We start from the raw sequence: 229,443 nt of genomic DNA on the forward strand, positions 1-229,443 counted from the left end.
CTTCGTTTCGAGCTGCGAAGATGAGAAGCGGGCCAAGCAGGGCGATGACGAGAGCTATCCAGTCAATGCTCGAAAACAAGCCGCCCAAAAACGATAGTTTTGAGAAGGGGCTATCCAGCAGCCCAGTCCAAGACGTGGCATCCATAGCAATCCCCCCAATCAATCCGAATGCTATTATCGGTTGATTGGGTAAGATTTGCGCAACTTATACGCAATGTCAATATGACTCGACGAACCGTCCAGTTTAAGGTCTCAGCCCTTCAACTTCGCAATCACAAGGTGTCCCGGGCTAGGGTTGCCGTCCTGCATCCGCACATTGATTTCGGTCATTTCCACGACCGTAAAGCCGGTCTCTTCAAGCCGCGAGCGGATGTAGGATTCCGAGTGGACGAAGCGCTGGTGGGGACCGACCCGGTAGAGGGTGGTGTCGGATGCGGGGAGCGTTTCGGACGAGAAGGCGAACAGGCCGCCTGGCACCATGTTTTCGGCAGCGCCGAAGAACAGGGGCTCAAGCGCGCCGAGATAGGGCAGGACATCGGTTGCGGTGACGAGGTCGAAAGGCTCGTCGTCGTTGTCGTCAAGGAAGTCCTCGACTTCCGCAACGTAGAGCGTTTCGTAGAGATCCTTCTCATGGGCGATCTCGACCATGTTTTCGGAAAGATCGATGCCGGTGATGTCGTCCACCATGTCGCGCAGGGTCCCGCCTGTGAGACCGGTGCCGCAGCCGAGATCGAGCATGCGCTTGAACGGGCCAAGGTTCAGTTCCTGCAGACGCTGGCGCAGGATGACGGGCACGGCGTAGCCGAGCTGTTCGACAAGGATGTCCTCGAAGCTTTCGGCATGCTGGTCGAACAGGGTTTCGACATAGGCGTCCGGCGCTCTCGGCGGCGTTTCGCCGCGTCCCATCGAGGCGATGCGGACTGCTGCGCCGCCGTGATCCTCGGGGTCGATTGCCAGCACGTCTTCGTAGGCTTTTACCGCCGCGTCGATGTCGCCGGCCTTTTCCAGCGCCAATGCGCGGTTGTAGGCCTCGGCCAGAGCTTCCTCGTCGATCTTCGTCATCGCCATCATCCTTTTCGTTGCGAAGCGCTTTAATCGTCGAAGCGCCGTTTGGCAATCTGGACTAGCGTTTCAGATGACGGGTCAGGCGGGCTTCCATGAATGCCCAGAGGTGCCTCAGCGCTTCCACCATCGTCAGGTAGAAGATCGCCGCCCAGAGATAGGTCTGGTAGTCGAAGGTGCGCGAAAAGGCGTAGCGCGTCTCGCCCATCAGATCGAAAACGGTAACGATGGCGACCACGGCGGAGCCCTTGATCATCAGGATCACTTCGTTGCCGTAAGGGCGAAGTGCGACGATCAGTGCCTGCGGCAGGATGACCTTGCGCAGCGTGATGCGCTTGGAAATGCCGAGAGCTGCGGCACCCTCGTGCTGGCCGCGCGGCACGCTTTCGATGGCACCGCGCAGGATTTCCGCCTGGTAGGCGGCCGTGTTGATCGTCAGCGAAAACAGCCCGCAATACCAGGCTTCGCGGAAGAACCACCATAGACCGACGGATTCCAGTTCAGCCCGGAAGCTGCCGAGACCGTAATAGATGAGGAAGAGCTGTGCGAGCAGCGGCGTCGAGCGGAACAGATAGACGTAGGCGTAGGCGATCGTGTTGAGCACGCGGTTCTTCGACATGCGGGCGAACGCGATCGGCAGCGAAAGCAGCGCGCCGAGAACGATGGAGATGCCGACAATCGAGATGGTCGTCCACAGGCCGTTGAGGTAGCGCGGCCCATAGCGCTCAAACTTCGCCGTATCCCAGCCGTTAATGACCATCATCACCAACGCTGCTGCGAGCAGGCCCCAGAGTACCAGAACGACGATGCCCGCAACCTTGGCAGCGGTCAGCGGCCTCGCGACGACGGCGGGCGCAGGGCGTGGCGCTATCAGCTCTTTCACAAAGCTCATCGCGATACTCCCGAGCGTTTGGCCCAGCGTTCGATGAAGCCCAGTCCGAACGAGGAGATCATCGCAAGCACGAGATAGAGAAGGCAGGCGATGGTATAGAAGAAGAACGCCTCACGGCTGACGCGCGCGGCAATGCCTGTCTGGCGGATGATATCGGCAAGGCCGATGACCGAGACGTAGGACGTATCCTTCAGCAGGATCAGCCAGAGATTGGTGAGGCCCGGCAGCGCGATGCGGATGAGCTGCGGCAGGACGATCAGGAACATCGTGCGCCAGCGCCGAAGGCCAAGCGCATCGCCGGCCTCATACTGGCCGCGCGGGATGGCGCGAAAGGCAGAGAGAAGCACTTCCGACGAGTAGGAGGAGAAGACGACAGCGAGAGCTACCATCCCAGCCACGAAGGCGTTGATCTCGACGCGGCCGTCATAGCCGAAGGTCGACAGCACCGTCTGGAGAAGGATCTGGGCACCGTAATAGACGATGAACAGCGTCAGCAGCTCGGGAAGGCCGCGAAAGATCGTGGTGTAGATGCCGGCAGCCAGCCGCAGCAGCCGTTCTTCCGACTGCGCCGCGAGCGCGATCAGGAAGCCGATGATGAGGCCGACCGGCAGGGTCGCTAAGGCCAGCGTGATCGTGACCTTGACGCCAAAGGCGATCTCGTCGCCCCATCCGGCGTCGCCGCAGGCGATCAGGGAACCTTGGCCGAGCCAGGTAAAGATGCCGGCCGGGCCGCAAAACGGGTCGAGCGTATCGAAGAGGGCGGAGAGCCATCCGCTCATAGGGTCATTCCGGTTCGTTCCCCATGCGGCTTTTAAGATGCCGCTTCAGTCATAGGTGTCATTAAAAAGGAAAACGGCGGAAGGGCAAGCCTTCCGCCGTTCATATTCCGGCGTATAGACGATTACTTGTCGCCGTACACGTCGAAGTCGAAATACTTCTTGTTGATTTCGGCGTATTTGCCGTTGGCGCGGATCGCGGCGATCGCGGCGGTGAACTTGTCGGCCAGTGCCGTTTCGTCCTTGCGCACGGCGATGCCGGCGCCTTCGCCGTTGATCTCAGCATCGACCGGGAGCGGTGCAAGGATCTTGCAGCAGTTGCCGGCTTCGGACTTCACCCATTCCGACAGGACAACGATGTCGTCCACAACGCCGTCGATGCGGCCGTTGGTGAGGTCGAGCTTGTACTCGTCAGACGTCGGGTAGAGCTTCAGTTCGGAATCAGGAAAATGCTTTTCGGTGTAGTTCGAGTGGGTGGTCGAACCCTGGGCGCCGAGCGTCTTGCCCTTGAGCGAGGCCGCGGTCGCATCCTTCAGCGGCGAATCCTTCGGCACGGCGACTGCCGGCGGCGTGTTGTAATATTTCTTCGAGAACGCAACCTGCTGCATGCGCTCCGGCGTGATCGACATGGAAGCGATGATGGCGTCGAACTTCTTCGACTGCAGCGCCGGGATGATGCCGTCCCAGTCGTTGGTGACGAAGGTGCAGGTGACCTTCATCTGTTCACACAGCGCCTTGGCGATGTCGATGTCGAAACCGGTGAGGTTGCCGTTGGATTCCAGAACGTTGAAGGGCGGATAAGCGCCCTCGGTGCCGATGGTGAGCTTTTCCTGGGCAAGCGCTGAGCCTGCGAAAAGCGATACAGCCGCGATGGATGCGGCTGCGAGAAGGCGGGACATAGTCATAATGATCCTCTCTGTTGGCACGACCGGCGGCGTTGAATTCATACGCCATCCGGGTTGCGGGGCTTAAGGCTAGCTCGCCCCGTCTGACGTTTTATAGATACCGGCCAACGGGAAATTGCAACGGCATTTTCCTGCCTGATGACACCTCGCGGGAGGTGAACGCGGCATTCAGTTGTCATTCATGTGGTTGGGAACAGTCTTTGCGGAACCATATCGGTTGAATACCCGTTCAGCCGGCGCGTCAGCCCGAGGTCATTCTTTCGAACGATGCATAATACGGGATGCGCCAAGGGAAGAGACGCTTGAGAAGAGGAAGATTGCATGTCTAAAAAATTCAGACTGTTTGCCAGCGTGGCTGCGCCGGTGCTGTCGCTGCCGCTGATGCTGCAGCCGGTTGGTGCCATGCCGCTGAAGGCCGCCATCGAAGTCAACCAGGCTCCGGCCTCGGTACCAGGTTTCATCCAGGTTCAGCAGGAAGTCATCGCGCCTGAAGATGGTGGTGGCGAAAAGCCGCAGCGTCCGCGCCGCGAAAAGAGCGAAGCAGGCCAGGGCGAAGACAAGCCAGAGCGGCCGCAGCGTCGCCAGGCCGCGGAAGACGGTGGCGGTGCCAGCGAGCGCCCGCAGCGTCGCCAGCAGGCTGAAGACAACGGCGGCGCAAGCGAGCGTCCAGCACGCCGCGCGCAGGCTGAACAGGGCGAGCCCGAGCAGAAGAAGCCAGCGCGCCGCGATGCCGAGCGTCAGCAGGATGCTCCTGCAGCAGGCGAACGCCCGCGCCGTGAAGCGCAGGGAAGCGATGCCAAGGAGCGTCCGCCTGCAGCGGACCGTTCCAATGCCGAAGGCGAGCGCCCGAAGCCATCCCGTGACCGCGCCGATCCGTCCAAGGCCGATGCTGCCGACAGGGCAAAGCCGGACGATGCAAAGCCGGCCAAGCCTGAAAAGGCACAGGCTGATCGTGCAAAGCCAGACCAGGCCGATCCGGATCAGGCTCGTCCGCAGCGCGAAAAGGCAGGCGATGAACAGTCGCCTGAGCGTCCGCGCGCGCAGGGCGATCGTAACAAGGTAGATCCGAAGGCCGACCCCAAGGTTGATCCGAAGGCTGCGGAACGCAATGCTCGCGACACCGACGCTGAGAACGGGGCTACGCCACCGCGCGACGCCAAGGATCGCAACCAGCGCGACCAGACCCGTCCGGATACCGCAACGCAGCCAGACGCGGCTCGCCCAGACCGTAATCAGGCTGACCGTAACCCAGCCGATCGCGACCAGAACAACCGTCGTCCTGGTGATGCCGATCAGGCCAATCCGGACGAGCCCGGCCGTGATCGTCCCGATCGCAACCAGGCCGATCGCAATCAGCCGGAGACCGATCAGCCCGCAAACGGCCGTCCGCGGCCGCCGCAGGTTGCCGATACGCCTGACAAGGTGGAGCGCGCCAAGGAACTGGCGAAGGATCCGAAGTCTGCGCAGCGCGGCGAACAGCCGACCCTGCCGGTCGAAAACGGTGCAGCGGTGCTCGACAGCGCCAAGGAAGATGCACGTCCGCGTCGTCCGGACCGCGATGGTGAGCGTCCGCGCCGCGACCGCGACCGCGATGCCCAGCAGGCGGATCGTGCACCGCCACGTTCCGACGCTGATTCCCAGTCCAACACCCGGGAGACAGCCGACCAGAGGCGCAATTTCCGCGAACTGTCCGAAGAGCGCGGCGAACGGCTCGACCGTCGTCCGCAGTTCGATCGCCCGCGTGGCTGGGATTATCGCGGTCAGGACGGCCAGGACGTCGGTCGTAACGATCGCGGCAGGGATCGTGGCCGCGTAATCATCTCGATCGACAACCAGTCGGTCGTGCGCCACGATGACAGCCGCCGCTTCTATGAAGAAGACGGTCGCCAGCCGGAATACGAGCGTCTGCGCGATGGTCGTGTACGTGAAGTGATCGAGCGCGAAGACGGCACCCGGATCGTCACCGTGCGCAACCGTTACGGCGAGATCGTCCAGCGGTCGCGTATCGTGCGCGGCGGTGAGGAATACGTGCTCTACTATGCGCCGGAACTGTCGGAACAGAACCGTGGTGCGGATTATACCTGGCGCGATCCGGGTGACGATCTGCCGCCCATGCGTCTCGACGTTCCGCTCGACGACTACATTATCGACACGTCGTCGGAGCCTGACCGGAACTACTACGAGTTCCTCGAACAGCCGCCGGTCGAACAGGTCGAGCGCGTCTATTCGCTGGATGAGGTTCGCTACTCGGCCCGTATCCGCGACAAGGTTCGTCGTATCGACTTGGATACGGTCACCTTTGCAACAGGCAGTGCCGAAATTCCGATGAATCAGGCAAGCTCGCTGCGCAAGGTTGCGGATGCGATCAACCAGGTGCTGAAGAAGGACCCGGCTGAAACCTTCCTGATCGAAGGCCATACCGACGCCGTCGGCGCGGATGACGCCAACCTCGTCCTGTCCGACGAGCGTGCGGAAAGCGTTGCCCGCGTTCTGACCGACGCTTACGGCATCCCGCCGGAAAACCTGGCGACCCAGGGCTACGGCGAACGCTACCTGAAGGTTCGCACCGACGGACCGAACCAGGAAAACCGCCGCGTCACCATCCGCCGCATCACGGCGCTGGTAAAGCCGGTTGCGTCGAAATAGTACGGTTCACCAGAGTTGATCAGAGAGCGCCCGGTTTATCCGGGCGTTTTCATTTCTGCGGGAGAGAAACGACGTCCGCGATGAAATCCGCGATGGCGACCGTGTCGTCGAGATCGAAGACGGGCAGGGACGTACCCTCCACCGCATGATCGGCAGCGATGGCAACAATGTGCGGATCGGTCGGAGCCAGTGGCTCGCGGCTTTTCGATTCGAGCCTTCGGGCCTCGATCTTGGGCACAGGCTCGCGCTTGTAGCCCTCTATCAGCACGAGATCGCAGGGCGCGATACGATCGAGAACGTCCTGCAGACTGGGTTCCGGATCGCCGCGCAGCTCGTGCATGATGGCAAACCGGGTGCCGGAGACGATCGTCACTTCATGCGCGCCAGCCTGACGGTGCCGGAACGAGTCGGCGCCGACCTTGTCGATGTCGAAATCGTGGTGGGCGTGCTTGATCGTCGAGATCTTGTAGCCGCGGCGGGTGAACTCCGTCACCAGTCGCACGGCAAGGCCGGTCTTGCCGGAGTTCTTCCAGCCTGCAATTCCAAAGACACGGGGCGGCACTGTCATCTCAGAGCCTCGGTGAAGCGCTTGGCCAAGGCCAGATCCTCCGGAGTGTTGATATTGAGAAAAGGATCGAGCATGTCGCCGCCGATGTCGAGAATTGGGAAATCCACATAGACCGTCGAATGGCGATCCAGAAATGCCCGAAGGCGACGGTTGTCGGGATCAACAAGCCATTTTTCGAGATCGTCGGCGATCGACTTCGGCCAGAGCGCGAAAACGGGATGCGTGCGACCATCCGACGTAGCGACGGCAATGGTTTCAGCGCCAGCGTCGGCTTCGAGACGTGCCACCAGATTGAGCGGCAGGAACGGACTGTCGCAGGGGACAGTCACCAGATGGGACGCATCGGTGTCCTGCGCCTGAAGGTCGAAAAGACCGGCCAGGACGCCTTCGAGCGGGCCGGCCTGGCCCGGTCTCAAGTCGGGAACGAGACGTAGCCCGCGAATATTCTCTGGGGCTTCGGGCGCATTCAGAACGATCGATATCACCTGAGGCGCGAGCCGATCGACGACATGGCCGAGGATCGTCTTTCCGGCGAGCGGCAGATCAGCCTTGTTTTGCCCCATGCGGCTGGATCGGCCGCCGGCGAGAATGAGAGCCGGGAGATTGTTTAAGGCAGTTATCATCGGCCCGTTTCTCTCGTCTGCGTGGAGCCGGGCGGGGCGACGTCGGCGGCGGTCGCGACCTGCTGCTTCCTCTTTTTCTCGCGCGCGAACGTGTAGAGACCGGAGCCGATAACGATTGCCGCTCCCGCAAGCATGCTGCCGCTCGGCTCCTCGCCGAAGAACAGGATCCCGATCGCCAGAGCCCAGATCAGGCTCGTGTAGCGGAACGGCGTCACAAACGAGACCTCTCCCGTGCGCATCGCCATGATCACGGTCTGATAACCCGCAAAAACCAGGAGCGATGTCAGGACGAGAATGGAGAAGGTGCCGGCGCTCACCGGTTGCCAGCCACCCATCGGCACGATCAGGATAATGCCGAGAAGCGTGTTGGCGAAACTCGTGAAAAAGGTGATGCTGATGGTCGGGATTTCGGCGCTGATCCGCCGGGTCGTCAGGTCGCGGCAGGCGGTGAAGCATAAAGCGATGAGCGGATAGACAGCGTCCGCCGAAAACCCTTCCGCGCCGGGGCGTAGAATGAGAAGGACGCCAACGAGCCCGACCCCGATCGCGCTCCAGCGCCGCCAGCCAACCGGTTCACGAAAAATGAGTGCTGCGCCCAGCGTGACGACCAGTGGCAGCGACTGCATGATGGAGGCAGCGGTGGCAAATTCGAGCCGGGCGAGCGCGGTGAAATACGCAAGGGTGGCGCCGAGTTCGCAAAATCCTCGCAAAAGGACGAGGGGATGGCTCAGCGTTTTCAGCGAAATCGACGCGCGAAGGTGGCGCGCGATGAAATAGACGAGGGTTGTGGTCATGACCCCGCGCACGGCAATGATCTGTGCAATGCTGAGCTCTGACGTAACGGATTTGACCAAAGCGTCGTTGAAGGTAAATGCCGCCATGGCGAACGCCATAACCAGGGCGCCGCGTGCGTTTTCGGACAGACTCATGATGTCTCCTCGGGACCGCGCCGTCTTAACGCAGCTTCAAACGGTCCGCCAGCAGCCACATGTCCCCGTTCTTGCGAAATCGCAACTCGGACGTCCTTGAGTTAACGCTTGTTCAACCGAATTTGCAGATTGTGTGCAGCAATGTTACCCGCATGACGTGGGGGCGCTTGCTGGATAACCCGCGAATGAACAGCGGAGCCGGGGGCTACTCAACAACCCGGGGGTTCCATGTCATTCGTCGATCGTCTGCTTCAAAGACGCAAAATTGTCACCAAGGTTCTTCTCTTCGTCGTGCCACTGGTGCTTCTGATTGCAGGCGTGGGAATGGCTGGCTTCTATACGGCCGAAACGCTGAACGGTCATATGACCGTGACGCGTGCCACGATCGAAAATATCGGCGATTTCGAAGATCTCCAGTCATCGCTTCAGGCATTCACCGAGGCTCCGTCGGATCAGACCGTCGCGACCCTGCGGTCCAGTATCGCGCGTCAGGCTGACGGCGTCGGCCGGTTGCAAGGGCTGTTGCAGACCGAGGGTGACCGTAACCGGATAGCCGTTGTCCGCGAGCTTGCGGCTAAGCTCTCGGCCGACACGGATGGGCTGTGGGCGATCGAACAGATGCGCAAGCGCAATGTCGAGGAGATCAATCAGATCCTCAAAGGCGTGCGCGATGCTTCCAACGGCGTCGACAAGCAGGTCGAGATCATCCAGAAACAGTTTGACGGCAAGGAGAAATTCGCCAAGCGGCAGCTGTTTGAAGCCTACGCGTATCGATCCGTCGCGCGTCGGCTGGAAAATCTGCGCAATGCCGTGCGGGCCTCCGAAACCGACGAAGCCACCGTCAAGGGCGCGGAGCTTTACGGCCACACTCTGAAAAAGGAATTCGCGATCGTCGCTCCGATGCTGTCGTCCAACGGCAAGGCGGCCATGGCGCCGATCGAGCAGTCGGCCGATCAGCTTCTGGCCGTCATCGCCAGCGACAAGCCGGTTGCCGACAAGGCCCAGGCTCTGCGCATTGCGACAAGTGCCTTCATGAGACCGCAGGGGGAACTTGCCGCCGAAGTGACGAAGAAATCCGGTGACGCAGCCGAGCGTTTCGTCGATCTCGAAGGCGAGGTGGAAGTGCTGAAGAGCGTTCTCGACCAGATCGACCAGTCGCTCCAGATTTCGAACGCGATGCAGCTGCATGCCGAGCGTTTCATGACGGTGCCGACCGATGAAGCACGTTCGCATATCATTGACGACATCGTGGCGCTGAGGGCAACAAGCGCAAAAGTCTCCGAACTCAATTCACGCAATGCCGCCACCCGCGACTTTGGACCGACCCTTGCGACACTGCTGAGCGCGCTGGAGAAGAGCACGGCGACGACGATTGTCAACGCGGGTGAATGGACTGCGGCACGCACGAAGGCGACAGAAACGTTGACGGCAGGCATGGCCGGCCTCAAGAACTTCGTGGCGCAGGCGCAGGAGGTCGGCAAGGCGGACAGCGAGCGTTCGGCCACCGTTTCCGTGATCGCCATGGTGGCGGGCACGCTGCTTGCCATCGCCGGCGGCCTCATGCTGGTCGAGACGCTGCGCGGACCTTTGCGCCGCGTCACCGAGATCATGAAGCGTCTGGCCGATGGCGATCTCGATGTGAAGATCGAAGGCCGCGAGCGGGGCGACGAGATCGGCGACATGGTGCGCTCGGTCAGCGTGTTCCGCGATTCGGCGCTGGAGAATATCCGGCTGGAAAAAGAGGCGACGTCGGCACGGGAGCTTTCGAGCGCCGAATTGGACCGCCGCGCAAGCGAACGTGCCCGGATTGCCGCCGAACAGCGTCAGGCGCTGACCGCTCTCTCGAGCGTTCTCGGCCAGCTTGCCGAAGGCGACCTGGAGCAGACCATGGATGAAAACCTGCCCGAGGATTTCATCGAGATGGCCCGCACATACAACCGCGCTGTCGAAGAGTTGCGCGGCACGCTTGCCGACGTCCGTTCCACGGCCGACGAGATCGAAGGCGGCACGGGCAATCTTGCGGCATCCGCCGACGACCTTGCCCGGCGCACCGAGCAGCAGGCGGCAGCACTCGAGCAGAGCTCACGTGCGCTCCGCCATCTCGGCGACATCGTCCGCGCAACAGCGCAAAGCGCTCGCGAAACCTCGACGTCCGTCAACGAGACTGAAGCTTTTGCGGTGCGTTCGGGCGAGGTCGTGGCACGCGCTGTCGGCGCCATGGGCGAGATCAGTCGGTCGTCGGAGAAGATCGCAACCATCATCGGCGTCATCGACGAGATCGCCTTCCAGACGAACCTGCTTGCGCTCAATGCCGGTGTCGAAGCCGCACGCGCAGGTGAGGCGGGTCGCGGTTTTGCCGTGGTCGCGCAGGAAGTCCGCGAACTGGCGCAACGCTGCGCAGGTGCTGCCCGCGAAATCAAGGGGCTGATCTCGGCAAGTTCCGCCCAGGTGACCAATGGCGTGCACCTGGTTGAAGAGACAGGTGGTGCGCTCTCGCAGATCATCGCCCATGTGACCGACGTGCGCAAACTGGTGACGCAGATCTCCGATGCTGCCGAGGAACAGTCGACGGGGATCAGCCAAGTCACCCGCGCGGTTCAGGAAGTGGAACACATCACCCAGCGGAACGCCGCGATGGTGGAAGAAAACAATGCCGAGATCCACGGCCTGCGCCAACGGGTCGGCGTTCTCTCCGAAAAGATCGAGCGGTTCAAGACCCGCGAACCGCATGCACAGTTCGGCATGGGCAGTTATGACCGGCGCGATCAGCAGCGACGCGACGTCGCCTGAGGCGATCGCTGCAGTCCCAAAATGCAAAGAGCCGGCTCGAGCCGGCTCTTTTCACATCTGACTTTGCTTCGTTTACATCACCCGCCGGTGACGCTCATGTGCCGCGACACCGCCGGGCGGTTGTTGCGGTCGATGATGAAGTCGTGGCCTTTCGGCTTGCGCGAGATCGCCTCGTCGATCGCCGCCGAGAGAACGGCCGGATCGTCCGATGCGCGCAGCGCTGCCCGAAGATCGGCAGCGTCGTTCTGGCCGAGGCACATGTAGAGCGTGCCGGTGCAGGTCAGGCGGACGCGGTTGCAGCCTTCGCAGAAGTTATGCGTCATCGGCGTGATGAAGCCGACGCGGCCACCGGTTTCGGCGACCTCGACATAGCGGGCAGGGCCACCGGTCTTGTAGGGGATGTCGGTGAATGTGAACTGCTGTTCGAGATCGGCGCGCAGCTTCGACAGTGGCAGATAGCGGTCCGTGCGGTCTTCCTCGATCTCGCCCATCGGCATGGTCTCGATGACCGTCAGGTCCATTCCGCGGCCATGCGCAAAGCGCAGCATGTCGGCGATCTCGAATTCGTTGAAATCCTTGAGCGCGACCGCATTCAGCTTGATCTTCAAGCCCGCCTTTTGCGCCGCATCGATGCCTTCCATGACCTTGGAGAAGTCACCCCAGCGTGTGATGGTCTTGAACTTGTCGGGATCGAGCGTATCGAGCGAGACGTTGATGCGACGCACGCCGCAATCGTAGAGTTCCTGTGCATGGAGGGCGAGCTGGGAGCCGTTCGTCGTCAGCGTCAGCTCGTCGAGATTGCCCTCTTCGATGTGGCGACCGATCGAGCGGACCAGATACATGATGTTCTTGCGCACCAAAGGTTCGCCGCCGGTTAGCCGAAGCTTGCGGACGCCCTTTGCGACGAAGGCCGAACAGAGCCTGTCGAGCTCTTCCAGCGTCAGCAGGTCCTTTTTCGGCAGGAACGTCATGTTTTCCGCCATGCAATAGGTACAGCGAAAGTCGCAGCGATCCGTGACCGAGACACGCAGATAGGTCACCGCGCGACCAAACTTGTCGATCATCGGTGCGTTGGTCGCGGCAGGGCCGGCAGTCAGTGGCGGTATGACAAATGAATTCACGGGTAAATACTCCTGACGCCAGAACTTGGGTCCGATCCGGGGCAACGTCAAGGTTTGTACTCCTTAACGTGATGATGGACCGTTCACGGCGAACGGGCTTGCGAGGCATGAGCGAAGTCCATAATCGTGAGACATTCAAATTGGAAGAGAAACATGACTGACGTTCCCAACGACAGCTGGCCGACGGAATTGCGGGTTTCGCCGGACAAGAGAACACTGACTGTGCGCTTTGAAGACGGTGCATCTTACGCCCTGTCCGCCGAGATGATGCGCGTGCTCTCGCCTTCCGCAGAAGTTCAGGGCCACAGCCCGGACCAGAAGGTGACGGTACCGGGAAAGCGCCTTGTGGGCATACGCAACGTGGTCGCGACCGGCAATTATGCGGTCCGCATCGCGTTCGACGACGGCCATGACAGCGGTATCTTTACCTGGCGCTATCTGCGCGAGCTCGGGACCGAGGGCGACGCGCTTTTCCAGGGTTACGAAAATGATCTGGCGGCCAAGGGACTGAGCCGCGATAGTGTCACGCAGACGCGCTAAAGCGATTGCGAAAACAAAGGGGATTGTCGGGGTGGCAGCGGAATCAAATGCGGGCGATCTGGTTCAGGTCGTCGCGCTTCTCGGGGCAGCGGTTATTGCGGCACCCCTCTTCAAGAAGATCGGTCTCGGATCCGTGCTCGGCTACCTCGCCGCCGGTTTGGCGATCGGGCCTTTTGGACTGAAGCTTGTCTCGGATCCGCAGGCGATCCTGCACATTGCCGAACTCGGCGTCGTCATGTTCCTGTTCGTCATCGGCCTGGAAATGCAGCCATCGCGGCTTTGGAGCATGCGAAAGGATATTTTCGGGCTTGGCGCACTCCAGGTGTGCGCCTGTATTGTTTTGCTGATGGCTGTCGGGATCGGCTTCGGTTATCCGGCGCCTGTCGCCTTCGTCGCCGGCACCGGCTTCGTCCTGACCTCGACGGCAATCGTCATGCAGATGCTTCAGGAGCGCAACCATCTGCACACGCCGAAGGGCCAGCATATCGTTGCGATCCTGCTGTTTGAGGATCTCGCCATCGTGCCGCTGCTGGCTATCGTCGCCCTCCTGGCGGCGCAGGGCGAGGCCGTTTCCTTGACCGAGCGGCTGCAATCGGTCGGCATCGGGTTTGCGGCGCTTGCCGCACTCGTTCTTGCCGGGCGATTCCTCCTCAACCCGTTCTTCCGGCTGCTTGCCAATTCCGGTGCGCGGGAGGTGATGACCGCCGCGGCTCTGCTCGTCGTGCTCGGATCGGCGCTGCTGATGCAGTTTGCCGGTCTGTCGATGGCGATGGGGGCGTTTCTCGCCGGCGTTCTCTTGTCAGAATCATCCTTCCGGCACCAGCTTGAGGCCGATATCGAGCCGTTTCGCGGTATCCTGCTCGGTCTGTTCTTCCTCGGCGTCGGCATGGCGGTCGATCTGTCGGTGATTGCCGCCAACTGGCAGCATGTGCTTCTGGCCGTGATCGCCTACATGATCGTCAAGGGGCTGGTGATCTACGGGGTCGCAAGGCTGCTCGGCACGTCCCACGCCGAAGGTCTCGGACGTGCGATCCTGATGGCACAGGGCGGCGAATTCGCGTTCGTGCTCTACGCGGCGGCGGCCTCCGTCGGCATCTTGGATTCCGATACGAATGCCGTGCTGACGGCGACGATCGTTATCTCGATGGCAGTGACGCCGCTGGTCGTTGCGATCTACGTGCGCACCGCGCCGAAGCCGGAAGTGGATACAAGCGGTCTGGCCGAGCCAGAGAATATCGAAAATACGGTGCTGTTGATCGGCTTCGGGCGTTTTGGACAGATCGTCAGCCAGCCGGTTCTGGCGCGAGGCTATACGCTGTCGATCATCGACAGCAATGCGGAGTTTATCCGCGACATCGGTGATTTCGGCTTCAAGGTCTATTACGGCGACGGTGTCCGACCCGAGATCCTGCATGCAGCCGGTGCGGCGACGGCAAGGGCGATCCTGATCTGTGTGGACGATAAGGAAGCGGCGCTGAAGATCGCCGAGATCGTCAAGGAAGAGTTCCCGCTCGTTCCGGTTCTTGCCCGCGCTTATGACCGCGGCCATGCGATCGATCTGCTGAAGGCCGGCGTCGATTACCAGATCCGCGAAACCTACGATTCGGCGCTGAGCTTCGGAGGCGAGGTACTGCGCGCTCTGGGTGAGGCCGACGAGACGGCGCTTCAGATGGTCGAGGAGTTCCGTGAGATCGATCGCGAACGGTTTGCGCTGGAACAGGTCGGCGGCATCTATGCCGGCCGGTCGCTGATCAAGGGCAATGCGCAACCCGCAGACATCATCGCCGCAAAAACGGCGCGCGAACGGGAACGACGGGCGGCCGCACAGGACGCGGCGCAAGGGGCAGCAAGATGACGGTTATCACGACGGTCGACGAACTGAAGGCGATCTATGGCGACAGCAGCGAGGCATCGCTTGCCAAGGTGACCCGCTTCCTGACGGCTGAATATCGGCAGATGATCGAGGCGTCACCGTTCGTGGCGCTGGCAACCGTCGGGCCGGAAGGGATCGACTGCTCGCCGCGCGGCGATCTCGGCGGGGTGGTGCGGATCGAGGACGAGCGGACGCTGGCGCTTCCGGACTGGCGTGGCAATAACCGCATCGATTCGCTGATCAACATCGTTCGAGATCCGCGGGTCGCCCTGATGTTTCTCGTGCCGGGCTCGACGATGACGATGCGGATCAATGGTCGCGCGGTAGTGTCGGTGGAGCCCGGACTGCTCCAAAGCTTCGAGATGGACGGCAAGCACCCGCGCAGCGTGACGGTGATTGCTATCGACGAGGTCTATTTCCAATGCGCGCGGGCGCTGATGCGGTCAGAACTGTGGAACCCTGCGCGTTTTGTGGACCCGAGGACCCTTCCGACGCCCGGCACCTTGCTGAAGGCGGCAAAGGCCGACTTCGACAAGGAGACCTATGACCGCGACTGGGCGGACCGTGCCGCCAAGACGATGTGGTGAAGGCAGGCGCTCACTTCTTGTAGATCAGCCAGCTTTTGCTGACGTAATCCTTGGTCATGTTGTCTTCGTAGAAGATCGTCCGGTTTCGTCCGGAATTCTTGGCATGATAGAGGGCCGTGTCGGCGCGGGCGTAGAGATCGCCCGGATCGGCAGCCTGCGAGGCCATCGAGTATCCGAGCGAGATGGTGACTGGCCCATAGTTGATGCCTGAGCGGGAATTGCGGAAGGCGCGCGTTTCGAGAGCACGACGCACCCGCTCGCAGATGATCATGACCTCGTCGGGTGTGTTGCCCTGAACGATGATCGCAAACTCCTCGCCGCCTGTGCGTGCGACGAAGACTTCCTTGCGGACGTTCGAACGGATGACCGAGGCGACGGTCGACAGGATCTTGTCGCCGACCGGATGGCCGTAGCTGTCGTTGATCTTCTTGAAATTGTCGATGTCGGCAAGGACCAGCGCCGTCACGGGCAGGCTTGGCGCATGGTCGAAGATCGTTGCTAGGCGCTCGTCGAAGGCGCGTCGGTTGGAAAGCCGCGTCAAGGAATCGGTATTGGCGATCCGCTTGTACTCGTCGAGTTCGCGGCGGACCTGATCCATCTCCTGCGAGCGCTGCTCCATGTCACCGGCGGTCTTTTCGCCCTGCGCGATCTTGTCACCGGTGGCATCGTTGAGGAGGCTGACGGCGTTGCGGATCAGCTCGCTCGAAAAGCTGCTTTTGGCATTGATACGGACGGCGGTCTCGCCAAGAAGACGGCTGTAGCTTTCGAGCGACGCCTGTTCCTGACGCAACAGCTTCAAGACAGAGTCCAGCTCCGTCAAGATGCGGTCATGCGCCTTCTCGATGACATCGACCTGACCCGTTCCCAGATGCCGGGCAGAAAGGTCGTCGAGTTCCTCTTGCGTCGCGCGTGAGCCCAGCGCCGCAAGATCCTGTGCCAGCTCGGGGTTGGAGCCGATGTAAGCTTCATAGAATAGCTGATAATTACGCGGTATCGAAGCGACCCCCATCGCCCGAATTGCGTATATGACTTGACTGATCAAATCACTGGATTGCGCCTTCGGCGCCACACCCGTCGTCATCGACGACCCCCACTAGACCTCATCCACTGTGTGGATAAATTTATATGTGACGAATATTGGAAAACAATTAAGAGCAGTTTGTATTTGCGCAATTTTGTACGCGTTATTTTAATTATGATTCTATGTTATATTGCGTGAAAGTGCAAATCTTGGCTGAGCTTGCGATACGCGCCAAACATATGTTTCGGTCTAGCTCATTCCGGATGTAATCTTGACGACGGGGCCTATCGGTTGACCGACCCCGTCATCGCTCTAGCGACCGATTTACTTGGGGCCGATCATGTTTTCCGGACGGACATACTGATCGAACTCCTCGTTCGTCAGATAGCCACCGCCAACGGCTTCCTCACGCAGCGTGGTGCCATTCTTGTGCGCGGTCTTGGCGATCTTGGCGCAGGTGTCGTAGCCGAGCCTGGAATTCAGTGCGGTGACCAGCATCAGGGAGTTTTCGACGCCCTTGCGGATATTGTCTTCACGCGCTTCGATGCCGACGACACAGTTGTCGGTAAAGGAAACGGCAGCATCACCGAGCAGCTGAACCGACTGAAGGAAGTTGTAGGCCATCATCGGATTGTAGACGTTCAGCTCGAAATGCCCCTGGCTGCCGGCGAAGGTGAGGGCAGCATGGTTGCCGAAGATGTGGGCGCAGACCTGTGTGAGCGCTTCCGACTGCGTGGGGTTGACCTTGCCCGGCATGATCGACGAGCCCGGCTCGTTTTCCGGCAGCGACAGTTCGCCAAGGCCGGCACGCGGACCGGAGCCGAGGAAGCGGATGTCGTTGGCGATCTTGAACAGGGCGGCTGCTGCCGCATTGATCGCGCCGTGCGAAAACACCATCGAGTCGTGTGAGGCGAGCGCCTCGAACTTGTTCGGCGCCGTCACGAAGGGCAGGCCGGTGATCTTCGAGATTTCGTCGGCGACCTTTTCGGCAAAGCCGACCGGGGCGTTGAGGCCTGTGCCGACGGCAGTGCCGCCCTGCGCAAGCTTGGAGAGCGCCGGAAGCGTTAGTTCGATATTGGCGATGGCTGAGGCGACCTGCGCTGCATAGCCGGAAAATTCCTGGCCGAGTGTCAGCGGCGTCGCATCCTGCGTGTGGGTGCGGCCGATCTTGATGATGTTGGCGAAAGCCTTCACCTTGGCTTCCAGAGCCTCATGCAGATGCCTGAGCGCCGGCAGGAGATGGCGGACGATGGTTTCGACGCAGGCAATGTGCATGGCCGTCGGATAGGTGTCGTTCGACGACTGGCTCATGTTGACGTGGTCGTTCGGGTGCACCGGCTTCTTGGAGCCCATGACGCCACCGAGGACTTCGATCGCCCGGTTGGAGATCACTTCGTTGGCGTTCATGTTCGACTGCGTGCCGGAACCGGTCTGCCAGACGACCAGCGGAAAATGATCGTTGAGTTTGCCGTCGATCACTTCCTGGGCGGCATCGACGATCGCCTTGCCGACGTTCCGGTCAAGGCCTGCCAGTTCCATATTGGCGACGGCTGCGGCCTGCTTGACGATGCCGAGCGCACGGACCACGGCCAGCGGCTGCTTTTCCCAGCCGATCTTGAAGTTTCCGAGCGAACGTTGCGCCTGAGCGCCCCAGTAGCGGTCTGCGGCCACGTCGATCGGGCCAAAAGTATCGGTTTCGGTGCGCGTTGTGGTCATCGTGTCGCCTCTGTCTCCCATGCCCGCGAACGCGGGCGAACTATCGCGTGCCGGGCACGAAACCGGCGCCGGCATTACTATACCATTACCGGGTGACTTCAAGCGCAGCCGGGGTCGATTTGTGACCGTGTCCGCGTGCCATTTCGGTCACGCCGCGTGGAATTGTGCCCGATGGAACAAGGGTCGGCCAAATAAACTAGGTTACCCATTGGTGAAAATTTAACGAATAATTTCTTAATCTTCGCCGGCGTTCGCGTATGCTTTGCCGCTCAGATCCGGCTTTGTGTGCGCTCGGGCGTTTCTTTCCACAGGCCACGCGATCGGATAGATGGCGGGCTGCACGAATTGATCCCGCAGATTTGCAAGCGGGTGGAAATGACGGGGACAAAATTGCCGCAAGATACCAAAAAGACTTCGCTCGCTCTGGCTTTGGTTTCCGGAATTTCGGCCTTTGCCGTCCTGGCCGGCCCCGCCAACGCCCTGACCCTGATGGATTTCCTGAAAGGCGGCCCTGGCAAGAGCCGCGCCGCCGACAACGGCGTTCCGGGTGTGACGACTGTTGCTCCCACCGAAAAGGCGCTGGCCGATCCCGAGCCGCTGCCGAAGGTGTCCGGACCCCGCTACTATACGTATAAAGCTGATGCCAGCCGGGCCGTGACGACCGCAGGCTTTGCCGCGGCCTCAGCGACCGATGCGACCCGCCTGATCGCGCAGGCAAAGGTATCGGCCCCGTCTGCGATCGCGTCCGCACTCGAAGCATATTACAGCAAGAACGCAGCTCCGCTCTGGGTCTCCAGCGGCGATGTCAACGACCATGCGCGGGCGCTGATCAGCGTTCTGGAAAAGGCCGCCGACTTCGGTCTCGATCCCGCCGACTACGCGTTGAAGGTTCCGAACCTGACGACCGCCAGCGTCGCGCCGGCCGAAGCGCCGGTCGCGTCGGCTGAAGCCGAGGCCACTGTCGACCCCGCAACCCCCTCCGCCGCGGCGCCGGAAGCGGCAACCGCCACACCCGTCGCTGCCACGCCGGACACAGCTACCACCTTGGCTGAGACGCCTGCCGTAGCATCACCTGCCGCCGGTCCGGCCGAGGGTCACGACCGCGATCTGATGCAGTTCGAGCTTGCTCTGTCTGCCAAGGCATTGATGTTTGCGCAGGATATGACGCGCGGGCGTATCGATCCGAACAAGATCTCCGGATTCCACGACTTCAAGCTGAAGACCGTCGATCTGAATGGCGTCATGGCTTTCCTGGCGACAGGTCAGGAACCCGGCGCCTATCTTGCAGGCCTTGCTCCGCAGGATCGGCATTTCACGGCTTTGAAAGCCGAGCTTGTCAGGCTGCGTGCTGAAGCTGCGAGTGAAGCGACAGCCGTGAAGCTTCCGGACAATCTGCTCCTGAAGCCGGGCAACAGCAGCCCTGATCTGTCAGCTGTTGTGGCGGCGATCCAGCATTCGGGGTCCGATGCGCTGAAGACCAAGCACGAAGCGACGCTTGCGGGCTACCAGCAGACGCCGGAATACACGCCCGAGCTGGTCGATCTGGTCAAAAGTTTCCAGAGCGAAGCAGGCCTGAAGGCCGATGGCGTCATCGGTGCGGCGACCGTTCGCAAGATGGTCGGCCATACGTCGCAGGACAAGATCGAAAAGCTTGTGGTAGCCATGGAACAGGCGCGCTGGCTGCCGAGCGATCTCGGTCAGCGCTACGTGTTCATCAACCAGCCTGCATTCCGCGTTTACTACAACGAGAACGGCGCCGAGCAGTTCTCGATGCGCACAGTTGTGGGATCGAAGGCGCATCAGACGTTCTTCTTCCAGGACGAGATCGAGACGGTCGAGTTCAACCCATACTGGGGCGTGCCGCAGTCGATCATCGTCAACGAGATGCTGCCGAAGCTTCGCGCGGACCCGTCCTATCTCGATCGTCTCGGCTATGAAGTCGCGGTCAATGGCAAGGCGGTGCCGTCGCGCAGCGTCAACTGGTACACTTCGACCCAGAACGTCTCGGTCCGTCAGCCTCCGTCGAGCGACAATGCTCTCGGCGACCTGAAGATCCTGTTTCCGAACGCCCATGCGATCTACATGCATGACACGCCTTCGAAGAGCTTCTTCCAGCGTGACATGCGTGCGCTCAGCCATGGCTGCGTGAGACTCGCAGAACCGCGCAAGATGGCTGCGGCCGTCCTCGGCATTTCCGAGCAGGAGGTCGATGCTCGGATCGCCGGTGGTGAAAACGTTGCGGCCAAGGTAACCGCAAAGATCCCGGTCTACGTTTCCTACTTTACCGCATGGCCGAACAAGGACGGAAAGGTCGAGTATTTCGACGACGTCTACGATCGCGACGCGGCCGTGAGAAAGGCATTCGAGGCAACCACGAAGGCACGTTCGGCTTAAAGCTGAAAATCTTGACGTCCAATTGGAAACGGCGGCCTTCGAGCCGCCGTTTTCGTTCGTATCGACTTCAGATCATCTGCCGGATGACCTGGACGGTCAGATCGTCGAAGTGATCAATGACGATGTCAGCGTTGAGGTCCACGACCGGGACGTCGGAATAGCCGAAGCTGACGGCGATCGAACCAATCCTTGCATTTTGCGCGGCGAGGATGTCGTTGATGCTGTCGCCGATCATGATGCTGCATGCCGGGTCGGCGCCTGCCTTCTCGATCGTGCCGAGAATATGCCCGGCATCGGGTTTGCGGACCGCAAACGTGTCTCCGCCGGTGATGACGTCGAAACGCGAGGCAAGGCCAAGGCCGTGCATCAGCGGCAGCGCCAGTTCTTCCAGCTTGTTGGTGCAGACGGCAAGCCGGACACCTGCACATGCGAGGCGATCAAGACAGTCGATGACACCCGGATAGACCTTGCTCTTGCCCGGCATATTCGCCTTGTAATGCGCCATGAAGCGATCAAAAAGCCGCGCCGCCAGTTCGTCGTCGAGCGGCGTGTTGCGCAGGTGGAAGGCGCGGGCGATCATCATCCGCACGCCCTGGCCGACGAGATGGGTGATGTCCTCATAGGCGACAGGCTGCAAATCGGCCGCGGCAATCGTGTGATTGAGGCTATCGATGAGATCGGGCGCGGTATCAACGAGGGTACCATCCAGATCGAAGATGACGAGGGGAGTTTTCACGGGTGCCTCTTGGTTTCGATGAATGCCGGCTGGAATATCAACACAGAAAAAAGCAAGGCAGCGACTAACACGGATCCGGTGACGCCGCAAAACCTCAGCAAGCCTGTGTGCAAGACGTTAGGCTCTTTCGTTTGTCAAAAGAGCCGTGTAAACAGCGACCGCAGGAACATTCTGGAGCTTTTGGCGGATGGACGCCCGAGAAATGAAGGTCAAGGCGGCTGAGGCTGCGCTGGGATATGTCGAAGACGGAATGCGTCTTGGCATCGGCACAGGCTCGACTGCCGAAGAGTTCGTTCGTCTCCTGGCCGAAAAGGTGCATGGCGGCCTGAAGGTTCTCGGCGTGCCGACCTCGGAGCGGACCGCCCGCCTTTGCGTCGAACTCGGCGTTCCCCTCAAATCGCTCGACGAACTGCCGGAGCTCGATCTGACGATCGACGGCACCGACGAGGTGGACGGGAACCTGACCCTGATCAAGGGCGGCGGCGGGGCTTTGCTGCGTGAGAAGATCGTCGCGGCGGCGTCTGCTCAGGTGATCGTGATTGCCGACGAAAGCAAGGTCGTGGAAACCCTGGGCGCGTTTCCGCTGCCGATCGAGATCAATCCGTTTGGGATGGCCTCGACACGCATTGCCATCGAAAAGGCGGCCTCCAGGCTCGGCCTTTCCGGCGAACTGAAGCTGCGCCGCGGTGGCGAAGATGTGTTTCGCACCGACGGCGGGCACTATATTCTTGACGCATCTTTTGGCCGCATTCCTGATGCAGAGGCCTTGTCAGCTCAACTTCATCTCATTCCCGGCGTCGTCGAGCACGGGCTGTTCATTCACATCGCGTCCTTTGCGATCATCGCCGGCGAGGCTGGTGCGCGGACGTTGAAGGCGAAATAACCTTAGGAGCAATCAACCCATGATCAAATTCGCGGTTCTTGGCCGTGCTGCCGCCCTCGCAATTGTGATGTCCGGCGCCCTTTCCGTTTCTGCTCAGGCCCAGGAAATTCCTGAGGCCCATATGGCGGCTGCGCGCGATGCTATCGCTTCGCTCAACGTCACCGATCGGTTCGACAACATTCTGCCCAACATGGCCGAAGCGTTGAAGGGTCAGTTCATCCAGTCTTCGCCGAACTTCCAGGAACAGATCAACGCCATCGTCGACGAAGAGGCGCTGGCGCTTGCTCCGCGTCGTGCGGATCTCGAAAAGGAAGCCGCGACGATCTACGCCAAAAGCTTTTCCGTGGATGAGCTGAAGACGATCTCGACCTTCTTCACGACCGAAGCCGGCAAGAAGCTTTTGAACAACCAGCCGCTGGTTGCCCGCGAACTCGGACGTGCGGCTGAAATCTGGGCCAACGGCATTTCGCGCGACCTCAACACCCAGGCGACCGCTAAGCTGCGCGGCGTTATCGATGCCAACCCGATCAAGGCACCTGTCGTCGATACGCCGGCACCTGCGGCGGCTGGCGCCAAGCCGGCTCCGACGCCTGCTGCCAAGCCCTGATCGACTGATTCAAAAGACTTCTGAAAAGCCCGGAGAAATCCGGGCTTTTGTTTATGGCGGCTGCAGCATTATATGTGGCTGGCACCTATCTATGCCCCAAGCATCCCACCCATGTTCTTTCTTCAGGAGCCTGCCATGACCGCCTATGACTATGACCTGTTCGTGATCGGTGCAGGCTCTGGTGGCGTCAGGGCAGGGCGCGTTGCCGCGTCGCTCGGCAAGACGGTAGCCGTGGCCGAGGAATATCGGTTCGGCGGCACCTGCGTGATCCGCGGCTGCGTGCCGAAGAAGCTGCTCGTCTACGCGTCGCAGTTCTCGGAGCATTTCGAAGATGCTGTCGGCTTCGGCTGGACGGTCGGCGAAAGCAGCTTCGACTGGAAGAAGCTGATCGCTGCCAAGGATGCCGAAATCGCGAGGCTCGAGGCGATCTACAAGCGCAACCTCTCCAATAGCGGCGCCGAGGCGATCGAAGATCGGGCCGAGCTTGTCGATGCCCATACGGTGCGCCTGGTGAAATCCGGAAGAACCGTGACGGCGGACAAGATCGTGATTGCCACGGGCGGCACACCCAACCCGCATGTGGCCCTTCCCGGCTACGAGCTCTGCATCTCGTCCAACGAGGCTTTCGATCTGCCGGAACTGCCGAAATCGATCCTGATCGCCGGCGGCGGTTATATCGCGGTGGAATTCGCCAACATCTTTCATGGCCTCGGCGTCGAGGTGACGCTGATCTATCGCGGCCAGGAGATCCTGTCGCGGTTCGACCAGGACATGCGCCACGGACTCCGCAAGGCGATGGAAGACAAGGGGATGCGGGTCATTCTCACCGACGTGATCGCCGAGGTGACGAAATCTCCGGCCGGTCATCTCATCGCGTCGACCATGGGCGGCGAAACGCTTGCCGTTGATACGGTGATGCTGGCGCTCGGTCGTGATCCGAACACCGATGGTCTGGGACTTGAGGCTGCCGGTGTCGAGGTGGACGAGCTCGGTGCCATCGTCGTCGACGAGTATTCGCGCACCAATATCGAAAACATCTATGCGCTCGGCGATGTCACCAACCGGGTACAGCTGACGCCGGTCGCGATCCATGAGGCGATGTGCTTTATCGAGACCGCGTTCAGGAACAATCCGACCAAGCCGGATCACGAGCTGATTGCGACGGCGGTGTTCTCGCAGCCGGAAATCGGCACGGTCGGTCTTTCGGAAGAGGAAGCGGCCAAGCGCTATGCCGAGCTCGAAGTCTACCGCGCGGAATTCCGGCCGATGAAGGCAACGCTCTCAGGCCGGCAGGAAAAGACGATCATGAAGCTGATCGTCGATGCCGAGAGCCGCAAGGTGATCGGATCCCACATCCTCGGCCACGAGGCCGGAGAAATGGCGCAGCTGATCGGTATCTGCCTCAAGGCCGGGGTGACGAAGGACGATTTCGACCGCACAATGGCGGTGCATCCGACGGCTTCGGAGGAACTGGTGACCATGTACACGCCGAGCTACCGCATCAGGAATGGCGAGCGGGTCTGAGATCTGTTTGGACAAGAACGAATATAATTTAGCAATGTAAGATGTTTCGGCGTCGTTTGTTGCACTGGTGGAAGCCCTGGCGGGCGCTTATCTACCCGCTATGCAAACGAGGCCGTTCGGTCTATAAGCCCCGCAAAATTTGAAGCTTTGCCCGGCGGGGGAGCCGGGGTGGAAACAGGTGAGTATCATGGCGCAGAACTGGACCCCGAGCACGTGGCGGAACAAGCCGATCCAGCAGGTTCCGGACTATCCGAACATGGCTGCATTGGAAGCAACCGAGGCGCAGCTATCCACATTCCCGCCGCTCGTGTTTGCGGGTGAGGCGCGCCGCCTGAAATCCCAGCTGGCCAAGGTGGCGGAAGGTGACGCGTTCCTTCTGCAGGGTGGCGACTGCGCCGAAAGCTTTGCCGAGCACGGCGCCGACAATATCCGCGACTTCTTCCGCTCGTTCCTGCAGATGGCCGTCGTGCTGACCTACGGTGCGCAGCTTCCGGTCGTGAAGGTCGGCCGGATCGCCGGCCAGTTCGCTAAGCCGCGCTCGTCCAATATCGAGAAGCAGGGCGATATCGAACTGCCGTCCTACCGCGGCGATATCATCAACGGCATCGATTTCACCGAGGCCTCGCGCATTCCGAACCCGGAGCGCCAGCTGGATGCCTATCGCCAGTCGGCGGCAACGCTGAACCTTCTGCGGGCCTTCGCGATGGGTGGCTATGCCAACCTCGAAAACGTCCACAAGTGGATGCTGGGCTTCGTGAAGGACAGTCCGCAGGGCGAGCGTTACCGCATGCTGGCCGGCCGGATCAGCGAAACGATGGAGTTCATGCGGGCGATCGGCATCACGGCCGACAATCAGCCGAGCCTGCGCGAAACAGATTTCTTCACCAGCCATGAAGCCCTGCTTCTCGGCTATGAGGAAGCTTTCACGCGCGTCGATTCGACATCCGGCGACTGGTACGCAACGTCGGGCCACATGCTGTGGATCGGCGACCGCACACGCCAGCTCGACCACGCGCATGTGGAATACTTCCGCGGCATCAAAAACCCGATCGGTCTGAAATGCGGTCCGTCGCTGCAGCCGGAAAATCTGATCCAGCTGATCGACGCTCTGAACCCCGCCAACGAGCCGGGCCGGTTGACGCTGATTGCGCGCTTCGGCCACGACAAGGTTGCCGATGGCCTGCCGAAGCTGATCCGTGCCGTCGAGCGCGAAGGTCGCAAGGTCGTCTGGTCCTGCGATCCGATGCATGGCAACACGATCACGCTCAACAACTACAAGACCCGTCCTTTCGAGCGGATCCTGTCGGAAGTGGAAAGCTTCTTCCAGATCCACCGGTCGGAAGGGACCCATCCGGGCGGCATCCATATTGAGATGACCGGCAAGGATGTGACCGAATGCACCGGCGGCGCCCGTGCGGTGTCGGCCGGCGACCTGCAAGACCGCTACCACACGCACTGCGATCCGCGCCTCAACGCCGACCAGGCGCTGGAACTGGCGTTCCTCCTGGCCGAGCGTATGAAAAGCGGTCGCGACGAGAAGCGAATGGTCGTCAACGGCTGAACCCCGGTTCGACGCAACGCAAAAGGCCGGCGTTAAAACGCCGGCCTTTTGCGTTTCAACGGTCGCCTACTGGACGAGAACGGGGTTGCGGCAGGACGCGCCACCGACCTGGACATCCGCTTCACCAACGCGCACGCCGAGGGTCAGCAGGACGTTGTAGAGGACGGTGTCGACCGGGGTCATGGCCGCACCGAGCGTGGCGCCGACGGCAGAGATAATGGGTTGCGGCAGCCCGAGCCCAAGGCCGAGAAGGTCTACCCGCACAACGAGCTTGGAAAGCAGGCTCGTCGTCAGCGACTCAAGCACGTTCTTGACCGACGTCGACTTCACCCTGTTCGCGCTGATATCCGCTGGCGAGAACGTCAATCGCTCTGTCTTGAGATTGGTCGACGTGGTGTCCGCCATGGCGGAGACTTTGAGAAGAAGGGTCGAGATGATGTCGGCTCGCGTGACACGCGGATCTTTGCCGAAGTTCGTGAATGCAGTCGTATCGACGTCGCCCAATGCGATCGACGCGATGCCCGGGACGGCGTCGACATCGACGGAGGCGCTGTTGGCCGCGCCCGTACAGGTGATCCCGGCAAGCCGTCCTTCGGCATAGGCAACTTCCAGGTAGAGGGGGACGCGGACCTTGAGCCCGAGGATCGCCTGGAGGCCATCAACCACGACCTCGACCGCCACGCGTGTCTGAGCGGTGCGGACGATCGTGCCCGGCGCTCCAACTGCAAGGTAGGACGACCCGACCGGCGGCTCCCCGATCGCAACGGTCACCTTGGACGATGCGACACCGGGAATGGATGTCCCAAGGTCGACAGAGAGCTGCTTGCCGCCGCTGGCAGCGGTTGCGGCCGCCGACAGCAGATCGAAGACACTGGTGTTGACAGATAGTCCACTCGATTGGCCGATCAGCTTTTGAGATACGGGTCCCAGCTTCAGCGTATCCTCGAGCTTGACCATGACCTTCGTCTTGTTGAGCGTCTTTTCGAGATTGGAGAGGACCGTCGAGACCGAGGGGGTAAGTCCGGTCGTCTTGCCGAGGGCTCCGACGAACTTGCCATAGTTGATGTCGGTTGTGAGAACATCCGCGTAAGTCCCTGACTGGAGACCAAGATCAAGAGCAAGCTGGTCGATCGTCTTCAAGGCATTGACCTGGGCATCGGCGAGGGCCCGATAATCCATCGCCTTCAGGGAAATCGTCGTTCCGAGCATCTGGCCAAGCAGGGCATTGAGGACACCCTCGTTGACGCTTGCCAAACGACTTCCGATCGAGAAGGACGCAAGCTTATCCGTTGCTGCTGTGCCGGATGCGGCAAGCGCCGGCGGGGTGGTGAGACTTGCCCCGAACATCAGGTTGCTCTTGCTGCGGAGCGTCAAGCGGACCGCATCGGGCGGTGTTGCGCCGGCGACAAAACGGTTCGCGGCAGGCTGCGCGGGATCGGGTACATAGCGGCCCCTGGTGATCTCGGCATAGCTGCCATAGGCTTCGAGCGCCGTCTTGGGGTTGAATGGGACAACCCCCTTGGCCGTCAGCAGGCCGCCGGCGCTGACGACGCCAATGCTTTGACCGTTCATCGCGAAAAAGTCGAAAGCGGATTTTTCTGCAGTCGAAATGTTGGCCGCTGCTGCAATCGCGGCGAGGTCGGCGCTTGCCTGCAACTGCCGCTGCTGCAGCGTCAGGCTGCCATAGTCGACGCCGAGTGCCAGCGCTCCGATGGCAAGCGGCATGGCAAGTGCTGCAGTAATGGCAATGTTGCCGGCCCGGTCACCGGCGATAGTCTGACGACGCTTCAGGCGGAAAAGCATCTCAAATGCCTCCGATCCGCATGGTCGAATAGCGCCTTATGTGCTTGTCCGGCATGGCGTAGCTGTAGAGACTGAAGATCGGCAGGGTACTTGCGTCGTATTCGATCGAAACGGTGAACTGGTTGGGGTTGCTCGGGTCGCTTTGCACCTTCGTCGTGAAGTTCTTCTTGTCGAGAAGCGCATAGTCCATCGTCGACTTGGTGAGATACTCCTGCACCAGCTTCTGGCGTTCGCTGGCATCGAGGCCGGCGACAGCCGTGCGTGCCGCATCCGCGGCAATCTGCTGCACGGCGTGAGCCGCAGCGAGGTAGACGCCATAGCCGATCAGGCTGAAGAGCATCAGAAGCAGGACCGGCGCGATGATTGCGAATTCGACGGCGGAACTGCCCGAACGGCATCGCAGCAAGGATCGGATTCTCATCACCAACTCCCATTGTATGAGTATATTCGAATATAATGTTATGCGGTTATAAAGAATCCATGAATCGCGTCCGTCAGTTTTTAATGATGTGTTTTTAGAGTTCCGAAGGCTAATCTCGCGTGACTTGCCACCTTGTGTTCAGGCGTCGTAACCTCACGCTGGCAGCAAATCGCCGGGAGAGAATGCAATGCGCAGTTCGGTCGAAATCTATAATATCCGGACGCGACAGAGCCGGATTGTCTGGCAGACGAGCGCGCTTTTCGAAGCACCGAACTGGGCGCCGGACGGACGTTTCCTCATGCTCAACAGCGACGGGCTGATCTATCGGCTGCCCGTGGCCGGCGACACGCCTCCGATCATCGTTGACACCGAGTTCGCGGTTGCCTGCAACAACGACCATGGCATCTCGCCCGACGGCACGATGATTGCGATTTCCGATAAGGTCGAATTCGGCAAGTCCGCGATCTATGTGCTTGCCGCGACCGGGGGCAAGCCAAAGTTGGTGACACCGAAGCTTCCTTCCTACTGGCACGGCTGGTCTCCGGATGGACAGCGCTTCGCCTATTGCGGCATCCGCGACAACGTTTTCGATATCTATACGATTGCGGTCGAAGGCGGCGAGGAGATCCGGCTTACCCATGGCGAAGGCCGCAACGACGGGCCTGACTACTCCCCGGACGGGAACTGGATCTATTTCAATTCTAGCCGCACTGGCACCATGCAGATCTGGCGCGTGCCGGCTTTGGGCGGCTCGGCGGAGCGCATCACCGACAGCCCCTATGGCGACTGGTTTCCGCATCCGTCACCGAAGGGAGACAAGATCGTTTTCGTGTCCTATGACGGCGACGTGTTCGATCATCCGCGCGATCTCGATGTCCGGGTTCGGCTGATGGATATGGATGGCAGCAATGTCGAAACGCTGTTCGAACTGTTCGGCGGGCAGGGCACGATGAATTCACCAAACTGGTCACCGGACGGTGACGAATTCGCCTATGTCAGGTATTTTCCTGTTTCGTGATGGGCTTGCGATATCTGGTATGGTCGGGCATAGCCTCGGCAGTTTTGCTTCAGCCGTCGCAAGCACTGTTGGGGATAGACGATGCCGCCAATTCCAGACCCGTCCGACGATACGCAAGCAGGCCTTGCTCCGGCCGGCGCCTTTTCCGCGACGGAGCGGGCAGCGATCTACCGGGTGATCGAAACGCGACGCGACGTTCGCGATCAGTTCCTTGCCGACCCCTTGAGCGACGAGCTTGTCACCCGTCTTCTGGCGGCCGCGCATGCCGCACCGTCAGTCGGGTTCATGCAGCCGTGGAACTTCATCCTCGTCCGTGACCAGGCGATGCGGCAGGCGGCCTGGGAGGCCTTTTCCAAGGCCAATGACGAGGCGGCCGAGATGTTTTCCGGCGGCGAGCGCGAGCTTTATCGCAGCCTCAAGCTTGAAGGCATTCGCAAGGCGCCGCTATCGATCTGCGTTACCTGTGATCCGGACAGGGCGGGACCGGTCGTGCTCGGTCGCACCCACAATCCGCGCATGGATGTCTACTCCACCGTCTGCGCCGTGCAGAACCTGTGGCTTGCCGCGCGCGCCGAAGGCGTCGGTGTCGGCTGGGTCAGCATTTTCCGCGATGAGGACGTGCGCAGGCTGCTGGGTATCCCAGAGCGCGTGGCGATCGTCGCCTGGCTCTGTCTCGGCCATGTGGACAAGCTCTACAGCGAGCCGGAACTGGCCGTGCGCGGCTGGCGCCAGCGCCTTGCACTGGATGACCTGGTGTTTTCCGAGTGCTGGCAGGGTGACTGACTACTGCTGTTGCTGCGGTCCATTTTCGCGGGGGTGGCGCAGATCAATACTGGCTTCAGGGAGAAAAATCGGACCCACCGTGCGGACCTTTGCGGAGGTTTCGTAATTCCGCTCCGGTACCGGCGGCGTGGGATCGATCGCAACCTTCTGGACGGTGGCAGGCTTGCGGGTCCGCAGGTCGGTGATGCTGCCGGAATAGGCCTCCTCATCCTTCGGTAGCGCGATCCCCTTTACCCGGATCCGTTCCTTTTCCTCCTCCTTCGCGACATCCTGGAAATCGGACGGAATGCAGGCATTCTGGCGGATGGCAACGATGGTTGCGCCGCGCTCTTCCCCGGTGACGGACAGGTTGCGGGCTTTGTTGCGCTCGTCGACAAGCACTTCGCGGTTTTCCTCCAGGGCTTGCAGCTGCTCGAGGAGGGGTTCGCACTGGTCGGCCTTGGCCGCGCCAAAGGAAACAATGCTGCCGCCACCGCATCCGGCGCGGCGCATGTCGACGCGAAGTTTGCGGATGTCGGAGTTTGCCTGGCTGAGGTCCTGCGCATATCGGCGCATTTCAGCGGTATTGCCGATCACAACCGGTGTGCTGTGAAGCTTGCGGTACAGATCCGCACAAAGCTGCGCATCCCGCGCCAGGACGGAGGCGGGGACGAAGACGAGCGGAATGAAGATCAGGCCGCGAAATCGCATCGCTTTTCCGGCAATTCGTTAAAACCCATCAAACATAGGCCGGGGCGGATGAAGATATCCTAAACCGCCCCGGCTTCTGTGAGACCTAGCCGAACAGCGACTCTGGCTGCGAGGCTTCGACGACGGCCAGAGCCGCCATATTGACGACGCCGCGGGATGTGACGGACTGGCCGAGAACATGGGCGGGTTTTGCCGTGCCAAGCAGGATCGGGCCGACATGCAGCGCGTCCATCATGGTGCGCACCAGGCCAAGCGAGATGCTGGCCGCATCGAGGTTCGGGAAGACCAGCAGATTGGCTTCACCGGACAATGTGGTGCTCGGCATGGCGCGCTTGCGCAGTTCCTCGGAAAGCGCCGAGCCACCCTGCATTTCACCGTCGACTTCCAGATCCGGCGCCCGTTCGCGAATAATGGCGAGTGCGTCGCGCATCTTCGCGGCGCTTTCGGAATTGCGCGAGCCGAAGTTGGAGTGGCAGATGAGGGCCGCCTTCGGCTTGATGCCGAAGCGGCGCACTTCCTGGGCCGAGAGAATGGTGATCTCGGCAATCTCTTCGGCGGTCGGATTGTAGTTGACGAACGTGTCGGTGAAGAAGATCGCACCGCGCTGCGAAATCAGCAGGCTGAGGCCGGCGAGCGTCTTCGTGCCTTCGCGTTTGCCGATGATCTGGTTGACGTCGCGCAGATGCCGGTCGTAGCGGCCTTCGATGCCGCAGATCAGCGCATCGGCCTCGCCGCGCTGGACCGATAGCGCGCCGATGACCGTGTTGCTGGTGCGCACGATGGTTCGTGCTGCTTCCGGATTGACGCCCTGGCGGCCGACAAGCGCAAAATAGTCGTCGACATAGCCGCGGTAACGCGGATCGTCTTCCGGGTTGACGACGGCGAAATCGACATTCGGGCGGATGCGGATGCCGAAACGCTGGAGACGCGCTTCGATGACCGAGGGACGGCCGATCAGGATGGGCCTTGCGATCTGCTCTTCGAGCAGGATCTGTGCGGCCCTCAGAACGCGTTCGTCCTCGCCTTCGGCGAAGATGACGCGATTTCTCTCGGCAGTCTTGGCCGCCGTGAAGATCGGCTTCATCACGAAGCCGGAGCGCCAGACGAATCGGCTAAGCTGGTCGAGATAGGCTTCAAAATCCTGGATCGGACGAGCGGCGACGCCGCTTTCGGCCGCAGCCCTTGCGACGGCCGGCGCGATGCGCAGGATCAGCCGCGGATCAAATGGCGATGGGATCAGGTAGTCGGGGCCAAAGATCGGCGTTTCACCGGAATAGGCTTTCGCGGCGACGTCGGAGACTTCCTCGCGGGCAAGTGCCGCGATCGCCTTGACCGCCGCCATCTTCATTTCTTCGTTGATCGTGCGGGCGCCGCAATCGAGTGCACCACGGAAGATGTAGGGGAAGCAGAGGACGTTGTTGACCTGGTTGGCGAAGTCCGAGCGGCCGGTGCAGATCATCGCGTCGGGACGCTCGGCGCGTGCGAGTTCCGGCATGATTTCCGGCGTCGGGTTGGCGAGCGCCATGATCAGCGGCTTTTCGGCCATCTGCACCAGAAGTTCGGGCTTGAGCACGCCTGCGGCCGACAGGCCGAGGAAGACGTCTGCGCCGGCGATATTGTCGGCCAGAACGCGGTTGTCGCTCTTCTGGGCGTAGATCGCCTTCCACTCGTCCATCAGCTCGACGCGGCCCTCATAGACCAGCCCTTCGATATCGTGGACCCAGATGTTTTCCTTCTTCGCACCAAGCGACACGAGAAGATGCAGGCAGGCAAGCGCCGCCGCACCGGCGCCCGACGTGACGATCTTGACGTTATCGATCGTCTTGCCGGCAAGCTCTAGGCCGTTGAGGATCGCGGCGGCGACAATGATCGCCGTTCCGTGCTGATCGTCATGGAAGACCGGGATGTTCATCTTTTCGCGAAGACGACGCTCGACTTCGAAACATTCCGGAGACTTGATGTCTTCGAGGTTGATGCCGCCGAAGGTCGGCTCGAGTGCCGAGATCGTCGAGACCATGGCTTCGATGCCCGGCGCGTCGATTTCGATGTCGAACACATCGATGCCGGCGAATTTCTTGAAGAGGACGGCCTTGCCTTCCATTACCGGCTTGGAGGCAAGCGGGCCGATATTGCCGAGCCCGAGCACGGCAGTGCCATTGGAGACCACGGCGACCAGATTGGCACGCGCGGTGAATTCCGCGGCCATTTCCGGATTGTCGCGGATCGCGAGGCAAGGGGCGGCCACACCCGGGGAATAGGCAAGTGCGAGGTCGCGCTGGTTGCCGAGCGGCTTGGTGGCCTGGATTTCCAGTTTGCCGGGGCGGGGATAGCGGTGGAAGAAGAGAGCCTGTTCGTCGAGATCTCCGGTTACCGGCGATGGTTTCGGATTGTCGTGCCCATCCATGCTCTTATGGCTCCTCGTATCGATTTCCGTCCTGACATGCGAGTCCCCTCCTTACATCAATCGATCCATCGAGAAACTACAATATTTGCGATGCTGTCGGATTTTGCCGCCGGTTTCGGGTGGTCGCCGACTGCGGCGATCGCGCCCCTGTCATCATCCTGAAACACGAGTTTGATTTTCGAAGGGTAGGACAAGGTAGGTAACGAAGGGACGTTTCCGTGGCCGATGCAATCGAGACAAGGCATTTCAGAACCCTGTTCATTTCGGACGTGCATCTCGGCTCCAAAGCCGCCCGCACGGACTTTCTCCTCGATTTCCTGCGCTACCACGAGGCGGAAACGATCGTGCTGGTCGGCGATATCGTCGACGGCTGGCGGTTGAAGCGCAGCTGGAACTGGCCGCAGGGCTGTAACGACGTGGTTCAGAAGCTTTTGCGCAAGGCGCGCAAGGGCACGCGGATCGTCTACATTCCGGGAAACCACGACGAATTCCTGCGCGATTTCCCCGGCATGCATTTCGGCGGTATCGAGGTCGCAGACCGGATGATCTACGAGATGGCAGACGGGCGGAAATACCTGGTGCTGCACGGTGACGAGTTCGACGTCGTGGTGCGCAATGCGCGTCTGCTCGCCTATCTCGGTGACTGGGCCTATGATGCGGCAATCGCCATCAATGTCGGTCTTGCAGCGGTGCGCCGCCGCATCGGCCTGCCATACTGGTCATTCTCTGCCTGGGCGAAGCTGCAGGTGAAGCACGCCGTGAATTTCATCGGCGAGTTCCAGAAGGTTGTCGTCGACGAGGCTCGTCGCAACAATGTCGATGGCATCATCTGCGGCCATATCCATCATGCGGTGATGGAAGACATCGACGGGATCCACTACGTCAACACGGGCGACTGGGTCGAAAGCTGCACGGCGATTGCCGAGCATCGCGACGGGACGCTGGAACTGATCTCCTGGCAGAAGATCGCGAAGACTGCGGAAATCACGACGCTGCCTTCACCGGAGACCATTAGGGGCATGCAGGCTGCGTAACGGCCTGTCGGTGCAAGGGACTCATTATCCCCAGAGATTCGTCCGGGGCGGATAGACCAGCGATCCGTCGTATCGCAGCCCGTCCGGGCGGTCTTGCGCCAAGAGTAGCGGACCGTCGAGATCGGCGTAGTCGGCATCCTGCGCCAGAAGAACTGCGGGGGCCATGGCAAGCGAGGTTCCGACCATGCAGCCGATCATGACGGCAAAGCCCAGTCGCTGCGCTTCCTCCTTCATGATCAGCGCCTCGGTCAGCCCGCCGGTCTTGTCGAGCTTGATGTTGACGGCGTCATAGCGGTTTCTCAGGCTTGCGAGATCGCCGGTCGCGTGGACGCTTTCGTCGGCGCAGATCATCACCTTGCGGCGGATGGTGGCGAGAATCGCATCCTTGCCGGCGGCGAGCGGTTGTTCGATCAGCGACACGCCAAGGGCGTCTGCCACTTCCAGATGACGGGCAAGGTTATCTTCCGTCCAACCCTCGTTCGCATCGATGATCAGCCGCGAATCGGGCGCTGCATCGCGCACGGCGCGCATGCGACTTTCGTCATCGTCTGTGCCGAGCTTGACCTTGAGGAGCGGACGCCAGGCATTTTTCCGCGCATCCTCTGCCATCGCCTCGGGTTCGCCCAGAGACAGCGTGAAGGCGGTGACAAGAGGCTTTTCTCCGACCTCGATCATCGATGCCACGGACCGGCCGAGGCTCTTGGCTTCCAAATCCCACAAGGCGCAATCGACAGCGTTTCGCGCAGCACCCGGCCGCAGCCGTGTCTGGAGCGTGTGGCGATCCATGCCATCGTGCATCATCGAAGCAAGGGAGTTGATCTCGTCGAGGACGCCTTCGGTTGTTTCACCGTAGCGTTTGTAGGGAACGCATTCGCCCCGGCCGGTCAGGCCGTCGCGGGTGATCGCACAGGTCACCACCTCGGCTTCTGTCTTGGAACCGCGAGAAATCGTAAACACCCCCGCGATCGGGAATTTCTCGATTGTTGCTTCGAAGTGACGCGTCATGGTTTTCCACCTGGGCGTTGTGGCAAATCCGTTCAGGGTCGCTATATTGCCGCTCTCAGTGCTGCGATCAACAGCAGATCGCAGCCGCGTGCTGCTTAACCTAAGCCGAAAGAAACCTGTGCCGTCACAACCTGCCGAAATCAAAGCCGAAGACCTGCCCGGCGGCGATGGCGAGCGCTACATTCTGGCCGGAGAATGGCGCAATCATTCGATTTCGCCGGTCCTCAAGGCGTTTGGCGATCTTGAAAAGAGCAGCGGGTCTGGATCCCTCGAGATCGACGTCTCGGGGATCGACGGGATCGATACATCCGGCGCCTGGCTGATTCGCCGTCTTCTGTCGGCAAAAGCCGAGCAGGGTCGCGACGCGAAGTTGGTCGGGGCGGAAGGGACGATCGAGGAACTGGTTGGCGCCCTGCCGGAAAAGACCCCGGCACCGCCGCCCAACGATCAGGACAAGCGGTCGCTGTTTGATCGCGTGTTCAGCCCGGTCGGCAAGACGATGACGGAATTTGCCGGTGACTTCGTCGCCGCCATGCACATTCTCGGCTCGGCGGTCCGTGGCGCACAGCTGAAATTCGGCCGCGGATCCGGCGTTTCTCCGGCATCCGTCGTGACGCATATCGACCGGATGGGCGTGCGTGCGGTGCCGATCATCCTCCTGATGTCGTTTCTGATCGGCGCGATCATTGCCCAGCAGGGCGCTTTCCAGCTCCGGTATTTCGGGGCAGAAATCTTCGTCGTCGACTTGGTCGGCATTCTGCAGCTTCGCGAAATCGGCGTTCTGATCACTGCGATCATGATCGCCGGCCGTTCGGGAAGCGCGATTACCGCCGAAATCGGCTCCATGAAGATGCGCGAAGAGATCGACGCGCTGACCGTGATCGGCCTTAATCCCGTCGGTGTGCTCGTGTTCCCGCGTCTCGTGGCGCTGACGATAGCACTGCCGCTTCTGACCATCGTGGCAAACCTGTCGGCCCTCTACGGCGCTGCGGTGATCACGCTGGTCTACTCCGGCATCACTTTTGATACGTTCCTGTCGCGCCTCAAGGAGGCGGTGGACTTCTCGTCGGTGGCATCAGGCATGATCAAGGCGCCGTTCATGGCGCTGGCAATCGGCATCGTGGCGGCTGTCGAGGGAATGAAAGTCGGCGGCAGCGCAGAATTGCTCGGCCAGCACGTTACCTCGTCGGTGGTGAAATCGATCTTCGCGGTGATCCTGATCGACGCGATGTTTGCGATTTTCTATTCCGCGATCGATTTTTGATGGGGACCGGCGTGGAAGACGTTCAAACCTTTGACAATACCAAACCCGCGGAGACGAAGAGCGACGAGCGCAAGGTCGTGCTGTCGGTCAAGGATCTGACGGTCGGCTTCGGCTCGAAGCTCGTGCTGGACAATCTGAACCTCGATATCTACCGGGGCGAGATCCTCGGCTTCGTCGGAGCGTCGGGCACCGGTAAGTCGGTGCTGATGCGCACGGTTCTCAGATTGCTGCCGCAGCGCTCAGGTACGATCGAGATCCTCGGAGTTGATTATGCCACCGCCGACGAACAGCAGCGCGTGGCGCTCGATACGCGGCTCGGCGTGCTGTTCCAGCACGGTGCGTTGTTTTCGGCACTGACGGTGAAAGAAAACATCCAGCTGCCGATGCGCGAGTATCTCGATCTGCCGCAGTCGCTGATGGACGAACTCGCCTACGTGAAGCTCGAGATGGTGGGCCTGCCGCCCGATGCGGCCGACAAGTATCCGTCGGAACTATCCGGCGGCATGATCAAGCGCGCAGCCCTTGCGCGCGCTCTGGCGCTCGACCCCGATCTGGTTTTCCTCGACGAGCCGACATCCGGGCTCGACCCCATCGGCGCTGCCGATTTCGATGCCTTGATTGCAAGGCTGCGCGATACGCTTGGCCTCACCGTGTACATGGTGACCCACGACCTCGACAGCCTGTTTTCCGTTTGTGATCGCATTGCCGTGCTTGGGCAGAAACGGGTCTTGGTGGAAGGCACGCTTGAGGATATGTTCGCCTTCGACGATCCGTGGGTTCAGTCCTATTTCAAGGGCAAGCGCGCGCGTTCCGTCGTGACCGATGAGACCAGGCCCGACGGCGAATCTGAGAAGTGATGTAACCTATGGAAACTAAAGCAAATTACGCCCTCGTCGGCTTTTTTACCTTGCTGGTAATGGCTGCCGCTTTCGGGTTCGTCTACTGGATGGCTTCGTCCGGCCGCGGAGGCCCCACGGCTGAGCTGGCGATTCGCATTCCGGGCTCCGCAAACGGTCTTTCCGTTGGTTCGGCGGTGCGCTTCAACGGCATCCCAGTCGGCTCCGTGCGCAGCCTCAGCATCGACCCGGATGATCCGCGCTACTCGATCGCGTTCACCGAAGTGCGCGCCGACGCACCTGTCTACCAGTCGACCAAGGCCGTTCTGGAAGTTCAGGGCCTGACGGGCGCTGCCTATGTGGAAATGTCGGGTGGTGCCAAGGGTGAAGAAAACATCCTGCAGAAGGCGATCGAGAGTGGCCGTCCTGCGGTGCTGATCGCCGACCAGTCGAGCGTGACCAACCTTCTTGCGACCGCCGACAAGATCCTCGACCGGGCCGACCAGGCGATCGGCGACATCCAGGGATTTGTCGGGGACGCACGTGGTCCGCTGACGCAGACCATTCGCAACGTCGAGACGTTTACGGCTGCGCTCAGCAACAATTCGGACAGCATCGACAAATTCCTGAACAGCCTCTCGACGCTGTCGGCGACGGTCGATCGCGTCTCCGGCACGTTGAACTCGACGCTCGAAGCAGCCGACCAGCTGGTACGGGCAATCGATGCGGAGCGCGTCAATCAGGTTGTCACGAACGCCGAACGGGTGACTCGCAACATTGCCAATGCCTCGGACAACTTCGGCCCTCTGGTGCAGAACGTGACCCAGGCGGCTGCGAGCTTCCAGCAGGCAGGCGTCGATGCGCAGAGCGCCCTGAAACGCGCCGATACGCTGATGGCGGCCGTCGACGTCAATCAGGTCGGCGCAACGATCCGCAACATTTCGTCGGCATCCGAAGACGCACGCCAGACGCTCAGCTCGGCGCGCGACGTGATCGACGACGTGTCGCGCCGCCGCGACGACATCAACGGTGCGATCTCCAACTTCACGGACATGTCGACCAAGCTCAACAACGCTTCGAACCGCGTCGACGGAATTCTGGCGAAGGTGGACGGGCTGGTCTCCAGCGACAACTCGCAGGGTCTGTTTGCCGAGGCGCGCAAGACGCTCGAATCCTTCCGCACCGTCGCCGACAATATCAATTCGCGCGTTGGACCGATTGCCGACAACCTGTCGCGCTTTTCGTCCGGTGGCCTGAGAGACATCCAAACGCTGATCAACGACACGCGCGGAACCGTGCAGTCGCTCAATCAGGCAATCAGCAATTTTGACCAGAACCCCCAGCGCCTGATCTTCGGCGGCGAAACGGTGAAAGAGTACGATGGCAGGACACGGCGCTAACATGCGGGGAGTTCAGGGTTTCATGCAAGGATCTGCGATGCTTCGCGTCATGCGCCATCCGATCATCATCGCAGCCCCTTTGATGGCAGCACTTCTGGCCGGTTGTGGCAGCAAGGCGAACAACGACACGTTCGACCTGTCGATCACGCCGATGGCGAGTGGAGCAACCGCAAAGAGCCGGCAGATCCTGGTGCCTGAACCGACTGCGGTCAAGATGCTCAACAGCGACCAGGTCGTTGTGCGTATTTCGCCCTCCGAGGTTCAGTATCTGGCCAATTCCCGCTGGGGCGACAGGCTTCCGGCACTGGTCCAGTCGAAGCTGGTCGAAGCGTTCGAAAACTCAGGACGGGTTGGCGGCGTCGGCAAGCCGGGGCAGGGTCTGGCGATCGACTATCAGGTCGTGACAGACATCCGCAGCTTCGAGGTGGTGACTGAGGGCAACAGGCTCGCCACGGTGGAGATCTCGGCAAAGCTCTTGAACGACCGCAACGGCAGCGTTCGTGCACAGACCGTCTTCAAGGCAACGGTGCCGGTCGCCGGAACCGAGAACCGCCGCTTCATCGAAGCGCTGGACAAGGCATTTGCACAGGTCGGCGCGAATATTGTCGACTGGGCTCTCAAGGCCATGTGATCCTTTTCGCGCGGGGACGACCCGCGCGATATCGGCCTGGGGGAGACTTCTCTGCCGAACACTTCGCAGCAGAGAAGCATTCTCCTGCAGTACGTCATGTGAGCTGAGCGAGCGCTACCAAGGGCGCTGGCGGTGAAGCTTGGCGGTAGTCCCAAGCATCGCGATAGGATACCCACCCGGCTCCCGGACCCGCTCTGCCTGGTGAGCGATATGATACTGCTTCCAGCCCTGAGATCCTCGCAAGTCCTGCCATGTGTCTTTGACAGCGGGCTTCGCAATCCGAAGGAATAGCCTGGCCGTTGTGGGGTTGACCTGCGCTATAAACAGCGCTCCGATCTCGGTTGCCTCCCATGAGAGGCGAGCGAATAACTGAGCCTTCGATCCCCGTTTATCTTTTCAGGCAATCCGGTTTTGCTCCCTCCGGTGACACCGTGGTCAGCGTTGCACCGTTGGAAAGTGTCGTGGCGGTTTATGGCGCAGGCGGCGTGGTGGGCGAAGGTGGTCTGGCTTCTGCCTTTGGCGGCGCCGTGGTGTTTCGCAACGATGTCGCCGGCGCGTGCTACATCGGCGTCTAGGGCGCCCGGAACGCGTCACGCTTTAGCAGCGACCTTCGTGCACGGATGGAGATCATTCTCCTCAGGCACGCGCCCGATACGCGGCTCAGTTTCTGGGGCGCGGCAAAAGAGCGGCCGTTGAGGAACTGAGTAGAAAGAGGGCCAGACGTCAGGTTCGCTCCGATGCAGTGCAGGCCATCGAAAGCCGGCTTGATGGGCGACTGAGTGTTCTGTGAAGTACTGGCGAAAAACTCCGCAGGTCGCTTTGGAAACTTAGCCTGTCACCAAACTTCTCTAATCCTCGCCCTTGTGGCGGGGATCCAGTCCGTACGTGTCCATGAAGTGAAGGAGTCTGTGACCCGACAGACCTCGTGCCGCTGGAATTTCGGCACAAGGGCTGGGAAGAGAGAAGTCGGGGTACCCCTCTCGCCAACAGCTTCTTCAGGGTTTATCCGCCAACGAAAAAGCCGCCCCGAAAGGCGGCTTTTCTTGTTTTTGGCATTCCCTGCGGAATGGATCGATCAGCTGAAACGTCCGGCCGCGTGGGCGAGCATGGTGTAGACCTTGCCCGTATCCGAGGTCAGGTAGCTCTGGGTGACCGTCTTGTCGCGATCTGTGCGGGCGACATCGGCGAGCAGCTTTTCGAAATCGGCGATGTAGCGATCGACGGCGGTGCGGAATTCCGGCTCGCGTTCGTATTTCCGCTTGATGTCGTCGAACGTCTGCTGACCCTTCAGCGTGTAGAGGCGGCGTGTGAACACGTCGCGCTCGCCGCGCTGGTAACGGCGCCAGAGGTCGACCGAGGCGTCGTGATCGATCGCGCGGGCGATGTCGACCGACAGAGAGTTGAGCGATTCCACCATGTGGCGCGGGTTGCGGTTGTCGCCGTTGGTGCGAACCGGCTGGGCCGGTTCGGCTGCTGTCGGGCGTGCAGCCTGCTGCGGCTGGCGAGCAACTGTGCCTGATGTATCGTCACGCGATGCACCGCGAAGGAGATCGCTGATCCAGCCGCCTTCACCTGGACGCTGCGTTGCTTCAGGTGCGCGGGAGACCGGGGCCTGAGGCTGTGCGAGAACCTGCGTTACCGGTGGCGTCTGTGACGGCGCCTGGGCAACCGGCTTGCTGACGCCCTGTGCGATGCTCGGCGTCGGACGATCGAGTGGCAGACTGTCACGAAGGACAGACGAGCCAAACGGTGCGCTTGTCGCGGCGGCTGGTGCCGTCGGGGCTGCAGGGCGCGGGGCCGCCGGCTGCGGAGCCGGCTGGGCGACCGGAGCAGGGCGCGACACTGCAACCGGCTCGGACACGTCGAGGCTCTGGGCGGACCGGCCGACTAGCTGCGAGATGTCCTGCAGGGCCTTGATCTGTTCAGCCACGGCACGGCGCATGGCGGCTGCGCTTTCCTTGGCTTCTTCGGGCAGATCGAACGCGCCGCGCTTCAGTTCGGTGCGAGTCGCATCGAGTTCCTGGCGAATGTCCTGGGCCGAGCGGCGGATCTCGTCGGTTGCGCCGGTAAAGCGGCCGATCGCCTCTTCAACGGAAACCCGCAGCGTATCGCGCAACTGCTGGGCTGCGCCATCGGTGCGGTTTGCGGCGTCGGCCAGCAGGCGCTCAATGTCGCCCATCGAACCGGTGATGCTGCCGCGCAGGCGCTCGGATAGATCGCGGGCGCGTGTTTCGGCATCCGACAGTGTCGTCTCGATGGCGCGGCTTGCCTCGTTGCCAGCCTCGCTCAGCGTCTCGCGCATAGCCTGGGCCGTGAGGTTGGCACGCTGCTGGGTTTCGCCCAGGCCGCGACCGATATCGGCGAAGGAAGCGTGCAGGCTTTCGCGCAGTGATGCGCCGATCTGCGAGGTGCGATCTTCGGCGCGGGTAAAGGCGCCATCGACGAGGGAGGTCAGACCATTGAGCGTGCCTTCGATTTCCTCCGAACGCTTGACGAGACCGGCAGAGAGCGTGCGAAGCGCGGTCTGGCGTTCGTCGAGCGTGCTTGCAAGGTTCGACTGGGCAGCGCCGAGCAGCTCGGATGCCTGAGCGAGAACCTTGGAGTGATCGTCGAAGCGACCGACAATGCCGCCGACCTGGCTGAGCGTCTGGCCGGAAATGCTGACCAGGCGATCGATGTTGTTTTCGAGCAGGCGGCTCGAACCGTGCACGAGGTCGGCCGCGCTGTTGGCCGACTCGGCAAAGCGGTTGGCGGTCGCATCGAGCTTCTGATCGGCGTCGGACAACTGTTCGCTGACACGGTCCGCTGCCTGGCCGAGATTGCGGGCGGCCTGTTCGACCAGCGATGCGATGCCCGAATTGCTTTCGGCAAGGCGCTCGATCAGGCTGTTGACGTTTGCCGACAGGCTCTGCTCGACGGCGCGCATGGCACCGGTGGCATTCTCTGTCCGCTGGCTGATGGCAGCGAGCGTCTCGTTGGTGCGGGCGGAAATCGCCTCCACCAGTGCGTCGTTCTCGTTGCGGATGCGGTCGGTCGTATCGCGGGCGGCTGTGGAAAGGCGCTCGGCGCTTTCCTGTGCAGCCTGGCTGATGCGCTCGGCGGCGGACCGGCCGGTCTCGGCATATTCCTCGACGAGAGGGCGTGCCTTTTCGTCGATCAGCTTGGAGAGTTCGGCCGAACGGCTTGAGAGCATCGAGTTCAGGTCGCGGGTGCGGCTGTCGAGTGACGAGCGGATCGATTCGCCACGGGCAGCGAGCGCTTTGTCGACGGCCGAAAGAGCGCTGTCGAGTTCGCCTGCGGTTTCGGCAAGGGTGTCGCGCAGAGACGTGCCGCGGGCATCGAGCGCCTTTTCGGCATCGCCAAGCGCTTCCGAAATCGCGTTGACCTGCTTCTTCACCAGGCTGTCTGCTTCGGCGACCTTGTGGACGATCGCGTTGCCGGCTTCCGAGAAGGCCTGCGCCACGGTTGCCGCCTGACCGGCAAGCCGGTTCTGGGTTTCCGAAATGCGGTCGACGATATCGTTGGAGCGCTGTTCGATGGAGCGGGCAAACTCATCGTTGCGGGTGCTGAGTTCTTCCGTGAAGTCTGCGCCGGCGCGGGCAAGAAGCTCTGCCGAACGGCTGGCTTCGCTATCCATGCCCTGCGCTGCGGCGCTGACAGCGTCGCGCAGGCTGGATGCGAGGCCAACTGCCTTGCCTTCGATGGTGCGCGACACGGCGTCGAGGCCGACGGTGAGCGCCCGGTCCATGGTGCCGAGGCGTTCCTCGATGCGGGCGGTGCGTGTATCCAGCGTTTCGGCGATCCGATCCGATGTTTCGGATCCGATGCGCTCAAATTCCTGCGTGCGGGATGCGAGCGCCTGATTGATGCGGTCCGCAGTTTCTCCCGACAAGCGCTCCAGTTCGGCCGTGCGATCACTCATCACGGTAGAAACGCGATCGGTCGCAAGGCTGGTAACGCGCTCCAGTTCCGCGGTGCGGGCGCCGAGTGCATCGGCGATACTGTTGCCGGCCGTGTCGACCAGGCTGGTAGCATTGCCCAGTTCCGAGCGGATGCGTTCTTCCAGACCACCGAAAGTCGTCTCGATCCGGGTGCCGGCGCCATCGAGGGCGGTAGAAACGCCGCCGACAGTTTCTTCGACGCGGCTCGAGAATCCCTCTGCGGAGGCTGTGATTTCGCGGGCGGCTTCGTTGAGCTGGCCTGCAATCGCGCCGACGTTTTCGCGCAGACGCGTTTCCAGGTTTTCACCGGCGCCGTCGATCGTGGCGCGCAGCGATTCCTGCTGGGCTTCGAGGGACATTTCCAGCATGCCGGCGCTGGTTGCGATGGTGGCGCCGATCGATGTTGCCTGATCCAGCATAAGGTCGGCTAGATGATTTTGCGCATTGGTGAGCGTGCTGGCAATCAGGCCGCCGCGATCGTCGAGTGTCGAGCGAATGCGCTCGTAGCCGCCATCGAGCGTAGACGAGAGCTGGCGGTTTGCGGTGTCGAGCGTCTCGGCCATCTGACCGTGTGCCGTCGTCACCTTTTCGGATATGTCGCGGCTTGCGGTATCGACGACGCCGGAGATCTGTACGGCAGCGGTGCCGACCGTGTCGCTGATGGTGCGGGTTGCTCCATCCAAGGTCGAAGCGATGTTGCGCGTTGCGTCGCCGACGGACTGGGAAATGTTCTGGGCGCCCGAACCGACCGTCGACGAAATCTCGTAGTTGGCGGCGCCGAGCGTCTGCGCGATGTCCTGTCCGGCTGTGGCAAGCGTATCGGCGAGCTGCTGGTGACCGAGGCCAATCGTTGCAGCAATCCGCTGCTGGGTGGCGTCGAAGGTTTCGTCCATCCGCTGCAGGCCATCGGCCATGCCGGTTTCGAAGCGGCTGGTGCCATCGGTGAGGGCGGATTCAATTCGTGTGGCTGCGCCACCGACCGAGTTTTCGAGACGAGCGCTGCCACCGTCGAGGATGCGGGACAGTTCCGCAGCCTGGGTTTCGAGCGTGATGTCGAGGCCGAGCTGGCCGTCCTGGTAGGCACTGCGGATTGCATCCGTGCGATCTGCAAACGCGCTTTCGATGCGTTCCGCTGCACCGCCGACGGATGTCTCAAGCTGCGCGCTGCCGGACTGAATGATGCGCGACAGTTCGGAGGCGTGGGTCTCGAGCGTGATGTCGAGGCCGAGCTGGCCTTCCTGATAGGCGCTGCGGATGGCATCGGTACGATCGGCAAAGGCGCTTTCGATGCGCTGGGCTGCACCGCCGACGGACGTCTCAAGCTTCTCGCTACCGCCCTGGATGATGCGGGTGAGTTCCGAAGCGTGCGTTTCGAGTGTGATGTCGAGGCCGAGCTGACCTTCTTGATAGGCATTGCGGATTGCGTCGGTACGATCGGCGAACGCCGTTTCGATACGCTGGGCTGCACCACCGACCGACGTTTCGAGCCTTTCGCTGCCGCCTTCGATGATGCGGGTAAGTTCCGAGGCGTGGGTTTCGAGAGAGATGTCGAGGCCGAGCTGACCTTCCTGATAGGCCGTGCGGATTGCGTCGGTACGATCTGCGAACGCCGTTTCGATACGCTGGGCTGCGCCGCCGACGGATGTCTCAAGCTTCTCGCTGCCGCCTTCGATGATGCGGGTGAGTTCCGAGGCGTGGGTTTCGAGCGAGATGTCGAGACCGAGCTGACCTTCCTGATAGGCGTTGCGGATCGCTTCGGTACGATCGGCGAAGGCGCTCTCGATGCGCTGGGCTGCGCCGCCGACGGATGTCTCAAGCTTCTCGCTGCCACCTTCGATGATGCGGGTGAGTTCCGAGGCATGCGTTTCGAGCGTAATGTCGAGACCGAGCTGACCTTCCTGATAGGCGTTGCGGATCGCGTCGGTGCGATCGGCAAAGGCAGCTTCAATGCGGCCGGCAACCCCTTCTACGGAATTCTCGAGGCGTTCGCTGCCGCCGTCGAGAATGCGCGCCAGTTCCGAGGTCTGGGTCGCAAGCGTGATGTCGAGACCGATCTGGCCGTCCTGATAGACGCTGCGGATCGCTTCGGTGCGTTCGGCCAACGTGGCTTCGATCCGTTCGGCTGCACCGCCGACAGACTTATCGAGCCGTTCGCTGCCGCTGTCGATGATGCGGGAAAGCTCGGAGACGTGGCTTTCGAGCGAGAGATCGAGACCGAGCTGGCCGTCCGTATAGGCCGTGCGGATTGCTTCGGCGCGAGCGGCGAACGTGTGTTCGATACGGCTGTCTGCATCCGATACGGCGCCGATCAGAGCTGCCGTCTTTTCTTCGAGTGCGCCTGTGAGGCGATCTTCGTGCAGGGCAAGCGAAGTCGCGATGTCCATCGATCGGTCATCGAAGATCTCAGCGAGGCGGTCGCGGTTGGCGGCAAGCGTCGTGTCGAGGCTCGTCACCTTGCGCTCCAGTTCGCTGCCGAGCCGGATCTCGCTGTCGGACAGCGCCTTCGACAGGACTTCAGTCTTGTCGTCGAACATCGAGGAGAGGCGCTCGGGTGTTCCCGACATCAGCTCGCTGATTGCCGAGGTGCGGCTGTCGAGGACTTCTGCAAGACGATCGTGGCTGCCGGTGACCGCATCGATGAGGGCGTCCGCGCGCGAACCGACGGCGTCCTCGAAACGGGCCTGGCTATCGGAGAGTGCGGCGGCGAGTGCCGTGCCGCGTTCGACCATGACGGCGTCGACCTTGTTGTGGGCGTCGCCGAAGCTGTGGCTGATTTCGTTGCTGCGGGCAGCAAGCGCATCGGAAAATTCGCGGGCGCGGTTTTCGAGCATGGAGTCCAGCACTTCCTGGCCGGTTCCAAGCGTGGTGGCGAGCGCAAGGGACTGGTCGGTCAGTGCATTGCCGATCCGGTCGATGCTGGACGACAGGATGCCTTCGATCGCATCCGAACCGCCGGCGACGGTTTCGTTGATGCGGGCAAGGCTGTCCATCAGTTTGCTGTCGAGCGTGCCGGCGCGCTGGTCGAATGCCGTGGTAAACTGCGACAGGCCGTCGTCGAAGGTTGCCGAAAGCTGGCCAACGGTTGCCTGGAGACGGTCTTCGAACAGGCCGGAGCGGAGGTCGAGATCCATGATCGCGTCGTCGGAAGCGGTCTGCAGGCTCTGACGGAAGGTGGCGCTCTTCTGGTCGAGCGAGCGGTTGAGCGCGGCGATTGCCGTGTCCAGCGTGCCGCCGAGCGTCTTCTCGCTGTCATTCAGACCCTCGGTGATTTCGCGGGTGCGGGCAAGCAGCGTCTCGTTGAGCTGACGGGTGCGGTCGGCGAGGGCGGCGTTCAGCTTTTCGGTGTTGGCATCGATGGTCGACGCACGGGTTTCGAACTGGCCGAGCAATTCCTGACCGCGTTCGGACATGGTCGATGTGAGCGTGTCGAGGCGGATATCGAACTCGGTGGCCAGAGCGATACCGGACGATGCCAGGCTCGAGACGAGGTTTTCGGCACGGGCGGCCATCAGGGAGCTGAGCGCTTCACCGGCAGCGTCGGATTTTGCGATGAGAGACGCGGCGCGGGTGTCGATCATCGAGGCAAAGGCCTCGCCTGACGTGGCAAGGCGAACGGAGATCTCCTCTGTCGACAGCGACAGGTCTTCCTTCAGCTGCTCGTGCACGCCGACGATCGAGGAGCGGATACGTTCCGCATGGTTGACGATCGCGTCGCGCTCGGCACCGAGTTCATGCACCAGGCCGCGGACGCGCAGCTCGTTGTCTGTATAGCTGCGTTCCAGCGCGTTGACTTCGGAATGAACCAGCGTTTCCAGCTCGGAAGCACGCGCAATGGTGCGCTCGATGCCTTCGTTCATCGCAGACACTTCGCGGCGGACAGCCTGGCCGACCGACATGATGCGCTCGGAGGCGATTGTTTCCGGTTCGGAGAGACGCAGGGCCACTTCCGCCATCGAGCGGGCCGCATTGCGCAGATCAGCAGCTCTCGCCATCATGATCGCGAAGGCGAAGAACAGCATGATCGGCAGCAGGATGCCGACGACGAGGGCGACGATTCCCGGTGCAGCGAGGACGCCGGCGACCGAGGTGAATTCCCACAGCTGGCTGCCGTAGATCAGCTGGCCGAGACCGATACCCGCAACAACCCAGAAGAACGAGATAATGGCGGCATTGCGGACGGCGCTCTTGATCGAGCCGCCTTCGAGCGAACGAAGAATCGCATTCGGGGTGCGGCGACCGGCATCATTGGCCGGCTCGAAAGCGGGCTGTCGGGCTGTCGTTTCGGGACCGGCCTGACGAGGCGGAGCGGATTGCGGATTTTGTGAGGACGATGGGGAGCGCTGCCTTGGCGTATCCGACACTCTGGTCTCCGAAGCGGTCTGAGTTGGTCGGGCGCGAGGCTGCTCGCCGTTGAAGTCGATCTTCAGCGCTTCTTCCAGTGCCTGGAAAGCCGTCTCATCGACCGACTCGCTGCTCGTTTTCTTCGCCATGCGGTTACGCCTCGTTACACTCACCCGGCGCTTTCGTTCCAGCTCTGCCGCCTGCAGGCTGGAAGTCGGGTCGCCGACCGGAACCCGGCCCGTGCGTCATGCTGGCCGCAATTCCACTTTACTCACAATTCGAACGGCCGTTGTTGCAAACGGATGATAATGAAAGCTTACCACCGTTCCGCCGTCAGACGCAGGATGGTTTACACACCCATCTCAACCGTCCTGTAGTGACACATTCGTGTCTTTCACACAATTGCTCGGCCGGGATCGGCCCGGAAAGCAGATTTGTTGTTAACAGAATTTAAACCACGAAAAATGTCGAAACCCCTGACATTCCGTGAGGTTGATGGAAATTAACCATGTCCCGAAATTTGCGCCGTGATTGTGCCGGAATTTAACGGGATAGGCAGCCGCTGTCCCGCATCACTGGGACGCATGATTGAGCCCCAAAGAGGAACAGAGTTTCATGTCAGCGGCGAATACTGCTTTTTCAACGCCCACTAGCCCGCGCGGGGCATGTCCTTCGCAGTCGCGCCCGATCGATCTCGTGCATCTTGCCCGCCAGACGATGGGCGACAAGACACTGGAAAACGAAGTGCTGATGATGTTTGCCCGCAACGCCCGCCGGGCGCTGCAGGACATGACGGGCGCAGACACTGCCGGGGTTGCGATGACGGCGCATCGCCTGAGGGGGGCTGCATCTGCGGTCGGCGCGTTCGGCGTTTCCAAAGCGGCAGAGAAACTGGAAGCAGACGGTGCCGACGCCGCGCATTTGGCCGCGCTTGCCGCGTGTGTCGTGGAAGCCGAGAACTTCATCCTGAAACTCTGCCGCTGATCCGTGACAGTTGGAGGGCGCCGCAAGACAACGGCGCGTCGTCCGTTCGTGTTGACTGGACCGGTGATTTATCGGAAGACAACCGGCCAAGACTGCCACTCAATGCGGATTTCCTGATTATGACGAAACTGACCCTCGTTGCCTTCGACGGTACGCGCTTCGATATCGAAGCTGACAACGGCTCCACAGTAATGGAGAACGCCGTGCGCAATTCCGTGCCAGGCATAGAGGCCGAATGCGGCGGCGCCTGTGCCTGTGCCACCTGTCATGTCTATGTCGACGATGGCTGGACCGAAAAGGTCGGTCCTCCGGCAGCGATGGAAGAAGACATGCTCGACTTCGCCTTTGAGGTGAAGCCGACCTCGCGGCTGTCCTGTCAGATCAAGATCAAGGCCGATCTCGACGGTCTGATCGTGCACGTTCCAGAACGTCAGGCCTGAACCAAACCAGACGACCCTCTTCCAAAAAAATGCCTCGCTGCGCAGTTAGCGCAAGCGAGGCAAGGCAGGCGCATAGCCGCAAGGCGAGGGAGGAAAACGCCTGCGGCCGCAATTGCGCCGGGGAGACCTGTGAAGCTTGTACAAGGCAACAACGCGGGACCTCTCTCGGTCCAAGTGCCTGATCGCGGCCGCGAACATTTGCGGCGCCTGAACGGGTGGATCCGGGCACCGTGGCCGGGATCGCGGGCGGCTGGATGACCCTTGATATGGGTCGTTGGCAGCGCCGTTCTGTTGCTACGGTTTTAGCCCAGACACACACATTAGTATATTGTTATAAGTCACCGATGAATGACAGGGTGGTGCGAAAGCTCCGCGCAAGTCTCGGGAGAGGTCGGGCTACGGGTCGGTGGATTGGCTGTGCCGATCGATGTCGTCTTTCGCTGCCCGATCAGTCGCGCTTCATCCGGTATTTCAGAAGACGGGTCATCCGCTCGTCGAAGTTCTTCGACTCGACCTGGTCGAACCGCATCTGTTCCCGGTCGTGTGCTTCCAGAAGATCGCGAGTCGCATCGGCCACCTTCTTTTCGAGACTATCGCAACTGCTGGGCGTCGATAGGTCCAGAAGCTGTCTCTCGAGAATGCGGGCGTGGGTGCGGGCAATCTCGGCATGGCGTTCTTCGTGGCGCTTGATGTCTGCCGAAAGCGTGTCCCATATCATGCCAAGATCCGCGTCTGCACGACGTCGATTGATCCAGCGTGGCAGAACGATATGGGTACGCAGTGTGACCCTTGCGGCGCCGACCGTGCAGCGATTGGCGCGCTCGACATAGGTCACTTCCCCGCCGAATTTGATTTCGGTTGCACCGGGATGACGGTGGCCGGTCGTGCGGGTCAGCGGACCGCGTTTTTCCAGCTCCTTGTCGAGGTCTTCGGCAGTTTTGCCGCCGATCTGAAAATACGAGTAAGTCTTGGTGATGATCGGTGCGGCCGATGCGGGAGAGGCGAAGACGCCTGCAAGAAGTACGGTACCGATGAGACGGCGAACCGCGCGCATTGAAAACATTCTGTGGCCTGCAACGTTGAACTTTAAAAGAGCTTGGGGCATAGCGAGACCAAGCGCAACACGAGGTCCCTGAATTTTGCGTCAACTCTCCGAAGATGATTGGCCGGTGATATCGCGGCGCAACACGCACTGGCAATTGGCGCGCGGACGCGTGCTGGAACTCGGCGCGCAAGGCCATATCATGGCGATCGTCAACGTGACCCCAGACTCGTTTTCCGACGGCGGTCGGCATGCGCAAACGGATGGCGCCGTGCGGCATGCGCTGAGCTGCGTCGCCGAAGGTGCTGCCATCCTCGATATCGGTGGCGAATCGACACGGCCCGGCGCGGCGGCGGTGACGCCTGCCGAAGAACAGGATCGCATCCTGCCGGTGATCGAGAAGCTTGTCGGCGAAACCGACGCTATCATCTCGGTCGATACCTATTGTGCGGTAACGGCGCGGCTGGCGATGGCTGCCGGCGCCCACGTCATCAATGACGTACATGGACTTCAGCGCGAACCCGATATGGCTGACGTCGCGGCCGAGACAGGTGCCGGTATCTGCATCATGCATACGGGACGCGACCGGACGGATCGACGTGCGGACATGATCGAAGACCAGCAGTATTTCCTCACGCGGTCTCTCAAGATCGCGCATGCTGCCGGGATCAAGGATGCGGCGATCGTGCTCGATCCCGGGTTCGGATTTGCCAAGAACCGGGACGACGACATGGAACTGATCGCCCGCTTTCGCGAGTTGCAGTCACTCGGATTTCCCTTGCTCGCCGGGACGTCGCGGAAGCGGTTTGTCGGTTCAGTCACGATGCGGGATCCGGCCGATCAGCGGGATATCGGCACGGCTGCAACGACTGCGATCCTCCAACTCGCTGGTGCGGCGATCTTCCGGGTTCATAATGTCGCGGCCAACCGCGATGCCCTGCTGATGGCAGATGCGGTTCTGGCGTCCCGTGCGGCGCAACGGGAGGAGAGCTGATGGGGACCTACAGCATCGCCTTGAAAAACTGCGCCTTCTTCGCTCGTCATGGAGCCTTTCCGGAAGAAGAGAGGCTCGGTCAGCGATTCTATGTCGATCTCGTCATGCATGTGGATGCCGAAGAAGCGCTGGAGGACGACAACGTCGAGAGCACCGTGCACTATGGCGAAGCCTTTAAAATTGTAGAGCAGATCGTGACCGGCACGCGTCGCAATCTGATCGAGACAATGGCGAAGGATATTGCAAAGGCGCTTTGCGCCTGGTCGTCGCAGATCCGAAGGGTCGAGGTGACGGTGCGCAAGCCGAGCGTGCCGATCCCGGGAATTCTTGATTATGCCGAAGTGAGGATCGAGCATGTCGCGTGAGGGCTCGATGAAATTGGTAGCCCTTGGGCTCGGCGGTAACGTCGGTGATCCGCGGGCTGCGATGGCAGATGCGTTGAGGGAACTCGATGCCCGATCGGACTGTCGGGTGCTCGCCGTATCCCGGCTTTATGCCACGCCGCCATGGGGAAAGACGGATCAGGCCGAGTTCCTGAACTGCTGCGCCCTGATCGAGACCTCGCTTCATCCCGAGTTGCTTCTCGATGTCTGTCTTGATATGGAAAGGCGGCGCAAGCGTGAGCGCGTCGAGCGCTGGGGCCCGAGAACCATCGATATCGACATCCTGACCTACGGCGACAGCGCGTATCACTACGAGACGCTGGAGCTTCCCCATCCGCGCATGACGGCGAGGGGCTTTGTGATGATGCCGCTTGCCGATGTCGCGCCCGAAATGGTCCTCGGACAGAAAAATGTCCGCGACTGGCTGGCAGAGGCGGACATCGAAGGCATTAGGATCGCTAACGCAGACAGGGATTGGTGGATTAGGGCTTGATCGAACCGACGGCGATCGAATCCAGATCGCGATCCAGCGACAGGCCGATCACGGGCACCATCTGGTCTTCGACCTTCACCGAAATGGTGATGTTCATCTTGTTCTCGCCGCGCAGGCTGGCGACCATGGCGCCGTTCAGTTGGGCACGGTTGATGCCCATCACGACCTTGTCGCCATTGACGGAGCCGGAGACGATGTCGAGGCCCTTGCCCTGGGCGCCGTCCAGGAACTTGCCGGAATAGCCGGTGCTGCTCTGGCTGATGACCGCGGACATCGGCTGCTGGAAAACGCCGACGCGGCAGGTGCCATCGAGCTTGATGCCGACAGTGCCATCCGGCTGTGCAGCGCCAATCAGGTTGCAGCTGAACTTCGTACCCTTGTACTTGCCCGCGACGATTTCGCCCGGACCCTTCCAGACGCCACCGACCTGCTGGAAAAAGGATTTGTCACGCGAAGCCGCGGAGGCCTCCGGTGCCAGGGCGGGAGCAGTTGCGATGGTCAGTGCAACGATGCCACCGAAAAGCGAAAAGAAGCGCGAATACATGTGCTTTCCCTTGGAAACCAGAAACTTCAAGTGCCTCGCAAATTAGCTTGGAATGGTTAATGACTGGTATCTTTTCGGGTCATTAAGGGTCACAGAGGCGCGATCAATCGGTCTTGCGCGGGCCGACGGGAGAGATGTCGGACATGAAATCGCCGATCCCCGGGCGCTTCACAGCGCGGAAGGGAAGTGGGCGGCAAAGATCCATCGCGGCAATGCCGATACGCGCCGTCAGTAGGCCGTTGATGACACCTTCGCCGAGTTTGCTTGAAAGCCTCGATGCCAAACCATGGCCCAGAACCTGCTGCGCGATTCCGTCTCCAACCGCGATCGAACCTGTTACCGCCAGATGCGCCATCACGTCCCGCATGAGCTTCAACAGTCCGAGCGTGCCTGGGCGCCCGCCGTAGAGGTCCGCCATCGCGCGGATCAGTCGTGTCACCTCGAACAGGACATAGACGAGATCAACGACCGCGCGGGGGCTGACAGCGGTGACGACCGAGACCCGTTTCGAGGCGCCAAGAATGAGGACGCGTGCCTGCCGGTCGAGCGGCGACAGGAGTTCTCGCTCGGCGAGATCGATGAGTTGTGGCCCGTCGATGATGTCGTCTTTCGTCGCATCGAGCGCGGCACGTCCGCGGGCGGTCTCCGCCCGGTGACCTGTCAGTTTCGTGAGCGCGGCGACGACGGTTCTGGCTGCCGTCGGCCTTGGCGATTTCAGGGCGTCTTCCGCTTGCGTCTTCAGCGTCTGGACCGCAGCAAGCCGCATCATCCCGATGATTTCGCGACCGACCATGACCAGAAGCGCGACGATGCCGACGCCCAACGCTGCCGCTGCGGCGTAACCGAGCCAGTCGGACCGTGCAAAGAGATCCCGGATGATCCGATCCGCCCAGAGGCCGAACGCAAGCGACAGGAACGTGCCGAAGGCCGCGGCCGCGAGGTTGGCGAAGGAGAAACGCTTCCGCTTCACCGGCACGGCGACGGCCAGCGCGTCTGGTGAAAGTTCCTGCGGGCTGATGAACGGATCGAGCTCGTCCGGCGTGATGGCGATGCCATCGTCAAACCGGCGGGGTGCGCGGTTCGGGTGGGTCTGCGGCTCTTCTTTAGTCGGAATGTCGTCGTCTACGACGAAGGAAGTTGGGCGGCGGCGGTCATCGGTGATCTTGCGGTCGGTCATGCGAGGCGATCTCCCAGCAGAAACTGCATGGCGCGGTCGAGCCTGATATGCGGGACCGATAGGGTAATGCCGCCCTTTTCGTCGAGAGCCGGGGGACGGAAGCGCACCACGTTGACATCCGGAAGCTCGGAGCCCGGCTGACCGAGCTGCCGAAACAAGGCTTCCGGGTCGGCCGGAAGGTCGCCAGGGAAGATCGCCGTCTGCCGCGTGCCGTCGAAGACTTCGCCATTGATGGTTTCGCCTGCCATCGGTGTGCCGACGATGACCGGCAGTTGGTGACTGCCGTCCTTCACGGAAGCTTCACGCGTGGCGCGCACGGAGGCGATTGCCATCACGTCGATGCCGGCGCCGGCCATGCCGATCCGCTCGATGGCGCGGTCGACGAGGCGGCCGGTCAGGCGTTCCAGCCGGTCGTGGCTTTCGTGATGCAGATGGTCGGCCTTGGTGGCTGCGACCAGCACCTTGTCGATGCGCCGGCCGACCAGCGACGAGAAGAAGCTGTTGTGGCCGGGACGGAAGCAGGCGAGTACGTCGGTCAGTGCGCGTTCCAGATCCTGCACGGCCTCAGGGCCACGGTTGATCGCCTGGAGCGCGTCGATCAGCACGATCTGCCGGTCGAGACGCGCGAAATGCTCGCGGAAGAAGGGTTTGACGACGATTGTCTTGTAGGCGTCGTAGCGGCGCTCCATCATCGCCCGGAACGACCCCTTCGGGGCCGGCGTATCCGGAAGATCGGCGAGGGGCGCAAAGGTGAGGGCGGGCGAACCTTCCAGGTCGCCGGGCATCAGAAATCGCCCGGGCGGCAGGGTGGAGAGCGAGCGCTCATCGGATTTGCAGGCTTTCAGGTAGGCCGCAAAACTCTCGGCCAGCCGACGCGCGGTTCCTTCGTCCGCCGGGGCGTCGATGTCAATTCCGGACGCGAACGAAAGCCAGTCCTTCGACAACTCGGCGCGAATGCCGGTACGGGCAAGGTCTACCGTGTTGCGGCTGAAGGTCTCGTAATCCTGTGCCAGCAGCGGCAGATCGAGCAGCCATTCGCCGGGATAGTCGACGATGTCGATCGACAGGCGTCCGCGGGAAAACATCCGGTTCCATCCACTGGCGCTCTGGTATTCCAGCGTGACGCGGAGTTCCGAGATCGCGCGCGTCGAATCCGGCCAGATCCGTTCGCGCACCAGTGCGTCGATGTGATCCTCATACTGGAAGCGCGGTATTGCGTCGTCCGGCTGCTGCTCGAGCCGAGCCTGCGAGACCCGCCCGGATCGCATTGCCTCGAACAGTGGCAGCCGACCGCCGTTCAGGAGATTGTGGACAAGCGACGAGATGAACACCGTCTTGCCGGCGCGCGACAAGCCGGTGACGCCGAGACGCATCGACGGGTTGACCAAATTCGAGGCGCGATCGGCAAGATTGTCGAGAGCGATCTTCGCGTCGTCGGTGATACTGGTGAGCGCTGGCGGCAAGGTGTCGTCCCAAAACTGTTTGTCGCTATATAGGGACCGGCAGGCAATGCGCAAAGGGATGGGATGCCTTGGAATCTGTGGTCACGGCGTGATGAAATCCGTCAGGTTCCATGCGGGTTGCGAGCTGTCGCTTCGGCCTGCGTGATCGATGACAGCAAGGCCTGCCGTCGGATACCCTGAGGGCAGGGCGCGGGCTGCATGCTCTTTTCCGATCAGTTCCCCGAACACGTCCTCGATCGTCGGGTTATGCCCGACGAGCATCACCGATCCGCTGCGGTCGCTGGTGAAAATCAGCGCAAGATAGGTGCCGACCGATCCGTTGTAGACCTCGTCGATGAATTCGGGCTCGATGGTTTCGCTGATTGCGCGGCGCACCGCCTCCGCAGTCTGGCGGCAACGCATAGCCGTCGAACTGATAACAGCGTCGGGGCGGTAGCGACGGTCCGCCGCCTTGTCGGCAACGATTTCCGCTTCCGCGAAACCATCCGTCGTCAGTGTTCGATCGAAATCTCTCTGACCCTGTTCCGGGTTGGCCGCCCGGCCGTGCCGGAGGAGGTAGATGCGTGACGGCGGCGGCGCGAGTGTCGGCATATCGGTAAAAGACGCCATTTCATTCTCCTTTGACCGCCTGGACGGTAATTCCGTGACTTCTGAACTTCAACCACGCCTGCGCCATGATTGCCAGTTGCGCTGCCCAGGAACCGGTTTCAACCGAAGTCGATTAAAGCATAGAAAATAGTCATTTAGCTGATTTTTGTGACAATTTTAAAATTGCCTCAATAACGAGCGGAAGGCTTGAACCGGAACAACCAAAGCGATATAGAGCGGCCACGAGATGTTCTTCAGGAGAATCGCGTTGAGTGAGAAGATCGATCTTAGCAATTATGTACTCTCGGAAACCGACGAGTTCATGAATGCAAACCAGAAGGCGTATTTCCGGGCAAAACTGACGGCCTGGAGAAACGATATCCTGCGGGAGGCGCGGGAGACTCTGGATCATCTGGCAGAGGAAAGTGCCAACCATCCCGATCTGGCCGATCGCGCATCTTCGGAAACCGATAGAGCCATCGAGCTTCGTGCCCGTGACCGGCAGCGCAAGTTGATCTCCAAGATCGACGCGGCGATGCAGCGCATCGACGACGGGACCTATGGCTATTGCGAAGAAACCGGCGAGCCAATCGGACTGAAGCGTCTTGACGCCCGGCCGATCGCAACCCTGTCGATCGAGGCCCAGGAGCGGCACGAGCGTCGCGAAAAGGTCTATCGCGACGAATGATTTCTGCTTGACGCATGGTCTACGGCAGAAACGACAAAAGGCACGGGAAACCGTGCCTTTTGTCGTTTGATGTCATGGATACGTGCAAAGCCCGCGGCCCTGCATGTCATTTATCGCGCGTGGCGGACATTTCCCCAAATATACGGGCGACTTCGTCCTGAAGTGATGGCTCGGCAGTCGCGCCGGTAATCGGTGCGACAGCAGGATCGCGCTGCGGCAACTGGCGGTTTGGTGCAGGCGCTGCGATCGTCTCGCGGCCGGCGTTTTCCCGCGCCGCAAGGTTTTGTGCCATTTCCTCTTCCAGAATTTTCTCGAAATCACTCCCGAGCATCTTCGACTTTTCGAGGGCCGGCTGTCCGCCGGTCGAGAGGTCCTCAGGATTGATCGGGACAACGCGTGACGGTTCTGTCGGCTGGTCGGGCTCGGCGTGAGCAAGAACCCGACTGCGCGCGGCTTCAAGCGCGTTTGCCGCATCGTCGACCCTGGATGGTGCAGGCTGCGGGATCGCCGTGATCGCTGCCGCGGCGATCGGCGCTGTGGCAACGCCAGCGGCTGTCGAAACCGTTGCCGGGATGACGACGGTCGGTGCCGGACGCTGTGGCTCGGGGGCGGACTGTCTTGCCGGCGGATCCAGTCGCTGCGGGGCGGGTGGCGATACGGAAGCAGTCGGCGTCGGCTCCGACCGGGATACCGGGCTCACAGGGCGAGCGGGAATGGGAGATGGCTGGGTCGCGAGTGGTGGCTTCGCACGCGGGGTGTCGTCGCGCACAGAAATCTCCCGCATGGGCTCAGGCCGTTCGGCCTCTGGCAGAGCTGCCGGGCGAGGGTCCGGACGCTGCCTCTGGGCAAGTGCGGGACGTGGTTCAGAAGGCGCGCTTTCAATGGCGGAGGGCTGTGAGGGCGAGTTCGTCGCGATGCCGGTTTCGATCACGATATCGGTCGGCCCGCCGATCATGACGAGGTGCTCCACGCCGTCGCGGCGGATCAGCACGAGGCGGCGACGTGCATCGACGGCTGCCGCATCCAGCACCTGCAGCCGCGGATTGCGGTTGCGTCCCCCGCGGACGAACGGCGACGGTCCATTGCGACCGCGCAGCATCCACAAGATGCCGAACAGGAAGAGAAGCCCGATGCCGACACCGAGGACCGCGATAACCATCCGGCTGCCATAGGCGCCCATCAGTTCTTCGGCCATATGCTGATACTCCTCATGCCAATCGTCACATTTGAAAAGACGACAATTTTCGCTTCGATCAAGGGGTGCTGCGATGCTGTCTTGATGGAAAACATCACTTCGGAGAGGAAAGATAGGGCACAAGTCTTCACTGTCCCGGGTTTTCTGGCACAACGGAGCTTTTTGCGTCGCCGACAACTTGCTAAGAAGGAATCATAGGGTTTTCGGCTCCGTGGAGCATGACGGCCGCAGTAGGATGGCTTCGGCAGTCGGCCGTTGCGAAATGCGAGGGATTGATGACGAAGTTGCAGCAGGGCGGCAACTACGAGACCCCACTGGTCGAGCGTAAGACGCGGGGTGGAACCATTCTTCGGATCGTGCTTCTAGCGCTGGTGCTGCTGGGCGTTGCAGTCGCTTTTGTGGTTTTTCAGCAGGCACTCGACAATGAGATTGTGCTCGGCCTGCTGGGCATCCTTGCCATGGTCGGCATATTTTTCCTCGTCTCTTCGATGATTGGCCTCGTGGAAGTCATGCCGCAATCGCGGTCCGACGATCTCGCCCGCGCTTTCCTGGCCGGCCATCCGGACGGTATCCTGATCACGGACATCAAGGGTCGCATCGTCTACGCGAACGCTGCCTATGGTCGGATGACCGGTGCGACGAAAAAGAGCGATATCCAGTCCCTTGAGACGCTTCTGTCCAAGTCGCGCGAATCCAACGAGGCGCTTTACAGGCTGACATCCGCGCTGCGGGAAGGCCGCGAGGGTCATGAAGAATTCCGCCTGCTGCAGCCGCTTGGCCGCAGCACGGGCACTGCCGTCGTTGGAGAGAATGGTGCGGGCGCCTTCTGGTACAGGCTGAAGGCCGGCCTTCTGGCGGGTTCGGGAAACAACAAGGCGCAGCTCGACATCTGGCAGATTACCGACACGACCTCGGAACGGTCGGACCAGGAGCGCTTCTTTCGCGAACTGCAAAACGCCATCGACTACCTCGACCATGCGCCGGTCGGGTTCTTTTCCGCGGGCAAGAAGGGCGAGATCTTCTATCTCAACGCCACGCTGGCTGAATGGCTGGGTCTCGATCTGACCAAGTTTTCTCCTGGATCGATGACGATCGACGATCTCGTGGCGGGCGAGGGCATGGCGCTGATCCAATCGGTTCAGCCGGCGCCAGGCCTGAAGCGTACGGAAACGCTCGATCTCGACCTGCGCCGTGCCAACGGCCAGAGCCTGCCGGTGCGACTTGTTCACAGCGTCAGCTCCATGCGCGACGGTGCGCCCGGCGAAAGCCGCAGTGTCGTGATCAACCGGCCGCATGGTGAGGACACCGATCAATCCGCGTCGGCGATGCGTTTCACGCGCTTTTTCAACAACACGCCGATGGCCATTGCGTCCGTCGATGGCGAAGGCCGGATCCTGCGCATCAATGCGCCGTTCCTGCGACTGTTCGCCGGGGTTCTGACCCGAGACGACGTGGAAAGTGGTGCGTCGCTGGAGCGTATCGCGCACGAGACGACCCGCGATCAGCTGATGGCGGCGCTTGCTGCCGCACGCGACCGGCAGGGCGACATTACTCCGATCGATTCGCGGCATCCGGGCGACGAGACCCGCTATCTGCGTTTCTACGTCAATGCGGTGATCGACGAGAGCGACGAGGCGCCGGAAGAGGCGGCCATCATCTATTCCGTCGAGACGACCGAGCAGAAGGCGCTCGAGACGCAAATGGCGCAGACCCAGAAGCTAAATGCGGTCGGCACGCTGGCAGGCGGTATCGCGCACGATTTTAACAACGTGCTGACGGCTATCCTTCTGTCGTCCGATCACCTGCTTTTGCAGGCGCGTCCGTCCGACGCGAGCTTCGCCGATCTGATGGAAATCAAGCGCAATGCCAACCGGGCCGCCGTTCTGGTGCGCCAGCTTCTGGCCTTCTCGCGCAAGCAGACGATGCGTCCGGCGGTTCTGAACCTCACCGATGTGGTGGGCGACCTGCGCATGCTGGTCGACCGGCTGATTTCCGGCACCAATGTCAAGCTCGATGTCGACTACGGGCGTGACCTGTGGCCGGTGCGTACCGACCTGTCGCAGTTCGAGCAGGTTCTGATCAACCTCTGCGTCAACGCGCGCGATGCGATGCCGCAGGGTGGCACGATCCTGATCAAGACCCGCAATGTGACGGCCGAGGAAACTGCCGCCTTCCATCAGGCCGATCTTCCGGCGGAAGATCTCGTCATGGTCGAGGTTGCCGATAGCGGCACGGGCATTCCGCCCGAGATCATGGACAAGATCTTCGAGCCGTTCTTCACCACCAAGGAAGTGGGCAAGGGGACCGGTCTTGGCCTCTCGATGGTCTATGGCATCATCAAACAGTCCGGCGGGTATATCTATCCGGAATCCGAAGTCGGTCGCGGAACGAGTTTCCGGCTGTTCCTGCCGCGTCACATTCCCGAAATACCGGTCATCACGCCAGAGGCCGCAGAGGCTGCAGCTCTGGCAGCCGCACAGCCTGTGGCTTTGAAAGCGCCGGCAGAGGATATGGATCTCACGGGCAAGTCTGCGGTCGTGCTGCTTGTGGAAGATGAAGAAGCGGTTCGCCGGGGTGGCAAGCGCATGCTGGAAACGCGCGGTTATACCGTGCACGAAGCCGGATCCGGCGTCGAAGCACTCGACATCATGGACGAGCTCGAAGGCAAGGTTGATATCGTCGTTTCCGACGTTGTCATGCCTGAGATGGACGGGCCGACGCTTCTGACGGAACTGCGGAAATCCTATCCGGATCTGAAGTTCATCTTCGTCTCCGGATACGCGGAGGACGCGTTTGCGCGCAACCTGCCGGCCGATGCGAAGTTCGGTTTTCTGCCCAAGCCGTTTTCGCTGAAGCAGCTTGCCGTTGCGGTTCGCGAGATGCTCGACTCGGACTGATTTTCTGATCCGCCTGCCAACCTTTATGGAGCCTCGCGATTCGTCCGTCGAACCGCGAGGCTTCTTGCTTTAACGCCTGATTTTCCACAGGTTATGTGCGCGAGAACGTTCCGGGAACGAAATCGCGATAACGCAGTTTAATCAAGCTGATAAAAGCCTCTTGATTAATGAGAACAAAAAGAGTACACGGTGTCCATCGGCTGCTTCATTGCTTGCGTGGCGGCAATAACCTAAAGGTGGGACCTCATGGCACAGAATTCATTGCGGCTCGTAGAGGATAAAGGCGTGGACAAGAGCAAGGCGCTCGAAGCAGCACTCTCACAGATCGAACGATCCTTCGGTAAGGGATCGATCATGAAGCTTGGCTCGAACGATAGCATCGTCGAGATCGAGACAGTTTCCACCGGTTCCCTGAGCCTCGATATTGCGCTCGGCATCGGCGGCCTGCCGAAGGGCCGTATCGTCGAAATCTATGGTCCGGAAAGCTCGGGCAAGACAACGCTTGCGCTGCAGACCATTGCCGAGGCTCAGAAGGGTGGCGGTGTTTGCGCCTTCGTCGACGCGGAACACGCGCTCGATCCGGTCTACGCCCGCAAGCTCGGCGTCGATCTGCATAACCTCCTGATCTCGCAGCCTGACACCGGTGAGCAGGCGCTTGAGATCACTGATACGCTGGTGCGTTCCGGTGCTGTCGACGTTCTCGTCATCGACTCGGTTGCGGCATTGACGCCACGCGCCGAAATCGAAGGCGAAATGGGCGACAGCCTGCCGGGTCTTCAGGCCCGTCTGATGAGCCAGGCACTGCGCAAGCTGACGGCGTCGATCTCCAAGTCGAAGACGATGGTGATCTTCATCAACCAGATCCGCATGAAGATCGGCGTGATGTTCGGTTCGCCGGAAACGACGACAGGCGGTAACGCGCTGAAATTCTACGCGTCCGTCCGTCTCGACATTCGCCGCATCGGCCAGGTCAAGGAACGCGAAGAAGTCGTCGGCAACCAGACACGCGTCAAGGTCGTCAAGAACAAGATGGCGCCTCCCTTCAAGCAGGTCGAATTCGACATCATGTATGGCGAAGGCGTGTCAAAGACCGGCGAGCTCGTCGATCTCGGCGTCAAGGCTGGGATCGTCGAGAAGTCGGGCGCATGGTTCTCCTACAACAGCCAGCGCCTTGGTCAGGGCCGCGAGAACGCGAAGTCGTTCCTGCGAGACAATCCGGAAGTGGCGCGTGAAATCGAGACGTCGCTGCGCCAGAACGCCGGTCTGATCGCGGACAAGTTCCTGCAGAATGGCGGTCCTGATGCCAATGACGGCGACCAGGCCCCGGACCCTTGATCGGACCTGGGTTGGGATGTCGATCTAGGGCATCCTGACGCTGATATTCACCGGTGTTTTCCGGTTTTCAAATCTTGCCGGCCGCCATCTACGAGATGCGCGGCCGGTCTGCGTTCCGGGCGGGTTTGGGATGATTAGGGGTGCTGTGGCTGGACAGTCGGGAACGCGGACGATACAAGCCTTTCGTCTTCGAATAACAGCATCGCACCCGGCGATAAAAAGGGCTTAGCATGAGCGGCGTGAATGAAATCCGGTCGACGTTTCTCGACTATTTCCAAATGAACGGCCACGAGGTTGTGTCCTCGTCCCCGCTTGTGCCGCGCAATGACCCGACGCTGATGTTTACCAATGCCGGTATGGTGCAGTTCAAGAACGTCTTTACCGGTCTTGAAAAGCGCCCCTACACCACGGCGACCACCTCCCAGAAATGCGTGCGCGCCGGTGGCAAGCATAACGATCTCGACAATGTCGGTTACACCGCCCGCCATCTCACCTTCTTCGAGATGCTCGGCAACTTCTCGTTTGGTGACTACTTCAAGGAAAACGCGATCGAGCTTGCCTGGAAGCTGGTCACAGAAGGGTTCGATCTGCCCAAGCACCGGCTGCTGGTCACCGTCTATTCGGAAGACGAGGAAGCTGCGACGCTGTGGAAGAAGATCGCCGGCATTTCCGACGACAAGATCATCCGCATTCCCACTTCCGACAATTTCTGGCAGATGGGCGATACCGGCCCCTGCGGTCCATGCTCGGAAATCTTTATCGACCAGGGCGAAAATGTCTGGGGTGGACCTCCGGGCTCGCCTGAAGAAGACGGCGACCGCTTCCTGGAATTCTGGAACCTCGTCTTTATGCAGTACGAGCAGACGGCACCCGGCGAGCGTACGCTGCTGCCGCGCCCGTCGATCGATACCGGCATGGGTCTCGAGCGCATGGCCTGTGTCCTGCAGGGCAAGCAGAGTGTGTTCGACACCGATCTGTTCCAGACGCTGATCGGAACGATCGAGGATGTCCTGAGCGTGAAGGCCGAGGGCAGTGCCAGCCACCGCGTCATCGCCGACCATCTGCGTTCGTCCGCGTTCCTGATTGCCGACGGCGTCCTGCCATCCAACGAAGGCCGTGGTTACGTGCTTCGCCGCATCATGCGCCGCGCCATGCGCCATGCGCAGCTGCTCGGTGCCAAAGAACCTGTGATGTACAAGCTGCTGCCGACGCTGGTGCAGGAAATGGGCCGCGCCTATCCGGAACTGGTGCGCGCCGAGGCGCTGACCGCGGAAACGCTGAAGCTCGAGGAAACCCGCTTCCTCAAGACGCTCGAACGTGGTTTGTCGCTGCTTTCGGACGCGACCAGCACGCTCGACAAGGGCGACATGCTCGACGGCGAGACGGCGTTCAAGCTTTACGACACCTACGGTTTCCCGCTCGACCTGACGCAGGACGCGCTCCGCGCCCGCGAAATCGGCGTCGATCTCTCCGGCTTTACCGATGCGATGGAACGCCAGAAGGCGGAAGCCCGCTCGCATTGGGCAGGCTCCGGCGACAAGGCGACCGAAACCGTCTGGTTCGAAATCAAGGAAAAGTTCGGCGCCACCGAATTCCTCGGCTATGACACCGAGACTGCCGAAGGCGTCGTCCAGGCGATTGTCAAGGATGGCAAGGCCATCGACAGTGCCTCGAGCGGCGATGCCGTCCAAATCGTCGTGAGCCAGACGCCGTTCTACGGTGAATCCGGCGGCCAGATGGGCGATGCCGGTTTGATCTCGACCGACCACGCCAAGCTTGAAGTGACCGACGTCCAGAAGCGGGGCGAGGGGCTGTTTGTCCATATCGCAACCGTGACCGAGGGCACGTTGAAGGCTGGTGACGCGGTCATTCTCGCCGTCGATCACGCCCGCCGTTCGCGCCTGCGCTCGAACCATTCCGCCACGCATCTGCTGCATGAAGCCCTGCGCGAAGTGCTCGGCACCCATGTGGCGCAGAAGGGCTCGCTTGTCGCTCCTGAGCGTCTTCGTTTCGACGTGTCGCATCCAAAGCCGATGTCATCAGAAGAACTGCAGGTCGTCGAGGATATGGCCAACGCCATCATCCTGCAGAACGCACAGGTTACGACGCGCCTGATGAGCGTCGACGATGCGATTGCCGAAGGGGCAATGGCGCTGTTCGGCGAGAAATACGGCGATGAAGTTCGTGTCGTCTCGATGGGCAAGGCTGTCGATGGCCCGAAAGCCGGCAAGCCCTACTCGATCGAACTCTGCGGCGGCACGCATGTCAACGCGACGGGTGATATCGGCCTTGTGCGCATTCTCTCTGAAAGCGCCGTCGGCGCCGGTGTTCGCCGTGTCGAAGCGGTGACGGGGGATGCGGCGCGTGTCTATCTCGCCGAGCAGGATGAGCGCGTGAAGACCTTGTCCGGTGCGCTGAAGGTTCAGCCGACCGAACTCGTTTCTCGCGTCGAGGCGCTGATCGACGAGCGTCGCAAGCTTGAGAAGGAGTTGGCGGATGCCAAGCGCCGGCTCGCCATGGGTGGCGGACAGCAGGGTGGTTCTGCGGACGACATTCGTGATATCGCTGGCATCAAGTTCATGGGCAAGGCACTGGCCGGCATCGACGCGAAGGACCTGAAGGGGCTCGCGGACGAAGGCAAGGCCACGCTCGGTTCCGGCGTCGTGACCCTGATTGGCGTTTCTGAAGACGGCAAGGCAAGTGCGGTCGTGGCGGTGACGCCTGATCTTATCGGTCGCTTCAGTGCTGTCGATCTGGTGCGGATCGCCTCTGCAGCGCTCGGCGGCAAGGGCGGCGGCGGACGGCCGGATATGGCGCAGGCCGGTGGCCCTGACGGTGCCAAGGCCAATGAAGCGCTGGAAGCCGTGGCGGCAGCGCTCGGCGCCTGAGAGTTGGAATGATCGGGCGGCCACTGGCCGCCCGTTTCACATGAGGTTTGGACATGGGATTGAACGCAACAATACCGGATGAGATCGACGAGGTCGTGGATGGCCTCGTGCCGTCCCTATTCAGGGATGCGCCGAGTTCGGTCTCGTTCAACAAGTTGCGCAAGCGGCTGCTGCGGCAGGTTCGTCAGGCATTCGACGATTTCGGCATGCTGAAAGATCAGAAACGCTGGCTGGTCGGCCTGTCCGGCGGCAAGGACAGCTATTCGCTTCTCGCCATTCTGCTCGATCTGCAGTGGCGCGGCCTGCTTCCGGTCGAGCTGCTTGCCTGCAATCTCGATCAGGGACAGCCGAATTTCCCCAAACACGTCCTGCCTGATTATCTCACCTCGATCGGCGTCAAGCACCGGATCGAGTATCGCGATACCTATTCGATCGTGAAGGAAAAGGTGCCGGCGGGCGGAACCTACTGCGCGCTCTGTTCGCGGCTTCGGCGCGGCAATCTCTACCGGGTTGCCCGCGAAGAGGGTTGCGACGCTCTGGTTCTCGGGCACCACCGGGAGGATATTCTCGAAACCTTCTTCATGAACTTCTTTCACGGTGGACGGCTTGCCGGGATGCCGGCGAAGCTTCTGAACGACGAAGGCGACGTGATGGTGCTGCGGCCGCTCGCCTATTGCGCCGAGGACGATCTGGCGAAGTTTTCTGCTGCCATGGAATTCCCGATCATCCCGTGCGACCTCTGTGGCTCGCAGGACGGGCTGCAGCGCAATGCGATGAAGGCCATGCTTGCCGATATCGAGACACGCATGCCGGGCCGCAAGGACACGATGCTGCGGGCGCTGGCGCATGTGAACCCGTCGCATCTGCTTGACCCGAAACTGTTCGACTTCTCCGGCCTCAGCGCCAACCCCGCCGCCTGATCCCCAACAAGCTGCTCCCACCACTGCAGGATCACACACCATGACCATGCCGCTCGATACAGCCAAGCTTGCCGACATCCTGCGCCTTGCGGCGAAGGAAGAGATCCTGCCGCGATTCCGGCGGCTTGGAAGCGGCGACGTGCGTTCCAAAAGCGAGCCGTCGGATCTGGTGACCGAAGCGGACGAGGCAGCCGAGCGTCTGATCCGCCGCGAGCTTGAAGCGCTGGCGCCTGATGCTCTGTTTGTTGGCGAAGAATCGGTGGCCGCCGATCCGTCGCTTCTCGCCAAGCTTGGAGGCTCGGATTTCGCGATCGTCGTCGATCCTGTCGATGGCACGTTCAATTTCGCCTCCGGCATTCCTGCCTTCGGTGTCATGGCCTCTGTCGTCTGGAAAGGCGAAACGGTCGCCGGCATCATCTACGATCCGATGGGTGACGATTGGGTGATGGCGGAAAAGGGCGCAGGCGCCTTCCTGCGCCGTCCTGACGGCGATGCGGTGCGCCTTGCGGTCGCGGAAGCGACACCGATCGGCGACATGGTCGGAATGGCGTCACCCGGGTATTTCTTCGGCGAGGAGAGAGAGCGGCTGCTGGCCAATCTGGCGAAGGTGCGTTTCTTTGCCAACTATCGATGTGCCGCGCACGAGTATCGCACCTTTGCCGGCGGGCACGTGCAATACCTTCTCTACAACAAGCTCATGCCTTGGGATCATCTGGCGGGCACCCTGATTGCCACGGAGGCCGGCGGTTATGCGGCGCGCTTCGACGGATCCGAGTACCTGCCGAACCACGTGGATGGCGGGCTGCTGGTCGCGACCTGCAAGGACAGCTGGCAGATGCTGCGCCGCGAACTCATCGGCGACTGAGCCTTCAAGGGGTCGGTCCCAGTAGAGGGCGAAACGACACCGTAAGCCAACTCCGTTGTCCTCGTTGAACCCTCGTGTATTCTGGTGCCGGAGGGCGGCATGCGGAAGCATATCCAGGTTCTCGAACGAGCGGGGCTCGTTGTCACCGAGTAGATCGGACGGGTGAGAACCTGCAGGCTTGGGAAGCACGGACTTGAGGCGGAGGCCGAGTGCGTAGAGGCGCATCGAAAGCTTCTCGAGGCCCGCTTCGAAGCATTGAATGAACTCATCAGTACCATGCAACGGGAGGCAACCGATGAACCAGCAAGTTGACAGGACATCAGTGGAGCGCAGGGGCGATCGTGAATTGGTCGTCAGGAGGACATTCAATGCGCCGCCGAGCGCCGTTTTCAGGGCGTGGAGTGAGCCCGAGATGTTCCAGGCTTGGTGGGTTCCCAAATCGGTCCCTGGCCTCTCGCTCGTATCGTGCGACATGGACGTGCGTACCGGCGGCAAGTATCGGCTGGAATTCGGTGCTGGCGGCGATTCCGATACCATGGCCTTTCATGGCAAGTATCTCGAGGTCGTACCGAACGAGCGCATTGTCTGGACCAACGACGAGGGCGAAGAGGGCGCGGTCACGACCGTGAGCCTCAAGGACCAGGGCAGCACGACGCTGTTGCGTTTCCACGAGGTCTATCCGTCCAAGGAGGTGCTTGAGGAGGCCCTGCAGGGCTCGGCGGTCGCATTGCCCGAGCAGTTGAACCAGCTCGACGAATTGCTGACCAGCAAAGCTGAGTAGCGCTGTTGCGGAAACGCATCGGGGCACCGTATGCCTTAAGCGCGCTACACCCCCGAGCTTTTTCGCGGGTGGTGAAGGCAAAGCAGACCATTCCCGCGGCGCCGTTCTATGTCCGCAACGGACCGAAAGGCGTCTTCGACAGCTTTGCGCCAACAGCTGATGTCCTCGGCCATCGGTGACACCAACGACGCGGATCTCCCTGCCGACTTTTATGAACGTTCCTACACGTCGGGGAGACAGGTGAAATGCCCTTGGAAGGCTGGTAATACGACAGGCAGCAATACCGGAGGCAAGAGCAATGACCAGAGAAGAAATTCTTAGCTATTCCCAAGCGGTCTGCGACGGTCTTCGTGAGGACGACGATGGGGTGAGACGCGAGGTTCTCACCCATGCGGGAAGCCGGTGGTCGCTCGGCGTCATACACACGCTCGGCGTCTATGGCAGGCTTCGCCACGCAGACATCGGAAAACGAATGCACGGCGTAACGCAACGGATGCTCACGCGCACGCTACGCCAACTCGAAAGAGATGGTCTCGTCACGCGTCACGATCTCGTTGAGGTGCCGCCTCGGGTGGAATACGAACTGACCGAACTGGGAATGGGTCTTCTCATTCGCATGATCCCGTTGTGGACGTGGGTCGTGGAGAATTCCGAGCAGTTTCGAACGTCACGCGAGGATTTTGATGCCCGTCCGCCAGAAAAGCCCTCCTGGCAGACGTTTTAGCAATCGAGACATGCGCCCGCTCCGCTGGTGTCGGCGGCACGGTGTTCGACCTCGTAATGATATTGTTTCGGATCAACTCTCATTGGGAGCGCGGCTATACCGCGCTCCCGGTCTGTTATCTTCCATTGATCTGCATCTCAGAGGCTATGTCACTTGCCGCTCAGGTTCGCGTTGATCCAATCGGACACATCCGTCACCTTGATGCCTTCGCGCGCGTTGAATGTGCCTGCCTTGTCCCATGCCATTCCTCGCCCAATACCAAAGGCTGCCCGGTACTTGCGCATCATGTTTTGGGGGTCATTTGCCAGTTCTTCCATAAGGACGGGCACAGTCCATACGGACCGGCTGAAGGGCCGGTTCAAACCCGCCTCCAGCTTGTCGGCAAGCTCGCCATAGGTGACGGTGTCGCCCGCCAGGAAGACGATCTCGTTGCTGATGGTCGGCTCGTAGAAGACGATTTCAGCGGTGAGCACGCCGATGTCGTCGGGCGTCGTCAGCGTGACAGCGGTATCGGAGCTGCCAAGAGCGTTGACTGCGTTCTTTTCCAGATCAACGACGCCGAATTCCGGTTCGAAAAGATAACTCATGAACATGCCGGTGGAGATGATGACCCAGTCCGTCTTGCTCTGGGAGCGAAGGAGTTCGCGCACATCGAGTTGAGCGTCGAAGATATCCTGCGGACCGCCTCGACCAATTGCCTCGAAATCGACACCAAACTGCCAGGGGAAATAGCGCGGAATACCGGACTGTAACGCCGCCTTGGCCAACTTCATCGGTGTATCAATACCAGCCGCGTAGCCAGCGCAGCCAATCACGGTGTCGTACTGTGCAAACAGAGATGCGAGTTCATCGATTGAGCTATTGACCAGATCACCTGTGACGATCTCGATATCCAAGTCGCGGATTTCGGTGACGTCGCGCTGTTTGGCTATCGTGTCTGATTTGATGGTACTGGCGCGAAGCAAAACGCTTATCTTTGCGTCTTCAATGCCCTTGGCGCGACGGGCCAGATTGCGAAGGACGGGCATGCCGAGTTCCCCGGCCCCGAGCACGAGAATGTTTCGTGACTTCACATTGGAAACTGTCTGGTTCATCGATTTCAATCCTTCAAAACGCTACGTCACCGCTACTTGGCAAGGCGGAACGACGAAGGAAAGAAGGTACACGGATGATACTGCAGCAAAAAATAGAAGGACGATAATCCCGTTGTATTACCCTTCCGCACATACCGTCTGTCCGCTTCGGGCCGAAAGCTGACTCTCTCCGTTAGAGTGTCATTTCGCTCTCTACCGGAACCGACCCCTTCGAGACAAAGCGGATACGAAAAAGGCCGGATCGCTCCGGCCTTTTTTCGCGCTGACGTGATGGACCGTCAGGCCTTGTGGTTATGGGGCCGGAAGAGCTTTCCCTTTTCGCCGATCAGCACGAAGATCAGGCCGATGACCGAGACGGTAAAGAAGCCCGCCACCATCGGCGTCGCCGTGCCGTCGAAGGCCTGGCCGATGGATGCGCCGATGATTGCGCCGCCGACCGTGCCCATGAAGCCGAGAACGGAGGATGCGGTGCCAGCCACGTGGCCGAGGGGCTCCATTGCCAGCGAATTGAAGTTCGAGGCGATCAGGCCGAACAGGAACATGGCCATGGCGAAGAAGGCCAGGAACAGCAGGAAGGGCATCGGTTCGGATGACAGCAGCTGTACGCTTAGCCACAGGAAGGTGACCACGACGAAGCCGATGATGGCGGCGTGCGACAGCTTACGCATGCCGAGCCGGCCGACCCAGCGGGAGTTGAGGAAGGCCGAGATCGACATGAACAGAGCGACCGCAGCAAACGCCACCGGAAACCAGACGCCGAGCTGGTAGATGCCGACATAGACCTGCTGGGCCGAGTTGATGAAGCCGAACAGGGCGCCGAAGATGAACGTGCTCGCAAGCGTGTAGCAGAGCGCCATGCGGTTGGTGAGAACGATCAGGAAGCCGGCGACGATGGACTTTACCGTGAACGGGCGGACATCGGCCTGATCCAGCGTTTCGGGCAGCTTGCGGGCAACCCAGATCGTGACAATGATTGCGACGACGGCGATGAAGACGAAGATCAGGTGCCAGTCACCAAACAGCAGCACGAGCTGTCCCGTTCCGGGCGCGATGATCGGTACGATCATGAACACCATCATGATGAGAGACATGACTTCCGCCATGGCGCGACCGCCGAAGACGTCGCGGACTATCGAGACGGAGATGACGCGGGTCGCAGCCGAGCCGATGCCCTGGATAAAGCGCAGGATGAGCAGGCCCGCAAAGGAGGGGACGAAAACGACGGCGATCGCGGAGACGATGTAGATGCCGAGACCGATCAGAAGCGGCGTGCGTCGACCGAAACGGTCGGAGATCGGGCCATAGAAGAGCTGGGCGATGCCGAAGCCGAACAGATAGGCCGAGACGACATACTGTCGATGGTTCTCGTTCTCGACGCCGAGTGCTGCGCCGATCTGCTGTAGTCCGGGAAGCATGATATCGATGGCGAGGGCGTTGAGTGCCATCAGAGCGGCCATCATGGCAATGAATTGTGCCCTTCCCATGCCTTGCAGCTTTGGGACAACGGGATGTGAAGGATTTGTCACGGGGGATTTCCTAAAGAATGGGAAAGGCGCCGTGGGAGCGGCGCCTTCAAAATTTTGGAGAGTATATCAAGCCGGATCAGGCTGCGCGGACGGTAATGCCCTGTTCCTCGATATGGGTTTTGAGCTCGCCCGACTGGAACATTTCGCGGACGATATCGCATCCGCCAACGAACTCACCCTTGATGTAGAGCTGGGGGATCGTCGGCCAGTTGGAATAGTCCTTGATGCCCTGCCGGATTTCCGCGTCGGCAAGAACATTCACGCCCTTGTAGTCGAGCCCGAGGTAATCGAGGATCTGGACGACCTGGCCGGAGAAGCCGCACTGGGGGAACTGAGGCGTGCCCTTGAGGAAGAGAACGACATCGTTCGTCTTGATTTCGTTTGCGATGAAGTCGTGAATGCCGCTCATGATCTTTCCTTTCACACGCGGTTTCAAGGACCGCTGCGGTGTCTTGCCCCTTAAATAGCAAGGTGACCTTACTAATTCCAGCGCAATTCCGCTTGAAGTGTCAAACTGTTTACGCCTTCGCGCAACGCCACCAATGACGTGCCCCTTAGGGCTATCGGCTGCGTTGCTTGCTGCGGCTGGTGGCAGTGCGCCGGCGGCTCGTCTGCTTTTTCGCTGGCTTCGCAAGTTTTGATCGCGTTCTGGGCTTTTTGCCGGTGAACCTACCCGTGGTCGCGGACCGCGTGCTTCCCGATGCAGCGGCGCGGGTCTGACGCTTTTTGCGCTTGGAAGGCGTGCGCCCGTGCGACTTGCCCAGAAGCTGCCTGACGACATCGTCCACAACGCTGGTAACGATCTGCTTGATCAGGTCGGACATGGCGCCGGCAGCCTCGTTACTCGGCGGGGGCGGAGGTCTGAAGCGCCAGGGCATGCAGAACGCCGCCCATATTGCCCTTCAGCGCTTCGTAGACCATCTGGTGCTGCTGGACGCGGCTCTTGCCGCGGAACGCGTCTGCGACGACCTCGGCTGCGTAGTGATCACCGTCACCCGCCAGATCGCGGATCGTGACCTTGGCGCCGGGAATTCCGGCCTTGATCATGTCTTCGATATCGCCGGGACGCATGGGCATGGTGTCTTCCTCTTCTTCGGCCGCAAACTCATATCGCGGCATGCTTTGACCGAAAGACTGCCTGAAAGCAGTCTCCCGGTCAAAGAGGTAACAACCTCAAATACAGATTGCTAGAGGATTTGGATCGGTTGAAGTCACCCGACCCGTGCCTCATGCCATGAACGAGGGGAACCAGCTCTCGTGAGCGATGGTGAGATCCTCTACAGTGATGTCGACGATGTCATCGATGACGACGCGTTCGCCGGCGACCTTGCCGAGGCGGCGGAAGGGCACGGCTGAACCTTCGGCATTGGCCTGCAGGAAATTGGCGATGTCGGCCGGAACGGCGATCACGTAACGTGCCTGATCTTCCCCGAACAGGAGAGCATGCGACGGTCCGCGCTGTTCCGACAGGCTGACGGTCATGCCCTTTTCGGACGCCATCGCCATTTCGACGAGAGCCAGACCCAGGCCACCGGAGGAGATGTCGTGGCAGGCGCTGACATGGCCGTTGCGGATTGCCGAGCGGACGAAGTCACCGTTGCGGCGTTCGGCGGAAAGATCGACGGTGGGTGCTGGGCCTTCTGTCGAGCCGAGGATGTCGCGCAGGTAGATCGAGGAGCCGAGATGGCTACCATCGGTGCCGATCATGATCAGCACGTCGCCGTCGCCAGCGGAGCCGATCCTTGCCATCTTCTGCCAGTCGGGCAGCAGGCCGACGCCGGCGATCGTCGGGGTCGGCAGGATGGCGACGCCGTTGGTCTCGTTATAGAGCGACACGTTGCCGGAGACGATCGGGAAATCGAGGGCGAGGCACGCTTCGCCGATACCCTTGATGGCGCCGACGAGCTGGCCCATGATTTCAGGCTTTTCGGGATTGCCGAAATTGAGGTTGTCGGTGGCCGCGAGCGGCTCGGCGCCGGTTGCAACGATGTTGCGCCAGCATTCGGCCACAGCCTGCTTGCCACCTTCATACGGGTCCGCCTCGACATAACGCGGCGTGACATCAGACGAGAAGGCCAGCGCCTTGGTGGGATGGGTCTCGATGCGCACGACGCCGGCATCGCCGCCGGGGCGCTGCAGCGAATTGCCCTGGATCAGCGTGTCATACTGTTCCCAGACCCAGCGACGGCTGGACTGGTTGGCAGAGCCGACCAGCTTCAGAATGGCATCGTTGTAATCCGTCGGGGCTGCAACGTCTGCCGCCGGCAGATCAGGGCGCGGGTTGTGCTGGATCCAGGGACGGTCGTATTCCGGTGCCTCGTCACCCAGCTCCTTGATCGGCAGGTTGGCGACTTCCTCGCCCTGATGGATGACGCGGAAACGCAGGTCATCCGTGGTCTTGCCGACGATTGCGAAATCGAGGCCCCATTTGACGAAGATCGCCTTGGCGACTTCTTCCTTCGAAGGCTCCAGCACCATGAGCATCCGCTCCTGGCTTTCCGAGAGCATCATTTCGTAGGCGGTCATGCGCTCTTCGCGGACCGGGACCTGATCGAGCTGCAGCTCGATGCCGAGGCCGCCCTTGGCGCCCATTTCGACGGCCGAGCAGGTGAGGCCGGCGGCACCCATATCCTGAATGGCGATGACGGCGCCGGTCTTCATCAGTTCGAGGCAGGCTTCCAGCAGGCACTTTTCGGTAAAGGGGTCGCCGACCTGAACGGTCGGGCGCTTTTCCTCGATATCGGCGTCGAATTCGGCCGATGCCATCGTGGCGCCACCGACACCGTCGCGGCCGGTCTTCGCGCCGAGATAGACGACAGGCAGACCGACGCCCTTGGCTTCCGACAGGAAGATGCCGTCGGACTTAGCAAGACCGGCTGCGAAGGCGTTGACCAGAATGTTGCCATTGTAGCGTTCGTCGAACTCGACTTCGCCTCCGACCGTGGGCACGCCGAACGAGTTGCCGTAACCGCCGACGCCGGCAACGACGCCGGAGACGAGGTGTTTTGTCTTCGCGTGGTCAGGAGCGCCGAAACGCAGGGCGTTCATGGCCGCAATCGGCCGTGCACCCATGGTGAAGACGTCGCGCAGGATGCCGCCGACGCCCGTCGCCGCACCCTGGTAGGGCTCGATATAGGACGGATGATTGTGGCTCTCCATCTTGAAGACAACGACATCGCCATCATCGATGTCGACCACGCCGGCGTTCTCGCCAGGCCCCTGGATGACGCGCGGGCCCTTGGTGGGCAGCGTGCGCAGCCAGCGCTTGGATGACTTGTAGGAGCAGTGCTCGTTCCACATAGCCGAGAAGATACCGAGTTCGGTATAGGTCGGCTCGCGGCCGATCAGATCCAGGATCCGCTGATATTCGTCGGGCTTAAGGCCGTGGGATGCGACGAGTTCTGGCGTGATCGGGAAGCTGTTCGGAATGGTCATGATCTTCTCTATGTTGCGGAGCGAGATATGCGCCGCTCTTTAGCCTATGTCTTGACGAGGCGCGACAAGAAAATGCCGGCGCGCCACAGGCAAAAGCCGAGATCAGAACCGGTAACCTACCGTGAGACCCGCGCGGGTCAGACCATCGTTTGGTCCGTCGCAGAGATTGGCATGAGACGAATGGCCCGCCTGCGCCAAGAGCTGCCAGTTTCCGAGAAGTTTGACGCCTGCGGCGACATATTCGTGGAAGAGTGCGCGGCAGCCAAGCTGGGGGTCGTCGCCGCTGTCCAGGTTGCCGTCATGCACCGCGCCGCCGAAGCCTGCTTCCACGAAGACATTGCGCGTGACCGGCACTGTCCACGAGAAGCCTGCATAGACCTGGCTCGTTTCGCCCGTGGTGCTAAGTTCGCCGCCGACGTGAAGGCGTGGCCGCAGGACCTTCTCAACGCCCGTCGCCTGTTCACGACCGAACGGATCGGTGAGGAGCATTCCCGTCAGGAAGACGCCGTTTTCCTTGCGACCGCTGTCCAGGGAGGTGAGGACTCCAAAACGCGCGTCGTCGAACAGTTGTTCGGCAGCAACGATCGGTGTCGCGACCATGGACAGGAATGCCAAGGGTGCAGCGAGGGCGATCCGCGCCGGCAGTGTCAGGGAAATCGGCGGCAAACTACTCTCCTCGAATCGGCATTATGTTGCCGTTTGAGGAGAGAGTGGTCTGCGAAACTCGTACGGAGCTTACGCTATCGACAGAAGGCTTCTGACGGTCGAGATCAGCAGTTGGTGTTGCCAGCGGCCCAGCGTTGCACATCGGCGTTGACGCGGCCCGACACAGGCTCGCTCATCAGCGGGCCGAAGGTGGAAAGCTTGGCAGGTCTGCCCTCCGCCTGCACCACGAGAAGCGGACGGATATCGGACGAGCCCTTGCGTGTCAGAAGAAAGCGTGGACGACCGGAGAAGGACGTCAGTTCCGGCGCGAACGCGTAGGACTTGAAGGCCGGGTCGCCCGACCGGAACCAGCAGCGATTGGCGCCAACGGCAACCTTTTCCATCACGTCGAGCGCCGATGCGCTGCTGACCGCTTTGACGGGTGGTTTCGACTGGCAGGACGCGAGCGCGGTCCCGAGAGCGACAAGAGAAATGGCAGTCATAGTACGGTAAGAGATCTGCATGTCGTTCCCGGAGGGTTATGGTATTGTCTGCTACGGAGACCTGAGACAGGTCAGGCAGCGATCACGTCGAGCGCCGAGGCAAAAAGGCCGCGACCGTCACTGCCGCCATGCGCGGCTTCGATCAGGTTTTCCGGGTGCGGCATCATGCCGAGAACGTTGCCGCGCGCGTTGATGACGCCAGCGATATCGCTCAACGAACCGTTGGGGTTGGTGCCTTCCGCATAGCGGAACACGACCTGGCCCTTGTCTTCCATGGAAGCGAGCGTGTCTGCGTCGACGAAGTAGTTGCCATCGTGGTGGGCGACCGGGCAGCGGATGATCTGGCCCTTGCCATAGGCGCGGGTGAAGTCCGTTTCGGCATTCACCACTTCGAGCTTCACGTCCTTGCACACGAACTTCAGCGACGTATTGCGCATCAGTGCACCCGGCAGCATGCCCGCTTCGACCAGGATCTGGAAGCCATTGCAGACGCCCATGACCTTCACGCCCTGTTCTGCCTTCTGCTTGATAGCCTGCATGACCGGCATACGGGCAGCAATCGCGCCACAGCGCAGATAGTCGCCGTAGGAGAAACCGCCGGGAATGACGATCAGGTCGATATCATCAGGGATCTCAGTTTCCGTCTGCCAGATGGTGACGGGCGCCTGGCCGGAGATCTTGGTGAGGGCGGCGATCATGTCGCGGTCGCGATTGAGGCCGGGAAGCTGGACAACGGCGGACTTCATGGGTGCGGTTCAAACCTTGCCTTGGCCTCAGACAGCTCGCGCAACTCGAGGCGGTTTTCGATACGGTCGAGACGCGATTCATGCCGCGTCAAGGTCGTGTAGACGTTATGGATGTCATGCTGCACCGCGACCATCGTCCCGCGCATGGCATTCATCTCGGAGCGAAGCTCGCTCAACGAAGCATCGACTTTGTCGAACCGGGCGTTGAGCTTCTTCAGCAGTTCGTACATGAGTTCATTCGTGACGTCAGCCATCACATACTCCGCAACCGTCAGTCGATTGCGATAGTATAGTTCTCGATTACCGTGTTAGCCAGAAGCTTTTCGCACATCGACTTCAGGTCTGCTTCGGCTTTTACCTTGTCGGTGCCCTCAAGGGAAAGGTCGAACACCTTGCCCTGACGAACATGGCCGACGCCTTCAAAGCCTAAGCTTCCGAGCGCGCCTTCGATGGCCTTGCCCTGCGGGTCTAGAACGCCGTTCTTGAGCGTAACGGTCACGCGTGCCTTGATCACTGAATATCCCCCGAATTACTTGACAAGAACCGGGCCGGTCCCGCGGAGCGGCTCGTTTTCATTGATGATGCCGAGACGGCGGGCCACCTCGGAATAGGCTTCGACCAGACCGCCGAGATCGCGGCGGAACCGATCCTTGTCCATCTTTTCCTTCGTCTCAATATCCCAGAGACGGCAGCTGTCGGGCGAGATCTCGTCAGCCAGGATGATGCGCATCATGTCGCCTTCGAAAAGGCGGCCGCATTCGATCTTGAAATCGACGAGCTGGATGCCGACACCGAGGAAAAGGCCGGACAGGAAGTCGTTGACGCGGATGGCGAGCGCCATGACATCATCGAGCTCGGCCGGGTTTGCCCAACCGAAGGCGGTGATGTGCTCTTCGGACACCATCGGATCGGCAAGCTGATCGGACTTGTAGTAGAATTCGATGATCGAGCGGGGAAGAACGGTGCCTTCCTCGATGCCCAGACGTTCCGAAAGCGAGCCGGCGGCGACGTTGCGCACGACGATCTCGAGCGGGATCATCTCCACTTCCTTGATCAGCTGCTCGCGCATGTTCAGCCGGCGGATGAAGTGCGTGGGAATGCCGATCTTGTTCAGGTGCGTGAAGAGATATTCGGAAATGCGGTTGTTCAAAACGCCCTTGCCGTCGATCACACCGTGCTTTTTCTTGTTGAAGGCTGTGGCATCGTCCTTGAAGAACTGGATCAGTGTGCCTGGCTCCGGGCCTTCGTAAAGGATCTTTGCCTTGCCTTCGTAAATACGGCGGCGACGGTTCATGATTGTTTTCTCGTTGTTGGCACCCGGGGCAGGCGCAATGGATCGTGTTTGTGGGGTCCATATCGGAAAAGATCGCATTTCACAATGCGGGGACCTTCCGTCCGGTTTTCATCCCGATGAAAAAAGCTATGCCGGCTCCCTCTACCGCATATGCCGCAGACGACTCAGTCGTGTACCGCGGCAGCGCTCCAGCCTAGCAGGAAAAATGCGTCTTGATTCCGGCGTGACCGCCGAGGTCAGGGCTTCAGTTTGCCGAGGAACTGGGCAAACACCATCGTACCCTCCGGCCATGGACCATGCCCCGATTCTTCGTTGATATGCCCGGACTCCCCCGCATCGACCAGTACCGATCCCCAGGACGCGGCGATATCGTCGGCGTGATCGTAAGAGCCGAAAGGATCGTTGCGGCTGGCGACGGTCAAGGTCGGAAACGGCAGTGGATCGCGCGGGTAGGGTCCGAACGTCATCAGGTGCTTGGGTCTGATCTTCGGATTGGCCACCTCGGGCGGTGCGACCAGAAACGCGCCGGCGACCTTCTTCTTGAAAAGAGGAATCGCGTGGATGGCTGTTGCCACGCCCAGCGAGTGGGCGACGAGCACAACGGGTCGCGTCGAAGCATTCACTTCGTCCGCGAGCCGCTGGACCCAGTCGTCTTTGACCGGCTTTGCCCATTCCGATTGCTCGACCCGGCGGGCGGTGGCGAGTTTAGACTCCCATCGCGTCTGCCAGTGGCCTGGGCCGGAATTGGTGTAACCCGGTATGATGAGGATATCGGCTTCGGATGCTTTCATGCCGCTTATCTGTGTTTGCGTGATTTCAATATCAAGTTGCTGGTATCAGGCTTCGCCAAAGACCCGGGTAAAGATCGTGTCGACATGCTTGGTGTGGTAGCCGAGGTCGAACTTCTCACGGATCTCTTCCTCGGAAAGGGCGGCCCGGACTTCCTGATCGGCCAGCAGCTCTTCGAGGAAGTCCTTGCCTTCCTCCCAGACCTTCATGGCGTTGCGCTGAACGAGGCGATACGCATCCTCGCGCGACGTGCCTGCCTGCGTAAGCGCCAGAAGGACGCGCTGGCTCATGACCAGACCCTTGAACTTGTTCATGTTCTTCAGCATGTTCTCTGGGTAGATCACCAGCTTTTCGATGACGCCGGCGAGACGGTTGAGGGCGAAGTCGAGGGTGACGGTCGTATCAGGGCCGATGGCGCGTTCGACGCTCGAGTGACTGATGTCACGCTCGTGCCAGAGAGCAACGTTTTCCATCGCCGGAACCACCGACATGCGCACAAGGCGGGCAAGACCGGTCAGGTTCTCGGTCAGAACAGGATTGCGCTTGTGCGGCATGGCCGACGAGCCCTTCTGGCCGGGCGAGAAGAATTCTTCCGCTTCCAGAACTTCCGTGCGCTGCATGTGGCGGATTTCGATCGCGACGTTTTCGATCGACGAGGCGATGACGCCGAGGACCGCGAAATACATCGCATGACGGTCACGCGGGATGACCTGCGTGGAAACCGGTTCTGCCTTCAGGCCGAGCGCTGCTGCGACATGCTCCTCGACGCGGGGATCGATGTTGGCAAACGTGCCGACGGCGCCAGAGATTGCGCAGGTGGCAACTTCTTCGCGGGCTTCGAGCAGACGGGTCTTGTTGCGGTACATTTCCGCATAAAAGCGGGCGAAGGTCAGGCCCATCGTGGTGGGCTCGGCATGGATGCCGTGGCTGCGGCCGATGCGGACCGTATCCTTGTGCTCGAAGGCACGGGTTTTGAGCGCTTCAAGAACGCGATCGATGCCGGCGATCAGGATGTCGGTCGCCCGCACGAGTTGAATATTGAAACAGGTGTCGAGGACGTCCGAGGATGTCATGCCCTGGTGGATGAACCGGCTGTCCGGGCCGACGAATTCGGCAAGGTGGGTGAGGAAGGCGATGACGTCATGCTTGGTGACGGCTTCGATCTCGTCGATGCGCGCGACATCGAATGTTGCGCTGCCGCCTTTTTCCCAGATCGTCTCGGCCGCCGACTTCGGGATCACGCCGATCGCGGCAAGCGCGTCGCAGGCATGGGCCTCGATTTCGAACCAGATGCGGAACTTCGTCTCTGGCGACCAGATGGCGACCATCTCGGGCCGGGAATAGCGAGGGATCATGAGCGTGCGGCTTTCCTGTCAAGTGTTGCCCAGCCTGTAGCAACAAGCGGGCCAAAGCTCAATAACTTCGGGTTTGTTTGCAGGAAAGAGGGCGCCGGATGGTTAGCGCGCGCTGCTTGCCGCTGTTCTCAGTGCTTCGATATTGCCGCGATAGGCGTCGATGCCGTCACCCTTGTAGATGGCGGAGCCGGCAACGAAGACGTTTGCGCCGGCAGCGCTCGCAGCGCCGATCGTGTCTGCAGTAATGCCGCCGTCGACTTCGATCTCGATCGGGCGGTCACCGATCAGGGACTTCGTCGCACGGATCTTGTCGAGCATGGCGGGGACGAATTTCTGGCCGCCAAAGCCTGGATTGACGCTCATGATGAGGATCAGATCGACGTCATCGAGCACGTTTTCGAGCGCCGACAGCGACGTTGCCGGGTTGAGCGTCACACCGACCTTCTTGCCGAGGCTGCGGATCGTCTGCAGGGAGCGATGCAGGTGAGGGCCCGATTCAGCGTGCACGGTAATGCTGTCGCAGCCAGCCTTGGCGAAGGCCTCAAGAAAGGGGTCGGCCGGTGCAATCATCAGATGGCAGTCGAAGAACGCATCCGTATGCGGTCGCAGCGACTTGATGACGTCAGGTCCGAATGAGATGTTGGGGACGAAATGACCATCCATGACGTCGAGATGCACCCAGTCGGCGCCGGCCTGCACGACGTCGATGACTTCCTGGCCAAGCTTGGAGAAATCGGCGGCAAGAATGGACGGGGCGATGCGGATCGGCAGGGTCATGGGATGGGTCTCCGGTTTGAGGGAGGCTTTATCATCCCGTGGCGACAGGAACAATCGCCTGGCCAGACCATCAGTCGGTGGCGGGCCCGATCTCCACAAAGTCCGTACCTTGCCACTCCACTAGGCGGAACGGGTTCTGCTTCAACTCGTGGTCCGGGCCGAAGGCGACGGGACCGATCGCAGTCGTGAAGGAGCCTGCCGCAAGAGTGTCGGTCAGGGAACGACCATTGGACGTCTCGGTCACCGCCCGGTGAACAAGTTCCGTTGCCGCATAAGCGGGCAGAACGTAGCCTTCCGGCTCGACATTGCCTGCGCGAAGTTGCGTGACGGCGGTGGAAGCTTCAGGCGCAACTGCGTAATCCGGAAGGGCTGCCGCGAGCACGCCGTTGGCAAGGCCAACAGGACGGTTTGCGGCACGCAGCGCATCTCCGCCCATGACTGTCAGGGAAACGCGTTCGGCTGCAGCGTCGCGAACGATGATGGCGGTATCGTTTCGGTCGCCACCAATAAAGACATGAGTCGCGCCGGCCTTTGCCAGGCGGCGGACGAGAGCAATCTGTTGCTCCTGGCCTGGCCTGAACACGTCGGTGAACGCGGGGCGGATGCCTGACGGTTCCAGCTTCTGGCGCACGGCGCTTGAGAGCTCGCGGCCATAGATCGTACCGTCATCGATGAATGCGATCGGCTCGGCTTTCCAGCGGGATAGGATGGCAGATGCAACAGCATCCGCTTCGGCGGTTTCGGTTGGTGCCAGACGGAAGAACGGCCAGCCGTTGCGAAGTGCATCCTCCATCAGGATCTTCGACCGCACCGAGACCGAAACGGCTGGAATAGCGGCGGCCTTCAGAGCGGGCAGTGCTGTCGTCAGCGTTTCCACGCAGAGGAAGCCGATGGCCGCGCTGGCCTTTGCATCCGTCAGAGACTTCGATACCGCGAGCCCGCCATTCTCGTCACAGCTCTCGTCCAGCTCCACCAGCGTATCGCCATTGGCCTCGGCCGCCGCACGGGCGCCTTGGTAGATCTGGGCTCCGAGGAGGGCGTATGGACCCGATTTCGGTGCGACCACGCCGATGATCGCAGCCGATGCAGACGGAGCAGCGAGGAATGAGGCAAACAGGCCGGCTGATATCAAAGTGCGAATGTCCATGCCTTCCCTTAACTCATTGCGGCTTGCGTTCCAGCACATTTAGCTTTCCCATCCGACCGGTCAAAGAGAATCGCGTCACGACGATAAAAACTGCGCGCAGACGTGGAAAAGCGCGGGTGAGGCTTCCATATCGTCACGACGCGCCGATGCGTGTTTCGAAAATTGCCGTCTGAAAGGCACCGATGACCGTCACATCCAGTCTTGATCCACTCGTCACCGCCCAGAATTGGGCCGAAAGCGGCCGCGACGTGGCGATCGCAACCGTCGTCGAGACCTGGGGATCTGCACCACGTCCGATCGGAAGCCATCTCGCGATCGATGGCGAGGGAAATTTCGTCGGCTCCGTTTCGGGCGGCTGCGTCGAGGGTGCGGTGATTACGGAGGCGATCGAGGTGATTTCGTCAGGCACGCCGAAGATGCTGGAATTCGGCGTTGCCGATGAGACGGCATGGCAAGTCGGGCTCTCCTGCGGCGGCAAGATCCGCGTCTATGTGGAAAGGCTCGGCCGATGAAGTTCGATGATCTCGCGCGTCTCAACGGCGCCCGGCAGGAAAGACGGGCCTCGGCGACAATAACCGACCTTGCGTCGGGCGAAATTTCTCTTGTTTCCGAGGAAACGGTTCCGGAGGGTCCGCTTGGTGCCGCCATCGCGGACGCGATGCGCAGCGGCAAGGCCACGAGCGTCGAAATCGACAACCGCATTCTGTTCATCAATGTCTATCTGCCGCCGCCAAGGATCGTCGTGATTGGTGCGGTTCATATCAGCCAGGCGCTCGCCCGTCTGGCGCCGGTGGCGGGCTACGACCTCACGATCATCGATCCGCGGACGGCCTTTGCAACCGAAGAACGGTTCGGTGATGTCGATGTCATCGCGGAGTGGCCCGAAGACGTGCTGAGAGAGCGACCGTTCGATAGCTATACGGCTGTCGCGGCCCTGACGCATGATCCGAAGATCGATGATTTTCCCTTGTCGCAGGCGCTGAAGGCGGGCTGTTTTTACGTTGGCGCGCTCGGTAGCCGCAAAACTCATGCGAAGCGCGCTGATCGACTGAAGGATATGGGACATTCCGAGGAGGAGATTGCCCGGATTTCAGCGCCGATCGGTCTCGACATCGGTGCTGCGAACCCGGCCGAGATTGCGCTTGCCACACTTGCCGACATCGTCAGGTCGTTGCGCCGGCGCGACCTCCTTACGCAGGGTTAGGGAATGAAATACGCCAGCTTCCCGTTGCGTGAGGCCGAAAACATAGTGCTTGCCCATTCAATCCGGTTTGAAGGTCAGCGCGGACGACTGCGCAAGGGTCACCGGCTAGCGCCTGATGACATCGAGCGTCTTCGCGAAGAGGGTATCGCTTCCGTCATAGGCGTGCGGCTAGATGCAGGAGACGTTCTTGAAGACAAAGCGGCGGGAATGCTGGCCGCCGCAATCGCACCTGATCACCTCACGTTTTCGGAGCCAGCAACGGGACGTGTCAACGTTTATGCGGCAACGGCCGGTCTGTTCGTCGCCAACACGCACGTCGTCAACGCGCTCAACGGCGTGGACCCGTCGATCACGCTTGCCTGTCTCAAGGATCGCGTATCGGTCAAGGCAGGCGACATGGTCGCAACGTTCAAGATCATTCCGCTCGCTGTCGATGGCGATTGTCTCGGGAAGGCTGTGGCGCTGCTTGGGGCTTCTACACCGTTTGAGGTCAAACCGTTCGAGGCTCATGCTGTCACGTTGATTGCAACGGAGCTTCCGACGCTGAAGACGTCGGTGATGGATCGAACGGCGAAGCTCATCGAGCAGCGGCTTGCACTTTCGGGCAGCACACTGGTGCGCGAGATCCGTATTCCGCATACGCACGACGCCCTGACCGCCGCACTGCAGGCGCTTGATCTTGGGAACTGTCGCGAGCCTTCGCTGGTGATCGTGTTTGGTGCGTCCGCCGTTGCCGATGAAGAGGACGTCATTCCGGCTGCGATCCGAGCCGGTGGCGGTGAGGTGATCCGCGTCGGCATGCCGGTCGATCCCGGCAATCTTCTTGTTTACGGCCATATTGGTGGTGTCACGGTACTGGGAGCCCCCGGTTGTGCACGGTCTCCGAAGGAAAACGGTTTTGACTGGATGCTCCACCGGCTGCTTGCCGGTGAAAGACCGACATCGGACGATATTGCCGCACTGGGTGTGGGAGGACTTTTGATGGAGATCCCGACAAGGCCTGCGCCGCGGGACCGCAGCGAGAGCAAGGACGATGTCTCGCTTTCGGTTGCGGCTGTCCTGTTGGCCGCCGGTCAGGCCAGGCGCATGGGCGAAAGTGGCCTTCACAAGCTGCTTGCTGAGTTTGACGGTGTGCCGCTCGTGCGCCGCTCCGCCGAGATGCTGTTGGCCTCGAAGGCCACACCCGTGGTCGTTGTCACCGGTCACCGGCAGCAGGATATTGCGGCCGAGCTTTCATCGCTCGACGTCCGTCTCCAAGACAACCCCTCCCATGAAGCGGGGATGGCGAGCTCTCTGATTGCCGGATTCAAGCGGCCGGATGTCGCGGCAGCAGATGGCGTCCTCGTCATGCTGGCAGATATGCCGGGCGTGACCGTCAGCCATATCGATGCCTTGCTCGGTGCCTTTGGGGACGCCGGTGGCGAGGCGATCGTGCGCGCAGTCTCCAACGGCAAGCGCGGCAATCCGGTTATTCTGCCGCGCGCCACCTATGATGCTGTACGGAACCTGCAGGGCGATGTCGGCGCAAGGGCGATTATCGAAACCTCCGGTCTTCCGGTGATCGATGTCGATATCGGTCCGGCAGCCCATCTTGATGTGGATACGCCCGAAGCGGTCATGGCTGCAGGTGGCGTTCTGAGGACGTAACGATGGATAATATTGCGATCGAAGAGATGTTCGAAGGTCTCGGGCCCGTCAGCATCCGTCGGATGTTCGGCGGCAAGGGCATCTACCATCAGGGCCTCATCGTCGCGATCGAGCTGCGCGACGAACTGATGCTGAAAGCCGATGCCGTGAGCGCGCCTGAGTTCGCTTCTGCAGGCGCGCGGCAGTGGAGCTACGAAGGCAAGAAGGGCAAGTCCGTGATGATGCCTTACTGGACGGTACCGGGAGATGCGTTCGAGGACCCCGACCTCATGTCAAAGTGGACAAGACTGGCCTACGAGGCCGCAATCCGGAGTGAAATCGACAAGTAACCTATATTTTTGGCACGGCAAGATTTCGCGTATTGAATAGGCAACAAGTTTCGCGCTAAAATAGGCATCGTAATGGGGGATGCAGGCTTACCGAGCAGTCGGTGCGTTTCCATCTGACGTAAAATACAACGCTATTTCATCACGGGCAGCCGTTCCGGGAAACCGGGACGGCTTTTTGCGTTGCTGTTTTATCGACGTCCGCCGCGGGCTGGAAGTTGTGTGTTCAGATTTTGGAAAGATGTTCAAATGCGCGGATCGAGAAGACCGAGAGTGGCAGCGGCGGATCGGCAGGGTCAAACCATCCCAGATCCGAAAGCTTGTCCGGTTCGGTCAAGCGTGGCTCGCCGGAGAAATCGCGTGTGACGTAGATCATGGAGATCCAGTGTTGTGCGTCTTCCGGGAGGATCTGTTCAGTCGTGCAGAGAAACTCAACTTTGCCGATCGACAGGCCGGTTTCTTCCTCGGCCTCACGACGTGCCGCATCCGCGGACGGCTCCATCTTATCGACCTTGCCGCCGACGATGTTCCAGTAACCGGCTTCCGGCGCCTTCAGGCGACGGCAGAGGAGAACCCTCCCATCATCCCGCAAAATGACCAACCCGGCGCCGACGCCGGGAAAGTCTATGCCGGGTCTCAAGGACAAATTCAGACCTTGGCGTTGGCGACGATCAGCATGAATGCCGGAATGTCGTCACCGAAACCGACTGGTGTCGGGCCGTCATCGTGGTCGCGGTAGTGACGGCGACGCTCGCGGTTGTCGTCATTGGCAGGATTCGGAGCAGGGGCCGGGCGAGGAGCGCGTTGTGCGCCATTGTTCTGCGGCTTCCTGTCGGCGCTACGTTCGCGCTTTACGTCTTCTACCCTGGCTTCAATCATATTTTCCGTCTGGCTCCGATCATCCTGGCTCGTCGGTTCTGCAATCTTGACCGGAGCTTCTACGCTCCTGGTCTGCTCGGCGCGCTTGCCGCGACCGCGATCCTTGTCGCGCTCGCCACGCTTGCCGCCACGATCGCGACCCTGGCCGCGTTCCTGACCCTTGTCGCTGCTTTCCATCGGTGCCGGCAGGGCAGCGATGTCACCGTTCAGCCATTCGATCTTTTGAGTGATCAGCTTTTCGATGGCATCGAGATACTTAGCATCGGATTTTGTCACAAGCGTGAACGCACGACCGGACCGTCCTGCACGGCCGGTACGGCCGATGCGGTGGACATAGTCTTCCGCATGGATTGGAACGTCGAAGTTGAAGACGTGGCTGACGTCGGGAATATCGAGACCGCGCGCTGCGACGTCGGAGGCGACCAGAAGCGTGATCTGGTTGTCCTTGAAGCCTGCCAGCATGTTGGTACGCGAGCGCTGGTCCATGTCGCCATGGAGCGCGCCGACCGAGAAGCCGTGGCGCTCAAGCGAACGGAAGAGATCGGCGACATCCTTCTTGCGGTTGCAGAAGATGATCGCGTTCTTCAGGTCGTCCTGCGCGCGGATCAGGTCGCGAAGCGTTGCGCGCTTCTCGTAATCCTTGTTGTGGGCGGCGACCAGACGCTGCGTCACCGTCGTTGCTGTCGAAGAAGGCTTTGCCACTTCGATGCGTTCCGGGTTCTGCAGGAAGCGGTCGGCCAGCTTCTGGATTTCCGGCGGCATCGTTGCCGAGAAAAACAGCGTCTGACGCGTGAACGGGATCATCTTGGCGATCTTTTCGATATCCGGGATGAAGCCCATGTCCAGCATGCGGTCGGCTTCGTCGATCACGAGGATCTCGACGCCGGTCATCAGCAACTTGCCGCGCTCGCAGTGGTCGAGCAGGCGGCCTGGCGTGCAGATCAGCACATCGGCGCCGCGCTCAAGCTTGCGATCCTGTTCGTCGAACGACACGCCGCCGATCAGGAGAGCGACGTTCAGCTTGTGATTCTTGCCGTATTTTTCGAAGTTCTCGGCGACCTGTGCCGCGAGTTCGCGGGTCGGCTCGAGGATCAGCGTCCGTGGCATGCGGGCGCGGGCACGGCCTTTTTCCAGAAGTGTCAGCATCGGCAGCACGAAGGATGCCGTCTTGCCTGTTCCCGTCTGCGCGATGCCGCAAATATCGCGGCGCTGCAGGGCAAAGGGGATGGCACCAGCCTGGATCGGTGTCGGGATGGTGTAGCCCGAGTCGGTGACTGCAGAGAGTACTTTCTGGCTAAGGCCAAGATCAGCGAATGTGGTCAAAGGGAAATCTGTTTCCGTTGCAATTCGGGGAAGTGATCCGGTGCCGACGGTAACTGGCGTACGACAACTGGCCCGCGACATAGGACCAAAATGCCGGAAAGTCAAGAAATCCCGGAATATTGCTGCCGGATGTGGTGAATAGAGGCGGCAAGGCTTCCAATGTGTTGTCGAACGCGCTCAGTTTCGCAACGCATGACCCATTCCGGACCTCTCGCGCATCTTTGCGGCCTAATTGAGATAATTGTCGAGCTTCATACCAGCGTTCAGGAAATGCACGGGGTCGACCGGCGAACCGTCGCGTCGCACTTCGTAATGAACATGCGGTCCCGTGGACCGTCCGGTGGAGCCTGCACGTCCGATCACCTCGCCGGGAGCCACAGTCTCTCCGGCTCTGACAAGGATGCGCGACATGTGGCCATAGCGCGTGGTGATGCCTTGGCCATGATCGATCTCGACCAGATTGCCATAGCCTGCTGAGGGACCGGCGACAACGACTTTGCCGGCGCCCGTACTCTTCACGTCGTCACCGGTCTCGGCTTGAAAATCGATGCCTGCATGCAGCGCGAGGCGTCCGACAAACGGGTCCATCCGGTTACCAAACCGGCTGGTGACGGAACGGCCGGGGGCCGGGTTTCCGAACGGCAGCTCGCGCGCCACGTCGCGGACGCTTTCGAGCCGGTTGAGCGCGGAATCGAGATCATCGAGCGATGTGTCGAACGTGTCCGAGAACAGCTGAGGCTGGACGTAGGGGCCACCAATACCCGGGTCCGGTTCGGTCGGAGGAGCGGCCGCGACCTGCACGCCCGTACGCCGGAGGATGGACGTGATGGCGTCTGCCGTCTGCGATGCGCCAGTGGTGAGATCGGCGATCTTGACGATCTGGCGCTTCTCGATGTCCTTCAAGGACAGAGTCACCTTGGAAAAGATGCGGTCGGCTCGATCCGCGAGATTTTCGCGAAGCGGGGTGTAGGCCAATGGATTGGCGACGCCGAGATCCGCCGGAGCGGAATGGTTCGACAACAGGCCTTCGATCGCGTCCAGCCCATGACTGACGGATGCCTGCTTGTCCTTGCCTTCTGCCTGATAGGCTGAAGCTGGTGACGACGAGGTGCCGGCGGACGGGACGATGCCCAATTCTTCCGCGCGGTCTAGAAGCGAGCCAAGCTTGCCGTGCCGCGAAAAGAGGGCGTTTTGCTGTTCAAGCAGTTTCTCGACCTTTTGCTCCACGACCTGCTGATCGAGCAACTGGCGGGATGTGATGCGGTCGAGCTGGGCGCGCAGGGCAGAGATCCGGTCTTCGTAATCATGCTGCATGCGCGCCTGGCGCGCCATCGTTGCGCCGATCAGATCGTCGCGGATCACGAGATAGCTGGTGGCGCCGAGATATCCGATCGCCAACGCGCCGACGACGCAGGCGGAGACTGCCGCCATCCAGGGGCGGATCGTCATGTGGCGGATCTTTTCGCCGCTTGCGAGAATGAGAACGTGCTCGGGAGCACGATTTCCAAAAACGCGGCTTTGAGTTCCGTTTGCCACCTTCTGCTCCTGAAGATGCGCATGAGACGAGTCGTGCGCGGTGATCCTTCCTCCGCACTAGACCGCTTTATAGTTAACAAACCGTTGTTTTCCGTGCCGCAGAGCAGGAGGCGTGACACCTCCCTGTCGCATCAACATGCGACAGGGAGGTGTCTGGCTTACAGGGCCTGTACGGCTTTCAGCACCTCTTCGGCGTGACCGGCAACCTTTACCTTCGGCCAGACATTTGCGATCCGGCCATGGGCATCGATCAGGAACGTGGTGCGGTCGATTCCCATGTACTTGCGCCCGTACATGCTCTTTTCCTTCCAGACGCTGTAGAGGTTTGCGACGGCGGTATCCTCGTCCGATCCGAGGATCACTGCGAGCGCATGTTTCTCGACGAACTTGTCGTGCTTCTTCACCGTGTCCGGGGACACGCCGATGACGGCGGCGCCGGCTTTTTCGAACTCGGGGAGGAGGGCGGTGAACGCCAGCGCTTCGGTTGTGCAGCCGCTGGTATCGTCCTTTGGATAGAAGTAGAGAACGACCGGCTTGCCGGCGAACGTCTGCAGCGAGACGGTACCACCGCCGTCGCGGGGAATATCGAACTGTGGGGCGATGTCGCCAATGGCCAATTCAGACATGAATTTCCTTTCTTTCGCCGGGATCTTGAGCAATTGTCGGCCCATCGGTAGTCTATTGGTGCCCGTTGCGTCTAGTCAGGCTGCAGCGGGTCTTGAGAAGGTAATGTCAGCCTGATGGCGGAAATTCGCGGCGAAAAGGTCAGCTTCAACCGCAAGGATATGGTTCCGCTGCACGAACTTCCCTCTGCACAGGCGGAAGATCCCATCATCGTACACTGCCCACCGCGCCGATCGCGCATGCGCCGCGTGGGCAAGACCTTTTTGCTGTTTACGATGCTGATTCTGGCTGCTGCCGGAACTGCGATTGTCGCCATCGAGAGCGGCGTCGTCGACGGCGCGCTGACGGCGCGGGCCCAGTCGGCCCTCAACAACGCGATCGGGCCCCGTTATGTCGCTTCGGTCGGTTCGACGGCGATCCGGTTTGATTCGGTGATGCGGATCGCGATCGAGGCGCGCGACGTGGATATCGTCGAGCAAGCGAGCGGTCAGCGGCTGAGCCGTGCCGAAGCGCTGCGGATGGCGATCGATCCGATGAAGCTTCTCGGTGGTCGCGTTTCCATCAACAACATTTCCGCGCAAGGCATTCGGCTGGAGACGGCGCAGTTGCCGGCAGGCGACCCTATGGCGCTGTCGCAGGTTCGCGTCGATGCGATGCCGAAGCTGCTTGAGCAGGCGTTCCAGCGCCTTGATGAAGTGCGCGGCCTGATCGAGCGTACCGGCACCGCATTCGTCCGGATTGCCGGCATCGAAATCGTGCTGCCGTCTGCCCCTGGCCAGAAGCCGCTGATGTTCGTCGTCAACGAGCTCAATATGCAGCGCAACATCGAGGGCGAGCTCGATATCAGGGGGATCGTCAGCCTTAACGACCGCCAGGCAACGCTGGTGGCAGGATCCCAGACTATCGAAGGCGTGACGACCGGACTTTCCGCAAAGCTCATGGGGCTGGACGTGACGTCCTTCCTGTTGCATCGGGATGCAGCCGGGATGCCGCGCGAAGGGCTGGACAGTGCCGTCGATCTTGAACTTGCTGCCACCCGTTCGCGCGAGACCACTGTTCCGGTCATCACCGCAAAGCTCAAGCAGTCGCCCGGACGGTTCTATTTCGACAGTATCGAGCAGCCCTTCAGCGGCGCGGATATCGACGTCGCCTATGATTTCAACAAGGACGCGATCGAAATCCAGAGATCGGAAGCGCGTTTTGGCCCGACTGTCCTTCCGTTCACCGGCGCGGTCGTCGATCTCAACAGGGTCGATCCGGCAGACCACCGGCCGGGGTTCGGCCTCGATCTCCTTGTCAGCGGAGGAACAGCAGCCGGCGCGTCGAACGCCGAAGAACCGGCACAGTTCGATCTGAAAGCCGTCGGACGCTATCTCTCGGCCGATCGCGAGTTGCAGTTCGACGAGATGGCGATGTCCAGTCCGCTTGGGCGGATGGCCGCTGCGCTGAAAGTGCGCTTCGGCACGCAGTCTCCGGAAATCAGCTTCGGCGGTCAGTTGCCACAGATGCAGGTGACTGCAATCAAGCAGCTCTGGCCCTTCTGGATGGCCCGCAAGGCACGCGACTGGGTGATGGGAAACATGTTCGGGGGAACGCTGAGCAACGGCTCCATCGCCGTCTTCATTCCGGCAGGACGGATGAAGGGACCGGGCGTTCCGCTCGATCTCAACCGCAACGAACTGCAGATCAGTTTCGACCTTGCCGACGGGCGCGTCAACCTGCCCGCCGATATCCCGCCGCTTCGCGACATCTACGGCCGTTTCGACCTGAAGGGCGAAGCGATGCAGGTCGACATCACGCAGGCGGGTTCGTTTTTTCCGTCGGGGCGCGCGGTCAAGGTTGAGGGAGGGCGTTTCTCGATCCCATCGACCTACGCGAAGCCGCTGATGGCCGATATCGCGCTGAAACTGAGCGGGCCGGCGGATGCCATCGCGGAACTCACGAGTTTCAAGCCCATCAACGGCCTTAAAAACACAGAGTTCAAGCCATCGGATTTTTCCGGCACTGCCAAGGTGGATGTGAAGGCGCAGTTTGGTCTGGTCAATGACCAGAATCCGCCGAAGCCGGTCTGGAATGCGCATGCGGACCTGCGCGACGTTGCGCTGGCGACGCCGGTGTCCGGTCGCAAGATTTCCAATATCGACGGCACGCTCGATATCGATCCGCAGGCCGCCAGACTGAGCGCGAAGGCTGCGATCGACGAGGTGCCTGCAGACGTCACCCTCGTGCAGCCGATCGACAGCGCGTCGACTGTCAAGCGTGAACAGGTCATCAAGGCAGTTCTCAGCGACAGCCAGAGGGACAAACTGGTGCCCGGTCTCTCGGAGATCGTCCAGGGCACGATCAGCGTGGAACTGACCAGGCTCGATGATACCAGGCAAGGCGTCAGCCTCGATCTGACGCGCTCTGCGCTCTCGATCCCGGGCATCGGCTGGACGAAGGGCAACGGCGTCGGTGCCAAGGCGCAGTTCGAGATTGCCGGGGAGGGCCTCCAGCGGACAGAGCTCAAGAACTTTGAACTGGTGGGCGACGGGTTTGGCGCGCAGGGCAATATCGTCCTCACCAATGGTAGCCTCGCGTCGGCGGAGTTTTCGAGCGCCCGCCTGTCGCCGTCCGATAATTTCAGCGTTGCGGTGAAGCAGTCGAAGGGTGTCTTCGATGTGTCGATCGGCGGATCCTCTGCCGATATAAGGCCTATCATCACCAAACTTCGCTCGGCTACGCCGGGCACAAGTGGGTCGGGTTCCTCTGCCAAGAGCAGCGGTGGCGCGACGATCCGTGCCAAGCTCGATCGTATGGTGGGCTTCAACGACGAGGCCTTGTCGAACGTCACTCTGTTGTTTGCGATACGCGATGGCGACATTGCCTCGGCCGACCTTTCCGCCGTAACGGAAAGCGGGCAGGCCGTTGTCAGCGACATAACGAAGGGCAACACGATCTCGATGACCAGCGGCGACGCCGGCGCCGTCGTGCGGTTTGCCAATATCTACAACAACATGCGGGGCGGACTTCTCAATTTGCGGCTGCGATCGCAAGGGTCCGACTGGGCCGGCAATGTCGACATCCGAAGCTTCGCTTTGGTAGACGAGCAGCGCCTGCAATCGCTGGTGTCGACCCCTGTGGGCCGGGATGGGGAAAGCCTCAGCAAGGCGGTCAAGAAGGAAATCGATCTCAATGCCGCGCGCTTCCAGCGCGGTTTTGCCTCGCTCGTCTACCGAAACGGTGCGCTCTCTGTTGCCAACGGCATCGTTCGTGGCGAGCAGATCGGCGCGACATTTCAGGGCATGCTGCGCGACGCCCGCGGCAGCATGGACATGACCGGCACCTTCATGCCGGCCTATGGAATCAACCGGCTTTTCGGTGAACTGCCGCTGATCGGTGCCATCCTCGGCAACGGACGAGACCGCGGACTGATCGGCATCACCTTCAAGCTCGAAGGCGTCTTCGACAAGCCGAAGCTAACGATAAATCCGCTGTCGATCATCGCACCCGGCGTGTTCCGACAGATCTTCGAGTTCCAATAAAAAAAAGGCCTCGCGAACGAGGCCTTTTCATTGTTCTGCAGACCGCTGGCACTCAGGCCGGGCGGACGAGGATATGCTTCTTCTTGCCGAGCGACAGCTTGATCACGCCGTCGGCCGTGACGTCGCCGGTGCCGATGACAGCGCGTTCGTCCGAGACCGCCGTATCGTTGATGCGCACGGCACCACCCTGAATATGCCTGCGAGCTTCGCCGTTGGAGGCTGCAAGGCCTGCCTTGACGATCAGTGCCAGGAGGCCAAGACCAGCCTCCAGTTCCGACGATGCGACATCGATCGACGGCAGGTTGTTGGCGAGCGCACCTTCCTCGAACGTCTTGCGGGCGGTTTCAGCCGCTTGTTCGGCATTGTCGCGGCCGTGCAGCATGGCGGTGACTTCCGTCGCGAGGATCTTCTTGACCTCGTTGATTTCCGAACCGGCAAGTGCTGAGAGGCGGGCAATCTCGTCCATCGGCAGCGTGGTGTAGAGCTTCAGGAAGCGCGAGACGTCCGCGTCCTCGGTGTTGCGCCAGTACTGCCAGAAGTCATAGGCCGACAGCATGTCCGGGTTGAGCCATACCGCACCGTTCATGGACTTGCCCATCTTCGCACCGGACGACGTCGTCAGAAGCGGCGAGGTGAGGGCGTAGAGCTGCGGCGTCCCCATGCGGTGACCAAGGTCGATCCCGTTGACGATATTGCCCCACTGGTCGGAGCCGCCCATCTGCAGGCGGCAGCCGTAACGCTGGTTGAGCTCCACGAAATCGTAGGCCTGCAGGATCATGTAGTTGAATTCGAGGAAGGACAGCGACTGCTCGCGATCCAGGCGCGTCTTGACGCTGTCGAAGGACAGCATGCGGTTGACCGAGAAATGACGGCCAACATCGCGCAGGAATTCGAGGTAGTTGAGATCGCGCAGCCAGTCGCCGTTATTGATCATCAGCGCATCCTTCTGACCTTCGCCGTAGCTCAGGTAGTTGGAAAAGACGCGCTTGATGGAAGCTATATTGCTTTCGATCGTGTCGATCGTCATCAACTGGCGCGCGTCATCCTTGAAGGATGGATCGCCGACCATGCCGGTGCCGCCGCCCATCAGGGAGATCGGCCGGTGGCCGGTCTGCTGCATCCAGTGCAGCATCATGATCTGGATGAGACCGCCCGCATGGAGGCTTGGTGCCGTCGGGTCAAAGCCAATATAGGCCGTCACGGTTTCCTTGGCGAACAGTTCGTCGAGACCCGATTCGTCGGAAATCTGGTGAATGAAGCCACGCTCATTGAGCGTGTGGAGGAAATCGGACTTGAACCTGGACATCTTACTTCTCTGTGGATGCGTTTTTTGTCTTAAGAGCCGGCGTCTAGCACTGTTTTGGTGGTTTATCACTCCAAAAATGCAGCGAAATGCGCTTGCACTTATCTGTGACACGCCGTCATGGTTCATTAATCTTTTGTTTTCTGCCAAGCCACTAAGGTGAAGGCAGGACTGCGGCATTCCTTATTTTCTAAATGCATTGTTGGGTTGATGAACGGGGCAGTTTTTTTCCTGGGGGTGAATTTCGTCGTCGCGATATGTTTCTGTATCGTGTTTGCGGTTGTTTCCACCCGCAGTCGGTCGCGCGTTGCCGCGCTTTGGTTCGGGGCCGGTTTCGGCGTCGCTTCACTGGCCGCTGTTTGCGAGATTGCCGTCGCCTATCTGCCCTTTCCGCGTCCCTGGGCGATCGGAGCTTTTGCAACCGTTCTCGGTGGCATGATTTTCCTGCTGTTCGGTATTGGCAGTCTCTATGACGTTCGCATCAACCGTCGACTTGCCGGATTGATGTTCGCCGTGAGCTCCTTCGGAAACGTCTTCGTCTATGATCTGCGGCCCGGCACGCCGCTTCACGCATTTTCCTACCAGACTCCATTTGCCCTGGTTATCCTCGCAAGCGCCGGCGTGGTTCTGCAGGCTTTGTTGCGCTCGAACCGGCAACTGCTGATCGACAAGGTCGTGTGCGCGCTTCTTGCGGTCACAGGGGTACACTTCATCGCGAAGGCCGTACTTGCGATTGCCGTTGGTGCCGGGTCCGTCGCGACAGATTATATCCGCACCGACTATGCGCTGATCTCCCAGAGCCTGACGGCTGTTCTGATGGTCGCGGTCGGCCTGACACTGCTGTCGGTGCTGGTCCTCGAAATCATGGCGGATGAACGCAGTGTGTCGGAAAGCGACGCTCTATCGGGCCTTGCGAACCGGCGCGGCTTCGAGCGCCGGGTGAGATCCGCAATCGCGACGTTTCCAAAAGGACCGCATGCGGTGGTTTTATGCGACCTCGACAGGTTCAAGACCATCAATGACACCTATGGGCATCATGCCGGGGATATGGTGATCCAGAGTTTTGGGACCTTGCTTTCCTCCTGCGCGCCAAAAGAAGCAATCGTCGGCCGGATGGGCGGCGAAGAGTTCTCCGTGTTCCTTCCCAACACGCCGATGGATGTGGCGCTGATGGTGGCTCAGGCTCTGAGGGGCGGCACGATGGCGATGTCGGTGGCGGGTCTGCCACCCACCTCAAGGATCACGGCGAGTTTCGGCGTCGCCAATCTCACCAGCCCCGACGCGCTCGACGAAATGTTCCGGCAGGCGGATGTGGCGCTCTATGCCGCGAAGCGGGCCGGCCGTAACCGGGTTCATGAAGCGACGTCAGACGATGGGCGTCCGCGTGCGGCACATGTGCGACCGGTCAACTGAAGAAACAAAAATGGCCGCAAACGCGGCCATTTTTGTTTCTTCGATGCAGAGTCGTCTTAGCGGATGCGCTTGGCAGCCGGCTCGGGGACGAGTTCGCCATTGAGGCGGCGATCGAGGTAATCCTCGCATTCGCCCATCAGCGTCTCGGTCTGGCCGTTGAAGAAGTGGTTCGCGCCCTCGATGATCTTGTGCGTGATAAGGATGCCCTTCTGGGTCTTCAGCTTCTCGACGAGGCCGTTGACGTCCTTTTCAGGCGCAACCCTATCAGCGTCGCCGTTGATGATCAGGCCGGACGAGGGGCAGGGGGCGAGGAACGAGAAGTCGTAGATGTTCGGCTGCGGCGCAACGGAGATGAAGCCTTCGATTTCCGGGCGGCGCATCAAAAGCTGCATGCCGATCCAGGCGCCGAAGGAATAACCGCCGACCCAACAGCTTTTCGAATCCGGATGCAGGCTCTGGACCCAGTCGAGTGCCGAAGCTGCGTCGGATAGTTCGCCGGCGCCGTGGTCGAATTCGCCCTGGCTGCGTCCGATCGAACGGAAGTTGAAGCGGAGCGTCGTGAAACCGCGCTTCTGGAACATGTAGAAGAGCTGGTATACGATCTGGTTGTTCATCGTGCCGCCGAACTGCGGATGCGGATGCAGGATGATGGCGATCGGCGCGCTCTTTTCCTTGGAAGGCTGATAACGGCCCTCCAGGCGGCCTGCAGGGCCGTTGAAAATCACTTCGGGCATCGGTACTCCGGTCGGTCAAACGTGATCTGATACCAGACTGGGTTGCTATCCACGGTTCATCCGTCGAGTTTGACTTGACGAAGCCGCTCAGCTTTTCTAAAACCCAGTTTAGAACCATTCGAAATTGGGGCCGCCTTGGCAGCGCCCGATGCGATGTCTCTTAAGGCAAGCGTGGCCGGAATTTCAAGAAAAATGCGGCCTGCGGCAACCCTAGATGAGACCCAACGGTAATTAGGGACGGAATCTGATCAGGCAATGGCGTTGAACCGCACCTATCTCGACTGGAACGCGACCGCGCCTTTGAGCGCGCCGGCGCGTGCCGCGATGCTGGAGGCCCTTCAGCTTCCCGGCAACGCGTCGTCGGTGCATGGTGAGGGCCGGTTGGCGCGCGCGGCCGTCGACAAGGCGCGTCGCCAGGTTGCGGCCTTGGTCGGAGCAGATCCCGCGCATGTTACCTTTACCAGCGGTGCGACGGAGGCATCGAACCACGTTCTGACGCCGGACTACCGGATGGGCCGTTCGCCGGTCGCGATCGGTAGCCTCTACGTCTCGGCGATCGAGCATCCGGCAATCCGCGAAGGCGGCAGGTTCGATCCTGCCCAGGTGATCGAGATACCGGTGACAGCCACCGGCATCGTGGATCTCTCGGGGCTCGATAACCTGCTGGTGGCGCATGACCATTCTCTTGGCCTTCCGATGGTCGGGCTGATGCTGGTCAATAACGAGACGGGCGTGATCCAGCCGGTGGCGGAGGCTGCGGAGATCGTCCACAGGCACCGCGGCCTTCTGGTCGTCGATGCGGTGCAGGCCGTGGGTCGCATCCCGGTCGATATCATGAGGCTGGACGCAGACTTCATGGTGATCTCGTCGCACAAGATCGGCGGACCGAAGGGCGTCGGCGCCCTGATTTCGCGCGGCGAAGTTCTGATGCCGAAGCCGCTGATCCGGGGTGGCGGGCAGGAGAAGGGTCACCGTTCGGGGACCGAGAATTTTCACGCGATCGTCGGCTTCGGCGCGGCGGCTGCGGCGATGAGCGAAGACCTCGATGATCGCAATGCCGGTATCGGCGCTTTGCGGGATCGGCTTGAGGGCGAGATGCGCAAGGCTGCTGCCGATGTGATGATCCATGGCGCGGACGTTCCCCGCGTTGGCAATACCTGCTTCTTCACCCTGCCGGGGCTGAAAGCGGAAACGGGTCAGATCGCTTTCGATATCGAGGGGATCGCGCTTTCGGCCGGTTCGGCCTGCTCTTCGGGCAAGGTCGGCGAGAGCCATGTGCTGACGGCGATGGGCCGGGATCCACAGCTGGGTGCCCTGCGCATCTCGCTCGGTCCCGACACGACAGACGAAGACATTACGCGTGCGGTTGCGGCTTTTGCCAAAATCGCAGCCCGTCGCAAGGCCCAAGGCGTTGCGGCGTGACAGCGCTCAAATTTGTGCGAGCGCAACTTTCTACTTGCCTAAAGGTGTGAAAACCGCCTTTTGGCGCCTACATACGGGAGGAACAGAACCTCCCGGAGACATGACAGAATTGCCGGAATTTGAACCGGCAAGATTTGGAGAATGAACATGCCAGCTGTCCAGGAAACAATCGATCAGGTCCGTGGGATCGATATCGATCAGTACAAATACGGCTTCGAAACCATCATCGAAGTGGACAAGGCGCCCAAGGGCCTTTCGGAAGACATCATCCGCTTCATTTCAGACAAGAAGCAGGAGCCCGAATGGATGCTGGAATGGCGTCTCGACGCCTACAAGCGCTGGCTGACAATGGAAGAGCCGACCTGGGCGCGCGTCGATTATCCCAAGATCGACTTCAACGATCTCTATTACTATGCCGCGCCGAAGACCACGTCCGGTCCGAAGTCGCTCGAGGAAGTCGATCCCGAGCTGCTGCGCGTTTATGAAAAGCTTGGCATTCCGCTGCGCGAGCAGGAAATCCTTGCGGGCGTCGACAAGCCGCGGGTTGCCGTCGATGCTGTGTTCGATTCCGTGTCGGTTGTCACGACCTTCAAAAAGGAACTTCAGAAGGCCGGCGTGATCTTCATGTCGATCTCGGAAGCCATTCGCGAGCATCCGGACCTGATCAAGCAGTATCTCGGCACCGTCGTTTCGGCCACCGACAACTATTACGCCACGCTGAATGCTGCGGTGTTTACCGATGGCTCGTTCGTGTTCGTACCGAAGGGCGTTCGCTGCCCGATGGAACTGTCCACCTACTTCCGTATCAACGAGAAGAACACCGGCCAGTTCGAACGCACGCTGATCATCGCCGAAGAAGGCGCTTACGTGTCCTATCTCGAAGGCTGCACGGCGCCGCAGCGCGACGAGAACCAGCTGCATGCCGCAGTGGTCGAACTCGTTGCTCTCGACGATGCCGAGATCAAGTATTCGACCGTTCAGAACTGGTACCCGGGCGATGCCCAGGGCAAGGGCGGTATTTACAACTTCGTCACCAAGCGTGGCGATTGCCGCGGCCACCGTTCGAAGATTTCCTGGACCCAGGTCGAGACCGGTTCGGCGATCACCTGGAAATACCCGTCCTGCATCCTGCGTGGTGACGATAGCCGCGGCGAGTTCTACTCGATCGCCGTGTCGAACGGTCACCAGCAGATCGATAGCGGCACCAAGATGATCCACCTCGGCAAGAACACGTCGAGCCGTATCATCTCGAAGGGAATTTCGGCCGGCGTTTCGCAGAACACCTATCGCGGTCAGGTCTCCATCCACCGCAAGGCTGAAAACGCCCGCAACTTCACCAACTGCGATTCGCTTCTGATCGGCGACAAGTGCGGTGCGCATACCGTGCCGTACATCGACGTGAAGAACTCGTCGGGCCAGATCGAGCACGAAGCGACGACCTCGAAGATTTCCGACGACCAGAAGTTCTACGTCATGCAGCGCGGCATTCCCGAAGAAGAAGCGATCGCCCTGATCGTCAACGGCTTCGTCAAGGATGTCATCCAGCAGCTGCCAATGGAATTTGCGGTCGAAGCGCAGAAGCTGATCGGGATTTCGCTCGAAGGCTCCGTCGGCTGATCGGCCTGTCATTTGAATAGCGCGCCTGGCGCGTCACTAAAGAGTATCCGGAAAGATAGACCTATGCTTGAAATCAGAAACCTGCATGCCCGCATTGCCGAAGACGGCACCGAAATCATCCGTGGCCTGAACCTGACCGTGAAGGCTGGCGAAGTTGCTGCCATCATGGGGCCGAACGGTTCCGGCAAGTCGACGCTGTCCTACATCCTGTCCGGCCGTCCGGACTATGAAGTCACCGAGGGCGAAGTCCTTCTGAACGGTGAGAGCATTCTGGAGCTCGATCCGGCGGAGCGTGCCTCCAAGGGCATTTTCCTCGCCTTCCAGTATCCGGTCGAAATCCCGGGCGTCGCCACCATGCAGTTCCTCAAGGTGGCCATGAACGAGCAGCGCAAGGCGCGCGGCGAAGCCGAACTGACGACGCCGGACTTCATCCGTCGCGTCAAGGAAGCCGCTGCCGAGCTGAAGATCGACATGGACATGCTGAAGCGTCCGCTCAATGTCGGTTTTTCCGGCGGCGAGAAGAAGCGCGCGGAAATCCTCCAGATGGCGCTGCTCGAGCCTTTGCTCTGCGTGCTGGATGAGACCGATTCCGGCCTCGACATCGATGCGCTCAAGATCGTGGCAGATGGCGTCAATGCGCTGAAGTCGCCGGATCGTGCGACGATCGTCATTACCCACTATCAGCGCCTGCTCGATTATATCGTGCCGGATACGGTCCACGTTCTCTACAAGGGCCAGATCATCCGCACCGGTGACAAGGCGCTGGCGCTCGAACTCGAGGCCAATGGCTACGCGGACATCATCGGCAGAGCAGCCTGAGACGCGGGAAGGAATTTGGCATGAACATGCAAATGAATCAGCCCGTCCGGCTGACGGCCGCCGAAACGGCGCTCGTTGAGGCTTTTGCGGCCCAGGTCGGGGAATTGCCGGGCAACGGTGCCGTCACGGGAACCCGCGATCGTCTCCTCGACGATCTGAAGCGGTCCGGCCTGCCGACGCGACGCATCGAGTCCTGGCACTACACGGATCTGAAGAACCTGCTGCGCGCTGTGCCTGAGCGTGTCGTCGGCGGCGTTTCGGTTCAACCGGTCGCGCCGCTGGTCGAAGGGGCTAAGGTCCTGTCGATCGTTCAGGGCATCGCGGACAGCCGCGCGACGATCGATGGCGTCGAGCTTTCGGTCTTCAAGGACCAGCTCGCCGATGGTTCGGCTGTGGCTGGCCTTGCGGCTTTCGACAAGGACGACGCGATCGGCCGCATCAATGGCAGCTTCGTGCGTGACGGCTTTGCGCTTTCCGTACCGGCTGACGTTGCGGTCGAGCAACCCATCGAACTTCAGGCGGTTCACGGTGCCGGTCAGGTCCACACGCGGTTTCCGGCGGTGTTCGGAGCGCGTTCGAAGGCAACGATCATCGAGCGTCACTGCGCGGTGACTGAGGATGCGGCACTCGTATCGTCGATCAGCGACCTGACGCTGCAGGACGGCGCTGAGATCACCTGGATCATCCTCCAGACTCAAGGGGCTGACGACACCCATCTCGGTCAGATCCGCATATCGCTGGGTACCGATACCAAGCTGCGATTGTTCATCGTCAACGCCGGAGGCAAGCTGGTGCGCCAGGAGCTTCGCGTCGAGGTTCAGGGCGAGGGGTCGGAGTTCACGCTGCGTGCCGTCAACCTGCTCGGTGGCGATACCCATACGGACGTGACCATGGTTCTCGGCCATAACGTTCCGCATACGAGCTCCACGGAAATCATCCGCAACGTCCTGTTCGACAAGGCGAGCGGTGTGTTTCAGGGCATGATCAAGGTTGCCCCGGACGCGCAGAAGACCGATGCGAAGATGGCGTGCAACACGCTTCTGATGTCCGACGACGCCGATTTCTCGGTGAAGCCGGAGCTGGAAATCTTTGCCGACGACGTGATCTGCGGCCATGGCGCCACGGTTTCCGATATCGACCGCAACCATCTCTTCTACCTGATGGCGCGCGGCGTTCCGGAAAACAGGGCCCGTGCCATGCTGGTCAACGCCTTCGTGGCGGAGATCGTCGAGGAACTGGAAGAAGAAAAGCTCGTCGAGGCGCTGGAAGGCGTCATCTCCGACTGGCTCGAAAAGCACGCCTGATTTTAAAGGCGCGCGTCCGCAAATGAGGCATGACATGGACCAGATCACACCTGCGACAGCTTACGACGTCGAAGCGATCCGAAAGGATTTCCCGATCCTTTCGACCATGGTGCATGGCAACAAGCCGCTGGTCTATCTGGACAACGGGGCTTCTGCCCAGAAGCCGCAGGCCGTGATCGATGCGATCGCACATTCCTACTCGAACGAGTATGCCAATGTGCATCGCGGCCTTCACTACCTGTCCAATGCGGCAACGGATGCCTATGAGGCGGCGCGCGAGAAGGTGCGCCGTTTTCTGAACGCCGGTTCTGTGGACGAAATCATCTTCACCAGCAATTCGACGGCGGCGATCAACACCGTCGCCTATGGTTATGGAATGCCGCATATCGGTGAGGGCGACGAGATCGTCATCACCATCATGGAGCACCATTCCAACATCGTGCCATGGCACTTCATTCGCGAACGCCAGGGTGCGAAGATCGTCTGGATCCCGGTCGATGACGACGGTGCCTTTCATCTTGAGGATTTCGAAAAGGCGCTGACGGACAAGACCAAGCTGGTCGCCATCACACATATGTCGAATGCGCTCGGGACAGTCGTTCCGGTCAAGGACGTCTGCCGCATCGCCCACGAGCGCGGCATTCCCGTTCTCGTCGACGGCAGCCAGAGCGCCGTCCACATGCCGATCGATGTTCGCGATATCGACTGCGACTGGTTCGTGATGACCGGCCACAAGCTCTACGGTCCCTCGGGTATCGGCGTTCTCTACGGCAAGGCGGACCGTCTGAAAGAGATGCGGCCGTTCATGGGCGGTGGCGAAATGATCATCGACGTGGCCGAAGATTTTGTCACCTACAACGATCCGCCGCACCGGTTTGAGGCCGGGACACCGCCGATCGTTCAGGCGATCGGTCTCGGTCATGCGCTCGACTATATGAACAAGGTTGGTCGCGATGCGATTGCAAAGCACGAGGCGGATCTGACCGCCTATGCGACCCAGCGGCTGAGCGCGATCAATTCGCTGCGGATCATCGGCAACGCGCCGGGCAAGGGCGCCATCTTCTCGTTCGAGCTTGCCGGCATTCATGCGCACGACATCTCTATGGTGATCGACCGGCGCGGTGTGGCTGTGAGAGCCGGAACCCATTGCGCCATGCCGCTCTTGAAACGCTTCGGCGTTACCTCCACATGCCGTGCATCCTTCGGCATGTACAATACCCGGGCCGAAGTGGATGCGTTGGCAGATGCACTCGACTACGCCCGCGATTTCTTTTCCTGAAGGACTTTTGAAGGCCATGGACGACCAGATACCGAAATGGGATGCCCGCGAGGGGATCATCCAGTCCGCCATTCCCGAAGACGAGGTGGCGCGGCTTTCCGACGACATCGTCGCGGCTTTGAAAACCGTCTATGATCCGGAAATTCCGGCCGACATCTTCGAACTCGGATTGATCTACAAGGTCGATATCGAGGACGACCGGATGGTGAAGATCATGATGACGCTGACAGCGCCCGGTTGCCCGGTAGCCGGTGAAATGCCGGGCTGGGTGGAAAATGCCGTCGGCGCCGTCGAAGGCGTGTCCGGCGTCGAGGTCGAGATGACGTTCGATCCGCCGTGGACGCCGGAGCGGATGTCCGAAGAGGCGCAGGTTGCTGTCGGGTGGTATTGATCGGTTAAGGCACCGGTACTAAGTTGGAATCACGAGACGTCCTCTCGAAACACCAGGTCTAGAAACACCGGGCCTTGAACCCGGTCGTGGAAGGAAAGAATGCCATGGGCTTTGCTGTCATGACGATCACCGACGCTGCTGCACAGCGCGTCAACCAGATCACCTCGAACTCCGGTCCTGATGCGCTCGGTCTGCGCGTCGGTATCAAGAAGGGCGGTTGCGCCGGCATGGAGTACACGATCGATCTCGTGACTGTGCCGAATGCCAAGGACGACCTCATCGAGCGGGACGGCGCCAAGGTGTGGATCGAGCCTTCGGCCGTTCTTTACCTGCTCGGCACCCAGATGGATTTCGAGACCACCAAGATGCGATCCGGCTTCACCTTCGTCAACCCGAACCAGACTTCGGCCTGCGGTTGCGGCGAATCGGTCGAACTGAAGCCTGCCGATCTGGCGGCGCTTGCGCAGCAGCGCAACACGCAATCTCCGGCTGCCTGAGGCGGTAAATTCAGATGTTAAAGAGAAAGGGCCGCGAGGCCCTTTTTTATTGCGCTGTCTATTCGTGGCGCAAAGCCTCAATGGGGTTGAGCTGGGCTGCCCGTCGAGCCGGGAAGTAACCGAAGATCATGCCGATCGCTGCCGAAAAGGCGAAGGCCATAAGGATGATCGTCGGGCTGGCAACGAACGGCACCTGGAGGAAGCTCACGACGCCGTAGGCGAGCGCAAGCCCGGTGATGATGCCGGTCACGCCGCCGAAGATCGACAGCATCACGGCCTCCACGAGGAACTGCCTCAAGACTTGGCTTTCGAGTGCGCCGATAGCGAGCCGAATGCCGATTTCGCGGGTTCGCTCGGTGACCGAGACCAGCATGATGTTCATGATGCCGATACCGCCAACCAGCAGGCTGACGGCAGCGACGGCACCGAGAAGGCCTGTCAGCAGAACTGTCGTTCCCGTCATCGCAGCCGCAATCTGCGACATGTCGTTGACGGAGAAGTCGTCATCGCGTCCGATCGCGATGCGGCGCCGCTCACGCAGCAGGCCTTCGACATCCGATTGGACCTTGGCGGTCGAGACGCCGTCCTGGGCAGAGATAACGATGCTGGAAATCGTCGTCGTTCCGCCGATCCGGCGCTGGTGCAGTTTCAGCGGCATGATGACGGTATCGTCCTGGTCGTCGCCCATGCCGGACTGACCTTTGACCGCGAGAACGCCGACGACCGGGCAGGCGATGTTGCTGACCCGGATGAGCTGTCCGACCGGGTTGGCAGCACCGAACAGCTGCTTGCGGACGGTTTCGCCGATGATGCATGCAGCATGGCTGCCGCGATCCTCGTTCGGATTGAAATTGCGGCCGAGGGCCATATCCCAATCCTGCACGATGAAATAGTCGTTGGTGGTGCCGACCGCGCTCGACGAATGGTTGGCACCGCCGGCGATGACCGTGGCTGTCCCGCGATTGATGGGGGCGACGCCCCGCAGGCCGGAGATCTGTTCCTTGATCGCCAGCACATCCTTGTCGGAGAAGCGCTTGGCTTCCGTGCTCGCGCGTCCCGGTCCCCACTGACCGGGGCGGATGAACAGCGTGTTGGTGCCGAGGCGGGAGAGTTCGTCGCGGACCTTCGCAGTCGTACCATTGCCGATCGTCACCATCGCGATGACGGCGGCGACGCCGATCACGACGCCGAGGACCGTGAGGAAGGAGCGCAGCAGATTGCGGCTGATTGCCCGCCAGGCGAGCTTAGCGGCTTCCAGCAGCATGGCTTGCCCTTTCGAGATTGGGTTCGTCGGAGACGAGGTGACCATCGGTAAAGCGCAAGAGACGCGACCCGTAGGCTGCGATGTCTTCCTCATGGGTGACCATGATGACGGTAATGCCGTTGTCGCGGTTGAGCCGGGTGATCAGATCCATGATCTCCATGCTGGTCTTGGTGTCGAGATTGCCGGTCGGCTCGTCGGCGAGAAGCACGGCCGGATCGGTGACAATGGCTCTGGCGATCGCGACGCGCTGCTGCTGACCACCTGACAGTTCCTGGGTGGTATGGCCTTCGCGTCCGGCGAGGCCGACCTGCGCCAGTGCTGCGGTTGCGCGCTCACGTCGCTCCTTATGGGCCATGCCGCGATAGACGAGCGGCAGTTCCACATTCTCGACGGCCGATGTGCGGGCGAGAAGATTGAACCCCTGGAACACGAAGCCCAGCATGTGACGTCTGAGAAGTGTCCGCTGCTCGCGGCTGAAATCTGATGTCGGCACGCCCTGAAACAGAAACTCGCCGGATGAGGGGATATCGAGCCCGCCGATGATGTTCATCGCCGTCGATTTACCCGATCCGGACGGACCCATGATCGACACGAATTCGCCAGCGGATATGGCAAGGTCGATCTGGTCCAGCGCCCGGATCGTCGCTTCGCCGAGCCCGTAGAATTTCGAGACCTTGTCGAATGCGATGAGGGGCGCAGGCGTGACGGCGAGGTCCATCACTGCGCCCTTGCCACGGCGTCCGTCACCAGTTCGTCGCCGTCGCGGATTTCGCCGGATTTCAGAACCGTGAACTGGCCATCGGTCGGCCCGGTTTCGACAGGCACGCGCTGGGCTTCACCGTTGCGAAGTACCCAGACAGCGCGCGTGTTGTTTGCTGCCTGTTCGCCCCGATTGCGATTGCGCGCGGGGCGCGGCGGCGAGAACAGCCGGGAGAGGACGTTGCCGCGCTGCCGTGCGGTGGCGGCCGGCGAGTAGCGAAGCGCTGCGTTCGGGACAAGCAGCGCATCCTTGACCGACTGGACGGTGATGTCTGACGTGGCGGTCATGCCCGGCCGCAGCAGGAGATCGGCGTTGTCGACGGTCAGGATCGCCTTGTAGGTCACTACATTGGACACAGTCTCGGATGCGAACCGGACGGTCTCGATGGTGGCTGGAAAGCTCCGCTCCGGATAGGCGTCGACCGAGAAGCGAGCAGGCTGGCCGTCCTTGACCTGACCGACATCCGCCTCGTCGACGGAGACCTGGAGTTCCATGCGCTTGAGGTCGCCGGCGATTGTGAAGAGGACCGGTGCATTGAGCGACGAGGCGACCGTTGCACCGGGATCGACTTCGCGGGTCAGCACGATCCCGTCGATCGGAGATACGATCGTCAGTTTGCCGAGGTTAACCTCGGCGAGCCTCAGGCTTGCTTCGGCAGACAGAATCGCGGCCTGATTGATGTCCTTCGTCGCAACCGCCAATTCGTAGGCATAGCGCGCCGCATCCAGATCCTGCTGGCTGGAAATGCGATTGGCGACGAGTGCCGTCAGGCGGTCGAATGAAATCTTCGCGGAAGCCGCTTCTGCCTCGGCCTTCAGGACGTTGGCCTTCGCAGACGCAAGTTGCGCGCGCGCGCTCTGCACATCCGCTTCCTGCTTGCTGGTATCCAGTTCAAGCAGCACATCGCCAGCCTTGACCGCGCTGTTATAGGTCACGTTGACTTTTCGGACCGTGCCGGAAAGCTCGCTCGATATGTCCACCTGATCGGTCGGCTGGACGGAACCGGTTGCAGTGACAACTACCGCAAGGTCTCCGCGCTTTGCGGCCTGCGTCGTGTAATCGTATCGAGGGCCGCTGCTGCCGAAATAGGAGTAAGCCAGCAGGGCTGCGGCGGCGATGAGGATGAGGAGAGGCCAGACAAACCAACGTCCACGCTTTTTCCGCTTGCCCGAAGACGCAAGGATCGCGGCGAGATCGGGCGCATCCTGTTTACGGCTGGCTGGGGGAGTGGACTGGACGTTCAATGGCTATCCTCGATGCGGTGGAAATAGCGCGAGCCGTTCCGGTCTAGCGAGGGATCGCGTCGAAACCGCGGCTTTGCAACTCTGGAACGAGGCATTCGCATGAAAGCAGCCGGTGGCCAACTTAAATGTCGGTAATGTATCGGAGGCACTGCATCGAACTTCTCGGTTGTGCGTTATGGCTGAACACACAAAGGAGAACTCAGATGATCGATGTCGCCCTTATCAAGGAACATGCGGAAGTGATCGGTGCGGACGGCGTCCACATCGGAACGGTCGACCGCGTTGAAGGAAACCGTATCAAGCTGACCAAGAAGGATAGCGGTGAGGGGAGCCATAGAGGCCATCACCATTTCATTTCGCTTGAACTCGTTGCCGATGTCGAAGGCGACAAGGTCCGTCTCTCTGCAGATGGTGACGTCGCAGTAACGTTCGAAGAAGAAGACGGCGGCAAGCCGGTCCACTAAAGCAATTCAGCATGCAAAAAGGCCGGCGTTTCTGACGCCGGCCTTTTTTGTTTACGCATCAAAAATTTTAACGGGTTGGATGGGGAACCCCGAAGCGCTCGGGAAGAAAAGCCGTTTCAGTCGCGGCGCCACTCAAGCGAGCGGATTTCTCGTGCGCAACAGGCGTGCTTGGAATGCCAACAAGAATTACAAAGACGGCACCAACAGCAGCTGAACAACACACCAGCAGAATATTACGCATGGTCATGCTTGCACTTCCTCTCGTGATGCGATCGCTTGAGATCGCGATGATGTAAGCTGGTCCTTTTTCTCTTTGGGATGATCCTAGTTGGCAGCCGACAACTGGGTCGGAGACGCGAGTATTTCCGTATCGCCAAGCGAGTGATCAGAATACTTGAACACCAGAATACTGAGGACCGAACCGATAAGAGCGACGAAGACTATTCTCATGCTGAGACTCCTTTGCCCTCAGAACGGCGGTCCTGAAGTAAGGTTCCGTAAACCAATTCGTGATAGCCGCCGATTTAAGAACTTTGCGGATTGTTGATTGACAAATGGTTTGGCCCGGCACGTCCTTGGACGAGAGCGGGGCACTTGTGCCGGAGCGATCTGTCTGCCGCGCGGCTTTATTGAACTTTAAACCCGTTACGGGTAATAGGTGTGATCCCTGCATCAGGATTGCGCATTATGGCCGAAACCGCTTCGGGATCCCCACGGCAAGCCTCCAAAGATCCGATGAGCGAAGCCATTGCGCGGAGCAGAACCGGTCTCGTTGCGGTCGCGGTCGCGAGCGGACTGGTCAACGTGCTCTATCTCACCAGCTCATTCTTCATGCTGCAGGTCTATGATCGCGTCATCCCAAGCCGCAGCATCCCGTCGCTGATCGCGCTCAGCTTGCTGGCATTGATGCTGTATCTATTTCAAGGCGCATTCGAGCTTACCCGCAGCCGCATGCTGACAAGGATTGCCGGCATCATCGATGATACGATGGGGTCGCGGGTTTTCAAGATGATGCTCAAGGCGCCGGTCAAGACGAAGGCGTCGATCGACGGTCTTTCGATCATGAAGGATTTCGACCAGGTCCGTTCGTTTGTCTCGAGCGCGGGGCCGCCGGCCTTTTTCGACCTGCCGTGGCTGCCGTTCTATGTCGCCATCTGTTTTCTGTTTCATCCGGTCATCGGCTATATGGCAGTCGGTGGGGCGCTCATCCTGATGGTGCTCACCTACCTCACCAACCGCAGCACGCAGGTTTCCGCCAAGAAAGTGCACGAACTGACCGGCCAGCGCAGCGCCTTTCTTTCGGCGGCACAACGCAATGCCGAAGTCATTGAGGCCATGGGCATGGCAAACGACTTCTCACGGCAATGGACTGCGACAAACGCCAACTATCGCAGCAGCTATCAGACCAATTCCGATACCTCGAACGGATACCTGTCCGTTACCAAGATTTTTCGCATAGCGCTGCAATCGGCAGTCCTTGCCGTCGGCGCGGTGCTCGTCATCGAAAACCAGGCATCCGGCGGCATCATCATCGCGTCGTCCATCCTTACCTCCCGCGCGCTCGCCCCGGTCGAGCAGGCGATTGCAAACTGGCGCGGCTTCGTTTCGGCCCAGCAGGCCTGGAAACGGTTGCGGCATATGCTCAATGCTCTGCCGGAGGCCGATATGCCTCTGTCGCTGCCCGCACCGAAGCAAAGTCTGGCGGTGGAGAGCCTTTCGAGCGGCCCGGCCGGGCTGCAGAAACTGGTGATTTCCAATGTATCGTTTACGCTTCAGGCCGGCAGCGCTCTCGGCGTGATCGGACCGAGTGCATCCGGCAAATCATCGCTCGTGCGGGCTCTGACGGCCGTCTGGCCGATCTATCGCGGCAGTGTCAGGCTGGATGGCGCAGCGCTCGACCAGTGGAGCGACGAGGACCGTGGTCGCCATCTCGGATATCTTCCGCAGGAGATCGAACTTTTTGCGGGCAGCGTTTCGGACAACATTGCGCGGTTTCGTGAAAACCCTGATGCGGCCGATGTCATTGAGGCGGCAAAGGCTGCAGGCGTCCACGACCTCATCCTGCGCCTGCCGAACGGCTATGATACCGATATTGGCTTGAGCGGTTCCATGCTTTCGGCCGGTCAACGCCAACGCATCGGGCTTGCGCGTGCGTTGTTCGGCAAGCCGTTTCTGGTTGTTCTGGACGAGCCCAATTCCAATCTCGATTCGGAAGGCGAGGTCGCGCTGACGGACGCGATCATCGGCATCCGCAAACGCGGGGGCATCGTGATCGTGGTTGCGCACCGCCCGAGTGCGCTCGCGGCGGTGGATTTCGTGCTGATGATGAAGGACGGTGGTCTTGCGGCCTTTGGTCCCAAGGACGAGGTGCTCTCGAAGGTGCTTCGGCGCGAGAACCAGCCGAACGAGAGAAGTTCGCCGCTCAAGGTCGTCGGGGAAAGCCCGGAACAGATAAGGCAATAGGTCTCAAGATGACAACAGCCGAGCGTTCGCTGAAGCGCCATATCCTGCTCGTATCGACGTTGAGCGTGTTGCTTGTCGGCGGCATCGGCGGCTGGGCACTCAGCACGACATTGTCGAATGCGGTGGTGGCCGAAGGCAGTGTCGTGATCGAGGACAATGCCAAGAAGGTGCAGCACCTGACCGGCGGTATTGTCTCCGAGCTGCTCGTCAAGGAAGGCGCGCATGTCAAAGCGGGGGACGTCCTGCTGCGGCTGGATGGCACGTCGCTCAAATCCAATCTCGGCATTACCAACAGCACGCTGGCACAGCTTTACGCGCGGCGCGCGCGGTTGCAGGCGGAACGCCGCGGTGAGGAGAACTTCACGGTCAAGGAAGCCGAGGCCGCGGGTATCAATTCCCAGACGAACCGCATCCTGATCGAAGGCGAACAGCAGTTCTTCCTCAGCCGTCGCGCCTCGCTCGAGGGTATGAAGAAGCAGCTCGCCGAGCGGAAGAGCCAGTTGGCCGAAGAAATTGAGGGCGCCACGCTGCAGATCAAGTCGATCGACGATTCGATCGTGCTGATCGATGAGGAACACACGGCTATCAGCTCGCTCTACGAAAAGCAGCTCGTGACGATGCAGCGTGTCAACACGCTGAAGCGCCAGCGCGCCGAGCTTGACGGCAATCGCGGACGGATGATCGCGACGCGGGCGCAGGCGCATGGCCGCATCAACGAGATCAACCTGCAGATCCTGCAGCTCGACGAAGACAGGCAGACGGAAAACGCGCGTGACCTGACCGATGTCGAGGCAAAGATCGCCGAATCAGAAGAACGCCGTATCGCCATACAGGACCAGCTCGACCGTCTCGACGTTCGCGCACCGCTTGACGGTTACATTTATCAGCTGGCGCTGCACACGGTGGGCGGCGTTGCCAATCCGGGCGAGGCGCTGATGCTGCTGTCGCCGGAGACGCGCAGCCTGACGGTCGAGGCGAAGGTCGCTTTGCGCAGCATCGACCAATTGAGCGTGGGACAAAGTGTCGACATCCGCTTCAGCGCTTTCGACCAGAAGACTACGCCTGAAGTCCAGGGCAAGATTTCGTCGATCTCGCCCGATTCGGTTGTCGATCAGCGTAGCGGCGCTGCCTCCTATATCGTGCGGATTGCGCCTGATGCAGGCGATATCGCGCGGTTACAGGGCCTGTCGCTCTATCCAGGAATGCCCGCGGAGGTGTTTATCAAGGTCGCCGACCGGTCGGTCATCTCCTATCTGACCAAGCCGATGATGGATCAGATCAACCACACGTTCCGTGACGAGTGAGCGGAAAGCGACCAATAGGCAGCTATTGGTCTCAGGCGCTGACGAGAACGCCGGCTTCCTCGGCAGCAGCGACGAAGGCCGCACGGGCGTCTTCCGGCTTGCGTTTTCCACCATCCACTTCGGCGCACACGATCAGCGCACGGTCGATCAGCGGACCGTCTTCGACAGGCCAGTCCTCGATCATCGCCCAGGCCGCAGCCTGGGTCGTTTCGACTGTCGTTTCGACAGGCGGCTCGCCAATCAGGACGACGACAGGTTTTGACCAAGGGTTGTTCATCATCGGGGGAATTTCACATTATTGGATGCGGGTGGAAGACCGGGGAACATCAAACGTCCATCTTCGCCAGCGTCAAGTTTCACCAAAATATCTGGATAAATGGTGAGAGTGCAGGGTGTTCGAACCCTCGACCTACTGATTAAAGGTCGGTCGCCTTACCATTTTCCTGAACTTAGTCGACGACGCCACCCCCGTCAATCCGGGAAGGATGTCTGTTAAATAATTGATTTGGTTCATCCTTAGGAGACAGACGCTCTACTTTCCGTGCCGCTGCCAACCATCCGCGGCAGTCATATTCACGTCAAGGAAGCTTAACCGGGAGTTTTCAGATTGCCGGTTCGACCTCGTGTGTGGCGTCCATCGGGACCAAGCCCGTGCAGGAGGCGATCGAGTTTAGCCAGTCCGGAAATTGTGGGTTCATCGACGATTACAGTGAATAGGTAACCTGCAATGATCGAGACTGAGATTGCCAAGACTGCAAGCGTCATCAATTCCAGGGGGCCTTCGTGACCGAACTGGAGATAACCAATCGCCCCGAGGCTGTATAGGAGAGGAACGTGAACCAGGTAGAGGCCAAACGAGATCCTCCCGAGAAACATAAGCGGGCGGATTGAAAGAAAGCGGCTTATCGGGACGCTGGCGATGGCGCAATAAACCATCCCGACAGCTGCGAGCGTATGCCAGAATTTGTGCGGCTCGCCCAAAGCGAATGTCATGGGCAAGCTGAGCCCAATCCGATCTCCGAACCCCTTTGTCCAGCTTCCGACGACAATAGCGAATAGGAAGATTGCAAGAGAGCCCGATCCGGTGAGCCGTCCGGCTGCGTGACACTCACGCAGGAGAGCGCCAGCCATGAAAGCTGAATACTCGGGCCGACCCAAGGCGCAGGCCGCTACCGCGAGCAGAATGAGCAGCGTAATTCTCGCTTTACCGGAAACGAAAGCAGAGATCGCTATGATCGCAACCGATCCGAGCAGTTCGATCTTCATCGTCCACAGAACGTTGTTGAGCAGTGATGAACCTTCGACGAAGACATACAGTCCGCCCTCTAGCGCGGCGTTGAAGAGGTTCGGGAGTCTGTCATGGGCTAAAACGAACGTCATCCAAGGGTGGGTGAGAGCCGCCTGGACGTCTGGTAGCGTGCCTGCCGTAAGCGTCAACAAGGACCAGGCAATGACGGCACTGGCCGCACTCGGCAACGCTAGTCGAAAGTAACGCCGCGCGACGGTGATACTCAGCTTTCTTTTCCGTGACGCCGAAGCGGACGCAACGACGAACCCGGAGAGCACAAAGAACACCGCTACGGCAAAGCCGCCGTTGTAAAAGATACCGAGAGGAGTGTCGGATATCCAGTAAGGCGCAACGCTCTGCTCCGATATCAATCTGGGTTGAAAGGCGCTGAAAAAATGAAACAGCGTCACCGACAAGCAAGCGAAGCCTCTCAACCCATCGAGGCTTCTGAAACGAGGCTGTGGCATCTCTGACCCCGACATGACAACGCTATTGCCTGCTCAATCTCTCGCCCAATCCTTACAGTATATATCAGAGTATGTTCAGAAATAACAAATAGCAACTATAGTCATCTTTATTTTATAGTGCACAGTTTACGATTTAAATTTTATATATTATGACTACCCCTAGGTTTGTGGTTTAATATTACGGGTCTTTTGGAGCTTGGGGAGTTATTTATGCGTCGAGTAGTGGCGAAATTTATGATGGCTCCCGCAGCGTTGCTGCATGCTATGGTGGCTTCGCTCACCTTCGGAGTTATTACCTACAGCTATACTGGGCGATGGATCACTGCAGTCGGCTTTGCGATCGCATGCCACGCTCTCATTCAGGTAGGTTACTTCTTGGGCATGGTGTACTTGGTCTTGAGGAAGCGCTAGCTCGACCCGAGTGACGGCGTTATTCCATCATGCCGAGCCGCATGCCAGCAGCACGCTCAAGACATGGATCCGCGGGCTTGGCAGAGGACCCTCGTCACATCTCTTCCTCAGTATTCGGGAGGGTGAATACTCGTAAGATCGAGGTGTGACGGGAGGTCGTTTTATACGGAGACAATCGAGCGAAACGGATTTTTTCGGGTTACGCTGTCGTCAAAGTTTTAGGGTTCAGCGCATTGGCGGTCTCGCTCCAGCGAACTGGGTCCGGAAACTGCGTTAATTTTTTTCGCCTTCTGCGTCACACGGCGGAAATCGAGCGATTTTGCCAGATCTTCGATATGACGGTCAGAAATGTCTGCGATAGCCAAGGCAACTTCGCAGTCCTGCCACCCGGCATCGCCGGATCGCTTTATCAGTTCGTCGAAAGCGGGCGCGAGTGCTTTGCGGCATTTCTCGAGACGTTGTGCTCCAAGCGCAGATGAAGGCGCCAACGGTATCTTATATCGCTGTTCCATTTTAGTCATCCCTACGTTAGATACCATAGGAAACTACACGATTAGAATTTAGTCAATGAGGTTAAATACAATAAAATACAGTGATGCAGATGTATCAAAATCAGATCTGCTTCCTCTCAATTGATAAAATTTTATGATTTCCTAATATTGATAATTCTAGATTTATATATTAGTATATATTTCAATATACGATAAGTTGTTCTAGTGAACCTTTATGTATAGTGTAAGCTCCGCGGATATTGATTTCCGATCGTAACATTATTCTGATCGGTAGCTGCATAAGCCAGCGAAGTGTCAGGCGGGCACGGCCACTGTGGGACGACGGGATCGTACCGACAGTGCAGATGAATAGACTTCCATAGTCTCCGTCGCAACGCGATCGATTGTCATGTTTTCTATGCGGAACTGACTTCTGGTCTGCCACTCTTGCACCAGGCTGGGTGATTTCACGAGGTCATCGAGTACGGCTGCCAATGCTTCGGGGTTCTTTGGAGGAACGATGATTCCGGCGGCACCGTATTCCAGCAGCTGTGGGATGCCATCCACATCTGTGCCGACCACAGCGCAGCGTGCTTCTCGTGCTTCGGGCAGTACGAGCGGAGCGGGATCTGCATGGGATGGCAGTACAAATATGTCCGCACCCATCATGTATGGAAACGCATCACGAACGGGTCCGATGAAGGTAACAGCATCTTCCTGGGCCGTATCCCTGACAATCGCTTTGTAGGCTTCCTCGTACGGCCCTCCGCCAACGACGTATAGGCGGGCGTCTTTGTACTTCAGCCTCACCGAGCGAAAGGCTTCCAGCAAATCAGGCAATCCCTTTCGCGGATGCAGGCCGCCGACAAACAGAATGCTGGGTCCGGCAAGTGTAACCGACGCGCGGTCACGTGTATCCAACCGGGGAGAGCCGATGGTTCCGTTCAACACGACACACAACTTGCTCGCGGGTACTCCCCGCTTATTCATGGAAACCGCGACGGCCTCACTGACCGCGATCACCCTGTCTCCCAGCTTCATCACGACGGCGCTTTTCTCGAACGCGTTGTGAACCGTGGTGATAATAGGAACGCGCCTTGCCCGGCAGATTCCAACGGCCAGAACGGCACTGGTCATCATATGGGCATGGACGACGTCCGGCCGGAATGTGCCGACATACCGGTTTAGATCGGCGACAGCCCTCATGATCGACACAGGTCGTCTCCGGTGGTTGACGGTGACCGTTTCAATGCCCATGCTGGAAAGCAGATCGTCGAAATCCCCGCCACCGCTCGCGATGGAGACTTCGTGCCCCAGCTTCCGCTGGGCACAAGCCAGGTCAATAGCGGCATGGACATTGCCGTTCAGTTTTTGAGTATGGTTGATGACGTGGAGGATGCGCATGCCAGTCTCCGTTTCAAGGCGCCGAAATTTCAAATCACTCTTTGCCGCTCGTTGTCTGCCTATGGGCAAGAACAGACGTTTCGGCGTCTAGCGTCGAAACCCTGGCTGTTGGCTGGTAATTGAACGCGCCCTGTCGGCCATGGGATTCGACGCCGAATTCGGCCAGCCTTGCAACTCTCGAGAATGCGGCGTCTGCCGCGCCTTTGCTGTAGATCGGGTAAGCGTTATCGAGAACGTGGCTGCCCTCCAGCACGAGATCGCCTGAGAATAGTCCGTTGACGCGGACGTGCTCGCGAAAATCCGCCTCTGCAAGTGTGACCGAGTCGGCGACATGGTTTGCGATGACCTCCACGGCGAAATATTCTCTGCCATTGGCCGTGCCGTAGAAGTCCGAGTAAACGGTCAGGCGCTTCCACGCACCGTCGTGCGAAAAATTGTAGATGATCGAGTCATCGAAGCCTCGCTTGCCCGAGAAACTGAAATAGAGGCTGATTAAAGTGATAGTTCCAAGTTGCTGCGCGTTGGACATCGCGCAAATTTCCTCAAGCTTCGGAATAGGAATCGTGGAAATAACCCGCGGCGCCATGATCGCCTTGTCTCTCAGGGTTGCGCAGAAACCTGTCGATGTTTTGTACAGGGAGTAAATCTGGGTCGACAGAGCGAAGGTAGCACCACGCTGTTCCAGTTGCCTGGCGGCCACCTCGTAGAGCGTGGCGAACCCGGCTCGGGGGCGCGCCATCTGTCTGTTGCGCCGGCCAGGCTTTACTCGTCGCCTGAACAACCGCCTGACCTGATTTCGCAGCGATGCGTGCTCGCTAATCCAGAGCATGCGCTTCCGCGCCAGGTCCAGATCAATGTCTTCCGCAGGCACTCCGTAGAACCGCTTCATGTAGGACAGGAGACCCGAGCGCTGCAGAAGATATTCGCCCAACCAGTAGGCGGCAAAATCCTTGGCATTTTTCATCTCCCGCTGTCTCAGTCTTGCGTTGACGAGCGAGGTCAAGATCCTCAGCAGGCCGATTGGTCCGGCGCGGAGCAGGTCGTCTCGGACGGAGATCGGGTAGGCAGTTATCATTCCTTGAGGGTTCAGTCGCCCCCATGTGGGTTTGATAGGCACATAGAGGTCGAGCAACTCAGGAAAATGGGCAAGCAGGGGTGAGTCGTCCTGAAAAATCAGGCTGCCGACGTCGAACGTGTAGCCGTTCGCAGACCAGTCGATATGGTTTCCACCGAGATGGTCGTATTCGTCGATAACAAGCAGTTTGATGCCGGGAGACTGCTTGAGAAGCACGGATGCAGAAACCAGTCCGGAAATTCCGGCGCCGAGGATCACCGCATCGTACGCTTCCCATTCGACAGGCAGTGGCGGTGAGAAGAGGGCTGCATCAACCATCGAGCGACCATGTGACTGGAGTTTGGCCTAATCGGAATTCTCGGTAAAGAACTTCTGATTTTCTAGGATTTTCGTCGAAACGAAAGCCTACAGATAAAATATTTACTTAATGTAACTTCTATTTTATGTATATGCAATAATAAAGTTTCAATTCTTGATATATTTGACATTTCTATATTTAAAGACTAAAATCCCGCAATGTGAATGATGGTTACATTTCCCTGGATTTGTTTGATAATATTTGTGGTTAGTCGAATTTTCTTTAGGAGTGCGCATTGTTACAGAGAAATCTGGACTTCGACAGCTCGCTCGTTGGCATAGATCTGATATCTACCGACGTGTTCGACACGCTTCTGCTCAGAAAGGGAAAATCTCAACGGTCCCGAACGGCGGCGGGTGAAGCCATTTTCGCGAGCAGGCTTAGGCTGCGTGGTCGCCCCGTAGATGCTTCCGTTCTGGTCGATGCGAGAATGGCGGCTGAACGATGTGCTTACCGCGCCCTGAACACGGGCGAGGGTGGCGGGGAGGTCCGCTTGACCGACATCGTACAGCGGCAGCTTTCCATATTGGGGCTACCGCTGGATCTCGTCGATGAACGGATGGCCATCGAGCTGGAAATCGAGAGAAAAGTTCTTTTCGCCAACGGCGTCCTGGCGATGCGTCTGCGCCGATATCGCAGCATGGGAATTCGTGTCGTCGCAGTGAGCGATACAGGCCTTTCGGGCGTGCAGGTCCAGTCGCTCATCGACCATTTCCATGGGCCTGGCCTGCTCGATTGTATCTATTCCAGTGCCGACGAGAAATTGACGAAACGCCACGGTGCGCTATTCGCTGAAGTGCTCAAGAGGGAGGGTGTAGCCGCAAATCGGTCGATCCATATCGGCGACGATTTCGAAGCTGACAAACGTGTGCCTGAGCAAATGGGGTGGAATGCGGTCCATATACCGAAAAGCTCTCGGGCTCGCTTGGTGGCGAAGGCGGACGGTGCCGTGACCGAGGTAAGTCGGTGGACGAAAAAAAGGCTGGCGACCAATTCCGTTCCTCCCGGTGCCGTAAACGATGCCTTCGTTTTCGGTCACGATGTCTTCGGCCCGATCGTGGCCGAGTTTTGCTTGAGGATCTGGCTGTACTGCGAGCAGGCGAGTGCTTCGTCAGACGCAACAGTTCTTTTCTGCGCCAGAGGCGGTATAGGGATCCGCCACGCCTATGAGAGACTGATCGACCGTCTTTCGCTCCCCTGTTCCACAAAAAGGGAGAACTTGCTTGTTTCGCGGCTGGTCGCCGCGCGTTCAGCCGTTATCACACGAGACAATGCAGTGCTGGATGAGCTGAGCCGCGAGTTCAGCGGGGACACGTTCGCTGATGTGGCGCGTGCGCTCGCGTCTAGGGAACATGATCTACCCGACACGTGGCGCGGCGACTTCGCGCGAGAGCGTTTCTTTGAGCTGCTTGATACCGAACCGGGAAAGCGAGTGGTGGGTGATATCTCCTTTCAGAACGACTTGTTCAAGCAGCACCTATCCGATATCAGCGCGCTCGGCTCACGGATGATTTTGTGCGACACCGGCCTATACGGAAGCACGCAACGTCTTCTTGCCGCTGGTTTTCCCGACCAGCGATTTGAGACGATCCAATTTGCCCGCAGCAACTACAAGAAATTGAGCGTTCAGCATTTTTCAAGAGTTGCCGGTCTCGTCGTCGAGCAAGACAGCTACAACCTGCTGCAGCCGCGAAGCTCGGTTCTGCGGTACTGGCAGTTGGTGGAGAGCCTCTTCGAACCCAGGACCGCTTCGGTGCGCCAGCTTCATGTCGGCTTTGATGGCCGCGTCGCAGGCAATGGTGGTGACATCCGCTACGGTGCGATTGATCCGACCGCCGGCAACCCGCTCCTTGCCGGCGCGATTGACTATATCGACCGGCTCGCGGACGGCACCTCCATTTTTTCCGATGTCGATCGGGCATGGTTCAGGCTCCGCAGATCGATCACAAATCCGAGCCCGGCGGATATGGGCGTGTTGGGTGTCGGGCCTCGCTCGATCGATTTTGGACGTCCCGAAACGAAGGATGTCGTTGCCGGTGCAACGACCAGCAGCGTCGGGGAGAAAATCGCGCGCATCAAGTCTCAAATGTGGAGGGAAGGGGCGATCGCCCGCGACTTCCCGAGGTTGAGGCCGGCTTTGCTCGGTGCTCTGGAGATGACCCACATTATGCGCGGGCTCAATGAGCGCTTTTTGAGATAGACGACCAGCGATGATGATACCGAGCGATTTTCAGTACGAGTGAGGTAGCGCATGCTGGCGACCACGACGTTAAAAGGCGCGAGCTGGCTCGTGTTTTCCCGCTTCATAGGACGCTTCATCGATTTCTTCACGCTTCTCATCCTTGCTCGCATGCTCAGTCCTTCAGAGTTCGGGATCGCGGCTCTTGCGATGGCCCTGGTCATGGTCGTTGACACTGTCCTTGAAGTTCCGGTCACCCAGGCTTTGATCAGGTTACCGACGATCGACAAGACGCATCTCGACACCGGCTTCACGTTGGCCCTGATGCGGAGCGTGTTCATCGCGGTGGTGGTGATGCTGGTTGCCTGGCCGTATGCGGCCTACAATCACAACGAAAATCTTATCGCGCTGGCGAGCGTGCTTGTGATTGGGCCGGCGGCAAAAGGGTTTGCGTCGCCCGCAATGATCTACTTCGCACGGGACATCAACTATCTGCCGACATTCATACTCGAGACGCTGGGGAAGGTCTGCGCATTCACAGCGGCGACGACCGTGGTGCTGATGGGAGGTTCCTATTGGGCAATCGCCGCTAACTTCGTCGCTTCGGCGGTCGCCGGCACTTTGATATCCTATCTGTTCGCGCCCTATCGGCCGTCGCTGACACTGGAGCGGTTCAGGGAATTTGCTTCGTTCATCGGATGGTTCAGCTCTGCGCAACTCGTGTCAGCACTGAACTGGCAGCTTGATCGCTTCATGCTCGGGGCCTGGGCCAGTAGCGCGGTTCTCGGACGCTATTCCGTCGCCAACGACCTGTCGGTTCTGCCGACGCAGACGATCGTCGGTCCTGCTCTCCAGCCGGTGATGGCAGCATTCTCGCGGATCGCGAGCGACCGGCTTCGGTTGCAGAGGGCTTTCCTGAAAGCATCTCGTTTCGCCATGATGATCTCAGTACCGGTGGCAGTGGGTATCTCGTTGACAGCGGACCTCACGACAAGCGTCATGTTGGGCGCCCAATGGAATGAAGCCGCGACGTTCCTTAGCCTTCTTGCACTCGCGATGGTTCCGATACCCTATTTCCAGACACTGTATTCGGTATGCCTCGCGGTCGACCGGCCCCATATCATCCTGCGCCTCAATACTATCGATCTCGCGTTCAGGATTGCCTTCATAACCGTTGGCTATCATTTCCTGGCGGCCGACGGTGCGGCGCTGGCGAGGGTGGCCTTGTCGTTTACGATGTTCGGGATTTACGTTTTGACGCTCCGCAAGATGCTTGGTTTGCATGTCCGGCAGCAGCTTGCCAATCTTTGGAAGGTGCTGGTTGCTGCTTCCGTCATGACCGTGATCGTGCTGATCCTCAGACGTGAAATTGACCAGTGGCAGATGACCAGCGTCCTGGAACTCGGGCTCGTGGCTGTCGCCGGTGCGGCGACTTACGTCGGGATGCTGTTCGTACTCGGACTGAGGCTTACGCTTGCCAGCGGTCGTCCCGAGTTCTTGAATCTCTGACTATCAATTCATGGCGGCCTGAAACAGACCGGACAGAGATCTCTGGGAGGCCTTCAGGCGATATTCTACGCAGCGGCGGGCTGGCTTGTTCGGCAGTGTCGCGGCAATGATGAAGAACACCGACATCGAGAGTTTGGTGCGCCAGGGCTGCTGGCCCCTCAACAGCATGACGATCAGCTTCAGCAGTCGCTTGATCGAGACGCGGCTGCCGTTCGCGATGTCCAGATAGACGCTCCGCTCCAGGACATAGAACGTTTTCGTCGCGTCGATAAGCTTCTTGTCGAGTCCGAGAGGCTTCAGGATTTGCTGCAACTGCGCCAACCTGGCTTCGAAACGTGTGATGTCGAACTGCAGCGCCTTGGCATCAAGACCCCTGTTGAAGTTCGTGAAGTTGCGGCCGTGAACCCGGTACAAACCAAGCTCCTCGGAAAGGCTAACGACCTCGCCGAAGAAAGGAGCCGCGAACAGCATTATGCCGTCAACGGCGCGGTCGTAGTCGGCCGAGCTGAGAAAAGAACACAAGTTCCGCCGAAACACATTCCCCGAGGTCGGTGGTGTCTGGTAGACGCCGGTCCTGAGAATGCTTCGACCAAGGGTGTTGCTGCGGAAGCTTTTAAGCGGCGGCATTGCCTTGCTAATGACATTGCCAGCACCATCAATTCGCAGGAGCGGAAATTGCAGTTTCGAGACGTTGTCGTCGAGATGAGCCAGGACTATTTCGACGCAGTGAGGAAGTAGCTCGTCGTCGGCATCCAGGAAAAGTATGAACGGGGCGGTTGTCTGCTCAACACCGAAAATGCAAGCTTTCCTCTGGCCGCCGTTCGCCAGCCTGTGAGCGCGAACCCGGTATTTCTGTATCGCCTCCCACGAGCCATCCGTCGATCCGTCGTCGATGACGACCAGTTCGTAGTCCTGGCGCGTCTGCCGCAGGACGCTGTCGATCGCGCGCCCGACATACTCCTGGTAGTTGTAACAGGTTATCACGATAGAAATTGAGGGCGAGATCGAGGGTGTGGATACCTGCATCTCGTCAGGCCTTTGCCAGGTTCAACACGGTCGCAACCGTCATCACGCCTGCCCGCCGCATGTTCTGGACTGCGTCTTTCACCTCGTCGACCCGGGATCGACCGGCTGTGGCAACCACGAGCGTAACGTCGGCGTGGTAGGCGAGCGCAAGCGCATCCAGAGAGCCGTGCAGGTTTGGCAGATCGAGAACGACATCGCCCTTCATGCGCGCGTCTTCGATGATGCGGACGACGGCCGGGGAACGGAAGTCGGCGAAAAGGTTGGCCCGCCTGTCGTCAGAAGGGATGCGCATCGTATCCAGGCCGTCCAGGTTCCGAAACTCGACTTTCTGTGTTTGTATGTTTCGCGCAGCCGCGTCCGCAAGCGACAATGGAGCTGTGCTTTTGTCCTCAACCTTTGGCGTGGTTCGGTGATCCAAGGCGGAGTTCCCCGAATGGAAAAGTGTCACATGACGTCCTCCCCGTTGGATCATCTGCGCTAGACTCAGTCCCAGCTCGGAAACCCCACGGCCTGGCCGCGTGCCGGCAAGGGCGATCACCATGTTTCCTTCGCGGCGCCGTGCTGCACACGCTATGTCGATTGCCGTGCGAAGATCACGAATGGCGTTGGCATATCTGAACGATTTACGGTTGAGACTGCGCCAGGGTATGTCCTTCAGTCCGCTGGGGGCTGGAACCGTCGCGAGGCATGGCACCTGTGTTTCGGCGATCAACGTTTTCGCGCTTCGCACCTTCCGATCGAAGGCGATGCCAAAACCGATCGTCAACAGACCGCCGACGAGACCCAGAAGGCCGCCGAGAGCGGTGATCAAGGTCGTCCTTGGGCTGGAGGGCGCTAGGGGCGGCAAGGCGGCGCCGATGATACGGGCGTCCGCGTCCGGGGTCGGACCATTCGGAAGGGTGCCATTCTGCATGGCCTTGCTCGCGGTCTCCACCTGCATGGCGAGAGAATCGATACGTCCCTGAAGTGCCTCAGGGCTGACCTTTGCCATCTGGTATTTCGATGAAACCGATTGCAGCAGATAGCCGGATACAGCAGCATTGGCGACGCGGGCGGGCAGAGCAGGATCCGACGACCGATATTCAATTTCGATCACGTAGGAGGATCCTACCCTTCGCGCGTCGAGCCGGTGGGTAAATCCTGAAAACGCAGCGCGTTTTTCGGCAGATTCTCCACGTTCGATCGCATCGGGGGCGGCCCGATCCATTTTGCCGGGATCTGCCACGGTTTCCGACCCTGAGAAAGATCCGAGCACGGAGGTTGCGAAGTTGACGATGGAAGACAGTTGCCCGGGTGGCTGCGGGGCAAGCTCGGGAACAGACTGGAGATTGAGGCTATTGAAGATCGTTGACAACAAACGTTCAGAACGAATGATCTGCAGTTCGCTATCTGCCCGGTTCAAGTCAAGATCGCGCCTCGCAACCGCGTCCGGACCAGACAGGGAAAGCGGCCCCGGTTCCAGGAGGATGGTGGCCGTAGCGTCGTAGATACGCGGCAATGAGTGCGCGTACAGTCCCGCAACGAGAACGCCCGCGGCGAAGGTCGTGGCAATTCTGAGTTTGTGTTCCCATGCGATATCGCTCGACAGCCGCAGGAGTGCAAGCGGTCCATCCGGATCTTGGGGGAGCTGGACCGGTTCGTCCTCTATACGCCACAACCGAGAAGAACGGGGAGGCGGACCAGGAATGTTGAAGGTCATGCGTTCACCCCTGACTGAAGAACCGGTTTATTCACGAATAGAAACGCTGCGCGTTCCGGCTGCAGGCGTCCGCGGACGATGTCCATAATCGCGACGAGATTGCCGACAGCGCGTCCACGCCTGTCGATAAAGGGTTCTGGCCGCGCTGCGCGTAAGAGATTGATCGCCATGTTGCATGCAACATGGGTGATGACCTCTCTGGGTTTCATCGTTCCCTTGCTCAGCATGTAGAGCGGATTGACGACCTGCGAATAGCCGAGCCGCCGTCCACCGACGCGACCGCTCTTCACGCCCATGTGGGCACCGATTGCATCGTCGGACTTCACCAGGCGGCCGCCGGCTTTCGATAGTGCCGCCGCAAAGTCTCGGTCCTCGAGCCACCCGTAGAGCACAAGCCGTTCGTCGAACCGCAGCGGACCGATCGCACTGATGCGGAAGGCCATGTTGCAGCCATACGGGCTGAATGGTTCCTGCCATGAACCGACGCCTCGGGGTGCGTTAGCGACAGCGGTCACCGCCTCGTCGAACGTTATCCCCGGGCCGCGGATACCGTCAGCAACGACGCGCCCGGTAAACCCGACAACCTGGCTCTCGTCCCTGAATGCCTGTCCCGCACTTGTGATCCAGTCTCGATGGGCGACAAAGTCGTCGTCGAAGAATACGACTAGCTCGGCTTCATCGGACAGAGCGGCCAACGCGGTATTCCGTTGCGCCGCCAGCCCAGCCGATCCGGTCAGGACTTTCACACGGTGGTCGTCGACGAGACTGCCCGCGTCCGATTTTTCGACGCAGGAGACGATCAGTTCCAACGGCTTCTGGCTTTGGTTATCCAAGAGATGCTTGACTGTCTGCTCCACGACGCTTGGCCTGCCTCGCGTCGCTATGACAACGCTGGTCCGCGTGGGCGTGGTCGGAACCGTCGACTTTCGGCAGGGCGCTGGCGCGTGCTCCATCAGCGCGAGATACTGGCTTGCGGTTTCTCGCCATGTGAACTTATGGATCTGATCACGTCCGCGACCGATCAGATCCGCGCGCAGTTGCTGCGAGCCCTGCAGGGTCTTGATGTGATCGAGCCACTGACGAGCGACCCGGGGTGATGCGAGTAGAGCCGCATCGCCGCATACTTCGGGCATGCTTGCGCAGTCCGAGGAGATCACCGGGCACCCTCGCGCCATCGCCTCTACGATCGGCAGCCCGAAGCCTTCTGCCAAAGATGGAAACGCAAGGCAGAGCGCGTGTTCGAGAAGGTACGCCAGATCGTCATCCGCCAACCGGCCAGGCCAGTGAACGTTACGACGGCTTTGCTGGTCGCTGAGTGCAAATATTCCGGCGTCCCCGCCGACGACGACAATGTCGATCCCAAGCCGATCAAGAGCCTCGGCCATCTCGATCAGTAGTATCAGGTTCTTGTGACGCGCCTGCGAACCGATCGCCACAATGAACACGCGCCCGCGACTGGCTATTCGAGACTCAACGAGGAGAGGTGCGGTATTTGCCAGGGCCGAGTTCCACGCAAGGGCGTGTTCATGCCCGTTGGAAAGAATGGCGATGTCTTTGGCTTCAATCGGGAGATGGCGCGCGAGCTGACGAGCTGCTGCGTGAGATACGGTCACGATACGGGTGGACCGCTGAACGAGCACCGGCTGAAGCCGCCTGTAGAGCTCACGAAAGCTCCGGCTGTAGCTGTCAGGAGCCGAGAATATGTTCGCGTCGTGAATGCACACAACCTGGTCGGCTTTCAACGCAGGCCCCGTATTGCAGAGGTTCAAAAGCGGGCCTCTATATCGGGCAGGCAGCGTTGTCTGTTCCCACAGGTGGCCGCTGAGAGGCCCGAAGCGCGACGTCTTGATCCGTTCCAGCTCTGGATCGTGCGCGTCATTCGGAGCGACAAGCCGAATGGTTTTGTTTGCTGGAACCTGAGCATCAATCGCGCGGACGACGTTCATCGCGTAACGCTGTACGCCGGTCGCATTATGGGTCAGAAATCGGCCGTTGATGGCAAACGAGGACTGCTGCATTGCAGCTCCTTGCTGGTTTCGAGGACTGTGTGTCAGCGAACGAACGCCGCTCGTAACGGTGCGCTCACCGCGATCAAGGGAGGCTCTGCATCGGACGGTGTAATATCGTCGATATCCGTCAGTGCGGCTTAGTAACTTCCGCGTGCCTTTAGAACAGCCGGCACGGTCTTTGCAATGATGACGATGTCGCCCCAAAGGCTGCGCTGCTCGACGTAGCGCACATCGAGCTCGACACGCGCGCTGAAAGCAAGGCTGCTTCGGCCGCTGATCTGCCAAAGCCCTGTCAGGCCGGGCCGAACCCGGATGTAATGGTTGAAGTAATGACCGAACAGTTCGGCCTCGCTGCGCACGATCGGGCGAGGACCCACCAGGCTCATCTGCCCCCTTAGCACATTGAACAACTGCGGTACTTCATCGACGCTGCTCCGACGTAGCCACGCACCGAAAGGTGTAATACGCGGGTCGTCCCTGAGCTTGCGGGTGGTGTTCCATTCGAGCCGGGCCTGAGCGTTTTCGGCCAGATGGCGCGCCAGAACCTCATCGCCGTTGTTCACCATGGAACGAAACTTCAGGCACGGAAACATGACTCCGTTTTGGCCAATTCGTCGATGCGCGATGAAAATCGGTCGCCCCTGCAGAACGAGGAGGATGATCGCCACCATCACGAGAAGCGGGGCAAAGCCTATCAAGGCGATCGATGCGATCATGACGTCGAGGGCGTATTTCAAACCCGAGGACATTGGATGCGTTGCTTCGTCTTCCGAAGTTGCAGCCATGTTGCCGAGGCGCGAGGGAGAAGAAAGACCCCGGCTCATCCTCGCGCCGATCTGGGCGTCATCCATATGTATCTCCTTATCGACTCTACTAATAGCGATCTAACCCAATTGCGGAATACATACTAAAGTTAACAATTAGTATACTGTTTGACAACAATTTTGTTATGAGCCAATATAAAAAATGTAAATAGCAAATCTGTAATCTATCTCGCGTAATAGTACATATCTATAAGTATTACTAAATATATCTCTGCTTGTGAGATTCGTAATCGTATTTGCAGTGCTCAATAGAATGGAAGGTGTCATAGTATGCGCGTTGCGATCATTCACTATTGGCTTGTTGGGATGCGTGGGGGAGAAAAGGTCCTTGAGGCCCTTTGCAAGATCTATCCCGAGGCGGACATCTACACGCACGTGTATGATAGCTCAGCTGTCTCCGTCGCTCTCAATGCTCGCACAATTAAAACGACTTTTATCAATGATCTTCCCTATGCGAAGAGATTGTACAAAAAGTACCTCCCGCTCATGCCAATGGCTTTGGAGCAGCTGGATCTGAGCAAGTACGACTTGGTCATCAGCAGCGAATCCGGGCCATCCAAGGGGATTGTTCCGAATTCATCGGCGCATCACATCTGCTATTGCCACTCGCCGATGCGATACATCTGGAACATGTATAACCAGTACTATTCCGGATCTGGATACTTATCCCGAATGCTGATGCCGCCCTTTGCGCATTATCTGAGAGCATGGGACGTCGGTACATCCAGCCGGGTTGATAGTTTTGTCGCGAATTCCGCCACCGTCGCGCAACGGATCGAGCGTTATTATCGCAGGGACGCCCAGATCATCCATCCGCCGGTTGACACAGACGCCTTTCAGCCGGTGGGAGCCGATGAGGTCGGCAGCAATTACTTGATGGTCGGCGAACTCGTCGCCTACAAACGACCCGATCTGGCAGTCGAAGCCTGCAATCGGATGCAGGCCGAACTCGTCGTTATCGGCGGAGGGGAGATGCTTGGACACCTGCGCAAAATCGCTGGTCCTACCGTCAAAATTCTCGGCCCTCAGCCCTTCGATGTCCTCAAATACCATTACGCCCGCTGCAGGGCCCTCCTATTCCCCGGGGAGGAGGATTTTGGGATCGTTCCCCTCGAGGCGATGGCAAGCGGGCGACCCGTCATTGCCTTCGGGCAGGGAGGTGCGACCGAGACAGTGATCGAAGGCCGAACTGGCACGTTCTTCGACGAGCAGTCGATCGATGCCGTCACCAATGCAATCGAGCGTTTTGAGGCGATGGATTTCGATCCGGCTCATGCTGTCGCGCGGGCAGGGGAATTCAAGACCCAGGCGTTCATCGACAAGTTCTCGGATTTTGCCGCTTGTTCGCTTGCGAGAAGCATTTCAGGCCCTGCCGAGCGCCCCCGACCGGCGCCGGTGCTGGTTCGTACTCTCGAAGGGGCCTGAGAGCGAAAACGGCGTTTACGGTTCCGAAAAAGTGGCCAGATCGCGAACACTCCGGTCCCCGATTGGTCCGCTCGACGGAAATGCAAGTCAATGAGCTGGAGCTGAACTGACAATGAAATTCTGGATATCGAAAGCCTCCCGAAACCGCAAAATCGCCTCCGCTCATACTGTTGCACCGAGGCATGTCTCGGCGAAGGTCGGGGCAGTCATCGCCATCGCGAGTATGATCGTGGCCGGGTTCGTAACCAGTTCCCGTGCGGACGAGTATGTCCTCGGCCCTCTCGATACGCTGAAGGTTCGAGTTTTCGAGTGGCGTCCGAGCACGGGGACGACCTACGAATGGACGCCTCTGTCGGGCGAATTCGTGGTCTCCGCTGGCGGAAACCTCTCGCTTCCGATCGTCGGAACGATCCCAGCGGCTGGTCAGACCGTTGAAGCGGTCGCGGATGCAATCGGGGAGCGGCTGCAGAAGCAGGTCGGCCTTCAGAAAAAGCCGAATGCCTCGCTCGAAGTTGCGGCTTATCGACCTTTCTTCATCAGCGGACTCGTCGCCACCCCCGGGAAATATAGCTATAGCCCGGGGTTGACGGTGCTCCAGGCGCTGAGCATGGCCGGGGGGCTGGGGCCTTCCGATCCCAATACGCTGGGTATCCAGCGGGACGCATTGCTGAGCCAGGGCGATCTGCGCAGCCTGGACGCCGAAAGGATGGCTCTTGCGGCAAGGAAGGCTAGGGTCGATGCCATCCTGAGCGATAGCGAGACGATTACCTTCCCGACTGATCTCCTCGCTCGCTCGGAAAATCCCCTGGTTGCGAAAATGATGGAGGAAGAGAACTCCTTGTTCGAGACCCGCCGCCGTTCGATGGATAGCGAACTCGAGTCGCTCAGCCAGTCGAAAATCCTGGCTGCGAACCAGATCAAGGTTCTGACCGCGAAGAGTATCTCGCTTGAGAAGCAGATCGATATGGCAACGAAAGATCTGAACTCCGTCAACAAGCTGGTCTCGCAGGGGCTGACGGTGTCGGCGAGGCAGATCGGCGCCAGCCAGAACCTTGCAGACCTCGAGGCCCGGAGCCTCGATACTTCGCTCGCGCTCGTGAAAACCAAGCAGGATCTCGCGAAGTTCGATCATGACGCCTCCGAGGTCCGGGACAAGTATCGCGTCGACGCCTTGACGGAGGCGTCGGAACTCCGCGGTCGGCTGGCACTGAATACCGAGAAGGCACAGACGACGCGGGCGGTCCTCAGAAACATAGCAAACCGTTCGCCTGCCGCGCTTGCCGCCATCGACAACGATGGCTCCCCGACATTCGCAATCTCGATAGACAGGCATGTTGGCGGTGTCCTGCGCAACCTCAAGGTTACTGACAACGACGCCATCGCTCCCGGCGACATATTGCGTGTCGAGCGGGCAGATGCGCCCCTATCAAGCCAACTGGCCGAGAAGGCCATCCAATAGTGGTTTAAACAACGGCACTGTAGAGGGGTATACTAAGTAAGTATATTCACTGTTTTGTTTTGCCTTGCGTACCGATCGCCTTCCGTGATATTCGATTCCGCGTCTTTTCTATTGCGGCAATCGAGGGTTGACTAAAATATGTACATCGCCCTGATCCTTGCAGTGATCATCGGTGCGGTTTGTGCGGTACGTTTGCATGTCGCCGTATTCAGCGTCGTTCTGTTCGTTCTCATTGCGGGGTCGGTTTGTGCGAGCGTCGTTGCGGGATACGGGCTAGTCGGATCGTTTGTATGGGCTGCAATGTATGCCATCGCGCTGGAAGCCGGCTATGTCTCCGTCTACGGTGTGCTGCATGGTATCCGGATACGATGCGCACGTCGTGCGAATGAAGCCAGAAAGCTTGATACGGGCTCCAACCACGTGCAGGATTAACACAGCCTTGCAAGGGCCGATCGTACTTACGCGGCAGTCGGGTTCTTAAGTGATGCGGACGGCGTATTGCTGGCCCTGCTTTCTACCGACAACTGATCAATTGCCTGCTGCTCTACATATGCCATTCCGAACCTGAACCTGTAGCCGGTTGCGGCGAGTTTGGCCGTCGAGAAACGCATCCGCCAGAGCGGGTTGCGCAAAGACAAGCGGCGCAGGCGCATGATATCGCGCGCCCAGTCGAACACGCCGGGCAACGCTATGCTGCGGAACCGCCGATCATGACTGGCAGCATATGCGCGGCGCATGAAATCAATATGTCGAGGTCGTGCATAATCGTCCTCCGCGATATTGAATGTGTCTACCAAGCCCTGCTTTAGCTTGCCTGAGAGACCTCGCTCCAGAAACCACACGAGTGCATCCGAAAGGTCCTTGACGTAGAGATGATGGGCATGTCGGTGAGCGCCGAAAAGGCGCTTTGAGAGCGGCCAGGCCCTTATGGAAATCAGATCGTCAACGCTCACAACGACTGTCGGTCGCAATATGACATATCGAACGGCCCTGGCGGTATCTTTCAGGACCATCTCTCCCTCAAGCTTCGTCCGTCCATACATTCGGACATAGTCGAGCGCCAAATATTCGGAGCCGTCGTCGCGCTGAACAGTCAGGGTCGGAGATTTTTCATCCACATGCCGTCGACGCCCGCTCCCGTAGACCGAGACGGAGCTGGTATAGCAAAAGGCAGAAACGTTGTGTCTCTCGCTCGCTTCAGCAAGCATGCGCGTGGCATCGACATTGACCGCTTTCATTTTAGTCATGTCGCCAAGTACGGCGGCCAGATGGATCACGCCAACGCACCCGGCGACGAGACTGTCGAAATCGGTGTCCCGCAAAAGGTCGAAATGTCGCCACTGGACCCGTTCGCTGCCGTGGATTTCGGCTAGTGTCCGGGGGTTCGAAGTCACCGCCCTGATCGAATATCCTCGCTCGAGCAGGTCGTCGACAACGACCTTGCCTATTCGCCCGGTGGCACCGGTTACAAGTATCGTCTTCATCCCCATTTCAGACGGCATCGACCAACACCCTTGCGCTCAGCTCGTCGGAACCGGCGCTCGCCTTGGAAACGAGATGATCCGACAAGCGTACCGCCATGGCCACGATCATCTGCGTCGGGTTGCAGTGTCCGGCGGTCGGAAACACGGAACTTCCAGACACATAGAGGCCCGGGACGCCATGGACTTGGCAGTTTTCGTCAACGACACCAGACGATGGCTCTGCCGACATCCTCGTGGTTCCGGTCGGGTGAGCGACATCGACGAAACTGTCCGGCAAGTCTGCCTTGTCAAGCACCCACTGTTCCAGTTGGGGGATCGGAAGTCCAAGTCGCGCAAACTCACCTGCGGTCAGGTGCGCCATCGCATGCATGCTCCGTGCCTCGTTGACACTGCTTCTCCAGTCGACCTTGGGCAAGCGCATTCCAAGATGGTCTCTCTTCTCCGATAGCGTGACGCGGCTGTCCGGGTTGGGCACCTGTTCAATCATGCATTCCAGTGTCAGAGCAGACAGTTTCCGTGGGACCCCATTCTTTTCGGCAAAGTGATCCTTGATCCCGCGAACGAGAAGATTGCTGTTCGAGACCACGCTGAACACGTCGCTCGGAAGTCGACCAGCACCGCCGACGATCCTCCGCAAGGCATCCCAGGGATCGTCTGGAGCTCGGATTTCGCCAAGCCAGCTTGCGCAGTTCAGTAAGCGCTCTCGTCTTTGAACAGTGGGGCTGAGACGGAATCCGGCCCTGAAGAACCTGCCGTCGACATTGTAGCGGCCGTAGCGTTTCTGCAATGCCGCAGTGGTGGAGACATCGAAAGAACCGATTGGACCGCGTAGGTGATCCATCAGATATCGGCCGACCTGGTCGTAGTCGTTACCGAGGCCCCGAGGGTTTTGGCTGTCGGAATTCAGCAGTATGCGGGCGTTTTCCACTCCGCCGCAGCACAGGATCACAACCGGCGCTGCAATCAGCTTGCTGTGCCCGTCCTGGGTTGCGAATTCAACGGATTTCACCGAGTTTGATGTGTCCTCGATATGGACTTTCAAAACGGTCGCGCCTGTCACGAGGGTGATGTTCGACCCTAACTTCCTGTCGAGGTTCCGACCAAATCTTCTATATTCGTAGGGATAGCTTTCCTCGGGATCGCGGCTGAACTGCCAGAAGAAGGGGATCAGCACCTCCTTGTCGAGGTCGTTATCGGGTGGGTGCCGTCCGGCAAACTGCCAGAAACGTTCGTCGCTGTAACCGCTGCCTTGGGCTAGGCCCAGATAGCGTGCGCTTCGATCGAGATAGGGTTCCATATGGGCTCGATCGAATGGCCAACCGGAATGCGGCACCCAATCACGCATTTCGAAGTCAATGTCGTCGAAATCGCCGCAGCGCCCACCCCAGGTGTGGGAACTGCCCCCGAGTATCCGGTTGCGTACCGCCCATTGCTCGGCTCGTGGGCGACCGACATTCTCGATCTGGTTCAGGCTGTCGGCGAAATTGCTTCTCTCACCCGTTCCGCTTTCCAGCAGGATCACGCGGAGCTTGGTACCTGACAATGACTCCGCAAGCGTTACGCCGGCGGGACCTGATCCGACGATACAGATATCGCAACGGAGAGGCGGCAGCGTGCTGTCCCCCACAGATGACCTGATTTCCGCCAGTGACATCTCTATGATCCTCTCGCGTTATAATAATAAGTTTTATGAAGCAACTAATGATTGTCTTTACTGAAATACATTCAGTGAATAAAATGCGTTTTGCAACAACAAAAATATTGGTATCTAGAAATAATAATGTAGTTTTGGCTTAAGCATTTTTATTCATTGAGGAGGCTTACGATGGCTGACAAGCCTGTGCTGATGGGCAGGGAGCGGAAGCTTCAAATTTTGTATATCCAGCCCGGGACGTGCGCGTTTGCTGGTATGGAACGCGTCATCGACACGATTTGCTCGAAGCTATCCGAACTGCATGGAGACGATCTCAGCATCGACGTTCTCTACACCACCATCCATCATAATCGTCCCACGGATCCGAGGCCCTACCGGGTGATCGATGCCATAGCGCGCAACCGTTTCGATCTGATGCGGCAGTTTCGCCGTGTTATTGCCAGCAAGGAGTATGACCTGATCGTCGTGCCGCAGGTCGAGCCGGCTGTCATCTGCATGGCATCCTGCTTGGGCCTGAAGCGAAAGTTTGCCGTTCATCTGCATGGAAACCCGGAACTTGAGCGCAGCCACACCAAGGCAAAGCTTCTTTTCTTCCTGATGAAAGCCGTCTTCCTGAAGAGGTTGAGTTCCGTCTTCGGCACCTCTCCCAGGCAGCTTGAGTCCTTTCGCGCCATGTTCAAAAGCAGCCTGCCTCACTACTGGGTGCCCAATCCCGTTCGACACTTTGCTGCGAGCGCGATGCAGGCTGACCGCGACGCGCCCGATGTGATCACATTCGTCAATGTCGGACGGTTCAGTTTCCAGAAAGGACAGGATGTCCTCCTGGCGGCGTTCGACAAGCTGCGCATGTCACGTGGCAACGTGCGACTGAAAATCGTTGGCTACGGCAGTGGCGAAGCCGCGCTCCGCAAGAGCATTCAGGAGCTGGGACTCGCTGATCTGGTGAGCATCGAACACCATCCGGAGGATCCAAGCCCGGCACTCGCCTCAAGCGACATTTATGTCTCATCGTCACGCTGGGAGGGGTGGTCCCTGGCGATCTGCGAGGCCTTGCGCTTCGGGTTGCCGGTGGTATCGACCAACTGCGAGTTCGGTCCAAGCGATATCCTCGTCGACAACCGGCTCGGCCGCCTGGTGCCGATGGACGGTATCGATGGTCTCCTGGAAGCCATGAATTACTACTGCGATAATCTGGTGCAGGAGCGTTCCCACGCGCAGTACCGCAGGGACTATGTCGATCAGTTCAGTCCCGAGCGGGTCGTCAGTCAACATGCCAACGCAATCCGGTATGCCTCCGGGTTCGATCGCGCGCTCCCGACCTGAGAGAGGTTTGCATGGCTTTGGACATATCTCGCCGTTCGTTCCTGCTTTCCAGCGCTCAGTTTGGGCTAGGACTTGCAGCGTCCTCCAGGGCGATGGCGACCGAGGCTGATCCGGTATCGGGGCGGACGCTGACCTTCGCCGACAACTTTGGCCATATCGACTGGACTGTCTGGGATGCGGGGCCGAAACCGACAAAGTCAGATCCCGGTTTTTACGGGCGCTCGGCTTTCGCAAGGCGCGACGGCGAGGAGGGGTTCAATCCCTATGCAATCGTTGACGACGCGGCAGCGACGGATGGCAAAGCGCTGCAGATTTCGGCAAAGTATATTGGTCGGACCATGAGCGTTCCGCACTATTATGGAAACTCTTTCCGCGAATTCCAATGGATCTCCGGAAATCTGAAAACCGCCAAGCGCAGCGGCGAGATTTCGAAGTCCTGGCGGAAAGGCTATTTCGAGGCCCGGATGTTGTTTCCCAGGCATCCTCTGACCTGGCCGGCATTCTGGATGATGAACGGTCGCAGTATCCTCTTTCCGAAAACGAGCATCGAACTCGACGTCGTGGAGCACAAGGGCTGGGAGCCTAATCTCTATGGCGCGTATCTGCATGAATGGGGCGAGCCTGGACAGAACCACGATTCTACCGGTGTTCCAACGCCGGTTGACATGACCCGGCAGTATTGCCGCTACGGGATTTTGGTGACCGACGAGTTCTGCACGCCCTATTTCGAACGCGTGCCGGTCATCGACATGGCGACGAAACTGCCAGCGAAATGGAAAATCACGCGCGCGCGAGAGCTCGATATGCAGGGCGACACCTTCTGGCCATTGCTTACCCTGGCGCTACGATCCGATGTTCCCTATCCCGCGCAGTTGCGCCCTGAGGAACTGCTGACCCATATGCGGATCGACTACTTCCACGTCTATCAATAGGGCTGCCGGCAGGCGCCCAGCATTCATGCCCCATCATCTATGCCCCTTGCGCGCTTGGCACTCTTGCGGATGCCTCGTCGACAGCGGTTTCAGGTCGGCAACTGGCCAAGGCAGCCAGAATGAAGAAGGGCAAACCCAGATCGACGGTCGGGCCTGCTACCAAGGACCCGATCAGGAGACAAAAGCAGCCGTTTCGTGCGGCCATCCGGCTGTCGGAGAAAAACGATCGTGGTGTATGCTTTGCAGGTCCGAACGCCGCGATCATGAAGCAGACGAAGAGGAAAGTCCCAGGCCATCCAACATTGGATAGCAGCGCCATAACGAAGCTCGAGGTTCGCGCGGTCCCCAGTCCGACGCCAAGTCCGGATGAGTCCACGAAGTTCGCGAGGGCATAGGCATTCCATGCACCGCGTTCGGAACCGGATGACGAGTTCGCCTTGCTGAATATCAAGAGATCGACGTAGTCGGTGATCTGGCGGGTCAGTGTCTCATCCAGCGCAATCATCATCAGGCAAATAGCGGCAATGGGAGGGGCAAGCAGTAAGGTTGCCGAACTGTTGAAACTCCCCCAATTCGCGCCGCTGCGCACAACGGCAGTCATATAGAGCAGAGCAAGGCACAGCGGCGCTGCAAACAGGCCTGTCGACGAGGTCGATCTGATGATCAGGAAGAGGGAAATGACGAAAGCGATGCCGGTCCAGCGGCTGAACCTTCCGCACAGCCACATCGTGCCACAAAAGCCAAGAGAGCCGAGCGTCGTTCCGGCAAACGCTGATGCCTCCGGCCAAGATCCGACGACACGTTTGGCGCCAGCCACGGTGTCGTTCTCACGCATCGTATACTGGGCGTTTCGAATGAGGCCGAGCAGGTCCTGCCCAACAGGGCCGCCCAGCAGATCCATTAATCCGAAAACGATATTGGCAGCCGCATAGGAAATCAGCCCGATGACGAGTGCAACGAAGCCCTTGGGGGTGGAGCCGATCGCGACCAACAGACAAAATGAGATGAGGTCCGCCGTCAGGTAGACTGCCTGCGTCAGGTTGCTCGATACGGGACCCAGAGGAACTGTCCCGCCGTCGGCGTTATACTCGGAGATACCCAGCGGGACTATCTGTGTGACCCCTGCCAGCAGCCGAGGCGCGAACAGACCTGTGGCAGCCCCGTATAAAAGCAATCCAGCCAGCCAGAAGGCTGGACGGGGAAATGCCATGGCGCGCAATGCCAAGCCAGCTTCACGCCGGTGCGACAAAGTCGCTGCAGCCAGGAATAGAATGAAAAGATGAGCGGGTGGAATACTCGAGGAGCCGACGATTAACGTTGCTGCGGCACCGAGTACTGCCAGCGTCATGAAGATGATTGCGGCGGAGCGATATCCCAGAAAAACGCTGACAATTCCGATCGCAGCAACGAAAATGCCGAGCGGCTCTATGCCCATTGGCGAACTCCTCCCTTAGCCGTTCTCGGTTGCGAGACAACGCGTGCAGAGTGTCCAAAATCCAATACGACGGCGAGCCGCATATCGCCCACTACGCTAGCTCCACGTTTCATAGAACTCTGTCCCTTCATACCAACGAACGTGTCTTGCCAGTTTCAGCGGGGCGGATTGTAATATCCGAAAATATATTACATCGTCATTTAATTAGACTTCAATTCCGCCTTATAATTCTATCTCTTTTGATTGGATACATAATCTCCAAAATTTGTACATATCTTATTTGAAATGTATTTTGGGTGGAACGCGAGGCAGATCATCTGTGCGCGCCGCAGTCGTGAACTCCGGTGTGCCCGCTCGGTTACGGCTCATTTGCATTCGTTCGAGATTCAGTCGGGGGCCTTTTACGTGCCGTGTCCCGGCCTGCGTCAGCACGCTTACTTATCGGACTGAACGGCTTCGTTGCTTGGGTTCTCGTTCGAAACCGCATAACCGCCGCCGAGTGCGACGTTGAGCGAGACATAGTCCTGCGCCATCTGCTGTACGGCCTGGGCCAGGCTTGCCTGGGCGGTGGAGACTTCGCGCTGTGCGTCGAGAACGTCGAGCAGCGAGGAGGCGCCATCACGATAGCTGGCGGTCGCGAGCTGCAGCGCTTCCTCATAGGATTTCACGGTCGCACGGAGCGCTGCCACGGTGCGGCCATCGCGGGCAACGGCGGCAAGCGCGTTCTCGACTTCCTCGACGGCATCGAGAACCGTCTGCTTCCACGACAGATAGGCTTCGCGGGCTGACGATTCGGACGACTTGACGTTGGCACGCAGGGCGCCGCCGTCGAAGATCGGAAGAGACAAGGCCGGACCGAAGGACCAGGACAGGATGCCACTTTCGCCGCTTCCGGCAACGCGGGTGTAGGATGGCGAAATGGAGCCACCGAGCGTAATCGCCGGATAGAGCTGTGCTTCGGCAACGCCGATCTGCGCAACGGCTGCGGCAAGCTGCCGTTCGGACGCACGAATGTCAGGTCGATTGCGGATCAGGTCGGCGGGAATGCCGGTCTTGGTGCTGTAGCGGGCGACCGGCTGGCGGGCACCGCGCTGCAGTTCAGGAAGCAGTGTGGACGCCGGCATGCCGAGAAGCGTCGCGATGCGATGCGCCGCGGTGCGATACTGGGTCTCGAGACCTGGCAGCTCTGACAGTGTCGAGTTCACAAGACCTTCGGCCTGAACAACATCCAGTCTGGAGGCAGCACCGGCTTCCAGCTGAAGCTTGGTGAGATCAAGCGTTTCACGGCGGGAACCGAGGTTCTTTTTGGTGATCGCGATACGCTCCTGATAGTAGCGAACATCGATATAGGCTGCGGCAACCTGCGAAAGCAGGCTCAGGCGCGCAACGTCGACGCTTGCATAGGCGGCGTCGAGATTGGCAAGAGCCGATTCCTTGCTGCGGCGGTAAAGGCCGAACAGATCCAGGAACCAGGACGCGCTGGCTCCACCGACGGCGGATGATTGCGGTGCGGTCGATGTTGGACCGAGCCGCCCGCCGATGTCCTTCGTGCCGCTGCGCTCGCCCTGCGCATCGATATCGAGCGACGGAAGACCGCCGGCGCCGGCACTGACGACGGACGCCTGGGCCTGATTGATGCGTTCCAGGGCCTGAAGAACGCTGAGGTTCTGCGACAGGCCCGTCTGCATGTAGCCGTTCAGGCGCGTGTCGGAAAACGCCGTCCACCAAGCCTTCATGGAAACGTCGCCATTGCTCGTCTGCGCACCCTCGGCAAACTTCGAAGGAAGGGACACTTCCGGCGCCTGATGGTTCGGTCCGACCACGCAGCCGGAAAGGAGGAGCATGACGAGAGGGGCGGCTACGCGAATGGATGTCATATGCGATCCGAAATCCATTATTCAACCCGCTTGGCAACGACTAAATTGCCGCTAATTACATTAATTAAGACGATAGTAAAAGATAGTTAAATAACAGTAAATATAGGCCAATCTTATTATTCAAGTAGCGTGTCAACTGTACGCGTATTTGCGAAAAAGCAGATTTCTCTAAATTCATTGAAATCGGATCGCTGGTCCGTGCATCACTACGGGAAATTGCTCTTGCAGAGGTTGCGGGATACTGCCCTTGAGCTGTATGCGGATATGGCAAATTCGTTCCGCTCGCCGTCGTCCAATGGTTCGACTTCGATGACGCCAATAATCGCGCGTTGTCACCGGGGTTCGCAATAAACCTCACGCTTGTCAGAACTTCGCAACAGTACGGTGACGCCTACGAAGCCGTCAGCGAACTGACACCACAATGATCTTCATGGGATTATTCAGTTGAGAAGGCTGGTCTTCTCGGGGTCGTCCAAAACCCCTGTAGCGCAGGGGTTCATGGCGTTTTTAAATGGTGAGAGCGCAGGGGTTCGAACCCTGGACCTACTGATTAAAAGTCAGTTGCTCTACCAGCTGAGCTACGCTCTCCCTAAAGACTGCCGAGGCATCCTTTGAAAGTGCGCGGAACATATGCAGGTCACTCTTTGCGGTCAACCCCGCTAGCTGTGCAAAATTGCGTTCCTCAACGCTTTTCCCCGCCGCTTCGTCTGCGCGCAAAAAGGTGACTGGCTTTCCGGACGCGGCATGCTTAGGTGAAATCGATTCCACGGTGGGAAACTTCCGATCAAAACCTGCGGACCAAAACGTGTCGATTGCTGATATCTCTCTTCTGAGTGCCTTGATTGCCGGCGCTCTATCGTTTCTTTCCCCTTGCGTCCTGCCGCTGGTGCCGCCCTACCTGTGCTACATGGCCGGGATTTCCGTCGACCAGTTCCGCGACGGGCATGCGGCCGTGTCGCGGTCAAAGGATACGCGCCGCGCGGTTCTTTTGGCCGCGTTCTTCTTCACCCTCGGCTTTGCGACCGTGTTCGTTGCGCTTGGCGCCGGTGCGTCGACGATCGGTGTTCTTCTCCGGCAGCATCTCGACCTGCTCTCCAAGATCGGCGGCGTGATCATCATCATCATGGGCCTGAATTTCCTCGGCGTGTTCCGGATCGGCCTGCTTGCGCGCGAGGCGCGGTTTCATGGCGGTGGACAGCCGGCGACGCTGTCTGGCGCCTACGTGATGGGGCTGGCTTTCGCGTTCGGCTGGACGCCGTGCATCGGTCCCGTTCTCGGAGCGATCCTCGGGGTTGCAGCGTCGCGCGATACGGTGGGCGAGGGCGCCATGCTTCTGGCGATCTATTCGCTCGGTCTTGCGGTGCCGTTCTGGATCGCTGCCGGGTTCTCCGGTGCCTTCATGCGGTTCCTCACCCGCTTTCGACGGCATCTCGGTCACGTCGAGAAGGCGATGGGCGTGTTGCTGATCCTGACGGGTCTTGCTTTCATCTTCGGTTTCGTGACGTCAGCCGCGATCTGGTTCCAACAGACCTTTCCAATCTTGATGCAAATCGGCTAACGGAACGACCTCAAGGACAACCGCGGTAAGGATTGAAGGCGGCATGGGCGACATCATCGGCTTGCTGCTACCGTTTTTCGGATTGATCTTGATCGGCTACGTGGCCGCAAAGGTCACCAAACAACCTGCCGAGGCGCTTGGATGGATGAACACGTTCATCATCTATGCGGCACTTCCGGCGCTGTTCTTCAAGCTCGTCTCGCGCACGCCGATGGAGCAACTGGCGCGGGTCGACTTCATTCTTGGCGAGATCTTCGCGACCTATCTGATCTTCACGGTGGTGTTCCTGATCGGGTTCCTGATCCGCAAGACGTCATTCGAGGACTGCACGATCCAGGCGTTTGCCGGCGCTTACGGCAACATCGGGTATATGGGGCCGGGGCTTGCACTGCTCGCTTTCGGCGAAGCTGCGGCCGTTCCGGTGGCGCTGATCGTGTGTTTCGAGAACGCCGCCCATTTCATCGTGGCACCCGCCATGATGGCGGCAGCCGGCGGCGACGGTCGATCACCGCTGGCGGTGGCGGGCGATATCGCCCGCAAGGTTCTGCTGCACCCGTTCATCATCTCGACAGCTGTCGGCTTTGCATTCGCCGCGATGGCGTGGCAGCCGGCCGAACCGGTACAGCGGCTTATCGATTATCTGGCGCAAGCGGCAGCGCCCTGCGCCCTCTTTGCAATGGGGGTGACGCTGGCGTTGAGGCCGGTACGGCGTGTTCCGGTCGAGATCGGCTACATCGCCGCCTTCAAGCTGATCGTACTGCCACTGACGACGTTTTCGGTCCTGTCGCTGATCGGTGGTTTCGAACCGATCTGGATCTACTCGGCGACGCTGCTGTCAGCCCTGCCGACAGCCACCAATGTCTTCGTCATCAGCCAGCAATATGGCGTCTGGCAGGAGCGCGCATCGGCGAGCATCCTGATTATCACGCTGGCCTCGGTCTTCACCCTGCCAGCGATCCTCTATCTCATCCATTCCGGTTTTCTATCTGCGGGCTTGCTTCCTTAGGCCCGAAAAGATCTCGCGCAGTCCGCGGCCCGGTTCGATGCCCTCCCGCATCATCAGATTGCGAAGAGGCGGAGCGTTCTTCAAGACCTGGAGGCCGCCGGCGCGGAGCATCTGGACGGGCAGGAAGTCCGACAGGAGTGAGCGGTTGAGCAGATCGACACCGAAGGTGCGGGTCATGATATCGGGGCGGCGGCTCCGGTTGAAACGATCGCCGATATCCGCGCCAATCGGTCTGTCCGGTTCGTCCGTCACCAGATCGCTCAGCGTGATGATGTCACGCAGCGAGAGGTTGAGGCCTTGGGCGCCGATCGGGGGGAAGGCATGCGCGGCTTCGCCGACAAGTGCGACACGGCCCTTGCCGAACCGGTCTGCCATCAGGCTCGAAAGCGGCCAGGCCTGCGGGGCGGCTTCGACGGTCACCTTTCCAAGCATCGACTGCATGCGGTCTTCGACGAGCTGCGACAGCTGGTCGAGATCGGTCGCCATCAACCGCTCGGCTTCTTCGGGCCTCACAACCCAGACGAGGCTGGAGCGGGAACCGGGTAGGGGAACCTGCGTGAACGGTCCGGTTTCAGTATGGAACTCCGTCGAAACGTTGTGATGCGGCACCGTATGGGCAAAGTTCATCACCAGGGCGGACTGCGGGTAGGACCAGCGGCGGACGTCTATTCCGGCGGCCTCGCGCGTGCTCGACTTTCGCCCATCCGAGCCGATGACCAGATCAACGGACATCGACGAGCCGTCCGACAAGGTGAGGCTGGCGCGATCACCGTAGAAATCAAACGCGTCGACCTGATGGGTGAACCGGGTCACGTTCGGCTCAAGGTCGATCGCCTTTTCCAGCGCCGGAGACAGAGCGTTGTTGGGAATGTTGTAGCCGAATGCGTAAAGGCCGACATCCTGTGCGCGAAACTGGGTGGTGGGCGCGCGCAGCAGCCGCGTCGTGCCGTCGATGATCTGCATGATCGACAGCGGTGCTGCCGAGGGTGCGATGATATCCCATAGGCCCAGTCGATCCAGCAGGCGGATGGATTGATCCATCAGCGCGGTCGTGCGCCCATCGTCTCGCTCGGATGCCGGCGAAATCAGCGCGACTTTGCGGCCGGCTCGACCAAAAGCCAGCGCCGCTACCGATCCTGTCAGGCCGCCGCCAACGACGGCAATTTCGAACTCGTGCATCTGTCACCTCCGGAGCCATTCGCTCTCACCGTATTTATAGAGTGCTGGCCGTAATTCCAGCCGTAGCAGCGCCAGATTCGCCACGCGCTGCCCACGAGGGATCGAGAGAATCCTGGTTTTCCCGGTCATAATCAGGTGTGCGCCGGCATGCGCAGTTGCAAACGGGGACAATTGGCCGCATATCTCGCAGGCTTCATGGAAAGGCGGGGGACGCGTGTTCAGGCGACTATTCAATTATCGGAACGTCCCTTACGCGGAAATCCGGGCTTTCTCCGTGCATCTCCTGACGGCGTCAGGCTCCTTCCTGGCATTCCTCGGTGTCGTCGCTGCGGCAGAACATCGATTTGTCGACATGTTCTGGTGGCTGGGGCTGGCACTTCTGGTTGACGGGATCGACGGGCCGATCGCTCGCAAGGTGCATGTGAAGGAAGTCCTTCCGAACTGGTCGGGCGATACGCTCGACAATATCATTGATTACGTGACTTACGTTCTCCTGCCGGCCTTTGCGCTTTATCAAAGTGGAATGATCGGCGAACCCTGGTCATTCGTTGCGGCCGGCGCCATCGTCGTTTCGAGTGCGATCTATTATGCCGACATGGGCATGAAGACCGACGAGTATTTCTTCTCCGGTTTCCCGGTCGTCTGGAACATGGTGGTACTGACACTGTTCGTCATCGATGCCAGTGCGACGACGGCCATGATCGTGGTCTCCGTATCCGTGGTTGCCACTTTCCTGCCGATCAATTTCCTCCATCCCGTCCGCGTCAAGCGCCTGCGGCCGCTCAATCTCGGGATCTGCCTGCTCTGGTGCGCGCTCGCCGGCTACTCGCTGCTCCTGCATTTCCAGTCACCGGACTGGCTCGTCTGGGGCGTCGTGATCAGCAGTCTTTATCTCTATTGCATCGGCGGCATCATGCAGCTTTTTCCAGGTCTTGGAAAATAGCTGCGTTTTTTCGCAACGCGTCTCTTTGCTGTTGTGCAAGGCAACAAAAACGGTATCAATATCAACCCAGTATCCGGTCAGACCGGACGGGTTCAGCATTTGAAATAACTGCGACGCGGAAATACCGGCACTCAAGACCGGGCGCGCGGGTGAACGAGGGGACGTCGTGACTTTTTCCGAGAGCGAGCAGGCTGCTTCGCTTTTGTCGGTCCGTGGACTGACGAAGCTGTTCGGCGATTTTGCTGCGTGCACTGGTATCGATCTCGATATCGCGCCGGGCGAAATCCATGCGCTGCTTGGGGAAAACGGTGCCGGCAAATCCACTCTCGTAAAGATGCTGTTCGGCGTGCTTCAGCCATCGGGCGGGCAGATTGTCTGGCAGGGGAACCCGGTGACGATTGGTTCGCCTGGGGAAGCCCGGCAGCTCGGCATCGGCATGGTGTTTCAGCACTTCTCGCTGTTCGAAGCGCTGACGGTTGCCGAAAACATCGCGCTCTCGCTCGATCCGAAGACACCACTTGCCAAGATCGCCGAAGAGGCTGCCTCGCTTTCCAAGGCGTACGGACTGCCGCTTGATCCTTATGCGCATGTGGCCGACCTTTCGGTCGGTGAACGCCAGCGGATCGAGATCGTGCGGGCTCTCCTCCAGAACCCGAAGCTGATCATTCTCGACGAGCCGACCTCCGTGCTCACGCCGCAGGAAGCGGACCGGTTGTTCGAGACGCTTTTCAAGCTGAAGTCCGAGGGCCGCTCGGTGCTCTATATCAGCCACCGGCTGGAGGAAGTGCGTCGCATCTGCGACCGCGCCACCGTTCTTCGCCACGGCAAGGTGACCGGCGCCTGCGATCCGAGGCGGGAGACGCCAGCGTCACTTGCCCGGATGATGGTGGGTACCGAAGTTGCCGCGGTGCATCGGGACGAGGCGGTGGCGCTCGGGGACATTCAACTCGATGTGACCGATTTGACCGTGAAGGCGCGCTCGCCATTCGCGGTCAGTCTCAAGAACATTTCTATGCGCGTGCGCGCGGGCGAAATCCTCGCGATTGCGGGCATTGCGGGCAATGGCCAGAGCGAACTTTTTGATGCGCTGTCTGGCGAGTATCCGGTTGCCGATGACGACAGGATCAAGATCCGCGGCAAGGCGGTGGGGCGCACCGGCATCAACGGGCGGCGGTTGCTCGGGGCGAGTTTCGTGCCCGAGGAGCGGCATGGTCATGCTGCCGTACCCGGCATGTCGTTGACCGACAATCTGCTTCTGGCGCGCAGCCAGCCGGACCGCAAGGCATTTTTGTCGGGCGGTCTGGCGTCGATCGTGCGTTCCGGTGCGATCCGCTCTGCCACCAAACGCATCTGCCAGCAGATGGACGTGCGCAAGAGTGGAGAGGATCCGCTGGCCGGTTCGCTTTCGGGAGGCAATCTGCAGAAATTCGTCGTGGGGCGCGAACTCGATCGGCAGCCTTCGATCATGATCGTCAACCAGCCGACCTGGGGCGTCGATGCCGGTGCTGCGAGCCGGATCCGTCAGGCGCTGATCGATCTCGCGAAATCCGGCTCCGCCGTCGTCGTGATCAGCCAGGACCTTGATGAGATTTTCGAGGTGGCAACCAATATCGCTGTTATCTCGGAGGGCAAATTGTCGGAGCCGCATCCGGTCGGCAGCCTGTCGCTGGAGCGGATCGGGCTGATGATGGGTGGCATCCATGAGAGCCATTCCATCCCTGACGCCATGCCGTCCTCGCCGGAGGCAACGCATGCGCATTGAACTGCAAAAGCGTGCCCGCGTCTCGACGCTGTTTTCGGTTCTTTCGCCGCTTCTGGCGCTGGTGCTGACCCTGATCGGCGGGGCGATCCTGTTCTGGGCGCTCGGCAAGAACCCGGGATCTGCACTCTACAGTTTCTTTATCGAGCCGCTGCTGGAGGTCTGGTCGCTGCATGAACTGGCCGTCAAGGCTGCGCCGCTGATCCTGATCGCGGTCGGGCTTTCGATCTGTTACCGCTCCAACAACTGGAATATCGGCGCCGAGGGTCAGTTCACGATCGGGGCGATCACGGGCTCGATCCTGCCGGTTCTCTATCCCGAGTGGCATTCGCCGATGATCCTGCCGCTGATGCTTCTGATGGGCATTGCCGGCGGCGCGCTCTACGCGGGCATTCCCGCACTTTTGAAGACGCGTTTCAACACCAACGAAATCCTGACCAGCCTGATGCTGGTCTATATCGCGCAGCTGTTTCTCGACTGGCTGGTCCGCGGCCCTTGGCGTGACCCGCAGGGCTATAATTTTCCACAGACGAAGAGCTTCCAGATAGAAGCGGTGCTGCCGGAAATGCTGGCCTCCGGCCGGGCCCATTGGGGCTTTGCGTTCGCGATCATTGCCGCTGTCGCGCTCTGGTTCATGATGCGCTTCATGTTGAAGGGTTTCGAGGTTCAGGTGCTCGGCCAGTCGGAACGGGCAGGGCGTTTCGCCGGCTTTTCGGCGCGTCGGATGGTGTGGTTCTCGATGCTGGTCTCCGGCGGGCTTGCCGGGCTTGCGGGGATCTCGGAAGTGTCCGGTTCGATCGGCCACGTACAGCCGTCTATCTCGCCCGGATACGGTTTCACCGCGATCATCGTTGCGTTTCTGGGGCGTCTCAATCCGCTCGGAATCATCGCGTCGGGCCTCGTTCTGGCGCTCACCTATCTCGGTGGTGAGGCGGCCCAGCTTTCGATCGGGATTTCCGATAAAGCGAGCCGCGTCTTCCAGGGCCTGCTGCTGTTCTTCGTTCTGTCCTGCGATACGCTGATCCATTACCGCATCCGACTGATCTTTGCCGGAAGCCAGGCGGAGGCGAAGGGCTGATGTTCGAGGCGATCCTTCTGACCGTCATCACTGCCGCAACGCCGCTCGTCATCGCAGCGCTCGGCGAACTCGTCACTGAACGTGCCGGTGTGCTTAACCTCGGCGTCGAAGGCATGATGATCATGGGCGCCGTCTGCGCCTTTGCGGCGACGCAGATGACCGGTTCGCCCTATATCGGCATCGTCGCCGGCATTGTCGGCGGTGGGCTGTTCTCGCTGCTGTTCGGGTTCCTGACGCTGACGCTGGTGGCAAACCAGGTGGCGACGGGACTGGCGCTGACGATCCTGGGTCTCGGCATTTCCGGCCAGCTCGGCGAGAGCTTCGTCGGCCAGCCGGGCATCAAGCTGCAGCCGATCGTCATTCCGCTCCTGTCCGATATTCCCTTTTTCGGCCGCGTTCTCTTCGCGCAGGATCTCACCTTCTATCTGTCTATCGCGCTTGTCATCGGCATCAACTGGTTCCTGTTCAAGAGCCGTCGCGGCCTGAAGCTTCGCGCGATCGGCGACAACCACGGATCGGCGCATGCGCTCGGCATCAACGTCATCCGCACGCGCTATTTGGCAGTGCTGTTCGGTGGCGCCTGTGCGGGTCTTGCCGGTGCGCAGCTGTCGCTTGTGTATACGCCGCAATGGGTGGAAAACATGTCGGCTGGACGCGGCTGGATTGCGCTTGCGCTCGTCGTCTTTGCTTCGTGGCGGCCATGGCGGGTTCTCGCCGGCGGCTATCTTTTCGGGGCCGTGACGATCGGGCAGCTGCATGCGCAGGCGTTCGGTATCGGCATACCGTCGCAGGTTCTGTCCGCACTTCCTTACGTGGCGACTATTGTCGTCCTCATCATCATCTCGCATAATCGTCGCACGACGCTCATCAATACGCCGGCTTCGCTCGGAAAGGCATTCGTCCCCGATCGGTGACCGCGGTAAGCACACCCCGTCTTCAAGCCAATAGAGGTTTAGGAAATGAAGAAACTGATTATCGCCCTAGCCGCGTCGGCCGCCCTTCTGGGTGGTTTCTCGACCGGCGCGCAGGCCCAGGAAAAGAAGAAGGTCTGCTTCATCTATGTCGGTTCCAAGACCGATGGCGGCTGGACGCAGGCGCATGATCGCGGCCGTATCGAGCTGGAAAAGGCGCTTGGCGACAAGATCGAGACGCCGTTCCTCGAAAGCGTTCCGGAAGGTCCGGATGCGGAGCGCGCGATCGAGCGCATGGCCCGCTCCGGTTGCGCGATCGTCTACACGACCTCGTTCGGCTTCATGGATGCGACCGTGAAGGTTGCCGCGAAATTCCCGAACGTGAAGTTCGAACATGCGACCGGCTTCAAGGCTGGTCCGAACCTCGCGACCTACAATTCGCGCTTCTACGAAGGCCGTTATATCCAGGGCCAGATCGCTGCGAAAATGTCGAAGAAGGGCGTTGCCGGCTACATCGCATCCTTCCCGATCCCGGAAGTGGTGATGGGCATCAATGCTTTCGAACTCGGCGCAAAGTCGGTCAATCCTGAGTTCAAGCTCAAGGTCGTATGGGCGAACACCTGGTTCGACCCGGGCAAGGAAGCCGATGCCGCCAAGGCACTGGTCGACCAGGGCGTCGACATCCTGACCCAGCACACCGACACGACGGCACCGATGCAGGTTGCAGCCGAGCGCGGCATTTTCGCATTCGGTCAGGCCTCCGACATGATCGCTGCCGGTCCGAAGACCCAGCTGACTGCGATCGTCGACACCTGGGGCGCCTATTACATCAAGCGCACCAAGGCACTTCTCGACGGTTCCTGGAAGTCCGAGCAGATCTGGGACGGCCTGAAGGACGGCATTCTCACGATGGCGCCCTACACCAATATGCCTGACGACGTAAAGGCGATGGCCGAAGAGACCGAAGCCAAGATCAAGTCCGGCGAACTGCATCCGTTCACCGGCCCGATCAACAAACAGGACGGTTCCGAGTGGCTGAAGGCCGGCGAAAAGGCCGAGGACGGCGTTCTGCTCGGCATGAACTTCTACATCCAGGGTGTGGACGACCAGCTGCCGAAGTGAGCTCGTCTCCAGTCTGAGTTTGAAAGGGCGCCCTCATCGGCGCCCTTTTTGTTTCTGATGGACATATGCCGTTTATCGCCCTTCAAGACAGTTGCTGCTACACAGGCGGCGATCGCCGAAGGAGATTCTGAAATGAGCCGTTCCTGCCTTGCCGTCATTCTTGCCGCTGGCGACAGTACGAGAATGAAATCGTCCATGTCGAAAGTGCTGCATTCGGTCGCCGGGCGGCCGATGATCGCGCATGTGATGGCAGCGGTCGCTTCGGCCGGCATGACGGACGCAGCACTGGTCGTCGGTCGGGATGCGGACAAGGTCGCCAAGGCAGGTGCGATCGACGGGGTATCGGTCAAAGCCTTCCTGCAGACGGAGCGGCTTGGCACCGGACACGCAGTTCTCGCGGCGCGTGACGCCATCGCTGAAGGCTTCGACGACGTTCTGGTGGCCTATGCCGACGTGCCGCTCATCACCGCTGCCCCGTTCATGGCCGCTCGGGCTGAGTTGCAGAAGGGCGCCGATGTCGTGGTCATCGGGTTCCACACGGACAAGCCGACCGGCTATGGCCGTCTTCTCGTGGATAATGGCGAACTTGTCGCCATCCGGGAGGAGAAGGATGCGACTGACGAGGAACGCAAGGTCACCTGGTGCAATAGCGGCCTAATGGCAATCAACGGTGCCAAGGCTCTGGCCCTACTCGAACAGATCGGCAATGCCAATGCCAAGGGTGAGTACTACCTGACGGATCTCGTGGAGATCGCCCGGGCGAACGGCGGCAAGGTCGTTGCCGTGGATGCGCCCGAAACGGAACTGACCGGCTGCAACAACCGGGCGGAACTGGCTTACATCGAGCGCCTGTGGCAGGAGCGTCGCCGACATGAACTAATGGTGTCCGGTGTCACCATGATTGCGCCGGAAACCGTTTTCCTTGCTTTCGACACGCAGATCGGACAGGACGCGCTGATCGAGCCGAATGTGGTGTTCGGACCCGGGGTGACGATCGATAGCGGTGCGGTCATTCACGCGTTTTCCCATATCGAAGGTGCGCATGTCAGTTCGGGTGCGACAGTCGGGCCATTCGCGCGTCTTCGCCCAGGTGCTGATCTCGCCGAGGGCTCGAAGGTCGGAAATTTCTGCGAGGTGAAGAACGGCAAGGTCGGCGAGGGCGCCAAGGTGAACCACCTGACCTATATCGGCGATGCCGTCATCGGCGCGCTTGCCAATATCGGTGCCGGCACGATCACCTGCAACTATGACGGCGTCAACAAGCATGAGACCCGGATCGGCGCGAACAGCTTTATCGGATCCAACTCGTCATTGGTTGCGCCGGTGTCGATCGGCGACGGGGCTTATGTCGCGTCAGGCAGTGTGATTACCGAGGATGTGCCTGATGATGCGCTGGCCCTTGGTCGCGCCCGGCAGGACGTGAAGCCGGGCCGCGCGAAGGTCATTCGCGAGCGGGCGCTGGCGATCAAGGCATCGAAGGCGAAGTAGCCGTCCGGGGCTACATTGAAGACGGAAGGATCCGTCGCTGCGGGAGGGGCAAGAACTGCTTCGAACAGGCCGCAGCGGCAGGTCCGACCCATTAAGGATTTCGCGTTACTGTTCGACATCGAAAGTGACCGCGCCGGTGATTGCACGGCGAGGGCAATCGGCTAGGACTTCGCGATCGAACGAGAAGAATTGGAGAGGCCTATATGTGCGGGATTGTCGGGATCGTAGGCCATGAGCCGGTAGCGACGCGTCTGGTCGAGGCGTTGCGACGGCTGGAATACCGCGGCTATGATTCCGCTGGCGTCGCCACCATCCACGACGGCAAGCTCGATCGCCGCCGCGCCGAGGGCAAGCTGTTCAACCTCGAAAAGAAGCTCGACGGAGAGCCGCTGCCGGGCACGATCGGCATTGCCCATACCCGCTGGGCGACGCATGGCGTTCCGAACGAGACGAACGCGCATCCGCATTTCGTCGACGGAGTCGCGGTTGTTCATAACGGCATCATCGAGAATTTCTCCGAACTCAAGGACGCACTGATCGCCGACGGGGCTGTCTTCACCAGCCAGACGGATACGGAAGTCGTCGCGCATCTGCTGGCGCATTACACGCGCGAAGGCCTGGGGCACCGCGAAGCGATGCTTGCCATGCTCAACCGCGTTTCCGGCGCCTATGCGCTGGTCGTGATGTTCGAGGACGAGCCCGGCACGATCTTTTCGGCGCGATTCGGACCGCCGCTTGCCGTCGGTCATGGTCGGGGAGAGATGTTCTTAGGATCGGATGCGATTGCGCTTTCGCCCTTCACCAACGAGATCACCTATCTGGTCGATGGCGACTGCGCCATCATCACCCATGATCGTCTCGAGGTCATCGACTACGAAGGCAGGCCTGTTACCCGCAAGAGCCAGATTTCGCAGGCCGCGACCTTCATGGTCGACAAGGGCAACCATCGCCACTTCATGGAGAAGGAGATCTACGAGCAGCCGGAGATCATCTCCCATGCGCTTGCCCATTACATCGACTTTGCCACCAACACGGTGAAGCCGACGGATACGGCGATTGATTTCTCGACGGTGTCCGGTCTCGCGATCTCCGCCTGCGGTACGGCCTATCTGTCCGGTCTGATCGGCAAATACTGGTTCGAGCGGTACGCTCGCCTTCCCGTCGAGATCGACGTCGCCTCGGAATTCCGCTACCGCGAACTGCCGCTGTCGCCCAGCCAGGCGGCGCTGTTTATCTCGCAGTCCGGCGAAACCGCCGATACGCTCGCATCCCTGCGCTACTGCAAGGAACAGGGACTGAAGATCGGCGCCATCGTCAACGTCCGCGAATCGACGATCGCGCGCGAATCGGATGCAGTGTTTCCAATTCTCGCAGGACCGGAGATAGGTGTCGCCTCGACCAAGGCGTTCACCTGCCAGCTCGCGGTTCTGGCGGCTCTTTCGATCGGCGCCGGTCGCGTCCGCGGGACAGTGACGGAGAGCGACGAGAAGGCGATGGTAAAGCACTTAGCCGAGATGCCGCGAATCATGAGCCGGGTATTGAACGATATCCAGCCGCAGATCGAGGCGCTTTCGCGTGAACTTTCGCGCTTCAAGGATGTGCTCTATCTCGGGCGCGGCACGAGCTATCCGCTCGCACTCGAAGGTGCTCTGAAACTGAAGGAAATTTCCTACATTCATGCGGAAGGCTACGCAGCCGGCGAGTTGAAGCACGGACCGATTGCTCTGATCGACGAGCACATGCCCGTCATCGTCATTGCGCCGCATGACCGGTTCTTCGAAAAGACCGTGTCGAACATGCAGGAAGTGGCGGCCCGCGGCGGCAAGATCATCTTCATTACCGACGAAAAGGGCGCTGCGGCCTCGAAGCTTCCGACGATGGCGACGATCGTGCTGCCGAACGTGGACGAAATCATTTCGCCGATGATTTTTTCGCTGCCGATCCAGCTGCTTGCCTACCACACGGCGGTGTTTATGGGCACCGATGTGGATCAGCCACGCAACCTTGCGAAATCCGTCACTGTGGAGTGATCGGGCAGGGGTCGCTTTCCCTTGCATCGCAGCAATCCATCTTGCATTGTCGCATTGTATGAATGCGGCAATCGACGTCTCACTTAAGGAATTTTCATGAGCGACAGTCCAGAGCGCCTATCGCTGGCCGGTCGGCTCAGAAACAACTTCCTCACCGGCCTGATCATATGCGCGCCTTTGGCGATCACGATATGGCTGACCTTTACCTTCATCGACTGGGCCGATAGCTGGGTAACGCCGTACATTCCGCAGCGTTACGACCCCCAGTACTACTTCGACGTAACGATTCCCGGCACGGGTCTGCTGCTGGCCATGGTGATGATCACCATCATCGGCTTTCTCGGCAGGAACCTGATCGGTCGCTCGATCGTCAGTTTCGGTGAGTCGATCCTCAACCAGATGCCGCTTATCCGGACGATCTACAAGAGCGTCAAACAGATCCTCGAGACGGTCCTGAAGGAACAGTCCACGTCCTTCAAGAAGTGCGGCATGGTGGAGTTTCCGACACCCGGCACCTGGGTGCTGGTGTTCATTGCCGGCGATGCACAGGGCGAGATTGCCGAGAAGCTCAACGCAGACGGCGAGGAGATGGTGGCGGTGTTCATGCCACCGACGCCTGTTCCGACGGCAGGTTTCCTGATGTTCGTGCGCAAAAGCCAGATCATCATGCTCGACATGACGCCGGAAGAGGGCGCCAAGCTGTTGATCTCGGGTGGACTAATTTCTCCGACCTATACGCCGAAGCCCGGCGAGGTCCCGATCCTGCCGGCACCGCAGGACATGCCGGCCACTACCACTCCGCCGACCGCCGTTTAGCCTGCCCGCAGGAAGCGGATCGCTTCGTCGCGTCGATGCAGATAGAGCAGTGCGCGTACGGCTTCGCCTCGTTCGCTCGTGAGGTCCGGATCCCGATCCAGGAGATAGGTCGCGTCCTTGCGGGCGATTTCGAGAAGATCCGCATGCGCTTCGAGGCTTGCGATCTTGAACCCGGGCGTGCCTGACTGGCGGGTGCCCAAGAGTTCTCCCTCGCCGCGCAGTTTCAGGTCTTCCTCGGCGATCAGAAATCCGTCCTCGCTGTCGCGAAGGATCGACAGGCGCGCATGGCCGGTCTCGCTGAGCGGTCCCTTGTAGAGAAGAATGCAGGTGGAGGCTTCATCGCCACGCCCGACGCGGCCCCGCAGCTGGTGGAGCTGCGCCAGACCGAACCGTTCTGCATGTTCGATCACCATGATTGTCGCATCGGGCACGTCGACGCCGACCTCGACGACCGTGGTTGCCACAAGCAGGCGGATCTCGCCGTTTTTGAAGGCGCTCATGACGGCGTCTTTTTCCGGTCCGGCCATTCGGCCGTGCACGAGGCCGACAGTACCGGCACCAAGCTCGCGGGCCAGAACCGCATAGCGTTCCTCGGCCGACATCAGTTCGGAAACATCCAATTCTTCGACCAGCGGGCAGATCCAGTAAACTTTCTTTCCCTCTGCGACGGCGCTGCGCAGGCGCCCGACGACGTCGCCGATCCGTTCGGTCGGGATCGTTACGGTCTGGATCGGCTTTCTGCCGGCCGGCTTCTCGGTCAGCTTGGACACATCCATGTCGCCGAAGGCAGCAAGCACCAGTGTGCGCGGGATGGGCGTCGCGGTCATGACGAGCATATGCGGGGATATGCCCTTGGCGGTCAGACGCAGACGCTGATGCACGCCGAACCGGTGCTGTTCGTCGACGACCGCCAGCATCAGGCTGTGATAGCTGACGGTGTCCTGGAACAGCGCGTGGGTGCCGATGACGATCTGGGCCTCGCCCGAGGCGATCCGCTCGACGATGGCTTCGCGTTCGCGGCCCTTGGTGCGGCCGGTCAAAAGTTCGACCGTGACACCGGCAGCGCCTGCCAGTTTCGAGATCGTCGAGAAATGCTGGCGGGCGAGAATTTCGGTGGGTGCCATGAGCACTGCCTGACCCCCCGCTTCGACGGCGGCCGCCATCGCCAGCAAGGCCACGAGCGTCTTGCCGGCGCCGACATCGCCCTGCAGCAGCCGCAGCATGCGGTCTTCGCCTGCCATGTCCCTGGTAATATCCTCGACGGAGGATTTCTGGCTCGGCGTCAGCGAAAAGGGCAGTGCGGCGACGAGCCGGGCGGCAAGCTCGCCCTTTACCCGGATCGGCTGTCCCGGCACTTTGCGGATCTTCTGGCGCACCAACGCGAGCGACACCTGGCCTGCGAGAAATTCGTCATAGGCCAAGCGTCGACGGGCCTTGGACTGGGGATCGATATCCGTTTCGTCCTGCGGATCGTGCAGTTCCTGAAAGGCTTCCGTTACGGTAGGAAAGCCCTCACGCTGCGTGAGGCTCAAATCCACCCATTCCGGGAACTGGGGCAGGCGCGCGATTGCAGCTTCAATCGTCCGGCGGAATGTCTTCGAAGAGAGGCCGGCTGTCATGGGATAGACTGGTTCCACAAGCGGCAGGTTTTCGGCTTCCGATACCTTCACCATGAAATCCGGATGGATCATCGAGGCGCGGCCGTTGAACCAGTCGACCTTGCCGCTGACCATGACCTGTTCGTCGACCGGAAGCGTCTTGTGCAGCCAGTCTCCCTTTGCCCGGAAGAAGGTGAGGGCGAGTTCGCCGGTCTCGTCGTGCAGAAAAACCCGGTAGGGCTGGTTGGTTCTGGCCGGTGGAGGTTGATGCCGGTCGACGCGTCCCTCGATGGTGACGATCGCTCCTTGCGGCGCGAGCGCAATGCCCGGACGGTTGCGGCGATCGATCAGCGAATAGGGCGCATGGAACAGGAGATCGACGACCCGGCAGTCTTCCGCATCCTCGCGTCCGGTGACACGCGCGATCAGGTCGGCGATCTTCGGGCCGACGCCGGGCAGCGATGAGACGGAGGCAAACAGCGGATCGAGGATGGCAGGGCGCATGGTTGGCTAAATGGCGCAAGTTTTGCCCATTTGGCAAGGTGACGCGAGCCGAAAACAATCCTATATGAACCGCAAAACAGGGACCTGGCTTATGACTGGATTGGCACGCACCAGCGCGGATCTCGACCCCCGTCGCCGACGTATTCTCTATCGCTGCTGGCATCGCGGCATTCGCGAGATGGATCTCGTGTTCGGCAGCTTCGCCGAGGCGGAGATTTCCAACCTCTCCGATACGGAACTGGACGAGTTTGAAGTGATCATGGATGAGCAGGACCACGACCTGCACGCCTGGATCACCGGCGCTATGGCGCTGCCCGAGGAACGCAATACGCCTCTGTTTGCGCGTATCGCCGCCTACAAGCCGGACTTCGATCCCGTGACCAGAGAGTCGTTGCAAGAGAAACTCGGCCAATGATTTCCGGATTTAACGCGAAGAAGATCGCGGCGGCCTCAACACCGCTGACCATCGGCAGTGTGCCGGCCGGCACCGAACCGCTTGTTCTTGCGGAACTGGCGCGGGCCGGACAGTCGGTTGCCTACGTTCTCTCGGACGGCCAGCGGATGCCGGATCTGGAGCAGATGCTGTCCTTCGTTGCGCCGGAAATTCCGGTTCTGTCGCTGCCGGCCTGGGACTGTCTGCCCTATGACCGTGTGTCGCCGAGTGCCGATGTCTCCGCAAGGAGACTTGCCGCCCTGTCGGGGCTGATCGCGCATGCCAAGAAGCCGCATCCGGCCATTGTGCTCGTCACCGTCAATGCGATGTTGCAGAAGATCGCGCCAGCCTCGGTGATCGAAAGCCTGGCGTTTTCAGCCAAGCCCGGCAACGTGATCCGGATGGACGATATTGCCGCGCGGCTTGAGCGCAACGGCTTCGACCGCGTCTCGACGGTTCGTGAAGTCGGCGAATTCGCTGTGCGCGGCGGTATTCTCGACGTGTTTGTGCCCGGAACGGAAGAGCCGGTGCGGCTCGATTTCTTCGGCGATACGCTGGAAACGATCCGGTCGTTCGATCCGGCAAGCCAGCGCACGACAGGTCAGGCCCGCTCGCTCGATCTCAACCCGATGAGCGAAGTGACGCTGACGCCCGACACGATCAGCCGCTTCCGCACGAATTACCTTTCGCTGTTCGGCGCTGCCAACCGTGACGACGCGCTCTATCAGGCCGTGTCCGAGGGGCGTCGCTACGCCGGCATGGAACACTGGCTCCCGCTATTTTACGAGAAGCTCGAGACCGCATTCGACTATCTGCGCGGTTTCCGGATCGTCACGGATCACAATGCACGCGAAGCGGCGACTGAGCGCTCAAAGCTCGTCACCGACTACTTCGAGGCACGCCGCGATCAGGCGAGCCTGGGCAAGGGTGCCGCCGCACAGGCAACGCCCTACAAGCCGGTATCGCCGGGCCAGCTTTATCTCGACGGCAAGTCGTTTGCGGAAACGCTCGATCAGGTGGCCGCCATCAGGCTGACGCCCTTCAACGAGATGGATTCCGCCGGCCGTCCGGTTCTGACGCTGGATGCCCATACGGGGCCGCGCTGGGCGAAAAGTCAGGCGGAGACCGGGTCCGAGACCCAGGAGCACGATTCCGATAGCGACGTTCGCGTCAATATTTTCGATCTCGTCGTCAAGCACATCGCCGACAAGCGCGCCGAAGGCACGAAGGTTCTGATCACCGGCTGGTCCGCCGGCTCGCTCGACCGACTTCTGCAGGTTCTGGATGAACGCGGCCTGAAGCGTATCAAGCCGATCGAGAAGCTGTCGGACCTGCAGAAGCTTGAAAAAGGCGAGGCGGCGTCCGCCGTGATGAGCCTGGAGGCGGGTTTCGAGACGGGCGATATCGCTGTGATCGGCGAGCAGGATATTCTCGGCGACCGCATGGTTCGGCGCGGCAAGCGCCGCAAGCGTGGAGCCGATTTCCTGACCGAAGTTGCGGGTCTCGATGAAGGATCGCTTGTCGTCCACGCCGAACACGGTATCGGCAAGTTCGTCGGCCTGATCACGATCGAGGCCGCCGGAGCGCCGCGTGCCTGCCTGGAACTGCATTATGCAGACCAGGCGAAGCTCTTCCTGCCCGTCGAAAACATCGACCTTCTCTCCCGCTATGGGTCGGATGCAGCGGAAGCCAATCTCGACAAGCTTGGTGGCGGCGCCTGGCAGGCCCGCAAGGCCAAGCTCAAGAAGCGCCTGCTGGATATGGCCGGCGATCTGATCCGGATCGCTGCGACGCGCATGGTGCGTCGTGCGCCGGTTCTCGCAACGCCGGAAGGGCTCTACGACGAGTTCGCTGCCCGCTTCCCCTATGACGAGACGGAAGATCAGGAAACCGCGATCGAGGCGGTGCGTGACGATCTGGCAGCCGGTCGACCGATGGACCGCCTGGTTTGCGGCGACGTCGGCTTCGGCAAGACCGAAGTGGCGCTGCGCGCGGCCTTCTTTGCCGCGATGAACGGTGCTCAGGTTGCAGTCGTCGTTCCGACGACCCTGCTCGCACGCCAGCATTTCAAGACGTTTACCAACCGCTTCCGCGGGCTGCCGATCCGGATCGCCCAGGCCTCGCGTCTTGTGCCCGCGAAAGAACTGGCGCTGACGAAGAAGGAATTGTCCGAGGGCAAGGTCGATATCGTCGTCGGCACCCATGCGCTTCTGGGCAACAGCATCCAGTTCGCCAACTTGAGCCTTCTGATCATCGACGAGGAGCAGCATTTCGGGGTCAAGCACAAGGAACGGCTGAAGGACATGAAGACCGACGTGCATGTGCTGACGCTGTCTGCGACGCCGATCCCGCGCACGCTGCAGCTGGCCATGACGGGCGTTCGCGAACTGTCGCTGATCACCACGCCGCCGGTCGACCGCATGGCTGTGCGAACCTTTATCTCGCCGTTTGATCCCTTGGTCATCCGCGAGACGCTGATGCGTGAGCATTACCGCGGCGGTCAGAGTTTCTACGTCTGCCCGCGGCTGGCGGATCTTGCCGATATCCAGGCGTTCCTGCAGTCGGACGTACCGGAACTCAAGGTGGCCGTTGCGCATGGCCAGATGGCTGCGGGAGAGCTGGAAGACATCATGAATGCCTTCTACGACGGCAAGTATGACGTTCTTCTCTCGACCACGATCGTCGAATCCGGTCTCGACGTGCCGACCGCCAACACGCTGATCGTGCACCGGGCCGACATGTTCGGGTTGGCGCAGCTCTATCAGCTGCGTGGCCGCGTTGGGCGCTCGAAGGTTCGGGCATTTGCGCTGTTCACGCTGCCAGTCAACAAGACGCTCACCCAGATGGCGGACCGTCGCCTCAAGGTGCTGCAGTCGCTCGATACGTTGGGCGCCGGTTTTCAGCTGGCAAGCCACGACCTCGACATCCGCGGCGCCGGCAATCTTCTCGGCGAGGAACAGTCTGGTCACATCAAGGAAGTCGGTTTCGAGCTTTACCAGCAGATGCTGGAGGAGGCGGTTGCCGAAGTGAAGGGCGAAGACGAGATCCTCGATACCGGTTGGTCACCACAGATCTCCGTCGGCATCACCACGATGATCCCGGAGAACTACGTGCCGGATCTGCATCTGCGCATGGGTCTCTATCGCCGTCTCGGCGAAGTGCAGGAACTGTCGGAGATCGACGGGTTCGGCGCGGAAATGATCGATCGCTTCGGGCCGATGCCGCCCGAGGTGCAGAATCTGCTCAAGGTCGTCTATATCAAGACGCTCTGCCGCAAGGCGAATGTCGAGAAGGTCGATGCCGGTCCGAAGGGCGTGGTCATCGTCTTCCGCGACAAGCAGTTCCCCAACCCGGCGGCGCTGGTCGGCTATATCGCCAAGCAGGGATCGCTTGCGAAGATCAGGCCGGACCAGAGCATCTTCCTCAACCGCGACCTGCCGACGCCGACGAAGCGTCTGACAGCTGCAGCCCAGGTGATGACGCAGTTTGCGGAACTGGCGAAGACCTGAAACGGCTCGTCGCTGCGACAACAAACAAAAGGCCGGTGAGCAGAGTTCACCGGCCTTTTTCGTTCAATCGATACCGTGGCTTTCAGGGCTTCGTGTCTGGCGTTTCCGGCGCCATCACCGCGGCGGCCTGCGTATCCGAGCCAAGGGCCGGCGGGAGTGGCGTGCCGCGGACGCGTTCGCGAATGAGGGTCAGCATGCCCGAGCCGATGATCAGAATGATGCCGATCACCATCGGCAGGTCGATATGGTCCCCGAAGACCAGGTAGCCGAACAGCACCGCCCAGATCATTTGACTATATTGCGTCGGGCCGATCAGGGTCGCGGGTGCATAGGCGGCAGCGTACATGACCAGGATCGCGCCGAGCGCTGCCAGAAGCCCGTAGCCGGCCAGCCAGAGCCACTGGATTGCCGTTGGCGCCTGGAAGCCGGGCAGGGCAAGCGCGCCGCACACGACGAGCGTTCCGAGCACGCCGGCGCCGTAGAGCGATATGTTCTTTTCCGACGGTCCCATGGCCCGGAACACGACAATCGAGATCGCGCCGCTCAAGCCACCGAAGACGGCGCCGAGATGGCCGATCGAGAGTTCGCGAAATCCGGGGCGGAGCACGATCATGACGCCGACAAAGCCGATGACGACGGCTGCCCAGCGCTTGTATCCGACCTGCTCCTTTAGGAAGAGGACGGACATGATGGTGACGAAGGACGGAAGAAGGAAGATCAGGGCGAATGCTTCGGCCATCGACAAATGGGTAAAGGCAGTGACGCTGCCGATCGTGCCGCCGGCCTGCGCCACGAACCGCAGGATCCAGAGAGGTCGGTTGGTGGTGTTGAAGATATCCGTCCAGCGGTCGCCCTTCTTCATGAGGAAGGGCAGACCGACGAGGCAGAAGACCGCGCCAAGGAACGAGGATTGATAGGGGCTCAGCTGGCCCTCGATCAATTTGACGCTGGCGTCGCTCCATGCATAGGCGGCGAAGGCCGCAAAGGCGATGAGGACACCCTTGAGGGTCTGGTCTTTCTGCACAAAGATGACTTTCAGAGAGCTAGATCATGCCCTTGCGAGCTTCGGCTTTGAGCTGGGCGATTTCGCGGAAAGCGTTGGCGAGAACATCCGGCATCTGGGCACCGCTCACCGCATACTGTCCATCGATGATGAAGAACGGCACGCCGTTGACGCCCATCTTCTGCGCAGCGTCGATCTCGGCAAGGACCGTGTCCTTATCGGCGTCACCTGCCAGAAGGTTCTCGACGACCGTGCGATCCATACCGGCTTCGACGGCGATGTCTGCGAGAACCGCGTGGTCCCCGACAACGCGCCCCTGCTCGAAATTCGCCTTGAACAGCGCGGTCACAACGCGATCCTGAACCTCGCGGCCCTCCACCATCGCCCACTGAAGCAGACGGTGGGCATCGAGCGTGTTCGAGCCGACCGTGATCGCGTCGAAATTGAACGCGATGCCGACTTCCTGGCCCAGCTGGGTCAGCGCCCCATGCGCGCGGGCGACCGTTTCGCTGCCGCCGAGCTTTGCTTCGAGGAAAGCCTTGTGGTCCACACCCTCAGGCGGAATGTCCGGGTTGAGGCGATAGGGACGCCAGTTCAAGTCGACGCCGATCTCGTCCTGGACTTCGGCAATTGCGAGCTCGAGCCGCGCCTTGCCCAGGTAGCACCAGGGGCACACGACGTCGGAGACAATATCTACGGTGATGCGCTCCATCGGCGTTCTCTTTCTGATCAGACTTGGGTTTGCGATCGGCGGGTGGCGGCGTGTCTTACTGCGCCCGCTCATCCCACCATGTGTTGAGCTGATAGCCGTATAGCGGCAAGGTTTTCGGATAGCGTATCTGCTTGCGCCGCGCCACCCACTGGTCCGGAATATGGTAGAGCGGCACCATGTAATGGCCTGAGATCAGCAGGCGGTCGTAGGCGCGAACGGTTGCCTCGAAATCTTCCTTGCTGCGGACCGCCATCATGGTGCCGATCAGCCGGTCGATATCGGGATCCGCCGTTCCTGCGAAGTTGAAGCTGCCGGGCGCGTCGCGCGACGTGGAGCCCCAGCGACCCATCTGCTCGATGCCTGGAGACAGCGAGGACGGATAGGATTTGACGATCATGTCGTAGTCGAAGCTGCCCGACCGCGCCTGGTACTGCGAATCGTCGACTGTGCGGATCGCCATGTCGACGCCGATCATCCGAAGGGCTCGCTGGTAGGCGATGGCGAGCTTTTCCTGATCGACGGTCTGGGTCATGACCTCGAACGACAACTGGCGCCCGCTGGCATTTGTCATGCGGCCGTTCTTGATCGTGTAGCCGCCCTTGTTCAGAAGGTCGACGGCCTTTCGCAACACTCTGCGGTCGGCACCGGACGCGTTGGTCTTTTCGATACGGTAGGTACCATCGAGTACGTCGGGCTCGATTCGGTTCTTGGTGTCACCGAGGATTTCTAGCTCGCGCTGGTCCGCCGGTTTGCCGAGAGAAGTCAGCGGCGAGCCCTGCCAGAAGCTTTCTGTGCGGGTATAGGCGTTCTCGAACAGGTTCCGGTTGGCCCACTCGAAATCGAAGGCCAGCGAAAGGCCGGCGCGCACATTGACGTCTGCAAAGATCGACCGGCGCGTGTTGAACACGAAGCCCAGCATGCCCGTCGGCAGTTGCGGCGTGAAGGCTTCCTTGACCGCGTCTCCAGTCCGGATGGCCGGGAAATTATACGCGCGCGCCCAGTGGGTCGGGCTGCCATCGGGATAGATGTCGATCTCGCCCTTCTTGAAGGCTTCGAACAGGGTGTTGTCTTCCAAAAAGTATTCGACGCTGATTCGGTCGTAATTGTCGAAACCGACTTTGGCCGGAATATCCTTGCCCCAGTACTTCTCATCGCGCTCGTAGACGATGCGCTGGCCGGGCGAGACGGATTTGATAAGATAGGGTCCCGAGCCCAGCGGCACCTTCAGGGTCGACTGATCGAATGTCTCCGGGTCGATCGCGTGTTTCGGCAGGATCGGGGTGGAGGCGGCGATGATCAGCGGGAATTCCCGGTCGACCGTGTCGTTGAAGGTAAAGCGGACACTGCGCTCGCCGACCTTTTCCATCTTCTCCACAGGGGCGAGACGCCTGGAGAACGGCACCCGACCCTTGTCGCGCAGCACCTCGAAGGAAAAGATCACGTCCTCAGGCGTCACCGGCTGGCCGTCGGACCATTTTGCCTTGGGATTAATGTTGAACTGGATGAATGTGCGCTCATCATTCCACTCTACGCTTTCGGCGAGCAGCCCATAGAGCGTGAATGGCTCGTCGGCCGAGCGGGTCATCAGTGTTTCGTAGATCAGGTTGCCGAAAGCGGGATCCCAGACGCCGCGGGCGGTGGTGCGGATGCTCTTCAGATTGAACGGGTTGAGGCTGTCGAACGTGCCGACGACGCCGTAGCGGACACTACCGCCCTTCTTCACATCAGGGTTGACGTAGGGCAGGTGGCGGTAGTCGCCGGGCAGGGCAGGTTCGCCATGCATGGAGATCGCGTGCAGAGGCTGCGACTGCGCCTCGAATGCCATGACGGGCGTGACCAGCGTCGCTGCGATCAAGAAGGATATAATGCGCTTCATGAAAGCATTCCGTTTCTCTCAATACTGCTGATTCGGCCGGAAAATAGCGGATAGGCGCGGTTGCACCAAGCACAGGCTCTTCAAACTTGCGCATGCGATGTTAACGTATTGTCAAAATAGCAAAAGAAAGGCTGGATATCGCCTTCGCGTCGATGTAACAGATTGGCAACACCCGCCGAGTCATTCAATTGCCTCATTTGAGCGACAGGTGACAGGCAGTAGGACATCTCGACGGGGTGGACGGCGCACGCTGCGCCCGCGGATTTCAGGAGACGGATTTCGTTATGATGCTCAAGGCAACCAAAGTTATGCGGACGGCCATGTCTGCTCTTGCTGTTTCGGTCGGCGTCGCTGCGCTGCCGGTTGCAGCCTTCGCCCAGCAGGCAGCTCCCGCACAGGGCGGCGCCGGTGCCGGCGGTCCGCCGCTTGGCTGGTTCAAGACCTGCACCAAGCAGGACGATGCTGATCTCTGCGTTGTGCAGAACATCATTCTGGCCCAGAACGGCCAGCTAATCACGGCAATCGGCCTCATCAGCGTCGAAGGCAAGGTCAACCGCAAGATCCTTCAGGTTTCGGTTCCGACCGCACGTATGGTGCAGCCTGGCATCATCATGCAGATCGACGGTGCCAAGGGTCAGAAGCTCGACTACGCCGTCTGCCTTCCCGACAAGTGCACAGCTGAAGTGCCCCTAACGGATGCGATGATCGCCAGCCTTAAGAAGGGCACCGACGTCGTGTTCACGTCGATGAACTTCCGTCGCGCGCCGAACCCGATCAAGGTTTCGTTGACCGGCTTTACCGGTGCCTATGACGGTGCCGCAATCACCCAGTCGCAGCTTGCGGAAAGCCAGCGTAGCCTGGAAGAAGGCATGCAGAAGAAGGCTGAGGAAGCGCGCAAGAAGCTTGAAGAAGCTCAGAACGCTGCCAAGCAGGGCCAGTAAGTTCAGATCTCAAAGCAACAAAAAAGCCCGGTCGAAAGACTGGGCTTTTTTCGTTTTGACGATTTATCTCGACCAGGCTGGCCCCGATCAGTGGGCGAGGATGACCTTCGGCTTTAGGTTGCCGGAGGGGCCGGCGTCGAAGATCTGGTAGACCTGCGGGTTGCGCAGGGGTTGGTCGCTCTCGTCATGGACCAGGTTCTGTTCCGAGACGTAAGCGACGTATTCGGTTTCGTCGTTCTCGGCCAGAAGGTGGTAGAAGGGCTGATCCTTGCTTGGGCGGATCTCGGCCGGAATCGCGTTCCACCATTCCTCGGTATTGTCATATTCGGGGTCCACATCGAACACGACGCCGCGGAACGGGAACACCTTGTGGCGAACGACTTCGCCGATCGTAAACTTGGCATTTCGCTGTTTCATGGTGCGACATCCTTTCGCAACATAATGTGGGTGTAAATCCGTTGCTGCTCAAGTGGCAAATGCGGTGTGGTAAGGATAGTTCCACTTTGTTCTCATCCCGTTCCTGCTCGCCTTCCCTTCAACGTTGCAAGAATGACGCCTCCGAGGACGCACACGATGCCGACACCATGGTAGGCCTCGAAGGTTTCGCCGAGAAACGCCACGGCCATGACGATCGAAACCGGGGGCATGAGGTAGAGCGTGGTCCCGGCCGTGACCGAACCGAAGATCCGCACCACCTGCTGGAAGCAGAAGAAGGCGGCGAGCGAGGCGAAGAGAATGATGCCGGCAAGCTTCATCCAGGCGGACTGGCTGGTGGGAAGAAGACCGCCGTGAAACAGTTCCCAGATCGCCGGCACGATCAGGATGAGCGAGCCGGAGAAGGCAATCAGTCCGAACAGTGTGAGCGGACGAACGGCTTGAGCTGCCGGGCGCCGTAACAGAATTGAATAAAAGGCAAACGCGATCGCGGCGATCAGAATGCCGAGATCGCCGAGATTGAAGCGCATGTGAAGAACGGCAGCAAGGTCGCCGCGCAACACGATGACCGCGACGCCCGCGAAGGCGAGCGCCATGCCGCAGATTTCCTTGATGCTGATGCGTCGGCTGGCGAACAGCCATTCCAGCAGAATGATGAAGAGCGACGACGTGCTGTAGATCAGCGTGGCATTGGAGGCCGTCGTCATGGTGAGTGCCCAGTAGACGAAGCCGCCGCAAATGCCCATGCCGAGGAAGCCGAGCCAGAGCCACAACCACGTATGGGCCCGCACAAAGGCCGCAGCAGCGCGACGATCCAGATAGAGCAGCGGCAGCATGATGAACGTCGATCCTGCCCAGCGGATGAACGCGGTCATATAGGGACCGATTTCGCCGACAATGCCGCGGCCGAAAACGAGATTGCTGGAAAAGAAGACCGGGACAAGAAGGAAGATCAGCCAGTCGAGGGGACGGGGCGTGCTGCCGGTATCGGTGCGCATGAGGCAATCCAAGGGGCGGTGACGCAGGAACGGGCCTGTGACCGCAAGTTAGGAGCCTGCTGCTCCGATGAAGCACGAATGAAAAACGGCGGGTAAGCCCCGCCGTTTCTGGTTTTCAGGTTGGTCCGCGGATCAGGCGGAATAATACATGTCGAATTCGACCGGATGCGGCGTCATCTCGAAGCGCATGACTTCCACCATCTTCAGTTCGATATAGGCGTCGATCTGATCGTCGTCGAAGACGCCGCCGGCGGTGAGGAACTTGCGATCCTTGTCGAGGCTGTCGAGCGCTTCGCGCAAGCTACCGCAGACCGTCGGGATCTTGCGCAGTTCCTTCGGCGGCAGGTCGTAGAGATCCTTGTCCATCGCCTTGCCGGGATGGATCTTGTTCTTGATGCCGTCGAGGCCAGCCATCAGCATGGCGGCAAAACCGAGATAGGGGTTCTGGGCCGGATCGGGGAAGCGGACTTCGACGCGCTTTGCCTTCGGGTTCGACCCGAACGGAATGCGGCAGGAGGCGGAACGGTTGCGGGCCGAGTAGGCAAGCAGAACCGGTGCTTCGTAACCCGGCACGAGACGCTTGTAGGAATTCGTCGTCGGGTTCGTGAAGGCGTTGATCGCCTTGGCGTGCTTGATGATGCCGCCGATGTAGTAAAGGCAGCTTTCCGACAGGCCTGCATACTCGTCACCAGCAAAGGTCGGCTTGCCGTCCTTCCAGATCGACTGGTGAACGTGCATGCCCGAGCCGTTGTCGCCGAAGATCGGCTTCGGCATGAAGGTGGCCGTCTTGCCATAGGCATTGGCGACCTGATGCACGACGTATTTGTAGATCTGCATCTTGTCGGCGTTGCGCACCAGCGTGTCGAACTTCACACCGAGTTCGTGCTGGGCGGCTGCGACTTCATGGTGATGCTTTTCGACGACCACACCCATTTCGGTGAGGACGGTGAGCATTTCCGAGCGCATGTCCTGAAGGCTATCGACCGGCGGAACCGGGAAGTAGCCGCCCTTGACGCGCGGACGGTGGCCGAGGTTGCCGGTCTCGTAATCGGTGTCGTCGTTGGACGGCAGTTCCGAACTGTCCAGCTTGAAGCCCGTATTGTAGGGATCGGCCTTGTACTTGACGTCGTCGAAGACGAAGAATTCAGGCTCGGGGCCGACGAAAATCGTATCGCCGATGCCCGATGCCTTGAGATAGGCCTCGGCCTTCTTGGCCGTGCCGCGCGGATCGCGGTTGTAGGCTTCACCGGAAATCGGATCGAGAATGTCGCAAACGATGACCATCGTGGATTGCGCGAAAAACGGGTCCATGTGCACGGTCTGCGGATCGGGCATCAGCACCATGTCCGACTCGTTGATGGCCTTCCATCCGCCAATCGAGGAGCCATCGAACATGACGCCATCGGCGAACATATCCTCATCGACGGCCGAGACATCCATCGTCACGTGCTGCAGCTTGCCGCGCGGGTCCGTAAAGCGCAGGTCCACGAACTTGACGTCGTTTTCCTTGATCTGTTTCATGATTTCGCTTGCGCTCGTCATATGACCTTTTCCTCGCCTGTATGATTGTTATGAACTGTCCGCGCGGCTTCTTATCAGCCTTCAAAGTGCGGTCAGATAGCGTCCACACCCGTTTCGCCGGTGCGAATACGAATGACTTCCTCCACGTTGGAAACGAATATCTTGCCGTCTCCAATTCGTCCAGTCTGTGCCGCGTTGCGGATGGCCTCAATGACCGCGTCTGCATTCTCGTCGGCCAGCACAACTTCAACCTTCACCTTCGGGAGAAAGTCGACGACGTATTCCGCGCCACGATAAAGCTCGGTATGTCCTTTTTGGCGTCCAAAGCCCTTGGCCTCGGTCACCGTAATCCCTTGCAAGCCGACTTCCTGAAGGGCTTCCTTCACTTCATCCAGCTTGAACGGTTTAATGATCGCTTCGATCTTCTTCATGAGAAACCAACTCTCCGCTTCTCCCAGTCGCAGGCCCATGCCCGCCAAACAGGCCGATGCACTATTCGTGCCAAACTCTTTCACGTTTTTCAGAAAATAACACGGGTTTGCGTCAAAACTTTCCATTTTTCGGTGGATTGCCTGCTGAACGCGGTCGGCCACGTCCGGGTTTGTGCGCCTACGCCGTATCCTTGCCGAAATCGCTTCCGCCCGCCGCACCGAGCGCATGCCTGTCCACCTACTAAATAAGCATGTTTTCTGTGCATTTGATGATGTTTTGATCACTAAGATCGCGCTTGTATTTCCCCTGTTTTGCCTTTGAATAGACAAATGACCAATTCATTCGCTCATTTGCTCCTGACGCCCAACGATATGGCAGCCATCGACACGGCCGCGGCAGCATCAGGCATGTCCTCGATAGGGCTGATGGACCGCGCGGGCCGGGCTGTCGCGGCGTCGGCTCTTCGACACTTTCCCGGCGCGTTGCGCTTTGTCGTCCTGTGTGGACCCGGCAACAATGGCGGTGACGGCTATGTCGCGGCGGCGGCCTTGAACGAGGCCGGCACACGCTGCGTGGTCTACAGTCTGGGGGATCCCGCACAATTGCGCGGCGATGCCCTTGAGGCCCGTTCAAGCTGCCCCCTCGATACCCAGCCGTTGGACAGTTATGTGCCATCGCCAGGTGATGTCGTCATCGATGCGCTCTTCGGGGCAGGGCTCTCCAGAAACGTCTCCGATAGCGTGGCGGCACTCGCTGATCGTCTGGCAGCCACCAATACACCCGTGCTTGCCGTCGATCTGCCGTCTGGACTATGCGGCCGGCGCGGTGTGGCGCTTGGCGCGGCGTTGCGTGCAGATCGGACGGTGACATTCGTTGCGCGCAAGCCTGGCCACGTCCTCATGCCGGGACGCGAGCTCTGCGGTGAACTTGAGGTTTTCGATATCGGCATCCCCCGTCGAATCGTTTTGAGCAAGGCCGGCAGTCTTGCCGAGAACGCGCCGTCGATCTGGAGCTCAGCTGTGCCGTCACCATTGGGTGACAGCCACAAGTATACGCGTGGACATCTGGTCGTGTTCAGCGGTCCCGCGGACAAGACGGGCGCAGCCCGGCTTTCGGCGACGGCGGGTCTGAAGCGCGGGGCAGGGCTCGTTACCGTTGCAAGCGCAACGGCGGCCCTTTCCGTCAACGCCGCCTCGCTGACAGCAATCATGCTTCATGCAATAGACAACGTCGCCGACCTCGAAGACTGGCTGGGTTCGGCAAAGCTTTCCGCCTTCGTGCTCGGCCCGGGGTTCGGCGTTGGGGAGAAAGCCCGCAGATTCGTGCTGGCGCTGAAGGACAGGCGGCTTGTGCTGGACGCGGACGGCATTTCGTCGTTCAAGGACGAGCCCGATACGCTGTTTTCAGCATTCTCGGAGGGCGAGACGCGGCTGGTGCTGACCCCGCATGAAGGCGAGTTCGCGCGGCTGTTTCCGGATTTGGTCAAGGACAAAGAACTCAGCAAGCCGGAGAAGGCGCTGAAAGCCTCGGCGCGGGCCAACGCCGTCATCGTCTACAAGGGTGCAGACACGGTGATCGCGTCGCCCGATGGCCGCGCCCTGATCAACACCAATGCGCCGCCCTGGCTTGCCACCGCCGGCTCCGGAGATGTGCTCGCCGGAATGATCGGTGCGCTGCTCGCCCAGGGCATGCCTGTCTTCGAAGCCGCGGCCGCAGGCGTTTACCTGCATGGCGAAGCGGCCAACAGCCTGACCCCTGACATGACAGCGGAAGATCTGGCCAAAAGGGCAGGGATCATGCCGAGCAGAGAGCCCTAGTTCCTGGCGTCGAGCATCTCCTGCATGGCCATTGCGCCGCCGGGGGCGTTGACCTTCCCCTCGTGGATGAAGAAGGCGTAGACGTCGCGCGGCTTTTTGGCGGGCTTTCGCGATTCGTCGATCAAAGGCAGATCGTCGGGGACGCCACCCGCAGACCAGGTCTTCAACCTTTTTGCCCAATCTTCCATATCCGGCTTCGTGTAACAGGTTTCGATCTCGTCAGACCCTTTTTGCAGCCGCGCATAGACGAAATCAGCGCTGATATCGGCGATCATCGGATAGTCAAAGTGGTCGGCGCAGACGGGCGCGACATTGTATTTCGCGATAAGTTCGACGAATTCCGGAACCTTGAAGCTGTCGTGGCGGACCTCGACGACGTGGCGCAAAGGCAGCCCTTCCAGCGCGTCCGGCAGCAGCTTCAGAAACGCCTCGAAATCGTCAGGCTCGAATTTCTTGGTCGGCGCGAACTGCCACAGCAACGGCCCAAGATGGTCGCCGAGTTCGACGAGCCCCTGCTGCAGGAAGCGTTCGATCGATTCGCCCGCCTCGGCCAGGACCTTGCGGTTGGTAGTGTAGCGGCTGGCTTTGAGCGAGAAGATGAATCCGTCAGGCACTTCGGACGCCCATTTCGCAAAAGTCTCGGGCTTTTGCGACCCGTAATAGGTGCCGTTGACCTCGATGACCTTGAGCTTGGACGCCGCATATTCAAGCTGGCGTTTCTTCGCCAGCTTGTCCGGATAGAACGTGCCCTCCCACGGCGCGAAGGTCCAGCCGCCGATGCCTGTTCGAATTACGCCTGGTGTCATCACTCATCTCCCCGAAACAGGTATTGGCGGCGGTATAAACTATTCTGCCGCTTGGACTTTCTTGACGGGACGCCGTTCCAGAAGCTCCTTCAGGAACTGGCCGGTATAGGAGCGCTTCTCCTTGACGACCTGTTCCGGCGTGCCGCAGGCAACAATCTCCCCACCACCCGTGCCGCCTTCGGGGCCAATGTCGATAACCCAATCCGCGGTCTTGATGACTTCGAGATTGTGCTCGATGACCACGACCGAATTGCCTTGGTTGACCAGTTCGTGCAGCATTTCCAGAAGTTTCGCGACGTCGTGGAAATGCAGGCCCGTGGTTGGCTCATCGAGAATATAGAGGGTGCGGCCGGTGGCACGCTTCGACAGCTCCTTGGCAAGCTTGACGCGCTGCGCTTCGCCGCCTGAGAGCGTGTTTGCCTGCTGGCCGACCTTGATATAGCCGAGACCGACATCGAACAGCGATTGCAGCTTGTCGCGCACAGCCGGAACCGCGGCAAAGAACTCGACACCTTCCTCGACCGTCAAATCGAGGACGTCGGCGATCGACTTGCCCTTGAAATGCACGTCGAGCGTTTCGCGGTTGTAGCGTTTGCCGTGGCAGACATCACAGGTGACATAGACATCCGGAAGGAAGTGCATCTCGATCTTGATGACGCCGTCGCCCTGGCAAGCCTCGCAACGGCCGCCCTTGACGTTGAAGGAGAAGCGGCCGGGTGCGTAACCGCGGGCCTTGGCTTCCGGCAGGCCGGCGAACCAGTCGCGGATCGGCGTGAAGGCGCCAGTATACGTGGCCGGGTTGGAGCGCGGTGTGCGACCGATCGGCGACTGGTCGATATCGATCACCTTGTCGATATGCTCGAACCCGTCGATCCGATCGTGCTCGGCCGGGATTTCTCTCGCGCCCATGACGCGGCGTGCGGCCGACTTGTAGAGCGTTTCGATCAGGAAGGTCGACTTGCCGCCACCCGACACGCCGGTCACGGCGGTAAAAACGCCGAGCGGTACCGCCGCGGTAACGTTCTTGAGGTTGTTGCCGCGGGCTCCGAAAACCTTGAGTTCCTTGCCTTTTTTGACCTTGCGCCGCTCAGTGGGAACTGCGACCCCGAGTTCGCCCGACAGGTATTTACCGGTCAGTGACTTGGGGTTTGCCATGACCTGCTGCGGCGTGCCTTCGGCGACGACCGTGCCGCCGTGGATGCCGGCGGCAGGGCCGATATCGACGACGTAATCGGCGGTCATAATGGCGTCTTCGTCATGTTCCACGACGATGACAGTATTGCCGATGTCACGCAGATGCTTCAGCGTTTCGAGCAGGCGGGCATTGTCGCGCTGGTGGAGGCCGATAGATGGCTCGTCCAGCACGTAGAGCACGCCCGTGAGGCCGGAACCGATTTGCGATGCCAGACGGATGCGCTGGCTCTCGCCACCGGAGAGCGTGCCGGAGTTTCGCGACAGGCTGAGATAGTCGAGCCCGACGTCGTTCAGGAACTGAAGGCGCTCGCGGATCTCCTTGAGGATACGGACAGCGATCTCGTTCTGCTTCGCGTTCAGGTGCTCGGGGAGCGCCGCAAACCAGTCGCGTGCCATCCGGATCGACATTTCTGTCGTCTGGCCGATATGCAGCTTATTGATCTTGACCGCCAGCGCTTCCGGCTTCAGGCGATAGCCGGCACAGGACGGGCATGGAGCGGCCGACATGTAGCGCTCGATTTCCTCGCGCGCCCAGGCACTGTCGGTTTCCTTCCAGCGCCGTTCGAGATTGGGGACGATGCCTTCGAACGTCTTGGTCGTCTTGTAGGACCTGGCACCATCGGCGTAGTTGAACTCGATCTTTTCCTCGGTGCCCTCAAGGATCGCCAAGCGGGCGCTATCCGACAGCTTGTCCCAGCGGTCCGTCAGCTTGAAACCAAAGACCTTGCCGAGACCCTCGAGCGTCTGGTTGTAATAGGGCGAGGTGGACTTCGCCCAGGGCGCGATCGCGCCATCCTTCAGGGTCCGGCCGGGTTCCGGCACGATCATGTTCCGGTCCACCTTCTGCTGTGATCCGAGACCATCGCAGGTGGGGCAGGCACCGAAGGGATTGTTGAAGGAGAACAGCCGCGGCTCGATCTCCGGAATGGTGAATCCGGACACAGGGCAGGCGAATTTTTCCGAAAACAGAACCCGTTCATGGGTTTCGTTCAGCGATTTGTTGGCAGATCCACCTGCGGAGGTTTCCTTCTCCGGCAGAGGCTTGTCGGCGAACTCCGCAACGGCCAGGCCATCCGCCAGTTTCAGCGATGTCTCAAGGCTGTCGGCCAGACGCGCGGCAATGTCGGAACGCACCACAAGGCGGTCGACGACGACGTCGATGTCGTGTTTGTATTTCTTGTCGAGCGCTGGAACGTCGGCGATCTCATAGAACTGGCCATCCACCTTGACGCGCTGAAAACCCTTTTTCATCAGCTCGGCGAGTTCTTTCTTGTACTCGCCTTTGCGGCCGCGGATCATTGGCGCGAGGATATAAAGTCGGGTGCCCTCTTCGAAAGCAAGGACCCTGTCGACCATTTGGCTGACGGTCTGGCTTTCGATCGGAAGCCCGGTCGCTGGCGAATATGGAACGCCGACGCGCGCAAACAACAGGCGCATGTAGTCATAGATTTCCGTGACTGTGCCGACCGTCGAGCGGGGATTTCGCGAGGTCGTCTTCTGCTCGATCGAGATCGCCGGAGACAAGCCTTCAATCTGGTCGACGTCAGGCTTCTGCATCATCTCCAGAAACTGGCGTGCATAGGCCGACAGGCTCTCGACATAGCGCCGCTGTCCCTCGGCATAGATCGTGTCGAACGCAAGCGACGACTTGCCGGAGCCGGACAGGCCGGTCATCACGATCAGCGAGTTGCGGGGCAGATCGAGATCGATACCCTTCAGATTGTGCTCGCGCGCACCACGGATGGAAATGGTTTTGAGTTCGCTCATCGTTATGCCTTCGGGGAGGATCGAAGGTCCTTATGTAGTTATCGAAAGCCGCCTGTCGAGACGAAACTGTTGCAACGCAACCCGGTTCCGAATGCTTGACAGAACTATACGGAGAAAATAGAACAAAGAAAGAACAAAATTCACTGTGGATTAAACCTCGGCATTGCCCAATCCGGGCGGTCGATGGTTTATGGTGGGGTAATTGGTTTTCAAAGCCGCGCTTGGCGGCAAACGAGGTGAATACGATGGCGGGCAGCGTGAACAAAGTCATTCTGGTGGGCAATGTCGGCGCCGACCCGGAAATCCGCCGGACGCAGGATGGCCGCCCGATCGCAAACCTGCGCATCGCCACGTCGGAAAGCTGGCGCGATCGTACGTCGGGCGAGCGTCGCGAAAAGACAGAATGGCATACGGTCGTCGTGTTCAACGAAGGCCTCTGCAAGGTCGTCGAGCAGTATGTCAAAAAGGGTGCCAAGCTTTATATCGAAGGCGCGCTGCAGACTCGCAAATGGCAGGACCAGACAGGCAACGATCGTTATTCAACCGAAATCGTGCTGCAGGGCTTCAACTCGACCCTGACAATGCTCGACGGTCGTGGCGAAGGCGGCGGTGAGCGCGGCGGCGCACGTGGTGGCGCAAGCGACTTCGGCGGCGGTGGCGGCGGTGATTTCGGCGGCAACTACGGTGGCGGCGGCGATGACTATGATCGTCCGCGTTCCGGGGGGGGAGCACCGGCAGGGCGCGGTGCTCAGGGCAGCCAGGGTGGCCAGTCCTCCGGTGGTGGCGGCGGGAACTTCTCCCGCGACCTCGACGACGACATCCCATTCTAATCAAAAAAAAGGCGCCGCTCAGGCGCCTTTTTCATGTTCGGTTGGAGCATGAGTGGCGCGGTCCGAAAGCATCGCTACAAGCACGTCGGACTGCGAGAGTATTCCGACGAGTTTGCCGTTCTCGCCGACGATCGGCAGGTAGTGCAGGCCTTCCTCCGCAAACATGACGACCGCGTCGTTGAGCGGTGCCGACGGCTCGATCGTCCGGACCGGCGCAGTCATGATATCCCTTACGATATGGTTTGGCGCTGTTGCGCCTTGCATCATCAGGCGCAAACGCTGGCGCGGGCCGATCGTCGGGCGACCGCCGGTCCAGATTGGCTTGTCCAGAAAATCCGTCTGCGTAACGATGCCAACCACCTCAGCCTTTTCGTTGGTGACGGGCAGGGCCTTCAGACGGTGGTTGCGCATGGACTGATGCGCCTTCCCCAGGGGATCATCCGGTGACACCGCGATCACGTCGCGGGACATGACGTCGGCGCAGGTGAGGTGGCTCGCGCGCTGGCGGTAGGAGCGCAGTTCTGTCAGGCGAATAATTGTTTCGAGGTCGCTGCGATCGATATCGAGGACCTGATCATAGTCTCTGAGGACGGCGTCGAGATCCTCCCGGCGGAACCCGATACGGCCGCTCGGCGGCGGATCCTTGGTGCCGTGCGAAGGGGAAGGCGTAGCGGGCGCATGCGGATAGCGCCGGCCTGCCAGATTGTTGAGAATGATCGCAAGCAGCAGCAAAGCCAGCGAGTTGCCCAGAACCGGCCAGAGGACGAATCCGTATCCCATCGCGTGGATGGACGGGCCGCCAAGCACGGCGGTCAGGGCAATCGCACCGCTTGGCGGGTGCAGGCAGCGCAGCGCCATCATCGCCGCGATCGCTATGCCAATGGCGAGGCCCGAGGCGAGGGCAGGGTCTGGCACGAGCGCAGCGACTGTGACGCCGACAGTGGCCGAGAGAATATTGCCGCCGAGGATGGACCAGGGTTGTGCGAGCGGGCTCGAGGGGACGGCAAAGAGCAGCACGGCGGAGGCACCCATCGGGGCGATCAGTGCCGGCAATGACGGTTCGAAGCCGACGACGAGACTTCCGCCCAGTCCCGTCAGGGAAATGCCGAGCAAGGCGCCGCCCGCAGAGCGAAGCCGTTCCCTCATGCTGATCGGGTTCGGTGCCTGTCCGATGAGACGGTTCAGAATGTGCATGGATTGAGCTTTCGGCCGTCCGTCTCAGAAAGGATCAGGGTATCGCGAATGCCGACCGGATGCCATCGACCACGAACTGAACGGACAAGGCAGCGAGGATGACCCCGAGAAGCCGGGTGAGGATCGCGCGCCCTGTCACACCCAGGAAACGGTCGAGCTTTTCCGCGATCAGAAGCGTTGCGTAGAGCACCACCATGATCAGCGCGAGGACCCCGATAAGGAGTGCGCGGTCGAGAGCGCTGGTGAATGTTCCGGACAAAAGGACGGTCGCGGAAATCGCTCCGGGGCCGGCGATCAGCGGCAGGGCGAGCGGAAACACGGCGATATCGTGGATATGGTCGATCGTGATCGCCTTTTGCGACGTCTTTTCCTTTCGCTCCTGGCGCTTCTCGAAAACCATTTCGAACGAGATCCAGAACAGCAGCAGGCCGCCCGCGATCCGGAAGGCGCCGATCGAGATGCCGAGCAGGCCGAGAACGCTCGATCCGAACAGGGCAAACACCGCGAGGATCCCGAACGCGATCAGCGCACCGCGGAAGGCGACAAAGCGCCGTTGCGCCGTCGTCATGCCAACCGTCAGGCCCAGAAAGACCGGCGCCAGACCCGGCGGGTCGAGCGTGACCAGCAAAGTGGTCAACGCGTTGATGAGAGCATCGGGTGAGGCCATGGATACTCCTAGAGGACGCTCGGCTTGCCGTTCAATGATAAGATTGTTAGGACAGCCGGGCGCTTTAGGGAAGTCTTGCAACGAATGTATCCAACGATCGTGGCAAACACCTTCCAAATGCCGCAAAACCTGTTCACAACTACAAAGCAAATTCAGTGGAAATTGGCGCCCGGAGCCGCTTTCCGCTATAAAAATTCAAATGATTCCGAACAGAGATCGTGATCCGATTTGACTGAGCAAAGCACACCCGGCGGCGGAAAGCTGCCTCCAGGCATTGAACCCATTTCCATTATGGAAGAGATGCAGCGGTCCTATCTCGATTATGCGATGAGCGTGATCGTCAGCCGCGCACTTCCCGACGTTCGTGACGGACTGAAGCCGGTTCACCGGCGCATCATGTTCGGCATGTCCGAGCTCGGGATCGACTGGAACAAGAAATACGTCAAGTGCGCCCGCGTAACCGGTGACGTGATGGGTAAATTCCATCCGCACGGCAACTCCGCGATCTATGATGCGCTGGCACGTATGGCGCAGGACTGGTCGCTGCGATTGCCACTGATCGACGGACAGGGCAATTTCGGATCGATCGACGGGGATCCGCCGGCGGCCGAGCGCTACACCGAGTGCAGGCTTGAAAAGTCCGCCCATGCGCTGCTCGACGATCTCGACAAGGAAACCGTCGACTTCCGCGACAACTATGACGGCACGCTGTCGGAACCGGTGGTTCTGCCGGCGAAATTTCCGAACCTGCTCGTCAATGGCGCAGGCGGCATCGCCGTCGGCATGGCAACCAACATCCCGCCGCACAATCTGTCGGAAGTGATCGACGGCTGCATCGCGATGATGGACAATCCGGCGATCGAACTGCCTGAGCTGATGCAGATCATTCCTGGCCCGGACTTTCCGACAGGTGCGATGATCCTCGGCCGTGCCGGCATTCGGCTGGCTTACGAGACGGGTCGCGGCTCCGTTATGATGCGCGGTCGTGCGACGATCGAACCTCTGCGCGGCGACCGCGAGCAGATCATTATCACCGAAGTTCCCTACCAGGTGAACAAGGCCTCGATGGTCGAAAAGATTGGCGAACTCGTCCGCGAAAAGCGGATCGAGGGGATTTCCGATCTGCGCGACGAGTCGGACAGACAGGGTTACCGCGTCGTCGTCGAGCTGAAGCGCGATGCGAATGCCGACGTCATTTTGAACCAGCTCTACCGCTACACGCCACTGCAGACGTCGTTCGGCTGCAACATGGTGGCGCTCAATGGCGGCAAGCCGGAGCAGCTGGCGCTGATCGACATGCTGAAGGCCTTTGTGTCCTTCCGCGAGGAAGTCGTCAGCCGCCGCACGAAATACCTGCTGCGCAAGGCGCGCGAGCGTGCGCACGTGTTGGTGGGTCTGGCGATCGCCGTTGCCAATATCGATGAAGTCATTGCGCTCATCCGCCGTGCACCGGATCCTGCGACGGCGCGCGAGCAGTTGATGACGCGCCGCTGGCCGGCCCATGACGTCGAGGCTCTTATCCGGCTCATCGACGATCCGCGTCACAAGATCAACGAGGACCTGACCTACAACCTCTCCGAGGAACAGGCCCGGGCGATCCTCGAACTGCGTCTTGCCCGCCTGACGGCGCTCGGCCGCGATGAAATTGGCGACGAGCTGAACAAGATCGGCGCCGAGATCTCCGACTATCTCGACATCCTGTCGTCACGGGTTCGCATCCAGCAGATCGTCAAAGACGAACTCATCGCCGTTCGCGACGAATTCGGCACACCGCGCCGCACCGAGATCCTCGAAGGCGGTCTCGAAATGGACGACGAGGACCTGATTGCCCGCGAGGACATGGTCGTCACCGTTTCGCATCTTGGCTATATCAAGCGTGTTCCGCTGGCGACCTACCGCGCCCAGCGTCGTGGCGGCAAGGGTCGCTCCGGTATGGCGACGCGCGACGAGGACTTCGTTACCCGGCTATTCGTCGTTAATACTCATACGCCGGTGCTGTTCTTCTCCTCGCGTGGCATTGTCTACAAGGAAAAGGTCTGGCGCCTGCCGATCGGTACGCCGCAATCGCGCGGCAAGGCCCTGATCAACATGCTGCCGCTGGAAGCCGGCGAGCGCATCACCACAATCATGCCGTTGCCCGAAGACGAAACGTCCTGGGATAACCTCGACGTGATGTTCTCGACGACACGCGGCACGGTTCGCCGCAACAAGCTTTCGGACTTCGTGCAGGTTAACCGCAATGGCAAGATCGCCATGAAGCTCGAGGAAGAGGGTGACGAAATCCTTTCCGTCGAGACCTGCAGCGGTCCGAACCTCGACCTTAACGAGCCCGGCGACGACGTGTTGCTGACAACCGCGCTGGGACAGGCGATCCGCTTCCCGGTCGAAGAGGTCCGCGTCTTTGCCGGCCGTAATTCCATCGGTGTCCGCGGTATCAATCTGGCCGAAGGCGACCGCATCATCTCGATGACGATTGTCGGGCATGTCGATGCCGAGCCGTGGGAACGTGCAGCTTACCTCAAGCGCTCGGCGATCGAGCGCCGTGCTGCCGGAGTGGACGAAGAGGATATCGCTCTGGTTGGTGAGGAAGTCACCGAAGAGGGACAGCTCTCCGATGAGCGCTACGAATACCTGAAGCAACACGAACAGTTCGTGCTGACGGTTTCGGAAAAAGGCTACGGCAAGCGCTCGTCTTCCTATGACTTCCGCACCTCGGGCCGTGGCGGCAAGGGTATCCGTGCCACCGATACCTCGAAGACTGCGGAAATCGGCGAACTCGTTGCCGCCTTCCCGATCGACGAGGGTGACCAGATCATGCTCGTTTCGAATGGCGGCGTTCTGATCCGTGTTCCGGTTGGCGGCATTCGCATTGCCAGCCGTGCGACGAAGGGCGTCACGATCTTCTCGACCCACAAGGATGAGAAGGTGGTCTCCGTCGAGCGCATCAGCGAGCCTGAGAACGAAGACGAGAACGGCGAGTTGCCGGGTGAGATCTCGGCCGAAACCGGTGACCTCGGGATTGCTCCCGATACCGACACCGACGCGCCCGAAACCGATACGCCTGATGCTGACGGGGATGCGACCGAATAGGTCGCGTCCACCCGGACGGCAAAAGACGAGAAAAACGAAAAAAGCCGGAGGATGGGAAACCATCCTCCGGCTTTTGTTTGAGTAGCTCCACGGGGTTGGGCATCTCGCCAGTATTTTGCACCGGCGATCAAACTAGTGGCGCGGTGTTCGATCATTGGATTGGGATGCGACCGAGTAGGTCGCGTCCTTCCGGAGGGCAGAGGACATCAACAACGAAAAAACCGGAGGATGGGAAACCATCCTCCGGCTTTGTTTGAGCCGCTTGGCGCGGAAAGGGCATCGCGCCCTGTTCGCTACCGTTCACGAAAATAATGCTGTGGCTTGTCGCTCTAAATCTTCCCGACAACGCGCCCAAAGTTCAGGGGGAACGATTGCTGTGTCGGTGATCGCGGATGTTTCAGAGGAACGGCCAATGGGATGAAGTCCCAGTCCAGCTCCTCGCGGCAGGCGATCAATAGTAGGAGATGTCGCTGTAACGACCGGTAACCTGCGGGTAGTTGGAGCCGTCGACATCCGAGCGGTCCTGGTAGAGAGTGACCGTCGCCGTCAACATGACAGCAATCATGGCGCTCCATACGAGGTTAATCATGGTGATCTTGTCGGGCATAGCCATCTTTTTGTTTGCGATCATCATATCCGATTATCCTTTTAATTGCCTGAGCGCGTGAACTGCGCGCAGCGACACCACATTATGAGAGTGACCTATCTGAACGGCTCTGAAGCATGCTTGAATGGCGCGTTCATCTGGCGTTCAGGTTCCGGATCGCGTTTCCACTTCTCAGAGGTCTGGCGATCCGAATACGTAAATCGCGGCGTCCAATAAAAGCGCTGCAGCGATTGCAGCGAAAATCATCAAAGCCAGCATTTCCGTATCTCTCAACTCAGCGGGACGATGATCTCGCCCCGTCATGTTTGTCAGTTAAACATGAGCCGGCTGAAACGGCCTTGAACGACGCATTCATCTTTCGTTCAGTTTTTGGGAAAGCCTTGCAGCGGGCGGCCTTCCGTGACAAAAGGCCGTTGAAATTCAGCTGGAACAGGCTCCGACTTCAGTATGACGATCGCTCTTTATCCCGGCTCATTCGACCCGATGACAAACGGCCATCTCGATATTCTCGTGCAGGCGCTGAACATTGCCGAACGGGTCGTCGTGGCAATCGGCGTTCATCCGGGCAAGGTGCCGGTATTCAGCTTCGAGGAGCGCGCGGCATTGATCGCAGCGGCACTTTCGGAGGCTCTGCCTGCTCGCCGCGACAGTCTTTCGGTGGTTTCCTTCCAAGGATTGGTGATCGACGCGGCCCGGGAGCAGGGGGCGACAATCCTGTTGCGGGGCCTGCGCGACGGGACCGATTTCGACTATGAGGTTCAGATGGCCAGCATGAACCGGACAATGGCGCCAGACCTTCAGACGGTATTCCTGCCCTCTGCGGCCGCCTCCCGGCCCATAACGGCCACATTGGTCCGCCAGATCGCTGCCATGGGCGGCAATGTCGGTGAATTCGTGCCGGCTGTGGTACTGCGCGCCCTGAACGAAAAGCACAAACGCTGATTCTGCGACAAAAGATAACAGGAGTCTTCTGATGAAACTGCTTCGCCTCGCCATAGCCGGCGCCCTCGCGCTCGCTGCCACGGTCGGAACAGCCGTTGCGGCGGCAGACGATTTTCTGACCATCCAGTTGAAGGATGGCCCGGTCGTGATCCAGCTGATGCCTGAGTCGGCACCGAAGCACGTTGCGCAGGTGAAGGCGCTGGCTGCCAAGGGTGCCTATGACAACGTCATATTCCACCGCGTCATCGATGGCTTCATGGCCCAGACCGGCGACGTCAAGTTCGGCAAGCAGGGCGGCCCGAGCTTCAACGCTTCGCGCGCCGGCACCGGCGGCTCGGATCTTGCCGATCTTCCTGCAGAATTTTCCAAGACGCCATTCGAGCGCGGCACTGTCGGCATGGCCCGTTCGCAGAGCCCGAATTCTGCCAACTCGCAGTTCTTCATCATGTTCGATGAAGGCCCGTTCCTGAACGGTCAGTACACCGTAATCGGCAAGGTCGTGTCCGGCATGGAAGCCGTGGACAAGATCAAGCGCGGCGATGGCAGCAATGGCGAAGTCACCAATCCCGACAAGATGGTCAAGGTGACCGTCGGCAAGAAATAATCGGCTCACAGTCGATTGAAACGGCAATGGCCCACCGGGCTGATGTCCTGAGACAGAGATAATCAAGGAGAAATACCATGGCCGAGATCAAGGATCCCGAAAACACCCTCATCATGGAAACCACCAAGGGCAAGGTCGTCATCTCGCTCCTGCCGGACCTGGCACCTGAGCACGTTGCGCGCATCAAGGAACTTGCCCGCGAGACGGCCTATGACGGCGTTGTTTTCCACCGCGTCATTCCGGATTTCATGGCGCAGACCGGCGACGTCAAGTTCGGCAAGCAGGGCGGAGCGGACTTCAACCCTTCGCGCGCCGGCATGGGCGGTTCCGACAAGCCGGACCTGAAGGCTGAATTCTCGGCTGTATCGCATATCCGCGGCACATGCTCGATGGCCCGTTCGCAGAGCCCGAACTCCGCCAACTCGCAGTTCTTCATCTGCTTTACCGACGCTCCTTGGCTGAACAAGCAGTACACGGTCTGGGGCCAGGTCATCGAAGGCATGGACATCATCGACCTGATCAAGAAGGGCGAGCCGGTCAAGGATCCGGACTCGATCGTTTCCGTCCGCGTCGCCGCAGACGTCTGATCTAAACCGCAATCTCTGGCCCGCTCCGTCTTCTCGACGGGGCGGGCCTTGCCTATTCTGGAAGCTCTAACATCATGCGTGTCGATCTTTTCGATTTCGATCTGCCCGAGGAAAACATTGCGCTGCGGCCGGCAAACCCGCGCGACAGCGCCCGGCTGCTTGTCGTCGACGCAAGCGCCGATCCTGTCCTTTCCGACCAGCGGGTCAGTGATCTGGTGGCATTCCTGAAGCCGGGCGATGCGCTGGTCTTCAACGACACGAAAGTCATTCCCGCGCAGCTCGAAGGCATCCGTCATCGTGAAGGCGCCGGCGGTCAGCAGGTTTCGGCGACGCTGCATATGCGCACCGAACCGGATGTCTGGAAGGCGTTTGCCAGGCCCGGCAAGCGGATCAAGGTCGGCGACCGGATCGAATTTGGCGATTTGGGATCGCTGAACGCGACAGTCGAGGATAAAGGCGAGGGCGGCGAGGTGACGCTGCGCTTTGATCTTTCAGGCCCTGCGTTGGACGAAGCGATCCTGTCGGTCGGCCATATTCCGCTGCCGCCCTATATCGCCGCCAAGCGGCCCGAGGATGCGCAGGACGCGAAGGATTACCAGACGATCTATGCCCGCGAGCAGGGCGCCGTTGCTGCGCCCACAGCGGGTCTGCATTTCACGCCCGACCTGTTTGCCAGGCTGGACGCTGCAGGCGTCGAGCGGCATTTCGTGACGCTGCATGTGGGGGCAGGGACATTTCTGCCGATGAAGGTGGACGATACCGAAGACCACAAGATGCATCAGGAAATCGGTTACGTGAGTGCCGAGACCGCGCAGCATCTCAACGCCGTCAGGGCGAGGGGCGGGCGCATCGTCTGCGTCGGCACGACCTCGCTGCGGCTGATTGAAAGTGCTGCGGCTGACGACGGCACCATACTGCCCTGGAGCGGTGCGACCGGCATCTTCATCACGCCCGGCTATCGGTTCAAGGCAGTCGACATGCTGATGACCAATTTTCACCTGCCGAAATCGACGCTGTTCATGCTGGTCTCGGCTTTTTGCGGCCTGGAGACCATGCGCGCAGCCTACGACCATGCCATCTCGTCCGGCTATCGCTTTTACTCCTACGGCGACTCAAGCCTGCTTTTCAGGAACGACCGATGACCACCGAAAATTTCCAGTTCACCCTGAAGGCAACGGACGGCGGCGCCCGTCTCGGCGAAGTCTCCATGCCGCGCGGAACGATCCGCACGCCGGCCTTCATGCCGGTCGGCACCGTCGGGACCGTCAAGGCGATGTATCTCGACCAGGTGCGCGATACGGGCGCCGATATCATACTCGGCAATACCTATCACCTGATGCTGCGGCCGGGCGCCGAACGGGTTGCGCGGCTCGGTGGACTGCACAAGTTGATCCGCTGGGATCATCCGATCCTCACCGATTCGGGCGGCTTTCAGGTCATGTCGCTTTCGGCGCTCAGAAAGCTGGACGAGAAGGGCGTGACCTTCAAGAGCCATATCGACGGATCCAAGCACCATATGTCGCCGGAGCGTTCGATCGAAATCCAGGGCCTGCTTGGCTCGGATATCCAGATGCAGCTCGACGAATGCGTGGCGCTTCCGGCCGAGGCCAAGGAAATCGAGCGCGCGATGGAATTGTCGCTTCGCTGGGCAGAGCGCTGCCGGGTGGCCTTCGGGGAGCAGCCGGGCAAGGCCATGTTCGGCATCGTCCAGGGTGGTGACATTCCGGCGCTTCGCGTGCGGTCTGCCGAAGGGCTGAAACAGCTCGACCTCAAGGGATATGCGGTGGGTGGCCTTGCGGTCGGCGAGCCGCAGGACGTGATGCTGCGCATGCTGGAGGAAACGCTCCCGGTTTTGCCATCGGAAAAGCCGCGCTATCTGATGGGCGTCGGCACGCCTGACGATATCCTGAAATCGGTGGCGCGCGGTATCGACATGTTCGACTGCGTGATGCCGACGCGGGCCGGTCGTCACGGTCTCGCCTTCACCCGTCGTGGCAAGGTGAACCTTCGCAACGCACGCCATGCCGAGGATATGCGACCGCTCGACGAGGAGTCCGGCTGCCCGGCCACGCGCGACTATTCCCGCGCCTATCTGCACCATCTGATCCGCGCAGACGAATCGCTGGGCGGGATGCTGCTGTCGTGGAACAACCTCAATTACTATCAGGATCTGATGAAGGGTATTCGCGAGGCGATCGCGAATGGTCGTTTCGAGGATTTCTGTGCAGAGACCCAAGCGGAATGGGCCAAGGGCGATATCGACCCGGTCTGACAATATTCGAGCGGGCAGGGGCGGTGCCCCTGCCGACCATATTTTGGCTAGATGCCCTGGCTCGCCGTATTGCGGATCATCCGGACGCCGTTGACCTTGTAGGATCCGTCGTCCATCAGCCGCATGTCGTAGATTGCGGTCCAGTCCTTGCCCTGCTTGGCGCTGATCATCACCTCCTGCAGCACGACTTCGCCGCCGCCCACTAGTTTGGAGCGGCCGAAGGCATAGGTTCCGGCCTGATAGACAGCCTCATAGTTGTCGCGGACCATGGCGAAGAAGACTTTTTTATCCGGATAAAGACTGCGGATCCCCGGCGACGCGAGAGAATAGGCCTTATCCGCATCGTCGTTCATCAAGGCGGAGATCTGGGCGGAGATGACGGCGCGGGCGTCGGCGACCGGATCTTCGGCGTGGACGACACCTGCGGGTGACAGAAAGAGGAATGCGGCAAGAGAGGCTATTCGAAAGCGCATCTGACATTCTCCAGCATCGGCTTCCATAAAGTTTAGAGCATACTCACCAAAGGGAAAGGTGGCGTTGCGGATATTTTCAGCATCACCGCGATCTGCCCAGTCGGACGGCAAACCTTAACGCAGGGCAGGGTCCCACGTTCATGTCTTGTCGTCGTCAAAGTCGCGGTGCACCAGTGTGTCTGATGTGATTGCTTCGGAATTCCGTAATGACCCTACTTGCGCCGGCTCTGCTCTATTTCAGCAATGCTCTTCTGTTCGTTTCCCTGTTCACGCGGCTTCCGGCCATTCAGGAATCGATGGGCATCGACAAGGCGGTGCTCGGGATGGCGCTCTTGAGCGCCCCGGTTGGCACGTTTCTGGCGCTACCTCTGGCCGGACGGATCACCGATAGGCTTACGCCACGGCTGACCGCGGTCATCACGCTGCCCATTGTGGCGCTTCTGAGCCCGATCCTGGCGGCCGCGCCGTTCCCTTTATTTGTCCTCGGTTTCTTCCTGTTCGGCTTTTTTCGCACGATCTTCGATGTGTCCGCCAACATGATCTCCGCCGGTATCGAGCAGCGGACCGGCACAAAGGTTCTGGCGAGAAGCCACGGGTTCTGGTCGGTCGGGCTTCTGTTCGGATCGCTTGCGTCCGGTTTCCTCGCAGCGCAGGGCGTATCGCCCTTTGTGCAGCAGAGCGTGGCGGCGCTACTTGTCCTCGTAGCCTGCTTTGCCGTCTTCCGGGTGACGGCCGCCGACCCGGCGCCAGCTGCGCCGACGACGAAAAGAAAATCCGCATACGTCATGCCGGACAAGACCATCATCCTCATCTGCATCATGGTGTTCGGGCTCTGCATCGTGGAAGGCGCGGTCTACGACTGGGCGATCTTCTTTCTGCGCGAGGAAATGGGGGCGGATCCGGCGATGGCCGGCGTCCTCTACGCCGTCTTCACCGTCGGCATGGGACTGACGCGGCTGTCGGGCGACAAGCTGCGGGAAGTCGCAGGACCGATCTCGCTGATCCGGGGATCCGCTATCGCCGTCGCGTTCGGTATCGTGCTGCTGGTGACCGCCGCAAACCTCGTCGTTGCCGGCGTGGCGCTGTTTCTGATCGGCTGCGGGATCGCGCTGGCCTTTCCCCTGGCAGTCTCGACCACGATTGCCCGTGGCAAGGGACAGCCCTCCGACAATCTTGCAGCCCTCGCGCTGACCCTGATGCTTTCCACGATCGGGGTGCCGCCGCTTCTGGGCTTCATTGCAGAGCATGTGAGCCTGGTTGCCACCTTCGTCGTTTTGCTTCCGACCGTTCTCATCAGCTTCCTGATGGCGCCGGTGGCCGATGGGCGCCGGCCGTTTCGTCTCAGGCGTTGATCGCTTGCATGTGGAAAACCGGTCGGTTTTGGGGCAGGGGCAAGACTTGCCGGCTGATGGCCCCTAATTGGCCACATGAATGGATAATGGCTTGAGCCGACTGGACTTCGTCGCTACGACTGGATTGGCGTTTTCTGATATGACTTTCCGAAAACAGGTGGCACTGTGATCGATCCCTATGAAATTCTTGGTGTTTCGCGCGAGGCGGATGTGACGGCGATCAAGCTTGCCTACCGCAAACGGGTGAAATCCGCCCATCCCGATACCGGCGGCGATGCGGAAACGTTCGGACAGCTGAAGGCATCCTTCGAGCTCCTGAACGACCCGATCCGCCGAAAAGTCTATGACGACACCGGTTACGATCCCGAGCTTGCCGACAAGAAGGACCTGCAGGGTCTCGTCATTTTGGAGATGCTCGTCAACGAGATGATCCTCGATGAGCGCGAGCCTGGCAGCTTTGATCCGGTTTCCTCGATGCGGCGCAAGCTCACGGACCGGATCGTCAATGCGCGCTTCCATATTCTCGAGATGGAGCGCCACCGCGCCCGGATCCGCAATCACATCAACCGGATCGGCCGCAAGCCGGAAACGGATGTTCTGGGTCGCATGCTGAAATCCCGCTGCGAAACGATTGCCGATGCGATCAGCAAGGCCGATTCCGAGATCCAGACCATCGAGCAGGCCTATGGCATGCTGGACGGATACAGTTACGAGATCGAAATCGCCGAGGTAAAGGACGCGGCCGAATAGGCCGCGGACCCTCACTCGGCCATCGGGCGATCACATTTGGCGTTGCCGAAACTTCACGGATCATTTCATGACACTTGCCATCCGAGACGCCACCCGTGCCGATGCCGGAACGCTCCTGTCTTTCATCCGCGAACTCGCGATCTTCGAAAAGGCCGAGCATGAGGTTGCGGCGACCGTCGAGACGATTGAGACATCGATGTTCGGCCCGACATCTGTCACGCGCGGCCTGATCTGCGAAAGCGATGGCAAACCGGTCGGCATGGCCATCTGGTTCTTCAATTATTCGACATGGCAGGCACGGAACGGACTTTATCTCGAGGATCTCTACGTGACGCCGAACGCTCGCGGGCTCGGGGCCGGGAAGGCGCTGTTGCGGCATCTCGCGAAGATCGCTGTCGAGAGCGGGTGCGGACGGTTCGAGTGGAGCGTGCTCGACTGGAACGAACCGGCGATCGGTGTCTACGATGCGATCGGTGCCGAACCGCAGAAGGAGTGGATCCGCTACCGGATGGCGGGTGACAAGCTCAGGGACTTTGCTGACGGCTAGGCCGGGTCAGCGCGTTACCGTCGCGCGGTCAAAGGCCAGGTGAGCGCGACGAACGCCATGCCGCCAGCAACCAGAACGAAGGCCACACCCAGACTATAGTGATGGGCGACGAAACCGATGGCTGCCGGACCCATGAGAATTCCGGCGTAGCCCATCGTCGTGATGGCAGCGATCGCATGGCTGGGTGGCATTTGGGTCTGCTTGCCGGCGGCTGTGAACAGAACCGGCACGATATTGGAAGCGCCGAGCCCTACCAGAAGGAAGCCCGCAAACGCCAGGGGCTGGTTGGGAGCCAGGACTGTCAGCAGGAAACCCAGTGCTGCGAGCGTGCCGCCACCGACCACGACTTTCATGCCGCCGAGCGTTTTGACGATCCAGTCGCCCGTCAGCCGACCGACGGTCATCGCGATGGCGAACATCGTGTAGCCAAAGCCTGCCTGAGTCGGATCGACCAGGTGTGCGCCGATGAGGAACAGAGCGCTCCAGTCGAGCACCGCGCCCTCGCCAAGAAAAACCAGAAAGCACAGCAAGCCGATGAAGGCCACGATGCCGCGCGGAATGGTGAACAACGGCGCATCCCCGGTCTCCTGGTTTCCGTAGGGCAGGAGGCCCCGAAAGGATTGCGCCAGCAGGCCAAGCAGCAGCGCACTGAACATCAAGGTCGCGGTCAGGGGTGAAACGCCGGCGCCGAGCAAAAGGCTCATGCCGCCCGCGCCGACAATGCCGCCAACGCTGAACAGCCCATGGAAGCCGGACATCATGTTGCGGTCACTATCCTTCTCGACCATGACGGCCTGAATATTGATCGCGACGTCCACCGCGCCAACGCTGGCCCCGAACAGCGCCAGCGAGATCGCCATGCCGGGAAGCGTATCGGCGACCGCCAGCAGCGGGAGCACGACGGCGAGGGCGAGGGTGCTTGCCACGATGACGGCCCGGCATCCGAATCGGCTCGCGAGAATGCCGACCATTGGCATGGTCACGATAGAGCCCAGGCCAAGGCACAGGAGCAGCAGGCCAAGCGTGCCGTCATCCACGCCGATTCGAGCCTTGGCGACAGGAACCAGCGGTGCCCAGGCCGCCATGGCCGAGCCGGCAATGAGAAAGCTGGAGCGCGTGGCCCATTGGTGTCGGCCTCCGGTGCGGGGGCGTCCTTTGAGGATCTGGGCGTTCGGCATCTCGATAGCTCCTGGATTACAGCGTTGGACCTCGGAAGAGATCGTCGCCGTCCTTGATGGTGCCCTGTTTACAGAATGCGTAAGAATGTGCAAGATCGTGCAGAAACTTTCATGAGGGGGCTGGCACGTGCTGACAGAAGAGAGGCTCGACCGCATCCGCGAGCAGTTGACCGTCCGCGGCAAGGTTGTTGCGAGCGAACTGGCGACGCAGTTTGACGTGTCCGAAGACACGGTTCGCAGAGACCTGCGCGAACTCGCCAAGCTGGGTTTCTGCCGTCGAGTCTATGGTGGCGCGCTGCTGCCGACGCCGGATTTCGGCACGTTGGCTGCCAGAACCGCATTGGACACGGATCGAAAGTCGAGCCTTGCACGGGCGGCGGCGAGGCTTGTCGAAGACGGCCAGACCGTGTTCATCGACGCCGGATCCACCAATCTTGCGGTCGCGAACGCGCTCGATCCGAGCCAGACGCTGACGATCGTCACGAACGCGCCGGTGATTGCCACGGCGCTATCAGACCGACCGAACTTCACGGTCATTGTACTCGGCGGTCTGTACGATCAGGCGAAAGGCGCGTGCCTCGGGCCGCAGGCGATACGTGAAGCCATGCAGGTCTATGCGGACATGTTCATCATCGGCGTATGCGGCGTGGACAGCATCGCCGGCGTCACTGCGCTCGATCCGAGCGAAGCCGAACTCAAGCGGACCATGGTGAACCAGAGCAGCATTCTCGTTGTCGCCGCGACGGCCGAGAAGCTCGGCACAGTCGCGCCGTTCAAGGTCGCGGACACGTCGATGATCGATCATCTCATCGTGGAGGATGGCGAATTCGACCGCGGAGACTTCGCGCGGTGCGATGTCCAGGTGCATGTCGCACTAGATGGCGGTTCTCCGTCGACGTGAAGCATGTGGCGGCAACGTCCGCATCTTTCGTAGCTTCGCACGTTCGTCAAACGAGGAATTCAACGACCCATGCGCATCGCCCACGCAGCACTTTGGACCCGCGACCTCGACGCCGCTGCCGGATTTTTCGAGACCTATTTCGACGCAACGGTGGGAGAACCTTACCACAGCAAGAACAGGGTAGGGTTCACATCGAGGTTCGCCAACCTGCCCGGTGCAGAGGACCAGATCGAGCTCATGTCGGGGCCATGGGTGACGGACGCCAGAGGAGAAAGCGTTGGCTGGGACCATATCGCCATTGCGCTGGGGAGCGAGCGTGCAGTCGATGCTTTGGCGGAACGCTGCCGGCTTGCCGGCTGCCTGCGATCAGGACCCAGATGGACCGGTGACGGGTTCTACGAGGCCGTCATCGTGATGCCGGATGGTAGCGCCGTCGAGATCACCGTTTGAACGCGATGCCGACGGCGCGCAAAGTTGTTGCGTTCGGTGATCAATGTTCTGGGTACTGAAGCGTATGGGATGTGATCCGGCGGATCCGGCGCTCGCTCAGGTCAAGACCATGCTCCAGTGACACTACTGTCATCACGCACGATACGGCCTTGGACGAAACTTCGATCCGCCGCAGATCGCGCACGCCATTCACATGCGGGGAGTGTGACAGTCCAGCTTTGCAGCAACATCCAAAGATCAGATAAGATAGATTATGGAACTAGAGGATGTGGCTGGAAGCGCAATACCTTGGCCTTCTCCCTTAGAGCTGCAGATCATCCGATGTCACATCGACTTCGAACGCCAAACCGTCATAGGCCGGTTCGACATGGTCTGGCGTTTCAGCCATGACGCGATCGTAGTCCAGTGGAATATGCATGTGGGTCAGCAACGCGCGCTTTGGTGCCAGATGGCTGATCCAGTCGAGTGCCTGCTGAAGTGAAAGATGGCTCGGATGCGTGCGGTACTGGAGCGCGTCGATGATGAGCGTATCCAGACCGATCAGCTTCGGCACGGTTTCCGGCGGAAAGTCGCTGACATCGCTGCAGTAAGCGACGTTGCCGATCCGGAAGCCTAGTGAATTGATATCGCCGTGGATCTGCCTGTGCGGCTGGAAGCTGATGGCACCGCCGAGACCGTCTATGACGATCGGCGCGTCCATCGTCTCGATCAGCACCGGCTTGACGATCGGCGGATAGCTGCCGCCGGCCGGTGTTTCCAGGCAATAGCCGAAGCCCTGGCGGATGCGGTCCATCGTCGGCGGATCGGCATGGATCGGAATGCGGTGCTTCTGCAGAATGAAATAGCCGCGCAGATCGTCGATCCCGTGCAGATGATCGGCGTGTGGATGGGTGTACAGAACGGCATCGATGCGCTGGACGCTTGCGGCGATCATCTGCTCGCGAAAGTCCGGGCCGGTATCGATCACGACAACAGTTTTGCCGCCATCCGGCGCGATCTGCTCCACCATGAACGAGGCGCGCGTGCGCCGGTTCTTCGGGTTTTCCGGGTCACAATCGCCCCAGTCGCCGTTGAGCCGCGGTACGCCCGGCGAAGACGCGCAGCCGAGAACGGTAAAGCGCCGCCGATATCCGGTGCTCGTTCCGACCCGGGCCGCCATCACCTCAAAGCCTCGGCATCTTGGAGAAGCAGCGGAACGCGTTTTCCGTCGTGATCGCAGCCATCTCTTCGTAAGTCAGGCCGTGAACATCGGCCAGCACCTCTGCGGTATTGACCACGTAGGACGGTTCGTTGCGCTTTCCGCGCCAGCGTTTTGGCGCCAGATAAGGTGCATCGGTCTCAACCAGCAGCCGGTCCGTCGGCAGCGTTTTCGCGATGGCCCGGATCTCCTCGGATTTCGGGAATGTCAGGATGCCCGAGAAGGATACGTAGCCACCAAGCTCGATACCGGCACGGGCAAGGTCGGGTCCGGCCGAAAAGCAATGCAGAATGAAGGGGAAAGCCCCCTTCCCGCTTTCAGCTGTCAGGATCTCGATCATGTCTTCGTCGGCACTGCGACTATGGATCACGAGCGGCAACCCGGTCTCGCGTGCAGCTTCGATATGTCTGATAAAACCGGTCTTCTGGTCGGCCGGCGTCTGCGTGTCGTAGAAATAATCGAGACCCGCTTCGCCGATCGCGACGATCTTGTCATGCAAATTGGCGAGACGAATGAGGTTTTCCGCCTGGATATCCAGCTCTTCGCTGGCATTGTTGGGATGCGTGCCGACGGAGCAGAATACCGATGGGTATTTGTCCGTGATCGCCAGCAGGCTGTCCAGCTTCCTGACGCGTGTCGAGATCGTCACCATCTGCCGGACACCGGCTTCGTGGGCGCGCTCGATCAGTTCGTCGCGTTCGGAGTCGAAATCCGCAAAATCCAGGTGGCAGTGGGTATCGATCAGCATGACTTGCCCTATGCCGCCGGCTGCGGCGCAACGTAGCGCGGGAAGACCGGGCTTGGAGCTTCCAGCACCGTGCCGGGTGTCAGGCGGCCAACTTCGCCGAGTGACGCGAAATCACGCGATCCGGCAGGTGCAGCCACCAGATCGAGAAGCTTTGACGACGAGTCCGGCATGAACGGCTGCAGCAGGATGGCGATCTGGCGAACCACTTCGGCGGCCACGTAAAGGACCGTCTCCATCCGGGCGGGATCAGTTTTCTTCAGAACCCACGGCGCCTGGGCTGCGAAATAGCGGTCGGTTTCGGACACGACGGCTATGATTGCCGCCAGTGCACGGTGAACCAGCTGCTTTTCCATGTCTTCGCGGCAGATCGGCAGGAGCGCATCGACGGATGCCAGCATTTGCCGGTCTGGGTCGGTGAGTTCGCCGGGTGCGGGGATCTTGGCATCGCAGTTCTTGACGATCATCGAGAGCGAGCGGCTGGCAAGATTGCCGATGCCGTTTGCGAGATCGGCATTGATACGCGTGCCGATCGCATCCTCGCTGCAGGTGCCGTCCTGGCCGAAGGAGATCTCCCGCAGCAGGTAATAGCGGATCGCGTCGAGGCCGAAATGGCCGATCAGTTCGAACGGATCGAGCACGTTGCCGAGCGACTTCGACATCTTCTCGCCGCCCTTCGCCAGAACGAAGCCGTGGGCATAGACGCGCTTGGGCAGCGGCAGGCCTGCCGACATCAGGAAGGCTGGCCAGTAGACGGCGTGGAAGCGGATAATGTCCTTGCCGATGATATGCGCATCCGCCGGCCAGTATTTGGCGCGCGGCCCATTTGGGTCGTCAAGGTAGCCGGTCGCTGTCAGGTAGTTCGTGAGCGCGTCGACCCAGACATACATGACGTGCGCCGGATCATCGGGAACCTTGATGCCCCAGTCGAACGTGGTGCGGGATACGGAGAGATCGCGCAGGCCGGATTTCACGAAGGAGATAACTTCGTTGCGGCGCTCGGCCGGGCCGATGAAGTCCGGATGATCCTCGTAATGCTTCAGCAGCTTGTCGCCGTATTCGGACAGCTTGAAGAAGTAGCTCGAACTCTTCGACCCATTCGACCGGCGTGCCCTGCGGACCATAGCGGGTGCCGTCGCGCAGCTGCGTTTCGTCTTCCGCATAGTAGGCCTCGTCGCGGACCGAATACCAGCCCGCATAGGTATCCTTGTAGATGTCGCCGGCAGCGGACATCCGGTTCCAGATGTCCTTGCTCGCCTGATGGTGGCGCGGTTCTGTCGTGCGGATGAAATCGTCGTTCGAGGCATTGAGCAGCTTGCCCATTTCCCGGAACTGTTCGGTATTGCGCTCGGCTAGCGCTTCCGGCGAAATGCCTTCGTTGCGGGCCGTCTGCTGCATCTTCTGGCCGTGCTCGTCCGTGCCCGTCAGGAAGAAGACATCCTTGCCGTCGAGGCGCTGGAAGCGCGCCATCGCATCCGTCGCGATCAGTTCGTAGGCGTGACCGATATGCGGCTTGCCGTTCGGATAGGAGATCGCGGTGGTGATATAGAAAGGTGTCTTGTTCGGCATGGGCTGTACTCGGACAGATGTTAAGTCACGCCGCTCTTAGCGCATGTTGCAGACAAGCGAAACCCAAACTTCCCGCCATGGTCCGGATCGACGATCAGGCGAGCCTGGCGCTCTCGAGAATGGACATCAGCGTCTGCTTGCGATCGAGGTTATAGGCCTGGGCGATCTTCAACTTCTCGGTCATATCGGAAACCAGCTTTGCCCTGCGGTCCGCCGTGGCGAGATCGCCTGACAATGCGGCCTCCCTCGCCCGTTTGACGAGATGGTCCGACAGATGCTCCAGAAAGAAGCCGAAGATGACATCGCTGTCCTTGCCGGAGAGAACGTCGGCGAGCCGGTGCATCGCCTTGCGCGCGGCCGGTCCGTCGGCAGAGACGGCATCGTCGAATGCCGAGATGATATCGGCGCCGCCGTAATTCAGAAGTTTGAGTGCCTGCGCGACGCGTCCCTTGGATTGAGTCAGCACCATCTCCTCGGTCTTGCCGCCATCGAGTGGGCTGCCGAGGGCTGCGAGCGCGCTTGCAAGATCGGCATCACTGAGCGGTGACAGCCTGAGCGGCTGACATCTGGACCGGATGGTCGGCAAGAGCCGTCCGGGGGCATGCGACAGGACGAGGAAAAGCGCACGCCGCGGCGGCTCTTCGAGGATCTTGAGGATCGCGTTGGCTGCGTTGCGGTTGAGGTCGTCGGCCGCATCGATAATGACGATGCGCCAGTTTCCGGTCCCGGATGTCTGGGAAAAGAAGTGCCCGGCTTTCCGCACTTCATCGACGGTGATGGCCGTCTTCATCTTTCCGGTCTTGTCGTCGACCGGACGAGATAGATGCAGGAGATTGTGCGAGGCGCCGGAGGCGATCTGGCGGCTGACGGCGCTGTCTGGATCCGGATCGGCAATGTGATCAGGCGCGCCTTCCGGCTCCGGATGGGAGAGGACATGATTGGCGAAACGGAAGGCCAGCGTCGCCTTGCCGATCCCTTCCGGCCCCTCGATCAGGATGGCGTGATGGCCTTTGCCCGTTTTGTAGCTGGCACTCAGAAAATCCTCCGCCGCACGATGGCCGAACAGGTGCGGATTTCTGGCGGGCGAAATGGCGCCGTCCAGAATATGCGGATCCTGGTCGCTCATTCCGATGAACCCGTGACGCCGGCCTGATCAGCGCCGAGGCTGAAAGCCATGGGCTCGATCAGCGCTGCGATCTCCTTGGCGATGATCTCCTCATCGCGGTCGGCATCGATAACGTGACAGCGGCCGGAATCGGCGGCAGCAATTGCTAGATAAGCTTGGCGGCGCGTTTCGTGGGTCTCGATCTCTTCCCGCTCGAAACGGTCGGGGGCTTCGTCCGGCGCACGTTTGCGGGCACGGCCAAGGCCGATTTCTGCGGGCAGATCGAGGATCACGGTACAATCCGGTTTGACGCCGTCGATCGCGACACGCTGCAAGGCCTCGATAAGATCGGACTCCAGATTGCCGGTGGCGCCCTGGTAGACGCGGGAGGAATCGATGAAGCGGTCGCAGAGAACGATTGCGCCGCTTGCGAGCGCCGGCCGGATGACCTCCTCGACGTGGTCGTTGCGGGCAGCCGCAAACAGGATCGCTTCGAGCCTAGTCCCGAACTCCTGCGCTGCACCCGAAAGCAGGACGTGGCGAACCGCTTCGGCGCCCGGCGAACCGCCAGGCTCGCGCGTCATCAGAACGTCGTAACCACGCCTGCGCAAAAGATCGGCAAGCCTGCGGATCTGGGTGGATTTCCCCGCCCCTTCCCCGCCTTCGAATGTCACGAATAGCCCGGATTGTTGTGTCACACCTAGTCCCGTATTGCGCCTGTCGATCGGTTCATAGCCCATATTGGCGCGTCACGGAACATGTCAAAGCCAGAACAACATCAGTTCCAGAACCGCGTCCGTCGCCTTGTTGAAGAGTGTCCCGTCTTCGATGGCATCAGCCGTCATCAGCGGCACTTCCCGGACCAGCCGATCTCCGGACGAGATCCTGAGAACGCCGATTTCCTGTCCTTTCGTGACAGGTGCACGGAGCGGCCAGCGGTAGACGATCTGGCCCGAAAGGCGATCGGGGCTATTGGTCGGCAGGTAGAGATCGACCGGCTCCTGCGCGACGAGATCGACGTGGCGGCTGGTGCCGCCATAGACGCTTGCCTGGCCGATCACCTCGCCTTGCGCGAAGATCACCTTGGTCTGAAACGAGGAGAGCCCCCACTCCATCACCCGGCGCGCCTCTTCCACCCGTTCCTTGTCACTGGCAAGTCCCCCCATGGCGAGGAAAAGCCGCGTTCCTTCGCGCTGTGCCGAAGCGACGAACGAGAAACCTGCGCCTTCCGCATAGCCGGCTCCAAGCCCGTCTATGCCGAGATTTAGAGCAAGCAGCGGGTTTTTGTTGCGCTGAAAGATCTTGTTCCAGGTGAAGTCCGGCTGGGCATAGAGCGGGTAGTATTGCGGATATGTCTTTTGAAGGTGCCGCGCGAGTTCCACCATGTCACGGGTGGTGGTCCGGCTTTCGGCAGACGGTAGGCCCGTCGAATTGCCGAATGCAGAGCGCGTAAGCCCCAGATCCTTGGCGCGCGCGTTCATGCGCGTCGCGAATTCGGCCTCGGAGCGGGACAGTCCTTCTGCCAGAATGATGCAGGCGTCGTTGGCATTCTGGATGATCACGCCCCGGATCAGGTCGTCGACCTTCATCTGCGATTTTAGCGCCGCAAACATGGTCGTAGTGCCGGAAGGCGCGCCACCGGTGCGCCAGGCGAACTCGGTTACGGGATAGCTGGTTTCGGGCGTGATCTCGCCGCGCTGGAGCGCGCTGAACACCACTTCCATGGTCATCAGCTTGGCGAGTGAGGCTGCCGGAAGAGACTGGTTTTCGTTTGCCGACAGCAGCACCGTGCCGGTCTTTTCCTCGACCATATAGACCTGTCTGGCCTTGGTCGCGAAGGCTGGTGCGGCGTCCTGCGCAGACACGGTCTGTGTCGTGGAAAAGGCTGCCGTGACGCACAGGCAGGCCGAAAACAGAAAGCGTCGCATCATGCCCCCAGAAACGTTTCGACCTATGCCTACAGCATCGATCCGCGAACCGGAATCAATTTTCGGAGATAGGATGCTTTGTGGAAGACAGCGCGAACAACGCGCTGCCGATCGGGACGTCAGACGCGTCGCCTCAGGGTGGGGCCGTGCCGGGCCGCTTAGTCCTGCAGCAGGACGTTGCCGAACATGACCTGCTGCTTGTGGCCCTTAGGCGGCTCGACATAGGCAGTTTCGGAGGTCCAGGCCTGCTGTGCCCGGTTTGCGACCGGGCGGATCTGCTGTTCTGACCGCGCCGGAGCGACCGGCTGAACGTAACGCTGCTGGCTTGCAACCTGCTGCTGAGCCGGGGCTGCGATCGCCTTCTGGGTCGGAGCCTGAACTGGTGCCGGCTTTGGCGCAACTGCCGCGACCTGTCGCTGCGGTGCTTGGGCACGAACCGTCTCAGCCGTCGAACGCTCGACCGGGCGCGGCGACGCCGCATACTGCTCGGCCTGTTGGAAGCCCCTCTTCGAGGATGCGTTGCTCTGCGCACGGCTCGGATAGGCGGCAGGCGTCGGTACGGACGAACCGAAGCTCTGCATCTGGTCACGCAATGGCTGGTTCGACGCGACCATCACGCCGCTTGAACTCTGACCGCCACCCGGATTGAAGGACGGCAGTCGATCGCCCTTGCGGATGTAGGACGCCATCAGGAACGGTGTATCCTCACCATCCATACGAGCGCGGCCGACATACTGGACATTGACCTTGGCAGTGCCCGAACGCTTCATATCGAGGAGCTCGGCCGTCTTGCTGGACACGTCGAGGATGCGGCCGGCGTGATACGGGCCGCGGTCGTTGACGCGGACGATGACCGACGAGCCATTTTCGACATTGGTGACGCGGGCATAGCTTGGCAGCGGAAACGTCGGATGGGCTGCCGTGAGGCTGGCCGAATCATAGACCTCGCCGTTGGCGGTATAACGGCCGTGGAAGGCCGAACCATACCAGGATGCGAGACCACTCTTGTTATACTGCGGATCTTCCTTTGGAACGTAGGTCTTTCCCCTCACCTGGTAAGGCTGGCCGACCATAAAGCGTCCGCCGCCCTTCGGCACCGGCTGTCCGTCCTTGACGACGCGCGGACTGGCTTTGACGCCATACTCCTTCTCGGAGAAGTATTCCTTGCTGCGCACCTGCTTCTGCGCAGGTTCAGGCGTCGGCTTTGTCGTGGCACAGGATGCCATCGCCGCGAAAACCACCGTCATGCCAAGCCACTTCGCACTTAGCGAAACAATACCGCCACTCAAACGCAAAACCTGTCCGCCCCATAATTTCTTGCCACAACGAGCGCTTGAGCCTCGAAGATCGATTCGTCGTTCCGATCAATGAACCAAGCGAGACCCGTTCGGCCCCGTCTTTGATGGATGCCTAGATTTGCTTTTTTCGTGGCTAAAATGCGAACGAAAACTGTTGAGTAATTAAAATTGTATCCAGTATGGTTAACGGATACTTAAAGTAATATTCTATTAATACTTTGATTGCCGCATGCTCCGCCAAAGACTAGGGTACCAGTGCAGCAATCGAAGCGCATCTCCAGTTGACGACAGCAGTTCTGCGATTATAAAGCCTGACAGCGAGGAAGAGTGTCCGAGTGGTTTAAGGAACCGGTCTTGAAAACCGGCGTGCGGGAGACCGTACCGTGGGTTCGAATCCCACCTCTTCCGCCATATCTTTGCGTAACTCTATGATTTTTAACGTTTAATTTTTTCTTGCGCCGTCATCCCTACTTCCGTCCCTAATGCATTATTTCTGTGGGAATGTGGCTTAACGAGCAAACCCACCCTGCCCTTCAACCGTATTCCGCTGCAACTTGCGTAATTGTACCTGTCGGATTCGGTGCGGCGGCTGCAGTCTCAGGAGCACGAGGATTGGGCTATGGCTGATTATCGCGAAATTTCTCAGGTGTTCGCGCAAGAAGGCATCAAGGCTGCTCTGCTGATCAACTCCGGCGCTGCGGTTGCGCTGCTAACCCAAGCTACCACGCTTATCGAAAAAGACCTCGTCAACGCGGTCTTCTGGCCGTTGCTCGCTTGGGTAGCCGGTACCTCCATAAGCACCTTGCTGTGGATCTTTGCGTTCATATCGGCGCGTTTGGTCGACAAGAGCACAGTTGAAAACCGCTCCGAATTCATCGAGCTCTCAAACAGGTGGATGATGATCGGCGTCTGGGGCTTCGTCTTCGCTGTAGGGTGTTTTTGTGTTGGAGCCGTTACCCTCGCTTTCAAACTCGCATAGCGAAGAGGTGGGCAAAATGCGGATGATCACGAGCGCAGATCAAAGGCCAGACCTCGCAATTGCAATAGGAAGGTTCTCACAGGCCAGCGCATCGCTGGAGCGAGCGATACAGTCAGCGATCATCAGGCTTCTTCCTCTCACGGACGATATGGGACTGGCCATCCTCTGCGAGAACACGATGCGGGCCAACCTCGAGATCCTGACGCGCCTCCTGAAACTTCCAGAAGTGCCCGTTCCTGAGAGCTGGAAGGCTAGCCTCTTGGATCTCATTCCGCAGGTAAAGGCAAGTTCTGAGGATAGGAACCGCCTGATGCATAACGTCATCCTAGAAGGCGAGACTGGACTGATCGCCACGATCGAGAAAAAGGGCAACCGCTCATACATGCCGATCAGTGTTGAAACGATCATCTGTTGGGTTGAGGAAGCGGGTGACCTGGCGGCTTTGTTCGGGTCTGTTCCTCATTGCGAGTACGACCTCAGCAAGTGGGAGAAGAGCTGGCCAGCCTACGAGCCGAAGGACTGGCCGAAGCGGCCGGGTAAGTAGCTAGATAGATTTCCCACCCTCGGTGGAAGATCGATTGCAGAGTACATCCTCCACTGGAGGACGTGCGATCGCAGCGTCCATCCCCCATCGGGGGGCGGACAAGGAGCAGGTAACTTCTCCTGCAAGGAGTCAAAGCCTTCATCCTCAAATTGAGGTTGGATGATCTCCCATCATCGGTGGAAGATCGATTGCAGGGGACATCCGTGAGCGAAGGTTTTGCACCAACGGTGGAAAACTGGGATCCCGTGATTTTGGTGGTACGAAATTCGTTCGACCAAACTTTACGTCAGTCAGCGGCCCGATCCGCCCAGAACCTGTTGTTTCGGATATCGAAGATTTGCTCGCCTCCGCGGATCCGGCCTTTGAGGTTGGAGGCAGTTATTCCCAGGCTGCTGATCAGCGCCAGGGAGCGTTGGCCGATTTCGACCACGGTCTGCGCGTCCATGGCCGCACGGCTGTTGTCCGACAAGATCCATTCGAAATCCCGCTCAGGATCCTGCCACCGGTAGTCGCCTGACTTGCTGCCGGCATCGAGCGCCAACCGTGCCGCTGTCATCGCGAGGTTGATGAATGACCGATCACCGTCGCGGACTTGGATGCGGCCGGCGCCGTGGGGGATGCCAATGGCAAGACGCCGGCGTCTCTCAGCGTCGACCAGCTCGGTGGTGGCTAAGGGTTGGAGGCGGATTTTCATCAGGCGGCCTTTCTGAAGATAGAGTCGAATACTCGAGCCGACAGAGGGCGTAGGACGATCACCTCTGCCGATGTCTTCCGCATGTTCCGGACTTTGAGCTGGGCACGGCAGGAATGGCTGCACGTCGACGCGCCGCGGTGGCTCTGGAAGGCGTTGCCGCAGATCACGCAATCGACATGCGGAGCCGTGCGCTTCCGCTCTTCATTGGCGTGGACGTTGCGGCACTTCTGCCCGCAGAACCGGGCTTGGTTCCGGGCTTCGAACTGGCAGTCGCAGACTTCGCACCGATATTCCGACATCTCCCACGCCGCGAGCCGGCAAGCTTTGGAGCAATAACGCTGAGCCTTTCCTGTGGCCTGGTGGCTCACAAAGGCCCCATGGCAGTGTGCGCACTGAAGGTGGCGCTTGGGATTGCGCTGCGCCTCGCCGGAGCATTCGTAGCTGCAAAATTTCTGCTGCGGGAACGGCGAGCGATAACCTTTCTCGCAAATTTCACACGGCCGCTCCGGTGCCGTCGACTTCGCGAGCAAATACCATGAGCGACTGTAAACGCGACGGTTCGCAAGCTGGTGAAGTCCCGCGCTGTATTCGGCCACCGAACGACGGCATTGCTCCGAGCACAACCGATCCCGACGCTCCAGCTCGTCAGCGCCTAACGGGTTGCCGCAGCCGAGACAGTTTTCGCGGGGAGTGACGGCCTCTCGCTGCCCCTGTAGCCATGTCGGGCGAACGGTCTTTCCCATGTCTTTCAGCGCCGCCTCGATCAGAGCAGCGGCCTCCGCATCGGATGGGCCCCATCCGTTTCCCTGTTCGCACAGCGCTGACCGCAGACCGGCCCGCGTCGCGCCCTCGTGCTCCCACGGGGAGAGGCGCCAGTCGTCCATCATGTCGATGACACGGTGAATCACGTGCTGCCGGCGCGGACCCTTGATGATCCGATGACCAGCAAGAAGGCGGGCATTCCTGGCTTTGAGCAGATGATCGAGATACGCCATTGTTTCACCCAAAGAAGGCGTCGAAGGATTCGGCACTCAATGGTCCAGCGGGCTTGCTGGCGCCTTTGCCGTCGCGGCTGGCATACGCGTGCTCCAGATACGCCGAGTCGAGTGCACGCAGGATCTCGACGTGATGAGGCTCGGCCGGGATGCGGAGCAGCTCAAGATATGCGCGGATCTCGACGAACGAGATCGGGTTCGGCCCGCTGAAACCAAACGATCGCGCCCCGTGAAGGTCCAAGAACCATCGCCATAAGTGATCGCCACCGGCCGGGATTTGCGCTGGCGATCCGGTGCGGAGCGAGTCCTTCAGGGCTTCGCATAGGAGTTTCGTTCTCCGGTTCATGACGCCTGATTCATCCTCTTACGGGGATTGCGCTTGATAGCTTCGACGCGGCCGGGCAGGTTTGCATCATATTGGCGGACTCGCTTGTCAGCGGCTTTTGCGGAGGTGCGCTCGACCAGAGCCGTCAGCTTGCCGTCGTCTTCCATGCGGACGACCACTGATGTCTCGACGTCGACTGAAGACGAGGTCGCCGCCGAAGACTGTCGCGACCCGCTGCGCTGCTTTGTGTGATCGACGATCGATTCCTGCGGATGCAGGATCGCCGGGAAGCCACCTTTGCCGTCTACGCCGCCGGAGCGGGGGCCGTTTCCGGTATGGCCGCCGCCGTCGAAGGAGAAGAGCGAACCTATCAGGTTGCCGAGCAACCCGCCATTGCTGCTCCCGAACAGTCCACCGCCGCCGCCGCCCATGGTGCCGCCGACTTGGAACATTGCGGTCAGAACCTGATCCAGCAACACCTCGGCAACTTTGCTCAGTGCTTTTTTCAGCGCGTCTGACGCCGTCACTCCGTTCGTCAAGTCTTGGATGAAACCTTTGGTCGCGCCCTGCGCAACGCCTGCCCACTGCGCGGCTGAGGCCCGGGCCTCCTCCTGGCTCTGTGTAAGGCGGCGCGTCTGCTCCTCGGCACCTGCCATTTCGTTGGCAAGCTGGCGGATGCTTTCCGTCTGCTGCGGTGTCAAATTGATGCCGGCCTGGCGGGCGCTATCGAGCAGCTCTTGTTCGTAACGGAGCCGCGCGGCGGCCTGCTCCGTCATCCCCAGCGCCTGACCCTCAAGACCTTGCTGCGCAACGAACTCGCGGCCGCGGCTGAGCAGATCGTCATACGCCTGGCCGGCCTGTTCGAGCTGTTGTGTCCGATCCTGCAGCGCGCCGGCCCGGGCATCAGCATCCTCGATATGCCAATCTTCGTTCGAAAGCGGGAAGCTCAGGCCGAACTGGCCGGCGTTCTCATGCGCCCATTTGCGAGCGGCGTCATTGGAGTAACCGAGATCCGCGGCGTTGCCTTTGTTATGCTGGGAATTTCCGGGTGGTGCGACCCACTTTCGGGCCTCGGCAACGCTGCCATATTTCTCGAGTGCCTGCTGCCACAACTGCTGTTGCCGTTCTACGGACCTGTAACCGCTGTTGATGGTGACCGCGCCGGCAAGCTCCTTCGGCAGCGCCGCGAGCATCTTCTCGAGCTTGGACTCGAAACCGGACGACATTCCTGAAATATGCTCGGCAGACTTGCCGGCCGCCAGGAACTTCACGAGATCAATGCTGGTGGATCCGGACCGCGATGACGACGACGGCGGTACCGGTGCGCCCGATGATGGCAGCACCACCTCGGGAGGTAGAGCAGCTTTGGTGCGCTTGAGCCGCGCGTTCAATTCGTTCACGATGACGGCTTCTTCTGTCGCAATCTCGTCGAGCTGCGCGCCAATCTTTCGCCTGGTCATTTCCTCGGACTTCGGGATCTGGATAAGCTGGTTTTCGAGATCGATCCGCTTCAGGCCGAGCTGAGACTGTCGCAGTTCCAGGGTGCCTTTCTGCTGGTCTTGGAACTCACGATACGAGTCCAGAAACGTGGTCCAGGCTGAGACGGCGTTGACGATTGCAGCTTTTAGATGCGTGCCGATGGTTGTCGTGATGAGGGCGAATTTCTGGTTCACCTCCTCGGCTTTCCGCACCATGTTTTCGTCCATGACGAGGCCGAGATCTTCTGCGGCTTTGATCTGTTTGCGAATTCCTTCCTCACCCTGGTTGATGAGCTGGACGAATTGCTCGCCGCCGGATCCACCGAAAACCTCATCCGAGATGCGGATCTGCGCGGCCTTATCGAGCTGCTTCAAACGACCGATGATGGTGACGAAAAGCCTGTCTGGCTCCTTCAAGCGACGGGCGAGATCCTCCGCGGTGAACCCAAGTCGCTGAAACGCCTCGGCACCGGAGCCCGCGCCGGTCAGCACGAATTCGTCAGCGCGCAGGCTCATTTCCTTGAGGCCGTCGGTGAGAGCGTCAACGGAAACACGGTTCTGATCGGCAACAAACTTGAGCTGCTGGAATGCCTTGAACGATACGCCGGCGATCTTCGCCTTGTCGGCCAGCTCCAGGATCGATTTCGTGGACTCAACAGCAGCCTGCCTGAACCCTTCCAGCGCGCCGATGCCGGCACCAAGGGCAAGGCCACCGATAAGCGCCTTGCCAAAACTACCGATCCGCGTCGACGTCTGCGCAAGCGCTTGGTTGATCCGCTGTGTCGAGCGAATCATGTCGCTTTCCATGGCTTGTGTCGCACCGCGCGAGCCCTGCCGGAGGCGGTTGAACGAGCCGGAGCCGGTCTTTTCGGCGCGCTGCATGTTCCGCTCGAAGTCGCGGATTCTTGCTTCAAGCGAGACGACCAATCTTTCTTCATCGGTTGCGGGCATATGAGCCTCCTTCAGGCAAACGCGAATTCCTCGATGTCGCCATCGAATGTGTCGTAAGATGATTTCCCGCTGTCGCCAGCTGCGCAGCGCGCCACGGCCATCGCAGTGGCGACGGCGCCGTCGATGCGGTCTTTCGACTTACCTTTGTGGAAACTTTTGTTGCCGGAGGTGTCGGTGCGGATTGCGATGTTATCGAAATGCCATCTCAGGATCGGATTGCCGCCGTGGGTGAAGCGGCGGGCGAGGATGGCTCGCTCCAGCTCCGCAATGGCCGGAGACATGGTGAGCCAGCCTTGGCGAAATTCGACCACCGGCAGGGCCTTGTCGAGAAGGTTGGAGATGCTGTTTCGAGCAAGCGCCGGGTCGAAGGCGATCTCTCGGACGTTGAACCTGGCACAAAGCTCTTCGATCTGCGCTTCAACAAAATGGAAGTCGACGACGTTTCCTTCCGTCAGGGTGATGAGCCCTTGCTCCTCCCAAAGCGGATAGTCGACACCGTCGCGGCCGGCTTTGCGCTGGATATTGTCCCTGGGCAGGAAGAACCACGGGTGGACCGCATAACCGCTCTCACGGTCGCCCCAGGCTGCGACAACCGCGGTGAGATCGTTCGTGCTGGAAAGGTCGACGCCCAAGTAGCAAGGCGTCTGCTCTGCTTCGAACCTGTCGAGATCGACCTCGGCACGGCCCTCGTCATAGATCGGCATGGCGACGAAAGGGCTCGCGCTGTAGTCGAGCCAACAATTCAGGTGGAACTGGCGGAAGTTGTCGCGCTCGGTCGGTCGCTCTTTTGCCTCGCGCGCCATGGTGCGAAGACCGTCGATATCGGGGTAGCCTTCAGCCAGTCCCGGGTTGACGTAGTGCCAGAGGGTTTCGTCTTCCCAATCATCCTCCGGATGCGTTTCGAACAGTACCGGCAGGAACGAAGGATCTTCGACGACACCGCTCTGCACCTTTCGAGCATAGGTCAGCAGGTCGTAGGCAAGGTTTTCCTGGCCGCGTCCCGCCTGGGTGATGATGACCAACAGCGTGTTGCCCACTTTGTTGAGACCGGTGCGGATGGCGCTCCAGTTCTTCCGAGCGTTCTCGCCTTCCCAGGCGATAAGCTCGTCGGCCAAAACAAAATTCGGCGTCTTGCCCAATTTGCCACGGCCGCCCGATGCGAGAGCGCGAAACGTGGATTTGCTCTTCACGTGCTCGAGATGAAAAAGGCTTTCCGTCGGCTTCATGGCTTCCTGAAGCCACTCGGTCTCCGAGACGATTGAGACGGCTTCGTCGAACGCGATTCTAGCGTCTTCCTCTGCCGATGCCGCAACCATGGCCTGGCCGGATGGCTGCCGCTCCCAGCCAACAGTATGGAGAAGCGCAAGGCCGGCGCCCATCGTAGTCTTGCGTGCGCCGCGAGGAAGCAGAACGAAAACAGTCTTGACCTGCCGACGCTTGTTCGGAAGGCATGGGCCGTAGATCCGACGGACGATGCGCTCCCAAAACAGCGGCAGCTCAAAGGCGCCACTCTCGCTTTTCGGATGCTTGAGCCGGCGCAGGAAGTCGACGGCGCGTTCGCCGTAACCAAAGGTGTCCTCGATCTCCGAACCATCAAAGATCCACTCGGGTCGCGTTGCCTTAGATGTCGAGGCCATCGGGCGCACCTCCTGGCTTCTTCTCACCCTTTTGGAAGCCTTGTTTAGCGCGTGCTGCCGGCGTCAGGCCGAGCTCCGAAGCGAGGCGCGCAACCATTTCCATGGCTTTAGCCTGCATGCCAGCGGCCGGATTTGGCTTGAGCATCTTATGAGCGGTCAATACCGTCGAGCCGTGCACGGCCAACGACTTCTGACATTCGCGAACCGTCCACAAGGCTATAATATACGTCGACAACAGGCCTGACATTGATGCGGTCAGCAGCCTCCGCTGCACCAGTTCTGCGGCAATGGCCTGCCATTCTGGGATCATATCGGTGGGCACTTCAGCCGGCGGCAATGGGACGCCATGGAGCCCGCCTTCAATCGCCTTCAGGTCTGCCTTGCGGCCGCGTGTGCTCATTTCTTTGCCTCGCATCGGATCTCAAGTCCGCGCCGCCTACCGATTTCCTTCACCTCGCGAATGTTGAATGACTTCGCCTCGTACCCGAGTTGATCGGAGGTCATGATGCCGTCGAGCCAACGTGTTCGAAAGACAATCACGGTCGCGTCCGTTGCGCCCTGCGCCGAGAGAAACTCCTCGGTCGCCGACTGAATGACCTGGGCGCGAAGGGTTGCCACCGGAGTCCAGGTTTCAACAGGCGTGCCGAAGTCATCGGGCGTGGAGCTGAAGCGTTCGATGGTGATGGTCCGATCGAGCTTGCCAGCGCGCATGTCAGGCCTCCTCGACAACGGCGTTGACGGTGACGACTCCGTGCGATGTTTTGCCATCCGGATCGCGTAGGAAACGGGCGCTCGCGACGCGGCAATCTGGGATGTGGATGCCAGCATATCCGGGAACCAAGCGAGCGCGTAGCGCGGTTCGGATCGCGCCGGCCAAAGCCTTAGAACCCGCCGTGCTCGGCTCCTCAATCCAGATGTGGAGATCCATGTAGACCCGGACCCGGGTCCGCGCGATCGTGTCGCCTTCATCGACCGCTTGGCCCTCACCAATGATGATCGACGGGCGCGGGTTCGGGCGCTCGTTCCGGTCCAGGATATTGGCGGAGGGGACAAGTGCAATGACACCCGGGGTGGCAATAAGGCGAGCACGCACGGCGGTCTGCAGGGCGACTTCCGGTGTCATTTTTTGGTGCCTCTAATTGCTTTGCCGATGGTGCGTTTGACACGATTGGCGGCACGCTTCCGACCAAGCCGGAAGCCCGGCCAGAAAAACGGCTGTGCAGTGGTGTCGGACGTGCCGTACTCCACCAAATGCGGGTAGCGGACGGTGTGGTCGCCGACGGTGATGACGGCCTCCAGTTCGCCAGCGACCCGGCTGCCGCCCGGTTGCGAATACTCTGGCGTGGACCGCCCTGGAGGGGTCACCTCGATACTGTCCCGGAGATCACCCTCGTCAACCGGCGCGAGCTGCCGTTGCAGCGCTGCGATCTCATTGGCGCCGGTGAGCAGAGCCGGAACGACGGCCTCTTTCGCAGCCTGTGGGATGGCCCGCATACGACGTTGAAAACGTGCGAGTCCGTCATCCATCGAAGCTATACTCCCGAAATTCCCGAACGATCTCGTCGACGCCAAACGGCAACGACTGTCCGGAAACACCGATCAAACTGGCCTCACGGTTTTCGAACCAATGGCCGGCGAGAAGACAGACGGCCTGGTGCAACGGTGCCGGAACTTCCACTGGATACGTGATCTCAATCGGGTAGCCGAGTTGACGCTCGAGGAGGCCTTGTGCGGCCGCAATCGTGCGACCGATAAGGGCGTCATCACCCGTTCCCAGGTCGTCGCTGAGGTTAAGCTGCTGCTTTAATTCTTCGACAGAAACGATCACGGCGGATGCCTTTTCAGCTCGATTTAAAAACTAGACCGAATTCGACGGTTTTTCGCATGAATGACCCCGGGCCGGTCCCCAGAAGGGGTACCAAGTCGTGACGTACCCCCGGGGGCCCTCGATCTCAGGATGCGCTTGCCGTCACTCGGACGATGTTCGAGTTCAAAGCGATCTGGCAGTTCAGCTTAGCCATGCTGTCGGCATCGCCGAGCTCCTCGGCCGCACTCATGACAAGACCATAGAACAGCCGCTGGCTAGGCTTTGGTGAAGCCCCTGTGACCGGCTTGTCATTCATCTCAATCTTGAACGCGAAGTTCGCAGTGCTCTTCTCCGCGGCGAGCAGGGCTATCTGGCCGGCATCGGTGGTGTCGATATCCATCGCCAGTTCGATCGTTCCGGCGTTGCGTGCGCCCTTGCGCTTCTGGACACGGGCGCGGTCGATATACGTGCTATCGATCGAGTTGCTCGTGTCGCCGAATGTGCCGAGAGTCGTGGTCCGACCGATTTCGGTCCAAGTGACGGCGGTGAAGTCCGCGGCGATAACCTCACCGTCGTCGTCCGACATTGCGGTACCAATGAAGATCTTGCTGCCTGCGGTGCTGAAGGTCGGCATTTCAGTTTCCTTTCCTATCGCGCCGCTCTTGGCTTTGCTTGGCGCCGGAATGACAAGGGGTGCATAGGGGCTGCCAGTTGGCACGGTTCCAGAACAGTTTCTGGTCGCCCTTATGCGGGGTGATATGGTCGACCAGCGCAGCGCGCTGACCGCATCGGCGACATGATGGATAGACGGCAAGGAACGCCTTGCTCGCTGCCGTCCATTCTGCGGTGTAGCCTCGCTCCCGTGCCGACGGCCGCTTCTTATCGAAACGTGATTTTCGGTCGCGATCCGCCTGCAGTGCGCGCTCACATTTCATCGCTGCTGTGTGAGGCTGGTTGCAGTAGCTGCAGATCGAGGGGGCGCGGGTTGGCATCAGGAAACGAGACCTCCGACGCCCAGGTAGTGCTCGGGACCGATCGAACTGACCCCGAATACTGACCATTGCGTTTCGGACTTGCGTGCGTTGCCTTGGCTGTTGAGCGTGACACCTTCAGCCGGCTGCAAGCTCACTTGGCCGGTGCCGGCCTGGATGAACGCGCAGCCGAAGCCCTCGGGAAGACCAGCCGGGATGGTGACCATGCAAGCCGCTGTGAAGATGAGCGCGGTTCCCTGATGCTTCGCCGTCAGTGCCAGCTCGGTTCCGGGGAACCACTCGACAACCTCGGGCGCGGCGCGTGCTACATCCTGGGCGCGCGCCAAGGCATCAGCCTCGAACGCGGTTCCAACCGCACGCCGGATCTTGATCAGGTCAACCATGCCCAAACCCCTTTACGCTACGGGCTTCTGAGCAGGCTGACCCTTGACCACGGTCGCGGCGATGCCGGTACCGGTGCCATGCGTGCCTGAGAAGTCAGCGAGCAGACGGATGTAACGGCGATTGCCGACATAGCCGATCTTGTAGATCTTCGGGTCGGCATGAGCCGTCTTCAGGGACTGGATGATGCCGCCGGAGATCCCGGAGACGCCCTGGACATCGGCATCCGTCACTGGATCGAAGGTGGTGCCGTCGTCGCTATGCGCGAGGACGAATTCGACCTTGTTCGAAGCGGTGAAGGTGATGCCGCCGGACGCGACGTGGATCGCAACCATGGCCTGGTTAAAACCAAGCAGGTCGACAACGACGGGCGCATTGTCGGCGGCATAGACTGCAGGGGCAATGGCGGTCACCAAGCCCAGATTATGAACGATATCGCGCATTTCGAAATCCTTTCTGAGAGCTTGTGGCTTACGAGGTCGCCATCTTGAGCTTGCGGAACTTGGCAGGCTGCAACACGCCACCGCCGACGCGGCGGGATGCGTGAATGCGGGTAATGCTGTTCGTCGCGAGCAGGTACGGATTGACCATGATGGACAGGCCGACGCGGTCGACGATGCGGTAGCCGCTGAAGTCGCCGAAGACGATCGGGAAGCCGTTGGCCGCGAGGTCAGGCATATCGGGAAGCTCAATGACAGGGCGACCGAGCAGTGTGGACGGCGAGTCCGCCTGCAGGGCAGGCTGCCAGGCGTAATTGCCCTGACCGTCCTTCAACGTGCGCACCTTGCCGAGCGTCGTTCCGTTCATGGCCCAGGTCGCAACATTGCGATATGCGGCCGGCAGGCTGTATTGCAGGGCGATGAGCTGGTCGACGCTCAGGTTGGCGGCGTGACCGTTCAAAACGGTCTGGATCTCAGCGTTGGTGAGAATGCCTTCGGGCTCGAGTACACCGTTGCCCAGAATGAAGGCGCGGCCTTCCTTCTGACCGAAGTCGTCGGACAGTGCGAGGCGCACCTCAGCTTCCGCCTGGCCAGCGGAGTCCTGAAGGAGCTGGTTACTGACGTCGACGAAGGTGTTGACCTCTTTGACGACGATTTCAGCCTGTCCGAAAGTCGGCTCCGATGCTTCCTGCGTCTGGGTTTCGCCCTTCCACCGCGCGTTTGTGATGCCTGTGCGCTTTGGGTACTGGACGGATGGCGCCGACGTGCTGCGAACGGAAGCCACCGAGCGAACCGGCGACACGAGAACAAGATCTCGAATGAATTCGGACGACATCTCCGGAGGCGCCAGGTAGCCGCCCTGCGGATCACTGGAGACGGTGAGTGTTTTCAGCTCTTCCGCCGGTGTGTTCATACCGAAGCGAAGATAGGTGCCGAACGCTTTCTTCTCGATCGCAGCGGCTTCCTCATCTTTCTTGTCGATACCGCCGGCCGGACGGTTGGCTTTTGTCTCAAGATCCTTCAGCCGCGTTTCCAGCTTGGTCGTGTCAGTCTTGGCCTCGATCTCTTTCAGCCGGCTATCGACGGATTGCTGGAGATCTCCCAGAGCCTTCGTGACGATCGCCGATGGATCTTCCTCGTCGCCCTTGGTAACGAGCGTGGAGGCGAGCAGTGCCTGCTTGCGGATGTGTTCCATTTCTAAGCCCTCATGCGCGCCGCGGCGCGGTTGATCATTTCAGCCATCGCAATGGCATCGATTGCGGATTTCGCGCTGGTGACCCGGGCGCCGGGATGCATTCCGACAGTGACGAGGCTGACCTCGATCAGTTCGAGCGCCGATATCGTTCGACCGCCGCCTTTGCGGGCCAGCGCCTTCTTCGTGACGAAGCCCACGCTGAGACCCTTCACCGCACCCGATTTGACGAGGGCGTGGACCTCGCGGGCCCGGGCGACATCGCCAATCAGCAGCGTTCCCTTGACTTGGAGGCCGGCGCCGTCCTCGGAGGCAGTAGACCAGACGCCAATGGGATCGTTGAGGTCGTGGCCGAACAGCATTGGAAGAGGCAGGGAGACACCTTTGAAGCTTCCGGGCTCAATGATGTCGCCGACGCGGTCCGGAGAGCCGAACGGCCAAGCCAAGCCGGTGATTTCACCGGAGTCCGTGGCCGCGATCTTTGTCTCGAAATAAGCGCGCTCCATTAGCGATCATCTCCACGACGACCGATATCGAAGCCGCCGATAACAGCGATGAGCAGAAGCACGCCGACGACGGCGACGAGAAGGATTGCTTGGTCGTCAGACATTGGCCGCTCCTGGTTTGAAGTTGGCGCGATCGCCTGCGAAGGCGTCGACGGTCGCCTCAAGCCAGGCGGCGGCGCGAAGGACGCGCAGGACGTTGCTGTGGCTGAAGGTCAGGTCCGTGCCCTCGTGTTGCACTTCCCAGCGTAGGACGACTTTCGCCAGGCAGTTGAGACGGGCGGCCTCCCGCTGCTCGGCAGAGATCGTCCCATCGGGATTGGCCCGTTCCGACAACTCGTCGGACATTTCGATTCTCGCCCTACGTTGTGTCATCGAATCGGGCCCGGCGATCCAGAGCGTCATGCCCGTGGGCCTGCCTTCGAAAGGATCGAAGATCTCGAGCCTTCTCCCTCGGTCTTGGTCGACCGTGTTTGCCTGAATCTCGTCAAGCGTCACTTGCGACTCCTGTGGGTTGCCCTGGCTGGCTGCTGCCGGTGTTAGGATTGGCGTAGGCTGCTCCGCCTTCGTACGGCGGAAGGTCGAGGAGCGTGACGCGGGCTTCGTTCGGGTTCATTGCGCGGGAGCTGATGAGGCTGCTTGCGGCAGTAGCTCGGGAGACCAAGTCGACGTTGCTGTAATCGTCGCGCTCGAACCGGACGCGATATGTCGGTCGCTCTTCCGGTGTGAAAAGGCCGCGGCGCATGGCGGCTTCAAGCGGCCTCATCCAGAATTCGAGCGAGCTCAACCATTCTTTGCCGCTTTGTTCGGCATTGCTCCAGGTTGCGCGATCGAAGTCGAATAGAAGCTGCGGAGGCGTGCGAAAGACTCGAGCAACCTCGAGCACGACGAACTTCCAAAGCTCTAGAAATTGGGCATCAACGCTGGAGAAAGTCAGCGGGCGGAAGGAGCTGCCGTCAAAAAGGACTGCGGTCTTGCCGCCGTTCTCACCGCCTTCGTGGGCCTTGCGCCACGCGGAAATCATCTTCCGCATGCCCTCGTCACCCATCGGTTTGGGGCTTTCGATCACCCCACCGGGCCGGGCACCGCTGCGGAACAGACGTCCGGCATGGCGCTCCATCTCTTTCGCGTTGCCAATCGCTTCGGCGGCAAGCGTGACAGGGCACCGGGAGAACGGACCGCGAAGGGCGATGACGTCATCCGGCGCGGTCGGGCGGTTGTTGATCCGGAAGGAAGGCTCCCGCCGGCCGTCGCCGCTGTAATCGATTTGGAAATAAGCGGGCTCATAACCGGCGATCTCACGGACTTCACCGGCAACGCGGTTGACGTATGAAAGCGATCCCTTATCCGACGTCAGGGCGCCGGCGATCATGTCGCGGACCCATTCAAAGGAAGAGGTGAAATCGTTGACGTCACCCTCGAGAAGTGCCGCGACGGGGTGAGCGGTGTCGGTAACCCAGGAGCCGCCCTCAAGCCGCTCCACGTTCAGCTTCAGCGCTGCGATCGACGAGGAGAGCAGATGGACTGCGCTGGCCACGGCCGGGACGGTCAGGGCGGTAGCGAGGCTGACCGCGGTCGAGCCGATCGGCTGGCCGGTGAATAACGCGTACTCTTCCGGCGTCGGCTGAGCGAGCGACTTCATTTCAACAGGAGGTTTGCGGGGCCAAAATCTCATGGCCCCGAAAATGTAATAGATGTCGAGGTTTAGCTATTTAGCAAAGCTATGCGAACAGACGCATGTTCGGCGATTTCGGAGGATCTACGCTCCGAGAGTCCACTGCCCGGGTTGATCCTCTACCTCAATCACAACTGAGCGCACTGGTTTGAGCTTGCCCGTTGCATTCGACCAGTCGGTCCGCTCGATCGCGAGCCTAGTGCTGGTGAAACGGGTAATGTTTCCTGAAAGGAGTCTTGCAATTTCGGCTGTTGCGCCGGTCTGACCGCAGTTGCCTTCTTCCGTAAGTGATATCAATCTGTATGTCGTATCCATAACGAGTTCCTTGTGTGTATGTTTGAGCCTCTAAGGGCACAGTAAAGCTATCCGCCTCTCTGAGTTTTCGCAACGGTCATCTTGACCGCAGCCATACGGCTAACTCCGACTTGAACGCTAGCAACCGACCCGCCGGCCGGTAAATAGGAGCGGTCGGATCATGCTTTTCAATTCGGCGTACCGTGTCAGGCGAAATGCCTAGGTAACGCGCAATAGCCTTTGCACCCCAAAGTGAGTCGGTAGCTAAGGACAAGCGAGATGGATGACGAACCGCAGCATCGTAGTCCCCTAGCAAGGCGTCGAGGCGCGCGGGCGTGAGGGGCCGGCTCATGCGTCATCCCTCCCGCGCAGGTGGCGTGGCTTCTCGATACCGCCCCGCGGGACGCGCTGAACAAAATGCCCGAGATCCTCTAGGAACCGTTCGAAACCGCTTGCTTCGTCGGTAAACCGGACTTCATGGAAGGCGATTGTCCGGCCGTTTTTGATTCCGCGGAACTCGACAACCTCGCCGTGCGACCATCGCCGGCGGTCGATCTCGATTTTCAGTGCCGGTTCGTCAAGGATGCTTTTGCGCATGTACGTTGTCTCCAAATGATCTGAGGATTGGAGAGGGCTCGGGTTGAAGCCGTTGGCTGCCTATGGGCGGCGGCGTGGCTGGTTGACGATGAAAGATGACAACGGAGCCATAAGCGGGCTCCGACTTGGATCCGGCAAACGCGTCTGCGACGCCGATGCTCGATGAAGAATCGAGCTCGCCTGCCGTTGTGCCCGCCTGACCTTTTGTTCTTCCGGAAAAGAAAGAAGAAGCCCGCGGCTCCTGCCGTGACGCGAGGGCGGTCGAGGTTCGCCCCTTGGCGAGCCGAGATGCGAAGCAGCGTGAGCCCCCGCCCGTCTTCCGGACTGTGTCACGCTTTCTGTTCTGATAAGGTCGCGTGACAGCGCGTCTCCGGCGCTGACGGTCCCGTGCAATCCGGCGTTTTCTGTCTTCGGCGCACTCGTCCACGGCTTCGACGTTTCGGAGCCGTGCGTCCGTCCGTTCGCAGCTGCTGACTTCGAGAAACTCGCCAACGACAACTGCGGACAGCAAGAGACCGTCACCACTCCGGCAAGCGGCCGCTGCAATATCCGCATCAATCTCAGGGAGCCCGAGGCGGCGAGCTAAATCGTGGACCGCGAAGACGTCGGCAGTCGTGCCTAGTGCCTCGCTGAGGTTTGCCAGCACCACGGCCCATGAGAATTCGGAGCCGATGTTGAGCGCATGCCGTCGACGGTAGGCGACTAGGCGGCCAAGATCATTGAACCGAATGCCGGCGTGAAGACGCAAAAGCCGCAGCTTTTCGCTAGCATGATCCCGCGCCACCTTGATCTCGCGGCGATCGAACGATATGCTTTTTGTATTGCTCGGATTACCAGTCCAGGAGGGGTTGCCGCCCCTTCTGGACTTTTGCGTTTGTATGGTCACTGGCCGACCCTCGCGTCACGAGCGGCGACCTTAGCTGTAATCCATTCTTCGATTTCGCGACGGACGAAGGCAACACGCCGACCGTCTAGCTCTATAGCCTGTGGGAACCGCCCGCCTGCGCGTGCTTTGTTTATTCCGGTTCGACTTAGCGAGGTCAAAGCGCAGACCTGCTTGAGTGAGACTAGCTGTATTTCGTGCTTTTCCATTAAGGTCATCCAAGTTGTTGAGGACGACTACGCATAAATGCCGAAACTTCTGCAGATTCAACAAGCCCGATTTTATAAGATATGTATCGACGCTTCGTTAAGCCACTGAAAAACAAACATTATTCATAATGTATTGTCGAGAAGGCCGTACGTTACTTTGAATTCAGCGCAATCTTTGGGAAATTATTTCAGGCTTTGCGGTGCAAGGACACGACAGAGCCCGCCTTCTGTATCGTCAGAAACCCAGCCCAAGCTTGCATCAGCTTCCGCCGTTTTTGCAGCACGTCGCCTCGCCTGTAGGCCCGCTCAACCTCATCACCAACAAGGTGAGCTAGCGCGGCTTCTGCTATCTCAGACGGGAACGACGTCGCCTCAGACGTCCAGTCACGGAAGCTGCTTCTGAAGCCGTGGACTGTCACCGGTACCTTCATGGTTTTCAGCGTCTTCGCCATCGTCATGTCGCTTATCGCGCTGTTCTCTTTACGCCCGGGGAACACGTAGTCGTTGATCTTTTGCTCACGCATCACCTCAAGAACCGCCAGGGCCTCGTCGGTAAGCGGAACACGGTGTTCTCGGCCTGCCTTCATACGATCAGCAGGCACGAGCCAGACCTTTTCCACGAAATCGAACTCGTTCCACTTCGCGCCAATGATCTCACCGGTTCGAGCCGCGGTCAGAATTAGAAGTTCAAGCCCCCTCGCCCCTAGTCCCTCAGTATTGCGAAGCCGCTGGAAGAACTCCGGTACCTCTGCATAGGGTAGCGCCGCATGATGTCCTCGCTTGGTGAGCTTCTCACGTTTGCCGAAGCGGTGTTCCAGATGCCCCTTCCAGCGGGCTGGGTTTTCGCCTGTGCGGTATCCTTCAACGCGAGCGTAGTCCAGGACACGCTCGATCCGGCCGCGAAGACGAGCCGCAGTCTCGTTTTTGGTCTTCCATATCGGCTCGAGAACCGCGACCACATTGTCGGTGGAGACGTCCGCGACGCTCAGTTTACGTATGCGTGCGCAGTACGTATCACCAAGGGTCATCTCCCACTGAGCGCGGTGTTTGGAATTCTTCCAGGTGCCTTCCATGCTTTTGAGCAGCTCGTCGACGCACTCGGCAAATGTGACAACTTCAACCGCGGCCTTGCGCTCCTCCATTTCCGAGAACGGGTCACCGCCTCTTCCAAGAATCCTTCTGACCTCATCCGCCTTTTCGCGGGCTGCGGAGAGAGAGACCTGTCCGGTACCGGCGCCAAAGGAGCCGAGCCCCATCTCGCGACGTTTTCCGTTCCTAACCCAAATGAACACCCAAGACTTGGTGCTGGATTTAGAGACATGGAGATATAACCCATCGCCGTCGCCTAGCTTACCGGGTTTAGATGCAGCCTTAACTTCGGGTACTGTTAGCTTATGCCTAGCCATTCGATCCCTAACGCTATTCCTAATTCGGAGCGTTGTCCGTAGAGTTGAATAGGATGATTAAGCTCTTCGCGCGGCAAAAAAAGCAAGCAATAACAGTAAGCGGTTTACATCTAAGTCGGCTAATGCGCAGAAAAGGCGGACACCTCTTCCGCCATCAGCCGATCGCATCGAAAAGAGTGGCAGCGTTCCATACACATCATGTCTGTTTTGCTTGCAGGCTTTTTGCCCTTGAAAAAAGCGTACCGCTCGCCATTTCGCAACTTCCTGTTTTAACCATGCGTGAAATGATGTCCGATAGCACAGCCTATACCGAATCCGCGAAAATCCTCCTGTTGGAGGATGATCTCCTTCTTGCCATGGACATGGAGGATTACCTCCTCGACCGTGGACACGAAGTCGTCGGACCGTTTGGACGTCTGGTCGATGCGCTCGATGCCATCCCTCGCAACGAGCTTGCCGGCGCGGTGGTCGATCTCAACCTGCACGGCGAGTTGTCCTTTCCGGTGATCGAGGAACTGCAGGCACGTTCTGTCCCCATCATAGTCTGCACCGGTTACGCCGAGCTGCCGGAAGTCAAGACGAGGCTGAAGGGATTGCCGCTGCTTCCCAAGCCCTGGACGGCCCACAAGCTTTCCTCGCTGATGGAAGAGACATTCGGGGCCACTCAGGAACCACGTGACGCGCCTTCGTCGAAGATCCGGAACTAGGCGCTCGGGCGCTCATCACAGTTCGTTCTGACACAGTTTCGACGCGGCGCCTAAAGGGGCAGCCGCGCCGGAGTTCCGAACTTCAGTCGAATGACGGTATCGGGAAGGTGATCCGGCAAACGAGGCCTGTCTCGGCATAGTCTATTTCGACGTTCCCTCGGAGTTCATACTGGATGCTTCGCTCCACCAGCGTCGTACCAAAACCCTGTTGCTCGGGTGGCGTGACGGTCGGGCCGCCAATCTCCTGCCAGGTGAGGGTCATGGTTGCCTTTCCCTCCTTCACGACGTCGCGCACCCAGCTGATCGCGATATGACCGCCATCCTGTGACAGTCCGCCGTATTTCACCGCATTGGTCGTCAGTTCGTTGAAGACCAGGCTGAGCGCCAGCGCGGACTTCGGGTCAAGATGAACGGTCGGACCGGGATCGATCACGAACCGGTTGCCGCGGCCCTCCATATACGGTGCCAGGGTTCGACGTACGACGTCGGCAAGCTCCGCCTTGCTCCAGTTCGTTTCGAACAGGAGCGCATGTGCGTCAGCCATCGCCCGAAGCCTGCCAAGCAGGTTCGACGCGTAGTCGTCGACCGTGTGACTGCTCTTTGCCGTCCGGCGTACGAGCGACATGACCATGGCCATGGTATTTTTCACCCGATGGCTGAGTTCGCGGACGAGCAGTTCCTTCTGGTTCTGCGCGCGCCGGTGCTCGGCTTTCTCGTGAGCCTCCGCCAGTGCCCGCTCGACGGCAGCGGGCAAGCGTATCAACCGTTGCTTCAGAACGTAGTCCGTCGCGCCACGCCGAAACGATTCGATCGCGGCCTCCTCCCCGAGGATACCGGAGACAAAGATAAATGGTATCTCCGGCACCTCGCGGCTTGCCATGTCCAGCGCCGCCATACCGTCGAAATCGGGCAGCGAAAAATCCGAAAGGATGAGGTCGAAATCGCGCGCTTCCAGCGCTTTCACAAATTCACTGCGGTTGCTGACGAGACGGATCTCCGGCTTTTTCGTCAACAGTTCAAGCTGCTCGCGGATCAATTCGGCATCGAGCGGGCTGTCCTCCAGCATGAGTAGGCGTGGATTGTGCTGCACTCTGTTAGCCTCCGTCTTTGGCGCGGTATCCAGGAGGTGGTTCATTCAAGAGAGCCCAAAATACCCCGAGATCCTGAATGGCCTTGAAGAACTGCTTGAACTCGACAGGCTTCACGACGAAGGCGTTGACGCCGAGCTCGTAGCTTCGCACCAGATCCTGCTCTTCCCTCGACGACGTCAGCATGACGATCGGAATGTGGTGCAGTCTCTCGTCTTTCTTGACACGCTCGAGGACTTCGAGACCATCGATCTTGGGCAGTTTCAGATCAAGCAGCACGACGGTCGGATCGCCGGACGGGCGACCTTCATGAATCCCGGTTCCGAAGAGATAATCGATCGCCTCGGCGCCATCGCGAGCAACGACAATCTCGTTGGCAAGCTGGCACTTTTCCAACGCGGCGAGCGTGAGTTCCAGGTCGCGTGGGCTGTCTTCGACAAGCAGTATCGGGCGTAGTTCAGGCATGGGCGCGGCCTTTCTTCTCAGGGCCTGGCAGGGCAAAGACAAAGGTTGCGCACTTGTCCACTTCCCCATGGGCGGTAATGCTTCCGTTATGGCGTTCGACGATCCTGCGCACAAGAGCAAGGCCGATACCGGTCCCCTCGAAGTCTTCGGCGCGCTGGAGCCGCTGGAAGACCCCGAAAAGTTTGCCGACATAAGCCATGTCGAACCCGACGCCGTTGTCGCTGACGCTGTAGGTGGTCACATCGCCTTTGACGGAGCCCCGGACGCGGATTTCTGCGGGGTTGCGGTGCCTGCTGTACTTTACCGCGTTTTCGATAATGTTGAACCAGACCTGCCGCAACAGCGTGGCATCGCCCCAGGCGGTCGGCAACGGCTCGATCGACCACGAGATGGCTCGGTCGTCCTGGTTCAGAATCACGCTCTTCACAACCTCGGCGACAAGCTTGTTCATGTCGACATGCTTATGGGTGATCGAGGCACGCCCCAGCTGCGAAAAATTGAGCAGGCCATCCACGAGCCTGCCCGCTGCCAGCGCCGAATCGGAGATGGTCCGAAGGTAGTGGCGCGATTTTTCGTCGAGACTGTTTTCCCTGTCTGTCAGCAACTGAGCGAAGCCGACGATGTGCCGGAACGGCGCCCTCAGATCGTGCGACACCGAATAGGAGAAAGCTTCAAGCTCCTTGTTGGAGCGCTGCAGTTCGCTGGTGAGTTCACCCAGCTCTTCAGCCTTTCGCAAGACGATCCCGACGATCGCGTTGCGAAGGTCGCGTGCAGCAGAAAGTTCTGCTTCGCTCCAGGCCTGAGAATGGAGCCGGACATTTTCGCTCCAGGCCTGAAAGGATTTCCGCGGATGGATACGTCCTTTTTCCTGGACAATCTTATGCGGGTCTCCAGCCCACTGGACCGTGCGGATCACCTCGGGCCGGAACCAGATCAGCCAGTTTTCGTAAAGCTCGGACAAACGAATGGCGATGATGCCGCTTGCCTCGCCGGCAAACGCTTCAGCCGATGGAAAGTCCGCAGCAAGCGATGTGGTGGCGAAGATGTCGTCGTCCGCTCTGCCGGAAAGCCAGCCGACGATGGAGCGAACTTCGTCGTCCGTCGGGGTGATCCCCACCTTGTGGCACTCTCCCTGTGCAATAATGGCGGCTCCCGAGGCACCGACCTGCGCGACCAGATCCTTCGGCAAGGTCTCCAATCCCTCGCTCCAGGACGAGGCAGATGTCATTGCCCGCAGAAGATCACCGGAGATGCGCGCCAGCTCGACGCGGCGGGTGGCGTCCTGGGAGTGAACTTGCGCTGCGATCCGCATGGCGAGCGACTGGACGATAAAGTCGCAGGCATCGCGCACCCTGACCGGAACCATGTGAGGCTGGGCGCTATGGCAAGCGACAAGCCCCCAAAGGCGTCCGTCGATTATGATAGACATGGACATGGATGCGGCCGTGCCCATGTTGTGCATGTATTCGAGATGCACCGGCGAAACGCTGCGCAGCTGCGAGAAGCTCAGATCAAGCGGACTGCCTGCGGTCCCGGATTCGCGACCAGCGTCTATCGGCACAGGTTCATAGGATGCGTCGGGAATGACCCGCAAGCGATTGGCGGCGTAGAGCGCACGCGCCTGTGCCGGTATGTCGCCCGCCGGGAAACGCAGGTCGAGATACGATGGCAACCTGCCATTGCCTGCTTCCGCGACAACGTGTCCGTTCCAGTCGTCGTCGAACTTGTAGACGAGGACGCGATCGAACCCTGTCAGGTCGTGAACAAAGCGAGCGGCCGCCGCAAGCGAACCCGCCACATCGGCCTGCGTCGACAGAACCTGCGCAAAACCGCGCAGGCGCGCAAACAGGCTGCCGAGTGTCTGCGCTCCCGAACGCTCGACTTCCAGGATAACAAGTCCACCAGATCGATGCGCCGTCAGTGTTGCATCGGAGATATCTGTCTGGAAAACGGCTTCGCTCAACTCATGCCAATTTCTGATGTCGTCATTCAGTGGATCAAGGATCACCGGCGCGGGACCGCCGAGGCGCAGATCAGCACCAAAAAACGCGCCGGCATTGCGGCTTGCCTGCAGGACCGTGAGATCAGTCGGCCGCAGAACGATCAGCGCACCATGCGGCTGGATCGCACCCGGTATATGGATCGGCTCCTGCGCGCAGGATTCCAGGTTGATTTCCGATCGATCCAAAATGCTTTTTCTCCCTCATCTCCGCCCGCATTCCACTGCGGTTCAGAGCCAAACAGGCTTCTAAATTAGTCCTGTCGTTTCACAAGCCAAAATACAAACTGGACGATTCATGTAAACCGAGCCGCTACCCATCGGCTCGGAATCGAGGGAACTTCGCCGTCCCAACTTCATTATTCGCTGACAAACACGAGCAAGATTCGGATGAATGCCAATGGTCCTCAAACAGTGATTGCTCACCTTTACGATTGTCGGCGCCGCGTCTCTTCGCGCCAGAAGAACTCCAGTTCCACGCAAGCGCGATTATCTAGCCTGCCCTTGTCGGAATCAATCGCGACAGTTAGGGGACAATGAATGTCTAAAGAAACCGAACACACGAGCCAGCCATCCGAACAGGCCATTGGCCTTTTCCTGCAGGACGGCGATGGCGACAGCCTTACCGACGTGCTCGTCGAAGCGCTTTACGAAGCATTTCGCATCATGGACGACGACGTCTCCACCGAAACCTACCACTAACGCGCTAAAACGTACACTGGCGGCGAATGAGCGGACGCGACGCCGGGCCTGAGACGGCTCGCCCGTGGAGAAGCTGAGCAGCGTTCGGCGAAACGGGTCGTTTCGATCAATAGCGGGGATAGAGTGCCCACCGGGCCCGGCTGTCGTGACTGTCGTCGTCATATAATCCCTGCCATTACCTTCACGAAATAGTCAGTGGGGCGGACAATGGTGGTGCCTGCGCGCTTTTGCGCGTCAACGCCTTCATTTCCGTTGCAGATTGTTCTAGAGACATTCGCTCAAACCGCCGGAAAGGCGGCACTACGACTGATAGGTAATATCGCCGATGCTCAATTCGCTCAGAAACGCAGCCCGCTCCTGGGTCGCAAAACTCCTGCTCCTGGTTCTTGCCGCATCCTTCGGCATCTGGGGCATTTCGCACTCCCTGATCGGATCGAACAGCAATACCGTCCTGACGGTGGGCGATCAGCAAATCTCGTCTGAAGAGTTCAGGCTGGCCTATCAGCGACAGGTCGCTAATATCGGTCGTCAGTTCGGCGCACCGCTGACCGCGGAACAGGCACGTGCATTCGGCGTCGAGAACGAGGTGTTCGCACAGCTCGCCGCAGGCGCTGCACTCGATCAGCTTTCCGACGACATGAATCTCGGTCTTTCAGAAGACAAGCTCGGTATCCTGATCAGCGAAGACCCTGCATTCCAGGGCGTCAACGGTCAGTTCGACCGCGCCTTGTTCACCTCCCGCCTGCGCAATGCCGGCCTTCGCGAAGACGATTACATCAAGGAGCGCAGCAAAGTTGCTGTCCGCAGCCAGATCGTCGAATCGGTGTCCGACGGGTTCAAGCCGCCGCAGGTTCTGATCGATGCATTGAAGCAGTATCGGGACGAAAGCCGCACGGTCGAATATCTGCTTTTGTCGAACGCCAATATCGATCCCGTAAAAGCACCGACGGATGATATTCTGGCGCAGTGGTTCGAAGGTGCGAAGAGCCGCTATCGGGCCCCGGAATACCGCACGTTTGCCTATGTGAAGCTGCAGCCATCCGACATCGCGGATGCGTCTTCGATCACCGACGAGCAGGCGCGGGCCGAATACGACAAGCGGATCGCCAGCTTCAAGACGAGCGAGACGCGCACCATCGAGCAGCTGCCCTTCCCCAACATGGAAATGGCAGAAGCCGCCGCGACGCAGTTGCGCGCCGGAACGACGACGTTCGACCAGGTCATGGCGGACCAGGGCAAAACCGCAGCCGACGTTCGCCTCGGCGACTTTACCCGCGACGCTGTTCCGGATGAGGCAATTGCAGAAGCGGCCTTCAAGCTTGGCGCGAATGGCGGCATCACGCCAGCCGTTCAAGGTACATTCGGTCCCGTCATTTTGCGGGTCTCCAACGTTCGTCCGGAAACCACCCGCGCCTTCGACGAGGTCAAGGGCGAGCTGCGCCAGCAGATGGCGGTCGCGGCCGCCTCGCAGGAACTCAACACGGCACATGACCGCTTCGAGGAGTTGCGCAGCAACGGGACGACGCTTGAAGACGCAGCAAAGGATCTGAACCTCAAGCTCGTCACGGTCACGGCCAATGCATCCGGCCTTGATCCGCAGGACAAGCGCATTGCAGATCTCCCAAGCGGCACCACGCTTTTGACCGACGTCTTCCGCACCGATCCCGGCGCGGATACGCTGCCGCTGACGGTTGGCACGGACGGCTTCGTCTGGTTCGAGGTCCGCAACGTCACGCCGGAACGGGAACGTCCGCTTAGCGAAGTCCGCGACCGGGCCGTTGCCGACTGGACGGCTGATCAGCAGCGTCAGGCGCTTTCGGCACGCACGGCCGACCTCAAGGGTCGCCTCGACAAGGGCGAGACGCTGGCAGTAATCGCTGAGGATCTCGGCGTCGCCATCGAAACGAAGTCCGGCCTGCGCCGCAACGGCGAGGACGCCATCTTCGGCAACGAGGCGATTGCGGCAGCCTTTGCCGGACCGGTCGGCGTGACTGGAACAGCGCTCGGATCCGACGGCGAGAGCCGCCTTCTTCTGAAGGTGACGGCGGTCGATCAGGCCACGAGCGATGCGCTTGCCGGCGACGAGCAACTCCAGCGCATGGCCAATTCTGCCGGCGATGACATGCTCGATCAGATGGTCAACAGCCTCAAGAACACCTACGGTGTTTCGATCAACCAGGCCGCCGTCAATCAGTCGGCTGCGCCCGCGCAATACTAAGCGACTTGAGAGCCAAAGAATGCCTGAGCTGAAACCCTTCATCGCCAAAGTTGCTGCCGGGGAGAGCCTCACGCTGGATGAGGCGCGTCAGGCGTTCGACATTCTGATGTCCGGCGAGGCGACGCCCTCGCAGATCGGCGGGTTTCTGATTGCGCTGCGCGTACGAGGAGAAACGGTGGCGGAGATTTCCGGCGCCGTAACGACCATGCGCGAGAAGATGCTGCGGGTCGACGCACCAGCCGATGCCGTTGATATCGTCGGTACCGGTGGCGATGGTGCCGGCACCTACAACATCTCGACACTGGCGTCGATCATCGTGGCTGGTACAGGCGTTCCCGTCGCCAAGCATGGCAACCGGGCGCTGAGTTCCAAATCGGGCACGGCGGACGCTTTGTCAGCCCTCGGTGTCAACCTTGAAATTGGCCCGGAGCGTATTGCTCGCTGTATTCGCGAGGCCGGGATCGGTTTCATGTTCGCCTCGATGCACCACGCCGCGATGCGCCATGTGGGGCCTAGCCGCGTCGAACTGGGCACGCGGACGATCTTCAACATTCTGGGTCCTCTCTCGAACCCTGCAGGCGCCAAGCGTCAGTTGCTCGGCGTTTTCGATCCGAAATGGCTGCAGCCGATCGCAGAGGTGCTGCGCGGTCTCGGCTCCGAGACTGTCTGGGTCGTGCATGGCCAGGGTTTGGACGAGATCACCACGACAGGCGTTACGCAGGTCTGCGCTCTGGAGGGTGGCAGTATCCGCTCCTTTGAGCTGACCCCAGCCGATTTTGGCGTGCCGCAGGCAACGCTTGCCGACCTCAAGGGTGGTGACGGCATCCACAATGCGAAGGCGTTGCGGGCGGTTCTCGGCGGGGCGAAGAATGCATACCGTGACATTTCACTCTGCAACGCGGCGGCAGCGCTTGTCGTCGCCGGAAAGGCCGAAACGCTGAAGGATGGCATGACGATCGCCACGAACGCGCTCGAAAGCGGCAATGCCGCTGCAGCGCTTGACCGGCTTGTGGCCGTATCGAACGAGAAGGATTGAGCGAATGGCGGATATTCTCAAGAAGATTGAAGCCTATAAGCGCGAGGAAATCGCAGCGGCCAAGGCGAGTGTACCGCTCACTGAGCTGAAGGCTCGTTCCGCCGACCAGCCTGCTCCGCGCGGTTTTCTGCGTGCGTTGCAGGCCAAGAAGGATGCCGGCATTTTTGGTCTCATTGCCGAAATCAAGAAGGCGAGCCCTTCGAAAGGGTTGATCCGTCCAGATTTCGATCCGCCGTCGCTCGCCGCAGCCTATGAGGCCGGCGGTGCAGCCTGCCTGTCTGTTCTGACAGATACGCCGAGCTTTCAAGGTGCGCCGGAATTCATGGTCGCAGCAAAGGCTGCCTGCGCCCTGCCCGTTCTGCGCAAGGATTTCGTGTTCGAGACCTACCAGGTGCACGAAGCGCGCGCCTGGGGAGCCGACTGCGTTCTGATCATCATGGCGGCGCTGTCGGATGACGACGCGCTGGCGATCTACGAGGCCGCCGGCGAGCTTGGCATGGATGCGTTGATCGAAGTGCACGACGCCCCTGAAATGGAGCGGGCGCTGAAGCTCGAGGCACCGCTGGTGGGGATCAACAACCGCAATCTGCGCACGTTCGAGCTCGATCTCGCCATCAGTGAGACACTTGCACCGATGGTGCCAGCCGATCGGCTCCTCGTCGGCGAAAGCGGCATCTTCACCTACACCGACTGCCAGCGGCTGCAGAAGGCTCATATCGAGACCTTCCTGGTCGGTGAAAGCTTGATGCGTCAGGACGACGTTGCTGCGGCGACTCGACTGCTGCTATCTGGTGAGACAAACGCACAGGCAGCCGAATAATGGCAACACTCACTCATATCGATGCGGCCGGCGAAGCGCATATGGTCGATGTCGGCGACAAGACCGAAACCGTACGCTCGGCGACGGCCGAGGGTCATGTCAGGATGCTTCCAGAAACGCTCGCGCTGATTCTGGATGGCAATGCCAAAAAGGGTGACGTCATCGGCACGGCCCGGCTCGCCGGGATCATGGCAGCGAAGAAGACCAGCGATCTTATTCCTCTCTGCCATCCGCTGATGCTGACAAAGGTCTCGGTCGAGATTACCGAAGACGCCGCCCTGCCCGGCCTGCGCGTCACGGCGACCGCTAAGCTGACCGGCAAGACCGGTGTCGAGATGGAAGCGCTGACGGCGGTGTCCGTTGCCTGCCTGACGATCTACGATATGGCGAAAGCCGCAGACAAAGGCATGCAGATCAGCGGCATCCAGCTTCTCGAGAAGACCGGCGGCAAGTCCGGAACATACCGCCTGGAGGGCTGATGAAGGCACTACTCCCCGTGGCGGATGCCAAGAGCCGGCTGCTCTCTGCAGCGCGTCCGATCGACGATATCGTGAATGTCCCGCTCGGCGAGGCCGACGGTCGCGTGCTGGCTGCCGATCTCGCCGCGAGGCTGACACAGCCACCGTTCGACGCGTCCGCCATGGACGGCTACGCAGTACGGGCAGAGGACGCGTCCACGGTCGGCACGGAACTGTCAGTCATCGGAACCGCTTCCGCAGGGCATGCCTTCGAGGGTGCCGTCGGTCCGGGCGAAACCGTGCGTATCTTTACCGGTGCACCTTTGCCGCAGGGCGCTGATTCTGTCCTCATCCAGGAAGATGCAGAGCGAATCGCGGACGACCGGATCCGCACTGCATTTGCCGTCGTCGAAGGACGGCATGTGCGGCCCCGCGGCCAGGATTTCGCGGAGGGCGAGATCGTCCTCAAGAGCGGCACGGTGCTCGACTTCGCGCATCTAACCGTCGCCGCCGCGATGAACCATCCGACGCTTGGGATCTATCGGCGACCAAGGGTCGCGATCCTTGCGACCGGTGACGAGCTTGTAGTTCCTGGCGGTGTGCCGGCGACCGCGCAGATCATTGCCTCCAATACGTTCGGCGTCGCCGCACTGGTGCGGTCCAACGGCGGCGAGGTTCTCGACCTTGGCATCGTCAAGGACAACCAGGCGGATATCGCTGCAGCTGTCGCACGGGCGCAGCTCGAAAAGGCCGACGTGCTGGTCACGCTCGGTGGAGCTTCTGTCGGCGATCACGACCTCGTCCAGTCGACGCTGAAGGCCGCCGGTATGGAACTCGATTTCTGGCGGATCGCGATGCGTCCCGGCAAACCGCTGATGGTCGGTTCGCTCGACGGCATGCATGTGCTGGGCCTGCCCGGCAACCCGGTCGCAAGCCTTGTGACCAGTCTCCTCTTCCTCGAGCCGCTGCTGCGAAAGCTCGCGCATCTCAGCGAGAGTAACCGCGAGGTCATGGGTGTCACAGCGGAGCCTATCAAGGCGAACGACCAGCGGCAGGACTATGTTCGCGCGAGCGTGAGGCGTGACGCGGCGGGAAATCTTGTTGCCAAGGCTTTCGGAAAGCAGGATTCGTCGATGATGAAGATATTTTCGCGATCCGACGGCCTTATCGTGCGTCCTCCGCACGCTCCGGAGCTGGCTGCCGGTGCACCCTGCCCTATATTGCTCATTCGTTCCTAAGGCGCTTTCCAGGCGTCCTTTGCGATGCCTCGAACGGAGAAGCGCGTGCCTGCCGATCATTCAACTGACAAAAACATTCCGACCATCCTATGGTTTCGCAAGGATCTCCGTCTCGATGACAATGCGGCGCTGAATGCCGCGATCGATGCCGGCGGCCCGGTCATCCCCGTCTATATCCGCGAACCCGACGAACTGAACATCGGGCCTCTCGGTGGCGCGCAGGAATGGTGGCTGCATCATTCGCTGACGGCACTCAAGGGCGCGCTGAAAGCGCTCGGCAGTGACCTCGTCCTCGTTAGGGGAAAGGCCGAGGATGTTCTGTCCGACATCGCCCACAAGACCGGCGCCCGCTCCGTCTTCGTCAACCGCGCCTATGAACGCACGGACTACGACCGTGAAATCGCGGTCGCCCTCAAAGACAAGGGCATCGCCATCAGCGCCTTTCATGGCCAGCTTCTCCACGAGCCGGACCGGATCCGCACGGGGGCGGGCAAGCCATTCAAGGTTTTTACACCGTTCTGGAACGCGATGCAGAAGCTCGGCGAACCGCACGAGCCGATGGATACCCCAAAGTCCATCTCTGCCCCGAAGCAATTTCCCCGTTCGGAAAGCCTGGACGGCTGGGACCTGCTGCCGGCAAAGCCGGACTGGGCTTCGGGTTTTTCCGAAATGTGGACACCGGGCGAACAGGGCGCGCGGGAGAAGTTAAAGGACATCATCGACAGGGACCTGCACGACTACAAGCGCGGTCGGGACTTTCCGGCGATCGACGCCACGTCTTCGCTGTCTGCCCACCTCACCCATGGTGAGATTTCCCCTGCCCGCATCTGGTACGAGACGAGAGGTCTTCCGGCGAAGACATCGGAAGACGTGTCGCACTTCCGCCGCGAGCTTGCCTGGCGTGATTTCTGCTACGGTCTGCTGATCGAATTTCCCGGCCTCGATCGCGAGAACTGGGACGACAAGTTCGACGCATTCGAATGGCAATACAATGCCAAGCAATTCACGGCCTGGACAAAGGGGATGACGGGTTATCCGATCGTCGATGCCGGTATGCGGCAGTTGTGGAAACACGGCTACATGCACAACCGGGTGCGGATGATCACGGCGTCGTTCATGATCAAGGATCTGATGATCGACTGGCGCAAGGGCGAGCAGTGGTTCCGCGATACGCTTGTCGATGCGGATCCTGCCAACAATTCCGCCAACTGGCAGTGGGTGGCCGGCAGCGGCGCCGATGCCTCGCCGTTCTTCCGGATCTTCAATCCTATCCTGCAGGGCGAGAAATTCGATCCAGACGGTGATTACGTTCGCGAGCATGTGCCCGAACTGGCAAAGCTCGACCGCAAATACATCCACAAGCCGTTCGAGGCGCCTGCGGCCGTGCTGGAGAAGGCAGGCATCGAGCTGGGCAAGACCTATCCAAAGCCCATCGTCGATCACGGCTTTGCCCGCGACCGGGCGCTCGCCGCATACAAGGCGCTGAAATAGAAAAGTGGTCAAAGAAAAACCCGGTCGAAGCCGGGTTTTCTCAGGTCTTAGACGAGACGGCTCTGTTCGAGCGCTGCCTCGACGAAACTCGCAAACAGCGGGTGCGGATCGAGCGGTCGGCTCTTCAGTTCCGGATGGTACTGAACGCCGATGAACCACGGATGGTCAGGGTATTCGACCGTTTCCGGCAGAAGGCCGTCCGGTGACATTCCCGAGAAGACGAGACCGCAGTTTTCCAGGCGGTCCTTGTATTGGACGTTGACTTCGTAACGGTGACGATGGCGCTCGGAGATATCCGTCGACCCGTAGATCTCAGCGATCTTGGTGCCCTTCTTCAGAGCCGCCTGATAGGCGCCAAGACGCATCGTGCCGCCGAGGTTGCCGGCGGTAGACCGCTTCTCGAGCTCGTTGCCCTTCAGCCACTCCGTCATCAAACCGACGACCGGTTCCTTTGCAGGACCAAACTCGGTCGAGGATGCGTCTTCGATGCCGGCGAGATGACGGGCGGCTTCCACCACCGCCATTTGCATGCCGAAGCAGATCCCGAAATACGGAACCTTGCGTTCGCGCGCAAACTGGGCCGCGAGGATCTTGCCTTCCGAACCCCGTTCGCCGAAACCGCCGGGGACCAGAATGCCGTGAACCTTCTCAAGCCACGGAGCCGGGTCTTCCTTTTCGAAGACTTCCGATTCGATCCACTCGAGATTGACCTTGACGTGATTGGCGATTCCGCCGTGATGCAGGGCCTCGATCAACGACTTGTACGCGTCCTTGAGGCCTGTGTACTTGCCGACGATCGCGATCGTGACCTCGCCTTCCGGCGTGTGGATGCGGTTGCAGACCTCTTCCCAGGCGTCCAGACGGGGCTTGGGAGCGGGTTCGATGCCGAACGCAGCCAGCACTTCCGAATCGAGGCCTTCCTTGTGGTAGGCCATAGGGACGTCGTAGATATTGGCAACGTCGAGCGCCTGGATGACCGCGGATGGGCGAACGTTGCAGAACAGCGAAAGCTTGCGGCGCTCGGCCTCCGGGATTTCCCGGTCTGCGCGCACCAGCAGGATGTCCGGCGCGATACCCAGCGCCTGCAGTTCCTTGACGGAATGCTGGGTCGGCTTGGTCTTCAACTCGCCGGCTGCAGCAATGAACGGCATCAGTGTCAGATGCAGATAGATCGTTGTTCCGCGGGGCAAGTCGTTCTTGACCTGGCGGATCGCCTCCATGAACGGCATCGCTTCGATATCGCCGACCGTACCGCCAACTTCGCAGAGGACGAAATCGTAGTCCTCATTGCCCTCGGTAACGAAATCCTTGATCTCGTTGGTGACATGCGGAATGACCTGAACGGTCGCGCCGAGGTAGTCGCCGCGGCGTTCCTTGTCGATGATGTTCTTGTAGATGCGGCCGGTGGTGATGTTGTCGGTCTTGGTCGCCGAACGGCTGGTGAACCGCTCGTAGTGACCGAGATCCAGATCGGTCTCAGCGCCGTCGTCGGTCACAAAGACCTCGCCGTGCTGCGTCGGGCTCATAGTGCCCGGATCAACGTTGAGATAAGGATCGAGCTTCCTCAGCCGAACCCGGTAACCCCTCGCCTGGAGCAGAGCTCCGAGGGCCGCGGCCGCAATTCCTTTTCCGAGGGAAGAAACCACGCCGCCTGTGATGAATACATATCGCGCCATGGGAGCCACCGAATACCTTCTGATTTCTGATTCCGCCAGCGGAATTTTCTTTTTCCGAAAAAAGTCTGTGGAATCTCCACAAACGAAAACCGGCAGGCTTTTGGCCCGCCGGAGTTTGTTGCCTTCAACCGTGCATTACTGGCCGGTTGGAACGCTGTTCGTCGGAGCGGGCGTTGCCGGGGCCGGTGTCGCAGGCGCAGCAGGAGCCGGTGCGGAAGGCGCTGCTCCCGTTGCCGGTGCTGCCGGAGCAGGCGCTGAACTCGCGCCATCCGATGGGACGCCGTTGCTTGCCGGCGGAGCGGTCGGTGCCGGGCCGAGCTGGTTCAAGATACCGTTGCCTGAACCCTGCTGGCTCTGCGGAATGCGGTCGAGAATATCCGTCGGACGCGATTCGTAGCGTGCCAGAATACCGAGCGCCAATGACGTGACGAAAAACAGCGTCGCCAGGATCGCCGTCGTGCGGGTCAGGGCGTTTGCCGTGCCGCGCGCCGACATGAAGCCGGAACCGCCGCCGATGCCAAGCCCTCCGCCTTCGGAGCGCTGGATCAGCACGACGCCGACAAGCGCCAGCACGATCATGAGATGAATGACGATCAGAACAGTCTGCATGAATAAGATCCCTGCCCCGTTGGCGAGGCAATAGAAGAAGTTTGGCGGCTCTTTACATGAGGCCCGCCCGCTTTCCAAGCCCCTATTGAACGGCTCAGGCGGTCAAGGCCTCATAGACGCCGTAGATGGCGAGAAAATCGTCGGCTTTCAAGCTGGCGCCACCGATCAATGCGCCATCGACATTTTCGATCGCCATCAGCTCCGCCGCATTGCCCGGCTTGACCGAGCCGCCGTAGAGGAGACGCATCCCCTTGCCGTCGTCGCCGAACCGCTTCACGAGTTCTGCGCGCATGAAAGCATGCGCGGCTTCCACATCGGTTGCGGTCGGCGTCACGCCGGATCCGATCGCCCATACGGGCTCGTAGGCAATGACCGTGTTTGCGGCCGTGGCATGGTCAGGCAGGGAGCCAGCGAGCTGACGCTTCAGGATATCGAGTGTCTGGCCGGTGTCGCGTTCGTCCGCCGTTTCACCGACGCAGACGATCGCGATCAATCCGGCCGTATGGGCAGCCTCGGCCTTGGCGCGAACGATCCGGTCAGTTTCACGATGATCGACGCGCCGTTCGGAATGGCCGACGATCACATGCGTGCCGAAGCAGTCGGCGATCATGTCGGCGGAAATTTCGCCGGTATGCGCACCGCAATCCTTCTGATGGCAATCCTGGGCGCCGATCATCAGCGGGCTGTCCGTCGAAAGTGCCGTCGCCACATAGAGAAGCGTGGCCGGTGGACAGATCAGGGTTTCGACCTTGTCCGAGAGAGGTCCCATCACGCCCTGCGCGATTGCCTTGATCTCGGGAAGGCTGTCCCGTGTGCCGTTCATCTTCCAGTTTCCGGCAATAAGCGGGCGAATTTCTGGTGTCATGTCGATCCCTGGTCCTCTCCTCCAGCCGACGCCGTTGAGCGCCGCCACCTAAACGTGCAGGACATGCCTCCCGACATATCCTTTCACACTTCGTACGCTGAATAATGAACGTATTTCAAGTGCTTGCATGGATCATGGATGGCGCAGCATGGCCCAGATGTCGTCCCGTTGCGGGTGGGAAGCGATCCACGCCGCGATTCAATCGGTTGAGAACCATTTAAACGCGCGATTGCAGCCAAACGGGTTATTTGTGGGCGATAAGCACGAAATTGAGGGCTTTGCGCCAGTCGATCATCCGAATGGGTGTTCCGTGCCCGCCTGTATTGAAAACGGACATACGGACCGGGTATCCGGAACTCTGCAATTTCCGGTAGACCTCGGTCTGTCCGCTTGCTGCGTAGACGCTGTCGGCGCTGCCGTGAGCGATATAGACCGGCAGTTTTGCCTTGGCCAACGGCGTTGACGGCAGACCCGGATCGGGTGGACCGCCCAGCAGCACCATGCCCTTCAAGGACCGGATCGTCGTGGCATCACGGCTCACGGCCTGACAGATGAATCCACCCATGGAGGCGCAGGCGAGGAGGACTGGACGTCCTGCCGATTTCTCCGACGCATAGCGAATAAGGGCAGCGATATCGGCAGCACCTTTGTCGTCGAAGGATTTTACGCTCGGCGAATAGTAGTTCCCGCCTGACGCGGTGACGAGGTTCTTCAGCCGGTTGAAATTGCCGCCGAACGTGTAGTCGTTGACGCCGAGCCGCCTGTCGCCGCCCCTGCCGTGGATGAAGATCACCGTGAGGGCGCCACCTTGAGAAGGTCCCACCCTGGTGACATCAAGGGTCCGTCCGGAGAAGGCCAGGGTTTCATTTTCCTGGACACGGCGCGGTCCAAGCGCCACATAGGCATTCTTGACCCGCCGCTCAGGCTCACTGTCACGACCGTTGATGTCGCGCAGTTCCTGGTAGTCTATCATCTCGTAAGCGCCGCCGTCCTTAGTCTCCAGCACCTCGAACCTGGAGAAAAGCTCGTCCTTGAACGGCTTGATGGGGCCTTCCTGCGCGAGGCTTGCTGAAGCGGTGAGCGCGACCATGCCAGCAAGAAGCGTGCCGAAAAAGAAATGAACTGTGGACATGCGGGCTTTCATTCGCAACCTTCTGTCTTCCAACTTGCCATGCTAAGGCCGAGGCAGCATTGCTGGCAGAGCCGCCGTGTGCGTACGGCATCGCGAGAAAGCCGGTTTTCTGGCAAAATCGCATGTGATTCGAAACAGCACGAGATGGGTATGGCTATCTCCTCCGCACCCCGACAGGTAGTACCGACACCGCCAATGGATGACAATAACGACCTTTTTGCCGATACGCCCGCTCTCCCCAGATCAGCGCCAGCGGAACCTGTACCCGCCGTCAAGGCAGCGCCTTCGCCGCGACGTCCGGCTATAATCGCCGCCGACGGCGACGACTACGGCGCATCGTCGATCCGCGTGCTGGAGGGGCTGGAACCGGTGCGCATGCGCCCCGGCATGTATATCGGCGGCACGGACGAAAAGGCTCTCCACCATCTGTTTGCCGAAGTCATCGACAACTCGATGGACGAAGCCGTGGCCGGCCATGCCAATTTCATCGAGGTGTATCTGGATACCGAAGGTTGCCTGACGGTTAC

At 60.1% G+C, this 229,443-nt stretch carries 205 protein-coding genes, 2 tRNA genes and 2 pseudogenes (2 of these 209 cut by a window edge); 93 read left to right on the forward strand and 116 right to left on the reverse strand.

Translation table 11 applies throughout. The annotated features are described in order from the left end of the window. The 5 genes from ACQY1J_RS11465 to ACQY1J_RS11485 form a co-directional block, all read right to left on the reverse strand. Positions 1-145 carry the start of a hypothetical protein gene (locus ACQY1J_RS11465; protein ID WP_430251507.1) on the reverse strand. Its footprint begins 1,394 nt before the window's first position, so 145 of the gene's 1,539 nt are visible here — the first part of the coding sequence; the start codon lies at positions 143-145; the stop codon falls past the left edge of the window. A gap of 107 nt (positions 146-252) precedes the next feature. After that, a complete protein-coding gene (locus tag ACQY1J_RS11470; RefSeq protein WP_430251509.1) occupies positions 253-1,071 on the reverse strand; it encodes a methyltransferase domain-containing protein in 819 nt (272 codons plus the stop codon). A gap of 52 nt (positions 1,072-1,123) precedes the next feature. Beyond that, entirely contained in the window at positions 1,124-1,954 is an 831-nt protein-coding gene (locus ACQY1J_RS11475) for an ABC transporter permease (RefSeq protein WP_062456514.1), read from the reverse strand. After that, a complete protein-coding gene (locus tag ACQY1J_RS11480; protein WP_113110595.1) occupies positions 1,951-2,733 on the reverse strand; it encodes an ABC transporter permease in 783 nt (260 codons plus the stop codon). Before ACQY1J_RS11480 ends, ACQY1J_RS11475 begins: the two co-directional genes overlap by 4 nt. Before the next feature lie 122 nt (positions 2,734-2,855). Continuing rightward, the gene (locus ACQY1J_RS11485; RefSeq protein WP_430251511.1) at positions 2,856-3,635 is read right to left on the reverse strand and encodes an ABC transporter substrate-binding protein; all 780 of its coding nucleotides are present in this window, start codon (positions 3,633-3,635) and stop codon (positions 2,856-2,858) included. A 321-nt stretch (positions 3,636-3,956) separates the two neighbouring features. On the opposite strand from ACQY1J_RS11485, the gene ACQY1J_RS11490 reads away from it, so the two are divergent. Next, entirely contained in the window at positions 3,957-6,281 is a 2,325-nt protein-coding gene (locus ACQY1J_RS11490) for an OmpA family protein (RefSeq protein ID WP_430251513.1), read from the forward strand. 49 nt (positions 6,282-6,330) lie between these two features. Here ACQY1J_RS11490 and mobB read toward each other — a convergent pair whose 3' ends face one another. The 3 genes from mobB to ACQY1J_RS11505 are packed head-to-tail and all read right to left on the reverse strand — an operon-like array spanning position 6,331 to position 8,401. Continuing rightward, positions 6,331-6,849 carry a molybdopterin-guanine dinucleotide biosynthesis protein B gene (gene mobB, locus ACQY1J_RS11495; RefSeq protein ID WP_062456524.1) on the reverse strand — a complete coding sequence of 173 codons (519 nt, stop codon included), beginning with the start codon at positions 6,847-6,849 and terminating at the stop codon, positions 6,331-6,333. Next, entirely contained in the window at positions 6,846-7,472 is a 627-nt protein-coding gene (mobA, locus tag ACQY1J_RS11500; RefSeq protein WP_430251515.1) for a molybdenum cofactor guanylyltransferase MobA, read from the reverse strand. Before mobA ends, mobB begins: the two co-directional genes overlap by 4 nt. Further along, positions 7,469-8,401: a DMT family transporter gene (locus ACQY1J_RS11505; RefSeq protein ID WP_113110591.1), complete on the reverse strand. Its 933-nt coding sequence runs from the start codon at positions 8,399-8,401 to the stop codon at positions 7,469-7,471. The genes mobA and ACQY1J_RS11505 overlap by 4 nt, the downstream gene beginning before the upstream one ends. A 228-nt stretch (positions 8,402-8,629) precedes the next feature. Here ACQY1J_RS11505 and ACQY1J_RS11510 point away from each other — a divergent pair, with 228 nt between their 5' ends. Next, positions 8,630-11,191, forward strand: a complete 2,562-nt coding sequence (locus ACQY1J_RS11510) for a methyl-accepting chemotaxis protein (RefSeq protein WP_430251517.1) — start codon at positions 8,630-8,632, stop codon at positions 11,189-11,191. A 77-nt stretch (positions 11,192-11,268) separates the two neighbouring features. Here the strand turns inward: ACQY1J_RS11510 and moaA are convergent, their stop codons facing one another. Beyond that, positions 11,269-12,255 (reverse strand): GTP 3',8-cyclase MoaA, encoded by a 987-nt coding sequence (gene moaA, locus ACQY1J_RS11515; RefSeq protein WP_430251924.1) that lies wholly within the window; start codon positions 12,253-12,255, stop codon positions 11,269-11,271. A gap of 210 nt (positions 12,256-12,465) precedes the next feature. On the opposite strand from moaA, the gene ACQY1J_RS11520 reads away from it, so the two are divergent. From ACQY1J_RS11520 to ACQY1J_RS11530, 3 genes are read left to right on the forward strand one after another with little or no spacing between them, the layout of a single operon-like run. Further along, positions 12,466-12,852 (forward strand): gamma-butyrobetaine hydroxylase-like domain-containing protein, encoded by a 387-nt coding sequence (locus ACQY1J_RS11520; RefSeq protein WP_113110589.1) that lies wholly within the window; start codon positions 12,466-12,468, stop codon positions 12,850-12,852. 31 nt (positions 12,853-12,883) lie between these two features. Beyond that, positions 12,884-14,707 carry a monovalent cation:proton antiporter-2 (CPA2) family protein gene (locus tag ACQY1J_RS11525; protein ID WP_430251519.1) on the forward strand — a complete coding sequence of 608 codons (1,824 nt, stop codon included), beginning with the start codon at positions 12,884-12,886 and terminating at the stop codon, positions 14,705-14,707. Beyond that, positions 14,704-15,312 carry a pyridoxamine 5'-phosphate oxidase family protein gene (locus ACQY1J_RS11530; RefSeq protein ID WP_430251521.1) on the forward strand — a complete coding sequence of 203 codons (609 nt, stop codon included), beginning with the start codon at positions 14,704-14,706 and terminating at the stop codon, positions 15,310-15,312. The genes ACQY1J_RS11525 and ACQY1J_RS11530 overlap by 4 nt, the downstream gene beginning before the upstream one ends. Before the next feature lie 10 nt (positions 15,313-15,322). Here the strand turns inward: ACQY1J_RS11530 and ACQY1J_RS11535 are convergent, their stop codons facing one another. Next, entirely contained in the window at positions 15,323-16,393 is a 1,071-nt protein-coding gene (locus ACQY1J_RS11535) for a GGDEF domain-containing protein (RefSeq protein WP_062580889.1), read from the reverse strand. A 264-nt stretch (positions 16,394-16,657) separates the two neighbouring features. Further along, positions 16,658-18,049, reverse strand: coding sequence for a class II fumarate hydratase (gene fumC / locus ACQY1J_RS11540; protein ID WP_430251522.1), 1,392 nt, complete (start codon positions 18,047-18,049; stop codon positions 16,658-16,660). Positions 18,050-18,439: 390 nt separating this feature from the next. Here fumC and ACQY1J_RS11545 point away from each other — a divergent pair, with 390 nt between their 5' ends. Further along, positions 18,440-20,443: a L,D-transpeptidase family protein gene (locus tag ACQY1J_RS11545; RefSeq protein ID WP_430251524.1), complete on the forward strand. Its 2,004-nt coding sequence runs from the start codon at positions 18,440-18,442 to the stop codon at positions 20,441-20,443. Between the two features lie 67 nt (positions 20,444-20,510). On the opposite strand, the gene ACQY1J_RS11550 is transcribed toward ACQY1J_RS11545, so the two are convergent. Beyond that, positions 20,511-21,179 (reverse strand): HAD family hydrolase, encoded by a 669-nt coding sequence (locus ACQY1J_RS11550; RefSeq protein ID WP_092660805.1) that lies wholly within the window; start codon positions 21,177-21,179, stop codon positions 20,511-20,513. A 187-nt stretch (positions 21,180-21,366) separates the two neighbouring features. On the opposite strand from ACQY1J_RS11550, the gene rpiA reads away from it, so the two are divergent. The 4 genes from rpiA to ACQY1J_RS11570 all read left to right on the forward strand — a co-directional run bounded on the left by rpiA (position 21,367) and on the right by ACQY1J_RS11570 (position 25,754). Further along, on the forward strand, positions 21,367-22,062 hold the full coding sequence (rpiA, locus tag ACQY1J_RS11555; RefSeq protein WP_062456553.1) for a ribose-5-phosphate isomerase RpiA: 696 nt from the start codon (positions 21,367-21,369) through the stop codon (positions 22,060-22,062). A 19-nt stretch (positions 22,063-22,081) separates the two neighbouring features. Continuing rightward, the gene (locus tag ACQY1J_RS11560; RefSeq protein WP_184653280.1) at positions 22,082-22,669 is read left to right on the forward strand and encodes a DUF2059 domain-containing protein; all 588 of its coding nucleotides are present in this window, start codon (positions 22,082-22,084) and stop codon (positions 22,667-22,669) included. A gap of 135 nt (positions 22,670-22,804) precedes the next feature. Beyond that, a complete protein-coding gene (gene gor / locus ACQY1J_RS11565; RefSeq protein WP_192086414.1) occupies positions 22,805-24,193 on the forward strand; it encodes a glutathione-disulfide reductase in 1,389 nt (462 codons plus the stop codon). A 187-nt stretch (positions 24,194-24,380) separates the two neighbouring features. Further along, the gene (locus tag ACQY1J_RS11570) at positions 24,381-25,754 is read left to right on the forward strand and encodes a class II 3-deoxy-7-phosphoheptulonate synthase (RefSeq protein WP_430251527.1); all 1,374 of its coding nucleotides are present in this window, start codon (positions 24,381-24,383) and stop codon (positions 25,752-25,754) included. 66 nt (positions 25,755-25,820) lie between these two features. Here the strand turns inward: ACQY1J_RS11570 and ACQY1J_RS11575 are convergent, their stop codons facing one another. After that, a complete protein-coding gene (locus tag ACQY1J_RS11575; RefSeq protein ID WP_430251529.1) occupies positions 25,821-27,557 on the reverse strand; it encodes a pilus assembly protein TadG-related protein in 1,737 nt (578 codons plus the stop codon). 1 nt (position 27,558) lies between these two features. Beyond that, the gene (locus ACQY1J_RS11580) at positions 27,559-27,978 is read right to left on the reverse strand and encodes a TadE/TadG family type IV pilus assembly protein (protein WP_062456567.1); all 420 of its coding nucleotides are present in this window, start codon (positions 27,976-27,978) and stop codon (positions 27,559-27,561) included. Positions 27,979-28,165: 187 nt separating this feature from the next. Between ACQY1J_RS11580 and ACQY1J_RS11585 the strand changes: the two genes are divergently transcribed. Next, positions 28,166-28,996: a TolB family protein gene (locus tag ACQY1J_RS11585; protein WP_430251531.1), complete on the forward strand. Its 831-nt coding sequence runs from the start codon at positions 28,166-28,168 to the stop codon at positions 28,994-28,996. Between the two features lie 81 nt (positions 28,997-29,077). Then, positions 29,078-29,779 (forward strand): 5,6-dimethylbenzimidazole synthase, encoded by a 702-nt coding sequence (bluB, locus tag ACQY1J_RS11590; protein ID WP_430251533.1) that lies wholly within the window; start codon positions 29,078-29,080, stop codon positions 29,777-29,779. Here the strand turns inward: bluB and ACQY1J_RS11595 are convergent, their stop codons facing one another. Next, on the reverse strand, positions 29,780-30,469 hold the full coding sequence (locus ACQY1J_RS11595; RefSeq protein WP_092660813.1) for a hypothetical protein: 690 nt from the start codon (positions 30,467-30,469) through the stop codon (positions 29,780-29,782). An 85-nt stretch (positions 30,470-30,554) separates the two neighbouring features. Further along, positions 30,555-32,873 carry an NADP-dependent malic enzyme gene (locus ACQY1J_RS11600; RefSeq protein ID WP_062456577.1) on the reverse strand — a complete coding sequence of 773 codons (2,319 nt, stop codon included), beginning with the start codon at positions 32,871-32,873 and terminating at the stop codon, positions 30,555-30,557. Positions 32,874-33,091: 218 nt separating this feature from the next. On the opposite strand from ACQY1J_RS11600, the gene ACQY1J_RS11605 reads away from it, so the two are divergent. Further along, complete coding sequence (locus tag ACQY1J_RS11605) at positions 33,092-33,907, forward strand: UDP-2,3-diacylglucosamine diphosphatase (RefSeq protein WP_062456580.1); 816 nt, start codon at positions 33,092-33,094, stop codon at positions 33,905-33,907. A gap of 24 nt (positions 33,908-33,931) precedes the next feature. Here the strand turns inward: ACQY1J_RS11605 and dgcA are convergent, their stop codons facing one another. After that, a complete protein-coding gene (gene dgcA / locus ACQY1J_RS11610; protein WP_430251536.1) occupies positions 33,932-34,912 on the reverse strand; it encodes an N-acetyl-D-Glu racemase DgcA in 981 nt (326 codons plus the stop codon). A 58-nt stretch (positions 34,913-34,970) separates the two neighbouring features. Between dgcA and ACQY1J_RS11615 the strand changes: the two genes are divergently transcribed. From ACQY1J_RS11615 to ACQY1J_RS11630, 4 genes are read left to right on the forward strand one after another with little or no spacing between them, the layout of a single operon-like run. Next, the gene (locus ACQY1J_RS11615; RefSeq protein WP_430251926.1) at positions 34,971-36,176 is read left to right on the forward strand and encodes an ABC transporter permease; all 1,206 of its coding nucleotides are present in this window, start codon (positions 34,971-34,973) and stop codon (positions 36,174-36,176) included. Beyond that, a complete protein-coding gene (locus tag ACQY1J_RS11620) occupies positions 36,176-37,033 on the forward strand; it encodes an ABC transporter ATP-binding protein (RefSeq protein ID WP_062456591.1) in 858 nt (285 codons plus the stop codon). Before ACQY1J_RS11615 ends, ACQY1J_RS11620 begins: the two co-directional genes overlap by 1 nt. A gap of 8 nt (positions 37,034-37,041) precedes the next feature. Beyond that, the gene (locus ACQY1J_RS11625) at positions 37,042-38,412 is read left to right on the forward strand and encodes an MlaD family protein (RefSeq protein WP_430251538.1); all 1,371 of its coding nucleotides are present in this window, start codon (positions 37,042-37,044) and stop codon (positions 38,410-38,412) included. A 22-nt stretch (positions 38,413-38,434) separates the two neighbouring features. Next, positions 38,435-39,043, forward strand: a complete 609-nt coding sequence (locus tag ACQY1J_RS11630; RefSeq protein WP_062458021.1) for an ABC-type transport auxiliary lipoprotein family protein — start codon at positions 38,435-38,437, stop codon at positions 39,041-39,043. 1,075 nt (positions 39,044-40,118) lie between these two features. Here ACQY1J_RS11630 and ACQY1J_RS11635 read toward each other — a convergent pair. Beyond that, positions 40,119-47,474 carry a hypothetical protein gene (locus ACQY1J_RS11635; protein ID WP_430251540.1) on the reverse strand — a complete coding sequence of 2,452 codons (7,356 nt, stop codon included), beginning with the start codon at positions 47,472-47,474 and terminating at the stop codon, positions 40,119-40,121. Between the two features lie 466 nt (positions 47,475-47,940). On the opposite strand from ACQY1J_RS11635, the gene ACQY1J_RS11640 reads away from it, so the two are divergent. Together ACQY1J_RS11640 and ACQY1J_RS11645 are read left to right on the forward strand one after the other, a co-directional pair. Next, positions 47,941-48,309 carry an Hpt domain-containing protein gene (locus tag ACQY1J_RS11640; protein WP_113110576.1) on the forward strand — a complete coding sequence of 123 codons (369 nt, stop codon included), beginning with the start codon at positions 47,941-47,943 and terminating at the stop codon, positions 48,307-48,309. Positions 48,310-48,428: 119 nt separating this feature from the next. Then, complete coding sequence (locus tag ACQY1J_RS11645; RefSeq protein WP_062456606.1) at positions 48,429-48,749, forward strand: 2Fe-2S iron-sulfur cluster-binding protein; 321 nt, start codon at positions 48,429-48,431, stop codon at positions 48,747-48,749. A gap of 448 nt (positions 48,750-49,197) precedes the next feature. On the opposite strand, the gene ACQY1J_RS11650 is transcribed toward ACQY1J_RS11645, so the two are convergent. Further along, positions 49,198-49,812, reverse strand: a complete 615-nt coding sequence (locus tag ACQY1J_RS11650) for a DUF922 domain-containing Zn-dependent protease (RefSeq protein WP_082471927.1) — start codon at positions 49,810-49,812, stop codon at positions 49,198-49,200. A 181-nt stretch (positions 49,813-49,993) separates the two neighbouring features. Between ACQY1J_RS11650 and folP the strand changes: the two genes are divergently transcribed. From folP to folK, 3 genes are read left to right on the forward strand one after another with little or no spacing between them, the layout of a single operon-like run. Further along, positions 49,994-50,785 (forward strand): dihydropteroate synthase, encoded by a 792-nt coding sequence (gene folP / locus ACQY1J_RS11655; protein WP_430251928.1) that lies wholly within the window; start codon positions 49,994-49,996, stop codon positions 50,783-50,785. Then, the gene (gene folB / locus ACQY1J_RS11660) at positions 50,785-51,150 is read left to right on the forward strand and encodes a dihydroneopterin aldolase (RefSeq protein WP_430251542.1); all 366 of its coding nucleotides are present in this window, start codon (positions 50,785-50,787) and stop codon (positions 51,148-51,150) included. Before folP ends, folB begins: the two co-directional genes overlap by 1 nt. Positions 51,151-51,157: 7 nt before the next feature. Then, positions 51,158-51,661, forward strand: coding sequence for a 2-amino-4-hydroxy-6-hydroxymethyldihydropteridine diphosphokinase (gene folK / locus ACQY1J_RS11665; RefSeq protein WP_430251544.1), 504 nt, complete (start codon positions 51,158-51,160; stop codon positions 51,659-51,661). On the opposite strand, the gene ACQY1J_RS11670 is transcribed toward folK, so the two are convergent. From ACQY1J_RS11670 to ACQY1J_RS11685, 4 genes are all read right to left on the reverse strand, one after another. Then, positions 51,651-52,205, reverse strand: a complete 555-nt coding sequence (locus ACQY1J_RS11670) for a hypothetical protein (RefSeq protein WP_062456618.1) — start codon at positions 52,203-52,205, stop codon at positions 51,651-51,653. The genes folK and ACQY1J_RS11670 overlap by 11 nt on opposite strands. 103 nt (positions 52,206-52,308) lie before the next feature. Continuing rightward, the gene (locus ACQY1J_RS11675; RefSeq protein WP_192086423.1) at positions 52,309-53,382 is read right to left on the reverse strand and encodes a YcjF family protein; all 1,074 of its coding nucleotides are present in this window, start codon (positions 53,380-53,382) and stop codon (positions 52,309-52,311) included. After that, entirely contained in the window at positions 53,379-54,845 is a 1,467-nt protein-coding gene (locus ACQY1J_RS11680; RefSeq protein WP_430251547.1) for a YcjX family protein, read from the reverse strand. The genes ACQY1J_RS11675 and ACQY1J_RS11680 overlap by 4 nt, the downstream gene beginning before the upstream one ends. An 81-nt stretch (positions 54,846-54,926) precedes the next feature. Further along, on the reverse strand, positions 54,927-55,436 hold the full coding sequence (locus tag ACQY1J_RS11685) for a SixA phosphatase family protein (RefSeq protein WP_192077145.1): 510 nt from the start codon (positions 55,434-55,436) through the stop codon (positions 54,927-54,929). Between the two features lie 265 nt (positions 55,437-55,701). Here ACQY1J_RS11685 and dksA point away from each other — a divergent pair, with 265 nt between their 5' ends. Next, positions 55,702-56,121, forward strand: a complete 420-nt coding sequence (dksA, locus tag ACQY1J_RS11690; RefSeq protein ID WP_062456626.1) for an RNA polymerase-binding protein DksA — start codon at positions 55,702-55,704, stop codon at positions 56,119-56,121. Between the two features lie 106 nt (positions 56,122-56,227). Here the strand turns inward: dksA and ACQY1J_RS11695 are convergent, their stop codons facing one another. Beyond that, a complete protein-coding gene (locus ACQY1J_RS11695) occupies positions 56,228-57,316 on the reverse strand; it encodes a flagellar biosynthetic protein FliO (RefSeq protein ID WP_430251549.1) in 1,089 nt (362 codons plus the stop codon). Positions 57,317-57,591: 275 nt separating this feature from the next. On the opposite strand from ACQY1J_RS11695, the gene cckA reads away from it, so the two are divergent. The 8 genes and pseudogenes from cckA to ACQY1J_RS11735 all read left to right on the forward strand — a co-directional run bounded on the left by cckA (position 57,592) and on the right by ACQY1J_RS11735 (position 67,726). Then, complete coding sequence (cckA, locus tag ACQY1J_RS11700; RefSeq protein ID WP_062456632.1) at positions 57,592-60,213, forward strand: cell cycle histidine kinase CckA; 2,622 nt, start codon at positions 57,592-57,594, stop codon at positions 60,211-60,213. A gap of 246 nt (positions 60,214-60,459) precedes the next feature. Beyond that, a complete protein-coding gene (recA, locus tag ACQY1J_RS11705) occupies positions 60,460-61,548 on the forward strand; it encodes a recombinase RecA (RefSeq protein WP_062456635.1) in 1,089 nt (362 codons plus the stop codon). A 230-nt stretch (positions 61,549-61,778) separates the two neighbouring features. Continuing rightward, positions 61,779-64,436: an alanine--tRNA ligase gene (gene alaS / locus ACQY1J_RS11710; RefSeq protein WP_430251551.1), complete on the forward strand. Its 2,658-nt coding sequence runs from the start codon at positions 61,779-61,781 to the stop codon at positions 64,434-64,436. Between the two features lie 53 nt (positions 64,437-64,489). Further along, complete coding sequence (ttcA, locus tag ACQY1J_RS11715) at positions 64,490-65,356, forward strand: tRNA 2-thiocytidine(32) synthetase TtcA (protein WP_430251553.1); 867 nt, start codon at positions 64,490-64,492, stop codon at positions 65,354-65,356. A 40-nt stretch (positions 65,357-65,396) separates the two neighbouring features. Continuing rightward, on the forward strand, positions 65,397-66,221 hold the full coding sequence (locus ACQY1J_RS11720) for an inositol monophosphatase family protein (RefSeq protein WP_430251555.1): 825 nt from the start codon (positions 65,397-65,399) through the stop codon (positions 66,219-66,221). A 96-nt stretch (positions 66,222-66,317) separates the two neighbouring features. After that, positions 66,318-66,533 (forward strand): annotated as a pseudogene (locus tag ACQY1J_RS11725) (ArsR family transcriptional regulator); the annotation flags it as partial. Next, positions 66,517-67,002, forward strand: a complete 486-nt coding sequence (locus ACQY1J_RS11730; protein ID WP_430251557.1) for an SRPBCC domain-containing protein — start codon at positions 66,517-66,519, stop codon at positions 67,000-67,002. The pseudogene ACQY1J_RS11725 and the gene ACQY1J_RS11730, both read left to right, overlap by 17 nt. 298 nt (positions 67,003-67,300) lie before the next feature. Continuing rightward, positions 67,301-67,726, forward strand: coding sequence for a winged helix-turn-helix transcriptional regulator (locus tag ACQY1J_RS11735; protein ID WP_062456648.1), 426 nt, complete (start codon positions 67,301-67,303; stop codon positions 67,724-67,726). A 149-nt stretch (positions 67,727-67,875) separates the two neighbouring features. Here ACQY1J_RS11735 and ACQY1J_RS11740 read toward each other — a convergent pair whose 3' ends face one another. The 16 genes from ACQY1J_RS11740 to ACQY1J_RS11815 all read right to left on the reverse strand — a co-directional run bounded on the left by ACQY1J_RS11740 (position 67,876) and on the right by ACQY1J_RS11815 (position 81,022). Then, positions 67,876-68,820, reverse strand: coding sequence for an aromatic alcohol reductase (locus ACQY1J_RS11740; protein WP_430251011.1), 945 nt, complete (start codon positions 68,818-68,820; stop codon positions 67,876-67,878). Between the two features lie 278 nt (positions 68,821-69,098). Further along, complete coding sequence (locus ACQY1J_RS11745) at positions 69,099-70,304, reverse strand: multidrug effflux MFS transporter (protein WP_062456653.1); 1,206 nt, start codon at positions 70,302-70,304, stop codon at positions 69,099-69,101. Between the two features lie 118 nt (positions 70,305-70,422). Further along, positions 70,423-70,755 carry a Grx4 family monothiol glutaredoxin gene (gene grxD / locus ACQY1J_RS11750; RefSeq protein WP_062456655.1) on the reverse strand — a complete coding sequence of 111 codons (333 nt, stop codon included), beginning with the start codon at positions 70,753-70,755 and terminating at the stop codon, positions 70,423-70,425. A gap of 151 nt (positions 70,756-70,906) precedes the next feature. Further along, the gene (locus tag ACQY1J_RS11755) at positions 70,907-71,170 is read right to left on the reverse strand and encodes a hypothetical protein (protein WP_430251559.1); all 264 of its coding nucleotides are present in this window, start codon (positions 71,168-71,170) and stop codon (positions 70,907-70,909) included. Positions 71,171-71,186: 16 nt separating this feature from the next. Next, entirely contained in the window at positions 71,187-71,423 is a 237-nt protein-coding gene (locus ACQY1J_RS11760) for a BolA family protein (protein WP_062581431.1), read from the reverse strand. A 150-nt stretch (positions 71,424-71,573) separates the two neighbouring features. Then, positions 71,574-73,781, reverse strand: a complete 2,208-nt coding sequence (gene purL / locus ACQY1J_RS11765) for a phosphoribosylformylglycinamidine synthase subunit PurL (RefSeq protein ID WP_184653241.1) — start codon at positions 73,779-73,781, stop codon at positions 71,574-71,576. A 102-nt stretch (positions 73,782-73,883) separates the two neighbouring features. Then, a complete protein-coding gene (locus ACQY1J_RS11770) occupies positions 73,884-74,381 on the reverse strand; it encodes an acyloxyacyl hydrolase (RefSeq protein ID WP_430243850.1) in 498 nt (165 codons plus the stop codon). Between the two features lie 170 nt (positions 74,382-74,551). Continuing rightward, positions 74,552-74,929 (reverse strand): hypothetical protein, encoded by a 378-nt coding sequence (locus ACQY1J_RS11775; RefSeq protein ID WP_430251561.1) that lies wholly within the window; start codon positions 74,927-74,929, stop codon positions 74,552-74,554. Positions 74,930-75,000: 71 nt separating this feature from the next. Further along, positions 75,001-75,675 (reverse strand): phosphoribosylformylglycinamidine synthase subunit PurQ, encoded by a 675-nt coding sequence (gene purQ, locus ACQY1J_RS11780; protein WP_062456665.1) that lies wholly within the window; start codon positions 75,673-75,675, stop codon positions 75,001-75,003. Beyond that, positions 75,672-75,929, reverse strand: a complete 258-nt coding sequence (locus ACQY1J_RS11785) for a hypothetical protein (protein WP_430251563.1) — start codon at positions 75,927-75,929, stop codon at positions 75,672-75,674. Before ACQY1J_RS11785 ends, purQ begins: the two co-directional genes overlap by 4 nt. 17 nt (positions 75,930-75,946) lie before the next feature. Then, positions 75,947-76,189, reverse strand: coding sequence for a phosphoribosylformylglycinamidine synthase subunit PurS (purS, locus tag ACQY1J_RS11790; protein WP_062456669.1), 243 nt, complete (start codon positions 76,187-76,189; stop codon positions 75,947-75,949). A 15-nt stretch (positions 76,190-76,204) separates the two neighbouring features. Continuing rightward, positions 76,205-76,969: a phosphoribosylaminoimidazolesuccinocarboxamide synthase gene (purC, locus tag ACQY1J_RS11795; protein WP_062456672.1), complete on the reverse strand. Its 765-nt coding sequence runs from the start codon at positions 76,967-76,969 to the stop codon at positions 76,205-76,207. Between the two features lie 236 nt (positions 76,970-77,205). Beyond that, the gene (locus ACQY1J_RS11800) at positions 77,206-77,760 is read right to left on the reverse strand and encodes an RBBP9/YdeN family alpha/beta hydrolase (protein WP_113110563.1); all 555 of its coding nucleotides are present in this window, start codon (positions 77,758-77,760) and stop codon (positions 77,206-77,208) included. A 45-nt stretch (positions 77,761-77,805) separates the two neighbouring features. Beyond that, complete coding sequence (purB, locus tag ACQY1J_RS11805; RefSeq protein ID WP_062456678.1) at positions 77,806-79,113, reverse strand: adenylosuccinate lyase; 1,308 nt, start codon at positions 79,111-79,113, stop codon at positions 77,806-77,808. A 102-nt stretch (positions 79,114-79,215) separates the two neighbouring features. Then, entirely contained in the window at positions 79,216-79,890 is a 675-nt protein-coding gene (gene rpe / locus ACQY1J_RS11810; protein WP_430251566.1) for a ribulose-phosphate 3-epimerase, read from the reverse strand. 70 nt (positions 79,891-79,960) lie between these two features. After that, positions 79,961-81,022 carry a branched-chain amino acid ABC transporter substrate-binding protein gene (locus tag ACQY1J_RS11815; RefSeq protein ID WP_430251930.1) on the reverse strand — a complete coding sequence of 354 codons (1,062 nt, stop codon included), beginning with the start codon at positions 81,020-81,022 and terminating at the stop codon, positions 79,961-79,963. 197 nt (positions 81,023-81,219) lie between these two features. Between ACQY1J_RS11815 and ACQY1J_RS11820 the strand changes: the two genes are divergently transcribed. From ACQY1J_RS11820 to ACQY1J_RS11835, 4 genes are read left to right on the forward strand one after another with little or no spacing between them, the layout of a single operon-like run. After that, entirely contained in the window at positions 81,220-81,549 is a 330-nt protein-coding gene (locus tag ACQY1J_RS11820) for an XdhC family protein (RefSeq protein ID WP_062456684.1), read from the forward strand. Then, positions 81,546-82,241, forward strand: a complete 696-nt coding sequence (locus ACQY1J_RS11825) for an XdhC family protein (RefSeq protein WP_174196614.1) — start codon at positions 81,546-81,548, stop codon at positions 82,239-82,241. Before ACQY1J_RS11820 ends, ACQY1J_RS11825 begins: the two co-directional genes overlap by 4 nt. A gap of 3 nt (positions 82,242-82,244) precedes the next feature. Then, a complete protein-coding gene (locus ACQY1J_RS11830; RefSeq protein ID WP_430251568.1) occupies positions 82,245-83,888 on the forward strand; it encodes an NTP transferase domain-containing protein in 1,644 nt (547 codons plus the stop codon). Positions 83,889-83,890: 2 nt separating this feature from the next. Then, entirely contained in the window at positions 83,891-84,217 is a 327-nt protein-coding gene (locus ACQY1J_RS11835; RefSeq protein WP_062456693.1) for a TfoX/Sxy family protein, read from the forward strand. 223 nt (positions 84,218-84,440) lie between these two features. Here ACQY1J_RS11835 and ACQY1J_RS11840 read toward each other — a convergent pair whose 3' ends face one another. The 4 genes from ACQY1J_RS11840 to bcp form a co-directional block, all read right to left on the reverse strand. Continuing rightward, positions 84,441-84,866, reverse strand: coding sequence for an NUDIX domain-containing protein (locus ACQY1J_RS11840; RefSeq protein WP_174196837.1), 426 nt, complete (start codon positions 84,864-84,866; stop codon positions 84,441-84,443). Next, positions 84,863-86,416, reverse strand: coding sequence for a DEAD/DEAH box helicase (locus ACQY1J_RS11845; protein ID WP_062456700.1), 1,554 nt, complete (start codon positions 86,414-86,416; stop codon positions 84,863-84,865). The genes ACQY1J_RS11840 and ACQY1J_RS11845 overlap by 4 nt, the downstream gene beginning before the upstream one ends. A gap of 228 nt (positions 86,417-86,644) precedes the next feature. Further along, entirely contained in the window at positions 86,645-87,952 is a 1,308-nt protein-coding gene (locus ACQY1J_RS11850) for a M23 family metallopeptidase (protein WP_430251570.1), read from the reverse strand. A 158-nt stretch (positions 87,953-88,110) separates the two neighbouring features. After that, the gene (bcp, locus tag ACQY1J_RS11855; RefSeq protein ID WP_092660865.1) at positions 88,111-88,578 is read right to left on the reverse strand and encodes a thioredoxin-dependent thiol peroxidase; all 468 of its coding nucleotides are present in this window, start codon (positions 88,576-88,578) and stop codon (positions 88,111-88,113) included. Between the two features lie 114 nt (positions 88,579-88,692). Between bcp and ACQY1J_RS11860 the strand changes: the two genes are divergently transcribed. Next, positions 88,693-92,100, forward strand: coding sequence for a DUF3971 domain-containing protein (locus ACQY1J_RS11860; protein WP_430251572.1), 3,408 nt, complete (start codon positions 88,693-88,695; stop codon positions 92,098-92,100). A 52-nt stretch (positions 92,101-92,152) separates the two neighbouring features. Here ACQY1J_RS11860 and tyrS read toward each other — a convergent pair whose 3' ends face one another. Beyond that, complete coding sequence (gene tyrS, locus ACQY1J_RS11865) at positions 92,153-93,406, reverse strand: tyrosine--tRNA ligase (protein WP_430251573.1); 1,254 nt, start codon at positions 93,404-93,406, stop codon at positions 92,153-92,155. A gap of 207 nt (positions 93,407-93,613) precedes the next feature. Between tyrS and ACQY1J_RS11870 the strand changes: the two genes are divergently transcribed. Further along, the gene (locus ACQY1J_RS11870) at positions 93,614-94,816 is read left to right on the forward strand and encodes a GGDEF domain-containing protein (RefSeq protein WP_062580804.1); all 1,203 of its coding nucleotides are present in this window, start codon (positions 93,614-93,616) and stop codon (positions 94,814-94,816) included. A gap of 56 nt (positions 94,817-94,872) precedes the next feature. On the opposite strand, the gene ACQY1J_RS11875 is transcribed toward ACQY1J_RS11870, so the two are convergent. After that, positions 94,873-95,550: an alpha/beta hydrolase gene (locus ACQY1J_RS11875; RefSeq protein WP_062456717.1), complete on the reverse strand. Its 678-nt coding sequence runs from the start codon at positions 95,548-95,550 to the stop codon at positions 94,873-94,875. A 255-nt stretch (positions 95,551-95,805) separates the two neighbouring features. Between ACQY1J_RS11875 and ACQY1J_RS11880 the strand changes: the two genes are divergently transcribed. From ACQY1J_RS11880 to sufA, 7 genes are all read left to right on the forward strand, one after another. Further along, positions 95,806-96,972, forward strand: a complete 1,167-nt coding sequence (locus tag ACQY1J_RS11880) for a cysteine desulfurase family protein (protein ID WP_430251575.1) — start codon at positions 95,806-95,808, stop codon at positions 96,970-96,972. Between the two features lie 147 nt (positions 96,973-97,119). Continuing rightward, positions 97,120-98,589, forward strand: coding sequence for a Fe-S cluster assembly protein SufB (gene sufB / locus ACQY1J_RS11885; protein ID WP_184653217.1), 1,470 nt, complete (start codon positions 97,120-97,122; stop codon positions 98,587-98,589). A gap of 63 nt (positions 98,590-98,652) precedes the next feature. Then, on the forward strand, positions 98,653-99,408 hold the full coding sequence (gene sufC, locus ACQY1J_RS11890; RefSeq protein ID WP_430251577.1) for a Fe-S cluster assembly ATPase SufC: 756 nt from the start codon (positions 98,653-98,655) through the stop codon (positions 99,406-99,408). Between the two features lie 26 nt (positions 99,409-99,434). After that, the gene (gene sufD / locus ACQY1J_RS11895; RefSeq protein ID WP_430251932.1) at positions 99,435-100,712 is read left to right on the forward strand and encodes a Fe-S cluster assembly protein SufD; all 1,278 of its coding nucleotides are present in this window, start codon (positions 99,435-99,437) and stop codon (positions 100,710-100,712) included. A 34-nt stretch (positions 100,713-100,746) separates the two neighbouring features. Continuing rightward, positions 100,747-101,991 (forward strand): cysteine desulfurase, encoded by a 1,245-nt coding sequence (locus tag ACQY1J_RS11900; protein ID WP_430251579.1) that lies wholly within the window; start codon positions 100,747-100,749, stop codon positions 101,989-101,991. A gap of 16 nt (positions 101,992-102,007) precedes the next feature. Next, positions 102,008-102,382 (forward strand): SUF system Fe-S cluster assembly protein, encoded by a 375-nt coding sequence (locus tag ACQY1J_RS11905; RefSeq protein ID WP_062456735.1) that lies wholly within the window; start codon positions 102,008-102,010, stop codon positions 102,380-102,382. Between the two features lie 104 nt (positions 102,383-102,486). After that, positions 102,487-102,879: a Fe-S cluster assembly scaffold SufA gene (gene sufA / locus ACQY1J_RS11910; RefSeq protein WP_113110544.1), complete on the forward strand. Its 393-nt coding sequence runs from the start codon at positions 102,487-102,489 to the stop codon at positions 102,877-102,879. 58 nt (positions 102,880-102,937) lie between these two features. Here the strand turns inward: sufA and ACQY1J_RS11915 are convergent, their stop codons facing one another. Genes ACQY1J_RS11915 through ACQY1J_RS11925 form a run of 3 tightly spaced genes read right to left on the reverse strand, consistent with a single transcriptional unit; the run spans position 102,938 to position 106,147 of the window. After that, positions 102,938-104,143, reverse strand: a complete 1,206-nt coding sequence (locus tag ACQY1J_RS11915) for an ABC transporter permease (protein WP_430251581.1) — start codon at positions 104,141-104,143, stop codon at positions 102,938-102,940. Continuing rightward, positions 104,124-104,861, reverse strand: coding sequence for an ABC transporter ATP-binding protein (locus ACQY1J_RS11920; protein ID WP_430251583.1), 738 nt, complete (start codon positions 104,859-104,861; stop codon positions 104,124-104,126). The genes ACQY1J_RS11915 and ACQY1J_RS11920 overlap by 20 nt, the downstream gene beginning before the upstream one ends. After that, positions 104,861-106,147, reverse strand: a complete 1,287-nt coding sequence (locus ACQY1J_RS11925) for an efflux RND transporter periplasmic adaptor subunit (RefSeq protein WP_430251585.1) — start codon at positions 106,145-106,147, stop codon at positions 104,861-104,863. Before ACQY1J_RS11925 ends, ACQY1J_RS11920 begins: the two co-directional genes overlap by 1 nt. 203 nt (positions 106,148-106,350) lie before the next feature. On the opposite strand from ACQY1J_RS11925, the gene ACQY1J_RS11930 reads away from it, so the two are divergent. Next, on the forward strand, positions 106,351-106,611 hold the full coding sequence (locus ACQY1J_RS11930) for a DUF2171 domain-containing protein (RefSeq protein ID WP_430251587.1): 261 nt from the start codon (positions 106,351-106,353) through the stop codon (positions 106,609-106,611). 67 nt (positions 106,612-106,678) lie between these two features. Here the strand turns inward: ACQY1J_RS11930 and ACQY1J_RS11935 are convergent, their stop codons facing one another. Both ACQY1J_RS11935 and ACQY1J_RS11940 read right to left on the reverse strand, forming a co-directional pair. Beyond that, positions 106,679-106,858: a hypothetical protein gene (locus ACQY1J_RS11935; protein WP_174196627.1), complete on the reverse strand. Its 180-nt coding sequence runs from the start codon at positions 106,856-106,858 to the stop codon at positions 106,679-106,681. A gap of 77 nt (positions 106,859-106,935) precedes the next feature. After that, entirely contained in the window at positions 106,936-107,061 is a 126-nt protein-coding gene (locus ACQY1J_RS11940) for a hypothetical protein (protein ID WP_256413796.1), read from the reverse strand. Positions 107,062-107,346: 285 nt separating this feature from the next. Here ACQY1J_RS11940 and ACQY1J_RS11945 point away from each other — a divergent pair, with 285 nt between their 5' ends. Next, positions 107,347-109,074, forward strand: coding sequence for a type I secretion system permease/ATPase (locus tag ACQY1J_RS11945; RefSeq protein WP_244508774.1), 1,728 nt, complete (start codon positions 107,347-107,349; stop codon positions 109,072-109,074). An 8-nt stretch (positions 109,075-109,082) separates the two neighbouring features. Beyond that, the gene (locus ACQY1J_RS11950; protein ID WP_062580782.1) at positions 109,083-110,378 is read left to right on the forward strand and encodes an HlyD family type I secretion periplasmic adaptor subunit; all 1,296 of its coding nucleotides are present in this window, start codon (positions 109,083-109,085) and stop codon (positions 110,376-110,378) included. A gap of 31 nt (positions 110,379-110,409) precedes the next feature. Here ACQY1J_RS11950 and ACQY1J_RS11955 read toward each other — a convergent pair whose 3' ends face one another. The 5 genes from ACQY1J_RS11955 to ACQY1J_RS11975 form a co-directional block, all read right to left on the reverse strand. Next, a complete protein-coding gene (locus ACQY1J_RS11955; protein ID WP_062458038.1) occupies positions 110,410-110,655 on the reverse strand; it encodes a DUF982 domain-containing protein in 246 nt (81 codons plus the stop codon). Between the two features lie 311 nt (positions 110,656-110,966). Then, positions 110,967-112,148, reverse strand: a complete 1,182-nt coding sequence (locus tag ACQY1J_RS11960) for an acyltransferase family protein (protein WP_430251589.1) — start codon at positions 112,146-112,148, stop codon at positions 110,967-110,969. Positions 112,149-112,762: 614 nt separating this feature from the next. Further along, a complete protein-coding gene (locus ACQY1J_RS11965) occupies positions 112,763-113,056 on the reverse strand; it encodes a hypothetical protein (RefSeq protein WP_430251590.1) in 294 nt (97 codons plus the stop codon). Positions 113,057-113,350: 294 nt separating this feature from the next. Continuing rightward, positions 113,351-114,439, reverse strand: a complete 1,089-nt coding sequence (locus ACQY1J_RS11970; protein ID WP_430243406.1) for a glycosyltransferase family 4 protein — start codon at positions 114,437-114,439, stop codon at positions 113,351-113,353. Positions 114,440-114,473: 34 nt separating this feature from the next. Next, a complete protein-coding gene (locus ACQY1J_RS11975; RefSeq protein WP_430251592.1) occupies positions 114,474-115,832 on the reverse strand; it encodes an NAD(P)-binding protein in 1,359 nt (452 codons plus the stop codon). Between the two features lie 533 nt (positions 115,833-116,365). Here ACQY1J_RS11975 and ACQY1J_RS11980 point away from each other — a divergent pair. Together ACQY1J_RS11980 and ACQY1J_RS11985 are read left to right on the forward strand one after the other, a co-directional pair. Then, on the forward strand, positions 116,366-118,072 hold the full coding sequence (locus tag ACQY1J_RS11980) for a hydrolase (protein ID WP_430251594.1): 1,707 nt from the start codon (positions 116,366-116,368) through the stop codon (positions 118,070-118,072). A gap of 51 nt (positions 118,073-118,123) precedes the next feature. After that, complete coding sequence (locus tag ACQY1J_RS11985; protein ID WP_430251596.1) at positions 118,124-119,560, forward strand: lipopolysaccharide biosynthesis protein; 1,437 nt, start codon at positions 118,124-118,126, stop codon at positions 119,558-119,560. 3 nt (positions 119,561-119,563) lie between these two features. Here the strand turns inward: ACQY1J_RS11985 and ACQY1J_RS11990 are convergent, their stop codons facing one another. The 4 genes from ACQY1J_RS11990 to ACQY1J_RS12005 all read right to left on the reverse strand — a co-directional run bounded on the left by ACQY1J_RS11990 (position 119,564) and on the right by ACQY1J_RS12005 (position 125,079). Continuing rightward, positions 119,564-120,586, reverse strand: coding sequence for a glycosyltransferase family 2 protein (locus tag ACQY1J_RS11990; protein WP_430251598.1), 1,023 nt, complete (start codon positions 120,584-120,586; stop codon positions 119,564-119,566). A gap of 4 nt (positions 120,587-120,590) precedes the next feature. Further along, positions 120,591-122,285, reverse strand: coding sequence for an exopolysaccharide biosynthesis protein (locus ACQY1J_RS11995; RefSeq protein WP_430251600.1), 1,695 nt, complete (start codon positions 122,283-122,285; stop codon positions 120,591-120,593). Then, positions 122,282-124,303: a glycosyltransferase gene (locus ACQY1J_RS12000; RefSeq protein ID WP_430251934.1), complete on the reverse strand. Its 2,022-nt coding sequence runs from the start codon at positions 124,301-124,303 to the stop codon at positions 122,282-122,284. The genes ACQY1J_RS11995 and ACQY1J_RS12000 overlap by 4 nt, the downstream gene beginning before the upstream one ends. Positions 124,304-124,431: 128 nt before the next feature. Then, the gene (locus ACQY1J_RS12005) at positions 124,432-125,079 is read right to left on the reverse strand and encodes a sugar transferase (RefSeq protein WP_430251936.1); all 648 of its coding nucleotides are present in this window, start codon (positions 125,077-125,079) and stop codon (positions 124,432-124,434) included. A 309-nt stretch (positions 125,080-125,388) separates the two neighbouring features. Between ACQY1J_RS12005 and ACQY1J_RS12010 the strand changes: the two genes are divergently transcribed. From ACQY1J_RS12010 to ACQY1J_RS12020, 3 genes are all read left to right on the forward strand, one after another. Continuing rightward, on the forward strand, positions 125,389-126,543 hold the full coding sequence (locus ACQY1J_RS12010; protein ID WP_430251602.1) for a glycosyltransferase: 1,155 nt from the start codon (positions 125,389-125,391) through the stop codon (positions 126,541-126,543). Positions 126,544-126,655: 112 nt separating this feature from the next. After that, on the forward strand, positions 126,656-128,002 hold the full coding sequence (locus tag ACQY1J_RS12015) for a polysaccharide biosynthesis/export family protein (protein WP_430251604.1): 1,347 nt from the start codon (positions 126,656-126,658) through the stop codon (positions 128,000-128,002). A 138-nt stretch (positions 128,003-128,140) separates the two neighbouring features. Further along, positions 128,141-128,434: a hypothetical protein gene (locus ACQY1J_RS12020; protein ID WP_430251606.1), complete on the forward strand. Its 294-nt coding sequence runs from the start codon at positions 128,141-128,143 to the stop codon at positions 128,432-128,434. A 26-nt stretch (positions 128,435-128,460) separates the two neighbouring features. Here ACQY1J_RS12020 and ACQY1J_RS12025 read toward each other — a convergent pair whose 3' ends face one another. Together ACQY1J_RS12025 and ACQY1J_RS12030 are read right to left on the reverse strand one after the other, a co-directional pair. After that, positions 128,461-129,486, reverse strand: a complete 1,026-nt coding sequence (locus ACQY1J_RS12025; protein WP_430251608.1) for an NAD-dependent epimerase/dehydratase family protein — start codon at positions 129,484-129,486, stop codon at positions 128,461-128,463. 7 nt (positions 129,487-129,493) lie between these two features. Further along, entirely contained in the window at positions 129,494-131,140 is a 1,647-nt protein-coding gene (locus ACQY1J_RS12030; RefSeq protein ID WP_430251610.1) for a GMC oxidoreductase, read from the reverse strand. A 171-nt stretch (positions 131,141-131,311) separates the two neighbouring features. Between ACQY1J_RS12030 and ACQY1J_RS12035 the strand changes: the two genes are divergently transcribed. After that, positions 131,312-132,463, forward strand: a complete 1,152-nt coding sequence (locus ACQY1J_RS12035; protein ID WP_430251612.1) for a glycosyltransferase — start codon at positions 131,312-131,314, stop codon at positions 132,461-132,463. 11 nt (positions 132,464-132,474) lie between these two features. Then, the gene (locus tag ACQY1J_RS12040) at positions 132,475-133,395 is read left to right on the forward strand and encodes a glycoside hydrolase family 16 protein (protein WP_430251614.1); all 921 of its coding nucleotides are present in this window, start codon (positions 132,475-132,477) and stop codon (positions 133,393-133,395) included. Between the two features lie 37 nt (positions 133,396-133,432). Here ACQY1J_RS12040 and ACQY1J_RS12045 read toward each other — a convergent pair whose 3' ends face one another. The 3 genes from ACQY1J_RS12045 to ACQY1J_RS12055 form a co-directional block, all read right to left on the reverse strand. Beyond that, the gene (locus ACQY1J_RS12045; protein ID WP_430251616.1) at positions 133,433-134,830 is read right to left on the reverse strand and encodes a hypothetical protein; all 1,398 of its coding nucleotides are present in this window, start codon (positions 134,828-134,830) and stop codon (positions 133,433-133,435) included. Positions 134,831-135,264: 434 nt separating this feature from the next. Beyond that, on the reverse strand, positions 135,265-136,707 hold the full coding sequence (locus ACQY1J_RS12050; RefSeq protein ID WP_430251618.1) for an efflux transporter outer membrane subunit: 1,443 nt from the start codon (positions 136,705-136,707) through the stop codon (positions 135,265-135,267). A 512-nt stretch (positions 136,708-137,219) separates the two neighbouring features. Next, positions 137,220-137,295 (reverse strand) — tRNA-Lys (locus ACQY1J_RS12055). Positions 137,296-137,512: 217 nt separating this feature from the next. On the opposite strand from ACQY1J_RS12055, the gene ACQY1J_RS12060 reads away from it, so the two are divergent. Both ACQY1J_RS12060 and ACQY1J_RS12065 read left to right on the forward strand, forming a co-directional pair. Beyond that, entirely contained in the window at positions 137,513-138,265 is a 753-nt protein-coding gene (locus ACQY1J_RS12060) for a cytochrome c biogenesis CcdA family protein (protein WP_062456760.1), read from the forward strand. Between the two features lie 43 nt (positions 138,266-138,308). Continuing rightward, entirely contained in the window at positions 138,309-139,271 is a 963-nt protein-coding gene (locus ACQY1J_RS12065; protein WP_430251620.1) for an AEC family transporter, read from the forward strand. On the opposite strand, the gene ACQY1J_RS12070 is transcribed toward ACQY1J_RS12065, so the two are convergent. After that, positions 139,248-140,450, reverse strand: coding sequence for a UbiH/UbiF family hydroxylase (locus tag ACQY1J_RS12070; protein ID WP_062456766.1), 1,203 nt, complete (start codon positions 140,448-140,450; stop codon positions 139,248-139,250). The two genes, ACQY1J_RS12065 and ACQY1J_RS12070, sit on opposite strands and share 24 nt — an antisense overlap. A 214-nt stretch (positions 140,451-140,664) precedes the next feature. Between ACQY1J_RS12070 and pcsA the strand changes: the two genes are divergently transcribed. The 8 genes from pcsA to ACQY1J_RS12110 all read left to right on the forward strand — a co-directional run bounded on the left by pcsA (position 140,665) and on the right by ACQY1J_RS12110 (position 150,597). Then, a complete protein-coding gene (gene pcsA, locus ACQY1J_RS12075; protein WP_062456769.1) occupies positions 140,665-141,393 on the forward strand; it encodes a phosphatidylcholine synthase in 729 nt (242 codons plus the stop codon). A 166-nt stretch (positions 141,394-141,559) separates the two neighbouring features. Continuing rightward, positions 141,560-143,155 (forward strand): ABC transporter ATP-binding protein, encoded by a 1,596-nt coding sequence (locus tag ACQY1J_RS12080; RefSeq protein ID WP_430251623.1) that lies wholly within the window; start codon positions 141,560-141,562, stop codon positions 143,153-143,155. Continuing rightward, a complete protein-coding gene (locus ACQY1J_RS12085) occupies positions 143,145-144,230 on the forward strand; it encodes an ABC transporter permease (protein WP_430251625.1) in 1,086 nt (361 codons plus the stop codon). Before ACQY1J_RS12080 ends, ACQY1J_RS12085 begins: the two co-directional genes overlap by 11 nt. Beyond that, entirely contained in the window at positions 144,230-145,144 is a 915-nt protein-coding gene (locus ACQY1J_RS12090; protein ID WP_062456779.1) for an ABC transporter permease, read from the forward strand. The genes ACQY1J_RS12085 and ACQY1J_RS12090 overlap by 1 nt, the downstream gene beginning before the upstream one ends. A gap of 45 nt (positions 145,145-145,189) precedes the next feature. Further along, positions 145,190-146,263 carry a BMP family ABC transporter substrate-binding protein gene (locus ACQY1J_RS12095; RefSeq protein WP_430251627.1) on the forward strand — a complete coding sequence of 358 codons (1,074 nt, stop codon included), beginning with the start codon at positions 145,190-145,192 and terminating at the stop codon, positions 146,261-146,263. A gap of 132 nt (positions 146,264-146,395) precedes the next feature. Continuing rightward, positions 146,396-147,751: a bifunctional UDP-N-acetylglucosamine diphosphorylase/glucosamine-1-phosphate N-acetyltransferase GlmU gene (gene glmU, locus ACQY1J_RS12100; RefSeq protein ID WP_430251629.1), complete on the forward strand. Its 1,356-nt coding sequence runs from the start codon at positions 146,396-146,398 to the stop codon at positions 147,749-147,751. A gap of 203 nt (positions 147,752-147,954) precedes the next feature. After that, positions 147,955-149,781, forward strand: coding sequence for a glutamine--fructose-6-phosphate transaminase (isomerizing) (gene glmS, locus ACQY1J_RS12105; protein ID WP_430251631.1), 1,827 nt, complete (start codon positions 147,955-147,957; stop codon positions 149,779-149,781). A 96-nt stretch (positions 149,782-149,877) separates the two neighbouring features. After that, positions 149,878-150,597, forward strand: coding sequence for a DUF502 domain-containing protein (locus ACQY1J_RS12110; RefSeq protein ID WP_430251633.1), 720 nt, complete (start codon positions 149,878-149,880; stop codon positions 150,595-150,597). Here ACQY1J_RS12110 and recG read toward each other — a convergent pair. Next, positions 150,594-152,699: an ATP-dependent DNA helicase RecG gene (gene recG, locus ACQY1J_RS12115; protein ID WP_430251635.1), complete on the reverse strand. Its 2,106-nt coding sequence runs from the start codon at positions 152,697-152,699 to the stop codon at positions 150,594-150,596. The two genes, ACQY1J_RS12110 and recG, sit on opposite strands and share 4 nt — an antisense overlap. A gap of 91 nt (positions 152,700-152,790) precedes the next feature. Here recG and ACQY1J_RS12120 point away from each other — a divergent pair, with 91 nt between their 5' ends. Both ACQY1J_RS12120 and mfd read left to right on the forward strand, forming a co-directional pair. Next, entirely contained in the window at positions 152,791-153,114 is a 324-nt protein-coding gene (locus ACQY1J_RS12120) for a succinate dehydrogenase assembly factor 2 (protein ID WP_062456798.1), read from the forward strand. Continuing rightward, positions 153,111-156,641, forward strand: a complete 3,531-nt coding sequence (gene mfd / locus ACQY1J_RS12125) for a transcription-repair coupling factor (protein WP_430251637.1) — start codon at positions 153,111-153,113, stop codon at positions 156,639-156,641. The genes ACQY1J_RS12120 and mfd overlap by 4 nt, the downstream gene beginning before the upstream one ends. An 82-nt stretch (positions 156,642-156,723) precedes the next feature. Here mfd and ACQY1J_RS12130 read toward each other — a convergent pair whose 3' ends face one another. From ACQY1J_RS12130 to ACQY1J_RS12140, 3 genes are read right to left on the reverse strand one after another with little or no spacing between them, the layout of a single operon-like run. Next, positions 156,724-157,665 (reverse strand): DMT family transporter, encoded by a 942-nt coding sequence (locus tag ACQY1J_RS12130; RefSeq protein ID WP_113165222.1) that lies wholly within the window; start codon positions 157,663-157,665, stop codon positions 156,724-156,726. A gap of 19 nt (positions 157,666-157,684) precedes the next feature. Beyond that, complete coding sequence (locus ACQY1J_RS12135; RefSeq protein WP_062456808.1) at positions 157,685-158,356, reverse strand: DsbA family oxidoreductase; 672 nt, start codon at positions 158,354-158,356, stop codon at positions 157,685-157,687. Positions 158,357-158,411: 55 nt separating this feature from the next. Continuing rightward, positions 158,412-160,232, reverse strand: a complete 1,821-nt coding sequence (locus ACQY1J_RS12140) for an extracellular solute-binding protein (RefSeq protein ID WP_430251639.1) — start codon at positions 160,230-160,232, stop codon at positions 158,412-158,414. A gap of 284 nt (positions 160,233-160,516) precedes the next feature. Here ACQY1J_RS12140 and ACQY1J_RS12145 point away from each other — a divergent pair, with 284 nt between their 5' ends. Further along, complete coding sequence (locus tag ACQY1J_RS12145) at positions 160,517-161,173, forward strand: invasion associated locus B family protein (protein WP_062456811.1); 657 nt, start codon at positions 160,517-160,519, stop codon at positions 161,171-161,173. An 87-nt stretch (positions 161,174-161,260) separates the two neighbouring features. Here ACQY1J_RS12145 and hspQ read toward each other — a convergent pair whose 3' ends face one another. The 4 genes from hspQ to ACQY1J_RS12165 all read right to left on the reverse strand — a co-directional run bounded on the left by hspQ (position 161,261) and on the right by ACQY1J_RS12165 (position 164,558). After that, positions 161,261-161,590, reverse strand: coding sequence for a heat shock protein HspQ (gene hspQ / locus ACQY1J_RS12150; RefSeq protein WP_062456814.1), 330 nt, complete (start codon positions 161,588-161,590; stop codon positions 161,261-161,263). A gap of 92 nt (positions 161,591-161,682) precedes the next feature. Further along, entirely contained in the window at positions 161,683-162,606 is a 924-nt protein-coding gene (locus tag ACQY1J_RS12155) for a DMT family transporter (RefSeq protein WP_430251642.1), read from the reverse strand. A gap of 132 nt (positions 162,607-162,738) precedes the next feature. Beyond that, positions 162,739-164,148: a type I glutamate--ammonia ligase gene (gene glnA, locus ACQY1J_RS12160; RefSeq protein WP_062456819.1), complete on the reverse strand. Its 1,410-nt coding sequence runs from the start codon at positions 164,146-164,148 to the stop codon at positions 162,739-162,741. 71 nt (positions 164,149-164,219) lie between these two features. After that, complete coding sequence (locus ACQY1J_RS12165; RefSeq protein ID WP_007753933.1) at positions 164,220-164,558, reverse strand: P-II family nitrogen regulator; 339 nt, start codon at positions 164,556-164,558, stop codon at positions 164,220-164,222. A 330-nt stretch (positions 164,559-164,888) separates the two neighbouring features. Between ACQY1J_RS12165 and ACQY1J_RS12170 the strand changes: the two genes are divergently transcribed. Beyond that, on the forward strand, positions 164,889-166,376 hold the full coding sequence (locus ACQY1J_RS12170) for an NAD(P)H-hydrate dehydratase (RefSeq protein ID WP_430251644.1): 1,488 nt from the start codon (positions 164,889-164,891) through the stop codon (positions 166,374-166,376). Here the strand turns inward: ACQY1J_RS12170 and ACQY1J_RS12175 are convergent. Together ACQY1J_RS12175 and uvrA are read right to left on the reverse strand one after the other, a co-directional pair. Continuing rightward, on the reverse strand, positions 166,373-167,182 hold the full coding sequence (locus ACQY1J_RS12175; RefSeq protein ID WP_430251646.1) for a DUF72 domain-containing protein: 810 nt from the start codon (positions 167,180-167,182) through the stop codon (positions 166,373-166,375). The genes ACQY1J_RS12170 and ACQY1J_RS12175 overlap by 4 nt on opposite strands. A gap of 39 nt (positions 167,183-167,221) precedes the next feature. Beyond that, entirely contained in the window at positions 167,222-170,143 is a 2,922-nt protein-coding gene (gene uvrA / locus ACQY1J_RS12180; protein ID WP_430251648.1) for an excinuclease ABC subunit UvrA, read from the reverse strand. Between the two features lie 245 nt (positions 170,144-170,388). Here uvrA and ACQY1J_RS12185 point away from each other — a divergent pair, with 245 nt between their 5' ends. After that, the gene (locus tag ACQY1J_RS12185; RefSeq protein ID WP_062456831.1) at positions 170,389-170,973 is read left to right on the forward strand and encodes a single-stranded DNA-binding protein; all 585 of its coding nucleotides are present in this window, start codon (positions 170,389-170,391) and stop codon (positions 170,971-170,973) included. Between the two features lie 18 nt (positions 170,974-170,991). On the opposite strand, the gene ACQY1J_RS12190 is transcribed toward ACQY1J_RS12185, so the two are convergent. Together ACQY1J_RS12190 and ACQY1J_RS12195 are read right to left on the reverse strand one after the other, a co-directional pair. After that, positions 170,992-172,167, reverse strand: a complete 1,176-nt coding sequence (locus ACQY1J_RS12190; protein ID WP_062580739.1) for an HPP family protein — start codon at positions 172,165-172,167, stop codon at positions 170,992-170,994. A gap of 34 nt (positions 172,168-172,201) precedes the next feature. Continuing rightward, complete coding sequence (locus ACQY1J_RS12195) at positions 172,202-172,834, reverse strand: MarC family protein (protein ID WP_062456837.1); 633 nt, start codon at positions 172,832-172,834, stop codon at positions 172,202-172,204. Between the two features lie 228 nt (positions 172,835-173,062). Between ACQY1J_RS12195 and gyrA the strand changes: the two genes are divergently transcribed. Beyond that, positions 173,063-175,924, forward strand: a complete 2,862-nt coding sequence (gene gyrA, locus ACQY1J_RS12200) for a DNA gyrase subunit A (protein WP_113165229.1) — start codon at positions 173,063-173,065, stop codon at positions 175,922-175,924. Positions 175,925-176,375: 451 nt separating this feature from the next. Here the strand turns inward: gyrA and ACQY1J_RS12205 are convergent, their stop codons facing one another. Next, positions 176,376-176,558 carry a hypothetical protein gene (locus tag ACQY1J_RS12205; protein WP_062456843.1) on the reverse strand — a complete coding sequence of 61 codons (183 nt, stop codon included), beginning with the start codon at positions 176,556-176,558 and terminating at the stop codon, positions 176,376-176,378. Between the two features lie 420 nt (positions 176,559-176,978). Between ACQY1J_RS12205 and coaD the strand changes: the two genes are divergently transcribed. The 5 genes from coaD (at position 176,979) to tgt (ending at position 180,936) form a co-directional block, all read left to right on the forward strand. Next, on the forward strand, positions 176,979-177,473 hold the full coding sequence (gene coaD, locus ACQY1J_RS12210) for a pantetheine-phosphate adenylyltransferase (protein WP_430251650.1): 495 nt from the start codon (positions 176,979-176,981) through the stop codon (positions 177,471-177,473). Between the two features lie 31 nt (positions 177,474-177,504). Further along, a complete protein-coding gene (locus tag ACQY1J_RS12215; RefSeq protein WP_062456848.1) occupies positions 177,505-178,077 on the forward strand; it encodes a peptidylprolyl isomerase in 573 nt (190 codons plus the stop codon). A 77-nt stretch (positions 178,078-178,154) separates the two neighbouring features. After that, positions 178,155-178,664 (forward strand): peptidylprolyl isomerase, encoded by a 510-nt coding sequence (locus ACQY1J_RS12220; protein WP_062456851.1) that lies wholly within the window; start codon positions 178,155-178,157, stop codon positions 178,662-178,664. Between the two features lie 74 nt (positions 178,665-178,738). Next, positions 178,739-179,806, forward strand: coding sequence for a tRNA preQ1(34) S-adenosylmethionine ribosyltransferase-isomerase QueA (queA, locus tag ACQY1J_RS12225; protein WP_430251652.1), 1,068 nt, complete (start codon positions 178,739-178,741; stop codon positions 179,804-179,806). After that, positions 179,803-180,936: a tRNA guanosine(34) transglycosylase Tgt gene (gene tgt, locus ACQY1J_RS12230; RefSeq protein WP_430251653.1), complete on the forward strand. Its 1,134-nt coding sequence runs from the start codon at positions 179,803-179,805 to the stop codon at positions 180,934-180,936. Before queA ends, tgt begins: the two co-directional genes overlap by 4 nt. 47 nt (positions 180,937-180,983) lie before the next feature. Here the strand turns inward: tgt and ACQY1J_RS12235 are convergent, their stop codons facing one another. Then, the gene (locus tag ACQY1J_RS12235) at positions 180,984-181,409 is read right to left on the reverse strand and encodes a DUF4864 domain-containing protein (protein ID WP_092662372.1); all 426 of its coding nucleotides are present in this window, start codon (positions 181,407-181,409) and stop codon (positions 180,984-180,986) included. Between the two features lie 206 nt (positions 181,410-181,615). Between ACQY1J_RS12235 and ACQY1J_RS12240 the strand changes: the two genes are divergently transcribed. The 3 genes from ACQY1J_RS12240 (at position 181,616) to ACQY1J_RS12250 (ending at position 184,058) form a co-directional block, all read left to right on the forward strand. Next, positions 181,616-182,761 (forward strand): MFS transporter, encoded by a 1,146-nt coding sequence (locus ACQY1J_RS12240; RefSeq protein ID WP_430251655.1) that lies wholly within the window; start codon positions 181,616-181,618, stop codon positions 182,759-182,761. 165 nt (positions 182,762-182,926) lie between these two features. Further along, complete coding sequence (locus ACQY1J_RS12245; RefSeq protein WP_113165235.1) at positions 182,927-183,511, forward strand: DnaJ domain-containing protein; 585 nt, start codon at positions 182,927-182,929, stop codon at positions 183,509-183,511. A 67-nt stretch (positions 183,512-183,578) separates the two neighbouring features. After that, the gene (locus ACQY1J_RS12250; protein ID WP_113165236.1) at positions 183,579-184,058 is read left to right on the forward strand and encodes a GNAT family N-acetyltransferase; all 480 of its coding nucleotides are present in this window, start codon (positions 183,579-183,581) and stop codon (positions 184,056-184,058) included. Positions 184,059-184,072: 14 nt separating this feature from the next. Here the strand turns inward: ACQY1J_RS12250 and ACQY1J_RS12255 are convergent, their stop codons facing one another. Beyond that, positions 184,073-185,236, reverse strand: a complete 1,164-nt coding sequence (locus ACQY1J_RS12255) for an MFS transporter (RefSeq protein ID WP_430251658.1) — start codon at positions 185,234-185,236, stop codon at positions 184,073-184,075. A gap of 127 nt (positions 185,237-185,363) precedes the next feature. Here ACQY1J_RS12255 and ACQY1J_RS12260 point away from each other — a divergent pair, with 127 nt between their 5' ends. After that, positions 185,364-186,137, forward strand: coding sequence for a DeoR/GlpR family DNA-binding transcription regulator (locus tag ACQY1J_RS12260; RefSeq protein WP_430251660.1), 774 nt, complete (start codon positions 185,364-185,366; stop codon positions 186,135-186,137). A 69-nt stretch (positions 186,138-186,206) separates the two neighbouring features. Further along, on the forward strand, positions 186,207-186,587 hold the full coding sequence (locus ACQY1J_RS12265) for a VOC family protein (RefSeq protein WP_430251662.1): 381 nt from the start codon (positions 186,207-186,209) through the stop codon (positions 186,585-186,587). Positions 186,588-186,888: 301 nt separating this feature from the next. Here ACQY1J_RS12265 and ACQY1J_RS12270 read toward each other — a convergent pair whose 3' ends face one another. The 7 genes and pseudogenes from ACQY1J_RS12270 to ACQY1J_RS12300 all read right to left on the reverse strand — a co-directional run bounded on the left by ACQY1J_RS12270 (position 186,889) and on the right by ACQY1J_RS12300 (position 194,379). Further along, positions 186,889-187,746: an MBL fold metallo-hydrolase gene (locus ACQY1J_RS12270; protein ID WP_430251664.1), complete on the reverse strand. Its 858-nt coding sequence runs from the start codon at positions 187,744-187,746 to the stop codon at positions 186,889-186,891. Positions 187,747-187,750: 4 nt separating this feature from the next. After that, a complete protein-coding gene (locus tag ACQY1J_RS12275) occupies positions 187,751-188,533 on the reverse strand; it encodes a TatD family hydrolase (RefSeq protein ID WP_430251666.1) in 783 nt (260 codons plus the stop codon). A gap of 8 nt (positions 188,534-188,541) precedes the next feature. Then, positions 188,542-190,099 (reverse strand): annotated as a pseudogene (gene metG, locus ACQY1J_RS12280) (methionine--tRNA ligase). 94 nt (positions 190,100-190,193) lie between these two features. Beyond that, positions 190,194-191,225 carry a DNA polymerase III subunit delta' gene (locus tag ACQY1J_RS12285; protein ID WP_430251668.1) on the reverse strand — a complete coding sequence of 344 codons (1,032 nt, stop codon included), beginning with the start codon at positions 191,223-191,225 and terminating at the stop codon, positions 190,194-190,196. Next, positions 191,222-191,944: a dTMP kinase gene (gene tmk, locus ACQY1J_RS12290; protein ID WP_430251670.1), complete on the reverse strand. Its 723-nt coding sequence runs from the start codon at positions 191,942-191,944 to the stop codon at positions 191,222-191,224. Before tmk ends, ACQY1J_RS12285 begins: the two co-directional genes overlap by 4 nt. A gap of 21 nt (positions 191,945-191,965) precedes the next feature. Next, the gene (locus tag ACQY1J_RS12295; protein ID WP_430251672.1) at positions 191,966-193,135 is read right to left on the reverse strand and encodes a D-alanyl-D-alanine carboxypeptidase family protein; all 1,170 of its coding nucleotides are present in this window, start codon (positions 193,133-193,135) and stop codon (positions 191,966-191,968) included. Between the two features lie 155 nt (positions 193,136-193,290). Further along, complete coding sequence (locus tag ACQY1J_RS12300; protein ID WP_430251674.1) at positions 193,291-194,379, reverse strand: septal ring lytic transglycosylase RlpA family protein; 1,089 nt, start codon at positions 194,377-194,379, stop codon at positions 193,291-193,293. Positions 194,380-194,751: 372 nt separating this feature from the next. Between ACQY1J_RS12300 and ACQY1J_RS12305 the strand changes: the two genes are divergently transcribed. The 3 genes from ACQY1J_RS12305 to ACQY1J_RS12315 all read left to right on the forward strand — a co-directional run bounded on the left by ACQY1J_RS12305 (position 194,752) and on the right by ACQY1J_RS12315 (position 195,953). Next, positions 194,752-194,841 (forward strand) — tRNA-Ser (locus ACQY1J_RS12305). Between the two features lie 208 nt (positions 194,842-195,049). Further along, the gene (locus ACQY1J_RS12310; protein WP_430251675.1) at positions 195,050-195,409 is read left to right on the forward strand and encodes a hypothetical protein; all 360 of its coding nucleotides are present in this window, start codon (positions 195,050-195,052) and stop codon (positions 195,407-195,409) included. 16 nt (positions 195,410-195,425) lie between these two features. Beyond that, positions 195,426-195,953 (forward strand): hypothetical protein, encoded by a 528-nt coding sequence (locus ACQY1J_RS12315; RefSeq protein WP_430251677.1) that lies wholly within the window; start codon positions 195,426-195,428, stop codon positions 195,951-195,953. Positions 195,954-196,239: 286 nt separating this feature from the next. Here ACQY1J_RS12315 and ACQY1J_RS12320 read toward each other — a convergent pair whose 3' ends face one another. Genes ACQY1J_RS12320 through ACQY1J_RS12335 form a run of 4 tightly spaced genes read right to left on the reverse strand, consistent with a single transcriptional unit; the run spans position 196,240 to position 199,640 of the window. Then, positions 196,240-196,647, reverse strand: a complete 408-nt coding sequence (locus tag ACQY1J_RS12320) for a hypothetical protein (protein ID WP_430251679.1) — start codon at positions 196,645-196,647, stop codon at positions 196,240-196,242. Then, on the reverse strand, positions 196,647-197,642 hold the full coding sequence (locus ACQY1J_RS12325) for a hypothetical protein (protein WP_430251681.1): 996 nt from the start codon (positions 197,640-197,642) through the stop codon (positions 196,647-196,649). Before ACQY1J_RS12325 ends, ACQY1J_RS12320 begins: the two co-directional genes overlap by 1 nt. Before the next feature lie 4 nt (positions 197,643-197,646). Further along, positions 197,647-197,988: a phage tail assembly chaperone gene (locus ACQY1J_RS12330; protein ID WP_430251683.1), complete on the reverse strand. Its 342-nt coding sequence runs from the start codon at positions 197,986-197,988 to the stop codon at positions 197,647-197,649. Continuing rightward, on the reverse strand, positions 197,985-199,640 hold the full coding sequence (locus ACQY1J_RS12335) for a M15 family metallopeptidase (RefSeq protein ID WP_430251685.1): 1,656 nt from the start codon (positions 199,638-199,640) through the stop codon (positions 197,985-197,987). The genes ACQY1J_RS12330 and ACQY1J_RS12335 overlap by 4 nt, the downstream gene beginning before the upstream one ends. On the opposite strand from ACQY1J_RS12335, the gene ACQY1J_RS12340 reads away from it, so the two are divergent. Next, positions 199,596-200,453, forward strand: a complete 858-nt coding sequence (locus ACQY1J_RS12340; RefSeq protein ID WP_430251687.1) for a hypothetical protein — start codon at positions 199,596-199,598, stop codon at positions 200,451-200,453. The genes ACQY1J_RS12335 and ACQY1J_RS12340 overlap by 45 nt on opposite strands. Here the strand turns inward: ACQY1J_RS12340 and ACQY1J_RS12345 are convergent. The 17 genes from ACQY1J_RS12345 to ACQY1J_RS12425 form a co-directional block, all read right to left on the reverse strand. Beyond that, positions 200,408-202,033 carry a terminase large subunit gene (locus tag ACQY1J_RS12345; protein ID WP_430251689.1) on the reverse strand — a complete coding sequence of 542 codons (1,626 nt, stop codon included), beginning with the start codon at positions 202,031-202,033 and terminating at the stop codon, positions 200,408-200,410. The two genes, ACQY1J_RS12340 and ACQY1J_RS12345, sit on opposite strands and share 46 nt — an antisense overlap. Beyond that, entirely contained in the window at positions 202,017-202,433 is a 417-nt protein-coding gene (locus tag ACQY1J_RS12350) for a phage terminase small subunit P27 family (RefSeq protein ID WP_430251691.1), read from the reverse strand. Before ACQY1J_RS12350 ends, ACQY1J_RS12345 begins: the two co-directional genes overlap by 17 nt. Beyond that, positions 202,430-202,744, reverse strand: coding sequence for a phage head closure protein (locus ACQY1J_RS12355; protein ID WP_430251693.1), 315 nt, complete (start codon positions 202,742-202,744; stop codon positions 202,430-202,432). The genes ACQY1J_RS12350 and ACQY1J_RS12355 overlap by 4 nt, the downstream gene beginning before the upstream one ends. A 1-nt stretch (position 202,745) precedes the next feature. After that, positions 202,746-203,156, reverse strand: a complete 411-nt coding sequence (locus ACQY1J_RS12360) for a DUF3168 domain-containing protein (protein ID WP_430251695.1) — start codon at positions 203,154-203,156, stop codon at positions 202,746-202,748. After that, positions 203,153-203,560, reverse strand: coding sequence for an HK97-gp10 family putative phage morphogenesis protein (locus tag ACQY1J_RS12365; RefSeq protein WP_430251697.1), 408 nt, complete (start codon positions 203,558-203,560; stop codon positions 203,153-203,155). The genes ACQY1J_RS12360 and ACQY1J_RS12365 overlap by 4 nt, the downstream gene beginning before the upstream one ends. After that, positions 203,553-203,861 (reverse strand): head-tail connector protein, encoded by a 309-nt coding sequence (locus ACQY1J_RS12370; RefSeq protein ID WP_430251699.1) that lies wholly within the window; start codon positions 203,859-203,861, stop codon positions 203,553-203,555. Before ACQY1J_RS12370 ends, ACQY1J_RS12365 begins: the two co-directional genes overlap by 8 nt. 124 nt (positions 203,862-203,985) lie before the next feature. Then, positions 203,986-204,474, reverse strand: a complete 489-nt coding sequence (locus ACQY1J_RS12375; protein ID WP_430251701.1) for a hypothetical protein — start codon at positions 204,472-204,474, stop codon at positions 203,986-203,988. 1 nt (position 204,475) lies between these two features. Further along, the gene (locus ACQY1J_RS12380; protein WP_430251703.1) at positions 204,476-204,901 is read right to left on the reverse strand and encodes an HNH endonuclease signature motif containing protein; all 426 of its coding nucleotides are present in this window, start codon (positions 204,899-204,901) and stop codon (positions 204,476-204,478) included. Next, positions 204,832-205,215, reverse strand: coding sequence for a hypothetical protein (locus tag ACQY1J_RS12385; RefSeq protein WP_430251705.1), 384 nt, complete (start codon positions 205,213-205,215; stop codon positions 204,832-204,834). Before ACQY1J_RS12385 ends, ACQY1J_RS12380 begins: the two co-directional genes overlap by 70 nt. A gap of 12 nt (positions 205,216-205,227) precedes the next feature. Then, on the reverse strand, positions 205,228-205,656 hold the full coding sequence (locus tag ACQY1J_RS12390) for a hypothetical protein (RefSeq protein WP_430251707.1): 429 nt from the start codon (positions 205,654-205,656) through the stop codon (positions 205,228-205,230). Positions 205,657-205,684: 28 nt separating this feature from the next. Then, on the reverse strand, positions 205,685-206,848 hold the full coding sequence (locus tag ACQY1J_RS12395; protein WP_430251709.1) for a phage major capsid protein: 1,164 nt from the start codon (positions 206,846-206,848) through the stop codon (positions 205,685-205,687). Positions 206,849-206,850: 2 nt separating this feature from the next. Further along, positions 206,851-207,351 (reverse strand): HK97 family phage prohead protease, encoded by a 501-nt coding sequence (locus ACQY1J_RS12400; protein ID WP_430251711.1) that lies wholly within the window; start codon positions 207,349-207,351, stop codon positions 206,851-206,853. A gap of 96 nt (positions 207,352-207,447) precedes the next feature. Then, positions 207,448-207,846: a hypothetical protein gene (locus tag ACQY1J_RS12405; RefSeq protein ID WP_430251713.1), complete on the reverse strand. Its 399-nt coding sequence runs from the start codon at positions 207,844-207,846 to the stop codon at positions 207,448-207,450. Beyond that, a complete protein-coding gene (locus ACQY1J_RS12410) occupies positions 207,836-208,990 on the reverse strand; it encodes a phage portal protein (protein ID WP_430251715.1) in 1,155 nt (384 codons plus the stop codon). The genes ACQY1J_RS12405 and ACQY1J_RS12410 overlap by 11 nt, the downstream gene beginning before the upstream one ends. Positions 208,991-209,665: 675 nt before the next feature. Further along, a complete protein-coding gene (locus tag ACQY1J_RS12415) occupies positions 209,666-209,914 on the reverse strand; it encodes a hypothetical protein (protein WP_430251717.1) in 249 nt (82 codons plus the stop codon). 882 nt (positions 209,915-210,796) lie between these two features. Continuing rightward, on the reverse strand, positions 210,797-211,015 hold the full coding sequence (locus ACQY1J_RS12420) for a helix-turn-helix transcriptional regulator (protein WP_430251719.1): 219 nt from the start codon (positions 211,013-211,015) through the stop codon (positions 210,797-210,799). A 179-nt stretch (positions 211,016-211,194) separates the two neighbouring features. Further along, positions 211,195-212,412, reverse strand: coding sequence for a tyrosine-type recombinase/integrase (locus ACQY1J_RS12425; RefSeq protein WP_430251721.1), 1,218 nt, complete (start codon positions 212,410-212,412; stop codon positions 211,195-211,197). Between the two features lie 53 nt (positions 212,413-212,465). Here ACQY1J_RS12425 and ACQY1J_RS12430 point away from each other — a divergent pair, with 53 nt between their 5' ends. Further along, positions 212,466-213,119 (forward strand): hypothetical protein, encoded by a 654-nt coding sequence (locus tag ACQY1J_RS12430; protein ID WP_430251723.1) that lies wholly within the window; start codon positions 212,466-212,468, stop codon positions 213,117-213,119. 82 nt (positions 213,120-213,201) lie between these two features. On the opposite strand, the gene ACQY1J_RS12435 is transcribed toward ACQY1J_RS12430, so the two are convergent. The 3 genes from ACQY1J_RS12435 to ACQY1J_RS12445 are packed head-to-tail and all read right to left on the reverse strand — an operon-like array spanning position 213,202 to position 216,860. Further along, positions 213,202-214,209: a sensor histidine kinase gene (locus ACQY1J_RS12435; protein WP_430251725.1), complete on the reverse strand. Its 1,008-nt coding sequence runs from the start codon at positions 214,207-214,209 to the stop codon at positions 213,202-213,204. A gap of 4 nt (positions 214,210-214,213) precedes the next feature. Next, positions 214,214-214,672, reverse strand: coding sequence for a response regulator (locus ACQY1J_RS12440; protein ID WP_062456905.1), 459 nt, complete (start codon positions 214,670-214,672; stop codon positions 214,214-214,216). After that, positions 214,665-216,860 (reverse strand): ATP-binding protein, encoded by a 2,196-nt coding sequence (locus ACQY1J_RS12445; protein ID WP_430251727.1) that lies wholly within the window; start codon positions 216,858-216,860, stop codon positions 214,665-214,667. Before ACQY1J_RS12445 ends, ACQY1J_RS12440 begins: the two co-directional genes overlap by 8 nt. A gap of 351 nt (positions 216,861-217,211) precedes the next feature. Between ACQY1J_RS12445 and ACQY1J_RS12450 the strand changes: the two genes are divergently transcribed. The 7 genes from ACQY1J_RS12450 (at position 217,212) to ACQY1J_RS12480 (ending at position 224,634) form a co-directional block, all read left to right on the forward strand. Beyond that, entirely contained in the window at positions 217,212-217,373 is a 162-nt protein-coding gene (locus ACQY1J_RS12450; protein ID WP_092662350.1) for a hypothetical protein, read from the forward strand. A gap of 325 nt (positions 217,374-217,698) precedes the next feature. Beyond that, positions 217,699-219,591 (forward strand): SurA N-terminal domain-containing protein, encoded by a 1,893-nt coding sequence (locus ACQY1J_RS12455; RefSeq protein WP_430251729.1) that lies wholly within the window; start codon positions 217,699-217,701, stop codon positions 219,589-219,591. Positions 219,592-219,610: 19 nt separating this feature from the next. Next, positions 219,611-220,627, forward strand: coding sequence for an anthranilate phosphoribosyltransferase (trpD, locus tag ACQY1J_RS12460; RefSeq protein ID WP_113110505.1), 1,017 nt, complete (start codon positions 219,611-219,613; stop codon positions 220,625-220,627). Positions 220,628-220,631: 4 nt separating this feature from the next. Then, the gene (gene trpC / locus ACQY1J_RS12465) at positions 220,632-221,447 is read left to right on the forward strand and encodes an indole-3-glycerol phosphate synthase TrpC (RefSeq protein WP_430251731.1); all 816 of its coding nucleotides are present in this window, start codon (positions 220,632-220,634) and stop codon (positions 221,445-221,447) included. Then, a complete protein-coding gene (gene moaC, locus ACQY1J_RS12470; RefSeq protein WP_430251733.1) occupies positions 221,447-221,926 on the forward strand; it encodes a cyclic pyranopterin monophosphate synthase MoaC in 480 nt (159 codons plus the stop codon). Before trpC ends, moaC begins: the two co-directional genes overlap by 1 nt. Then, positions 221,926-223,143 (forward strand): molybdopterin molybdotransferase MoeA, encoded by a 1,218-nt coding sequence (locus ACQY1J_RS12475; RefSeq protein WP_430251735.1) that lies wholly within the window; start codon positions 221,926-221,928, stop codon positions 223,141-223,143. Before moaC ends, ACQY1J_RS12475 begins: the two co-directional genes overlap by 1 nt. 24 nt (positions 223,144-223,167) lie before the next feature. After that, a complete protein-coding gene (locus ACQY1J_RS12480) occupies positions 223,168-224,634 on the forward strand; it encodes a cryptochrome/photolyase family protein (RefSeq protein WP_430251737.1) in 1,467 nt (488 codons plus the stop codon). Between the two features lie 47 nt (positions 224,635-224,681). On the opposite strand, the gene ACQY1J_RS12485 is transcribed toward ACQY1J_RS12480, so the two are convergent. The 4 genes from ACQY1J_RS12485 to ACQY1J_RS12500 form a co-directional block, all read right to left on the reverse strand. Next, the gene (locus tag ACQY1J_RS12485) at positions 224,682-226,310 is read right to left on the reverse strand and encodes a CTP synthase (protein ID WP_062456928.1); all 1,629 of its coding nucleotides are present in this window, start codon (positions 226,308-226,310) and stop codon (positions 224,682-224,684) included. Between the two features lie 135 nt (positions 226,311-226,445). Beyond that, positions 226,446-226,919, reverse strand: coding sequence for a preprotein translocase subunit SecG (secG, locus tag ACQY1J_RS12490; RefSeq protein WP_092662341.1), 474 nt, complete (start codon positions 226,917-226,919; stop codon positions 226,446-226,448). A gap of 94 nt (positions 226,920-227,013) precedes the next feature. Beyond that, positions 227,014-227,784: a triose-phosphate isomerase gene (tpiA, locus tag ACQY1J_RS12495; RefSeq protein WP_430251739.1), complete on the reverse strand. Its 771-nt coding sequence runs from the start codon at positions 227,782-227,784 to the stop codon at positions 227,014-227,016. Between the two features lie 244 nt (positions 227,785-228,028). Then, complete coding sequence (locus ACQY1J_RS12500; protein ID WP_430251741.1) at positions 228,029-228,916, reverse strand: alpha/beta hydrolase family protein; 888 nt, start codon at positions 228,914-228,916, stop codon at positions 228,029-228,031. A gap of 195 nt (positions 228,917-229,111) precedes the next feature. Between ACQY1J_RS12500 and parE the strand changes: the two genes are divergently transcribed. Continuing rightward, positions 229,112-229,443, forward strand: partial view of a DNA topoisomerase IV subunit B gene (parE, locus tag ACQY1J_RS12505; RefSeq protein WP_430251743.1) — the 5' portion only. Its footprint extends 1,720 nt past the window's final position; only the first 332 of its 2,052 coding nucleotides appear in the window; it begins with the start codon at positions 229,112-229,114; its stop codon lies beyond the right edge, outside the window.

The organism is Neorhizobium sp. DAR64860/K0K1 (assembly GCF_050500205.1).
Lineage (GTDB): Bacteria > Pseudomonadota > Alphaproteobacteria > Rhizobiales > Rhizobiaceae > Neorhizobium > Neorhizobium soli.

Excerpts from the sequence above, each read along its gene's own strand:
- tgt (WP_430251653.1), top strand. The coding sequence starts at position 179,803 with ATGACCACCGAAAATTTCCAGTTCACCCTGAAGGCAACGGACGGCGGC.
- ACQY1J_RS11645 (WP_062456606.1), top strand. The coding sequence starts at position 48,429 with ATGACGAAACTGACCCTCGTTGCCTTCGACGGTACGCGCTTCGATATC.
- folK (WP_430251544.1), top strand. The coding sequence starts at position 51,158 with ATGAAATTGGTAGCCCTTGGGCTCGGCGGTAACGTCGGTGATCCGCGG.
- ACQY1J_RS12070 (WP_062456766.1), bottom strand. The coding sequence starts at position 140,450 with ATGCACGAGTTCGAAATTGCCGTCGTTGGCGGCGGCCTGACAGGATCG.
- ACQY1J_RS11820 (WP_062456684.1), top strand. The coding sequence starts at position 81,220 with ATGACCGTCACATCCAGTCTTGATCCACTCGTCACCGCCCAGAATTGG.
- ACQY1J_RS11480 (WP_113110595.1), bottom strand. The coding sequence starts at position 2,733 with ATGAGCGGATGGCTCTCCGCCCTCTTCGATACGCTCGACCCGTTTTGC.
- ACQY1J_RS12020 (WP_430251606.1), top strand. The coding sequence starts at position 128,141 with ATGTACATCGCCCTGATCCTTGCAGTGATCATCGGTGCGGTTTGTGCG.
- ACQY1J_RS11755 (WP_430251559.1), bottom strand. The coding sequence starts at position 71,170 with ATGTCCGACCTGATCAAGCAGATCGTTACCAGCGTTGTGGACGATGTC.
- ACQY1J_RS11685 (WP_192077145.1), bottom strand. The coding sequence starts at position 55,436 with ATGCCGACACTCGCGCCGCCGCCGTCACGCATCTACCTCCTCCGGCAC.
- ACQY1J_RS12190 (WP_062580739.1), bottom strand. The coding sequence starts at position 172,167 with ATGCACATTCTGAACCGTCTCATCGGACAGGCACCGAACCCGATCAGC.
- ACQY1J_RS12315 (WP_430251677.1), top strand. The coding sequence starts at position 195,426 with ATGCGGATGATCACGAGCGCAGATCAAAGGCCAGACCTCGCAATTGCA.
- ACQY1J_RS12355 (WP_430251693.1), bottom strand. The coding sequence starts at position 202,744 with ATGCGCGCTGGCAAGCTCGATCGGACCATCACCATCGAACGCTTCAGC.
- alaS (WP_430251551.1), top strand. The coding sequence starts at position 61,779 with ATGAGCGGCGTGAATGAAATCCGGTCGACGTTTCTCGACTATTTCCAA.
- ACQY1J_RS12085 (WP_430251625.1), top strand. The coding sequence starts at position 143,145 with ATGCGCATTGAACTGCAAAAGCGTGCCCGCGTCTCGACGCTGTTTTCG.
- grxD (WP_062456655.1), bottom strand. The coding sequence starts at position 70,755 with ATGAGCGGCATTCACGACTTCATCGCAAACGAAATCAAGACGAACGAT.
- ACQY1J_RS11990 (WP_430251598.1), bottom strand. The coding sequence starts at position 120,586 with ATGCAGGTATCCACACCCTCGATCTCGCCCTCAATTTCTATCGTGATA.
- mobB (WP_062456524.1), bottom strand. The coding sequence starts at position 6,849 with ATGACAGTGCCGCCCCGTGTCTTTGGAATTGCAGGCTGGAAGAACTCC.
- ACQY1J_RS11735 (WP_062456648.1), top strand. The coding sequence starts at position 67,301 with ATGACCAGAGAAGAAATTCTTAGCTATTCCCAAGCGGTCTGCGACGGT.
- ACQY1J_RS12360 (WP_430251695.1), bottom strand. The coding sequence starts at position 203,156 with ATGACACCGGAAGTCGCCCTGCAGACCGCCGTGCGTGCTCGCCTTATT.
- ACQY1J_RS11950 (WP_062580782.1), top strand. The coding sequence starts at position 109,083 with ATGACAACAGCCGAGCGTTCGCTGAAGCGCCATATCCTGCTCGTATCG.
- purC (WP_062456672.1), bottom strand. The coding sequence starts at position 76,969 with ATGAACCGTCGCCGCCGTATTTACGAAGGCAAGGCAAAGATCCTTTAC.
- ACQY1J_RS11915 (WP_430251581.1), bottom strand. The coding sequence starts at position 104,143 with ATGCTGCTGGAAGCCGCTAAGCTCGCCTGGCGGGCAATCAGCCGCAAT.
- ACQY1J_RS12000 (WP_430251934.1), bottom strand. The coding sequence starts at position 124,303 with ATGCAGCAGTCCTCGTTTGCCATCAACGGCCGATTTCTGACCCATAAT.
- recA (WP_062456635.1), top strand. The coding sequence starts at position 60,460 with ATGGCACAGAATTCATTGCGGCTCGTAGAGGATAAAGGCGTGGACAAG.
- ACQY1J_RS11535 (WP_062580889.1), bottom strand. The coding sequence starts at position 16,393 with ATGACGACGGGTGTGGCGCCGAAGGCGCAATCCAGTGATTTGATCAGT.
- ACQY1J_RS12500 (WP_430251741.1), bottom strand. The coding sequence starts at position 228,916 with ATGTCCACAGTTCATTTCTTTTTCGGCACGCTTCTTGCTGGCATGGTC.
- coaD (WP_430251650.1), top strand. The coding sequence starts at position 176,979 with ATGACGATCGCTCTTTATCCCGGCTCATTCGACCCGATGACAAACGGC.
- ACQY1J_RS12145 (WP_062456811.1), top strand. The coding sequence starts at position 160,517 with ATGATGCTCAAGGCAACCAAAGTTATGCGGACGGCCATGTCTGCTCTT.
- ACQY1J_RS12185 (WP_062456831.1), top strand. The coding sequence starts at position 170,389 with ATGGCGGGCAGCGTGAACAAAGTCATTCTGGTGGGCAATGTCGGCGCC.
- ACQY1J_RS12255 (WP_430251658.1), bottom strand. The coding sequence starts at position 185,236 with ATGCCGAACGCCCAGATCCTCAAAGGACGCCCCCGCACCGGAGGCCGA.
- ACQY1J_RS11930 (WP_430251587.1), top strand. The coding sequence starts at position 106,351 with ATGATCGATGTCGCCCTTATCAAGGAACATGCGGAAGTGATCGGTGCG.
- ACQY1J_RS12415 (WP_430251717.1), bottom strand. The coding sequence starts at position 209,914 with ATGCGCAAAAGCATCCTTGACGAACCGGCACTGAAAATCGAGATCGAC.
- ACQY1J_RS11570 (WP_430251527.1), top strand. The coding sequence starts at position 24,381 with ATGGCGCAGAACTGGACCCCGAGCACGTGGCGGAACAAGCCGATCCAG.
- ACQY1J_RS11490 (WP_430251513.1), top strand. The coding sequence starts at position 3,957 with ATGTCTAAAAAATTCAGACTGTTTGCCAGCGTGGCTGCGCCGGTGCTG.
- ACQY1J_RS12040 (WP_430251614.1), top strand. The coding sequence starts at position 132,475 with ATGGCTTTGGACATATCTCGCCGTTCGTTCCTGCTTTCCAGCGCTCAG.
- moaA (WP_430251924.1), bottom strand. The coding sequence starts at position 12,255 with ATGATCGACAAGTTTGGTCGCGCGGTGACCTATCTGCGTGTCTCGGTC.
- ACQY1J_RS11730 (WP_430251557.1), top strand. The coding sequence starts at position 66,517 with ATGAACCAGCAAGTTGACAGGACATCAGTGGAGCGCAGGGGCGATCGT.
- ACQY1J_RS12420 (WP_430251719.1), bottom strand. The coding sequence starts at position 211,015 with ATGACCTTAATGGAAAAGCACGAAATACAGCTAGTCTCACTCAAGCAG.
- ACQY1J_RS11630 (WP_062458021.1), top strand. The coding sequence starts at position 38,435 with ATGCAAGGATCTGCGATGCTTCGCGTCATGCGCCATCCGATCATCATC.
- ACQY1J_RS11640 (WP_113110576.1), top strand. The coding sequence starts at position 47,941 with ATGTCAGCGGCGAATACTGCTTTTTCAACGCCCACTAGCCCGCGCGGG.
- ACQY1J_RS11875 (WP_062456717.1), bottom strand. The coding sequence starts at position 95,550 with ATGCCCGAAGTGATTTTCAACGGCCCTGCAGGCCGCCTGGAGGGCCGT.
- ACQY1J_RS12220 (WP_062456851.1), top strand. The coding sequence starts at position 178,155 with ATGGCCGAGATCAAGGATCCCGAAAACACCCTCATCATGGAAACCACC.
- ACQY1J_RS11775 (WP_430251561.1), bottom strand. The coding sequence starts at position 74,929 with ATGACTGCCATTTCTCTTGTCGCTCTCGGGACCGCGCTCGCGTCCTGC.
- ACQY1J_RS11825 (WP_174196614.1), top strand. The coding sequence starts at position 81,546 with ATGAAGTTCGATGATCTCGCGCGTCTCAACGGCGCCCGGCAGGAAAGA.
- sufA (WP_113110544.1), top strand. The coding sequence starts at position 102,487 with ATGGGCTTTGCTGTCATGACGATCACCGACGCTGCTGCACAGCGCGTC.
- ACQY1J_RS11675 (WP_192086423.1), bottom strand. The coding sequence starts at position 53,382 with ATGACCGACCGCAAGATCACCGATGACCGCCGCCGCCCAACTTCCTTC.
- ACQY1J_RS12285 (WP_430251668.1), bottom strand. The coding sequence starts at position 191,225 with ATGAGCGACCAGGATCCGCATATTCTGGACGGCGCCATTTCGCCCGCC.
- ACQY1J_RS11960 (WP_430251589.1), bottom strand. The coding sequence starts at position 112,148 with ATGTCGGGGTCAGAGATGCCACAGCCTCGTTTCAGAAGCCTCGATGGG.
- ACQY1J_RS12300 (WP_430251674.1), bottom strand. The coding sequence starts at position 194,379 with ATGACGGTGGTTTTCGCGGCGATGGCATCCTGTGCCACGACAAAGCCG.
- ACQY1J_RS12365 (WP_430251697.1), bottom strand. The coding sequence starts at position 203,560 with ATGGATGACGGACTCGCACGTTTTCAACGTCGTATGCGGGCCATCCCA.
- cckA (WP_062456632.1), top strand. The coding sequence starts at position 57,592 with ATGACGAAGTTGCAGCAGGGCGGCAACTACGAGACCCCACTGGTCGAG.
- glmU (WP_430251629.1), top strand. The coding sequence starts at position 146,396 with ATGAGCCGTTCCTGCCTTGCCGTCATTCTTGCCGCTGGCGACAGTACG.
- ACQY1J_RS11560 (WP_184653280.1), top strand. The coding sequence starts at position 22,082 with ATGATCAAATTCGCGGTTCTTGGCCGTGCTGCCGCCCTCGCAATTGTG.
- ACQY1J_RS12410 (WP_430251715.1), bottom strand. The coding sequence starts at position 208,990 with ATGAAGTCGCTCGCTCAGCCGACGCCGGAAGAGTACGCGTTATTCACC.
- tpiA (WP_430251739.1), bottom strand. The coding sequence starts at position 227,784 with ATGACACCAGAAATTCGCCCGCTTATTGCCGGAAACTGGAAGATGAAC.
- ACQY1J_RS12205 (WP_062456843.1), bottom strand. The coding sequence starts at position 176,558 with ATGATGATCGCAAACAAAAAGATGGCTATGCCCGACAAGATCACCATG.
- ACQY1J_RS12215 (WP_062456848.1), top strand. The coding sequence starts at position 177,505 with ATGAAACTGCTTCGCCTCGCCATAGCCGGCGCCCTCGCGCTCGCTGCC.
- gor (WP_192086414.1), top strand. The coding sequence starts at position 22,805 with ATGACCGCCTATGACTATGACCTGTTCGTGATCGGTGCAGGCTCTGGT.
- ACQY1J_RS11940 (WP_256413796.1), bottom strand. The coding sequence starts at position 107,061 with ATGAGAATAGTCTTCGTCGCTCTTATCGGTTCGGTCCTCAGTATTCTG.
- ACQY1J_RS11470 (WP_430251509.1), bottom strand. The coding sequence starts at position 1,071 with ATGATGGCGATGACGAAGATCGACGAGGAAGCTCTGGCCGAGGCCTAC.
- ACQY1J_RS12140 (WP_430251639.1), bottom strand. The coding sequence starts at position 160,232 with ATGAAGCGCATTATATCCTTCTTGATCGCAGCGACGCTGGTCACGCCC.
- sufC (WP_430251577.1), top strand. The coding sequence starts at position 98,653 with ATGCTTGAAATCAGAAACCTGCATGCCCGCATTGCCGAAGACGGCACC.
- ACQY1J_RS12175 (WP_430251646.1), bottom strand. The coding sequence starts at position 167,182 with ATGACACCAGGCGTAATTCGAACAGGCATCGGCGGCTGGACCTTCGCG.
- sufD (WP_430251932.1), top strand. The coding sequence starts at position 99,435 with ATGCAAATGAATCAGCCCGTCCGGCTGACGGCCGCCGAAACGGCGCTC.
- ACQY1J_RS12110 (WP_430251633.1), top strand. The coding sequence starts at position 149,878 with ATGAGCGACAGTCCAGAGCGCCTATCGCTGGCCGGTCGGCTCAGAAAC.
- ACQY1J_RS11510 (WP_430251517.1), top strand. The coding sequence starts at position 8,630 with ATGTCATTCGTCGATCGTCTGCTTCAAAGACGCAAAATTGTCACCAAG.
- bcp (WP_092660865.1), bottom strand. The coding sequence starts at position 88,578 with ATGTCTGAATTGGCCATTGGCGACATCGCCCCACAGTTCGATATTCCC.
- ACQY1J_RS12035 (WP_430251612.1), top strand. The coding sequence starts at position 131,312 with ATGGCTGACAAGCCTGTGCTGATGGGCAGGGAGCGGAAGCTTCAAATT.
- ACQY1J_RS11870 (WP_062580804.1), top strand. The coding sequence starts at position 93,614 with ATGAACGGGGCAGTTTTTTTCCTGGGGGTGAATTTCGTCGTCGCGATA.
- ACQY1J_RS11485 (WP_430251511.1), bottom strand. The coding sequence starts at position 3,635 with ATGACTATGTCCCGCCTTCTCGCAGCCGCATCCATCGCGGCTGTATCG.
- mfd (WP_430251637.1), top strand. The coding sequence starts at position 153,111 with ATGATTTCCGGATTTAACGCGAAGAAGATCGCGGCGGCCTCAACACCG.
- ACQY1J_RS12265 (WP_430251662.1), top strand. The coding sequence starts at position 186,207 with ATGCGCATCGCCCACGCAGCACTTTGGACCCGCGACCTCGACGCCGCT.
- ACQY1J_RS12350 (WP_430251691.1), bottom strand. The coding sequence starts at position 202,433 with ATGAGCACACGCGGCCGCAAGGCAGACCTGAAGGCGATTGAAGGCGGG.
- ACQY1J_RS12050 (WP_430251618.1), bottom strand. The coding sequence starts at position 136,707 with ATGACATCCATTCGCGTAGCCGCCCCTCTCGTCATGCTCCTCCTTTCC.
- moaC (WP_430251733.1), top strand. The coding sequence starts at position 221,447 with ATGGCAACACTCACTCATATCGATGCGGCCGGCGAAGCGCATATGGTC.
- ACQY1J_RS12295 (WP_430251672.1), bottom strand. The coding sequence starts at position 193,135 with ATGATGCGACGCTTTCTGTTTTCGGCCTGCCTGTGCGTCACGGCAGCC.
- ACQY1J_RS11880 (WP_430251575.1), top strand. The coding sequence starts at position 95,806 with ATGGCGTTGAACCGCACCTATCTCGACTGGAACGCGACCGCGCCTTTG.
- ACQY1J_RS11785 (WP_430251563.1), bottom strand. The coding sequence starts at position 75,929 with ATGGCTGACGTCACGAATGAACTCATGTACGAACTGCTGAAGAAGCTC.
- ACQY1J_RS12045 (WP_430251616.1), bottom strand. The coding sequence starts at position 134,830 with ATGGGCATAGAGCCGCTCGGCATTTTCGTTGCTGCGATCGGAATTGTC.
- dgcA (WP_430251536.1), bottom strand. The coding sequence starts at position 34,912 with ATGACGCGTCACTTCGAAGCAACAATCGAGAAATTCCCGATCGCGGGG.
- ACQY1J_RS12340 (WP_430251687.1), top strand. The coding sequence starts at position 199,596 with ATGCGTGCCGATGGTTGTCGTGATGAGGGCGAATTTCTGGTTCACCTC.
- ACQY1J_RS11575 (WP_430251529.1), bottom strand. The coding sequence starts at position 27,557 with ATGCTTTTCCGCCTGAAGCGTCGTCAGACTATCGCCGGTGACCGGGCC.
- ACQY1J_RS12005 (WP_430251936.1), bottom strand. The coding sequence starts at position 125,079 with ATGGCTGCAACTTCGGAAGACGAAGCAACGCATCCAATGTCCTCGGGT.
- trpD (WP_113110505.1), top strand. The coding sequence starts at position 219,611 with ATGCCTGAGCTGAAACCCTTCATCGCCAAAGTTGCTGCCGGGGAGAGC.
- ACQY1J_RS12450 (WP_092662350.1), top strand. The coding sequence starts at position 217,212 with ATGTCTAAAGAAACCGAACACACGAGCCAGCCATCCGAACAGGCCATT.
- glnA (WP_062456819.1), bottom strand. The coding sequence starts at position 164,148 with ATGACGAGCGCAAGCGAAATCATGAAACAGATCAAGGAAAACGACGTC.
- ACQY1J_RS12195 (WP_062456837.1), bottom strand. The coding sequence starts at position 172,834 with ATGGCCTCACCCGATGCTCTCATCAACGCGTTGACCACTTTGCTGGTC.
- ACQY1J_RS11970 (WP_430243406.1), bottom strand. The coding sequence starts at position 114,439 with ATGCGCATCCTCCACGTCATCAACCATACTCAAAAACTGAACGGCAAT.
- ttcA (WP_430251553.1), top strand. The coding sequence starts at position 64,490 with ATGGGATTGAACGCAACAATACCGGATGAGATCGACGAGGTCGTGGAT.
- ACQY1J_RS11580 (WP_062456567.1), bottom strand. The coding sequence starts at position 27,978 with ATGAGAATCCGATCCTTGCTGCGATGCCGTTCGGGCAGTTCCGCCGTC.
- hspQ (WP_062456814.1), bottom strand. The coding sequence starts at position 161,590 with ATGAAACAGCGAAATGCCAAGTTTACGATCGGCGAAGTCGTTCGCCAC.
- ACQY1J_RS11900 (WP_430251579.1), top strand. The coding sequence starts at position 100,747 with ATGGACCAGATCACACCTGCGACAGCTTACGACGTCGAAGCGATCCGA.
- ACQY1J_RS11945 (WP_244508774.1), top strand. The coding sequence starts at position 107,347 with ATGAGCGAAGCCATTGCGCGGAGCAGAACCGGTCTCGTTGCGGTCGCG.
- uvrA (WP_430251648.1), bottom strand. The coding sequence starts at position 170,143 with ATGAGCGAACTCAAAACCATTTCCATCCGTGGTGCGCGCGAGCACAAT.
- ACQY1J_RS12235 (WP_092662372.1), bottom strand. The coding sequence starts at position 181,409 with ATGCGCTTTCGAATAGCCTCTCTTGCCGCATTCCTCTTTCTGTCACCC.
- ACQY1J_RS11475 (WP_062456514.1), bottom strand. The coding sequence starts at position 1,954 with ATGAGCTTTGTGAAAGAGCTGATAGCGCCACGCCCTGCGCCCGCCGTC.
- ACQY1J_RS11620 (WP_062456591.1), top strand. The coding sequence starts at position 36,176 with ATGGGGACCGGCGTGGAAGACGTTCAAACCTTTGACAATACCAAACCC.
- fumC (WP_430251522.1), bottom strand. The coding sequence starts at position 18,049 with ATGACCACAACGCGCACCGAAACCGATACTTTTGGCCCGATCGACGTG.
- ACQY1J_RS12455 (WP_430251729.1), top strand. The coding sequence starts at position 217,699 with ATGCTCAATTCGCTCAGAAACGCAGCCCGCTCCTGGGTCGCAAAACTC.
- ACQY1J_RS12400 (WP_430251711.1), bottom strand. The coding sequence starts at position 207,351 with ATGGAGCGCGCTTATTTCGAGACAAAGATCGCGGCCACGGACTCCGGT.
- ACQY1J_RS11650 (WP_082471927.1), bottom strand. The coding sequence starts at position 49,812 with ATGTTTTCAATGCGCGCGGTTCGCCGTCTCATCGGTACCGTACTTCTT.
- ACQY1J_RS12120 (WP_062456798.1), top strand. The coding sequence starts at position 152,791 with ATGACTGGATTGGCACGCACCAGCGCGGATCTCGACCCCCGTCGCCGA.
- ACQY1J_RS11830 (WP_430251568.1), top strand. The coding sequence starts at position 82,245 with ATGAAATACGCCAGCTTCCCGTTGCGTGAGGCCGAAAACATAGTGCTT.
- ACQY1J_RS11935 (WP_174196627.1), bottom strand. The coding sequence starts at position 106,858 with ATGACCATGCGTAATATTCTGCTGGTGTGTTGTTCAGCTGCTGTTGGT.
- ACQY1J_RS11670 (WP_062456618.1), bottom strand. The coding sequence starts at position 52,205 with ATGTATTCGCGCTTCTTTTCGCTTTTCGGTGGCATCGTTGCACTGACC.
- trpC (WP_430251731.1), top strand. The coding sequence starts at position 220,632 with ATGGCGGATATTCTCAAGAAGATTGAAGCCTATAAGCGCGAGGAAATC.
- ACQY1J_RS12485 (WP_062456928.1), bottom strand. The coding sequence starts at position 226,310 with ATGGCGCGATATGTATTCATCACAGGCGGCGTGGTTTCTTCCCTCGGA.
- ACQY1J_RS12270 (WP_430251664.1), bottom strand. The coding sequence starts at position 187,746 with ATGGCGGCCCGGGTCGGAACGAGCACCGGATATCGGCGGCGCTTTACC.
- ACQY1J_RS12135 (WP_062456808.1), bottom strand. The coding sequence starts at position 158,356 with ATGGAGCGCATCACCGTAGATATTGTCTCCGACGTCGTGTGCCCCTGG.
- purQ (WP_062456665.1), bottom strand. The coding sequence starts at position 75,675 with ATGAAGTCCGCCGTTGTCCAGCTTCCCGGCCTCAATCGCGACCGCGAC.
- ACQY1J_RS12395 (WP_430251709.1), bottom strand. The coding sequence starts at position 206,848 with ATGGAACACATCCGCAAGCAGGCACTGCTCGCCTCCACGCTCGTTACC.
- ACQY1J_RS11595 (WP_092660813.1), bottom strand. The coding sequence starts at position 30,469 with ATGCGATTTCGCGGCCTGATCTTCATTCCGCTCGTCTTCGTCCCCGCC.
- rpiA (WP_062456553.1), top strand. The coding sequence starts at position 21,367 with ATGGACGCCCGAGAAATGAAGGTCAAGGCGGCTGAGGCTGCGCTGGGA.
- sufB (WP_184653217.1), top strand. The coding sequence starts at position 97,120 with ATGCCAGCTGTCCAGGAAACAATCGATCAGGTCCGTGGGATCGATATC.
- ACQY1J_RS12095 (WP_430251627.1), top strand. The coding sequence starts at position 145,190 with ATGAAGAAACTGATTATCGCCCTAGCCGCGTCGGCCGCCCTTCTGGGT.
- ACQY1J_RS12065 (WP_430251620.1), top strand. The coding sequence starts at position 138,309 with ATGGGCGACATCATCGGCTTGCTGCTACCGTTTTTCGGATTGATCTTG.
- ACQY1J_RS12440 (WP_062456905.1), bottom strand. The coding sequence starts at position 214,672 with ATGCCTGAACTACGCCCGATACTGCTTGTCGAAGACAGCCCACGCGAC.
- ACQY1J_RS12275 (WP_430251666.1), bottom strand. The coding sequence starts at position 188,533 with ATGCTGATCGATACCCACTGCCACCTGGATTTTGCGGATTTCGACTCC.
- ACQY1J_RS11920 (WP_430251583.1), bottom strand. The coding sequence starts at position 104,861 with ATGGACCTCGCCGTCACGCCTGCGCCCCTCATCGCATTCGACAAGGTC.
- ACQY1J_RS12155 (WP_430251642.1), bottom strand. The coding sequence starts at position 162,606 with ATGCGCACCGATACCGGCAGCACGCCCCGTCCCCTCGACTGGCTGATC.
- ACQY1J_RS12375 (WP_430251701.1), bottom strand. The coding sequence starts at position 204,474 with ATGCCGACCTTCAGCACCGCAGGCAGCAAGATCTTCATTGGTACCGCA.
- ACQY1J_RS12430 (WP_430251723.1), top strand. The coding sequence starts at position 212,466 with ATGATTAAGCTCTTCGCGCGGCAAAAAAAGCAAGCAATAACAGTAAGC.
- purL (WP_184653241.1), bottom strand. The coding sequence starts at position 73,781 with ATGACCATTCCGAACAGCTTCCCGATCACGCCAGAACTCGTCGCATCC.
- ACQY1J_RS12030 (WP_430251610.1), bottom strand. The coding sequence starts at position 131,140 with ATGTCACTGGCGGAAATCAGGTCATCTGTGGGGGACAGCACGCTGCCG.
- ACQY1J_RS12090 (WP_062456779.1), top strand. The coding sequence starts at position 144,230 with ATGTTCGAGGCGATCCTTCTGACCGTCATCACTGCCGCAACGCCGCTC.
- ACQY1J_RS11905 (WP_062456735.1), top strand. The coding sequence starts at position 102,008 with ATGGACGACCAGATACCGAAATGGGATGCCCGCGAGGGGATCATCCAG.
- glmS (WP_430251631.1), top strand. The coding sequence starts at position 147,955 with ATGTGCGGGATTGTCGGGATCGTAGGCCATGAGCCGGTAGCGACGCGT.
- ACQY1J_RS11720 (WP_430251555.1), top strand. The coding sequence starts at position 65,397 with ATGACCATGCCGCTCGATACAGCCAAGCTTGCCGACATCCTGCGCCTT.
- ACQY1J_RS12345 (WP_430251689.1), bottom strand. The coding sequence starts at position 202,033 with ATGGCCTCGACATCTAAGGCAACGCGACCCGAGTGGATCTTTGATGGT.
- ACQY1J_RS11625 (WP_430251538.1), top strand. The coding sequence starts at position 37,042 with ATGGAAACTAAAGCAAATTACGCCCTCGTCGGCTTTTTTACCTTGCTG.
- ACQY1J_RS11835 (WP_062456693.1), top strand. The coding sequence starts at position 83,891 with ATGGATAATATTGCGATCGAAGAGATGTTCGAAGGTCTCGGGCCCGTC.
- ACQY1J_RS12320 (WP_430251679.1), bottom strand. The coding sequence starts at position 196,647 with ATGAAAATCCGCCTCCAACCCTTAGCCACCACCGAGCTGGTCGACGCT.
- tmk (WP_430251670.1), bottom strand. The coding sequence starts at position 191,944 with ATGGGCTATGAACCGATCGACAGGCGCAATACGGGACTAGGTGTGACA.
- ACQY1J_RS11740 (WP_430251011.1), bottom strand. The coding sequence starts at position 68,820 with ATGAACCAGACAGTTTCCAATGTGAAGTCACGAAACATTCTCGTGCTC.
- ACQY1J_RS11975 (WP_430251592.1), bottom strand. The coding sequence starts at position 115,832 with ATGGTTGATGCAGCCCTCTTCTCACCGCCACTGCCTGTCGAATGGGAA.
- ACQY1J_RS12325 (WP_430251681.1), bottom strand. The coding sequence starts at position 197,642 with ATGGCGTATCTCGATCATCTGCTCAAAGCCAGGAATGCCCGCCTTCTT.
- ACQY1J_RS11530 (WP_430251521.1), top strand. The coding sequence starts at position 14,704 with ATGACGGTTATCACGACGGTCGACGAACTGAAGGCGATCTATGGCGAC.
- ACQY1J_RS11520 (WP_113110589.1), top strand. The coding sequence starts at position 12,466 with ATGACTGACGTTCCCAACGACAGCTGGCCGACGGAATTGCGGGTTTCG.
- ACQY1J_RS11585 (WP_430251531.1), top strand. The coding sequence starts at position 28,166 with ATGCGCAGTTCGGTCGAAATCTATAATATCCGGACGCGACAGAGCCGG.
- recG (WP_430251635.1), bottom strand. The coding sequence starts at position 152,699 with ATGCGCCCTGCCATCCTCGATCCGCTGTTTGCCTCCGTCTCATCGCTG.
- ACQY1J_RS12015 (WP_430251604.1), top strand. The coding sequence starts at position 126,656 with ATGAAATTCTGGATATCGAAAGCCTCCCGAAACCGCAAAATCGCCTCC.
- ACQY1J_RS11760 (WP_062581431.1), bottom strand. The coding sequence starts at position 71,423 with ATGCCCATGCGTCCCGGCGATATCGAAGACATGATCAAGGCCGGAATT.
- ACQY1J_RS12250 (WP_113165236.1), top strand. The coding sequence starts at position 183,579 with ATGACACTTGCCATCCGAGACGCCACCCGTGCCGATGCCGGAACGCTC.
- folP (WP_430251928.1), top strand. The coding sequence starts at position 49,994 with ATGGCGATCGTCAACGTGACCCCAGACTCGTTTTCCGACGGCGGTCGG.
- ACQY1J_RS12480 (WP_430251737.1), top strand. The coding sequence starts at position 223,168 with ATGCCTCGAACGGAGAAGCGCGTGCCTGCCGATCATTCAACTGACAAA.
- ACQY1J_RS11635 (WP_430251540.1), bottom strand. The coding sequence starts at position 47,474 with ATGGCGAAGAAAACGAGCAGCGAGTCGGTCGATGAGACGGCTTTCCAG.
- ACQY1J_RS12165 (WP_007753933.1), bottom strand. The coding sequence starts at position 164,558 with ATGAAGAAGATCGAAGCGATCATTAAACCGTTCAAGCTGGATGAAGTG.
- ACQY1J_RS12240 (WP_430251655.1), top strand. The coding sequence starts at position 181,616 with ATGACCCTACTTGCGCCGGCTCTGCTCTATTTCAGCAATGCTCTTCTG.
- bluB (WP_430251533.1), top strand. The coding sequence starts at position 29,078 with ATGCCGCCAATTCCAGACCCGTCCGACGATACGCAAGCAGGCCTTGCT.
- ACQY1J_RS12310 (WP_430251675.1), top strand. The coding sequence starts at position 195,050 with ATGGCTGATTATCGCGAAATTTCTCAGGTGTTCGCGCAAGAAGGCATC.
- ACQY1J_RS11600 (WP_062456577.1), bottom strand. The coding sequence starts at position 32,873 with ATGGATGGGCACGACAATCCGAAACCATCGCCGGTAACCGGAGATCTC.
- tyrS (WP_430251573.1), bottom strand. The coding sequence starts at position 93,406 with ATGTCCAGGTTCAAGTCCGATTTCCTCCACACGCTCAATGAGCGTGGC.
- queA (WP_430251652.1), top strand. The coding sequence starts at position 178,739 with ATGCGTGTCGATCTTTTCGATTTCGATCTGCCCGAGGAAAACATTGCG.
- ACQY1J_RS12385 (WP_430251705.1), bottom strand. The coding sequence starts at position 205,215 with ATGGTTGACCTGATCAAGATCCGGCGTGCGGTTGGAACCGCGTTCGAG.
- ACQY1J_RS12025 (WP_430251608.1), bottom strand. The coding sequence starts at position 129,486 with ATGAAGACGATACTTGTAACCGGTGCCACCGGGCGAATAGGCAAGGTC.
- ACQY1J_RS11985 (WP_430251596.1), top strand. The coding sequence starts at position 118,124 with ATGCTGGCGACCACGACGTTAAAAGGCGCGAGCTGGCTCGTGTTTTCC.
- ACQY1J_RS11965 (WP_430251590.1), bottom strand. The coding sequence starts at position 113,056 with ATGGAACAGCGATATAAGATACCGTTGGCGCCTTCATCTGCGCTTGGA.
- ACQY1J_RS11505 (WP_113110591.1), bottom strand. The coding sequence starts at position 8,401 with ATGAGTCTGTCCGAAAACGCACGCGGCGCCCTGGTTATGGCGTTCGCC.
- ACQY1J_RS12475 (WP_430251735.1), top strand. The coding sequence starts at position 221,926 with ATGAAGGCACTACTCCCCGTGGCGGATGCCAAGAGCCGGCTGCTCTCT.
- ACQY1J_RS12330 (WP_430251683.1), bottom strand. The coding sequence starts at position 197,988 with ATGAACCGGAGAACGAAACTCCTATGCGAAGCCCTGAAGGACTCGCTC.
- ACQY1J_RS12380 (WP_430251703.1), bottom strand. The coding sequence starts at position 204,901 with ATGGTCAGTATTCGGGGTCAGTTCGATCGGTCCCGAGCACTACCTGGG.
- mobA (WP_430251515.1), bottom strand. The coding sequence starts at position 7,472 with ATGATAACTGCCTTAAACAATCTCCCGGCTCTCATTCTCGCCGGCGGC.
- ACQY1J_RS12390 (WP_430251707.1), bottom strand. The coding sequence starts at position 205,656 with ATGCGCGATATCGTTCATAATCTGGGCTTGGTGACCGCCATTGCCCCT.
- ACQY1J_RS11695 (WP_430251549.1), bottom strand. The coding sequence starts at position 57,316 with ATGGCCGAAGAACTGATGGGCGCCTATGGCAGCCGGATGGTTATCGCG.
- ACQY1J_RS12010 (WP_430251602.1), top strand. The coding sequence starts at position 125,389 with ATGCGCGTTGCGATCATTCACTATTGGCTTGTTGGGATGCGTGGGGGA.
- ACQY1J_RS12425 (WP_430251721.1), bottom strand. The coding sequence starts at position 212,412 with ATGGCTAGGCATAAGCTAACAGTACCCGAAGTTAAGGCTGCATCTAAA.
- ACQY1J_RS11745 (WP_062456653.1), bottom strand. The coding sequence starts at position 70,304 with ATGGGAAGGGCACAATTCATTGCCATGATGGCCGCTCTGATGGCACTC.
- ACQY1J_RS11770 (WP_430243850.1), bottom strand. The coding sequence starts at position 74,381 with ATGGTCGCGACACCGATCGTTGCTGCCGAACAACTGTTCGACGACGCG.
- ACQY1J_RS11800 (WP_113110563.1), bottom strand. The coding sequence starts at position 77,760 with ATGAAAGCATCCGAAGCCGATATCCTCATCATACCGGGTTACACCAAT.
- secG (WP_092662341.1), bottom strand. The coding sequence starts at position 226,919 with ATGCAGACTGTTCTGATCGTCATTCATCTCATGATCGTGCTGGCGCTT.
- ACQY1J_RS11955 (WP_062458038.1), bottom strand. The coding sequence starts at position 110,655 with ATGAACAACCCTTGGTCAAAACCTGTCGTCGTCCTGATTGGCGAGCCG.
- folB (WP_430251542.1), top strand. The coding sequence starts at position 50,785 with ATGGGGACCTACAGCATCGCCTTGAAAAACTGCGCCTTCTTCGCTCGT.
- ACQY1J_RS11860 (WP_430251572.1), top strand. The coding sequence starts at position 88,693 with ATGGCGGAAATTCGCGGCGAAAAGGTCAGCTTCAACCGCAAGGATATG.
- ACQY1J_RS12170 (WP_430251644.1), top strand. The coding sequence starts at position 164,889 with ATGACCAATTCATTCGCTCATTTGCTCCTGACGCCCAACGATATGGCA.
- purB (WP_062456678.1), bottom strand. The coding sequence starts at position 79,113 with ATGATCCCTCGCTATTCCCGGCCCGAGATGGTCGCCATCTGGTCGCCA.
- ACQY1J_RS11995 (WP_430251600.1), bottom strand. The coding sequence starts at position 122,285 with ATGACCTTCAACATTCCTGGTCCGCCTCCCCGTTCTTCTCGGTTGTGG.
- rpe (WP_430251566.1), bottom strand. The coding sequence starts at position 79,890 with ATGACCCTGCCGATCCGCATCGCCCCGTCCATTCTTGCCGCCGATTTC.